The 222,425-nt window shown below is 64.8% G+C and carries 205 protein-coding genes, 6 tRNA genes and 2 pseudogenes (1 of these 213 running past the window's edge); 122 read left to right on the top strand and 91 right to left on the bottom strand.

All coding sequences use genetic code 11. From position 1 onward, the window contains the following. Positions 1 to 7: 7 nt before the first annotated feature. The 3 genes from ATF69_RS17660 to ATF69_RS17670 all read right to left on the bottom strand — a co-directional run bounded on the left by ATF69_RS17660 (position 8) and on the right by ATF69_RS17670 (position 2,753). On the bottom strand, positions 8 to 976 hold the full coding sequence (locus tag ATF69_RS17660) for an IS1595 family transposase (RefSeq protein WP_099729449.1): 969 nt from the start codon (positions 974 to 976) through the stop codon (positions 8 to 10). Between the two features lie 170 nt (positions 977 to 1,146). Further along, entirely contained in the window at positions 1,147 to 1,785 is a 639-nt protein-coding gene (gene nth, locus ATF69_RS17665) for an endonuclease III (protein ID WP_056065129.1), read from the bottom strand. Between the two features lie 2 nt (positions 1,786 to 1,787). Beyond that, on the bottom strand, positions 1,788 to 2,753 hold the full coding sequence (locus tag ATF69_RS17670; RefSeq protein ID WP_146871805.1) for a LysR family transcriptional regulator: 966 nt from the start codon (positions 2,751 to 2,753) through the stop codon (positions 1,788 to 1,790). Between the two features lie 124 nt (positions 2,754 to 2,877). On the opposite strand from ATF69_RS17670, the gene ATF69_RS17675 reads away from it, so the two are divergent. Beyond that, positions 2,878 to 4,350: an amidase gene (locus ATF69_RS17675; RefSeq protein WP_146871806.1), complete on the top strand. Its 1,473-nt coding sequence runs from the start codon at positions 2,878 to 2,880 to the stop codon at positions 4,348 to 4,350. An 89-nt stretch (positions 4,351 to 4,439) separates the two neighbouring features. After that, positions 4,440 to 5,417 (top strand): Bug family tripartite tricarboxylate transporter substrate binding protein, encoded by a 978-nt coding sequence (locus ATF69_RS17680; RefSeq protein ID WP_146871807.1) that lies wholly within the window; start codon positions 4,440 to 4,442, stop codon positions 5,415 to 5,417. 51 nt (positions 5,418 to 5,468) lie between these two features. Here ATF69_RS17680 and ATF69_RS17685 read toward each other — a convergent pair whose 3' ends face one another. Further along, complete coding sequence (locus ATF69_RS17685; protein ID WP_146871808.1) at positions 5,469 to 5,948, bottom strand: AraC family transcriptional regulator; 480 nt, start codon at positions 5,946 to 5,948, stop codon at positions 5,469 to 5,471. A 125-nt stretch (positions 5,949 to 6,073) separates the two neighbouring features. Here ATF69_RS17685 and ATF69_RS17690 point away from each other — a divergent pair, with 125 nt between their 5' ends. Continuing rightward, a complete protein-coding gene (locus ATF69_RS17690; protein ID WP_146871809.1) occupies positions 6,074 to 7,264 on the top strand; it encodes an aminotransferase-like domain-containing protein in 1,191 nt (396 codons plus the stop codon). 7 nt (positions 7,265 to 7,271) lie between these two features. Continuing rightward, the gene (locus tag ATF69_RS17695) at positions 7,272 to 7,499 is read left to right on the top strand and encodes a SlyX family protein (protein ID WP_008906148.1); all 228 of its coding nucleotides are present in this window, start codon (positions 7,272 to 7,274) and stop codon (positions 7,497 to 7,499) included. 9 nt (positions 7,500 to 7,508) lie between these two features. Here ATF69_RS17695 and ATF69_RS17700 read toward each other — a convergent pair whose 3' ends face one another. Further along, positions 7,509 to 8,141, bottom strand: a complete 633-nt coding sequence (locus ATF69_RS17700) for a TetR/AcrR family transcriptional regulator (RefSeq protein WP_146871810.1) — start codon at positions 8,139 to 8,141, stop codon at positions 7,509 to 7,511. Positions 8,142 to 8,268: 127 nt separating this feature from the next. On the opposite strand from ATF69_RS17700, the gene ATF69_RS17705 reads away from it, so the two are divergent. Continuing rightward, positions 8,269 to 10,332 (top strand): NADPH-dependent 2,4-dienoyl-CoA reductase, encoded by a 2,064-nt coding sequence (locus tag ATF69_RS17705; protein WP_146871981.1) that lies wholly within the window; start codon positions 8,269 to 8,271, stop codon positions 10,330 to 10,332. A 169-nt stretch (positions 10,333 to 10,501) separates the two neighbouring features. Here ATF69_RS17705 and ATF69_RS17710 read toward each other — a convergent pair whose 3' ends face one another. From ATF69_RS17710 to pstS, 3 genes are all read right to left on the bottom strand, one after another. Next, on the bottom strand, positions 10,502 to 11,170 hold the full coding sequence (locus ATF69_RS17710; RefSeq protein WP_146871811.1) for a 3'-5' exonuclease: 669 nt from the start codon (positions 11,168 to 11,170) through the stop codon (positions 10,502 to 10,504). Between the two features lie 20 nt (positions 11,171 to 11,190). Next, positions 11,191 to 12,762, bottom strand: a complete 1,572-nt coding sequence (locus ATF69_RS17715; protein ID WP_146871812.1) for a CYTH and CHAD domain-containing protein — start codon at positions 12,760 to 12,762, stop codon at positions 11,191 to 11,193. Between the two features lie 112 nt (positions 12,763 to 12,874). After that, entirely contained in the window at positions 12,875 to 13,942 is a 1,068-nt protein-coding gene (gene pstS, locus ATF69_RS17720; RefSeq protein ID WP_146871813.1) for a phosphate ABC transporter substrate-binding protein PstS, read from the bottom strand. Between the two features lie 326 nt (positions 13,943 to 14,268). On the opposite strand from pstS, the gene ATF69_RS17725 reads away from it, so the two are divergent. Continuing rightward, a complete protein-coding gene (locus tag ATF69_RS17725) occupies positions 14,269 to 15,918 on the top strand; it encodes a methyl-accepting chemotaxis protein (RefSeq protein WP_244303759.1) in 1,650 nt (549 codons plus the stop codon). Positions 15,919 to 16,003: 85 nt separating this feature from the next. Then, positions 16,004 to 16,207 (top strand): hypothetical protein, encoded by a 204-nt coding sequence (locus ATF69_RS17730; protein WP_056747226.1) that lies wholly within the window; start codon positions 16,004 to 16,006, stop codon positions 16,205 to 16,207. 60 nt (positions 16,208 to 16,267) lie between these two features. On the opposite strand, the gene ATF69_RS17735 is transcribed toward ATF69_RS17730, so the two are convergent. Beyond that, a complete protein-coding gene (locus ATF69_RS17735) occupies positions 16,268 to 17,530 on the bottom strand; it encodes a sensor domain-containing diguanylate cyclase (protein ID WP_146871815.1) in 1,263 nt (420 codons plus the stop codon). A gap of 89 nt (positions 17,531 to 17,619) precedes the next feature. Between ATF69_RS17735 and ATF69_RS17740 the strand changes: the two genes are divergently transcribed. Next, positions 17,620 to 17,967, top strand: coding sequence for a DUF6172 family protein (locus ATF69_RS17740; protein WP_056064268.1), 348 nt, complete (start codon positions 17,620 to 17,622; stop codon positions 17,965 to 17,967). Between the two features lie 59 nt (positions 17,968 to 18,026). On the opposite strand, the gene ATF69_RS17745 is transcribed toward ATF69_RS17740, so the two are convergent. Further along, positions 18,027 to 19,304, bottom strand: a complete 1,278-nt coding sequence (locus ATF69_RS17745; RefSeq protein WP_146871816.1) for a DEAD/DEAH box helicase — start codon at positions 19,302 to 19,304, stop codon at positions 18,027 to 18,029. A 239-nt stretch (positions 19,305 to 19,543) separates the two neighbouring features. On the opposite strand from ATF69_RS17745, the gene ATF69_RS17750 reads away from it, so the two are divergent. The 4 genes from ATF69_RS17750 (at position 19,544) to ATF69_RS23170 (ending at position 20,868) form a co-directional block, all read left to right on the top strand. Then, positions 19,544 to 20,014: a DUF2721 domain-containing protein gene (locus ATF69_RS17750; RefSeq protein WP_056064262.1), complete on the top strand. Its 471-nt coding sequence runs from the start codon at positions 19,544 to 19,546 to the stop codon at positions 20,012 to 20,014. After that, positions 20,011 to 20,373: a translation initiation factor Sui1 gene (locus ATF69_RS17755; RefSeq protein WP_146871817.1), complete on the top strand. Its 363-nt coding sequence runs from the start codon at positions 20,011 to 20,013 to the stop codon at positions 20,371 to 20,373. The genes ATF69_RS17750 and ATF69_RS17755 overlap by 4 nt, the downstream gene beginning before the upstream one ends. Before the next feature lie 13 nt (positions 20,374 to 20,386). Next, complete coding sequence (locus ATF69_RS17760; protein ID WP_056064258.1) at positions 20,387 to 20,599, top strand: DUF3820 family protein; 213 nt, start codon at positions 20,387 to 20,389, stop codon at positions 20,597 to 20,599. A gap of 95 nt (positions 20,600 to 20,694) precedes the next feature. After that, positions 20,695 to 20,868, top strand: coding sequence for a LiaI-LiaF-like domain-containing protein (locus ATF69_RS23170; protein WP_165836502.1), 174 nt, complete (start codon positions 20,695 to 20,697; stop codon positions 20,866 to 20,868). Between the two features lie 43 nt (positions 20,869 to 20,911). Here ATF69_RS23170 and ATF69_RS17765 read toward each other — a convergent pair whose 3' ends face one another. Continuing rightward, a complete protein-coding gene (locus ATF69_RS17765) occupies positions 20,912 to 21,397 on the bottom strand; it encodes a group III truncated hemoglobin (protein WP_099730620.1) in 486 nt (161 codons plus the stop codon). Positions 21,398 to 21,414: 17 nt separating this feature from the next. Then, positions 21,415 to 22,164, bottom strand: a complete 750-nt coding sequence (gene ytfE, locus ATF69_RS17770) for an iron-sulfur cluster repair protein YtfE (protein ID WP_056064247.1) — start codon at positions 22,162 to 22,164, stop codon at positions 21,415 to 21,417. 90 nt (positions 22,165 to 22,254) lie between these two features. Between ytfE and ATF69_RS17775 the strand changes: the two genes are divergently transcribed. After that, the gene (locus tag ATF69_RS17775) at positions 22,255 to 22,773 is read left to right on the top strand and encodes an RrF2 family transcriptional regulator (RefSeq protein ID WP_146871818.1); all 519 of its coding nucleotides are present in this window, start codon (positions 22,255 to 22,257) and stop codon (positions 22,771 to 22,773) included. 92 nt (positions 22,774 to 22,865) lie between these two features. On the opposite strand, the gene serB is transcribed toward ATF69_RS17775, so the two are convergent. The 6 genes from serB to mfd all read right to left on the bottom strand — a co-directional run bounded on the left by serB (position 22,866) and on the right by mfd (position 29,356). Then, entirely contained in the window at positions 22,866 to 23,579 is a 714-nt protein-coding gene (gene serB, locus ATF69_RS17780; RefSeq protein ID WP_146871819.1) for a phosphoserine phosphatase SerB, read from the bottom strand. Between the two features lie 159 nt (positions 23,580 to 23,738). Continuing rightward, entirely contained in the window at positions 23,739 to 23,927 is a 189-nt protein-coding gene (locus ATF69_RS17785) for a DUF3149 domain-containing protein (protein WP_056747190.1), read from the bottom strand. Positions 23,928 to 24,025: 98 nt separating this feature from the next. Further along, positions 24,026 to 24,823 carry a type I methionyl aminopeptidase gene (map, locus tag ATF69_RS17790; protein ID WP_056064239.1) on the bottom strand — a complete coding sequence of 266 codons (798 nt, stop codon included), beginning with the start codon at positions 24,821 to 24,823 and terminating at the stop codon, positions 24,026 to 24,028. After that, complete coding sequence (locus ATF69_RS17795) at positions 24,820 to 25,074, bottom strand: ParD-like family protein (protein ID WP_015014749.1); 255 nt, start codon at positions 25,072 to 25,074, stop codon at positions 24,820 to 24,822. The genes map and ATF69_RS17795 overlap by 4 nt, the downstream gene beginning before the upstream one ends. Positions 25,075 to 25,155: 81 nt before the next feature. Next, entirely contained in the window at positions 25,156 to 25,818 is a 663-nt protein-coding gene (locus ATF69_RS17800; RefSeq protein ID WP_146871820.1) for a hypothetical protein, read from the bottom strand. 73 nt (positions 25,819 to 25,891) lie between these two features. Then, positions 25,892 to 29,356 (bottom strand): transcription-repair coupling factor, encoded by a 3,465-nt coding sequence (gene mfd / locus ATF69_RS17805; protein ID WP_099730617.1) that lies wholly within the window; start codon positions 29,354 to 29,356, stop codon positions 25,892 to 25,894. 97 nt (positions 29,357 to 29,453) lie between these two features. Between mfd and ATF69_RS17810 the strand changes: the two genes are divergently transcribed. After that, entirely contained in the window at positions 29,454 to 30,368 is a 915-nt protein-coding gene (locus ATF69_RS17810; protein WP_082522473.1) for an IspD/TarI family cytidylyltransferase, read from the top strand. Positions 30,369 to 30,482: 114 nt separating this feature from the next. Next, the gene (ispF, locus tag ATF69_RS17815; RefSeq protein ID WP_056064230.1) at positions 30,483 to 30,962 is read left to right on the top strand and encodes a 2-C-methyl-D-erythritol 2,4-cyclodiphosphate synthase; all 480 of its coding nucleotides are present in this window, start codon (positions 30,483 to 30,485) and stop codon (positions 30,960 to 30,962) included. Positions 30,963 to 31,007: 45 nt separating this feature from the next. On the opposite strand, the gene ATF69_RS17820 is transcribed toward ispF, so the two are convergent. Next, complete coding sequence (locus ATF69_RS17820; protein ID WP_146871821.1) at positions 31,008 to 32,045, bottom strand: LacI family DNA-binding transcriptional regulator; 1,038 nt, start codon at positions 32,043 to 32,045, stop codon at positions 31,008 to 31,010. A 221-nt stretch (positions 32,046 to 32,266) separates the two neighbouring features. Between ATF69_RS17820 and kdgD the strand changes: the two genes are divergently transcribed. From kdgD to gudD, 3 genes are all read left to right on the top strand, one after another. After that, complete coding sequence (gene kdgD / locus ATF69_RS17825) at positions 32,267 to 33,178, top strand: 5-dehydro-4-deoxyglucarate dehydratase (RefSeq protein ID WP_056745084.1); 912 nt, start codon at positions 32,267 to 32,269, stop codon at positions 33,176 to 33,178. A gap of 85 nt (positions 33,179 to 33,263) precedes the next feature. Then, a complete protein-coding gene (locus tag ATF69_RS17830; RefSeq protein WP_208758745.1) occupies positions 33,264 to 34,253 on the top strand; it encodes a Bug family tripartite tricarboxylate transporter substrate binding protein in 990 nt (329 codons plus the stop codon). Positions 34,254 to 34,302: 49 nt separating this feature from the next. Beyond that, on the top strand, positions 34,303 to 35,655 hold the full coding sequence (gudD, locus tag ATF69_RS17835; protein WP_099730614.1) for a glucarate dehydratase: 1,353 nt from the start codon (positions 34,303 to 34,305) through the stop codon (positions 35,653 to 35,655). A gap of 61 nt (positions 35,656 to 35,716) precedes the next feature. Here gudD and ATF69_RS17840 read toward each other — a convergent pair whose 3' ends face one another. Both ATF69_RS17840 and ompR read right to left on the bottom strand, forming a co-directional pair. Next, complete coding sequence (locus ATF69_RS17840; RefSeq protein ID WP_121942603.1) at positions 35,717 to 37,246, bottom strand: sensor histidine kinase; 1,530 nt, start codon at positions 37,244 to 37,246, stop codon at positions 35,717 to 35,719. 6 nt (positions 37,247 to 37,252) lie between these two features. Beyond that, positions 37,253 to 37,984: an osmolarity response regulator transcription factor OmpR gene (gene ompR / locus ATF69_RS17845; protein WP_015014739.1), complete on the bottom strand. Its 732-nt coding sequence runs from the start codon at positions 37,982 to 37,984 to the stop codon at positions 37,253 to 37,255. 217 nt (positions 37,985 to 38,201) lie between these two features. Here ompR and ATF69_RS17850 point away from each other — a divergent pair, with 217 nt between their 5' ends. After that, positions 38,202 to 38,915, top strand: coding sequence for an SIMPL domain-containing protein (locus tag ATF69_RS17850; protein ID WP_146871983.1), 714 nt, complete (start codon positions 38,202 to 38,204; stop codon positions 38,913 to 38,915). 116 nt (positions 38,916 to 39,031) lie between these two features. Here the strand turns inward: ATF69_RS17850 and ATF69_RS17855 are convergent, their stop codons facing one another. Then, on the bottom strand, positions 39,032 to 39,814 hold the full coding sequence (locus ATF69_RS17855) for a 3-hydroxybutyrate dehydrogenase (RefSeq protein WP_056064213.1): 783 nt from the start codon (positions 39,812 to 39,814) through the stop codon (positions 39,032 to 39,034). Positions 39,815 to 39,930: 116 nt separating this feature from the next. Here ATF69_RS17855 and ATF69_RS17860 point away from each other — a divergent pair, with 116 nt between their 5' ends. The 3 genes from ATF69_RS17860 to ATF69_RS17870 all read left to right on the top strand — a co-directional run bounded on the left by ATF69_RS17860 (position 39,931) and on the right by ATF69_RS17870 (position 43,302). Beyond that, complete coding sequence (locus ATF69_RS17860; protein ID WP_146871822.1) at positions 39,931 to 40,899, top strand: alpha/beta fold hydrolase; 969 nt, start codon at positions 39,931 to 39,933, stop codon at positions 40,897 to 40,899. Further along, entirely contained in the window at positions 40,896 to 43,109 is a 2,214-nt protein-coding gene (locus tag ATF69_RS17865; protein ID WP_056064207.1) for a RelA/SpoT family protein, read from the top strand. Before ATF69_RS17860 ends, ATF69_RS17865 begins: the two co-directional genes overlap by 4 nt. A gap of 116 nt (positions 43,110 to 43,225) precedes the next feature. Continuing rightward, positions 43,226 to 43,302 (top strand) — tRNA-Val (locus tag ATF69_RS17870). Here the strand turns inward: ATF69_RS17870 and ATF69_RS17875 are convergent. Beyond that, the gene (locus tag ATF69_RS17875; protein WP_146871823.1) at positions 43,297 to 43,524 is read right to left on the bottom strand and encodes a hypothetical protein; all 228 of its coding nucleotides are present in this window, start codon (positions 43,522 to 43,524) and stop codon (positions 43,297 to 43,299) included. The two genes, ATF69_RS17870 and ATF69_RS17875, sit on opposite strands and share 6 nt — an antisense overlap. Positions 43,525 to 43,585: 61 nt before the next feature. Between ATF69_RS17875 and phaR the strand changes: the two genes are divergently transcribed. Both phaR and rimO read left to right on the top strand, forming a co-directional pair. After that, entirely contained in the window at positions 43,586 to 44,146 is a 561-nt protein-coding gene (gene phaR / locus ATF69_RS17880; protein ID WP_056064204.1) for a polyhydroxyalkanoate synthesis repressor PhaR, read from the top strand. A 179-nt stretch (positions 44,147 to 44,325) separates the two neighbouring features. Further along, entirely contained in the window at positions 44,326 to 45,717 is a 1,392-nt protein-coding gene (rimO, locus tag ATF69_RS17885) for a 30S ribosomal protein S12 methylthiotransferase RimO (RefSeq protein WP_099730612.1), read from the top strand. 138 nt (positions 45,718 to 45,855) lie between these two features. Here the strand turns inward: rimO and efp are convergent, their stop codons facing one another. The 3 genes from efp to ATF69_RS17900 form a co-directional block, all read right to left on the bottom strand. Next, entirely contained in the window at positions 45,856 to 46,410 is a 555-nt protein-coding gene (gene efp, locus ATF69_RS17890) for an elongation factor P (protein ID WP_008906801.1), read from the bottom strand. 140 nt (positions 46,411 to 46,550) lie between these two features. After that, positions 46,551 to 47,693: an elongation factor P maturation arginine rhamnosyltransferase EarP gene (gene earP, locus ATF69_RS17895; RefSeq protein ID WP_146871824.1), complete on the bottom strand. Its 1,143-nt coding sequence runs from the start codon at positions 47,691 to 47,693 to the stop codon at positions 46,551 to 46,553. Continuing rightward, positions 47,690 to 48,586, bottom strand: coding sequence for a LysR family transcriptional regulator (locus ATF69_RS17900; RefSeq protein WP_056064190.1), 897 nt, complete (start codon positions 48,584 to 48,586; stop codon positions 47,690 to 47,692). The genes earP and ATF69_RS17900 overlap by 4 nt, the downstream gene beginning before the upstream one ends. A 141-nt stretch (positions 48,587 to 48,727) precedes the next feature. Between ATF69_RS17900 and ATF69_RS17905 the strand changes: the two genes are divergently transcribed. The 12 genes from ATF69_RS17905 (at position 48,728) to ATF69_RS17960 (ending at position 60,072) form a co-directional block, all read left to right on the top strand. After that, entirely contained in the window at positions 48,728 to 49,933 is a 1,206-nt protein-coding gene (locus ATF69_RS17905) for a CaiB/BaiF CoA transferase family protein (RefSeq protein ID WP_146871825.1), read from the top strand. Further along, positions 49,930 to 50,910, top strand: a complete 981-nt coding sequence (locus ATF69_RS17910; RefSeq protein WP_146871826.1) for a hydroxymethylglutaryl-CoA lyase — start codon at positions 49,930 to 49,932, stop codon at positions 50,908 to 50,910. The genes ATF69_RS17905 and ATF69_RS17910 overlap by 4 nt, the downstream gene beginning before the upstream one ends. A 46-nt stretch (positions 50,911 to 50,956) precedes the next feature. Further along, positions 50,957 to 51,937, top strand: a complete 981-nt coding sequence (locus ATF69_RS17915) for a Bug family tripartite tricarboxylate transporter substrate binding protein (protein WP_056064180.1) — start codon at positions 50,957 to 50,959, stop codon at positions 51,935 to 51,937. 79 nt (positions 51,938 to 52,016) lie between these two features. Then, the gene (locus ATF69_RS17920) at positions 52,017 to 53,000 is read left to right on the top strand and encodes a Bug family tripartite tricarboxylate transporter substrate binding protein (protein WP_146871827.1); all 984 of its coding nucleotides are present in this window, start codon (positions 52,017 to 52,019) and stop codon (positions 52,998 to 53,000) included. A gap of 116 nt (positions 53,001 to 53,116) precedes the next feature. Then, positions 53,117 to 55,120 (top strand): excinuclease ABC subunit UvrC, encoded by a 2,004-nt coding sequence (gene uvrC / locus ATF69_RS17925; protein WP_146871828.1) that lies wholly within the window; start codon positions 53,117 to 53,119, stop codon positions 55,118 to 55,120. Positions 55,121 to 55,165: 45 nt separating this feature from the next. Further along, a complete protein-coding gene (gene pgsA, locus ATF69_RS17930; protein ID WP_146871829.1) occupies positions 55,166 to 55,732 on the top strand; it encodes a CDP-diacylglycerol--glycerol-3-phosphate 3-phosphatidyltransferase in 567 nt (188 codons plus the stop codon). A gap of 70 nt (positions 55,733 to 55,802) precedes the next feature. Beyond that, entirely contained in the window at positions 55,803 to 56,897 is a 1,095-nt protein-coding gene (locus ATF69_RS17935; RefSeq protein ID WP_146871830.1) for a tartrate dehydrogenase, read from the top strand. A 301-nt stretch (positions 56,898 to 57,198) separates the two neighbouring features. Continuing rightward, positions 57,199 to 57,471 carry an HU family DNA-binding protein gene (locus ATF69_RS17940; RefSeq protein ID WP_008906675.1) on the top strand — a complete coding sequence of 91 codons (273 nt, stop codon included), beginning with the start codon at positions 57,199 to 57,201 and terminating at the stop codon, positions 57,469 to 57,471. A 15-nt stretch (positions 57,472 to 57,486) separates the two neighbouring features. Beyond that, positions 57,487 to 57,562, top strand: a tRNA-Val gene (locus tag ATF69_RS17945). Positions 57,563 to 57,622: 60 nt separating this feature from the next. Beyond that, positions 57,623 to 59,551, top strand: coding sequence for a SurA N-terminal domain-containing protein (locus ATF69_RS17950; protein ID WP_146871831.1), 1,929 nt, complete (start codon positions 57,623 to 57,625; stop codon positions 59,549 to 59,551). 49 nt (positions 59,552 to 59,600) lie between these two features. Continuing rightward, positions 59,601 to 59,676 (top strand) — tRNA-His (locus tag ATF69_RS17955). 192 nt (positions 59,677 to 59,868) lie between these two features. Continuing rightward, positions 59,869 to 60,072: a hypothetical protein gene (locus ATF69_RS17960; RefSeq protein WP_056064167.1), complete on the top strand. Its 204-nt coding sequence runs from the start codon at positions 59,869 to 59,871 to the stop codon at positions 60,070 to 60,072. 137 nt (positions 60,073 to 60,209) lie between these two features. Here ATF69_RS17960 and ATF69_RS17965 read toward each other — a convergent pair. Continuing rightward, positions 60,210 to 60,286: transfer RNA gene (locus ATF69_RS17965), tRNA-Arg, on the bottom strand. A 192-nt stretch (positions 60,287 to 60,478) separates the two neighbouring features. Between ATF69_RS17965 and ATF69_RS17970 the strand changes: the two genes are divergently transcribed. Continuing rightward, positions 60,479 to 62,218 (top strand): cation:proton antiporter domain-containing protein, encoded by a 1,740-nt coding sequence (locus tag ATF69_RS17970; protein ID WP_146871832.1) that lies wholly within the window; start codon positions 60,479 to 60,481, stop codon positions 62,216 to 62,218. Positions 62,219 to 62,409: 191 nt separating this feature from the next. Here the strand turns inward: ATF69_RS17970 and ATF69_RS17975 are convergent, their stop codons facing one another. The 4 genes from ATF69_RS17975 to ATF69_RS17990 all read right to left on the bottom strand — a co-directional run bounded on the left by ATF69_RS17975 (position 62,410) and on the right by ATF69_RS17990 (position 67,966). Then, entirely contained in the window at positions 62,410 to 64,284 is a 1,875-nt protein-coding gene (locus tag ATF69_RS17975) for a M14 family metallopeptidase (RefSeq protein ID WP_146871833.1), read from the bottom strand. Between the two features lie 138 nt (positions 64,285 to 64,422). Beyond that, positions 64,423 to 65,511 carry an endonuclease/exonuclease/phosphatase family protein gene (locus ATF69_RS17980; protein ID WP_146871834.1) on the bottom strand — a complete coding sequence of 363 codons (1,089 nt, stop codon included), beginning with the start codon at positions 65,509 to 65,511 and terminating at the stop codon, positions 64,423 to 64,425. A 45-nt stretch (positions 65,512 to 65,556) separates the two neighbouring features. Continuing rightward, positions 65,557 to 66,261 (bottom strand): Rossmann-fold NAD(P)-binding domain-containing protein, encoded by a 705-nt coding sequence (locus ATF69_RS17985; protein ID WP_146871835.1) that lies wholly within the window; start codon positions 66,259 to 66,261, stop codon positions 65,557 to 65,559. Further along, on the bottom strand, positions 66,173 to 67,966 hold the full coding sequence (locus tag ATF69_RS17990) for a DEAD/DEAH box helicase (protein ID WP_056064120.1): 1,794 nt from the start codon (positions 67,964 to 67,966) through the stop codon (positions 66,173 to 66,175). Before ATF69_RS17990 ends, ATF69_RS17985 begins: the two co-directional genes overlap by 89 nt. Positions 67,967 to 68,264: 298 nt before the next feature. Here ATF69_RS17990 and ettA point away from each other — a divergent pair, with 298 nt between their 5' ends. Together ettA and ATF69_RS18000 are read left to right on the top strand one after the other, a co-directional pair. Next, positions 68,265 to 69,926, top strand: a complete 1,662-nt coding sequence (gene ettA / locus ATF69_RS17995; protein WP_056064117.1) for an energy-dependent translational throttle protein EttA — start codon at positions 68,265 to 68,267, stop codon at positions 69,924 to 69,926. A gap of 59 nt (positions 69,927 to 69,985) precedes the next feature. After that, on the top strand, positions 69,986 to 72,514 hold the full coding sequence (locus ATF69_RS18000) for a DUF1631 family protein (protein ID WP_146871836.1): 2,529 nt from the start codon (positions 69,986 to 69,988) through the stop codon (positions 72,512 to 72,514). Positions 72,515 to 72,583: 69 nt separating this feature from the next. On the opposite strand, the gene ATF69_RS18005 is transcribed toward ATF69_RS18000, so the two are convergent. The 3 genes from ATF69_RS18005 to ATF69_RS18015 all read right to left on the bottom strand — a co-directional run bounded on the left by ATF69_RS18005 (position 72,584) and on the right by ATF69_RS18015 (position 75,526). Beyond that, entirely contained in the window at positions 72,584 to 74,005 is a 1,422-nt protein-coding gene (locus ATF69_RS18005) for a TAXI family TRAP transporter solute-binding subunit (RefSeq protein ID WP_146871837.1), read from the bottom strand. A gap of 216 nt (positions 74,006 to 74,221) precedes the next feature. Then, positions 74,222 to 74,719 carry an EF-hand domain-containing protein gene (locus ATF69_RS18010; RefSeq protein WP_146871838.1) on the bottom strand — a complete coding sequence of 166 codons (498 nt, stop codon included), beginning with the start codon at positions 74,717 to 74,719 and terminating at the stop codon, positions 74,222 to 74,224. A gap of 9 nt (positions 74,720 to 74,728) precedes the next feature. Further along, on the bottom strand, positions 74,729 to 75,526 hold the full coding sequence (locus tag ATF69_RS18015; RefSeq protein ID WP_146871839.1) for a lectin: 798 nt from the start codon (positions 75,524 to 75,526) through the stop codon (positions 74,729 to 74,731). A gap of 237 nt (positions 75,527 to 75,763) precedes the next feature. Here ATF69_RS18015 and ATF69_RS18020 point away from each other — a divergent pair, with 237 nt between their 5' ends. Further along, on the top strand, positions 75,764 to 77,347 hold the full coding sequence (locus tag ATF69_RS18020; RefSeq protein ID WP_158641495.1) for an EAL domain-containing protein: 1,584 nt from the start codon (positions 75,764 to 75,766) through the stop codon (positions 77,345 to 77,347). A 41-nt stretch (positions 77,348 to 77,388) separates the two neighbouring features. Here the strand turns inward: ATF69_RS18020 and ATF69_RS23430 are convergent, their stop codons facing one another. Together ATF69_RS23430 and ATF69_RS18030 are read right to left on the bottom strand one after the other, a co-directional pair. Next, complete coding sequence (locus ATF69_RS23430) at positions 77,389 to 78,978, bottom strand: methyl-accepting chemotaxis protein (RefSeq protein ID WP_146871841.1); 1,590 nt, start codon at positions 78,976 to 78,978, stop codon at positions 77,389 to 77,391. A gap of 302 nt (positions 78,979 to 79,280) precedes the next feature. Then, complete coding sequence (locus ATF69_RS18030; protein WP_108499329.1) at positions 79,281 to 80,138, bottom strand: LysR family transcriptional regulator; 858 nt, start codon at positions 80,136 to 80,138, stop codon at positions 79,281 to 79,283. A gap of 84 nt (positions 80,139 to 80,222) precedes the next feature. Here ATF69_RS18030 and ATF69_RS18035 point away from each other — a divergent pair, with 84 nt between their 5' ends. Further along, on the top strand, positions 80,223 to 80,603 hold the full coding sequence (locus tag ATF69_RS18035; protein WP_108499328.1) for a tautomerase family protein: 381 nt from the start codon (positions 80,223 to 80,225) through the stop codon (positions 80,601 to 80,603). A gap of 142 nt (positions 80,604 to 80,745) precedes the next feature. Here ATF69_RS18035 and ATF69_RS18040 read toward each other — a convergent pair whose 3' ends face one another. The 8 genes from ATF69_RS18040 to ATF69_RS18075 form a co-directional block, all read right to left on the bottom strand. Then, positions 80,746 to 81,753 carry a P1 family peptidase gene (locus ATF69_RS18040; protein ID WP_146871842.1) on the bottom strand — a complete coding sequence of 336 codons (1,008 nt, stop codon included), beginning with the start codon at positions 81,751 to 81,753 and terminating at the stop codon, positions 80,746 to 80,748. A 65-nt stretch (positions 81,754 to 81,818) separates the two neighbouring features. Then, positions 81,819 to 82,190, bottom strand: coding sequence for a copper-binding protein (locus ATF69_RS18045; RefSeq protein ID WP_146871843.1), 372 nt, complete (start codon positions 82,188 to 82,190; stop codon positions 81,819 to 81,821). Next, complete coding sequence (locus ATF69_RS18050; protein WP_244303760.1) at positions 82,187 to 82,735, bottom strand: DUF411 domain-containing protein; 549 nt, start codon at positions 82,733 to 82,735, stop codon at positions 82,187 to 82,189. The genes ATF69_RS18045 and ATF69_RS18050 overlap by 4 nt, the downstream gene beginning before the upstream one ends. 16 nt (positions 82,736 to 82,751) lie before the next feature. Continuing rightward, positions 82,752 to 83,258, bottom strand: coding sequence for a cupredoxin domain-containing protein (locus tag ATF69_RS18055; protein WP_056746743.1), 507 nt, complete (start codon positions 83,256 to 83,258; stop codon positions 82,752 to 82,754). Between the two features lie 14 nt (positions 83,259 to 83,272). Next, complete coding sequence (locus ATF69_RS18060) at positions 83,273 to 84,655, bottom strand: multicopper oxidase family protein (RefSeq protein WP_146871844.1); 1,383 nt, start codon at positions 84,653 to 84,655, stop codon at positions 83,273 to 83,275. A gap of 1 nt (position 84,656) precedes the next feature. Beyond that, positions 84,657 to 86,084 carry a TolC family protein gene (locus ATF69_RS18065; protein ID WP_056746600.1) on the bottom strand — a complete coding sequence of 476 codons (1,428 nt, stop codon included), beginning with the start codon at positions 86,082 to 86,084 and terminating at the stop codon, positions 84,657 to 84,659. Next, entirely contained in the window at positions 86,081 to 86,551 is a 471-nt protein-coding gene (locus ATF69_RS18070; protein WP_146871845.1) for a hypothetical protein, read from the bottom strand. Before ATF69_RS18070 ends, ATF69_RS18065 begins: the two co-directional genes overlap by 4 nt. Positions 86,552 to 86,655: 104 nt before the next feature. Further along, on the bottom strand, positions 86,656 to 87,159 hold the full coding sequence (locus ATF69_RS18075; RefSeq protein WP_056746598.1) for a hypothetical protein: 504 nt from the start codon (positions 87,157 to 87,159) through the stop codon (positions 86,656 to 86,658). Positions 87,160 to 87,354: 195 nt separating this feature from the next. Between ATF69_RS18075 and ATF69_RS18080 the strand changes: the two genes are divergently transcribed. Further along, on the top strand, positions 87,355 to 90,912 hold the full coding sequence (locus ATF69_RS18080) for a bifunctional diguanylate cyclase/phosphodiesterase (protein WP_244303761.1): 3,558 nt from the start codon (positions 87,355 to 87,357) through the stop codon (positions 90,910 to 90,912). 43 nt (positions 90,913 to 90,955) lie between these two features. Here ATF69_RS18080 and ATF69_RS18085 read toward each other — a convergent pair whose 3' ends face one another. The 3 genes from ATF69_RS18085 to ATF69_RS18095 all read right to left on the bottom strand — a co-directional run bounded on the left by ATF69_RS18085 (position 90,956) and on the right by ATF69_RS18095 (position 93,326). Next, positions 90,956 to 91,594 (bottom strand): YitT family protein, encoded by a 639-nt coding sequence (locus ATF69_RS18085; protein WP_146871846.1) that lies wholly within the window; start codon positions 91,592 to 91,594, stop codon positions 90,956 to 90,958. Between the two features lie 184 nt (positions 91,595 to 91,778). Next, positions 91,779 to 92,660 (bottom strand): DUF3703 domain-containing protein, encoded by an 882-nt coding sequence (locus ATF69_RS23195; RefSeq protein WP_208758746.1) that lies wholly within the window; start codon positions 92,658 to 92,660, stop codon positions 91,779 to 91,781. 3 nt (positions 92,661 to 92,663) lie between these two features. Beyond that, positions 92,664 to 93,326 carry a cation efflux transmembrane domain-containing protein gene (locus tag ATF69_RS18095; protein WP_146871847.1) on the bottom strand — a complete coding sequence of 221 codons (663 nt, stop codon included), beginning with the start codon at positions 93,324 to 93,326 and terminating at the stop codon, positions 92,664 to 92,666. 73 nt (positions 93,327 to 93,399) lie between these two features. Here ATF69_RS18095 and ATF69_RS18100 point away from each other — a divergent pair, with 73 nt between their 5' ends. From ATF69_RS18100 to ATF69_RS18115, 4 genes are all read left to right on the top strand, one after another. Then, positions 93,400 to 93,864: a Cd(II)/Pb(II)-responsive transcriptional regulator gene (locus ATF69_RS18100; RefSeq protein ID WP_056065109.1), complete on the top strand. Its 465-nt coding sequence runs from the start codon at positions 93,400 to 93,402 to the stop codon at positions 93,862 to 93,864. Between the two features lie 157 nt (positions 93,865 to 94,021). After that, complete coding sequence (locus ATF69_RS18105; RefSeq protein ID WP_146871848.1) at positions 94,022 to 94,822, top strand: MlaE family ABC transporter permease; 801 nt, start codon at positions 94,022 to 94,024, stop codon at positions 94,820 to 94,822. A gap of 40 nt (positions 94,823 to 94,862) precedes the next feature. Beyond that, on the top strand, positions 94,863 to 95,876 hold the full coding sequence (locus tag ATF69_RS18110; protein WP_146871849.1) for an MlaD family protein: 1,014 nt from the start codon (positions 94,863 to 94,865) through the stop codon (positions 95,874 to 95,876). Next, on the top strand, positions 95,873 to 96,562 hold the full coding sequence (locus ATF69_RS18115) for a hypothetical protein (protein ID WP_425291790.1): 690 nt from the start codon (positions 95,873 to 95,875) through the stop codon (positions 96,560 to 96,562). Before ATF69_RS18110 ends, ATF69_RS18115 begins: the two co-directional genes overlap by 4 nt. 137 nt (positions 96,563 to 96,699) lie before the next feature. Here ATF69_RS18115 and ATF69_RS18120 read toward each other — a convergent pair whose 3' ends face one another. From ATF69_RS18120 to ATF69_RS18145, 6 genes are all read right to left on the bottom strand, one after another. Further along, the gene (locus ATF69_RS18120) at positions 96,700 to 97,077 is read right to left on the bottom strand and encodes a hypothetical protein (protein WP_082565025.1); all 378 of its coding nucleotides are present in this window, start codon (positions 97,075 to 97,077) and stop codon (positions 96,700 to 96,702) included. 147 nt (positions 97,078 to 97,224) lie between these two features. Then, positions 97,225 to 97,410, bottom strand: coding sequence for a hypothetical protein (locus ATF69_RS18125; RefSeq protein WP_056064060.1), 186 nt, complete (start codon positions 97,408 to 97,410; stop codon positions 97,225 to 97,227). Positions 97,411 to 97,713: 303 nt separating this feature from the next. After that, complete coding sequence (locus ATF69_RS18130; protein WP_146871850.1) at positions 97,714 to 98,061, bottom strand: hypothetical protein; 348 nt, start codon at positions 98,059 to 98,061, stop codon at positions 97,714 to 97,716. 138 nt (positions 98,062 to 98,199) lie between these two features. Then, positions 98,200 to 98,289 (bottom strand) — tRNA-Ser (locus ATF69_RS18135). A gap of 85 nt (positions 98,290 to 98,374) precedes the next feature. Beyond that, a complete protein-coding gene (locus ATF69_RS18140) occupies positions 98,375 to 99,292 on the bottom strand; it encodes an SPFH domain-containing protein (RefSeq protein WP_056064052.1) in 918 nt (305 codons plus the stop codon). Between the two features lie 40 nt (positions 99,293 to 99,332). Further along, positions 99,333 to 99,758: an NfeD family protein gene (locus tag ATF69_RS18145; RefSeq protein WP_099730573.1), complete on the bottom strand. Its 426-nt coding sequence runs from the start codon at positions 99,756 to 99,758 to the stop codon at positions 99,333 to 99,335. Between the two features lie 146 nt (positions 99,759 to 99,904). Here ATF69_RS18145 and ATF69_RS18150 point away from each other — a divergent pair, with 146 nt between their 5' ends. Continuing rightward, positions 99,905 to 102,271, top strand: a complete 2,367-nt coding sequence (locus ATF69_RS18150; protein ID WP_056064046.1) for an arginine/lysine/ornithine decarboxylase — start codon at positions 99,905 to 99,907, stop codon at positions 102,269 to 102,271. Between the two features lie 177 nt (positions 102,272 to 102,448). After that, positions 102,449 to 103,009, top strand: coding sequence for a fasciclin domain-containing protein (locus tag ATF69_RS18155; RefSeq protein ID WP_015014682.1), 561 nt, complete (start codon positions 102,449 to 102,451; stop codon positions 103,007 to 103,009). 88 nt (positions 103,010 to 103,097) lie between these two features. Here the strand turns inward: ATF69_RS18155 and ATF69_RS18160 are convergent. Together ATF69_RS18160 and fabI are read right to left on the bottom strand one after the other, a co-directional pair. After that, positions 103,098 to 103,961 (bottom strand): annotated as a pseudogene (locus tag ATF69_RS18160) (DNA ligase). 95 nt (positions 103,962 to 104,056) lie between these two features. Beyond that, positions 104,057 to 104,857, bottom strand: coding sequence for an enoyl-ACP reductase FabI (fabI, locus tag ATF69_RS18165; RefSeq protein ID WP_056064037.1), 801 nt, complete (start codon positions 104,855 to 104,857; stop codon positions 104,057 to 104,059). A 104-nt stretch (positions 104,858 to 104,961) separates the two neighbouring features. Here fabI and ATF69_RS18170 point away from each other — a divergent pair, with 104 nt between their 5' ends. The 4 genes from ATF69_RS18170 to ATF69_RS18185 are packed head-to-tail and all read left to right on the top strand — an operon-like array spanning position 104,962 to position 110,616. Then, complete coding sequence (locus ATF69_RS18170) at positions 104,962 to 106,788, top strand: extracellular solute-binding protein (RefSeq protein WP_108499066.1); 1,827 nt, start codon at positions 104,962 to 104,964, stop codon at positions 106,786 to 106,788. Positions 106,789 to 106,806: 18 nt separating this feature from the next. After that, positions 106,807 to 107,841, top strand: a complete 1,035-nt coding sequence (locus ATF69_RS18175) for a microcin C ABC transporter permease YejB (RefSeq protein WP_099730569.1) — start codon at positions 106,807 to 106,809, stop codon at positions 107,839 to 107,841. A gap of 22 nt (positions 107,842 to 107,863) precedes the next feature. Beyond that, entirely contained in the window at positions 107,864 to 108,910 is a 1,047-nt protein-coding gene (locus tag ATF69_RS18180; protein WP_146871851.1) for an ABC transporter permease, read from the top strand. Positions 108,911 to 108,969: 59 nt separating this feature from the next. After that, positions 108,970 to 110,616 (top strand): ABC transporter ATP-binding protein, encoded by a 1,647-nt coding sequence (locus ATF69_RS18185; protein ID WP_146871988.1) that lies wholly within the window; start codon positions 108,970 to 108,972, stop codon positions 110,614 to 110,616. A gap of 130 nt (positions 110,617 to 110,746) precedes the next feature. On the opposite strand, the gene ATF69_RS18190 is transcribed toward ATF69_RS18185, so the two are convergent. Next, positions 110,747 to 111,346 carry a lipocalin family protein gene (locus ATF69_RS18190; RefSeq protein ID WP_146871852.1) on the bottom strand — a complete coding sequence of 200 codons (600 nt, stop codon included), beginning with the start codon at positions 111,344 to 111,346 and terminating at the stop codon, positions 110,747 to 110,749. A 329-nt stretch (positions 111,347 to 111,675) separates the two neighbouring features. On the opposite strand from ATF69_RS18190, the gene ATF69_RS18195 reads away from it, so the two are divergent. Further along, positions 111,676 to 112,299 (top strand): hypothetical protein, encoded by a 624-nt coding sequence (locus ATF69_RS18195; protein WP_146871853.1) that lies wholly within the window; start codon positions 111,676 to 111,678, stop codon positions 112,297 to 112,299. Positions 112,300 to 112,362: 63 nt separating this feature from the next. On the opposite strand, the gene ATF69_RS18200 is transcribed toward ATF69_RS18195, so the two are convergent. Next, positions 112,363 to 112,713 (bottom strand): FlxA-like family protein, encoded by a 351-nt coding sequence (locus tag ATF69_RS18200; protein WP_146871854.1) that lies wholly within the window; start codon positions 112,711 to 112,713, stop codon positions 112,363 to 112,365. Between the two features lie 75 nt (positions 112,714 to 112,788). Beyond that, positions 112,789 to 113,688, bottom strand: a pseudogene (locus ATF69_RS18205) (LysR family transcriptional regulator). 125 nt (positions 113,689 to 113,813) lie between these two features. On the opposite strand from ATF69_RS18205, the gene ATF69_RS18210 reads away from it, so the two are divergent. From ATF69_RS18210 to ATF69_RS18245, 8 genes are all read left to right on the top strand, one after another. After that, entirely contained in the window at positions 113,814 to 114,803 is a 990-nt protein-coding gene (locus ATF69_RS18210) for a tripartite tricarboxylate transporter substrate binding protein (RefSeq protein WP_146871855.1), read from the top strand. 32 nt (positions 114,804 to 114,835) lie between these two features. Beyond that, on the top strand, positions 114,836 to 115,747 hold the full coding sequence (locus ATF69_RS18215; RefSeq protein ID WP_146871856.1) for an alpha/beta fold hydrolase: 912 nt from the start codon (positions 114,836 to 114,838) through the stop codon (positions 115,745 to 115,747). 33 nt (positions 115,748 to 115,780) lie between these two features. Next, the gene (gene leuC, locus ATF69_RS18220) at positions 115,781 to 117,199 is read left to right on the top strand and encodes a 3-isopropylmalate dehydratase large subunit (protein ID WP_146871857.1); all 1,419 of its coding nucleotides are present in this window, start codon (positions 115,781 to 115,783) and stop codon (positions 117,197 to 117,199) included. After that, positions 117,196 to 117,861: a 3-isopropylmalate dehydratase small subunit gene (leuD, locus tag ATF69_RS18225; RefSeq protein WP_146871858.1), complete on the top strand. Its 666-nt coding sequence runs from the start codon at positions 117,196 to 117,198 to the stop codon at positions 117,859 to 117,861. Before leuC ends, leuD begins: the two co-directional genes overlap by 4 nt. Before the next feature lie 165 nt (positions 117,862 to 118,026). Next, positions 118,027 to 118,881, top strand: coding sequence for a hypothetical protein (locus tag ATF69_RS18230; protein WP_146871859.1), 855 nt, complete (start codon positions 118,027 to 118,029; stop codon positions 118,879 to 118,881). A gap of 23 nt (positions 118,882 to 118,904) precedes the next feature. After that, positions 118,905 to 119,375, top strand: a complete 471-nt coding sequence (locus tag ATF69_RS18235; RefSeq protein WP_146871860.1) for a hypothetical protein — start codon at positions 118,905 to 118,907, stop codon at positions 119,373 to 119,375. 127 nt (positions 119,376 to 119,502) lie between these two features. Further along, positions 119,503 to 120,738, top strand: a complete 1,236-nt coding sequence (locus ATF69_RS18240; protein ID WP_146871861.1) for a hypothetical protein — start codon at positions 119,503 to 119,505, stop codon at positions 120,736 to 120,738. Continuing rightward, complete coding sequence (locus ATF69_RS18245; protein ID WP_146871862.1) at positions 120,723 to 122,939, top strand: ATP-binding protein; 2,217 nt, start codon at positions 120,723 to 120,725, stop codon at positions 122,937 to 122,939. Before ATF69_RS18240 ends, ATF69_RS18245 begins: the two co-directional genes overlap by 16 nt. Positions 122,940 to 123,054: 115 nt before the next feature. On the opposite strand, the gene ATF69_RS18250 is transcribed toward ATF69_RS18245, so the two are convergent. Beyond that, positions 123,055 to 123,948: a LysR family transcriptional regulator gene (locus ATF69_RS18250; protein WP_146871863.1), complete on the bottom strand. Its 894-nt coding sequence runs from the start codon at positions 123,946 to 123,948 to the stop codon at positions 123,055 to 123,057. 106 nt (positions 123,949 to 124,054) lie between these two features. Between ATF69_RS18250 and ATF69_RS18255 the strand changes: the two genes are divergently transcribed. The 4 genes from ATF69_RS18255 (at position 124,055) to ATF69_RS18270 (ending at position 129,155) form a co-directional block, all read left to right on the top strand. After that, positions 124,055 to 125,419 carry an acyclic terpene utilization AtuA family protein gene (locus ATF69_RS18255; protein WP_146871864.1) on the top strand — a complete coding sequence of 455 codons (1,365 nt, stop codon included), beginning with the start codon at positions 124,055 to 124,057 and terminating at the stop codon, positions 125,417 to 125,419. Positions 125,420 to 125,430: 11 nt separating this feature from the next. After that, positions 125,431 to 125,802, top strand: a complete 372-nt coding sequence (locus ATF69_RS18260; protein WP_146871865.1) for an AtuA-related protein — start codon at positions 125,431 to 125,433, stop codon at positions 125,800 to 125,802. 42 nt (positions 125,803 to 125,844) lie between these two features. Then, positions 125,845 to 126,837, top strand: a complete 993-nt coding sequence (locus ATF69_RS18265) for a Bug family tripartite tricarboxylate transporter substrate binding protein (protein ID WP_146871866.1) — start codon at positions 125,845 to 125,847, stop codon at positions 126,835 to 126,837. Between the two features lie 197 nt (positions 126,838 to 127,034). Further along, positions 127,035 to 129,155, top strand: coding sequence for an alpha/beta hydrolase domain-containing protein (locus ATF69_RS18270; protein WP_146871867.1), 2,121 nt, complete (start codon positions 127,035 to 127,037; stop codon positions 129,153 to 129,155). A gap of 173 nt (positions 129,156 to 129,328) precedes the next feature. Here ATF69_RS18270 and ATF69_RS18275 read toward each other — a convergent pair whose 3' ends face one another. Further along, complete coding sequence (locus ATF69_RS18275; RefSeq protein WP_146871868.1) at positions 129,329 to 130,222, bottom strand: LysR family transcriptional regulator; 894 nt, start codon at positions 130,220 to 130,222, stop codon at positions 129,329 to 129,331. A 125-nt stretch (positions 130,223 to 130,347) separates the two neighbouring features. Here ATF69_RS18275 and ATF69_RS18280 point away from each other — a divergent pair, with 125 nt between their 5' ends. The 4 genes from ATF69_RS18280 to ATF69_RS18295 all read left to right on the top strand — a co-directional run bounded on the left by ATF69_RS18280 (position 130,348) and on the right by ATF69_RS18295 (position 132,728). Next, on the top strand, positions 130,348 to 131,214 hold the full coding sequence (locus ATF69_RS18280; RefSeq protein WP_146871869.1) for an MBL fold metallo-hydrolase: 867 nt from the start codon (positions 130,348 to 130,350) through the stop codon (positions 131,212 to 131,214). Positions 131,215 to 131,275: 61 nt separating this feature from the next. Beyond that, positions 131,276 to 131,722, top strand: a complete 447-nt coding sequence (locus tag ATF69_RS18285) for a nuclear transport factor 2 family protein (RefSeq protein ID WP_146871870.1) — start codon at positions 131,276 to 131,278, stop codon at positions 131,720 to 131,722. Between the two features lie 22 nt (positions 131,723 to 131,744). Further along, the gene (locus ATF69_RS18290; RefSeq protein ID WP_425291791.1) at positions 131,745 to 132,068 is read left to right on the top strand and encodes a hypothetical protein; all 324 of its coding nucleotides are present in this window, start codon (positions 131,745 to 131,747) and stop codon (positions 132,066 to 132,068) included. Between the two features lie 3 nt (positions 132,069 to 132,071). Next, positions 132,072 to 132,728, top strand: a complete 657-nt coding sequence (locus ATF69_RS18295; protein WP_146871871.1) for a DsbA family protein — start codon at positions 132,072 to 132,074, stop codon at positions 132,726 to 132,728. A 63-nt stretch (positions 132,729 to 132,791) separates the two neighbouring features. Here the strand turns inward: ATF69_RS18295 and ATF69_RS18300 are convergent, their stop codons facing one another. From ATF69_RS18300 to ATF69_RS18310, 3 genes are all read right to left on the bottom strand, one after another. Then, positions 132,792 to 133,364: a P-loop nucleotide/nucleoside kinase family protein gene (locus ATF69_RS18300; RefSeq protein ID WP_146871872.1), complete on the bottom strand. Its 573-nt coding sequence runs from the start codon at positions 133,362 to 133,364 to the stop codon at positions 132,792 to 132,794. 228 nt (positions 133,365 to 133,592) lie between these two features. Then, on the bottom strand, positions 133,593 to 134,564 hold the full coding sequence (locus tag ATF69_RS18305; RefSeq protein ID WP_244303762.1) for an NAD(P)/FAD-dependent oxidoreductase: 972 nt from the start codon (positions 134,562 to 134,564) through the stop codon (positions 133,593 to 133,595). Beyond that, on the bottom strand, positions 134,515 to 135,015 hold the full coding sequence (locus tag ATF69_RS18310; protein ID WP_146871874.1) for an Rrf2 family transcriptional regulator: 501 nt from the start codon (positions 135,013 to 135,015) through the stop codon (positions 134,515 to 134,517). The genes ATF69_RS18305 and ATF69_RS18310 overlap by 50 nt, the downstream gene beginning before the upstream one ends. 193 nt (positions 135,016 to 135,208) lie before the next feature. Between ATF69_RS18310 and ATF69_RS18315 the strand changes: the two genes are divergently transcribed. Continuing rightward, positions 135,209 to 135,937: a class I SAM-dependent methyltransferase gene (locus tag ATF69_RS18315; RefSeq protein ID WP_146871875.1), complete on the top strand. Its 729-nt coding sequence runs from the start codon at positions 135,209 to 135,211 to the stop codon at positions 135,935 to 135,937. A 25-nt stretch (positions 135,938 to 135,962) separates the two neighbouring features. Here the strand turns inward: ATF69_RS18315 and ATF69_RS18320 are convergent, their stop codons facing one another. Together ATF69_RS18320 and ATF69_RS18325 are read right to left on the bottom strand one after the other, a co-directional pair. After that, positions 135,963 to 136,523 (bottom strand): hypothetical protein, encoded by a 561-nt coding sequence (locus ATF69_RS18320; protein WP_146871876.1) that lies wholly within the window; start codon positions 136,521 to 136,523, stop codon positions 135,963 to 135,965. Further along, complete coding sequence (locus tag ATF69_RS18325) at positions 136,516 to 137,349, bottom strand: DUF7946 domain-containing protein (RefSeq protein WP_146871877.1); 834 nt, start codon at positions 137,347 to 137,349, stop codon at positions 136,516 to 136,518. Before ATF69_RS18325 ends, ATF69_RS18320 begins: the two co-directional genes overlap by 8 nt. 210 nt (positions 137,350 to 137,559) lie before the next feature. Here ATF69_RS18325 and ATF69_RS18330 point away from each other — a divergent pair, with 210 nt between their 5' ends. From ATF69_RS18330 to ATF69_RS18355, 6 genes are all read left to right on the top strand, one after another. Further along, positions 137,560 to 138,798, top strand: a complete 1,239-nt coding sequence (locus ATF69_RS18330; RefSeq protein WP_425291792.1) for an ROK family transcriptional regulator — start codon at positions 137,560 to 137,562, stop codon at positions 138,796 to 138,798. Beyond that, positions 138,795 to 140,285: a sugar ABC transporter ATP-binding protein gene (locus ATF69_RS18335; protein WP_146871878.1), complete on the top strand. Its 1,491-nt coding sequence runs from the start codon at positions 138,795 to 138,797 to the stop codon at positions 140,283 to 140,285. The genes ATF69_RS18330 and ATF69_RS18335 overlap by 4 nt, the downstream gene beginning before the upstream one ends. Then, positions 140,266 to 141,282, top strand: a complete 1,017-nt coding sequence (locus ATF69_RS18340; RefSeq protein ID WP_010461100.1) for an ABC transporter permease — start codon at positions 140,266 to 140,268, stop codon at positions 141,280 to 141,282. The genes ATF69_RS18335 and ATF69_RS18340 overlap by 20 nt, the downstream gene beginning before the upstream one ends. Positions 141,283 to 141,382: 100 nt before the next feature. Further along, on the top strand, positions 141,383 to 142,363 hold the full coding sequence (locus tag ATF69_RS18345; protein ID WP_121419798.1) for a substrate-binding domain-containing protein: 981 nt from the start codon (positions 141,383 to 141,385) through the stop codon (positions 142,361 to 142,363). A 331-nt stretch (positions 142,364 to 142,694) separates the two neighbouring features. Next, the gene (locus ATF69_RS18350) at positions 142,695 to 143,705 is read left to right on the top strand and encodes a sugar phosphate isomerase/epimerase family protein (RefSeq protein WP_146871879.1); all 1,011 of its coding nucleotides are present in this window, start codon (positions 142,695 to 142,697) and stop codon (positions 143,703 to 143,705) included. A gap of 57 nt (positions 143,706 to 143,762) precedes the next feature. After that, the gene (locus ATF69_RS18355; protein WP_146871880.1) at positions 143,763 to 144,926 is read left to right on the top strand and encodes a Gfo/Idh/MocA family protein; all 1,164 of its coding nucleotides are present in this window, start codon (positions 143,763 to 143,765) and stop codon (positions 144,924 to 144,926) included. Positions 144,927 to 144,967: 41 nt separating this feature from the next. Here the strand turns inward: ATF69_RS18355 and ATF69_RS18360 are convergent, their stop codons facing one another. Then, positions 144,968 to 145,324 (bottom strand): hypothetical protein, encoded by a 357-nt coding sequence (locus ATF69_RS18360; protein ID WP_056746509.1) that lies wholly within the window; start codon positions 145,322 to 145,324, stop codon positions 144,968 to 144,970. A gap of 288 nt (positions 145,325 to 145,612) precedes the next feature. Further along, the gene (locus ATF69_RS18365) at positions 145,613 to 147,097 is read right to left on the bottom strand and encodes an aminotransferase-like domain-containing protein (protein WP_146871881.1); all 1,485 of its coding nucleotides are present in this window, start codon (positions 147,095 to 147,097) and stop codon (positions 145,613 to 145,615) included. 170 nt (positions 147,098 to 147,267) lie between these two features. On the opposite strand from ATF69_RS18365, the gene ATF69_RS18370 reads away from it, so the two are divergent. The 12 genes from ATF69_RS18370 (at position 147,268) to ATF69_RS18425 (ending at position 164,076) form a co-directional block, all read left to right on the top strand. Then, positions 147,268 to 148,080, top strand: a complete 813-nt coding sequence (locus ATF69_RS18370) for a c-type cytochrome (RefSeq protein WP_146871882.1) — start codon at positions 147,268 to 147,270, stop codon at positions 148,078 to 148,080. Between the two features lie 14 nt (positions 148,081 to 148,094). Then, the gene (locus ATF69_RS18375; protein ID WP_146871883.1) at positions 148,095 to 149,375 is read left to right on the top strand and encodes a c-type cytochrome; all 1,281 of its coding nucleotides are present in this window, start codon (positions 148,095 to 148,097) and stop codon (positions 149,373 to 149,375) included. 59 nt (positions 149,376 to 149,434) lie between these two features. Beyond that, complete coding sequence (locus tag ATF69_RS18380) at positions 149,435 to 149,836, top strand: thioredoxin family protein (protein WP_146871884.1); 402 nt, start codon at positions 149,435 to 149,437, stop codon at positions 149,834 to 149,836. Between the two features lie 201 nt (positions 149,837 to 150,037). Further along, a complete protein-coding gene (locus tag ATF69_RS18385) occupies positions 150,038 to 153,388 on the top strand; it encodes a DEAD/DEAH box helicase (protein ID WP_146871990.1) in 3,351 nt (1,116 codons plus the stop codon). A 376-nt stretch (positions 153,389 to 153,764) separates the two neighbouring features. After that, a complete protein-coding gene (gene rimP, locus ATF69_RS18390; protein ID WP_056063893.1) occupies positions 153,765 to 154,361 on the top strand; it encodes a ribosome maturation factor RimP in 597 nt (198 codons plus the stop codon). An 80-nt stretch (positions 154,362 to 154,441) separates the two neighbouring features. Beyond that, the gene (nusA, locus tag ATF69_RS18395) at positions 154,442 to 155,926 is read left to right on the top strand and encodes a transcription termination factor NusA (RefSeq protein WP_056063891.1); all 1,485 of its coding nucleotides are present in this window, start codon (positions 154,442 to 154,444) and stop codon (positions 155,924 to 155,926) included. Positions 155,927 to 155,950: 24 nt separating this feature from the next. Continuing rightward, the gene (gene infB, locus ATF69_RS18400) at positions 155,951 to 158,824 is read left to right on the top strand and encodes a translation initiation factor IF-2 (RefSeq protein ID WP_056746494.1); all 2,874 of its coding nucleotides are present in this window, start codon (positions 155,951 to 155,953) and stop codon (positions 158,822 to 158,824) included. Positions 158,825 to 158,842: 18 nt separating this feature from the next. Further along, positions 158,843 to 159,214 carry a 30S ribosome-binding factor RbfA gene (rbfA, locus tag ATF69_RS18405; RefSeq protein ID WP_146871885.1) on the top strand — a complete coding sequence of 124 codons (372 nt, stop codon included), beginning with the start codon at positions 158,843 to 158,845 and terminating at the stop codon, positions 159,212 to 159,214. Between the two features lie 3 nt (positions 159,215 to 159,217). Next, positions 159,218 to 160,219 (top strand): tRNA pseudouridine(55) synthase TruB, encoded by a 1,002-nt coding sequence (truB, locus tag ATF69_RS18410; RefSeq protein WP_146871886.1) that lies wholly within the window; start codon positions 159,218 to 159,220, stop codon positions 160,217 to 160,219. Next, positions 160,216 to 162,039: a translational GTPase TypA gene (typA, locus tag ATF69_RS18415; protein WP_056063883.1), complete on the top strand. Its 1,824-nt coding sequence runs from the start codon at positions 160,216 to 160,218 to the stop codon at positions 162,037 to 162,039. The genes truB and typA overlap by 4 nt, the downstream gene beginning before the upstream one ends. A 70-nt stretch (positions 162,040 to 162,109) precedes the next feature. Further along, the gene (locus ATF69_RS18420) at positions 162,110 to 162,985 is read left to right on the top strand and encodes a DMT family transporter (RefSeq protein ID WP_056063881.1); all 876 of its coding nucleotides are present in this window, start codon (positions 162,110 to 162,112) and stop codon (positions 162,983 to 162,985) included. After that, entirely contained in the window at positions 162,982 to 164,076 is a 1,095-nt protein-coding gene (locus ATF69_RS18425; RefSeq protein WP_146871887.1) for an enoyl-CoA hydratase/isomerase family protein, read from the top strand. Before ATF69_RS18420 ends, ATF69_RS18425 begins: the two co-directional genes overlap by 4 nt. 40 nt (positions 164,077 to 164,116) lie before the next feature. Here the strand turns inward: ATF69_RS18425 and ATF69_RS18430 are convergent, their stop codons facing one another. From ATF69_RS18430 to smpB, 4 genes are all read right to left on the bottom strand, one after another. After that, the gene (locus ATF69_RS18430; protein ID WP_146871888.1) at positions 164,117 to 165,022 is read right to left on the bottom strand and encodes an anti-sigma factor family protein; all 906 of its coding nucleotides are present in this window, start codon (positions 165,020 to 165,022) and stop codon (positions 164,117 to 164,119) included. A 23-nt stretch (positions 165,023 to 165,045) separates the two neighbouring features. Continuing rightward, positions 165,046 to 165,603, bottom strand: coding sequence for an RNA polymerase sigma factor (locus tag ATF69_RS18435; protein ID WP_056746488.1), 558 nt, complete (start codon positions 165,601 to 165,603; stop codon positions 165,046 to 165,048). Between the two features lie 34 nt (positions 165,604 to 165,637). After that, complete coding sequence (locus ATF69_RS18440) at positions 165,638 to 166,009, bottom strand: COG4315 family predicted lipoprotein (protein WP_116747265.1); 372 nt, start codon at positions 166,007 to 166,009, stop codon at positions 165,638 to 165,640. 220 nt (positions 166,010 to 166,229) lie between these two features. Further along, positions 166,230 to 166,703 carry an SsrA-binding protein SmpB gene (smpB, locus tag ATF69_RS18445; RefSeq protein WP_056746487.1) on the bottom strand — a complete coding sequence of 158 codons (474 nt, stop codon included), beginning with the start codon at positions 166,701 to 166,703 and terminating at the stop codon, positions 166,230 to 166,232. Positions 166,704 to 166,833: 130 nt separating this feature from the next. Between smpB and ATF69_RS18450 the strand changes: the two genes are divergently transcribed. Next, positions 166,834 to 167,274 (top strand): type II toxin-antitoxin system RatA family toxin, encoded by a 441-nt coding sequence (locus ATF69_RS18450; RefSeq protein ID WP_146871889.1) that lies wholly within the window; start codon positions 166,834 to 166,836, stop codon positions 167,272 to 167,274. Then, on the top strand, positions 167,267 to 167,632 hold the full coding sequence (locus tag ATF69_RS18455) for an RnfH family protein (protein ID WP_146871890.1): 366 nt from the start codon (positions 167,267 to 167,269) through the stop codon (positions 167,630 to 167,632). Before ATF69_RS18450 ends, ATF69_RS18455 begins: the two co-directional genes overlap by 8 nt. Positions 167,633 to 167,674: 42 nt before the next feature. On the opposite strand, the gene ATF69_RS18460 is transcribed toward ATF69_RS18455, so the two are convergent. After that, complete coding sequence (locus ATF69_RS18460; protein WP_146871891.1) at positions 167,675 to 168,202, bottom strand: DUF4124 domain-containing protein; 528 nt, start codon at positions 168,200 to 168,202, stop codon at positions 167,675 to 167,677. A gap of 108 nt (positions 168,203 to 168,310) precedes the next feature. Between ATF69_RS18460 and guaB the strand changes: the two genes are divergently transcribed. From guaB to guaA, 4 genes are all read left to right on the top strand, one after another. Continuing rightward, positions 168,311 to 169,786 (top strand): IMP dehydrogenase, encoded by a 1,476-nt coding sequence (gene guaB, locus ATF69_RS18465; RefSeq protein WP_055398151.1) that lies wholly within the window; start codon positions 168,311 to 168,313, stop codon positions 169,784 to 169,786. 92 nt (positions 169,787 to 169,878) lie between these two features. Beyond that, entirely contained in the window at positions 169,879 to 170,136 is a 258-nt protein-coding gene (locus ATF69_RS18470; protein WP_056746479.1) for a type II toxin-antitoxin system Phd/YefM family antitoxin, read from the top strand. Further along, a complete protein-coding gene (locus tag ATF69_RS18475; RefSeq protein WP_056063857.1) occupies positions 170,133 to 170,567 on the top strand; it encodes a type II toxin-antitoxin system VapC family toxin in 435 nt (144 codons plus the stop codon). The genes ATF69_RS18470 and ATF69_RS18475 overlap by 4 nt, the downstream gene beginning before the upstream one ends. Positions 170,568 to 170,579: 12 nt before the next feature. Then, positions 170,580 to 172,196 carry a glutamine-hydrolyzing GMP synthase gene (gene guaA, locus ATF69_RS18480; protein WP_099730517.1) on the top strand — a complete coding sequence of 539 codons (1,617 nt, stop codon included), beginning with the start codon at positions 170,580 to 170,582 and terminating at the stop codon, positions 172,194 to 172,196. Positions 172,197 to 172,473: 277 nt separating this feature from the next. On the opposite strand, the gene ATF69_RS18485 is transcribed toward guaA, so the two are convergent. Continuing rightward, positions 172,474 to 173,364 carry a hypothetical protein gene (locus ATF69_RS18485; protein WP_121942686.1) on the bottom strand — a complete coding sequence of 297 codons (891 nt, stop codon included), beginning with the start codon at positions 173,362 to 173,364 and terminating at the stop codon, positions 172,474 to 172,476. Between the two features lie 412 nt (positions 173,365 to 173,776). Here ATF69_RS18485 and ATF69_RS18490 point away from each other — a divergent pair, with 412 nt between their 5' ends. Next, a complete protein-coding gene (locus tag ATF69_RS18490) occupies positions 173,777 to 174,844 on the top strand; it encodes a DUF6352 family protein (RefSeq protein WP_146871892.1) in 1,068 nt (355 codons plus the stop codon). A gap of 100 nt (positions 174,845 to 174,944) precedes the next feature. Here ATF69_RS18490 and putA read toward each other — a convergent pair whose 3' ends face one another. Then, a complete protein-coding gene (gene putA / locus ATF69_RS18495) occupies positions 174,945 to 178,691 on the bottom strand; it encodes a trifunctional transcriptional regulator/proline dehydrogenase/L-glutamate gamma-semialdehyde dehydrogenase (RefSeq protein WP_146871893.1) in 3,747 nt (1,248 codons plus the stop codon). Positions 178,692 to 178,831: 140 nt separating this feature from the next. On the opposite strand from putA, the gene ATF69_RS18500 reads away from it, so the two are divergent. The 3 genes from ATF69_RS18500 to rlmD all read left to right on the top strand — a co-directional run bounded on the left by ATF69_RS18500 (position 178,832) and on the right by rlmD (position 181,217). Then, complete coding sequence (locus ATF69_RS18500) at positions 178,832 to 179,305, top strand: Lrp/AsnC ligand binding domain-containing protein (protein ID WP_060985213.1); 474 nt, start codon at positions 178,832 to 178,834, stop codon at positions 179,303 to 179,305. Between the two features lie 93 nt (positions 179,306 to 179,398). After that, positions 179,399 to 179,695, top strand: a complete 297-nt coding sequence (locus tag ATF69_RS18505; RefSeq protein ID WP_116747258.1) for a hypothetical protein — start codon at positions 179,399 to 179,401, stop codon at positions 179,693 to 179,695. Between the two features lie 58 nt (positions 179,696 to 179,753). Then, complete coding sequence (gene rlmD / locus ATF69_RS18510) at positions 179,754 to 181,217, top strand: 23S rRNA (uracil(1939)-C(5))-methyltransferase RlmD (RefSeq protein ID WP_146871894.1); 1,464 nt, start codon at positions 179,754 to 179,756, stop codon at positions 181,215 to 181,217. Between the two features lie 78 nt (positions 181,218 to 181,295). Here the strand turns inward: rlmD and ATF69_RS18515 are convergent, their stop codons facing one another. Both ATF69_RS18515 and ATF69_RS18520 read right to left on the bottom strand, forming a co-directional pair. Next, positions 181,296 to 181,670, bottom strand: coding sequence for a hypothetical protein (locus ATF69_RS18515; protein WP_056063836.1), 375 nt, complete (start codon positions 181,668 to 181,670; stop codon positions 181,296 to 181,298). Between the two features lie 113 nt (positions 181,671 to 181,783). Then, positions 181,784 to 182,479: a Bax inhibitor-1/YccA family protein gene (locus ATF69_RS18520; protein WP_015014565.1), complete on the bottom strand. Its 696-nt coding sequence runs from the start codon at positions 182,477 to 182,479 to the stop codon at positions 181,784 to 181,786. A 222-nt stretch (positions 182,480 to 182,701) separates the two neighbouring features. On the opposite strand from ATF69_RS18520, the gene ATF69_RS18525 reads away from it, so the two are divergent. Next, positions 182,702 to 183,109, top strand: a complete 408-nt coding sequence (locus ATF69_RS18525; protein WP_015014564.1) for a GlcG/HbpS family heme-binding protein — start codon at positions 182,702 to 182,704, stop codon at positions 183,107 to 183,109. A 251-nt stretch (positions 183,110 to 183,360) separates the two neighbouring features. Here ATF69_RS18525 and hemP read toward each other — a convergent pair whose 3' ends face one another. The 9 genes from hemP to ATF69_RS18570 form a co-directional block, all read right to left on the bottom strand. Beyond that, a complete protein-coding gene (hemP, locus tag ATF69_RS18530; protein ID WP_056746730.1) occupies positions 183,361 to 183,585 on the bottom strand; it encodes a hemin uptake protein HemP in 225 nt (74 codons plus the stop codon). 294 nt (positions 183,586 to 183,879) lie between these two features. Beyond that, positions 183,880 to 184,293 (bottom strand): ExbD/TolR family protein, encoded by a 414-nt coding sequence (locus ATF69_RS18535; RefSeq protein ID WP_015014562.1) that lies wholly within the window; start codon positions 184,291 to 184,293, stop codon positions 183,880 to 183,882. A 3-nt stretch (positions 184,294 to 184,296) separates the two neighbouring features. Further along, positions 184,297 to 185,013, bottom strand: a complete 717-nt coding sequence (locus tag ATF69_RS18540; RefSeq protein ID WP_056063831.1) for a MotA/TolQ/ExbB proton channel family protein — start codon at positions 185,011 to 185,013, stop codon at positions 184,297 to 184,299. Positions 185,014 to 185,038: 25 nt separating this feature from the next. After that, entirely contained in the window at positions 185,039 to 185,728 is a 690-nt protein-coding gene (locus tag ATF69_RS18545) for an energy transducer TonB (protein WP_146871895.1), read from the bottom strand. Between the two features lie 103 nt (positions 185,729 to 185,831). Beyond that, a complete protein-coding gene (locus ATF69_RS18550; RefSeq protein ID WP_146871896.1) occupies positions 185,832 to 186,104 on the bottom strand; it encodes a (2Fe-2S)-binding protein in 273 nt (90 codons plus the stop codon). Between the two features lie 136 nt (positions 186,105 to 186,240). Further along, positions 186,241 to 187,383 (bottom strand): alpha-hydroxy acid oxidase, encoded by a 1,143-nt coding sequence (locus tag ATF69_RS18555; RefSeq protein ID WP_146871897.1) that lies wholly within the window; start codon positions 187,381 to 187,383, stop codon positions 186,241 to 186,243. Between the two features lie 115 nt (positions 187,384 to 187,498). Next, positions 187,499 to 188,191, bottom strand: coding sequence for a Fe2+-dependent dioxygenase (locus ATF69_RS18560; RefSeq protein ID WP_056746460.1), 693 nt, complete (start codon positions 188,189 to 188,191; stop codon positions 187,499 to 187,501). A 66-nt stretch (positions 188,192 to 188,257) separates the two neighbouring features. After that, the gene (locus ATF69_RS18565) at positions 188,258 to 190,480 is read right to left on the bottom strand and encodes a TonB-dependent receptor (RefSeq protein WP_146871991.1); all 2,223 of its coding nucleotides are present in this window, start codon (positions 190,478 to 190,480) and stop codon (positions 188,258 to 188,260) included. A gap of 270 nt (positions 190,481 to 190,750) precedes the next feature. Beyond that, positions 190,751 to 191,071, bottom strand: coding sequence for an SWIB/MDM2 domain-containing protein (locus ATF69_RS18570; RefSeq protein ID WP_015014555.1), 321 nt, complete (start codon positions 191,069 to 191,071; stop codon positions 190,751 to 190,753). A gap of 434 nt (positions 191,072 to 191,505) precedes the next feature. On the opposite strand from ATF69_RS18570, the gene rraA reads away from it, so the two are divergent. Next, entirely contained in the window at positions 191,506 to 192,027 is a 522-nt protein-coding gene (rraA, locus tag ATF69_RS18575) for a ribonuclease E activity regulator RraA (protein WP_056746458.1), read from the top strand. Between the two features lie 76 nt (positions 192,028 to 192,103). Here rraA and ATF69_RS18580 read toward each other — a convergent pair whose 3' ends face one another. Beyond that, the gene (locus ATF69_RS18580) at positions 192,104 to 193,015 is read right to left on the bottom strand and encodes a DMT family transporter (RefSeq protein ID WP_244303769.1); all 912 of its coding nucleotides are present in this window, start codon (positions 193,013 to 193,015) and stop codon (positions 192,104 to 192,106) included. A gap of 93 nt (positions 193,016 to 193,108) precedes the next feature. On the opposite strand from ATF69_RS18580, the gene ATF69_RS18585 reads away from it, so the two are divergent. The 15 genes from ATF69_RS18585 (at position 193,109) to ATF69_RS18655 (ending at position 206,265) form a co-directional block, all read left to right on the top strand. Beyond that, entirely contained in the window at positions 193,109 to 193,531 is a 423-nt protein-coding gene (locus tag ATF69_RS18585) for a gamma-glutamylcyclotransferase family protein (RefSeq protein ID WP_146871899.1), read from the top strand. Between the two features lie 252 nt (positions 193,532 to 193,783). Beyond that, positions 193,784 to 195,115 (top strand): isocitrate lyase, encoded by a 1,332-nt coding sequence (gene aceA / locus ATF69_RS18590; RefSeq protein WP_055402695.1) that lies wholly within the window; start codon positions 193,784 to 193,786, stop codon positions 195,113 to 195,115. 674 nt (positions 195,116 to 195,789) lie between these two features. After that, entirely contained in the window at positions 195,790 to 196,131 is a 342-nt protein-coding gene (locus tag ATF69_RS18595; RefSeq protein WP_146871900.1) for a phytanoyl-CoA dioxygenase family protein, read from the top strand. Positions 196,132 to 196,227: 96 nt separating this feature from the next. Further along, positions 196,228 to 196,533, top strand: coding sequence for a glycosyltransferase (locus tag ATF69_RS23505; protein ID WP_146871901.1), 306 nt, complete (start codon positions 196,228 to 196,230; stop codon positions 196,531 to 196,533). Then, positions 196,472 to 197,143 (top strand): hypothetical protein, encoded by a 672-nt coding sequence (locus ATF69_RS18605; protein ID WP_167514371.1) that lies wholly within the window; start codon positions 196,472 to 196,474, stop codon positions 197,141 to 197,143. The genes ATF69_RS23505 and ATF69_RS18605 overlap by 62 nt, the downstream gene beginning before the upstream one ends. Before the next feature lie 527 nt (positions 197,144 to 197,670). Beyond that, positions 197,671 to 199,590 carry a threonine--tRNA ligase gene (gene thrS, locus ATF69_RS18610; protein ID WP_146871903.1) on the top strand — a complete coding sequence of 640 codons (1,920 nt, stop codon included), beginning with the start codon at positions 197,671 to 197,673 and terminating at the stop codon, positions 199,588 to 199,590. 80 nt (positions 199,591 to 199,670) lie between these two features. Further along, the gene (gene infC, locus ATF69_RS18615; RefSeq protein ID WP_082565022.1) at positions 199,671 to 200,279 is read left to right on the top strand and encodes a translation initiation factor IF-3; all 609 of its coding nucleotides are present in this window, start codon (positions 199,671 to 199,673) and stop codon (positions 200,277 to 200,279) included. Between the two features lie 183 nt (positions 200,280 to 200,462). After that, entirely contained in the window at positions 200,463 to 200,666 is a 204-nt protein-coding gene (rpmI, locus tag ATF69_RS18620) for a 50S ribosomal protein L35 (protein ID WP_008904041.1), read from the top strand. 26 nt (positions 200,667 to 200,692) lie between these two features. Continuing rightward, the gene (rplT, locus tag ATF69_RS18625; protein WP_005795139.1) at positions 200,693 to 201,052 is read left to right on the top strand and encodes a 50S ribosomal protein L20; all 360 of its coding nucleotides are present in this window, start codon (positions 200,693 to 200,695) and stop codon (positions 201,050 to 201,052) included. 101 nt (positions 201,053 to 201,153) lie between these two features. After that, positions 201,154 to 202,206 carry a phenylalanine--tRNA ligase subunit alpha gene (gene pheS, locus ATF69_RS18630; protein WP_056063795.1) on the top strand — a complete coding sequence of 351 codons (1,053 nt, stop codon included), beginning with the start codon at positions 201,154 to 201,156 and terminating at the stop codon, positions 202,204 to 202,206. 72 nt (positions 202,207 to 202,278) lie between these two features. After that, positions 202,279 to 204,726 (top strand): phenylalanine--tRNA ligase subunit beta, encoded by a 2,448-nt coding sequence (pheT, locus tag ATF69_RS18635; RefSeq protein ID WP_146871904.1) that lies wholly within the window; start codon positions 202,279 to 202,281, stop codon positions 204,724 to 204,726. A 25-nt stretch (positions 204,727 to 204,751) separates the two neighbouring features. Then, positions 204,752 to 205,078, top strand: coding sequence for an integration host factor subunit alpha (locus ATF69_RS18640; protein ID WP_056063789.1), 327 nt, complete (start codon positions 204,752 to 204,754; stop codon positions 205,076 to 205,078). Between the two features lie 97 nt (positions 205,079 to 205,175). Further along, positions 205,176 to 205,610, top strand: a complete 435-nt coding sequence (locus tag ATF69_RS18645) for a MerR family transcriptional regulator (RefSeq protein WP_099730505.1) — start codon at positions 205,176 to 205,178, stop codon at positions 205,608 to 205,610. Positions 205,611 to 205,640: 30 nt separating this feature from the next. Beyond that, positions 205,641 to 205,717: transfer RNA gene (locus ATF69_RS18650), tRNA-Pro, on the top strand. 236 nt (positions 205,718 to 205,953) lie between these two features. Continuing rightward, positions 205,954 to 206,265 (top strand): single-stranded DNA-binding protein, encoded by a 312-nt coding sequence (locus ATF69_RS18655; RefSeq protein WP_146871992.1) that lies wholly within the window; start codon positions 205,954 to 205,956, stop codon positions 206,263 to 206,265. An 80-nt stretch (positions 206,266 to 206,345) separates the two neighbouring features. Here the strand turns inward: ATF69_RS18655 and ATF69_RS18660 are convergent, their stop codons facing one another. Continuing rightward, positions 206,346 to 206,528: a hypothetical protein gene (locus ATF69_RS18660; RefSeq protein WP_056746441.1), complete on the bottom strand. Its 183-nt coding sequence runs from the start codon at positions 206,526 to 206,528 to the stop codon at positions 206,346 to 206,348. Between the two features lie 610 nt (positions 206,529 to 207,138). Here ATF69_RS18660 and ATF69_RS18665 point away from each other — a divergent pair. Continuing rightward, positions 207,139 to 208,440 carry a tyrosine-type recombinase/integrase gene (locus tag ATF69_RS18665; protein WP_146871905.1) on the top strand — a complete coding sequence of 434 codons (1,302 nt, stop codon included), beginning with the start codon at positions 207,139 to 207,141 and terminating at the stop codon, positions 208,438 to 208,440. A gap of 56 nt (positions 208,441 to 208,496) precedes the next feature. On the opposite strand, the gene ATF69_RS23435 is transcribed toward ATF69_RS18665, so the two are convergent. From ATF69_RS23435 to ATF69_RS18685, 4 genes are all read right to left on the bottom strand, one after another. After that, the gene (locus ATF69_RS23435; RefSeq protein ID WP_342212259.1) at positions 208,497 to 208,832 is read right to left on the bottom strand and encodes an HGGxSTG domain-containing protein; all 336 of its coding nucleotides are present in this window, start codon (positions 208,830 to 208,832) and stop codon (positions 208,497 to 208,499) included. Beyond that, the gene (locus ATF69_RS23510) at positions 208,792 to 210,207 is read right to left on the bottom strand and encodes a plasmid recombination protein (protein WP_146871906.1); all 1,416 of its coding nucleotides are present in this window, start codon (positions 210,205 to 210,207) and stop codon (positions 208,792 to 208,794) included. Before ATF69_RS23510 ends, ATF69_RS23435 begins: the two co-directional genes overlap by 41 nt. A gap of 111 nt (positions 210,208 to 210,318) precedes the next feature. Beyond that, a complete protein-coding gene (locus ATF69_RS18680) occupies positions 210,319 to 210,525 on the bottom strand; it encodes a DNA-binding protein (RefSeq protein WP_146871907.1) in 207 nt (68 codons plus the stop codon). A gap of 81 nt (positions 210,526 to 210,606) precedes the next feature. After that, on the bottom strand, positions 210,607 to 211,290 hold the full coding sequence (locus tag ATF69_RS18685) for a hypothetical protein (protein ID WP_146871908.1): 684 nt from the start codon (positions 211,288 to 211,290) through the stop codon (positions 210,607 to 210,609). Between the two features lie 715 nt (positions 211,291 to 212,005). On the opposite strand from ATF69_RS18685, the gene ATF69_RS18690 reads away from it, so the two are divergent. The 6 genes in view from ATF69_RS18690 to ATF69_RS18720 are tightly spaced (at most 57 nt apart) and all read left to right on the top strand, a layout consistent with a single transcriptional unit that may run on beyond the window. After that, positions 212,006 to 212,911 (top strand): BrxR family transcriptional regulator, encoded by a 906-nt coding sequence (locus ATF69_RS18690; RefSeq protein ID WP_146871909.1) that lies wholly within the window; start codon positions 212,006 to 212,008, stop codon positions 212,909 to 212,911. A gap of 1 nt (position 212,912) precedes the next feature. After that, positions 212,913 to 214,991 (top strand): RecQ family ATP-dependent DNA helicase, encoded by a 2,079-nt coding sequence (locus tag ATF69_RS18695; protein WP_146871910.1) that lies wholly within the window; start codon positions 212,913 to 212,915, stop codon positions 214,989 to 214,991. Further along, the gene (locus ATF69_RS18700; protein ID WP_146871911.1) at positions 214,988 to 216,376 is read left to right on the top strand and encodes a DNA-processing protein DprA; all 1,389 of its coding nucleotides are present in this window, start codon (positions 214,988 to 214,990) and stop codon (positions 216,374 to 216,376) included. Before ATF69_RS18695 ends, ATF69_RS18700 begins: the two co-directional genes overlap by 4 nt. 57 nt (positions 216,377 to 216,433) lie before the next feature. Next, positions 216,434 to 219,175, top strand: a complete 2,742-nt coding sequence (locus ATF69_RS18705) for a type I restriction-modification system subunit M (protein ID WP_244303763.1) — start codon at positions 216,434 to 216,436, stop codon at positions 219,173 to 219,175. Then, positions 219,168 to 220,487, top strand: a complete 1,320-nt coding sequence (locus ATF69_RS18715) for a restriction endonuclease subunit S (RefSeq protein WP_146871912.1) — start codon at positions 219,168 to 219,170, stop codon at positions 220,485 to 220,487. Before ATF69_RS18705 ends, ATF69_RS18715 begins: the two co-directional genes overlap by 8 nt. Positions 220,488 to 220,503: 16 nt before the next feature. After that, positions 220,504 to 222,425: the 5' portion of a type I restriction endonuclease subunit R gene (locus tag ATF69_RS18720; protein ID WP_146871913.1), read on the top strand. 1,417 nt of this gene lie beyond the right edge of the window; 1,922 of the gene's 3,339 nt are visible here — the first part of the coding sequence; the start codon lies at positions 220,504 to 220,506; its stop codon lies off the right edge, out of view.

Below are 222,425 nucleotides of genomic sequence, written 5' to 3' on the forward strand. Positions count from 1 at the left end.
GGCTCTTCTAGCGAATGCTAGTGACGCCTTGACTCCCCATAGCCGCCTCCAGCACCAGTGCGGGCTGCGGCCCCATGGGGCCTGATCGGTCCAACATCCTGAACCAGCCCAGGTACGAATCAAGGTATTTCGTTGCAACGCCCTTGAAGCGCTGCATCCACCCGCGCAGCCTGCTGACATAGGCATTGACGTTTTGAACATGCCAGGGGCCTCTCACACGCCTACCCCGGCTCACGTTCACCGCCTGGTGCTGCACGCCCAGGGCCCGCGCAGCGCTGGCCAGTGTGACGCTGCCGTCGGTGCATAGGATGGTGTCTGGTGGCAGCAAGGGTTTGAGTGCAGTTTGCACACTCACCGCTTGGTTCGTCTGCAGGATGAGGTTGGCCGTTGCTCCGGCCCGGTCTCGCGCCATCAGCACCGGGGTGTATTCCAAGCCCTTGCAGCCAGCCAGCGCCTTACCGCCGCGTCGGCGAGGACGACGCAGCAAGCCTCTGTGTCCCTTGCAGGAGGCCAGGAAGTAAGACTCATCGGCCTCGGCGATGCCCACAAGCTGGCGTGCCTGCACGCTCTTGGGGCAGGCCAGGAAGCGGTGGCGCCAGCGAAAGGCGGTGCTTTGCGCCACACCCAGGCGCAGGGCCACCTGGTTGAGTGAGAGTCCTTCGCTCAAGACCTGCGCCTGGCCCATCCACTTATCCCGCAGATGCAGGCGTGCCAGCGGTGTTCCAGTCAAGGCGTTGAAGGTGCGCGCGCACTGGCGGCACTTGAAGCGTTGCAGCCCGTTGGCCGAGCCATTCTTGACAAGCTGCGGGCTGCCGCAGTGCGGACAGGTTCGGTGGGCGCTGCCATGTGCTTCTACAACGGCGATGGCTTGACTGTGATCGAGCAGCGCCTGCAGGCAGCTTGCCAGTTGCTGGCGCTGGTGGTGCGTCAGCTGGGGCAGGCTGTGGATCAAGCGCGTCATCTGTTGCTGTCGCATGGCCTTCTCCTGGGGCAGACGCAAGCGCGTCATGCTGGGGAGATGGGGGCGTAGCGCTACGGTTAAAGACTCATCACTAGCATTCGCTAGAAGAGCCTGTTTTTGGCTGGATGCGCTAGAAGAATATGCGCTGGTTGCTATGAAATTTGAAGCGCTGTGCGTTCTGCGCGTTAGGGCGCCAGCGTCTTCGGCCGGTAGTCGCAATACTCGCTCACCACACATTCCCAGCAGCGCGGCTTGCGCGCCTGGCACACATAGCGGCCCAGCAGGATGAGCCAGTGGTGCGAGTCCACCGCATAGGCGGCGGGCACGCGCTTCATCAGCTGCAGCTCCACTGCCAGCGGGTTCTTGCCGGGCGCGAGGCCTGTGCGGTTGCTCACGCGAAAGATGTGCGTGTCCACCGCCATCGTGGGCTGGCCAAAGGCCACGTTCAGCACCACGTTGGCCGTCTTGCGGCCCACGCCGGGCAGGGCCTCTAGCGCCTCGCGCGTGCGGGGCACCACGCTGCCGTGCTGCTCCACCAGGATGCGGCAGGTCTCCATCAGGTTCTTGGCCTTGGTGCGGTACAGGCCGATGGTCTTGATGTAACCCTCCAGCCCCTCCAGACCCAGGTCCAGGATGGCCTGGGGCGTGCCAGCAACTGGGAACAGCTTGCGCGTGGCCTTGTTCACACCCACGTCAGTGGCCTGGGCCGACAGCAGCACGGCGGCCAGCAGCTCGAACGGAGTGGTGTATTCCAGCTCCGTGTTGGGCATCGGGTTGGCCGCCTTGAGGGTGGCGAAGAAGGGCTCGATCTGGGCGGTTTTCATCATCATCGTTGGCGGTGTGGGGCAGGGGGCTGGCTTCTTTTGGCGGGCGCGGCCGGTGGCGCATTGTCCCGCAGCTGCGCCTGCAGAAACTCCAGGAACATGCGCACGGCAGCGGGCAGGGTGCGGCCGCTCAGGGTTTGCAGCTCGGCGGCGCGGGCGCTCATGCCGGGCTCGCGGATCTGGGCGGCATGCATTTCGCCGCGCTGCACGCGGTCACGCACCGTCACCTCGCCCGAGATGGACAGGCCGCCGCCATGCAGCACAAAGTGCATCAGCGTCTCGAAGTGGTTGCACACCAGCGCGGGCTCAAAGACGAGGCCCCGCTGGCTGCAGCCAATGTCGAACAGCTGGCGCACGGTGTTGTCGCGCTCGGGCAGGGCGATGGGGTAGGCGTGCATCTGCGCCAGCGTGACGGAGTGGGCGCGTGCGAGCGCGTGGTCAGGCCGCATGATGGCAATGACGGGCGCGGCTTGGCGGTGCTGCACGGTGATGTCCCGCTCGGCCGAGCGGCTGTAGGTCAGGCCAATGTCCGCATCGCCGTTGAGCACCGCCACGGTCACAGCTGCTGGGCTGGCCACGCGCAGGTGGAACTGGATGCCGGGGTACTGCAGGCGGAACTGCGCCATCACGCGGGGCAGGAACTCGATGGCAAAACCCGCAGAGCTGCAGATGCGCACCAGCCCCGTGCGCAGGCCCTGCAGCGCCTGGATGTCGGAGACCACGCGGTCGGCCTCCAGCGCGCCGCGCCGGGCATGGGCGGCCAGCAGCTCGCCCGCCGCGCTGGGCGCCATGCCCCGTGGGCGCCGGTCAAACAGCGGCACGCCCAGCAGGTCTTCGAGGGCGGCGACTTGGCGGCTCACGGCCGAGGGCGACACATTGAGGCGCGCGGCGGCCTCGCTAACCGAGCCGCTGCGCACCACCTCCAGAAAGTAGCGCAGCGCCGTGTCCTGCAAGCGGCTGGAAAGCATGGGGGGCCTTTCGGGGTGTGGATTGCGTAAAACGCAAAGATAACCCCAGAAATCGTTGATTGTCGAAACGCAGCAGGCTGCTTATGCTGACTTACCAATGACACATTCACCGGCCCCAGCCCCCATGCCTTCTGCAAACAGCGTCACCCCGGGTGGCACCCCCAGACACATCGTGGACTACACGGCTACCGAACTGTCGCGCGCCATCCATGCGCTGGAGGTCTCCTGCACCGAGGTGCTGGACGCCTACCTGGCCCAGGTAGACCGGCTGAACCCCGTGGTGAATGCATTGGTGGCGATGGTGGACCGCAACGCCCTGCGCACGCAGGCGTCAGAGCGCGATGCGCAACTGGCGCGCGGCGAGAGCCTGGGCCCTCTGCATGGGTTTCCGCAGGCGCCCAAGGACATCATGCCCGCCGCAGGCATGGTCACCACGCGGGGCTCGCCCATCTTTGCCGGGCAGGTGTCGGCCACCGACGCCGTGGTGTTCGAGCGCATGCGCGCAGGCGGCGCACTGTTCATCGGCCGCAGCAACTCGCCCGAGTTTGGCCTGGGCGGGCACACCTACAACCCGGTGTACGGCACCACGCGCAACGCCCACAACCCGGCTGTGTCGGCGGGGGGCAGCAGTGGCGGCGCAGCCGTGGCAGTGGCCCTGCACATGCTGCCTGTGGCCGATGGCTCGGACATGATGGGCTCGCTGCGCACGCCAGCGGCGTTCAACAACGTATACGGCCTGCGCACCTCGTTCGGCCTGGTGCCGCACGGGCCGACGGAGGAAGTGTTCTTCCAGCAGTTCAGCGTGGCCGGGCCCATGGCGCGCAACATCCCGGACCTGGCGCTGCTGCTATCGGTGCAGGCGGGTTTTGATGCGCGCCTGCCGCTCACGCGCCGGCACGAGGATGTGGCCCTGCTGGGCCAGCCGCTGGAGCGCGACTGGCGCGGTGCCCGCATCGGCTGGCTGGGTGACCTGGGTGGCCATTTGCCCACCGAGCCTGGCGTGCTGGCCACCTGCGAGCAGGCGCTGGAGCACTTTCGCACCGTGGGCTGCACAGTGGAGTCGGTGGTGCCCGCGTTCGACCTGAAGCAGCTGTGGAACGCATGGATCGACTTGCGCAGCTTCAGCGTGGCAGGGGCCAATGCGGCCTTGTATCGCAACCCGGCCACGCATGCGCTGCTCAAGCCCGAGGCGGTGTGGGAGATCGAGCGTGGCATGCGCCTGACGGCCCTGCAGGTGTACGACGCGGCCCGCGTGCGCAGCGCGTGGTACCAGGTGCTGCGCGGCCTGTTCGAGCAATTCGATTTTCTGGTGTTGCCCGCTGCGCAGGTCTTCCCCTTCGATGCCGGGCTGGACTGGCCCCACGAGGTCGGGGGCCGCACCATGGACACCTACCACCGCTGGATGGAGACCGTGGTGCCCGCCACCATGGCCGGCCTGCCCGCGCTGGCAGCCCCCGCAGGCTTTGGCCCCGGCGGCCTGCCTGCGGGGCTGCAGATCATCGGCCCGGCACAGTCTGACGCCGCCGTGCTGCAGATCGGCCATGCCTACGACCAGGCCAGTGGGTACGCGCGCCAGCGCAGCCCTTTGCTGGGGTGACCTGGGCCTCGCTGCTCGCCATTCCGTCTCCCACCGTGAACCCCCGCTACCCCCCGCTTTTGTCAACGTGCTTTCTGGAGAGCTTCACCATGCTGCGTTCCCGCTTCGTATCGAGTCTTCTGCTCAGCGCCCTGGTGCTGGGCGCGCCCGGCCTGGCGCAGGCACAGACTTACCCCGACCGGCCCATCAAGCTGGTCGTGCCTTTTGCCCCAGGCGGAGCCACCGACATCCTGGGACGTTTGCTGGCTACGGCCCTGGGAGAGCGTCTGGGGCAGCCCATGGTGGTCGAGAACCGGCCCGGCGCGGGCACCGTGGTGGCGGCGTCCATGGTGGCCAAGGCGCCCGCTGACGGGTACACGCTGCTGCTCGGGTCCAACACCACGCTCACCATGAACCCGGCCATCCGCACCAACCTGCCGTACGACCCCATCAAAAGCTTCACGCCCCTGGCCCTGGTGGCCGACATGGGGCTGCTGCTGGTGGCCCACAACGACACCCCGGGGCAGTCGCTCAAGGACATCGTGGCCCAGGCCAAGGCCGCGCCGGACAAGTTCTCGTACGGCTCCTATGGCACGGGCTCGTCGGTGCACTTTGGCGCCGAGATGCTCAAGACCACTGCAGGGTTTCCGATGATGCACGTGCCTTTCAACGGCAGCTCGCCCAGTCTCACGGCGCTAATGGGTGGGCAGGTGCAACTGGCGGTGGACACGGTGGTGGCGTCCACGCCGCTCATCAAGTCCGGCAAGATCAAGGCGATTGCGGCGCTCAGCCCGCAGCGCCTGGCCCTGCTGCCCAATGTGCCCACGGTGGCCGAAAGCGGCTACCCCGGCTTTGACATGGGATCGTGGTTTGCCTTCGTAGGCCCGGCGGGCCTGCCCGCACCCGTGCAGAAAAAGCTGGAAAAGGCCCTGGCCGAGACCGTGGCCTCGGCGGAGTTCAAGAAGAAGATGGTGGACATCGGCCTGACGCCGCTGGGTGGCAATGGCGACGCGCTGCGCGCGCGCATTGAGCGCGAGCTGCCGCTGATGCGTGCCGTGGCGGCACGGGCGGATATCCGGGTGGATTGACGGTCCGCGCTGAAAAGGGCTACCCGGCCCGTCAGCGCAACCCTATGGGATTCAGCGCGTCCGCTTGACCGGAATACACAGCCAGCACGGAAAGCGCCCCGTGGCCGGGTCCACCGCAAAGTCCTCGTCGTAGATCTCCAGCGCAGCGCGGGGCTCCCATTCCCAGCCATCGGGGATCTGGCCCGGCGTGCCCATCTGCGCCCAGGCGGCGGCAATCTCGGGCCCCGTGCCCACAAAGTGCATGCAGGCGTAGTCGCCGCCTTCGTAGTCCATCACCTGCACATCGGGCCCGGTGCGCAGGCCCACGCCAATCTGCACCGCTGCGTCATAGCGGCACTGCTCGGGCGGCGTGCAGGCCGGGTCGTCGTAGCTGAAGCCATAGAACTTGGGGCGCGGATCATTCAGCCGATGGGCGGCACACCAGCTGCCAAAACGCTCCCACAACTCGGTCAGGCCCGGGTGGCCGTAGGCGCCGGTGTGGCGCATGGTGGCAAGGCGCATGCGGGGCAGGGTGCGGAGGGTCAGGGTCATGGCGGGCAGGGCAGTGGCGATGGATGGAAAACCCAGTTTAGAGCCTCTTGGAAAGACACCGCATGAATCCTGCGTCGCAATTGGCGACAATGCACAGTTTGTTGCCAACCACTTCTGTCCACGCCATGCAATTTGCCGACCGCCTGAACAACGTAGAAACCTCCGCCATCCGCGAGCTTTTCAAGCTGCTGGGCAAGCCCGGCATCATCAGCTTTGCGGGTGGCTTTCCGGACAGCGCGATGTTTGACGTGGAAGGCATCCGCGCAGCCAGCAACGCCGCCCTGGCCGAAGAGCCCGGCGCCGCATTGCAATATGGCGCCACGGAGGGCTACAACCCGCTGCGCGAGCAACTGGCCGCCTTCATGACCAGCAAGGGCGCCAAGGATGTCGCGGCCGACAACCTCATCGTCACCACCGGCAGCCAGCAGGCGCTGGATCTGCTGGGCAAAACCCTCATCAGCCCCGGCGACAAGGTGATTGTGGAAGGCCCGACCTTCCTCGCCACCATCCAGTGCTTTCGCCTGTACGGCGCCGAACTCATCAGCGCGCCCATCGATGGCAACGGCGTGAAGACCGACGAGCTGGAAAAGCTCATTGCCGAGCACAAGCCGAAATTCGTTTACCTGATCCCCACCTTCGGCAACCCCAGCGGCGCCATGCTGAGCCTGGAGCGCCGCAAGGCCGTGCTGGAGATGGCGGTGAAGCACAACACCCTGATCGTCGAGGACGACCCCTACGGCGACCTGTACTTTGGCGATGCGCCTCCACCCAGCCTGCTCAACCTGTCGGCCACCGTGCCCGGCAGCCGCGATCTGCTGGTGCACTGCGGCAGCTTGAGCAAAGTGCTGTCGCCCGGCCTGCGCGTGGGCTGGATGATTGCCCCGGCCGAGCTGCTGGGCAAGGCCACCATGTGCAAGCAGTTCAGCGATGCACACACCAGCACCTTTGCGCAGGCCACGGCCGCGCAGTACCTCAAGGCCGGCCGCATGCCTGGCACCCTGGCCCATGTGCGCAAGGTGTACGCCGAGCGCGCCCAGGCCATGGGCGATGCGCTGCGCAAGGAGCTGGGCGACGCCATCGAATTTGTGCAGCCCCAGGGCGGCCTGTTCGTGTGGGCGCGCCTCACGGGGGCAGGCGGCAAGGTGGCCGATGGCAACGTGCTGGCCAAGCGCGCGATTGATAAGGGCGTGGCCTTTGTGCCCGGCACGCCGTTCTTCTGCGCTAACCCCGACCACGCCACCTTCCGCCTGTCGTTTGCGACGGCCGATGTGGACAAGATCCGCGAAGGCGTAGCGCGCCTGGGCCAGGCGATCTGACGCCTCCATGTCCGACACCAACGATCTCGCCAACGTTCTCCAGCGCCTCGAAAGCCTGGAGATCAAGGCCAGCTTTACCGAAGACCTGCTGGACCAGCTGAACATGACCATCTACCAGCAGCAGCAACTGATCGACCGGTTGACGCACGAGGTCATCCAGCTGCGCCAGCAGGCGCCCGAAGGCGGCTCGAACGGCCCGCGCAACCTGCGCGACGAGCTGCCGCCGCATTACTGATCTAGAGATCTAGGCTTTCACGGACCGCCAGGCTGCGTCCGCCAGTTCTGTGCGGTAGGTGGTGGGCGACGGCAAACCGCCCTGGGCCACATTGCCCGACAGCCAGGCCCTGCAATAGCTCTGCACCGGCCCCATCACCAGCGATGGCATCAGCTCGCACGGCAGGTCGCGCAGCGCGCCGGATCGGCGGTGCGGCTCGAACCAGGCCACCAGCGCCTGGTTGCGGCGCCGTGCGGCCTCGGCCAGGTCCGGCGTGCGGGGGCCCGCTGCCACGGCGCCGCGTGCCTGAAACAGAAAACGCGCCCGCTCGGGCTGCGCCACCACCCAATCCAGGTAGCCCGTGACCAGGGCCTGTACACCCGCCTCCACGCCCTGGGCGGCATCGAGGTGCGCCTGCACGCTGCGCGACTGGTCGTGATAGATCTCGAAGAACAGCGCTGCCACGATGCCGTCGCGGTTGCCAAAGTGGTGATAGATGCTGCCCACGCTGGCCCCGCAGCGCGCCCGCACGCCGTCGATGGTGACTGCATCCACGCCGCCTTCGGCCGCGCAGGCCAGGGCGGCGTTCAGGATGTCCTGGCGGCGGTCGGTGGTTGCTTCGGCAGGGGATGAGGTGGGGGGCGGGGAATTGCGGCTTGCCATGGAACGGGATTCTAGAATAAAGTTCTAGAAAATACTTCTAGTTCACGATCCTTCCATGCATTCCTCTCCTCCCATGGCCGCTCCTGCCGCTCCTGCCGCTCCTGCCGCCGCTGCAGCCGCTGCCTCCATGCCTGGTGCCGCGTTGTATCCGCACCTGCTTGCCCCGCTCGATCTGGGCTTCACCACCCTCAAGAACCGTGTGCTCATGGGCTCCATGCACACCGGGCTGGAGGACGGGCGCGACCTGTCTCGCATGGCGGCGTACTTCCGCGAGCGGGCCGAGGGAGATGTGGGCCTGATCGTGACGGGCGGGTTCGCACCCAACATCGCGGGCTGGGCCAAACCGTTTGCGGGCACGCTGGCGACCTCGGGCGCGGCCAAGCGCCACCGCGTGGTGACCGAGGCCGTGCACGAGGCGGGCGGCAAGATCGCCCTGCAGATCCTGCACACGGGCCGCTATGCCTACCACCCGCTGGCGGTGGCGCCGTCGCGGCTGCAGTCGCCGATTTCGCCGTTCACGCCGTTCGCGCTGTCGGCGAGCGGGGTGGAGCGCCAGATCCGTGCCTTCGTGCGCTGTGCAGTGAAGGCGCGCGAGGCGGGCTACGACGGCGTGGAGGTGATGGGCTCGGAGGGCTATTTCATCAACCAGTTTCTGTCGCAAGCCACCAACCTGCGGCGCGATGCCTGGGGCGGCGACTACAGCCACCGCATGCGGCTGCCCGTGGAGATTCTGGCCCGCATGCGCGAGGCCGTGGGGCCGGACTTCATCATCATTTACCGCCTGTCGATGATCGACCTGGTGCCCGGCGGCAGCGCGTGGGACGAGATCGTCACCCTGGGCAAGGCCGTGGCCACGGGCGGGGCGAACATCGTCAACACCGGCATTGGCTGGCACGAGGCGCGGGTGCCCACCATTGCCACCAGCGTGCCGCGCGCAGCGTTTGCCTGGGTCACGCAAAAGATGAAGGCCGAGTTTGCGGCGGCAGGCATCACCACGCCGCTGGTCACGTCCAACCGCATCAACACGCCCGAGGTGGCCGAGCAGGTGCTGGCCGATGGCTGCGCCGACATGGTGTCCATGGCGCGGCCCCTGCTGGCCGATGCGGCGTTTGTGAAGAAGGCTGCGCAAGGACGGGCCGACCGCATCAACACCTGCATCGCCTGCAACCAGGCCTGCCTGGACCATGTGTTCCAGAACAAGACCAGCAGCTGCCTCGTCAACCCGCGTGCTTGCCATGAGACGGAGCTGGTCTATCGCCCGATTGCCACGCCCGCATCGCGCAAGCGCATCGCCGTGGTGGGCGCGGGGCCTGCAGGCCTCACCGCCGCCACGGTGGCTGCCGAGCGTGGCCACGAGGTCCACCTGTTCGACGCGGCGCCCGCCATCGGCGGCCAGCTCAACATGGCCAAGGTGATTCCGGGCAAAGAAGAGTTCCACGAGATGCTGCGCTACTTGGCCACACGCGTGGAAGACACGGGCGTGCAGCTCCACTTGAACCGCAAGGTCGCAGCCGCCGACTTGGCTGGCTTTGACGAGGTCATCGTGGCTACGGGCGTGGAGCCACGTGACCCGAAGATCCCCGGCCAGGACCACCCCAAGGTGCTGAGCTACATCGACGTGCTGCGCCACGGCAAGCCGGTGGGCGAGCGCGTGGCCATCATCGGCGCGGGCGGCATCGGCTTTGATGTGGCCGAGTTCCTCACGCATGGTGAGCACCCCTCCACCACGCTCGATTTGCCCGCCTGGAAGGCCGAATGGGGTATCACCGACCCGGCCGAGGCGCGCGGTGGCCTGGCCGCCAGCGGCCCGCGTGTGACGCCCCCTGCACGGCAGGTGACGCTGCTGCAGCGCAAGAAGGGGAAGCTGGGCGGCGGCCTGGGCAAGACCACGGGCTGGATCCACCGCACGGTGCTGAAGATGAAAGCGGTGGAGATGGTGGGTGGCGTGAACTACGAGCGCATTGCCGACGAAGGGCTGCTGGTCTCGTACGGCGAGAAGCGCGAAGACCCGACCTGGATCCCTTGCGACACCGTGGTCCTGTGCGCGGGCCAGGTGCCGTTGCGCAGCCTGGCGCAGGACCTGGAGGCCCAGGGCCGCAAGCCCCACCTCATCGGTGGTGCGCTGGAGGCCGGCGAGCTGGACGCCAAGCGCGCCATCGACCAGGCGGCGCGGCTGGCAGCCCGGCTGTAGGTCGGTGCGTACATCGCCTGCAGGGGCTCACAGGGCCTGTCAGGCGTGTTGTTGAGGTGTTTTTGGCTGGTGGCGCTAGTGGAATATGCCTGAGCAGCTATATTTTTGATAGTGAATACAGGATGGCGACTGCCGTGATGGGTCACGGCAGCTGTGCCCTCCTTGTCCCTCAGGCGGACAGAGTCAATGCGTTGAACACCCGCAGCGCTGCCCACGCGTCGTTGGCCGCGTAGACCAGCTGGGCCTCGCTCAGCCGGGCGTTGGCCCAGTTGGAGGTGGCGGCTTTTTTGGACTTGATAAAGCGCCGGTTGAACAGCACCGCCACGGCCCCTTTCACGCCCATGTCCTTGCGGTAGCCGCGTTGGCGGAACACGGTGTTCAGCTCCAGCACATCGGCCGGTTGCACGCCCAGCTTGTGCTGGATGCGCTTGGTGTCGTCACCCAGCCCAAAGCCCGCCTTGGTCACCCCCTGCAGGGCCAGCAGCTCGGCCACGCGCGCTCGGCAGCCGGGGTCGTGCAGCTGGAACACCCAGGCCCGCTCCAGCGTAGCCAGTTGCACGATGTGCGGCCCGTCCGACGGCTCATCGCGCACAAAGGTGGGTTTGGATTCGGTGTCAAAACCCCAGGCACTGGCGCTGGCCAGCGCCTGGCAAGCCTGATCGGCCTGTGCAGGCGTGGCGACCAGCGCAATGCGGTCCATGCCCAGGCGTTCAAAGGGTTCCAGCAGCGCGATCTGGTCTTTGTCTGGCGTGGGGCGCTGGGTAGTGCGCGCAGAGGGGTGGCGGGGCGCGGAGGGCGGCTGGCGCCGCGAAGGAGGAGAGGCCGTCATGCGGGCCATTGTGCCGTGTGGGTGTCCCTTCAGCGTTTGCCGGTTTTGCGCAAGCGGGGGGCTTCCTCAATCTGACCCAGGGCTTGCTCACAAGCCGCCACCGACTGGGCCTGCCGCCCCGCCAGCCAGCCTGCGCCAAACCAGGCCTTCAGGTCGCCGGACTCTGCAAGCTCGCGGTACAGCGCTGCCGCCACACGCTCGTCATTGAGGCGACCCAATGCCGACAGCGCTGGCTGCAGGCTGTCCAGAAACCGGGCGCTGTGTGCATCCAGCGCGGGCGCCACGAACTCTGTGAGGTAGCGCAGGCGTTTGAGGCGTTTGCGCAGCCGGTGCTGTGCCTGGGGCGTGCGCGTGGCAAAACCCCGTGCGCCTTTTTGCACCTGGGCATGCAGTGCGCGCAGGCGCTGCTGCAGCAGGTGGCGCGTGGCACGGGCGTCCAGGCCTGCTGCGGCGTCGCCCGTGGCGTTCAGCCCTGGGGTGGAAAAGGCCATCAGATATACCAGCGCTTCCTGACAGGCCGCATCGCGCACGATGTGTTGTGCAGCCTGGGCCTCCAAGCCGGTGGTGTCGTTCGGGTGGGTGGACAGGGGCGGCGCTCCGGCATCGCGCAGTTCGGCACCGATGCGTTGCATCACCTGGCTGCGGTCCCGCAGGTGGCCGAGCTGCTGGAACACATGGACCAGGGGCGGCTCCCAGGCGGGGTCAAAGTTGCCTGGGGCCAGCGGCGCCAGCTCGCGCAGGGCGGTGCGCAGGCGGCGGATGCCGATGCGCAGCTGGTGCAGCAGCTCCTCATCGCTCGCACCTTCGGCAATGTCGCTGGCGGGGCCCAGGATTTGCTGCAGGCACTGCGCCACCACGGCGCGCTGCAGGGCCTGCCCGGCGGGCAGTTGCTGGTACAGGGGGGACCGGGGTCGGGCCTTGCGGGGCGAACCGCTGCTGGCTGGGCTGTCAGATGGAATGGGAATGCCCGATGGACTGCCAGCTGGTGCCAGCAGGCGCTCGCCCCGTTCGGCCTTGGACACGGTGCTCAGATACAGCCCGTGCCGCGTGGCCCACTGCGCGGCGAGCGCTGCCAGGCCCGTCACCGGCCCGGCCTTGAGTTCCAGCTCCAGCTCGCAAATGGGGGCCTCGGCCTGCTGGGCTGTGCCCCGGTGGGCCACCACCCGGCCGGTGTCCAGCGCCAGCTCGACCACGGTTCCATGGCGGGTGATATCGCGTGTCAGCCGGTCCATCTCGGTGCCATAGGTTTCGACGAGGGGGCCACCAGCGGTTTGCAGGGCCTGCTGCAGCCGGGCGCCTGCCACGGTGCCGCTGTGCAACTGGGGCAGGGGCTCGGGCGCGATGCCTTCTATGGCGGGGCCGCGTGCGACGTTGTGCTCCTGCCGGTCCAGCGGGCCATCGCCCAGCGCCTTGACGGTTTGCACCCACTGGTCGCCCTCGCGCCGCAGGCGAAACGCTATGCCGCGTGACGCCAGTGCGCCGTCGGGCGTGTCGAAGTAGCGGGCCTCCATGCGGATGGCGACACACCGGCCCCGGCGTACTGCCGCTTGCACGGCAGCCAGACGGTCGGGCGGGATGCAGAACTTGAATTCGATTTCCATGGTGGCTGCATTATCCCGTGGTATCCCCATCGCGGGGCCGCGCCGGATGAAGGGTGCGCAGAGGTTATCCGCAAATAATGGAAAATCAATGATTCAAGTGAGGGTGTATTGATTATGAAGGGCGATTGAAGGAGGATATCAAGCTCATGCCCAGCGGTTTTCCTTGATTATCCCGGATGGAGGTGATGATTTTGAATGCCGAGGCCTGAACCCGGTCTGGCAGGCGGACAAAATTATTTTCTTGCACCAGGGTGTCGCCATTGAGAAACGACCAGAGGATGAACCGGAGCGCCTGGGCTGTCTGGTCGGGGTTCTGCGTGACCTTGGGGAACACCACAAACGTGCCCATGGTGATGGGCCAGGCCGATTTACCGGGCCGCTGCGTCAAGGTGCTGTGGAAAACTCCGGTGGCCGACCAATCGCTGTTGGTCAGTGCAGCCTTGAAGGCGTCGATGGAGGGTTTGACATAACTGCCGTCGGCATTTTTCATCTGCACAGTGGTCAGGCCGTATCCAGCCACATAGCCGTGGTCCACATACCCGATGGCGCCCACCGTGTCGCGCACGCCCTTGGCCACGCCGTCGCTGCCCTTGAAGGCCAGCACACCCGCAGGCCAGGCGATGCTGGTTTTGGCGCCGTAAGTTTTTTTCCATTGCGGGCTCACCTTGCCCAGGTAGTCTGCAAAGTTGTAGGTGGTGCCCGACCCATCGGCGCGCACCACCACCTTGATCGGCAGGTCGGGCAGGGAGACATCGGGGTTCAGTGCGGCGATCTCTGCCGCGTTCCAGCGGGTAATCTCGCCCATGAAGATGCGGCTGAGGACCTCGCCCGTCAGGCGCAGCTGGGTGTTTTGTACCTTGGGCAGGTTGACGATGGGGCTGATGCCGGTGATGGCCACGGGCAGCGCCAGCAGGCCGTGCTCCAACAAGTCCTTCTCTGCGGGGTACACGTCTGTCGCGCCAAAACCGACGGCCTGTTGCTGGATTTTTTTCATGCCCGCGCTGGAACCTACCGGGTCGTAGTCCACCGCGCTGCCAGTGGCCTTGGCATAGGCCTTGGCCCAGCTGCGGTAGATGGGCGCCGCCGCCGACGAGCCAGCGCCCGTCACGGTCTGTGCGCTGGCCAGGCCCGCCTGCACAAGGGCCACGGTCACCAGCAAAAGGAAGTAAATATATTTCATGTGTTTTATGTAATGGTTTTTATGAATAACGATATGCCATGCACGATTTCAGGTGCTGTGAAATCCACGCGTGTTCATTGAGCGGACAGGCAGATTTCGGTGCCGATCCTAGCAAAATGACAGCGATTTGAAGCATTGGCCCGAAAGGCTAAGGTTTCTGGCTGAGTCACTAATCTGTCATTTGAAACAATTAGTATCTTTCGCATCCCATCGGGGGCTTGGTGCACGGCGCGTGGTTGGCATACCCCCTGCAGCAACACGCGTTGGCTCCCACAAGGCGGCGGCGCCCTGGTGGACCTTCACGAAAGATTCAGATGCTTCAAAAAATGAAAATTGGTACCCGCCTGGCCCTGGCCTTTGCCGTGCTGCTGTTGCTGATATCGGCCCTGGCGGCCGGTGGCATCAGCGGGGCCAAGCGGTTGACCGAGCGCAGCGCTGCCCTGTATGGCGACCGCACCGTGCCCATGGGCGTGCTGGCCGAGATCAGCCACCTGACGCAGCGCAACCGCGTGCTGGTGATGGACATGCTGATGGACCCCGGCACCAGCAACCTGGAGGCCAGCCACGCGGCCCTGACCACCAATGTCGAGCGCATCCAGGCCCTGTGGAAGGACTACGCCGCCAAACCGCTGGGGGCGGAGGAGCAGGCCCTGGCGCAGGCCTTTGCCGATGCCAACGCCACCTATCTGGACAAGGGCCTGATCCCGGCGTCGGCCGCGCTGGTGGCCGGCAAGTACGACGACGGCTCGGAGCTGTACATCACCCAGATCCGCCCCAATGCGCTCAAGGTGCAGGACGCCATCGAGCGCCTGGTGGCGCTGCAGATCAACGTGGCTGCGGCAGAGTTTGCCGGGGCGCGCGCCATGAGCGACACCATCCACTGGTGGATGCTGGCCGCCACCGCCCTCGCATTGCTGGCAGGTGCTGCGATGGCCTGGGTCATCACCCGTTCGATCTCGCGGCCGCTGCGTCAGGCCGTGGTGCTGGCACGCACCGTGGCCGGGGGCGACCTGACGGCGCAGATCGATGTGCGTGGCAACGACGAGACCGCCGAGCTGCTGGGGGCCCTGCGTGAGATGAACCACCAGCTGGTGCGCGTGATCACCGAGGTGCGCGCCAGCACCGAGACGGTCGCCCACGAGGCCGTGGTGATGGCGGGCGGCACCGAAGACCTGGCACGCCGCACCGAGGTGCAGGCATCCAATCTGCAGGAGACGGCCGCGTCGATGGAGCAGCTGACCATCACGGTGCAGCACAACACCGACAACGCCCAACGTGCCACCGCCCTGGCGCAGGAGGCCAGCAGCGTGGCCAACGAAGGCGGCAGCGTGATGCGCGATGTGATCGCCACCATGCAGGAGATCAAGACGCAGTCGCAGAAGATCACGGACATCATCAAGGTGATCGACGACATCGCCTTCCAGACCAATCTGCTGGCGTTGAATGCGGCGGTGGAGGCCGCGCGTGCGGGTGAGCAGGGCCGGGGCTTTGCCGTGGTGGCTGGCGAGGTGCGGGGCCTGTCGCAGCGCAGCAGCATGGCGGCCCGGGAGATTCGCGGCCTGATCTCGGCCAGCGTGCAGGGTGTGGAGCGCGGGTCCACCCTGGTGGGGCAGGCGGGCGAGCGCGTGGCCAACACCGTGCACCATGTGAACCAGGTGGTGTCGCTCATCACCGCCATCAAGGATGCCGGGCAGGAGCAGGCCCGGGGCATTGCCCAGATCGGAGAGGCCGTGCGCCAGCTGGACGCGGCCACGCAGCAGAACGCTGCGCTGGTGGATGACAGTTCGTCCGCCTCGACCGGCATGAAGAATCAGGTGAGGCGCCTGCTGGAGGTGATTCACCAGTTCCGCCTGACGCCGGATATGCCCCTGCCTGGTGCAGGCGCCCCCTTGCTGGAAACGGCAGGGTTGCCCCCTGCTGTGGCTCTGGAGGGCGGGGCTGGCAGTCGCGCGCAACTGGCCATCTCGGCCCGCTAGCCCGGCGGCGGCGTGGTCTCTGCATCGCGTGGCCTACGCAGCCAATGACAGAGACATTGCCACCCACCACGCCAAGACCTGCGCCATGAACCGCACCGACGTATTGATCGCGATTGCCGAGGTGGCGCGCAGTGGTGGCGCTGCCGCACCCGAAGACGCCATCTCCCAGCTGGCGATGCTCATTGATGATCTGGAGCTGTCCTGCAGCGGCTCGGAGCAGGTGATGGAGATGCTGCTGCGCATCGCCGCCTGCCTGTGGAACCTGCAGCAGGAACGCATGCGCCTTTGAACAGGTGCCTTGGCATGCTGCATGGCCCTGATCTCTCACCGATCAGGGCGACTGAAATGATCACTCGTCCAGCGTCTCGAGTGAAGCCACCTGGTTGCGCCCCCGGTGCTTGGCCAGGTACAGCGCCTGGTCGGCACGGTCGAGCATGTCGCGCAGGCTGCGATCGCTCTGGCGGAAGGTACCCACACCCAGGCTGGTGGTGACGCGGTAGCTGTGGTCTGCATCGTCCGTCAGCTCCAAGGCGCGAATGCTGTGCAGCATGCGCGTGGCCACCTCCAGGCCCTCGGCCAGTGTGGTCAGGGGCAACAGCACGCCAAACTCTTCGCCGCCCAGCCGGCCTACGGCATCGCTGGCGCGCAACTGGCCCTTGATGGCCTGTGCAAACGCCAGCAGCGCCCGGTCGCCTTCCAGGTGGCCAAAACGGTCGTTGATGGCCTTGAAGTGGTCCAGGTCCAGCATCAGCAAGGTCAGCGGCTCGCCGTTGCTGCGTGAATGGGCATAGGCCGACTCGGCGCATTCCAGAAACGCGCGGCGGTTGGCAATGCCCGTCAGCATGTCGGTGGTGGCCAGGCGCTGCAGCTCGCGCTCCAGGTTCTTGCGCTGCGTGACGTCGCGGTAGATGCCTTCGACCCCCGCAAAATTGCCTGCATGGTCGTACAGCGCATGGCTGCTGATGGAGATGTCGATCACCGTGCCATCGCGCCGCACCATCTGGCCCGGAAAGTCCGACACCTCGCCGTGTTCCATGATCGCGGCCTTGAACGCGTCGCGGTCTTTGCTTTGGGGGTAGTACGACTCGGCCGTGCGGCCTTCGATTTCGTGGGGCTCGTAGCCCAGCACCCGGCGCACGCCCGGGCCCACATGCTGCACGATGCCCTGCGCGTCGGTGCGGTAGTACACGTCCTGCATGTTCTCGAACAGGCGCCGGAAGTTCTGCTCGCTCTCGCGCAGCTGGGCCTCGATCTCGCTCTGGTGTGTCATGTCCATGCCGCACATGAGTACCGCGGGGGCACCGTCCCATTCAATGGCCACACTGCTGATCAGCACCATGCGCAAGTTGCCGCGCTCGGTGCGGATACGGAACTCGGAGGATTTGTTGGGCCGTCCGGCCTGCTCGGGCACGGCCACCTGCTGGATGCGGTTGGTGGAGCGCACCTGGTCCAGGGGGTGCACAAAGTCGCCAGACAGCCGCCCGATCAGGCTGTCGATACTGGGCGCCTCCAGCAACTCCATGCTGGCAGCGTTGGCAAAGCGGATGGCGCCCTGTTGTGTGACAAGCACAGCCGCTGGCAACAGGTGCAGCAGGCGCAGGTCGTGGTTCATGGGCTGGTGGTAACCAAAAGTAATGCACCATTGTGGCACCTGGATGCGCAGGTGTGAAACGGCACCTGTCGCAGGCGGTACTATCGCCCATGAGAAAAACTTTCCAACTCCACGTTGAAGGCAAGAACCGCGACCGCGTTCTGGATGCCGTCAAGCACGAAATCCGCAAGTACATCAAGCGCGAACGGCGCCGCGACCTGCCCGAAGGCGCCGATTTCTGGGACTTTGACTGCCAGTTTGGCCGCACCAAGGAAGACGCCGCCGTGGCGCACCTGGCCGCCTTGACCGGGCTGATCAACGGCGTGGCCGCCGAGGGCGGCGCCCAGTTCTATGTGGAAATTCTGGCCAAGCCCGGCAAGCGCACACCCCGTCCGGCTGGTGAGGCTTCACACAGCGGGCCAGATGGCTTGGACGCGGACGACGAAGAAGGCGCGTAAGCCCTGGCGCTGGGTGGATGCCACCCCGCTCACCCTCAGTCAAGCACTGCAGGCCCCTTTCAGGGGCCTTTTTTGTGGGCAGCGGGGGCATCGGCTGCCTGCGCCGCTGCTGCGCGCAGCTTGTCCTTTTTGCTGGGGCGTTTGCCCTTGATGCCGCCGGTGCCCCCGGGGTCGGTGGATGGTGCGGGCGCGGGAGCCTCGGTGGGTTCAAAGCCCGCAATCTGCTCGCGTGGGATGGTGAGGTGCTGGCGTTTTTCGATCAGCCGGAAATGCGCCTCGGCATCGGCGGTCACAAAACTCACGGCCATGCCGCTCTCGCCCGCCCGGCCGGTGCGGCCGATGCGGTGCACATAGTCCACGGCCGATCGGGGCAGGTCGTAGTTCACCACGGCAGGCAACTGCGCAATGTCGATGCCGCGTGCTGCGAGGTCGGTGGTCACGACCACCTGCCAGCGCTCGTCCTTGAACTCCTGCAGCACCTGGTTGCGCGCGCTCTGGCTCAGGCCGCCGTGGAAGGGCGATGCAAAAATGCCCGCCTTGTACAGCTTCTCGGCCACATGCTCGGCCGCGTATTGCGTGGCCACAAACACCAGCACGCGCGACCAGTTGTGCTCCTTGACCAGGTGGCGCAGCAACTGGGTGCGGCGGCTCGCATCCACCGCAATGGCGCGTTGTTCGATGGCAGGCTCGTTACCCGGCGTGTGGGGCACCTCGACGCGCACCGGCTGCTTCAGCAGGCCATCGGCCAGCGCCTGCACTGCGGCTGGGAATGTGGCCGAGAAAAACAGGTTCTGCCGCCGGGCTGGCAACAGCGCCAGCACGCGCTGCAGTTCCTCGGCAAAGCCCAGGTCCAGCAGCCGGTCTGCTTCGTCCAGCACGAGGTGTGCCACGGCCGACAGGCGCAGCGCGTTGTGGTCCACCAGGTCCAGCAGGCGGCCCGGCGTGGCCACCACAATGTCGGCGCCGCCGCGCAGGCCCAACATCTGCGGATTGATCGACACGCCGCCGAACACGATGGCGATCTTGAGCGGTTGCTGCAGGTGCTGCGCCAGGCTGCGCAGCACTTCTCCCACCTGCGCTGCCAGTTCACGGGTGGGCACCAGCACCAGGGCGCGCACCCGGCGCGGGCCGCCAGTGGCGCTGAGCTGCAGCTGCTGCAGCAAGGGCAGGGCAAATGCCGCCGTCTTGCCCGAGCCCGTCTGTGCGGCACCCAGCAGATCTACCCCCTGCAGGATGGCCGGAATGGCGCCCGCCTGAATGGGCGTGGGCGCCACAAAGCCCGCCTGGGCGGCGGCATGGACAAGGGCGGGGGACAGACCGAGGGAGGCAAAAGGCATGGAAAGGCGCTGGGAATGCGTTGAAGAAGGCACGCAAGGCAGCGCGGACAAAGCAGTAATGGCCCGCATTGTCGCCGCGTTTGCCCGATGCCCTCTTGCCCGGTGCCTTCTCACAGGCCAGCAATGCGCGCCTTGCACCTGCAAGATTGCAGGGAATGCGAGTGCTCGGCCCCAGCGTTGGGCAACCGATAATCGGGCCGCCCCGTTTTTCGTTGACAGTTTTCCCGGACCCGAACCCCATGGCTTTGCCCCTAGATACCTCCGCCATTACCCACGGCATCCAGCTGGCGGTGGCGCCCGTGTTTTTGCTCACTGCGGTGTCCGGCATGATCGGCGCGGTGGCCGGCCGCCTGGCCCGGATCATCGACCGGGCGCGTGTGGTGGAAGACCGCGCGCGCGTCAATGCCGAACCCGAGTTTCTGGCCCGTGCCTACAAGGAGCTGGCGGACTTGCGTTTGCGTGGACGGCTGGCCAACGGTTGTATTGCGCTGCTGACGTTTTGTGCCTTCCTTATTGGCACGACCATCATCCTGCTGTTCCTGGGCGAAACCACCGACTTTCAGTCCAGCCGCCTTGCGGTGGGCGGGTTTCTGGCGGGCGTTGCGTGCTTTTTGCTGGCGCTGGTGTGTTTTCTGACCGAGACGCTGCTGGCCACGCGCCTGCTCGACTTTCACATGCTGCAGCAAGAGGTGGAAGGGAAGAAGCCATGAAGTCCCTGGCAGACCTGGGCGGCCTGGTGTATTCCACCGAGTCGGGCCGCATGTGCCCCACCTGCCGCCAGCCGGTGGCGCAGTGCACCTGCAAGCAGAACAAGCCCCTGCCCGCGGGTGATGGCATCGTGCGCGTATCGCGCGAGACCAAAGGGCGCGGCGGCAAGGCGGTCACCCTGGTCAAAGGCGTGCTGGTGGACGAGACTGCGCTGGAGCAGCTGGGCAAGCAGCTCAAGGCCGCCTGTGGCAGCGGCGGCACGGTGAAGGACGGCGTGATCGAGGTGCAGGGCGACCACGTGGAACGCGTGATGGCCGCGCTGCAGAAGCTGGGCCACAATGTCAAGCGCGCAGGCGGTTGAGGAGCCCAGGGCAATGGACGCAGACAAACTGCAGCGACTGGTCACCACCGAGATGCCGTACGGCAAGCACAAAGGCACGCTGCTGGCGGACCTGCCGGGCAACTACCTCAACTGGTTTGCGCGCGAGGGGTTTCCCAAGGGCGAGTTGGGCCAGTTGCTGGCGCTGATGCACGAGATTGATCACAACGGGCTGTCGGACCTGCTGCGGCCCTTGCGGGGGCGCTGAGAGGCCTGCACCATTGCAAAAACTGGGGCGTTCCTTTGGTTGCTGGCGACCATAATGCACGTCGTCATACCAACAACCACACCGAGGGAATGCACATGAAGGGCAATATCGCTGCGATCGTTCTGGTCGTGCTGGGCGTGTTTTTTCTGCTGACCAACCTGGGACTGATCAGCATCAGCCTTCGCGAGCTGCTGCGGGTGTGGTGGCCTGTGGCGCTGATAGCAGTGGGTCTGGCGCTGTTCTTCACGCCGGGCAACAAGGGCAAATAAGCCAGAAGCGGGCGCTGGCGACCGCGTTGCCAGTCGGCAGTCTTCAACCTCGCTGGGTTTCTCCGCTGCCCTGGTGGCGGGCGCCGTGCTCATCGCGCCCATGGCCCTCGTCGCGGGGCTGCACAAAACCGGGGTCGTTCGCAAAGTAGCCCCGGAACAGGTTGCGTGCAATGCCATGGGCCGCCACCTGCAGGTCGTGCGCCACCTCCGGCGCAAACAAGCGATTGGTGTGCTGTTGCCACAGCGCCACCCAGGCCGCAAAGTGGGCGGGTGTGACGCCCTCCAGCGCCATGTGTTTGCCGAAGACATCGCCTTTGAAGCTGCGGGCGCCCAGCGCGACGGTGCTCCAGAAGTCCACCAGGCGCTGCAGGTGGGCGTCCCACTGGCCGTGCAGGGCCTTTTCAAACACCGGGCCCAGCAGCGGGTCGCGCCGCACATCCCCATAAAAGCCGTGCACCAGTTGCGTAATGCTCTCCGCGCTGGGGGCGAGCTTGCCGGCGGTCTGTGTAGGGTGGGCTTCTTCGGTCATGGCGGCAGTGTGCCGGCTCACTGGCAGCCGCAGGCTGACGTGGCACAAGCTTGCGCGGGTGCAGCGCTGGCTTCGAACCGCGGAAACAGCACGTTGTTTTCCAGGTGGATGTGGTTGATGAGGTCGTCGCCCAGCTGGGCAATGCCCGCGTAGAGCGCGCGCCAGGTGTTGCATGCGCCTTGGGGAGGCGTGGCGTCATTCGTCAGCGCGTTGAGCTTGTCCAGCGCCTCGCCATGGTCCACATGTTCGGCGCGCATCATGCCGATGGGCTGGCCCACAAACGGGTTGCCGCCGTTCTTGAGCATGGGGAACAGCACCTGCTCTTCCTTGAGCATGTGCGACAGCAGCTCTTCGTGCATGGCCTCCAGGTGGTCGGCCAGGCCGACCGGCACCTGCGGGTGGTCGCGGTGCACGGCCTCCACGCGGCGGGCCATGCGGATCAGCTCGGGCAGCTGCTGGCGGTGCACCTCGTGGTAGCGCGCCAGGATGTGGTCGATGAGCGCGCTGGGCGACGCTGCCTCGGGCACGGCGTCGCTGCGCTGCAGGGCCGCCAGCTCGGCCAGCACGGCGTCGGCGTCCAGCCCCTTGTCGGCAGCCGCCTTGGCCAGGCTCACCTGGCCACCGCAGCAGAAGTCCAGCTTGAGGCGCCGAAACACCGCCGTGGCGCCCGGCAACTGCACGGCGATCTGGCCGATCTGCTGCTCGGCGCTCAGCGGCAGTGGGGTGGTGGGGGCTGTGGCGTGCAGGGTGTCGATGCGGGCGTTCATGGTGGTCCTTTAAAGATTCATATCGTGTGAATATTTTAGCGAATAAAATTCAGGATGTATGCATCTTTTTGATTGATCTGCGGCAAACCCATGCGACTGACCCAATGGACCGACTACACGCTGCGCGTGCTGATGTATTGCGCCGCCACCGAGGGGCGGGCGCAGCCCGTCACCATCACGGAGGTGGCCGAAGGCTATGGCATCTCGCGCAGCCACCTGATGAAGATCGTGCAGCAGCTGTCGGCGCAGGGCCTGCTCGAGACCACGCGCGGGCGGGGCGGTGGCATGCGGCTGATGGTGCCGGCGTCGTCCATCCACATTGGCGCGGTGGTGCGTGCCACCGAGACGGACTTCAACCTGGTGGAATGTTTTGACCCCGCCTCCAACCAGTGCCGCCTGAGCAGCCACTGCCGGCTCAAAGGGGTGCTGGGCCAGGCTATGCAGGCCTATCTGGCGGTGCTGGATGGCGTGACGCTGGCGGACCTGGTGGCGCCCACGTCACCCCAGGGTGTGGCGCTGCTGGCCACGGTGGCCGCCCCGCGCGCCGGAAGTGCCCGCCGCAGGGCCTCGTTGGTGCCCGGATTGCCCGATGCACCTGGGTTTGAATAAAAACGGCGTGATGCGCTAGTGCTACATGCCTGGATAGCTATCAAATTAATAGTATCCAGTGGCGCCCTGTACGTACTGAGGCGCCACGCTGCTCAGCGCAGCACTTCCAGCAAGCGGTCGAGCCCGCCCTGGTTGATGGCCACCTTGGCCTGTGCACGCACGGCGGGCTTGGCGTGGTAGGCCACCGACAGGCCGGCGGCACCCATCATCGGCAGGTCGTTGGCGCCGTCGCCCACGGCAATCGCCTGCTGCGGCGGAATGCCCATGAGCGAGGCCACTTCCAGCAGCGTGCGGCGCTTTTCTGCGCCGTCGCAGATGTCGCCCCAGGCCTGGTCCACTATGCGGCCCGTCAGTTGGCCGTCGTGCACTTCCAGCATGTTGGAGCGCGCAAAGTCGATGCCCAGGCCCGCCTTCACGCGGTCGGCAAAGAAGGTGAAGCCGCCCGAGACCAGCAGCGTGGTGAGGCCCGCAGCCTTGGCGGCGGTGATCAGCTCCTTGGCGCCGGGGTTGAAGCGCAGACGCTCGGTGAACACCTGCTCCATGTGCTGCACCGTCACGCCCTTGAGCAGGGCCACACGCTGGCGCAGGCTTTCCTTGTAGTCGGTGATCACGCCCTGCATGGCCGCCTCGGTGATGGCGGCCACCTCGGCCTTGCGGCCGGCGGCATCGGCGATTTCGTCCACGCACTCGATGTTGATGAGGGTGGAGTCCATGTCAAAAGCGATGAGCTTGTAGGCGGACAGGGACAGCGGAGGCTCGATGCCCTGGATGACGAGGCCAGGGGCGAATTCGGTTGCGTGGGTCATGGCAGAAAAAGGGGGAACAAATGCGGGGTAAGAACCCGCAATGGTATCCCTGGCAGGCTTTTCTTCCCGCCGTGCCCGCCACGCTCGCTCCAGGCGCTACCCCGGAGACTGGGCGGCAGAGGCCGCGCCCCGTGCGCGGCTCTCGCCAGATCCTGTGCCTCAGCGGGGATGCGGCAGGTTCTGGCCGCCGCCTTTGAGGGCCTTGGCGGCTGGGTTGGGCTGGGGCGGCTCGTTCATCTTGACCAGGAACATGCGCACAAAAAATGCGGCCATGCAGATCATGAACCCGATGCCGATGATGCTCATCAGGCCGTAGTCGGTGGAAAACAGATCGTTCAGCAGCTTCATGGAGACCCTCCTTGTGGTGGTGTTCACCACTATCGGACGGTCCCTGCGGCGGCTGCTTGTGCTGTGTCAAAGACTGCGGCGTGCGGGCAAGATGCAGGTCAAACCATGGCGGGATAGCGGCCAGTGCCTTCGGGCCAGGGCGTGAGCACCTCGAACCCATCGGCCGTCACGGCCACCATGTGTTCCCACTGGGCGGACAGCGAGCGGTCGCGGGTGACCACGGTCCAGCCGTCGGCCAGCTCCTGCGTATCGCGCTTGCCGGCGTTGATCATGGGCTCGATGGTGAAGACCATGCCTTCCTCCAGCCGCAGGCCCTGGCCACGCTGCCCGTAGTGCAGCACCTGGGGCTCGTCGTGGTAGATCTGCCCGATGCCATGGCCGCAGTATTCGCGCACCACGCTGAACCGCTCGCGGTGGGCCACGGTCTGTATGGCATGGCCCACATCGCCCAGCGTGGCGCCGGGGCGTACCTGGGCAATGCCCGCGCACATGGCCTCGTAGGTGGTGTCCACCAGGCGGCGCGCCAGCGGGCTGGGCTCGCCCACAAAGTACATGCGGCTGGTGTCGCCAAACCATCCATCCTTGATGATGGCCACATCGATGTTGATGATGTCGCCCGCCTTGAGCACCTGCCCCGGCGACGGAATGCCGTGGCAGATCACGTGGTTGACCGAGGTGCACACCGTTTTGGGATACCCCAGATAGCCCACGTTGGCGGGGGTGACCTGCAGTTCGTTCACGATGTAGTCGTGGCAGAGCCGGTCCAGTGCCTCGGTGCTGACGCCGGGCTGCACGTGCGGCGTGATCATGTGCAGCACGCGGGCGGCCAGGCGGCCGGCCTCACGCGCCTGGGCGATTTCGGCGGGGGAGCGCAGGGTGACGCGGGACGATTTCATTGAACGCGCCGCCCGCTGTGGCCCGGCTTGGCGGCCACGGAGGCCGCCACCGTGTCCAGATCGAAGCCCCCGGCCTGTTCGGCGCGGATCAGCAGCTGGCAGATGTCGCTGTGGTCGAGGTTGGGATGCAGCTCGGCCAGCATGCCGATGCGCATCCAGTGTTCTGCCTGTGCGTTGATGGAGCGAGACAGGGCGTTGCTGGCAACGCGCAGGTTCTCGTGCATTTGGTCTGAAATTTTGACAATACCCATGCAGCGAATTGTATTCGAAACATATACGTTTCGTATCGCTGCGTGTCTGCAGTGCCTGTGGTGTGCGCTGGCAACACTGCGCTACTGCGGAGGGCGCTTCAGATAGAGCTGGTCGGACCAGGTGGCCAGCCACTCGGGCTTGAAGGCCACAAAGATCGCGGTGAGCATGCCCGTCACAAACCCGTCGCCCCAGGCCATGAGCCAGCGGGCCACCAGAGACAGTTCGTTGCCCACACCGGGCAACAGGTGCCCGGTCCATTGCGACAGCACACCGGCAGCAAACACGCAGGCCACGGTGCCCAGAAACGCGCGGCCCAGCACGTACACAAATGGCTGCGTACCGACAAAGCGCCGGACCAGCGCGCCCAGCGCCAGGGCCAGCGTGGCGGGCACCACGCCCAGCCAGATGGCGGCGCCCAGCGCATCGGCCCAGTCCAGGGCGGGTGAGAGCAGGCCCGCAATGGCGCCCACTGCCAGCAGCACGGGGATGGCCAGCGGCCAGCCCAGCATCAGCACCACGAGGCACGCGCCCGACCATTGCAATTGCAGCGGCATGGCGTGCAGCGTGGGCAGCGCCCACAGCCAGGGCAGAAACACCAGCGTGGCGAGCAATGGTGTCCACAGCGGGGACGCCGCGCCATGGGACTCGTGCTCCAGCGGCGTGCGGCTGGCCAGCAAGCGCCAGGGCCGCGTGAGCAAGGCGGTAGTCAGGGCCACCAGCGCGACGAGAGACTCCAGCCACATTGTTTTGCTTCTCTTTTGATAGCTATCAGCGCATGATTCACTAGCGCTTGTGGCCTCTCTGGCTTGTAAAGTGCTATGCAGCCACCACGGGTTGCCCCAGGCTGCGCAGAATGTCCCGCACCATCTGTGCGCGGTCCTTGGGCTCCTTCAGCTCGCGCTCGATGCGCAGCTTCTCGTTGCCCGCCAGCTTGATGTGCTTGTTCTTCTGAATCAGTTCAATGATGCGCATCGGGTCGATGGGCGGCTGGGGCTTGAAGGTGATGTTGATGACGCCGGGCGCCGCATCCACCTTCACCACGCCGTAGGGCTGGCTCAGCACGCGCAGGCGGTGCACGTCGATCAGCGTTTGCGCCTGCGGCGGCAGCTTGCCGAAGCGGTCCACGATCTCTTCGAGCAGGCCGTCGATCTGGTCGGGCGTCTTGGCGGTGGCCAGCTTCTTGTAGAACGACAGGCGCAGGTGCACGTCGCCGCAGTAGTCGTCGGGCAGCAGGGCGGGGGCGTGCAGGTTGATGTCGGTGGTGACGCTCAGCGGGCTGAGCAGGTCCGGCTCCTTGCCGGCCTTGAGCGCCTTGACGGCTTCATTGAGCATCTCGTTGTACAGCTGGAAGCCCACCTCCAGCATGTTGCCGCTCTGGTTTTCGCCCAGCACCTCGCCGGCGCCGCGGATCTCCAGGTCGTGCATGGCCAGGTAGAAGCCGCTGCCCAGTTCCTCCATCTGCTGGATGGCATCGAGCCGCTGCGCGGCCTGCTTGGTCAGGCCCTCGGTGTCGGGCACCATCAGGTAGGCGTACGCCTGGTGGTGGCTGCGGCCCACGCGCCCGCGCAGCTGGTGCAGCTGCGCCAGGCCGAACTTGTCGGCGCGGCTCATGATGATGGTGTTGGCCGTGGGCACGTCGATCCCGGTCTCGATGATGGTCGAGCACAAGAGGATGTTGTAGCGCTGGGCCACGAAGTCGCGCATGACGCGTTCGAGCTCGCGCTCGGGCATCTGGCCGTGGGCCACGGCGATGCGGGCCTCGGGCAGGATCTCTTCGAGCTTCTGGCGGCGGTTCTCGATGGTCTCCACCTCGTTGTGCAGGAAGTAGACCTGACCGCCGCGCTTCAGTTCGCGCAGCACCGCCTCGCGGATCACGCCCGTGCCCTCGTTGCGCACAAAGGTCTTGATCGCCAGGCGCCGCTGCGGCGCGGTGGCGATGACCGAGAGGTCGCGCAGGCCTTCCAGCGCCATGCCCAGCGTGCGCGGGATGGGTGTTGCCGTCAGCGTCAGCACGTCCACCTCGGCGCGCAGGGCCTTCATCTGCTCTTTGTGGCGCACGCCGAAGCGGTGTTCCTCGTCGATGATCAAGAGGCCCAGGTTGTGGAACTTGGTGGATTCGGAGAGCAGCTTGTGCGTGCCGACCACGATGTCCACCGTGCCGTCGCCGATGCCCTTGATGGCGGCGGTGATCTCCTTGCCCGAGCGGAAGCGCGACACCTCGGCCACCTTCACCGGCCACTTGCTGAAGCGGTCCACCAGCGTCTGGTAGTGCTGCTCGGCCAGCAAGGTGGTGGGCGCAAGAAAGGCCACCTGCTTGCCGCCCGTCACCGCCACAAAGGCCGCGCGCAGGGCCACCTCGGTCTTGCCGAAGCCCACGTCGCCGCAGACCAGGCGGTCCATGGGGCGGGGGCTGATCATGTCCTGGATCACCGCGTGGATGGCGGCGTTCTGGTCGGCCGTTTCTTCAAAGCCGAAGTCGTTGGCAAAGGTCTCGTAGTCCTGCGGGCTGTAGCGGAAGGCGTGGCCTTCGCGCGCCGCGCGGCGGGCATAGATGTTGAGCAGCTCGGCCGCGCTGTCGCGCACCTGCTCGGCGGCCTTGCGCTTGGCCTTTTCCCACTGGCCGCTGCCCAGCTTGTGCAGCGGTGCTTCGTCGGCGCTCACGCCGGTGTAGCGGCTGATCAGCTGCAGCTGGCTCACGGGCACGTAGAGCACGGCCTTGTCGGCGTATTCCAGGTGCAAGAACTCCTGCATGGCGGGCGTGCCGTCGGGGTTCTTGTTGCCCACGTCCATGTTGACCAGGCCGCGGTAGCGGCCGATGCCGTGGGCGCTGTGCACCACGGGGTCGCCCACGTTGAGCTCGGCCAGGTCCTTGATCAGCGCCTCGACGTCGCTCACCTGCTCCTGCTTCTTGCGCCGGCGTGTGGTGGGGCCGGCGGCGAAGAGTTCGGTCTCGGTGACGAAGTCGATGCCGTCCTCGATCCAGCTGAAGCCCACGGTGAGGCCGGCGGTGGCGATGCCCACCTTCTCGTCGTCCGCGCCCTGGAACTCGGCCAGCGAGTCAAAGGCCGGCGGGTTCACCCCGCTGGCGCGCAGAAAGTCGAGCAGGCTCTCGCGCCGGCCATCGCTCTCAGCCAGCAGCAGCACGCGGTGTTGCGTGTTGCGGATGTGGGCGTGTAGACGGGCCAGCGGGTCTTCGGCACCACGCACCACCGACAGGTCGCCCAGCTTCTGGAAGTGCGGGTTGTCGGCAATATCCTCCACGCCGGGGCGGATGGACAGCTGGGCATGCTCCTTGGCGCGCGTGTAGAACTGGTCGGCCGAGAGGAACAGCGCCTCGGGTGGCAGCACCGGGCGCTCGGGGTCGCCCTGCACTAGGCGAAAGCGGTCTTTCGTGTCCTGCCAGAAGCGCTGGAAGGCGGGCTCCAGGTCGCCGTGCAGCACCACGGTGGCTTCGCCGCCCAGGTAGTCGAACACGGTGGCGGTCTCGTCGAAGAACAGCGGCAGGTAGTACTCGATGCCGGCCGTGGCCACGCCCGCGCCCATGTCCTTGTAGATGCGGCTCTTGGTCGGGTCGCCCTCGAGCATCTCGCGCCAGCGGCTGCGGAATTTGGCGCGCGCCTCGTCGTCCATGGGGAACTCGCGGCCGGGCAGCAGGCGCACCTCAGGCACGGGGTACAGGCTGCGCTGGCTGTCGGGGTCGAAGGTGCGGATGCTGTCGATCTCGTCGTCGAACAGGTCCACGCGGAAGGGTACGAGCGAGCCCATGGGGAACAGGTCGATCAGCCCGCCGCGCACGGCGTACTCGCCCGGGCTCACCACCTGCGAGACATGGCTGTAGCCCGCCAGCGTGAGCTGGGCCTTGAATTTGGCCTCGTCGAGCTTTTGCTTGACCTTGAAGTGGAAGGTGTAGCCCGCGAGGAAGGAGGGCGGCGCGAGCCGGTACAACGCGGTGGTGGCGGGCACCAGCACGACATCGGCTTCGCCTTGCGAAATGCGCCACAGCGTGGCCAGCCGCTCGCTGATCAGGTCCTGGTGCGGGGAGAAGGTGTCGTAAGGCAGCGTCTCCCAGTCGGGGAACAGTGCGCAGCGCAGGCCCGGCGCAAAAAAGGCCATTTCGTCGATGAGCCGCTGTGCATCGGTGGCGTCGGACGTGACGATGGCGGTGGTGTGGCCAGCGGCCTTGTCGCGCTCGGCCAGGCGTGCCAGCAGCAGGGAGTCGGCGCTGCCCACGGGGCGGGGCAGGGCAAAGCGTTTTCCGGGGGAGAGTTTGGGGAGTTCCATGCGGACGGTGTCGTCAGTGGGCCCACCGCATCCCCAGGGGCGCGAAACACGCACGGGCTGGATCGGGGGCAACGGGAGATTTTAGAATGAGCGCTCCATGACTGCTCCTCTGTTGCACCCTTCGCTCACCCCCTTGTCGGCCCAAGGGCGTTTTTGGGCCTTGGTGCCCTGTGCAGGGGTCGGGTCGCGGGCCGTGCCGGCAGGCGCAGGCATGGCCCCTTCTGCACAGCCTGTGCAGGCATCGACCGTGGCGGCTTTTTCGCCCACCTCAGCGCTGTCTGCCAATGCACCCGTGGCGGTTGCCCCGTTGCCCAAGCAATACCACCTGGTGGCAGGCCATCCGATGGTGCTGCACACACTGGCTGCGTTTGCCGGAGTCGGGCGCTTGCTGGGGACGCTGGTGGCCGTGGCGCCGGGGGATCACTTTCTGGATGCCCATGCCCATCCCGCATTTTTTGTGGTGGAGTGTGGTGGCCCCACGCGTGCCGACACGGTGCTGGGTGGCCTCAAGGCGCTGCTGGATCGTGGTGCCCAGCCTGGCGACTGGGTGCTGGTGCATGACGCAGCGCGCTGCCTCGTGACCTCAGAGCAGATCGATGCGCTCATCGACCAATGCGCGGGCGACAGTGTGGGTGGCCTGTTGGCGCACAAGCTGGCCGACACGCTCAAGACTTCCATCGACGGCCCGGGCGGCGTGCGCGTGGCCTCCACCGTGGACCGCAGCGACAAGTGGCTGGCGCAGACGCCGCAGATGTTCCGCATCGGCCCGCTGATGGAGGCCATCGACAAGGTGGGCTCCAACGTGACTGATGAAGCCAGTGCGATGGAGGCCCTGGGTTTTCACCCCCGGCTGGTGCCCGGCGGGGCGCAGAATTTCAAGGTCACTTACCCGGACGATTTCGCGCTGGCGGCTGCGGTGCTGGCCCAGCGTGCGCACAGCACCACGCTGGAGCGCTTTGGCGGGGAGCGGGGGCAGGTGAGTACGGCCCCTGGCAAGAAGAATCTTTTTTAGTCCGCTGCGCATGGCGCTGCCGGCATCACTGGCGCGCTGACTGCGTTGCTCATCGGGGGAAACCGTCCGACGTTCCCCGCGACTCCTCACACAAACCTTCACAAAGGCAGACAAATGAATTTCAGGATTGGAGAAGGTTGGGACGTACATGCGCTGGTGCCCGGCCGCCGCCTGGTGATTGGTGGGGTGGAGATCCCTCACCCGACAGGCCTGCTGGGCCACTCGGACGCCGACGTATTGCTGCACGCCATCACCGACGCGCTGCTGGGCGCGGCGGCACTGGGAGACATTGGCCGCCATTTCCCCGACACCGATGCTGCGTTCCGGGGCGCAGACTCGGGCGTGCTGCTGGCCGAGGCGGCGCGGCGGGTGCGCGCAGCGGGCTTTGAGATCGGCAACATCGACAGCACGGTCGTCGCCCAGGCCCCACGCCTGGCGGCGCACATCCCTGGCATGCGGGCCGCTATCGCCCGCGCGGTGGGTGTGGCAGAGGACCAGGTCAATGTGAAAGCCAAGACGGCCGAGCGCCTGGGCCCGGTGGGGCAGGGGCTGGCCATGGAGGCACGGGCCATAGCGCTGGTCTACCGGGCGTAAGCCGCAGGGGATTGGCCCGGCCTTTGCCGCAGTGTCTTGCAGCGCTCAGCTGCTGCTGCGCTCCACGATGGAAAAGCCGATGTCCACCACGGGCTGGGCGACTGCCTTGCCCTCGGCCCGGTCGGCAATCCACTGAGCTGCTGTCTGGCCTATGCGTGTGCCATCGATGCGCACGCTGGAAAGAGCCGGGCTGACGGTCTCGGCAAAGTCGATGTCGCCAAACCCCATCACAGCGAGTTGCTTAGGCACTGCGATTGCGCGGGCCCTGGCTTCGGTGAGCACGCCCAGGGCGAGCATGTCGGAGCTGCAGAACACTGCGTCGATATCGGGCACGTCGGCCAGCAGGGCTGCGAGCCCGGCACGGCCATCTGCGTGGGTGGTGGGTGATTTACCCAGTCGCACGGCGGGCGGGCGCAGACCCAGGTGCGCGGCGGCGTCGGCAAAGCCCTGAGCGCGCCGCGCCGCGCGCTCGTCTCCGCCACTGAGCAGCGCCAGCCGTCGCCGTCCCCTGGCGAACAGGTGCTCGCACACGGCGGCGCCCAGCGCTTCGTGGCGCAGGCCGACCAGCATGTCGATCGGGGTGTCCGTGAAGTCCCAGGTTTCCACCACCGGAATGCCCGAGGCCATCAGCAACCGCCGCCCCTCGGGTGAGTGCATGACCCCCGTGAGCACGATCCCATCGGGCCGCCGGCCCACGATGGCGCGCAGCAACTCGTCTTCGCGTGAACGGGCGTAGCCCACCTGGCCCACCATGACCTGAAAGCCGCGCAGTTCCAGCGCATCGGTGAGGGCCTGCACCATTTCACCAAACAGAGGCCCCGTGAGCGTGGGGACCAGTGCCGTCACCACATGGCTGCGCGCCGAACGCAACCCGCCTGCCACCAGGTTGGGCACATAGCCCAATGCGGAAACGGCTTCCTGAACCCGTTGCCGTGTGCGCTCAGACACCTGCTGCGGCGTGTTGATGGCGCGAGACACGGTAATCATCGACACGCCTGCCCGTTCGGCCACCTCGCGCAGCGTGACCGCCGAGCGGTCGCGGCCGGAGGGTGGGGCAGTGCGGGCCGGATCAGGAGCTTGCATGGTGGTGGAGTCTAAAGGGCGCGTGACTTCGGGCTGGCACCGTGCACGCTACTGTGCGACGGCACTCCAGTGAAATTCGTCAACATAAGGGTTTTCACTATGTTGTCTGATGATGTTAACGTTAACATTTGCATAAATCGCAGAAATTTCTCCGCATAGAGCAGAAATTCTGTGACTTGTACGACTTCTAAAGACCTCTTACCCACCGCCCGCTTTTCACCATGACCCCGCAAGAACTCAAAACCATCATGGGCTCCGGCCTGCTCTCGTTCCCCATCACCGACTTTGACGAGCAGGGCAACTTCCGCCCCAAGACCTACATCGAGCGCCTGGAGTGGCTCGCCCCCTATGGCGCCAGCGCCCTGTTTGCCGCCGGTGGCACGGGTGAGTACTTCTCGCTCTCGGGCCCCGAGTACAGCGAGGTCATCAAGACGGCCGTGGATACCTGCCGGGGCAAGGTGCCGATCATTGCCGGTGCCGGTGGCCCCACCCGCACGGCCATTGCCCATGCCCAGGAGGCCGAGCGCCTGGGCGCCCATGGCATCCTGCTGTTGCCGCATTACCTGACCGAAGCTGGCCAGGAAGGCCTGATCGCCCATGTGGAGCAGGTCTGCAAGAGCGTGAAGTTTGGTGTGATCGTCTACAACCGCGACCGCACCAAGCTCACGGCCGAGTCCCTGGCCATCCTGGCCGAGCGTTGTCCGAACCTGGTGGGGTTCAAGGACGGTGTGGGCAACATCGAGACCATGTCTTCCATCTACATGAAGATGGGTGACCGCTTTTCGTACCTGGGCGGTCTGCCCACGGCGGAGGTGTATGCCGCTGCCTACAAGGCGCTGGGCACGCCGGTGTATTCGTCGGCGGTGTTCAACTTCATCCCCAAGACGGCGATGGAGTTCTACAAGGCGGTGGCCAGCGATGACACGGCCACGCAGCACCGGCTGCTCAAGTCGTTCTTCATGCCGTACCTGGCCATCCGCAACCGGGTCGAGGGCTATGGCGTGTCGATCATCAAGGCGGGTGCGCGCATCGTGGGCCATGACGGCGGCCCGGTGCGGGCGCCGCTGACGGACCTCAAGCCCCATGAGATGCAAGAGCTCAAGGCGCTGATTGACAAGCTCGGGCCGCAGTGAACGCGGCCGACTGATTCCTTCCTTTTCTCATCCACCCCCGAGGCTCCGCAGAGGGCCTGCCATCACTACTTTCGGAGACACCCTCATGTTCGTTGCCCAGAAACTGTTGCTTGTAGCTGCCGCCTGTGGCCTTGCCTTTGCCGCATCTGCGCAGACCGCCGCGCCCGCTGCTGCCACCTGGCCCGATAAACCCGTGACCATCGTCGTGCCGTTCCCGGCCGGCGGTTCCACCGACATGGTGGCCCGCGCCATAGCCCTGCACATGGGCGACAAGTTGGGCCAGAACTTCGTGGTGGACAACCGCCCGGGTGCCACGGGCACACTGGGCGCGGGCATGGTCAAGCGCGCGCCAGCCGATGGCTACACGCTGCTGGTGTCGTCGCTGGGTGCCTTTGTCGTGGCGCCGCATTTGCTCAAGAGCGTGCCATACGACGCCCTCAAGGACTTTGACTACATCACCGTGCCGGTACAGGCGCCCAACGTGCTGGTCGCAGCCCCCGGGCAGAAGGCGCGCACCGTGAAGGAGGTGATCGCCCAGCTCAAGGCCAACCCGGGCAAGGTGAATTTTGCCAGCTCGGGCAACGGCTCGTCAGACCACCTTTCTGCCGAAGTGTTCTGGCAGCAGAGTGGCACCGAAGGCCTGCACATTCCCTACAAGGGTGGCGCACCGGCCATCAACGACCTGCTGGGCGGGCAGGTGGAGTTCTCGTTCCAGAACGTGAACGCCGTGTTGCATCACATCCGTGCGGGCAAGCTGCACGCCATCGCTGTGACGGGCGACAAGCGCAGCCCTGTGCTGCCGGATGTACCCACGCTGGCCGAAGCGGGCGTGACCGGTGCTGAGGTGTACTCCTGGCAGGGCATGGCCGCACCCAAGGGCCTGCCGCCAGCACTCAAGAAGAAGCTCGCTGACGCCGCCATCGCGGCCATCAACGACCCTGCCGTGAAAAAGCGCATGCTGGACCAGGGCCTGGAGATTGTCGGCAGCACGCCCGAAGCCTTCACCGCCTACCAAGCGCGCGAATTCGCCCGTTGGAAGACCGTGATCGAGACCCGAAAAATCACCGCTGATTGAGCCCTGCCACGAGGCGCCGGGCGCGCCTCATCCTCGTTTTCTGACCACCATGACCAACTCTTCCAATCCATCTGCCACCAGCACCCCCGTTATCACCGAGCTGCGCGTGGTGCCTGTAGCGGGCCACGACAGCATGCTCATGAACCTGAGCGGCGCGCACGGTCCGTTCTTCACGCGCAACCTGCTCATCCTGCGTGACAGCGCGGGCAACACAGGCGTGGGCGAAGTACCCGGCGGCGAGAAGATCCGCCAGACCATCGAAGATGCGCGACCGCTCATCGTGGGCCAGCCCGTGGGTCACCACAACGCCGTGCTCAATGCCATGCGCGCCCAGTTTGCCGACCGCGATGCGGGCGGGCGTGGCCTGCAGACCTTTGACCTTCGCATCACCATCCATGCCGTGACGGCGGTGGAGTCGGCCTTTCTCGATCTGCTGGGCCAGCACCTGGGCGTGCCCGTGGCCGCGCTGCTGGGCGACGGCGTTCAGCGCACATCGGTGCAAATGCTGGGCTACCTGTTCTATGTGGGCGACCGCACCAAGACCGATTTGGCCTACCGCACCGAGCCCGGCGCTGACAACGACTGGTTCCGCCTGCGCAACGAAAAGGCGATGACGGCTGAGGGCATCGTGCGCCTGGCCGAGGCCGCTTACCAGCGCTATGGCTTTGCTGACTTCAAGCTCAAGGGCGGTGTGCTGCGTGGCGAGGAAGAGGTCGAGGCCATCCGCGCGCTGCACGAGCGCTTCCCCGAAGCGCGCGTGACGCTGGACCCCAATGGCGGCTGGCTGTTGAAAGACGCCATCCGCCTCACGCGCGACCTGCATGGCGTGATGGCCTATGCCGAAGACCCCTGCGGCGCAGAAGGCGTGTTCTCGGGCCGCGAGGTGATGGCCGAGTTCCGCCGCGCCACCGGCCTGCCGACCGCTACCAACATGGTGGCCACCGACTGGCGCGAAATGGCGCACAGCCTGGCGCTGCAGTCGGTGGATATTCCGCTGGCAGACCCGCATTTCTGGACCATGGCCGGATCAGTGCGTGTGGCGCAGATGTGCCAGGCCTTCGGCCTGACCTGGGGCTCGCACTCCAACAACCATTTCGATGTTTCGCTGGCCATGTTCACCCACGTGGGCGCCGCTGCCCCGGGCCGCGTGACCGCGATCGACACGCACTGGATCTGGCAGGACGGCGAGCGCCTGACGAAGCAGCCGTTCCAGATCAGGAATGGTTTCATTGACCTGCCCAAGAAGCCCGGTCTGGGGGTAGAGCTGGACATGGACGAGGTTGAGCGCGCCCACCGCCTGTACCTGCAGCACGGCCTGGGGGCACGCGACGACGCGATTGCGATGCAGTACCTGATCCCCGGCTGGAAGTTCAACAACAAGTCACCTTGCATGGTGCGCTGAGGCGGTTCCAAAACACAAAGCCCTCCAGTGGAGGGCTTTGTGTTGGGGGCAGGGCAGGGGATCAGGCCATCCTGTCTTCCGCCCGTCGCCGGGGCAGCTGGCGCTTGACGGATGGGCGCTGCAGGCGCTGCTTGGGGTCCACGCCTTCGGGCAGGCTGGTGGCGCGCTGCAGTTGCAGGTGGGCCACCAGGCCTCCGGTGCTGGAGTTGGCCAGCGCAAAAATGCCGCCCATGCGCTGCACCGTCTTGTCCACAATCGACAGCCCCAGGCCCGCACCCGCCGCCGCCGTGCGCGCCGAGTCGCCCCGGAAGAACGGCTTGGTGAGGTTGGACAGCTGCTCAGGCGGCACGCCAGCGCCGTGGTCGCGCAACTTGATCAGCACCCAGTTTTCGCGGCTCTTGGCGGCGATGTCCACGTTGGTGATGCCCGTGTCCTCGTTCTTGCCGTAGCGCCGGGCGTTCTCCAGCAGGTTGGAGATCACACGGGCCAATTCCACCTCGTCTGCCAGCACGTTCAGGTCCTCAGGCACCACCATGGTGATCTGCAGCTCGCGGTGGTCCTGCACCGCGTACACACACGACGACACCACCGCATGCAGGTTCACCGGCGTGAGCGTCACGTGGTCGGGCCGTGCGTAGTCCAGAAACTTGTCGATGGTGGCGTCTAGCTGCACGATGTCGGCCACCATGTGCTCGCGGGCCACTTCGTCGGTCACGCTCATTTCCGTTTCCAGCCGCAGGCGCGCCAGCGGCGTGCGCAGGTCGTGCGAAATGCCCGCCAGCATCACGGCGCGGTCCTGTTCCAGCTTGGCCAGCTTTTGGGCCATGCGGTTGAAGCCGATGTTCACCTCGCGGATTTCGCTGGTCACCACTTCTTCGTCGAGGTGGCTGGCGGCAAAGTCACCGTCTTTGACGCGGTTGGCCGCATAGGACAGCTGCTTGAGCGGGCGGTTGATCAGCCGCGCAATGGCCGCGGCACCGGCCAGAGACAGCGCGGCGGCCGTGATCAGCCAGATCAGCCAGGTGCGTCCCCCTGCCGGGCTGAAGCGCGAGCGGTCCATCAACAGCCAGTTGGGGTCGCCGTTGATGTTGAAGCCGACCCACAGGCCGTTTTCTCCGTTCACGCTTTGCGCCACGATGGTGTCCGGGCCCAGGCGCATTGTCAGCTCGTCGGTCAGGCGGTTGCCCAGGGCCGTCGGATCGAGCAGCGCGTACTTGTCCTTGGGCTCGCGCGGCAGGATGCGCACCCCCTCCTGGTCGGCCATGGTCTTGATGAGCGACACGCGCGCGATGGCGTCGGAGTGCACCAGCGCGGCGCGGCTCAGGTTGACCAGCGATGCAATCTGCTGCGCGGTCTGCAGCGTGCGCGGTTCAAACTCCAGCGCGCGCAGGGTTTGCAGCCACGCCAGGATGCTGCCCACCAGCAGCAGGGCCAGCAGAAAAAACGTGCGCCAGAAAAGGTTCAGACCGACGCGCGCACGCTGTTCCCGCGCCCGCCGAATGGCCTCCAGCGGGGCAGGGCTGGTGGCGTCGGAGGGGGCGGTGACAGACTTGCGGGACGAAGATCTCGGCTTGCCCTCGGTGTTGGCCATGAACTATCAGCTCGTTCCGTCCGGCACAAACACGTAGCCCACGCCCCATACGGTCTGGATGTAGCGGGGCGCAGCGGCGTCCACTTCCACCAGCTTGCGCAGGCGCGACACCTGCACGTCCAGGCTGCGGTCGAAGGGCTCGAACTCGCGGCCGCGGGCCAGCAGAGCCAGCTTTTCGCGCGACAGGGGCTGGCGCGGGTGGCGCACCAGGGCCTTGAGCATGGCGAATTCGCCGGTGGTCAAAGGCAGTTCTTCGCCATTGCGCTGCAGTGCGCGCGTGCCCAGATCGAAGGTGAAGGGGCCAAAGGTGACGACTTCGTTGTCGCCCGATGGGGCGCCTGGGGCCTCCTGGGCGGGGCGGCGGCGCAGCACGGCGTGGATGCGGGCGAGCAGCTCGCGCGGGTTGAAGGGCTTGCCCAGGTAATCGTCGGCGCCCACTTCCAGGCCCACGATGCGGTCCACGTCCTCGCCCTTGGCAGTGAGCATGATGATGGGAGTGCGGTCGTTGGCGGCGCGCAGGCGGCGGCAGATCGACAAACCGTCTTCGCCAGGCATCATCAGGTCCAGCACGATGATGTCCACCGTCTCGCGCAGCAGCAGGCGGTTGAGGGCCTTGCCGTCTTCGGCAACCATGACTTCAAAACCCTCTTGGGTGAGGTAGCGGCGCAGCAGGTCGCGGATGCGGGCGTCGTCGTCCACTACCAGAACTTTGTCGGTGCGATTGGGTGTTGTGGCCATGTTGATCTCAAGTCCAATTTGTAACAGAGCCAATTCTGACCAGTTGGAACGCCGAAGTTCGGGTTTGGAGGCCGGGTTTGACCAACTGTTACAAGTTTTGCCCAGCTTCGCACCTCGTGCGACATGGCTTTGTCAAGGGCGTCGCGCACTGCGGTTAAGGTGGTGCCCCGCACCCCTGGCAACCGGGGCGTGCACCAATGACAAGGACCGTGTGATGATGAAAAACACTACCAAATTGATAGCTGCCAGTGCATTGATCGCCTGCGCAAGCGCCGCTTTTGCCCAAAATGCGCCGACCCCTGAGCCGCGCAATGTGGTGCAGCTGTCGGCCGCGGGCACGGTGGAGGTGCAGCAAGACCTGCTGGTGCTCAACCTTGCCACCAGCAAAGAGGCCGCCGATGCCGCCACCGTGCAAACCCAACTCAAGCAGGCGCTGGATGCTGCACTGACCGAGGCCAAGCGCAATGCGCAGCCAGGCCAGCTGGAGGTGCGCACCGGTCCGTTCGGGCTGTACCCCCGCTATGGCAAGGACGGCAAGATCAACGGCTGGCAGGGCCGGGCCGAACTGGTGCTGGAGGGCCGTGACTTTGCACGCATCACGGCCACCGCCGGCAAGATTCAGACCTTGGCGATCAGCCAGGTGGCGTTTGGCCTGTCGCGCGAGGCCCGCGCCAAGGTGGAGTCCGAGGCCCAGACCCAGGCCATCGAGCAGTTCAAGGCCCGTGCGGCCGAACTGGCCAAGGGCTTTGGATTTGCGAACTACAGCTTGCGCGAAGTGGCGGTGAACAGCAATGAAATGTCGCCCGGCCCCCGGCCCCGCATGATGGCCGCCGAGGCCAAGGCGGCGTCGTTCTCGGACTCAGCCGTGCCGGTGGAAGCGGGCAAGGCCCAGGTCACGGTGAACGTGTCGGGCTCGGTGCAGATGCGCTGAGGCCTCTGAGCCCCCTGAGTCGCTGGGTGTGCCCTGTTTGAAATAAAAACGGCTGCAAGCGCTAGTGCAATAAGCGCTGGCAGCTATCAAAAGCAGAGCGATTGCTCAGCACCGGCTTACTGAGCAGCCCAGCCGCCGTCCATGTTCCACGCCACGCCACGCACGTTGTTGGCGGCGGGGGAGCAGAAGAACACGGCCAGTTCGCCCAACTCCTCGGGCGTAGTGAACTGCATCGAAGGCTCCTTCTCGCCCAGCAGCAGCTTCTTGGCTTCTTCATTGGATATGCCGTGTTCGGCGGCCTTGGCGTCCACCTGCTTTTGCACCAGTGGCGTCAGCACCCAGCCTGGGCAGATGGCGTTGCAGGTCACGCCGGTGGTGGCGTTTTCCAGCGCGGTGACCTTGGTCAGGCCCACGATGCCGTGCTTGGCGGCTACATAGGCGGACTTCTGAGCCGATCCCACCAGGCCGTGCACCGACGCCACGTTGATGATGCGGCCCCAGTTGGCGCTCTTCATCGCGGGCAGGGCCAGGCGCGAGGTGTGGAAGGCACTGGTCAGGTTGATGGCGATGATGGAGTCCCAGCGTTCGACGGGAAAGTTCTCCACATTGGCCACATGCTGGATGCCTGCGTTGTTGATCAGAATGTCCACGCGGCCAAACTGGCTGGCGCTGTACTTCATCATGTCTTCGATGTCGGCCACACGGCTCATATCGGCGCCGTGGTAAGCCACCTGGGCGCCCGCAGCCTCGCCAGCTGCCAGCACCTCGGCGCGGGGGCCATCCACATCGCCAAAGCCGTTGAGCACGATGTTGGCGCCCTGGCGCGCCAGGGCCTTGGCGATGCCAAGACCAATGCCGCTGGTGGAGCCGGTGACGAGGGCAGTTTTGCCTTTCAGCATGGGAGTCTCTCCGAATGAATTACGATGCGACGACAAGAAAAAGTCGGCACTCAGGGGCAAGCGATGGGTGCCAACGACCACAGCATTATCGAGCGCTGCCCCCGGATTTCGCACCCATGATTGAACCTACGCTGAACTACGTACTGTGCCCAGGCCCCGCGGCCTCGCCGGAGACTCCAGACCGCGCACCCGCTCCCGCACAGCAGCACCGCATGGCGTATTGGGAGTGGAACGCCACCGGCAACCCGGCGCACCCGCACGTCATCGTCTGCGTGCATGGCCTGTCGCGCCAGGGGCGGGATTTTGATACCTTGGCCCGCGTGCTGAGCCAGCATGCACGGGTGATCTGCCCCGACGTGGTGGGCCGGGGGCGCAGCGACTGGCTGGCCGACCCCATGGGCTACCAGATTCCCCAATACGCGGCGGACATGCTGGCATTGCTTGCGCAGTTGCACCAGCAAGCCCCTATCACCACGCTGGACTGGGTGGGCACGAGCATGGGCGGGCTCATCGGCATGGGCATCACCGGCCAGCCCGCTCTGCCCTTGCCGGTGCCTGTGCGCCGGCTGGTGCTGAACGATGTGGGGCCTGTCATCCAGTGGCAGGCGCTGCAGCGCATCGGACAGTATCTGGGGCAGCCCGCGCGGTTTGCATCGCTGCAGCAGGCGGCCGATGCAATGTGGGCCATCTCCACCAGCTTTGGCCCCCACACGCCCGCCCAGTGGCTGGAGCTGTCGCGCGCCATGGTGCGCGCGCTGCCGCAGTCCGCCGGAGGCGGCCTCGCGCTGCACTATGACCCGGCGATCGCCGTGCCGTTCAAGACGTTGACGCAGGAGGCTGCGGCGGCGGGCGAGGCGGCACTGTGGCAGCTGTATGACCACATCACGGCCCAGACGTTGCTGTTGCGTGGTGGGCAGTCCGACCTGCTCTCACGCGATACGGCGCAGGCCATGGCGCAGCGCGGGCCCCGGGCCCGCGTGGTGGAGTTCGACGGTGTGGGCCACGCGCCCACGCTGGTGGTGGAAGACCAGGTCGCCGCAGTCGCGGATTTCCTGCCGGCGGCAGAAGGTGCTGTGGCCGGATGAAAACCAACCCCCCTGCACCAGCGTCTCTCACCCCCCAGGCCGACGCTGTCCCCCAGCTCATCGCCGCCACGGCGCACACCCTGCCGGAGCAGGTGAACGCACTGGCCCGCGCGCGCGCTTTTGCCGAACCCCTGATGGCGGGCGAAACGCTCGACTCCGGCGAGAACACGCTGGCCCATGCCGATGCCGTGGCCGCCATCCTCAAGGGTATTGGCGGTTCCGAAGCCATGCAGGCGGCCAGCTATCTGGTGCACGCCTGCATCCATCTGAACAAACCCGAGGAGGTGATCGCCAAGGCCTTTGGCGCCAACTTTGCGGCGCTGGCGGTGGAGACCACCAAGCTGATGCGCGTGCAGCAGCAGGCCCGCGCGGCTGCGCCGCTGGACGACCCGGCCGTGCAGACGGAGAACGTGCGCAAGATGCTGCTGGCGTTCTCGCGCGACCTGCGTGTGGTGATGCTGCGGCTGGCCTCGCGCTTGCAGACGCTCCGTTTTCATGCGGCCAGCAAGCGCCCCGTGTCGCCCAGCCTGGCGCGCGAGTCGTTGCAGGTGTTTGCGCCGCTGGCGAACCGCCTGGGTATCTGGCAGGTGAAGTGGGAGCTGGAGGACCTGTCCTTCCGCTTCCTGGAGCCCGACACCTACAAGGAAGTGGCCCGCCTGCTCGACGAAAAGCGTGGCGAGCGTGAGGTCTACATGGAGCAGCTGCGCGCGCGGCTCGAATCCGACCTGCGTGCGCGCAGCATCAGCGCCACCGTGGCGGGCCGCCCCAAGCACATCTACAGCATCGTCAAGAAGATGCGTGGCAAGTCGCTCAACTTCGACCAGGTGTTCGACATCCGCGCGCTGCGTGTGGTGGTGCCCACGGTGAAGGACTGCTACGCCGCCCTGAGCTGGGTGCACGAGCAGTTCAAGCCCATCGTGGAGGAGTTTGACGACTACATCGCCAAGCCCAAACCCAACGGCTACCAGTCGCTGCACACCATCGTGCGGGACGACAACGGCAAGCCGATCGAGATCCAGATCCGCACCCAGGCCATGCACGAACACGCCGAGCATGGCGTGGCAGCGCACTGGGCCTATAAGGAGGCCGGGGCCAAAGGTTATGCGGGTGTGTCTGCAACGGGCGAGTACGACGCCAAGATTGCCGTGCTGCGCCAGCTGCTGGCGTGGGAGCGGGACCTGGCGGGCGCGTTGCCCAACCGGGGCTTGTTCGAGGACCGCATCTACGTGCTGACCCCCGATGCCGCCGTGGTGGAGCTGCCCCAGGGCGCCACCCCGGTGGACTTTGCCTACTCCGTCCACACCAGCCTGGGCCACCGCTGCCGGGGCGCCAAGGTCGATGGTGTGATGGTGCCGCTCAATACCCCGTTGCAAAACGGGCAGACTGTTGAAATCTCCACGGTCAAGGAAGGGCGCCCCTCGCGCGACTGGCTCAATGCCGAGCTGGGCTATCTCACCAGCAACCGCGCCAAGGCCAAGGTGCGTGCCTGGTTCAACGCACAGGCCACGCACGAGACAGTGGCCCGGGGCCGCGAGGCGGTCGAAAAGCTGTTGCAGCGCGAAGGCAAGACCGCCATCAAGCTCGACGATCTGGCGGTGCAACTGGGCTTCAAGTCGGCCGACGCGCTGTTTGAGGTGGTGGGCAAGGACGAGTTTTCGCTGCGCAACATCGAAACGGTGCTGCGCCCGCCCGAGCCCGTGCTGCAGCCCGATGATTACCTGCTGCTCAAGAAAACACGCACCAACGACGCGGCCCCCAAGGGCGGTGTGCTGGTGGTGGGCATCGACTCCCTGATGACGCAGCTGGCCAAGTGCTGCAAGCCCGCACCCCCGGACACCATCCGTGGCTTTGTCACGCGCGGCAAAGGGGTGAGCGTGCACCGTGCCGACTGCAGCAACTTCCGCGAGATGGCGGCACGCAATGCCGAGCGTGTGATCGAGGTGGAGTGGGGCGTGCCCAAGCCATCGGCATCCACGGCGGTGTACCCGGTGGACGTCGCGGTGGAGGCCGCAGACCGCCAGGGCCTGCTGCGCGACATCTCGGAAGTGTTTGCCCGCGAAAAAACCAATGTGATCGGTGTGCAGACCCAGTCCGTCAAAGGCACGGCGTGGATGACGTTCACGGTAGAAGTGTCCGACTCAGGCCGCCTGAACAAGGTGCTCGGCATCGTGGCTGGGGTGCAGGGCGTTCGTTCTGCCCGCCGCCGTTGAGGCGAGGCGCGCGCGGGCCTTGCCTGTGAGCCCGCTTCCCGCGCGTTGTGTGATTTGTAGCCTGCCGTGCCCGAGGGGGCGATTTTTATGGCTATAATCGTGGTCTTGATAACGACAGGCGCGTAGCTCAGCTGGTTAGAGCACCACCTTGACATGGTGGGGGTCGTTGGTTCGAGTCCAATCGCGCCTACCAAGTTTTTCGCTGAAAGAAACCAGCTTTCAGATCCATAAAAAACTTGGCAACAACACCGCACTTGGTGTTCACAGAGCAAGCCACCGCAAGGTGGCTTTTTTGTTTCTGCTTCTTTCTTCCCTCGCCAAGGGCTGTTGCTGGGGCGTTGTGCGTAAAAGGCTGCACGGCATACGGCGCCTCAAGCATCAGTCGCCCACGCGACACATTGGTGCCCGACATCATCAGGGTATTCCTTTGCCGCTGCGGCGCGGCAGTCTCCCTAGAATGTGCTGCACTGCAATACATGGGTTTTGAGCCCGAGGAGTTCGTTGTGTCCGAACCGAAAACCGCTGCGTCCAAATCGGCCCAGCGCGTCATCAAGAAGTACCCCAACCGCCGTCTGTACGACACAGACACCTCCACCTACATCACCCTGGCCGAGGTGCGCCAGCTGGTGATGGACCACCAGAACGTGGTGGTGCGCGACGCCAAGACGGGCGAAGACCTCACACGCAGCATCCTGCTGCAGATCATTTTGGAAGAGGAGGCGGGCGGCGCCCCGATGTTCACCGAGGCGGTGCTGGCCAACATCATCCGGTTCTATGGCCATGCCATGCAGGGGTTCATGGGCGCGTACCTGGAGAAGAACGTCCAGGCCTTCACCGACGTGCAGACCAAGCTGGCCGAGCAGTCCCAAAGCGTGACGCCCGAGATGTGGGCGCAGTTCATGAGCCTGCAGTCGCCCATGCTCAAGGGCATGATGGGCAACTATGTCGAGCAGTCGCAGACCATGCTGGCCCAGATGCAGGAGCAGATGCAAAAGCAGACGGAGCAGATGCTGGGCGCATTTGGACTGAAAAGATAGCCCCCGAGGCGCCTGCGGCGCCTTGCCCCCGGGCGGCGCCGCTATAGCGGCGGTGCTGCCTTTAAATCGCGGCTGCGGGCTGGTGCAGCACCGGTTGCGCAGGTTGCGGCAGGTGGCAAACCTTGCGATGAATCGGCAATCCTGACCGCTCAACGCCGGAACTGGGACAATACGGGGATATGAGCGAAGCAATTGCCCCCACCAAAACACCCAAAGTCGGATTCGTCAGCCTGGGATGCCCCAAGGCGCTGACCGATTCCGAGCTGATCCTCACGCAGCTGAGCGCCGAGGGTTACGAAACCTCCAAGACCTTCCAGGGTGCCGACCTGGTCATCGTCAACACCTGCGGCTTCATCGACGATGCCGTGAAAGAAAGCCTGGACACCATTGGCGAAGCCCTGGCCGAGAACGGCAAGGTCATCGTCACCGGCTGCCTGGGCGCCCGCACGGGTGACGATGGCGGCAACATGGTGCGCCAGATGCACCCCAGCGTGCTGGCCGTGACCGGGCCCCATGCCACGCAAGAGGTGATGGATGCGGTCCACCTGAACCTGCCCAAGCCCCACGACCCGTTCGTGGACCTGGTGCCCGGCAGCTTTGGCATCGCGGGCATCAAGCTCACGCCCAAGCACTACGCTTACCTCAAGATCAGCGAAGGCTGCAACCACCGTTGTACCTTCTGCATCATCCCGTCCATGCGCGGCGATCTGGTGTCGCGCCCCATTGGCGACGTGCTAAGCGAGGCCAAGGCCTTGTTTGAAGGTGGTGTGAAAGAGTTGCTGGTGATCAGCCAGGACACCTCGGCCTATGGCGTGGACGTGAAGTACCGCACGGGCTTCTGGGACGGAAAGCCCGTCAAGACCCGCATGCTGGAGCTGGTGCAGACGCTGGGCGAGATTGCCGAGCCCTATGGCGCCTGGGTGCGCCTGCACTATGTGTACCCGTACCCCAGCGTGGACGAAGTGATCCCACTCATGGCCACGGGCAAGGTGCTGCCGTACCTGGACGTGCCTTTCCAGCACAGCCACCCTGACGTATTGAAGCGCATGAAGCGCCCCGCCAGCGGCGAGCGCAACCTGGAGCGCATCCTGCGCTGGCGCGAAGCCTGCCCCGAGCTGGTCATCCGCAGCACCTTCATTGCGGGCTTTCCGGGCGAGACGGAGGAAGAGTTCCAGCACCTGCTCGACTTCGTGCGCGAGGCGCAGATTGACCGTGCGGGCTGCTTTGCCTACAGCGATGTGAATGGCGCTGCGGCCAACGAGCTGCCCGGCATGCTGCCGATGGAAGTGCGCGAAGAGCGCCGTGCCCGCTTCATGGCGGTGGCGGAAGAGGTCTCGATCGCCAGGCTGCAGCGCCGGGTGGGTGCCACCATGCAGGTGCTGGTGGACCATGCACCTGCCCTGGGCCGCAAAGGGGGTGTGGGCCGCACTTATGCGGATGCGCCCGAGATCGACGGCACCGTGCAGCTGCTGCCGCCCGAGAAGATCAGCAAGCAGCTCAAGGTGGGGGAGTTCACCAAGGCACGTATCGTGGGCGTGCAGGGGCACGACCTGGTGGCGCAACCTATCTGATTGCTATTTAATTCGTAGCGTTGGACCCATGCAGCACTAGCGCATTGGCTCTGAATCATAAAAAAGGCTTCCCGAGGGAAGCCTTTTTCTTTGGGGGATCTCCTGTGAGGGAGAGAGGGCTGCGAGCCCTTGCCGCCCTTAGACGCGCTTGCGGTATTCGCCAGTGCGGGTGTCGATTTCGATCTTGTCGCCTTGGCTGACGAACAGGGGCACGGGCACTTCGAAGCCGGTGGCGATCTTGGCAGGCTTCATGACCTTGCCGGAGGTGTCGCCCTTGACGGCGGGTTCCGTCCAGGTGATTTCGCGCTCGACGCTGGTGGGCAGTTCGACCGAGATGGCCTTGCCGTCATAGAACACCACTTCCACGGTCATGCCGTCTTCCAGGTAGTTCAGCGAGTCGCCCATGTTTTCGGCTTCCACTTCGTACTGGTTGTACTCGGTGTCCATGCACACGTACATGGGGTCGGCAAAGTAGGAGTAGGTGCACTCTTTCTTGTCCAGGATCACGTTGTCGATCTTGTCGTCGGCCTTGAACACGACTTCGGTGCCGAAGTTGCCGATCAGGCTCTTGAGCTTCATGCGCACGGTGGCTGCACCGCGGCCGCCGCGGGCGTATTCGGTCTTCAGGACCACCATGGGGTCCTTGCCGTGCATGATGACGTTGCCGGCGCGGATTTCTTGAGCGATTTTCATAGCAAGTTGCTTGGGTTGGGGCCGCTCAACGCGCGGGCTGGCAAACCATCTGGTTTGCGCGCCGGTGCATGTTCTGCGGCGAAAGTGCGCGGGGAGCAGGCACTGACATGCCGCACCTGATTTGCGCAAAGCCTCGGATTTTACCGTTTTTCGGCGACAAAGCCCAAAAGTTGTGCGACGAGGTTGTCCTGCGTCAGCAGGCGCGCACGGGCAGCCTGGGTGCAGGCGGTCCACTCTGCCAGCGTGTTGTCGTCCGGCCACTGCAGCGGCGCGGCGTCCAGCCCGTTCCAGGTGGCGTGGAACTGCCGCAGCGACGCAGGCGCCTGCAGCCAGTCCAGAAAGGCCCAGAGCTTGTCGTGGTGGGCGTTGTCGTGCTGCGGGTAGATCTGCCAGACAAAGGCCTGACCCGCCCACAGCGCACGCACCAGCGAGTCCTCGCCCCGCACCGCATTGAAGTCGCAGGCCCACAGCATCTCATCAAACGCTGGCTGGGGGCGGTGGGGAAGGTAGGACAAGGACAGCAGCCCCCGCTGGTCATGCGCTTGCGGACCTCCTTCGTTCCCGGAGGGCTCGGCCAGTGTCGCCCGCACCGCAGCGGCCGGGCGGCCAGGCGTGACCAGCAGCTCGGTGGGTTGCAGCGCACACTGTTGCAGCAGGTGGGCCAGCGCCGGGGGCTCGTAGCAGAACAGCGACACCCAGCGGCTGCCTGGTGCTTCTTCGCCCCTGCCAAACAGTGCCCGGTGCTCCGTGCGCCAGGCGCTGCGGTCAAAAGCCTCGCGCCGCGCCATCAGATGGGGCTCGCGCAGGAGGCCGCCGGTGCCGGTCGTGAAGCCGGGGTAAAAAAACCAGCGCGTCCACCCCGATGCCGGGCCGGACAGAATGGGGGACGGCAGGCGGTGGGTGCGTGCGACGTAACCCTCTGCAGACAGGTATTCCAGGTTGATCCAGACAGGTTTGGAGCGATTTTGGCCAGAAGCGCTAGTGGAATATGCGCTATACGCTATGAATTCAGGAGCAATATCGCAGCCGAAGGCCTCCACCATCACATCGGGTGGCGGCTCGTTGGGGCCCGGCGGCGGCGCGCCCCAGGGCCGCACCTCCACCCCGGGGCAGCCCCCAGGGGCCATCCATTGCAGCGCCGAGGCGTCGTCCACCCACAGGCGCACGCGGTGGCCCAGTGCGGCCAGCTGCGCCACCAGGCGCCAGCACACGCCAATGTCGCCAAAGTTGTCAATCACGCGGCAGAACACATCCCACTGCAGGGGCTGGCGGTCGGGGGTCATGGTGTGGCGGGCTGGGTGCGCAAGTGGTCCACCAGCAGCCGGGCCACGGTGGAGAGGGATTCTTCCGACCGCACGCACAGCGACAGGCGGCGGTGGGCCCAGGGCTCGTTCAGGGTGACGGTGCGGATCTGCAGCGCGCCCTGGTACAGCCGCGCACTGCCGCGCGGCATCACGCCCACACCCAGGCCGGCGTTGACCATGAGGCACAGCGCGTCGTAGCTGGTGACCTGCATGCGCAGTCGAAGCGGCAGGCCAGCCTCGGCGGATGCGCGGGTGAGCTGGTTGTTGATGGCGCTGTTGGGGTGCGCGCCCACAAAGTCATAGGGCAGGGCGTCTGCCAGCCGCACGGACTTGCGCCGCGCCAGCGCATGGCCGGTGGGTACCACCAGCACCAGCTCGTCGGTGCGGTAGGGCAGCAGCGTCACCCGTTCGCCGTAGTGGCCTTCGTTCAGGATGCCCACGTCGGCCGCGTTCTCGGCCACGGAATGCGCAATCGCGCTGCTGATCTGCTCCTGCAGCCGCACATCCACCTGCGGGTGTTGTGCCAGAAAGCTCTGCAGTTCCCCCGGCAAAAACTGCGTGATGGCCGAGATGTTGGCCACCACTCGCACGTGACCGCGCACTCCGGTGCCATATTCGCGCATCTGGGTGGCGATGCCGTCCAGGTCATTCAGTACGCCGCGCGCCAGGTTCAGCAGGGCAAATGCGGCAGCCGTGGGCTCGGTGCCCTTGTTGCTGCGGGTGAACAGGGCCACGTGCAACGCGTCTTCCAGGTCGGCCAGGCGGCGGCTCACGGCCGAGGCGGCCAGGTGCTCGCGCGCGGCGGCGGCAGCGATGGTGCTTTCTTCCATCACGGCCACAAACAGGCGCAGGGAGACGGGATCAAGTTTCATGGGGGCCTGATGGTAACAAGCTGCCATGCCGGTTTGCGATGGCATCTTGTTGCTTGAGCGATTTACGGCCCCGCACACCCTGCGCATCATTCGCCCCGAGCCGCCCCGGCGTGGGGCTGGCCGCAGGAGATAACCCCACCCATGGATTCCATTGCTTCCCCCGCCGCGTTGCAAGGCGTGCGCGTCATCGAAATGGGCCAGCTCATTGCCGGGCCTTTCTGCGGCAAGACGCTGGGCGAGTTTGGCGCCGATGTGATCAAGATCGAGGCGCCCGAGACCGGCGACCCGCTGCGCAACTGGCGCCTGATCAAGGAAGGCACTTCTGTCTGGTGGCAGGTGCAGTCGCGCAACAAGCGCTCGGTGGCGCTGGACCTGCGGCAAAAGGAGGGGCAGGACATCGCTCGCCAGCTGATTGCAGAAGCCGATGTGCTGGTCGAGAACTTCCGCCCCGGCACGCTGGAAGGCTGGGGCATGTCGCCCGAGGAGCTGCACCAACTCAACCCCGGCCTCGTGATGCTGCGCATCTCTGGCTACGGCCAGACGGGGCCGTACCGCGACCTGCCAGGCTTTGGCGCCATCGGCGAAGCCATGGGCGGCCTGCGCCACCTGACGGGCGAGCCCGGTCGCGTGCCGGTGCGCGTCGGTGTCTCGATTGGCGACACGCTGGCGGCGCTGCACGGCACCATCGGCGTGCTCACGGCGCTGTACCACCGCAAGGTCAACGGCGGCCAGGGTCAGGTGATTGACGTGGCGCTGCACGAGGCGGTGTTCAACGTGATGGAAAGCCTGATCCCCGAATACAGCGCCTTCGGGGCCGTGCGCGAGGCCGCAGGCAGCGCGCTGCCGGGCATTGCACCGAGCAACGCCTACCCCTGCACGGATGGCTGGGTGCTGGTGGCGGGCAATGGCGACAGCATCTTCAAGCGACTGATGGACGCGATTGGCAGGCCCGACCTGGGCGCCGCGCCGGACCTGGCCAACAACACCGGCCGCGTGGCGCGGGTGGAAGAGATCGACGCTGCGATTGGCGCCTGGAGCGCGCAGCGCACCGTGCAGCAGGTGCTGGACGCATTGGGCGCCGCCCGCGTGCCTGCGGGCAAGGTCTACACCGCCAAAGACATTGCCGAAGACCCGCACTACCGCGCCCGCGACATGCTGCTGACGCAACAGACGCGCGACGGCTACAGCGTAGAAGTGCCGGGCATCGTGCCCAAGCTCTCGGCCACGCCGGGCAGCATCCGCAGCAGCGCGCCGCACCTGGGCGACGACACCGATGCGGTGCTGACCGAGGCAGGCCTCACGGCCGAACAGATCGCGCTGCTGCGCAGCAAGGGGGTGATTCAATGAGTGCATCCAACACCGTGTGGCAGGGCGCAGGCCGCCGCATCCATATGCAGGAAGTCGGCCTGCGCGACGGCCTGCAGATGGAAAAGGCATTTGTGCCCACGGCCGACAAGATCGCGCTGTGCAACGCACTGTCGGCGGCGGGCCTGGCCAAGATCGAGGTGACTTCGTTCACCTCGCCCATGGCCATCCCTGCGCTCAAGGATGCCGAGATCGTGATGCGCGAGATCACGCGCCGCCCTGGCACGGTCTACACCGCGCTGGTGCCCAACCTGCGCGGTGCAGAGCGCGCCATCGAGTCGCGCACGGACGAGCTGAACCTGGTGATGTCGGTCAGCGCCACCCACAACCTGGCCAATCTGCGCATGACGCAGGAACAGTCGTTTGCGGCGTTGGCGCAGGTAGTGGCCCTGGCGCAGGGCGCCAACGTGGCGGTGAATGTGTCGCTGTCGTGTGTTTTTGGCTGCCCCATGGAAGGCGATGTGGCCGAGGCGGATGTGTTCGGCTGGGTGCAGCGTTTTGTGGATCGGGGCGTGCGTGGCATCACGCTGTGCGACACCACGGGCATGGCCTACGCCACGCAGGTGCACCAGCTCACCGCGGCAGCCCGCGCGCGCTGGCCGGGGGTGGAGTTCACCCTGCATTTCCACAACACGCGCGGCATGGGGCTGGCCAATGTGCTGGCGGCCATCGACGCGGGTGCGGACCGGTTCGATGCCTCGCTGGGCGGCCTGGGCGGCTGCCCCTATGCGCCGGGCGCCAGCGGCAATGTGTGTAGCGAAGAGATCGTGCATGCGCTGGCGCTGATGGGCTATGACACCGGGGTGGACTTGGCACAACTGGTGGTGGCGGCGCAGCAACTGCCTGCGTTGATCGGCCACGATATCCCCAGCCAGATTGCCAAGGCGGGTCCGCGCCTGGCACTGCACCCGGTGCCTGCCGATTTCGAGGCGATCCGCGAAAGAGCGCTTGCCCGCTGAGCGCGGGCGAGCCTGCATTCACACATAACACCAGGAGACAAAAGCCATGACCTTCCCCGCCCCACTGTCCCGCCGCATCTTCACCGCCGCCGTGCTGTGCTCCGCTGCCTTCGCAGCGGGCGCGCAGGACAAATACCCCTCCAAGCCCATCACCGTGGTGGTGCCCCAGGCCGCTGGTGGCGCCAACGACGCCATTGCGCGCGTGGTGGCGCAAAAACTCAGCGAACAAATGGGCCAGAGCGTGATCGTGGACAACCGCCCTGGTGCGGGCGGCACCCTGGCCACAGGCGCCACGGCCCGCGCGCGCAATGATGGCTACACCCTGCTGCTGACGGCCGACAGCGCCCATGTGATTGGCCCTGCGCTGTACAAGAACCCGGGGTTCGATCCGGTCAAGGACTTCGCACCCGTGGCGCCCGTGGCCACGGCGGGCTATGTGCTGGTGGCTCATCCGTCCTTCCCGGCCAACACCGTGGCCGAAATGGTGGCTTTGGCGAAGGCCAGCCCTGGCAAATATGCGATTGCCTCGGCGGGCAACGGCACGCTGAACCACCTGATTGGTGAGATGCTGCAAAAGGCGGCAGGCATCCAGCTGCAGCACATTCCGTACAAGGGTTCCGCCGCTGCAGCCACCGACGTGGTGGGCGGGCAAGTGCCGCTGTCGGTGCAAAGCCTGCCGTCAGCCATTGCGTTCATCAAGGCAGGCAAGCTCAAGGTGCTGGGTGTGGTCAATGAAAAGCGCGTGGCCGCACTGCCCGATGCGCCCACCATCGGCGAGACGATCAAAGGCTTTGGCCAGGCGCCCTGGTATGCGCTGTTTGCCCCGGCTGGCACGCCCGCGCCCATCGTGGCGCAGCTGCAGGCCGAGGTGGCGCGCGCGCTGGAGCACAAGGACGTGGTGGACAAGCTGGCCACCGTGGGCTGCGAGCCCTTCAAGGGCACGGCGGCGCAGCTGGCGGCGCTGGTGCAGTCCGACCTGCCCAAGTGGAGCCGCGTGGTCAAGGACACGGGTGCGACGGTCGATTGACCGGGTGCTTTCTCTGCGCCTTTTTGCTTCTCGCAACTCAGATTTTTGACAACAACGACAACGACGGAGACATCCCTTCATGAAAACCACCCGCAAGCAGTTCACCACCCTCGCCCTGGCCGCACTGGCCACCATCAGCTTCATCGGCCACGCAGCGGCGCAGGGCGCTTACCCGTCCAAGAACGTCACCATGGTGGTGCCCACCGCCGCAGGCGGCACCACCGACCTGTCGGCCCGCATGCTGGCGCAGGCGCTTGCGCCGGTGCTGGGCCAGTCGGTCATCGTGGACAACAAGGGCGGGGGCAACGGCAACATTGCCGCCAGCGCCGTCAAGCGGGCCGAGGCCGATGGCTACACGCTGCTCATGCAGTACTCGGGCTACCACGTCATCTCGCCCCACATCACCAAACAAAAGCAGTGGGAGCAAGGCGACTTCCAACCCGTGGCCAACGTGATCTCGGCCCCGCAGATCATCGTGGTGCGTGCCGACCTGCCGGTGAAAACGCTGCCCGAGCTGATCGCCTACGCCAAGGCCAATCCCGGCAAGCTCAACTACGCCTCGTCGGGCAACGGCTCGCTGCAGCACGTGACCGGTGCCATGCTGGAGCAGCAAGGCGCCATCAAGATGGTCCACGTGCCCTACAAAGGCACGGGCCCAGCGCTGCAGGACCTGCTGGGCGGCCAGGTGGACCTGACCTTTGGCACTGCACCACCGTTCATGCCCCACATCGCCAGCGGCAAGCTGCGCGTGCTGGCCGTGACGGGCAAGCAGCGCCTGCCCAGCCTGCCTGATGTGCCCACCACGGCCGAGGCGGGCTACCCCAAGGTCGATGCCACCTCATGGTTTGCGGTGTTTGCCCCCGCCGCCGTGCCCAAGGCCGTGGTGGACAAGCTGACGGCCGACATCCGCACCGTGGTGCAGAACGCGGCCTTCCAGCAAAAGGCGCAGGAGCAGGGCGCCACGGCCGACTACCAGACCCCGGCGCAGTTGGGTGACAAGGTGAAGGCTGATCTGGCCAACTGGGCGCAGGTGGTGAAGACCTCGAAGATCGAGGCGGAGTGACCGGGGTGCGGTGATTTTTTGATAAAGATGGCTGCAAGCGCTGGTTGAATATGCGCTGGTAGCTATTTTTTTGATAGTGAAAAGGGCAGGCTGCGCACGGGGCCACAATACGCGCCATGTCTGATGTGCATTCCGAAGAACTCCTGGCGCAGGTGGCTGCGCTGCCCGCGTTGCCGGGCGTGTACCGTTATTTCGACGCGCAGGATGCGCTGCTGTACGTGGGCAAGGCGCTCAACCTCAAGCGCCGGGTGTCCAGCTACTTCCAGAAGAACCATGGCGGCACCCGCATCGGCCACATGGTCAGCAAGATCGTGCGCATGGAGACCACGGTGGTGCGCTCCGAGGCCGAGGCGCTGCTGCTGGAAAACAACCTCATCAAGACGCTGAACCCCAAGTTCAACATCCTGTTCCGCGACGACAAGAGCTACCCCTATCTCAAGATCACCGGCACACCGGGCGCCCACACGCGGGGCGATGCGCCGGGCCAGGCGTTTCCGCGCATGGCCTACTACCGGGGCGCGGTGGACAAGAAGCACCGCTACTTTGGCCCGTACCCCAGCGCCTGGGCGGTGAAGGAAACCATTCAGCTGCTGCAAAAGGTGTTCCGGCTGCGCACCTGCGAAGACACGGTGTTTGCCAACCGCACACGGCCCTGCCTGCTGTACCAGATCAAGCGCTGCACCGGGCCCTGCGTGGACTTGATCTCGCCCGAGGCCTATGCGGCTGACGTGCAGCACGCCGAGGCATTGCTGCGCGGCGAAACGCAGGAGCTGCTGCAGGCGCTGGAGGCGCGCATGATGGCGCACTCCGACAAGCTGGAGTTTGAGCAGGCTGCCGAGGTGCGCAACCAGATCCAGGCGCTGTCGCGCGTGCTGCACCAGCAGTCCATCGAGACGGTGGATGACAAGGATGTGGACATCCTGGCGGTGCGCGTGCAAGGTGGCCGCGCCTGCGTGAACCTGGCCATGGTGCGCGGTGGCCGCCACCTGGGCGACCGGCCGTACTTTCCGGTGCATGTCGAGGACGCTGCGGCGGTGTTCGAAGAAGAGGGCGGGGACGGTGCGGATGAAACGGTGGCTACCCCGTCTCGTCCGGTTCGCCCCGTGGAGGCCCTGGTGCTGGAGGCCTTCATTGCCCAGCACTACATCGGTGTGCCCGTGCCACCGCTGCTGGTGACCAGTGTGCCGGTGGACAAGGCCTTGCTGGACGCGCTGACCGAACAAAGTGGCTTGCGCGTGAACGCTATCCACCAGCCGCGCGAACAGCGCCGCGCGTGGCTGGACATGGCGCAGAAAAACGCCGACCTGCAACTGGCCCGTCTGCTGGCCGAGGAGGGCTCGCAGCAGGCCCGCACGCGGGCGCTGGCCGAGGCACTGGATCTGCCGCCCGAAGACCTGGACCAACTCACCATCGAGTGTTTCGACATCTCGCACACGGCGGGTGAATCCACCCAGGCGTCGTGTGTGGTGTTTCACCACCACAAGATGCAGAGCAGCGAATACCGCCGCTACAAGATCGAAGGCATCACCGGCGGCGACGACTATGCCGCCATGCGCCAGGTGCTTACGCGCCGCTACAGCAAGGTGGTGGAGGCGCAGCGCGAGGAGGGCGGCATCGACTATGCGCAATCGCCCGAGGCGCAAGCCGCAGCCCGGCCCAAAGGCCAGGCGCGTTTGCCGGATCTGGTGCTCATCGACGGCGGCAAGGGCCAGGTGGGCGTGGCGCGTGAGGTGTTCATTGCGCTGGGGCTGGACCTGACCCGCATCGTGGGGGTCGAGAAGGGCGAGGGCCGCAAGGTGGGCCTGGAAGAGCTGGTGTTTGCCGATGGGCGTGAGAAGGTCTACCTGGGCAAGGATTCGGCCGCGCTCATGCTGGTGGCGCAGATCCGCGATGAGGCGCACCGCTTTGCCATCACCGGCATGCGCGCGGCACGGGCCAAGGTGCGCGTGGGGGGCGGGCAACTGGAAGAAATTGCGGGGGTGGGGCCCAAGAAACGAGCGCGCCTGTTGCAACGTTTTGGCGGGGTGCGTGGGGTTGCATCCGCGAGCGTGGAGGACCTGGCCACCGTGGATGGCATCTCGCATGAATTGGCAGAAGAAATTTACAAGGCCTTGAGATAAGCCCCATGTGCCGTTCCACGGCCGCGCCGTGACACAATCGCCTCCATGTTCTGGACTATCCCCACCTTGATGACCTGGACGCGCATCGTCGCGATACCTTTGATCGTGGGGGTGTTCTACGCACCGCTGGACCCGGCCACGCGCAATCTCATCGCCACCGTGATGTTCGTGGTGTTCGCGGCCACCGACTGGCTGGACGGCTACCTGGCCCGCAAGCTCAACCAGACCTCGTCCTTCGGTGCTTTCCTGGATCCGGTGGCCGACAAGTTTCTGGTGTGTGCGTCGCTCCTGGTGCTGGTGCACCTGCAACGTGCCGACGTGTTTGTGGCCCTCATCATCATCGGCCGCGAGATCGCGATCTCGGCCCTGCGCGAGTGGATGGCGCAGATCGGCGCCAGCAAGAGCGTGGCCGTGCACATGATCGGCAAGGTCAAGACCACGGTGCAGATGCTGGCCATCCCCTTTCTGCTGTACGACGGGCGCCTGTTTGGCGTGATCGATACCGGCGTGTGGGGCAGCTGGCTCATCTGGGCCTCGGCGGTGCTCACCGTCTGGTCGATGGTGTACTACCTGCAGAAGGCGTTGCCCGAGATCCGGGCACGCGTCAAATAGTTTTCAAGTCTTTGATGCCTGGAGCGCTGGATGAATAGGCGCAGGCAGCTATATTTTCAGGAGCATCTGAATGGCGAAGCATCGCATTGCAGTCATTGCCGGTGACGGCATTGGCAAAGAGGTAATGCCCGAGGGCCTCCGCGTTCTGGACGAGGCCGCCCGCAAGTTCGGCATTGACCTGCATTTCGACCACTTCGACTTTTCGAGCTGGGACTACTACGAAAAGCACGGCAAGATGCTGCCCGACAACTGGAAGGACCAGATCGGCGGCCATGAGGCCATCTACTTCGGCGCGGTGGGCTGGCCCGACAAGATCGCCGACCATGTCTCGCTCTGGGGCTCGCTGCTGCTGTTCCGCCGCGAGTTCGATCAGTACATCAACCTTCGGCCCGCGCGCCTCATGCCAGGCGTGATCGCACCTGTGGTGCGCCGTGACGGCAGCCCGCGCCTGCCCGGCGAGATCGACATGCTGATCGTGCGCGAGAACACCGAAGGCGAATACTCCAGCATCGGTGGTCGCATGTACGAAGGCACTCCGCGTGAGATCGTGATGCAGGAGACAGTGATGTCGCGCCACGGCGTGGACCGCGTGCTGAAGTTTGCGTTTGAACTGGCCCAGTCGCGCCCCAAGAAGCACCTGACCAGCGCCACCAAGTCCAACGGCATCGCCATCACCATGCCCTACTGGGACGAGCGCGTGGCCGAGATGGCCAAGGCCTACCCCGATGTGACGGTGGACAAGTTCCACATCGACATCCTCACCGCCCACTTCGTGCAGCGGCCCGACTTCTTTGACGTGGTGGTTGCCAGCAACCTGTTTGGCGACATCCTCTCGGACCTGGGGCCTGCGTGCACCGGCACCATCGGCATCGCGCCCAGCGCCAACCTCAACCCCACGCGCACCACGCCGTCGCTGTTTGAGCCAGTGCATGGCTCGGCGCCCGACATCGCGGGCAAGGGCATCGCCAACCCCATCGGGCAGATCTGGTGCGGCGCAATGATGCTGGACTTCCTGGGTTACCGCGCCGCGCACGACGCCGTTCTGGCCGCTATCGAAGCCGTGTTGCAACCCGGCAGTGGTGCTCCGCGCACCCCGGACCTGGGCGGCACGGGCAGCACGCAGGATGTGGGCAAAGCCATTGCTCAGGCACTCGCTGCTCGTTGAGTACGGCTGGCTGCGGGGTGTCAATACGGAGTGCTGCCGATACGGCGTGTTTGAGACAAAAACCCCCGCCAAGCCCTGTCGCAGCGTGAAATACGACTAGAATTCAAAACAACGCTGACGCAAAACAGCGTGTTGTATTGACACTCTGAAACTCGATGGCTTTAATCTGATGCAGCAGCCACTGCTGTGTATGCCAGTCATTCCCCCGCCTGTTCTCCACCAGCCCACGGCTGTGCTTTCAGGCGTGTGAAGACCAGATATCCTCGAGACATTCCATTAACTCTTTTCCGAGAGGCTTCTTGTGAACAAAACCGAATTGATTGAGCACATCGCTACCAACGCCGACATCTCCAAGGCCGCTGCTGCGCGTGCCCTGGAATCCACGATCGAGGCTGTCAAGAAGACTCTCAAGAAGGGCGGCACCGTGTCGCTCGTCGGTTTCGGTACCTTCGCTGTGGGCAAGCGTGCTGCCCGTACCGGTCGCAATCCCCGTACTGGCGCTACGATTAAAATCAAAGCTGCTAAAGTTCCGAAGTTCCGTCCTGGCAAGGCATTGAAAGATGCCTTGAACTGAGGATCAGTTTAGGTGGGGTCCTTAGCTCAGTTGGTAGAGCGGCTCCTTTACACGGAGTAGGTCGGCGGTTCGAGACCGTCAGGACCCACCATCACCGAACAAAGGCGAACGCAAGTTCGCCTTTTGTTTTTTGCCTTCTGAAAGATCGACCATGTTTGAATCCATCCGCAAGCACTCCAAGATCGTGATGATCTTCTTGTTCTTGCTGATCATTCCTTCGTTTGTGCTGGTAGGCATCGACCGCAACTATTTCTCTGAAAAGAGCCCTGTGGTAGCCCGTGTCGATGGCAACAATATCAACCAGACAGACTGGGACAATGCCCATCGCATGGAGACAGACCGCATTCGCGCCCAGTCTCCCTCGGTCGATCCCAAGTTGCTGGACTCTCCCAGCGCCCGGTATGCCACGCTGGAGCGCCTGGTGCGTGACCGTGTGCTGGCGGCTGCCGCGCAAAAGATGCACCTCGTGACCAGCGATGCGCGCCTGGCCCGCAGCCTGCAGGAGATTCCCGCCATTGCGGGACTCAAGCGCCCGGACGGTACGCTGGACGCCGATGCCTATCGCGCACTGGTCGCTGCTCAAGGCCTGACGCCCGAAGGTTTCGAAGCCAATGTGCGCCGCGACATCTCGGTGAACCAAGTGATGGGTGGCGTGATGAGCTCCGCGTTTGGCTCCGATGCGCAGGTCAAACTTGCGCTCGACGCTTTGTATGAGCGCCGTGAGATCCAGGTGGCCCGATTCAACGCTGCCGACTTCGCCAGCAAAGTCACCCCGACAGATGCAGACCTGGAGGCCTACTACAAGGCCCATCCCGCCCTGTTCCAGCAACTGGAACAGGCAGCCATCGAATACGTGGTGCTGGATCTCGACAGCGTGCGGGCGTCCATCACCCTGGGTGAAGACGACCTGCGTACTTACTACAAAGAGAATGTGGCTCGCATGACGGCGAAGGAAGAGCGCCGCGCCAGCCACATCCTGGTAAACGCTCCCAAGGATGCATCCGCTGCGGACCGCGAGAAGGCCAAGGCCCGTGCCACTGAACTGCTGGCCCAGGTGCGCAAGGCTCCCGGCAGCTTTGCTGATGTGGCCAAGAAATCCTCTGACGACAAGGGCTCGGCCGTTGCGGGCGGAGACCTGAACTTCTTTGCCCGGGGTGCGATGGTCAAGCCCTTTGAAGAGGCTGCGTTTGCGCTGAAAAAGGGCGAAATCAGTGATCTGGTGGAAACCGAGTTTGGTTATCACGTCATCCAGCTCACCGACATCAAGACACCCCGCCAGCCCAGCTTCGAAGAACTGCGCCCCACCATGGAAGCAGAGCTCAAGCAGCAGCAGGCGCAGCGCAAGTTTGCCGAGGTGGCAGAGTCCTTCACCAATGGTGTGTATGAGCAGGCAGACAGCCTCCAGCCCGTGGCCGACAAGCTCAAGCTGAAGATCCAGACTGCCAAGGGCGTAACCCGGACCCCTGCCGCAGGTGCCAAGGGCCCTCTGGCCAACGCCAAGTTCCTCGAAGCACTTTTTGCTACCGACTCGCTGCAGAACAAGCGCAACACCGAGGCGGTGGAAGTGGGCCCCAGCCAGATGGCTGCCGGTCGTGTGACCACCTACACCCCTGCATTGACACTGCCCTATGACGAAGTGAAGGCCCGTGTTCGCACCTTGTATGTGGCTGAGAAATCTGCCGAACTCGCACGCAAGGAAGGCGAGGCCAAGCTCAATGCATGGAAGGCTGCCCCGTCTTCTGCCACAGGCTTGGCCGCAGCGACCGAAGTCTCCCGCGAACAGACCCAGAACCTGCCGCGTGCCCTGATCGACGCCGCGCTGCGGGCTCCCTCCGAAGCGCTGCCAGGCTGGACGGGGGTGGATTTGGGCGCTGCGGGTTATGCCGTGGTCAAGGTCAACCGCGTCGTGCCGCGTCAGGCACCGGACGCGCAGCGTGCGCAGCAGGAGCGCCAACAATACGTGCAGTGGTTGGCCACGGCTGAAGGGCTGGCGTACTATGAACTGCTCAAGCAGCGCTTCAAGGTGCAGATCAAGGCACCGCGTCCTGAGGCGGCGGCAACAGTGACTGCAGAAAATTAAGCGATTTGATGTCCGGGGCCAAAATCCCGGGCTATAATACAAAGCTACGGTGGCTGTAGCTCAGTTGGTAGAGTCCAGGATTGTGATTCCTGTTGTCGTGGGTTCGAGCCCCATCAGCCACCCCAAAATAGCAAAGCGCTGCAGCAGAAATGTTGCAGCGCTTTTTGCTTTGGGGCTGTATGGAATCTCGCCTTGCGCATGCCCCCCCTGTGCAGCGTTGCGCGTCAAGGGGGTCTTCTCACCATCAAAGCCCCGCCTTTCGCTCACCACGGCCTCACACGGCGCATACTGCATGCTCCACCTTTTGGGAGTTTCTGATGAGCCTTGTGATTCGCGACGCGTCGCCCAGTGAAAAGCGCGGCAACGCCATGTCTGCGGCCTTGGCCAAAGAGCAACTTCAATACGCGGTCCAGATCGTGCGCGACGTGTTGCCGCAGAGCGCTGGCGATGCGGCATTGATCGGCGCCGTGGTGCAGGCCATTGCCATGAATTACGCCGCTGTGCCGCAGCCCAATCGTTAGGGTTGGGGCTGTACGCAACGAGGTGCTTGATCCACATCCGTCATCCAGCCCGCGCGCGCATTGCTTGGCTGTTCCGCACTCGTCAGAACGGATTGATTGGTATGAGTGGGGAGATTGAAAGCTACCAGCTGGGCGGCTGGCCTGCCCGGAGGGACTCGAACCCCCGACCTATAGCTTAGAAGGCTATTGCTCTATCCAGTTGAGCTACGGGCAGATGGATGTTGGCCGGCTGTGTGGCCGGACGGGCTTGCGGAGTGTCCGCATCTGCGTAACGCAGGACGCTAATCATACCCGCCCTGGCCCGTGCTCTTGGCGCTGCTGCAGGGGCGATTTTGCTGCCGGGATGGTGATGCGGTTATAACCGGGCCATCCCCCTTGACTGCCCGCCTCACTGGAGCATTTGCCCATGCCACACAGCGTCACGCTGATCCACACCATTGCCGCCGCCTTGGGCCTGGCGTTGGTGCTGGGCTTTCTGGCCGCCCGTCTGCGGCTGCCAGCATTGGTGGGGTACTTGCTGGCTGGGGTGGCCATCGGCCCGTTCACTCCCGGTTTTGTCGCAGATGCGGCCCTGGCCAGCCAGCTGGCGGAGATCGGGGTGATGCTGCTGATGTTTGGCGTGGGCCTGCATTTCTCGTGGGGCGACCTTCTGGCCGTGCGCAAGATTGCCGTGCCGGGTGCTGTGGTGCAGATGATCGTGGCGACGTCGCTGGGTATGGCGTTGGCCCTGTGGTGGGGCTGGGGCATGGGTGGTGCCCTGGTTTTTGGTCTGGCACTGTCGGTGGCCAGTACGGTGGTGCTGTTGCGTGCGCTGGAGACCCTGGGGATTCTGGACAGCTACACCGGACGCATCGCAGTGGGCTGGCTGGTGGTGGAGGATCTCGCCATGGTGCTGGTACTGGTGCTGCTACCCCCGCTGGGGGGATGGCTGGGAGGCGGCACCGGGGCCGACCTGGATGCTGCGCAGCTCTGGCGCACGCTGGGTTGGACCCTGCTGCAGGTCGGTGCGTTTGTGGTGCTGATGCTGCTGGTCGGGCGCCGGCTGTTTCCCTGGCTGTTATGGCAGGTGGCTCGCACAGGCTCGCGTGAGTTGTTCACGCTGTGCGTGGTGGCCGCAGCGGTGGGCATTGCGTTCGGGTCGGCTGCGCTGTTTGGCGTGTCGTTTGCGCTCGGGGCCTTCTTTGCCGGCATGGTGATGCGCGAGTCCGAGTTCAGCCACCGCGCTGCGCATGAGTCGCTGCCTTTGCGCGATGCCTTTGCCGTACTCTTTTTCGTGTCGGTCGGCATGCTCTTCAACCCCGCCGTCTTGTGGGAGCGCCCACTGCAAGTGTTGGCAGTGGTCGCCATCATCATGCTGGGCAAGACGGTGGCCGCTGCGGGCCTGGTGCTGGCGTTCCGTTACCCGCTCAACACAGCGCTCACCGTATCGGCCAGCCTCGCGCAGATAGGTGAGTTCTCGTTCATTCTGGTCGCACTGGGTTCTTCGTTGGGGCTGCTGCCGCCAGAGGGGGCCAGCTTGGTATTGGCGGGGGCCCTGTTCTCCATGGCGCTCAACCCGTTGTTGTTCCATGCCATTGCGCCGTTGCAGGGCTGGCTGCGCGCCCGATCGGCGCTTGCGCGGCGGCTGGAGCAGCGGGATGACCCTTTGGCCGAACTGCCCACCAGCACCGATTCGCGTTACCTCGCGCGGCAGGTGGTTCTGGTGGGGTACGGCCGGGTAGGGCGGCGTGTGGCGGCAACGCTGGCGGCCAACGATGTTCCGTTTGTGGTGGCGGAGCAGAACCGGGAGCTGGTGGAAGCCTTGCGGGCCGATGGCGTGGCCGCCGTGTTTGGTGATGCGGTGGAGCCTGCCGTGCTGATCCAGGCCCACATTGCGCGGGCCGCCATGCTAGTGGTGGCCACCCCGGACGCGCTGCAGGTGCGCCAGATGATCGAGACGGCGCAGACCCTGAACCCTGGCATCGACATCGTGGTGCGCAGCCACAACGAGGACGAGGCCCAGCGGCTGGTGCAGGAATGCAGCCATGCCCAGGTGTTCCTGGCAGAAGATGCCTTGGCACAGGCCATGGCACGCCATGTGCTGGAGCGTGCCCGGGACCGCCAGACCCGCGCCACGCGGCCCGCTCCATTGCATGGACCGGCATGATTTGAAAGAAATCTGCCTGTAGCGCTAGAAAGATATGCCTGGGCAGCTATAAATTTGATAGCTATGGTGCGTCTGCAGCCACAGTCGCAGCGCAGCATCCGGGCAGCGTCCTCACGGAGCGTCCCACCTGACCCCGCCAAGAACGCAGACCTCAGCCTCGCGCCATGCAGCGACCTGCCGCAAGGCACTGATCAATCTGTTTCTTCAAACACCAGCGATGGCACGGCCATCACGCGGGCGCTTTGGCCCAGGTCCTGGATCAGGTGGTTGGCAAAGTAGCTGTTCTGCGTGTCGGGTTCCAGCGCTGCCACGGCCAGATTGGCACGCGGCTGGTTCAGGGGCACATAGAAGCTGCCAGCGGGTGCATCAATGGCGCTGCGTACGGCGGACACTTGCACGCGCACGATGTCGCCACTACCAGCAATGGTGCCGATCACGTCCTGGCGGTTGCCGGTTTCGCGCCCGGTTTCGCGGTAGCTCTCGGCCAGGACAGAACCGGGCTCTGCCACCCGCATGACCTGGATGCCCAGCTGGCGCAGGCGTTCCACTGCACCGCTGGCGTCTGCCGACAGCCAATAGCCGCAGGGCCGCGCACGCACCTTGGTGTTGCGCAGCGTCAGCGATGAGTTCCAGTCCACGCGAATGCTGCGATCGGCGCCGGTCTCGGGGTCCAGAAAATCCAGGTCGCGCTGGGTGGGCGTGGCCTCCGCTTCAATGACCACCTGGTCGCGGCAGGCCAGGGCGCTGACGTCGCGGGCCACGAACGAGCGTACCTGCTCCAGGTTGGCCGCCCGCTCGGCGGTGGTCCGCAGCGCGCTGGTGATGGCGGTGACCTGGGCATGCACGCGGCGCTGGATGTGCATGCGACCAATGCCCACCCCACGGGTCTCGATCAGCAGGCTGACCGTGTTCTTGAGGCCATGGACGTTGCGCCCCGTGTCGGGCTGGGTGCCCCCCATGGAGATGCGCTTGTCCTGCAGGTTGGTCGAGGTGGTGTAGTACCAGTCACTCGTCAGGCCCTGGGCCTTGAGGGCTGCCACCATGGGCTGGTGAAACCATTCCTGCGATGCCTTGGTGAGGAACTCCGGATAGTTGGCAGTGGTGGTGTATTGCAGCAGTGCGTCGTAGCGCTGGATGGCGTTGAACTTCTGCAGATAGCGGCCCACCACGGTGTATTCATGGGCGTCCACGACCAGGATGGGGCGGTAGTCGTTGATGACCTGCGCAATGGCGCGGGCCTCGGGCGTGTTGAGCAACAGGTGGTCGCGGTTCAGGTCCACGCCGTTGGCGGTGACGCGGGTGCCCACCTCGGCGCCATCGGGGTTGGCGCGGGGCACCACCACCACGTTGATGCGGTCCAGCAGCGGCTCGAGCAGGCCCTGGGCCAGCTCACGGCTGATGACCAGCAGTGCCTCACTGCCTGCGGGTTCGTCGCCATGCTGCTGGCCGATCAGCACAACGGTGGGGCGGCCGCTCTTGTCCAGGCTGGCAGGGTCTGTGCCTGGGGCACGGGTAAGCAGCAGGCCCTGGATGGGCTCGCCGCGTTGCGAGGTGCCAATCTGCAGCAACTGCGTGCGTGTGCCCCCACGGGGCACGCCGTCGCTCAGCCCGCGCAGCCATTGGCCCAGCTCGGCATTGGTGGTGAAGGCCCTGCGGTCGGCACCCAGGCCGGGTGTGCTGTAGACCACAGAAGGGTTGGGGAACCGCGCGGCCACCGCATCGCCATAGGGCGGCGCCATGGGCGCTTCGTCGCGCACCAAGAGCGGTGCGGACGGGGGCAGGGGGCTGGCCACCACGGCAGCCCGTTGTGGCGGCAGCTGCGAGGGCGTCTGCTGTCCCAGCGGTGCGGGTACCACCGTACCTTGTTGTACGCGCGGCAGTGGCGCGGGGGCGCTGCGCTGCTGGGCAGTGGGGGTGGATGGCCAAGGGGGCAGCGGGGTGCTGCCGCAGGCTGTCAGCAGCAGTGCTGCCAGCGTGGCCGGGGCGGCCCAGGGCGCAATCCGTGGTTCAGGACGGGAAAGCGGGGCGGTATCGGCGCTGCGGCGCAGGAAATTGTGCTGGGTCATGGTGTGGGCTGCCAGAGAGAGCCCCTGTTGTGGGGCGAGTGGGGCGCTTTGTACGTGGATGTTACCTGCGCGCACCCGCCTCTCCTTGTCAGCGTACATCCCGTTGCAAACCCGTGGCGCCGTGGGCTGACGCAGTGATCATCGAGGGGTGTCGCTGGGTGCGGTGGCGTCGGTGGGCGGCGGCGAGATGCTCTGGGCCAGGGGAGAACTGGGCAGTTTCAGGCGCAGCAAGGCGCGCACAAAGCCGTGGTCCGAGCGCGTGCGGTCGCGTCCCTCATGCAGGTGGTCGTTGAAATAGTCCACCCGGCGCACATCGCCCACGCTGTTGCGCCCATTGGGCAGGAACTCCTCGCTGACCAGGATCTGGTCCAGCACATAGGGCGCGCCCTGGTGGATGTGGGAGTAGGCCACGTCCTTTTTCAAGGCGAAATCTCCCTGCAAGTCGTACGCATTGAACAAGGCCACATCACGGGCGGACCGGTCGTAGGCGATGTCGGTGGTGGCGCAGATCAGTTGCGTGGTCACGCTGTCGGGGGTGTCGTTGAAGTCGCCCAGCACTACCAGGGGCACGCTGGTGCGGTGCAGCAGGTCGATCACCAGGCACCGCAGCGCCATGGCCTCGGCGCCGCGCATGATCAGCGAGCGCAGCGATGCCAGTGCGACCACCTTGCGGTCGTCCCGGTCCTCGGTGGGCTGGCCTAGGGCATCCTGCAGAAACTTGGGACGTTTGGATTTGAGGTGGGCAGTGAGGACGTTGAGGGTTTGGCCATGCTTCATCCGCAACGTGGCCACGAGGGGTGGGCGCTCGAAGCGCGTGTGTTGGCCAATGCCAGGCACATCCACCTGAAAGCCCGGTGGGAAGTCGGCAAAGGACTGCAATGCCTCGACCTTGAGCCGCGTGGCCAGGCCCACACGGGGCGTTCCCTGTGCGCCCTGTTGGGTGTCGTTGTTCTCGGCCCCTGGTACGGCGACGAAGTCGTAGCGCAAGCCACCCCGACCCAGTGCCCCTTTGAAGGCCGCATCGTCCCAGACCTCCTGCACCGCCAGTACATCGGCGTTCAGTGCCCGAAAGCGCTCGCCCAGCCAGGTGATCTTGCGTTCAAACTCGGTCTGGCTGTAGGGGTCCTGGTTCTCGTAGAACAGGCGTCCCGGATTGGCCAGGTTGAGCACATTGCAAGTGGCCACCATGAGGGTGTCCAGCGGTTGGGGGAGTTCGTTGGGGCGCATGAAGGGCGTACAGCGTAGGCGGGGTCACGACGGCTGCACCCTGTATCAACTGGCCTGCAGCGCGCGGCCGGACAGCACTTGCAGCCCGGGTCGGCCCAACTGTACGGCACGGACGAGCGCACGGGCCACCTCCGCCCCGGGGCGGGCACGATAGTTGGCGGGCAGGACCGGGTTCAGCCACTGAAACAGTTTGAGCGACAGGGACTCTGCGGGCCGGTGGGCTTGTTGCAGCGCCCGGCGTTCGCCCATCAGCAGGGATGGGCGTGCAATGACCAGCGTCTCAAAACCCAGCTGCTGAAGGTCGCGCTCGACCTCGCCTTTGACGCGGTTGTAAAAGATGCGCGATTGCGCATTGGCCCCCATGGCGGTGACCACGCCACAGCGGGTGGCGCCCGCCGCGCGCGCTGCGCGGGCCGTGGCCATCACGGCGTCATAGTCCACCGCACGGAACGCGCTCTGGCTGCCGGCTGCAGCCATGGTGGTGCCCAGGGTGATGTAAACATCATCGACGTGCGGCAAGGCGGGCATCGCCGCAAAATCCACCGCGTGCAGTTGCAGGCGGGGATGGTTCAGCGCTGGCGCACGCCGCCCTTTGGCGTGCAGCACATGGATGCTGGCGCCCGCTGCGTCCGTGGCGTTGGCAGGGGGCGCTTTGCGCGTCTCAGCGGTTAAAAGAGCCCCGAGGACCGCCTGGCCCACGAGGCCCGTTGCCCCGGCCACCACCGCCACCCGTGCCTGATCCGCCACCATAGCCGCCACCTCCAGAGTTGCGATACCCACCACCACCGCCGCCGCCACGGCGGCCGCGTTCAGCCATGCTGTCCACGCTGGTGCGCATGGGGTCGGGCTGACCGCCCGCACCGTGGCCCGAGCTGCGATGGCCTGGGTTGCTGTGACCCAGGTGTGTGCCCAGGTGCGCATTGGCGCGGGGGGGTTGTGCGTCATCGTAGCGATGACCACCGCCGCCTTCGGGGCGTGGGCCTCGGCTGCGCGCAGGTGCCTGGGCGGCGCCGTCACGGGCACCACCCCGGCCACCACCCTGGCCTCCGCGGCCGCCGCCGGCTGGACCCTGGGCGTTGCGTGGAGCTCCGCCACCGGAACGGCCACCACCGCCACCACCGTTGCCTGCACGGGGGCCGCGCTCCCCACCTTGGCCGCCGCCCTGGCCTGCCTTGTTGGTGCGGATGCGCTCCATCATTTCGCTGCGGGCGGCCTTGGCGGCTGCCTGCATCACATCACGGCTCGGGGGCTTGCCTGCGCCGCCCCAGATGGTCTGGCGGCCCATGGCGATGGGTTCCGCCTTCTCGCCGGGTTCTGGGCCAAAACCTTCGATCACCTGGACAGGAATCTGCTGCTTGGTAAAGCGCTCGATGTCCATCATGAAACCTTCTTCGTCCATGCAGACCAGGCTCACGGCTTCGCCCGTTGCGCCTGCGCGGCCCGTGCGGCCGATGCGGTGCACATAGTCTTCGGAGACGTTGGGGATTTCGTAGTTGACGACGTGCGGCAGGTCATCGATGTCGATGCCACGTGCGGCGATGTCGGTGGCCACCAGGGCACGGATCTCGCCACTCTTGAAGCCCGCCAAGGCCTGCGTACGGGCACTCTGGCTCTTGTTGCCGTGCAAGGCCATGGCCTGCACACCGTTCTTGGTCAGGAACTCGGCCACGTTGTTGGCGCCGAATTTGGTGCGCGTGAACACCAGCACCTGGCTCCAGTTGTGTTGCTGGATGATGTGCAGCAGCACCTGCTTTTTCTTGCCGCGGCCCACAGGATGGATCACTTGCGAAATACGCTGCACCGTGGTGTTGCGCGGGGTGACCTGGATGCTTTGCGGGTTCTTGAGCAGGGTGTTGGCCAGCTCGCGGATCTCGTCGCTGAAGGTGGCCGAGAACAGCAGGCTTTGCTTGTCCTTGGGCACCAGGGCCAGCACCTTCTTCACGTCGTGGATGAAGCCCATGTCGAGCATGCGGTCGGCTTCGTCAAGCACCAGCACCTGCACGGTGGACAGGTCCAGGAAGCCCTGTTGCTGCAGGTCCAGCAGACGGCCAGGGGTGGCCACCAGGATGTCCACGCCGCGCTTGATGCGGTCGATCTGCGGGTTCATGCCCACACCACCGAAGACCACGGTGGAGTTGATGTCCAGGTACTTTCCGTATTCGCGCACCGATTCTTCGACCTGGGCCGCGAGCTCACGGGTAGGGGTCAGCACCAGGGCGCGGATGCCCTTGCCGCCAAACTTGTTCTTGGGTGCCGTGCCTTGCGAGAGGCGGTGCAGCATGGGCAGGGTGAACGCAGCGGTCTTGCCGGTGCCAGTCTGCGCGCCGGCCAGAAGGTCGTGGCCTTCCAGAACGGCGGGAATGGCCTGGGCCTGAATGGGCGTGGGGGTTTCATAGCCCGTTTCGTGCACGGCCTTCAGGATGGCAGGAGCCAGGTTCAGTTCGTCAAATGTCATGTCGTTGGATGCGCCCGTCCGGGGCGCTGGGTATCCGCCTGTCGTGCAACCGGGAGGTTGCTGAGCCAGTCTCAGGCTGATGAGGTTCAGGATTGGGAGCCCGGAAGCGTGGCTTCCTTCGTCCCCAGCAGTGTGCTGATGTGGCGGGCAACTGGAGCCCACAACGGGGGTATTGTCGCATGGACCGATAATCTAGGGTTTGAGAGCGCGTTCGTCGTCTTTTTGGAATGCTCCAAATGGCCCTCTGAACCTGCTCGGATGCAGACTTCCTGCCCACTTTCGCAAGCTAGAACCCTCCATGGCCCAATACGTTTATTCGATGAATCGCGTCTCCAAGACCGTGCCGCCCAAGCGGCAGATCTTGAAGGACATCTCCCTGAGCTTTTTCCCGGGCGCCAAGATTGGTGTGCTGGGTCTGAACGGCTCGGGCAAATCCACGCTGCTCAAGATCATGGCCGGCGTGGACAAGGAAATCGAGGGCGAAGCCATTCCGATGCCGGGCATCAAGATCGGCTATCTGCCCCAGGAGCCTCAGCTCAACTCGGAGCACACAGTCCGCGAAAGCGTGGAAGAGGCCATGGGCGAGGTGTTTGCCGCCAAGGCCAAGCTGGAAGAGGTGTACGCCGCCTACGCCGAGGCCGATGCAGACTTTGACGCACTGGCCGCTGAACAGGCTCGCCTGGAAGCCATCATTGCGACGGCGGGGACTGACTCCGAGCACCAGCTCGAAATCGCTGCCGATGCCCTGCGCCTGCCTCCTTGGGACGCCAAGGTCGGGCTGCTGTCTGGTGGTGAAAAGCGCCGCATTGCGCTGTGCCGCCTGCTGTTGTCCAAGCCCGACATGCTGCTGCTCGACGAACCCACCAACCACTTGGACGCTGAATCGGTGGACTGGCTGGAGCAGTTCCTGCACCGCTTTCCGGGCACCGTGGTGGCCATCACCCACGATCGCTACTTCCTCGATAACGCCGCGGAGTGGATTTTGGAACTGGACCGCGGCTACGGTCACCCCTACAAGGGCAACTACAGCACCTGGCTGGACCAGAAGCAGGCCCGTCTGGAATCTGAAAACAAGGGTGAGGAGGCACGCGCCAAGGCCCTGAAGAAGGAACTGGAATGGGTGCGCCAGAACGCCAAGGGCCGTCAGGCCAAGAGCAAGGCGCGTATCGCCCGTTTCGAGGAACTGAGCGACTACGAATACCAAAAGCGCAACGAAACCCAGGAAATCTTCATTCCTGTGGCCGAGCGCCTGGGCACCCAGGTCATTGAGTTCCACAACGTCACCAAGTCTTTCGGCGACCGTGTGCTCATCGACAACCTGTCCATGACTATCCCTGCGGGTGCCATCGTGGGCATCATCGGTCCGAACGGGGCCGGTAAATCGACCCTGTTCAAGCTCATCGCGGGCCGCGAGCAGCCGGACAGCGGTGAGGTGGTGATCGGCTCGACCGTGAAGATGGCCTTTGTGGACCAGCACCGCGATGCCCTGTCGGACGACAAGACCGTGTGGGAAGACATCTCCGGCGGCCTGGACATGATCAACATCGGCAAGTTCACCATGGCCAGCCGTGCTTACGCAGGGCGCTTCAACTTCAACGGTGGCGACCAGCAAAAGAAGGTGGGCATGCTGTCGGGCGGTGAGCGTGGCCGTCTGCACTTGGCCAAGACACTGATTGCTGGCGGCAACGTGCTGCTGCTGGACGAGCCTTCGAACGACCTGGACGTGGAAACCCTGCGCGCGCTGGAAGACGCTTTGCTCGAATACGCGGGCACAGTGTTGGTTATCAGCCACGATCGCTGGTTCCTGGACCGGATCGCCACGCACATTCTGGCCGCCGAAGGTGACAGCCAGTGGACGTTCTTTGACGGCAATTACCAGGAGTACGAGGCCGACAAGAAGAAGCGGCTGGGTGAAGAAGGTGCAAAGCCCAAGCGGATGCGTTTCAAGGCCCTCAAATAAAGGCCGAGGTCAAGTAGGATTGCATCTGGAAACCTCTTGTCCGATTCCTCCCTCCCACCATGTCCCTGCCCGCATCGCGTCTGAGAGCCGTTTTCCGCGCCTGCGTTGTCAACGCCGTTCGCGGTGGCGAGGCCTTGATGGGGCAGCTCGTCAAGGTCACCCAAAGTGCCTTGACCAGCGAGGAGTCGGCCAGCCGCAACATCCAGCAGCGTAATTTGTTCAGTGATGCACTGCGGCTGCTCAACGAGCACGAGGCTGCGCTGGTCAAGGGCTATCCCATGGCCTTGCTGGAAATATTTGCCGAAGGCCCTGCGGTCGCCAAGGGGCGCAGTTCGGCCGATGACACCGGCATGGACTTTGGCGAGCTTTCGCTCATTGACGAAAGCGAGATGCAGGCCCAGGTGGAACTGTCCAAGGCCCAGCAGTCTGCGCTGCATGCCACCGACGCCGTACTGGCCGAACTCAACACCCTGGTGAGCGCTGCGCAAGGTTTGCGCAGCGTGCAACCCGAGCGCAACCCTCTGCGGCCCGAGAGCTACATCCGTGCATTGCAGCAGGTGGTGGGTGAGACCGGCGTCTCGGCCGAGGTACGGCAGCTGTGGATGCAGCACATGCGCGACCTGCTCGGGAAGCTGCTGGCCGAAGAATACAAAAAAACCGCCCAGAGCTTGCGTGAGCATGGCGTACAGCCGGTGGGCTACGCAGTGCTGGGCATGCCTGCGGGCGGCGGTCGCGGCCAAGGCACCGGTTACGGTGGGTCTGGCTATGGCGGGCCCGGTACGGGTTACGGGGGCGGTTATTCCGGGTACGGCCCCTCAATGAACGCGCCCATGAGCGACTATGGCAACACAGGTTATGGGTGTGGTATGGGTCCCAGCACAGGCTGGAGCGGCGACTCCCAGCAGGGTGCCATGGTGCCTGTGCCCGTGGACGCTGCCGAAGAGGCATTGCTCACGGTCGGCATCCTGCGCCAGATGTTGGCGGGCGGTGATCCATTTGCCCCTCCTCCGGTCTACGGCGCCGTGCCCGCACAGGCGGTGGTCATGCCCAGCGGCGCGGGTCAGCCGGGCTGGGTGGACCCCCGCGCGGGAGCCGCCAGCGCTCAGTCATCGTTGGCCGGGGGCTACTACCCGTCGGGTGCGGCCGCTGAAGCGATTGAAGACATGGCGCAGCTGGAGCGCCTGGTGGGCCGTCTTGCCGGTGGGGGCACGGTCAGCCAGGCGGGCTCTTTGCCCGTGCCTCTCGCAGGCTGGCGTGGGCCTGGCGTTGCGCCGGTGGTCTATGCAGCCATGCCCATGGAGGCTGCTACCCAGTCCACCGCCATGGCGGTGGAGGTGGTGGGGCGCATGATGGCCAACATCTCCCAGGACGCCCGTTTGCTGCCCCCTGTGCAGCAGGCCGTCAAGAGCCTGGAGCCTGCGCTCAAGCAATTGGTGCACCACGACGGCCGGTTTTTTACCGACAGCAGCCACCCTGCGCGCCGCCTGCTTGACGAGCTTACGCAGCGCAGCTTGGCATTCACCGCCGAGACAGAGCCTGGCTTCAGCCGCTTCATGCGACTGGTGACCGAGGCTGTGGGCCACCTGTCTGCCCATGAGGTCAAGGACGCGGGGCCGTTCGACACCGTGCTCAAGGCGCTGCAGTCTGCCTGGGACACCCAGGAGCAAAAGATCAAGGCCCAGCAGGAGGCCGAGCAGAAAGCCAAATTGCAGGCGGAGCAGCGCGAACTGCTGGCCGAGAAGATCGCAGCCGATATCCGCAAGCTGCCGGATGTGGACAAGGTGCCGTCGGACGTGCTGGATTTTGCGGCGGGCCCCTGGGCTGACGTAGTGGCGCTGGCGCAGGTGATGCGCAGTGACGATAGCCAGGAAGATGACCCCAGCGGTTACCTGGCGCTGGTTCCGGTGTTGCTGTGGACTGCGCAGCCTGACCTCACGCGCCAGGAGACGGACCGGCTCAACGAAGCCATCCCCGGCCTGCTGGCCAAGCTGCGCAAGGGCCTCAAGACCATCAACTACCCGGCGGTGCAGACCAGCGCATTCTTGCAGCGGCTTGTGGCGTTGCACCAGGCCGCTTTTGAAAAACCGGCTCCTGCCCCAGTGTCCGCCCCTGCGGGAGAGCCCGAAGTGGCCCCGGAGGCGACAGAGCCGTCCGAATCGGCAGAGGCGTCCGCTCCTTCACCGCAGGACAGTGCCCAGGCGCCGCTGGACACCCCGGACCCTTACGCTGATTTTGTCATCGGGGCCTGGGTGGAGCTGGTGACCAATGGCCGGGTGGTGCGGACCCAGCTGACTTGGGCCAGCCCGCATGGCACCCTGTTTTTGTTCACTGCGCCGGACGCCAGCACCCAATCCATGACCCGCCGCATGCGCGACAAGCTGGCGGCCGAAGGCTCGCTGCGCGTGGTGCCGGCCCAGCCACCCAAGCCCGCCAAGCCTGCGGCCCGCGCTTCGGGCTCTACGGAAACGGGCGGGGCAGATCGCAAGACGTCCGAGGGCCGTACGGGCTTCGGCTCCAAAATGGCGCCGCTGTCCAAATCCGCCCCCCTGGCCCCGGCTTCGGGTGCCAAGTCGCCCAAGAATCGCTGATCGCACAGATACGCGCGCTGCGGGTGCCACCTTGAGGCCGCGAGCGGCCTTGTGCCGCTGTAGAGCTGGTCAACGCCCAGTTCCTGCTGCACTCCCTGTTTCCTTCACGCTGTTGTTCGTCATCCCTTCACCCGGCGTGCTGTGGTCAGCAGATCCACCAGCCCCTTCCGACGCGCGCAGCAGTTTTTTGCGCACCAGGTGGATGTGGTTGCGCAGGGCATACAGCTCGTCCGCATACGACAGAGGCACGCTCACCTTTTCGGCCTGGGCTTCCAGTCCGTCGAGGGTGCGCAGCAGGGTTGCGGGGTCGCTTTTGCCCATTTCCAGGTCGTTTTCGATCTCGCGCAGGCGGCCATACCAGCGAAACACCCGCGACCGCACGCGGAACTGGTAGAGCGGCGGCACGATGCGCGACAGCGGCAGCATGATGGCCAGCAAGATGCCCAGCACCAGCCACATGCGCTCAATCAGGTTGGCCATCCAGAACGGCAGGTAGCGTTGCAGCATGGGCACCGGCTCGTTCATGGCGCGGTCGCCCTCCTTGGCAATCGGCAGCTCGCTGCCGCGCGTGTTGGGAAACTCACGCGCCCGGTTGAACCAGCCTGCGCCGCTGTGCAGCTTTTGTGCGTTCTGGGCAAACAGGGTCAGCAGGGCGGGGTGCGTGCCGTCGCGCGCCAGCAGGGACGTGGTGGTGGCCACGAGCCGAACATCGCGCTGGGGCACGTTGGCCGCGAGGTCCACCACCCCGCGTGGCAAGGTCACGGGGGTGAGGAACGGAAACCGCCTTGCGTAGGCCTCGTGCTGCGCAAAATCCAGCAGCTGCACGCCGGGCGTTTGCAGCAGCATCTGCACCATCAGCGATTCAGGCGCCGAGGCAAATACCAAGGCGTCGAGCCTCCCCGCCAAAAACTCCACCGTCGCGGGCGTCTGTTCCAGGCGCGATAGCTTGACTGCGCTGGGCTCCACCTTATTGGCCTGCAGCAGCCGCTCGATCAGCGTGGGCACGCCGCTGCCCTCCGACCCCACATTGACCCGCCAGCCGCGTAGCTGCCGCAGGCCATCGAGCCGGGGTGCGTTGTGCATGCGCTCTGCTGCATCGGTGCGGTAGAACAGCCACAGTGGCTCTACAAACAGGCTGCCCAGCGATACCAGGTTATCCGGATCATCGGGTTGCAGTTCGGCTGTGCCGCCCTGTACAAAAGCGACATCGGCCTGGCCGTCGCGCAGAAGCTGCAGGTTGTGCGATGAGCCCTCGCTGGGCAGCAGAACCACATCAATGCCGTCGGCCGCCAGCGCCTTCTGGTAGCGCTTGCCAAACTCCTCATAGGCACTTTGGGCAGGGCCTGTGGCCAGGGTCACCGTGTTAGGGGGATTGGGGTTGAGCCACCAATAGGCCAGCACCAGCAGCCCGACCGCCAAGAAGGCGAGGGGGCCTGCTGACACAATCAGATCGCGCAGAGTGAGGAAAGTGTTGCGAAAGGCCTGGGGCATGGGGGATGGACAAACAGAGCGAAACGGGGCGGCGGTATGCCTGGATGGGGTGACGCGGCCCCTGGGTGGACCCGGAGCCATATCTCGCTATCAGCGAGCCGGTGGATTATCCAGGCAGGCGTGGCGGCGACGCGCACCGGCGCTGGGCATCCCGCACCGGGAGTTGCCCAGGTCTTAGATAGCTGTAGGACTGAAACCGCCGGCCAGCGAGGGCTCCTACTGCGGCAGGCGCCTGCGTTGGCGCTCATAGGCCATGCATTCCTGCAGCGAGAGCATGTCGTTCTGGTCCACATCCGCTGCCTCGAAGTAGGCCATGCGTGCCTGCACCACCTCCTTGAACGACAGCTTTCCGTCCCCGTCCTTGTCGGCTGCTGCCAGCCGCCTCAGCTGGCCTTTGCCGATGCGGGGCAATTGGCCCAGCTGGGAGAGATCGACGTAGCCCTCTGCATCGGGCCCCAGGCTGTGCCAGCTCTGCACGATGTCCTGGTGGAACTCGTCCAGCGACACGTTGCCGTCGTGATTGAGATCGGCTGCCGAGCAGATGGCCTGCAGCCGGTGGGTGAGGGTTGGTGCCTCCGGTTTGTGTGCCTTGGCAGGGCGGGGTGGCGTGGTGGGTGACGATACTGAGGTGTCGGCCGCATTGGCCGCGTGCGTCGTTGTTGCCAGCACCAGGGCGCAGGCGCCTGCACAGATCCAGTGAAGAGTTGCTTGCATGGGACCTCCTTACCACCACCAGCGTTGGCTGGGGCTGCGGTTGCAGGGCCAGACCATGGTGTGTGCCCCAGGGCGGACCTGGCCTGCGTCTACATCCAGGCATTTGCCGGTGAGCTGGCTCACGATCTGCCCGCCCAGGGTCGACCAGCTCTGGCTGCGCGAGCCCGAGCAGGACCACAGCACCACCCGTGCACCGTCCCGTGGGTCGCCACGGTCCACGTCCACGCACAGGTCGCGCACCCGGATCTCGCCGCCGCGCCCCACCGCAAAACGCTGGGACGCTGTCCCGTTGCATTCGTACACCTGCAGGGTGGTGCCGGGCTGGAATTTGCCACCCCTCACGTCGAGGCACAGGCGGCCGTCCACCCGGATCTCACGCCCCCAGTCCCCGCCCTGGCCGGGGTAGTCCGGGTACTCGGGGCGACGGTCGTTGTCGTGCCGGTTGTGGTTGGCCAGCAACGCAATGCCGGCAATGGCCGCGACGGCCGCCACAGCTGCGCCGGCATTGGAGCCGCTGCTGCTACCGGATGCATAGGTGCGTGTGATCTTGAAACGTCCCCCGCAACCACCGTTGGTCCACAGCTCGCGATTGGTCAGGTCGTAGCCCCAGGTGCGGTTGAAGCGGCAGGCCCCCTGGGTTTGTTCCACCAGATCCACCTGGGTCACGTCGTCCGCGAGGCGGTAGGAGGTATAGCCGCCGCTGGACTGCAAATCCACCAACTGGTCCTGCGCCTGTGCCGTCGGGGTACTCACGAGCATTGGCAGGTACAGCAGCCATGCATGTTTCCGAAAGGCCTGGTCTCTCATGGGTTCACTCTCCTTGTTCCGATCAGGGGCCATGGGGATGGGTGTAGTGCAGTGGGCCCCGGCCCAGGGCACCAACCGTCACCGGCATCATAGGACGGTCTGATGCTTGTGCGCCCGGCGATAGGGGCGCCATCGGTTGAAATCTCGCTGGAGCAGCGGGGGCTGTTCGTGCATGATGGCGTCGCGCTGGGGCAGCCCCTTGTCTGCCTGTGTACTACCCACCCACTGCCGTGTCCGATGAAACGCTTCTATGTCGTTGCCTCCATCCCACTGCTGCTGGCGGCACTCATCCCCATTGCTGCATCCCTGTGGGTGGCCCACCGCCAGGCCAAGGAAGACCAGGTCGCCTATCTGACCTCGTTGGCGGACGAGGTGCTGCGGCGCGGCGTGGCCTCGCGCCAGCAGCTGGTGGCGGCGCTCAACGATTTGGACGGAGATCCGCACCCCGCTTGCAGCCAGGCCAGCCTCACACGCATACAGCAGCTGGTGGGCACCTCGTTCTATCTGCAGGGCATGGGGGCGGTCAGGGACGGAGCGTTGGTCTGCAGCACCCTCACCGCGGGCAATGAGGTGGTACAGCTCACCGGCAACCACATGGTCACCTCGACGGGTATCTCCACCTGGATTGGCGCCCGCCTGCCCTTTGCCCCGGAGCAGCCTTTCAACATCTACGCCCGCAACGGCCATGCGGTGATCATTCACCCGGGCATCGTGATTGACATGCCTGTGCTTCATGCGGATGTCGCGCTGGGGCTTCTGATCAGCACGCCCCGGGCGCTGATCCGGTCCAAAGGTCCGCTGGATACCCAGTGGCTGAACCTCTACACGCCCCATGTGAACAACGTGGCTGAAAGCGAGACCCACTACATCGTCTTCCGGGTGTCGAAGGAAAACAATGTGGCGGCGGTCGCGGCAGCTCCCAAGGCGCTCGCCCACGAAGGGCTCAAGGCCCAGGCGCTGATCCTGGCACCCCTGGGGCTGGTGGCCAGTGCCCTGTTTGCGCTGGGCGTGGCGATGCTCACCCGGTGGCAGTTGTCGCCCCGCGCCAGACTGCGGGCGGCCCTGCGCCGGCGCGAATTCTTCGTGCTCTATCAGCCCATCGTGGATCTGGAAACCGGCCAGTGGGTGGGGGCGGAGGCTCTGCTGCGCTGGCGTCGCCGCAACGGCACCCTGGTGCCCCCGGATGAATTCATTGCAGAAGCGGAGAAGGCCGGGGTGATCGTGCACATCACGCGGTACGTGATGGATGTGGTGCTGGCCGATTTGCCCGAGATGCTCAAGGCACGCCCGGGTTTTCATGTGAGTTTGAACCTCTCGCCCCAGGATCTGGTGGCCGACGGACCCGTGCAGTACCTGCAGCGGCGCTTCAGCGCCATGGAGATGCCGCCGGGCGCGCTCATGCTGGAGGTCACCGAGCGCGGGCTGGTGGACATCGAGGCTGCACGGCCCGCGCTGCAGGCTGCGCGGCAGATCGGTGCATCGATTGCGCTGGATGACTTCGGTACGGGTTACTCCAGCCTGTCCATGCTGGAGTCCATCGACATCGACACCCTCAAGATTGATCGCATCTTCATCGCCAGCATCGGCGCGCAAGCCGCCATCAGCCCGGTGACTACCCACATCATCGAAATGGCCCATATGCTCAAGCTGGCACTGATTGCCGAGGGCGTCGAGACTCAGGACCAGGTGGACTTCCTGATTGCCCGGGGTGTGCGCCAGGCCCAGGGTTGGAAGTTTGCCCATGCCATGCCGCTGAACGATCTGCTGGCCGGCATGCGCCCGCAACCAGCCGTTTCACCACGTGGTTCGGCGCAAGATTGATCCCGCCCTGTTGGATGGCGCGGCAGGAGGGGACGGGGGCGCTACTTGAGCAGCAGTGACGACCCGCTACCGTGAATCCGGAAAACCGCCACGGCATTCACGAGGTCGTCGGCCTGCCCGCGCAGGCTCGAAGCGGCGGCCGCCATTTCCTCCACCAGCGCGGCATTCTGCTGGGTCGCCTGGTCCATCAACGTGACCGCTTCACCCACCTGCGTGACGCCCGCGCTCTGTTCAGAGCTGGCAGCGCTGATCTCGCCCATGATGTGCGTCACGTTGCGGATGCTGGCCACTACCTCGGTCATGGTCTGGCCTGCCTTGTCCACCAGGGCGGTGCCGTGCTCCACGCGGCCCACACTTTCGGTGATCAGTTGCTTGATCTCCTTGGCGGCGGCGGCGCTGCGCTGGGCCAGGTTACGCACCTCGCTGGCCACCACAGCAAAGCCCCGGCCCTGATCGCCTGCGCGTGCGGCCTCCACGGCGGCATTCAGCGCGAGGATGTTGGTCTGAAACGCAATGCCATCGATCACGCTGATGATGTCGTTGATCTTGCGGCTGGAGTCGTTGATGTCCTTCATGGTGGCCACCACCATGGCCACCACGTCACCGCCTTGTTGCGCAACGGTCGACGCTGAATGCGCCAGGCGGTTGGCATGGATCGCGTTGTCTGCGTTCTGCTTCACGGTGGAGCCCAGTTGCTCCATGGAGGCAGCGGTTTGCTGCAGCGCGCTAGCCTGTTGTTCCGTGCGCATCGACAGGTTGTGGTTGCCTTGCGCGATCTCGGCGCTGGCGGTCGATACGCTTTCTGATCCCTGGCGCACCCCTGCCACCAGGTTGGAAAGACTCAGCCGCATGGCTTCCATCGAAGTGACTACCGAAGCAATTTCGTTCTTGCCCTGCGCCACCAGTGGGGTGGCCAGGTTGCCCCGCGCAAACTCCCGCGTCGCCTGGCTTGCCTCGTTCAGGGGCCGGACGATGGAGCGGGTGGTGGCCACACCCAGCACGCAGGCAAACACCACCATGGCCACGCTGAGCAAGATCAGCTGTAGCCGCAGCGATTCAAACTGGCGCATCGATTCCTGGCTGGCACGTTTGCTGATGGCGTCGCTCTCGGCCAGGAAGGCTTCGATGTCGGCCACCAGCTTGGTCAGCAGGGGGCGGCATTGCTCGTTGATTTTCTTGATCGCCGCATCTTTTTCCCCCTGGCTCCCCAGTCGGGTGATCTCCAGCGCCACGGGGCCATAGGCCGCTTCGGTGTTCTTGATCTGGGCCAGCAGCTTGTTGAGGGGGGCGGTTTCAGGCGGGCCGACCTTGAGGGCATCTTCGACTCCCTGGAGTGCCTTGCCCATGCCTTCATGTGCGATTCCAATGCGACGTGTTTCCGCGTCGGCATCTTCCTTGGAGCCCGCGATCACCAGGTTGCGGGCAGACACGGCCCTCGCATTGGCTGTATCCAGCGCCCGGTTGCCCAGGCTTTTGATCACGTTCAGGTGATTGACCTGGTTGTCCAGGCTCTCCTGTGTCATGGACTCGCCACGGATACCCATGATGGCGACCAGGATCAGTGCACAGGTCAGGACAACATATCCAATACCAAGACGCGTCTTGATGCTCAGGTTCTGCAGGACATTCATGCGATGGACCCTCCAGCTGGTGATACGGGATGAGGCGCTTTTTCGGAGCACGCAGGAGCGGCAGGAAACCGGTGTTTACCTTTTCGCAACGTGGGGCGCAACACGTTGCCACCGCCACCCTGCGGCGTTCTGGCGATATCGATGCGGCGGTGCGCAGCCGCCGCCTTGGGCGCACGATGGTGCACAGGCCCTGATCTTCTGGGGGTTCCGGCGCGCTTCAAGAAGTTTTTGACCGAAAGGTGCGAAAGGCGCGCTGGGCACCCTGCTTGTGCAGGGGTAAGCGAGGGCGGGCGTGACCTGCCCTAACCGCGCACCGCACTTCTGAATGCGGCAGACAGTGCTGCAATGGCATCACTGGGTCGGCCATCCGGGGCCCGGCTGTGAAGCACCACCGGCAGGCTTGGCAGTGCAGGAAGCCCAAGCCGGGCACCTACGTCCACCGCGCCCCAGGGCAACATGCGGGGTGCCAGTGCGGCTACGCCCAGCCCTGCAACAACGGCTGCGGACACTGCCGCCACGCCGCCGCCCACAAACACCTCGCGCCAGGGGATGGCGGCCGCATCCAGCAGTTTTCCAGCCATCGCACGCACACCGCAGGGCTCTGCCAGGGTGGCCAGCGGCAGGGTGGAACCAGCGCGGTGCTGCCAGTGAGGCGCGGCAAACCAGCCAAATCGCTCTTCGGCCAGCACTTCGCCATCGCTGCGCCCGGCATGCATGCGGACCATGGCCGCGTCGAGTTCGCGCCGGTCAAAGCTTTGCAGCAGGTCGCCCGACGAGCCGATCCGGATGTCGATCAACAGCTGAGGGTCTTGTGCGTTCATGCGAGCAATCAGTGCGGGCAGTTCAGGCCCGGCGACGTGGTCACTGATGCCGATGGCCAAACGCTGCGGTGCTTCACCCAGCGCAGCCAGAGCACGCTCATGTGCAGCAAGCAGTGCGCGGCCATGGTCCAGGAAGGCGGCTCCCTGGGCTGACAGTTCCACATACCGGGGGGTGCGCTCCAGCAGCCGGCAGCCCAGCCGGTCCTCCAGCCGCTTGAGCTTGAGGCTCACAGCGGCCTGGCTGGTCTGCATGGCCTCGGCTGCTCGGGTAAAGCTCTCCAGCTCGGCAACACGGACAAAAGCCTCGACGGCATCCAGATCCAGAGGGCGCTGCATGATATTTTTTTGTTATTGTTGATATAAGTATCAATAGCATATCAATATGGATAGCATGGCACCAGCTTTTTCACAAAAGGACCCTCCATGCCGCTCATCCACATTGCCATGCGTGCTGGCAAGCCCGCTGCCTACCGGCAAGCGATTTTCGACACGCTGTACCGCGCCATGCGCGAGACCTTCAATGTGCCCGAGGACGATCAGTTCATGACCCTGACCGAGCACGATGCCGCGAATTTCCGCTACAGCCCGTCGTACCTGGGTGTGGCACGCAGCGACGATGTGGTGTTCATCCAGATCACTGCCAACAACACACGCACGCTGGAGCAGAAGAAGGCGCTGTTCCAACGCATCGCCCAGCTTCTGGGCGAAAGCCCAGGCCTCAGGCCGGAAGATGTGTTCGTGAACATTGTTGAGGTGGCCAAGGAGAACTGGTCTTTCGGCCACGGGCTGGCGCAATACGCCTGAGGGCTGACGCGGGGGGGGGCAGAAGCCGCCAGCTCCGGCGCATGGGGCGAAGCCGGCAACAGACGCCAGTCAATGCCAGCCGGTGCCAACGCTAAGGAGACGCCACGCACCGTCTGCGTGGCGCATGCCGATTTTTTGCGCTTCAGCCCAGATCGGCGGCCGAGGGCAGGTACAACCCCTCGGCGGTAGTGATGGCGCGCGCAGCCCGTGCTGCCCGCGCCGTGGCGATGGCCGTGGCCTCGGCCGCCATGGTGGCCAGCACCATCATGCCCGGGCTCTTGCCGCTGCGGCCCGTGCCCAGGCTGAAGAGGGTGTCGCCGTCCGACATGGTGTGCACGGGGTTGATGCTGCGGGCCAGTCCGTCGTGAGCGGCCACGGCCAGGCGGTGGGCCTGCACCTTGGTGATGACCGCGTCAGTGGCGACCACCCCGATGGTGGTGTTGGTGCCCGCCAGCAGGGGCTGGGGCGGGTCGCCGCGCAGCAGGGCGCGGCGCGTGTCGCGCAAACGCAGGCCGTCGTCGGTGCGGGCCCCGGCAATCACTTGCGCGGTGTCGGGGTCGATCACGTCGCCCAGCGCATTGCAGGCGATGAGGGCACCTACCGTGACGCCGTCCACGGTGACGGAGGCGGTACCGATGCCACCCTTCATCGCACGCTGAATGCCGAAGATCTTGCCCAGCGCCGCACCGGTGCCCGCGCCCACGTTACCTTCGGCCGGGTCTGCGGTGGAGGCGGCCTCGCACGCCGCGTAGCCTGCCGCGGCATCGGGGCGCACGCGCATGTCGCCCACCAGCAGGTCGAACAGCACGGCGGCGGGCACGATGGGCAGGCGGCCCACGGCCACGTCGAAACCCACGCCGCGCTCTTCCAGCCAGCGCACGGCGCCGGTGGCGGCATCCAGCCCCCAGGCGCTGCCGCCCGCGAGCATGATGGCGTGCACCTTGTCCACCAGGTTGGAGGGGTGGAGCAAATCCGTCTCGCGCGTACCGGGTGCGGCACCGCGCACATCCACCCCGGCCACAGCGCCCTCGCGGGTGATGATGACGGTGCAGCCCGTGGGGCGGCAGGTTTCAGTGAAGTGGCCGACCTCGATGCCGGCCACGCGGGTGATGCTGCCAGCGTCGCCAGCCAGAACATGTTGAGAACTCATGGCCGGTGATTATGGTGCCCTGTCGGGCCTAAGAGCCTGTGTGAACTCAAGCTTCGGTGGCGTGGTCAAGGTGCTTTCTCGATCCGTTGGACGTGGTACGCGCCGCTGACCTGCTCTGCCCGAAAGCGCACCTTGTCGCCGGGTTTCAGGTCGCCCACCACGCCAGCGTCCGCCACGCGGAACACCATGGTCATGGGCGGCATCTCCAGGTTCTTGATCTCGCCGTGCTTGAGGGTGAGCCGCAGGGTGCGCGGGTCCCAGCGGGTGATTTCGCCTTCGCTCAGCTCCGCCTGTGGTGCGGACGGTGCGGTGGCGGCGGGGTGGTGGCTGCTGTGGCTGTCTGCGGCAGCTCCTGCAGGCGCCTGCGCCAGGGCGGGCCCTGCAACCAGGACGAGCAGGGCGGCAGCCAGCGGGATGGAGAAGAGGTGCTGGGTCATGTGGATGCCTTTTTGTTGTAGCTGTTGAAGATGCGCGTGCTGCCGTCGTGCGCTACCAGCAGCACGTCGTACGGGTCGCGCCGGTCGCCATACACGGCGCCGTCCATGCCTGGCGAGCCCACGGGCATGCCCGGCACGGCCAGGCCCAGGGCCTTGGGCTTTTGCTGCAGCAGCTTGCGCACATCGCTGGCGGGCACGTGGCCTTCCACCAGGTAGCCGCCCACCAGCGCGGTGTGGCACGAACCCAGCTTTGGCGGCAGGCCCAGGCGGGCGCGCACCGCGTTGTCGCCGGTGGCGTGCACCTTCACGGCAAAGCCGTTGGCCTGCATGTGGTCCACCCAGTCCTGGCAGCAGCCGCAGTTGGGGTCTTTCCACACTTCCAGCGGTGTGGGCGTGTTGGTGGCGGCGCGGGACCCAACCGGCAGCAAAGCGACGGCCAACCCCGCGCCCAGCAAAGGCAGAGTGGTGGCCAGCCATTGGCGGCGGGCAGGGCTGGGGAGCGCGGTCATGGATGCGGATGCAGCCCGAGTGCGTTGGAGGGTCATGGTGTTTCTCCTGGCGTTATGGATGGCGGGGCAGCACGGTGATGGTGCCGGTCATGCCGGCCTGGTAATGGCCGGGGATGAGGCAGGCAAAGTCAAAGCTGCCTGCGCGGTTGAAGTGCCACACGATGTCGCCGGCCTTGCCTGCCGCCACATGGGTCATGTAAGGCTCGTCGTGTTCCATGCCCGGGTGCTTTTTCATCATTTCGGCGTGCTGGTCCAGCTCCGCCTTGGTGCCGATCACGATCTCGTGCAGCACCTGGCCTTTGTTCTGTGCGCGCAGCCGCACAGTGTCGCCCTCGCGCACTTCGATGTGGCGGGGGCTGAACCGCATGTCGTCGCCCATGCGCACGGTGATCGTGCGGCGCACCTGCTGGGCATCGCCTGCAATGCCCCAGTCTTTTTGCTCTTTGACCACGGGGCCTGTGGAGGTGCGGTGGGGCATGTTTTCATGCCCATAGGCAGGAAAAGTGCCGAATGCGCTAGTGCATATTGCCCAGGCAGCTATGAATTTAATAGTGTTCATGGTGATCGTTGGCATCAATGTTGGTGGCCGCTGGCAGCCGGCTTGCGTGCATTGGCCGCGCCCGGGGCCGTGCCCGGGGTGTCGGTGCGTGCAGGGCGTGGTGTGGCGGCCGGGGCGCCTTGCCATTCAAAGGCCTGGGTGCCACGTGGCTGCCTGAAGTCGCCGGGGTCGGCATAGCTGCCTGCGGGTTGGTCAGCGCGCACCTTGAGCGTGGTGAACATGCCGCCCATCTCCAGCGGGCCGAAGGGGCCGGTGCCTGTCATCATCGGGAAGGTGTTGTCGGGCAGCGGCATCTCCATGGAGCCCATGTCGGCCATGCCGCGCTCGCCCATCACCATGTAGTCGGGCACGATCTTCTGGATCTTGCCGACCAGGCCCCGGTGGTCCACGCCGATCATGGTGGGCACGGCGTGCCCCATGGCGCCCATGGTGTGGTGGCTCTTGTGGCAGTGCAGGGCCCAGTCGCCGGGTTCGTCGGCGATGAACTCCACCTGCCGCATCTGGCCCACGGCCACGTCGGTGGTCACCTCCGGCCAGCGCGCGCTCTTGGGCACGGGGCCGCCGTCGGTGCCGGTCACTTCAAACTCGTGCCCATGCAGGTGGATAGGGTGGTTGGTCATGGTGAGGTTGCCCACGCGGATGCGCACGCGCTCGCCCTGGCGCGCCACCAGCGGGCTGATGGCAGGGAACACGCGGCTGTTCCAGCACCAGATGTTGTGGTCCAGCATGGTGTTGACCTTGGGGGTCATGCTGCCGGGCTCCACGTCAAAGGCGTTGAGCAAAAAAGCGTAGTCGCGCTGCACCTTGGCGATCTGCGGGTGGCTGCCCTTGGGGTGGGTGATCCACAGGCCCATCATGCCCATGGCCATCTGCACCATCTCGTCGGCATGCGGGTGGTACATGAAGGTGCCGGGGCGGCGCGCCACAAACTCGTACACGAAGGTCTTGCCGGGCTGGATGGCGGGCTGGGTGAGGCCACTGACGCCGTCCATGCCGTTGGGCAGGCGCTGGCCGTGCCAGTGGATGGTGGTGTGCTCGGGCAGGCGGTTGGTGACGAAGATGCGCACGCGGTCGCCCTCGACCACCTCGATGGTGGGGCCGGGGCTCTGGCCGTTGTAGCCCCACATGTTGACCATGAAGCCGGGCGCCACCTCGCGCACCACGGGCTCGGCCACCAGGTGGAACTCCTTGACGCCCGCGTTCATGCGCCAGGGGGCGGTCCAGCCGTTCAGGGTGACCACGGGGTTGTAGGGGCGGCCGGTGGGCGGGTGCAGCGGTGGCGCGGTGCCGGCGCTGGACTGTGTGGCGGGCTCGGGCAGCGCGGCCAGGGCCACGCGGCTGACGGAGGCTGCGGCCACGGCCGTGGCGGCGCCAGAAAAGAAATTGCGGCGGTTCATGTCAGTGGCCTTGTGGGGTGGTGGAGGCTGCGGCGCCGGAGGTGAGGCCCTGCAGTGCGCCGGGCGAGGTGCCGGTCAGCGCCAGTTGCAGGTCGGTCTCGGCCAGCCAGAAGTCGCGCTGCGCTTCGATGGCGTTGGCCACGGCCTGCATGCTGTTGCGCGCTTCGGCCAGCATGTCCCACACGCTGGCCAGCATGCCGTTGTAGCGCAGCGTGGTCTCGTCGGCGATGAGCTGGCGCAGGGGCACCACTTCAGCCTGCTGCTGGCGCGCCAGGTCGAGGGCCGTGCGGTAGGTGAGCCAGGCGGCGCGTACCTCGCTGCGGGCGCGCACGGCGGTGTCTTGCAGTTGGGCGGCGCTTTGCTCCACCTCGGCCTGGGCGCGGGTGCGGGCTGCACCACCCCAGCCGAACAGGGGCAGGGGCAGCTCGATCTCCCAGCCGCGCTTGATGTCGCTGCGGCCGGTGTCGCGTTCGGTCGCGGTGTTGCGGCTGTATGCCAGCCCAATGTCGCCAAACACGGCGCCCGCACGGCTCCAGCCCTGGCGCGTGGCCTGGGTGTCCAGCTGGCGGCGGGCAGCTTGCACGTCCAGCCGCTCGCGCAGCGCGGTGGCTTCGATGCCATCGGCGGGTAAGGCGGTGGCGGGCAGGGGCGGCAGCTGCTGGGTCAGCTGGTATTGGGTTTGCTGCCCCCACAGGCCCATGCGGCGGTTGAGCTGCTCACGCTCGGTGGCGGCGGCCAGGCGGGCGCGGGCACGCTGGCGGGTGGCCTCGTGCAGCACGGCCTGTTCGCGGGCTTGTTGCAGGCGGCTCCAGTTGCCCACCTGCGCCATGCGGTGCGCCAGCTCGGCCCCTGCCTCGGCGGCTTCCACCATGCGGTCGTGCGTGGCGGCCACCTGCTCAGCGGCCACCGTCCGCAGCCAGGCGCGGCGGGTGTCTGCGGCCAGTTGCACCACGTCCTGCGCGGCCAGCAGCGTGGCAATCTGCAGGCGCTCGGCCTCGCGCTGGGTGCGCCAGGGCAGGGTGATGAGGTCCATCAGGCCAAAGGCCAGGGTGCGTTCGATCTCGCGTTCCTGGCTGTTGGTGAAACGCCCCAGAGTCAGGTGCGGGTTGGGCAGCGTGATGGCCTGCACCCGCTCGGCATCGGCCACGCCCAGCGCGGCCAGCCGGGCTTGCAGGCCGGGGTTGTTGAGCAGGGCAATGCGTACGGCGGCGTCTTGTGTCAGGGGTTGTGCGAGCCAGCCGTCGACGGACTGCTGGGCCTTTGCGCGAGCGCTCGGGTCCGTGGCGGGCAAGGCCGCCTGGGGCACACCGGCGGTACGGCCCGCAGTGAGGGCCGCGACATCACTGCGCAGGCCGTCGGGCGACACGCTGGCGCAGCCTGCCAGCAGGGCGGCGGCAGCCAGTATGGAGAGGCGATGGGTGCTGATCATGGCTTGCCCTTCTGCTCGGGGTGGTGGGCGGGGTGGGCACTCCCCGGGCTTCCGTGATGCATTTCATGGCGTGTGCCGTGCTGCTTCCCATGCGGCATGCCGTGCTGCATGCCCTGGGGATGGTGTGGCATGGAGGTATCGGTGGAGGCTGCGGGCGTGGGAGTAGGTGCCGAGCCTTTTTGCGCCTCCCAGGCCACGATGTCCGCATGGCCGCGCGGGAACGCGCCCACGGCCTCGTGCGCCTGGCGCCAGGCCTGGGGTGTGGGCAAGGCGTCCACCAGCGGGGGTTGCGGCGGCATGGCCGTGTACGGCAGGGGGGGCGTGGGCGCATCGGCGCGGGTAGCGTCGGGTGCAGATGGGCCCTGGGCTTGCGCCAGCAAGGGCGACAACAGGGCAAGACAAGCCAGTCGCATCGGCCACGATGGCCGGGGCGACGGCGAGGAGAGAAAAATGGCAGGGGCGCGCATGGCGATCTCCAGACAACGAACGAAAAAACAGTGCGCTGCCGCCCAACGAACCCCGTTGTTCAGGGGCCATCAGGCTATGGCAGACGCACTTCGGGCGTCGGAGATCAGGCGATGGGTGGTTTGATGGCCAGCGCCGCAGGGGCGCTGTCAAACTGCGCGGAGGCCAGGGGCAGCAGGGCTCCGGCGGGCAGGGGGGCGGGGGTCAGCGATGCGGGCAGGCCCAGCATGGCCGAGTGGCAGATTTCGCAGGCCGAGCAGCTGGCGCTGTGGTGGTCGTGGTCGTCGCCCGATTTGCAGCCCGCATCGGGGTTCTGGCAGGCCGCAGAGTGGCTGGCGGTGTGGTCGATGCCGGGCTCAGCGGCCGGGGCGCCATGGTGGGCGTGGGCGTCGGCGGGTGCCACGCCCTCGGCCTGCGCAAGGGTTGCGGAATGATCGTGGGGATGGCCCTGGTCGTGGGCCATGCCTTCCGCCGTAAGCTGATGGGTCTCGGTATGCTGCGCGGCGCCTGCAGGCAGCAGCGGAGCCACAATGCCCGCCGCCATGGCCGTGCCCGTCAGGCCCCGAAGGACCAGCACCACCATCAGCAGGAAGAAAAAGCCGCGACGCATGCTTCAATGATACGGCGGAGCCGCTCAAGGTTCCGCAGGTAACCACTTTCTGGCGCTGCGGGCAACCCTGCGCAAATCGTGAATGCCTTTTCCGACCATGGGCAGTAACATGTGACGAAACATGTCTGCCCGTTGGTCAGCGGCTGTCGGCAGATATGTGCTCAAGCGTTCTTTCTCTTGCACAGAAAGGTCGGTATGCCCTCATGGGTCGCTGGAATGTGGAGCACCTTGTCTGCGCGGATTCGCTGGCTGGTGCTGTGGGCCACGCTGCCAGCGGTGCTGCTGGTGGTGTACCAGGCACGGGCCCACCGCACGGACGCGATTGCTGCGGCCGAAGAGCGCGCGCTGCAGACCCTGCAGTCGGTGGCTGCCACCCAGCAGCGGCTGATCCAGAACACCCGCCAGTTTCTGCAGCAGCTGGCCGCCATGCCGCAGGTGCACGACCCTTCAGTGCCCCAGTGCGGGCGCTACCTGGCCGAAGTGCTGTCGCTTAATGCCACCTACGTCAACATTGGCGTGCCACGGGCGGACGGCGAACTGCTGTGCAATGCGCGTCCGCTCAAGGCGCCTGTCAACGTCGCCAACCGCCCATATTTTCAGCAGACGATTTCGGGGCGGGACTTTGCGGTGGGGAGCTTCCAGGTGGACCGTGCCGCCCAGGTGGCCAGTGTCAACTTTGCCTACCCGGTGATACCGCCCGGCACGCAGGAGGTGGTGGCGGCCGCCGTGGCGGTGGTGTCGCTGGAGTGGTGGAGCCGGCGGCTCACCGACCTGGGGCTGCCGGACGGCGCGGTGGCCCGGGTGTCCGACCCTGAGGGGCGCGTGCTGGCGCGTTATCCCCCCGACGCCAGCGAGCTGGGGGCGCCGTTTGCCGATGCCGAGTTCCGCGCCCTGGTGCTGCAAACGCCCCAGGGGCAGCGCCAGCGTTACCGCCCTGATGGTGCGCCCGAGCTGGTGGTGTTCCAGCCGTTGATCGAGGCGGGCGGCAAACCGGTGGCCACCATGAGCCTGGCCGTGCCGCTGGACGACCTGTACGCCGCGGCCAACAGCCGCATGTGGACCGAGATGGCGTTCTTGCTGGGCGGCCTGGTGCTGTCATTTGCCGTGGCGCAGGTGGGCGTGCGGCGCGGCGTGATGCGGCCCCTGAGGCGCCTGATGCACGCCACGGACGAGCTGGCCGAGGGGCGCTATGTATCGCGCGTTCCCGCCACGGGCCTGCAGGAGCTGACCGAGCTGGGCCGTCGGTTTGACCGCATGGCCCTGACGCGACAGAAAGCCGAGGCCGAACTGCGCCAGAGCGAAGAAAACCTGGCCATCACGCTGCTTTCCATCGGCGATGGCGTGATCGCCACCGATGCGCAAGGCCGCATCACCCGCATGAACGTGGTGGCCGAGCGTCTGACAGGCTGGCCGTTGGCACAGGCCATGGGCCAGCCGCTGCCCGAGGTGTTCCGCATCATCAACACCGGTACCCGCGAGCCGCAGGTGGACCCGGTGCAGCTGGTGATGGACCGGGGCCAGGTGGTGGCATTGAGCAACCACACCACGCTGCAGGCCCGGCATGGCGCCGAGTACCACATTGCCGATAGCGCCGCTCCCATCCGCAACTCCCAGGGGCAGATCGTGGGGGTGGTGCTGGTGTTCAGCGACGTGAGCGAGTCCTACCGCGTGCGCCGCAAGCTGGAGGACAACGAGGCGCGTTTTCGCACCCTCACCGCGTTGTCGTCCGACTGGTACTGGGAGCAGGACGCGCAGTTTCGCCTCACGCATGTGGAAGGCCGGGCCGATGACCGGCTGGTGCAGGAGGCCGCGCTGCACATGGGCAAGACGCGCTGGGAGCTGGCCGCACCGGGCATGAGCGACGCGCTGTGGGAAGAGCACCGCGCGCTGCTGGAGCGCCACCAGGAGTTCCGCGACTTCGAGTTCGAGCGCCGCGACCAGCAGGGCTGCTCGTACTGGGTGTCCATCAGCGGCACGCCCGTGTTTGATGACGACGGTGTGTTTTGTGGCTATCGGGGCGTGGGCAAGGACATCTCCGCCCGCAAGCGCGACGAGAACGAGCTGCGCATTGCCGCCATTGCGTTCGAGTCGCAGGAGGGCATGATCGTCACCGACGCGGACACCCTCATCCTGCGCACCAACCACGCGTTCAGCCGCATCACCGGCTACGGCGCCGACGAGGTGGTGGGGCGCCGCACCAGCCTGCTGGCCTCTGGCCACCATGACAAGGCATTTTTTGATGCCATGTGGGCCAGCCTGGCCAGCACCGGCGAGTGGAAGGGCGAGCTGTGGAACCGCTGCAGAAGCGGCGAGGTGAACCTGCACTTCATGGCCATCACCGCCGTCACGGACCAGCACGGGGTGCTGACGCACTATGTCGCCACCCTCAATGACATCACCCAGAGCGCGGCTGCGGCGCGGGAGATCGAGCACCTGGCTTTCTACGACCCGCTCACCCACCTGCCCAACCGCCGCCTGATGATGGACCGCCTTCAGCAGGCGTTTGCCACCAGTGCGCGCGCGGGCCTGCAAGGGGCGCTGCTGTGCCTGGACCTGGACCACTTCAAGACCCTGAACGACACCCTGGGCCACGACATGGGCGATGTGCTGCTGCAGCAGGTGGCCCAGCGGTTGACGGCCTGTGTGCGTGAAGGTGACACCGTCGCGCGGCTGGGTGGTGACGAGTTTCTGGTGCTGCTGGAAGACCTGGGCGCACTCGCCACGGACGCTGCCGAGCAGGCGCAGATGGTGGGCGAAAAGATTCTGGCCGCGCTCAACCAGCCCTACCAGCTCGCATCACACCATGTGCACAGCACCACCAGTGTGGGCGCAGTGCTGTTCAGCGGCCAGGCGCAGACGGTGGAAGATGTGGTCAAGCACGCCGACCTGGCCATGTATGCTGCCAAGACCGCCGGGCGCAATGGCATCCGCTTTTTTGACCCGCGCATGCAGGCCGCCGTCACTGCCCGCGCGGCGCTGGAGAATGATCTGCGCACGGCCCTGGAACAGGGCCAGTTCACACTGCACTACCAGGTGCAGGTGGGCTGCGGCAAGCATGTGGTGGGGGCCGAGGTACTGATCCGCTGGAACCACCCGGCGCGCGGCATGGTGCCGCCGTTCGAGTTCATCCCGCTGGCCGAAGAGACCGGGCTGATCCTGCCCATCGGCCTGTGGGTGCTGCAGACCGCCTGCAGCCAGCTGCGCCGCTGGCAGGACCACCCTGCCACGGCCGACCTGCAACTGGCGGTGAATGTGAGCGCGCGCCAGTTCCGCCAGGCCGACTTCATGGAGCAGGTGGTGGCCGTGCTGCGGCAGACCGGCGCGCGGCCCGACCGCCTGAAGCTGGAGCTGACCGAGAGTCTGGCGCTGGACAACGTGGACGACACCATCGCCAAGATGAATGCACTGCGCGCGCTGGGCCTGCGCTTTTCGATGGATGACTTTGGCACCGGCCAGTCGTCGCTGTCGTACCTCACGCGGCTGCCGCTGGACCAGCTCAAGATCGACCAGAGCTTTGTGCGCAACATTGGCATCCAGCACACCGACGCGCTCATCGTGCAGACCATCATCGGCATGGCGCAGAGCCTGGGCATCGACGTGATTGCCGAGGGGGTGGAGACCGAGGCGCAGCGCGCGTTTCTGGAGCGCCACGGCTGCACGCTGTGGCAGGGCTACCTGTTCAGCCGCCCGGTGCCCATCGAGGTGCTGGAGCACCGGCTGCACAGTGGGCTGGGCTGGCAGGTGTCCACGTAGAAGGTGTGTCTCTGCAGGGCGCTCAACCGCCCTTGGCCGGGGCCTACACCGCCATGTAGCGGCCCGGCCGGTGGTTCATGGCCAGCACCAGGTTGAGCGCCACGGCGCCCGCAATGGACCAGGCCACGCGCATGGGCTCCACCGTCCACAGGGCCAGCAGCACGATGCAGCAGTCCACACCCATCTGCACCTTGCCTGCGCGCCAGCCGTAGCGGTCCTGCAGGTACAGCGCCGCAATGCCCACGCCGCCCAGGCTGCAGCGGTGGCGGAACAGCACCAGAAACCCCGTGCCGGTGATCAGCCCGCCCGCAATGGCGGCATACAGCGGCTGCAACTGCGCGAACTGCAGCAGTTGCGACTGCAGCTCGGTCAGCAGCGACAACAGCAGCACCGCGATGAAAGTCTTGACGGTGAAGGCCCGGCCCAGCTTGCGCAGCGCCAGCCAGTAAAACGGCAGGTTGAGCACAAAGAAGATCTTGCCAAAGCCAATGCCCGTGGCGTAGTGCAGCAAAAACGCCAGCCCCGCCGTGCCACCCGTGAGCAACCCCGCGCTGGTGAAAAACGCCACCCCCACCGAGATGAGCAGCACCCCGGTGAAGATGGCCACGGCGTCTTCCGTCAGGCTGTGGGGCACGACCAGCGGGGCGGGGGCTGTGGGGGCGGCAGGGGAGCGGGATGGCATGGGCAAAGGGCAAAAGGATGAAGGCTGTGCTCGCGGCCCCCGGGGCAGAGGGCGGCGCACAGGCATGGGATTGGACCATGCAAGCCCCATGCCGGGCTTGTCGTGCGTCAACTTCCGGGTGCCAGCTTGCCATCGCACCAGTCAGCCGGATACTCCTGATTTGATAGCTGCCAGCGCATATGATTCAAGCGCCAGCATCGGTTTTTGGCTGAAATTGGGTGGCCGATAGGCTGGCAGCTGCCAACGCACCGTCGATCAGCTGCGTGATGTGCGGCTGCGGCGCCATGGGCGCCAGCGCACTGACCTGCGCCCGGCCCGTGTTGCCGATGGGCAGCCGCGCCAGCGCGTGGCCCAGGGGCACCAGTGCCAGCCGCAGTACCTGTCCGCCGGCCTCGCGCAGGTCGCGCAACTGCAGGGCGTAGCGCAGCATGGCCCTGTGTGATCGCCAATGCTGGGACAGCGTGGTCTGCCCCAGCACGTGCGCGGCCTCCAGCCAATGCCAGCGGGTGGCTGGCGGTGCGTTGGCATCGCGCGCAAACGCAGTCAGCAGGTGGTCGAACGCGCGCTCCCTCTGCAAGGGGTCAGCCCTGCGTGCTGCAGCGTGGTGCGCCGCCAGCTGGCGCCAGCGCCGTTGTCGGTGCCGGTAGAACACCTGGGCAAACGCCGCGCTCAGGGGCGTCATCAGCCAGGGCAGGTGGCGCGCGACCACGTCGATGTCGTCGGTATAGAGCGTGCGGCCGTCTGGCAGCGGCTGCAGCGTGATGCGGTGGTCCCAGCGCCGCATCAGCGTGCCCTCGCCGTTGTCGCGCAGCGTGGGCCAGGCACCGGCCTGGGCAGATGGCTCGATGGAGATGCGCACGGTTTGCGAGCCCATGGGCAGCAGCCCCAGCAGCCGCATCTGCAACGGCAGATCACCGGGAGACCAGTGGGTGGGCCAGGGCGCGCCGCCAGGGCGCTTGAACCGCACCAGAGGCGCCGTGATGTGGCGGAACACTGATGTGCTTTGCAGTTGCGCAGCCACCCATTCGGGCGGTGCATGGAGCGGAGTGGACAGGCGTACGCGCATGGATCAGTGCCCGTGTGCTGCGGGGACGCCGACGGTGCTGGCCAGCTCCTGCCGCGCGTGGCGGATCACGCTCCAGCCGCCGCTGATGGCCAGGCCCGCCATGACGGCCGCCACCGCCAGGTCGGGCCAGGCCGTGCCCGTGCCCAGCACCCCCAGCGCGGCCGCCATCACGGCCAGGTTGCCCAGCGCGTCGTTGCGCGTGCATAGCCACACGCCGCGCATGTTGGCGTCGCCCTCGCGCCAGGCGTAGAGCAGGGCGGCTACACCCAGGTTGGCCGCCAGCGCCAGCAGGCCCACGCCACCCATGGTGAAGGGCTCGGGCGGAACCCCTTGCCACACCCCCCAGGCCACCCGGCCGATCACGAACACGCCAAACGCCAGCATGCTGGCGCCTTTGAGCAGTGCGGCGCGTGCGCGCCAGGTCAGCGCCATGGCCAGCACCCACAGCGACAGGCCATAGTTGGCCGCATCGCCCAGAAAGTCGATGGCGTCGGCCAGCAGCGACGCCGAGCCCGAGTGGGTGCCCGCGCCCAGTTCCACCACAAACATGGCGGCGTTGACGACGAGCGCAATCCACAGTATGCGGCGGTAGCGCGGGTCTGCGCTGGCGGGGGCATCGTGGCTGTGGCCGGGGGCGCTGTGGTCGTGATGGCAATGGGCGGACATGGTGTTTTCTCCTGGCGGTTTTGGAAAGCGATGGCATCATTGGAAACCTTGAAGTCACTTGAAGGTCAAGCCCATGGATCCCCACGCTGCACAGTTCCGCATCGGCGAGGCCGCCCAGCAGTCCGGCGTGTCGGCCGCCAATATCCGGTACTACGAAAAAGAGGGGCTGCTGCCGCCCGGTGCGCGCGGCGACAACAGCTACCGCCTGTACAGCAGCGCCGACGTGCACCAGCTGCGGTTTATCCGCCTGTGCCGCGCCATGGACATGTCGCTGGACGAGGTCAGGACCTTGCTGGCGCTGGACTGGGACAGCAAGACGGACTGCCATGCCGCCTGCGACACGCTGGATGCACACCTGGTGCATGTGCGCACCCGCCTGGCCGAGCTGCAGGCGCTGGAGGCCGACCTGCAGGCGCTGCGCAGCCGTTGCGATGGCGCGGACGCCACCTGCCACATCATCGAAGCGCTGCATGCGCGGGCTGACGCGCAGCCAGTGGGCGTCAACGCCCCTCCCGGCCAGGGCAAGCGCCATGTGTGAGCAGTTGTTGTACGGCGCGGCTGCGTGTGTGCTATTTGCTATCTAATTGATAGCTACTTGGGCATATGTTTGTAGCGCTATCGCCCGAAAATGGCCCAAATATCTCCAGAAGCCTGTCATGGGCTGCCCTGGCGCATGCCCCCGCTATGATCCGCCCATGATCTCGCGCCTTCCCGGCCTCTCCCTGCCCGAACGTGTGTGGAACACGGCGCGGCGCTGGGCGGTGGCCTGGTGGCGCATCCTGTACCTGGGTGCGGTGGTGCTGGTGCTGGTGTTGTCGCCGTCCAGCTACGGCAAGGGCACCCGCCGCGCGCTGGCCCGGCACCTGTATCTGGACACGGCGCCGGTGCTGCTGGGTTTCACGGTGCTGGCGGCGCTCATCAGCCTGGTGCTCACGCGCATTGTGGTGGTCACGGCGCTGAGCTACGGGCTGTCGCGCTATGCGCTGGAGATGGTGATCCGCGTGCTGGTGCTGGAGCTCATCCCGCTCACAGCCGCCTTGTTTGTGGCCATGCGCTGCACCATTCCCAACGGCTCGCAACTGGCGCACCTGCGGCTTGCGGGCCGGTTCGAGGCGCTGCGCCGCCAGGGCTCCGACCCCGTGCGCATCGAACTGCTGCCCCGCGTGATTGCCGGGGTGTTTGCCTGCGTCACGCTGGCTGCGCTCAGTTGCGTGGTGGCGCTGGTGCTGGCGTACCTGGGGGTGTACGGCTTCAACATGGCGGGGCTGCCGAGCTATACGCGCATGTTCGGCCAGGTGTTTTCGCCCAGCGTGACCATGGTGTTTGTGCTCAAGACCCTGTTCTTCAGCCTGGCCGTGGCGCTGATCCCCATGGCTGCCGGGCTGTATGACAGCGGCGAACGCACCCAGCCCGACTCGGAACTGGGCGGCCTGGCCCGCATGTTTGCGGTGCTGCTGCTGATCGAGGTGGCCTCGCTCATGGGCAACTACTACTGACGGCCCGCGCCGGTCGCACCCACCCGCATAAACCCACGACATGAACGACCATCCTCCTCACCCATCGCATGGCCCCGCCGGGGCCGACGCGCCTCCGGTCGAGACCCTGCGCCCGGTGGCCTATCTGGAACTCAAGGCTGCGGCGCTGCTGCTGTTCACCTTGGCCCTCATCGTGGGTTCGGGCCTGTACCTGCTGTATGCGCGGGGTGCTTTTGAGCCCACGCAGATGCTGGTGCTGACGGCCGATGACTCCGAGGGCGTGGTGGTGGGCATGGACATGACCTTCTCGGGCTTTCCCATTGGCCGCGTGCGGCGCATCGAGCTGGCCGAATCAGGCAATGCCCGCATCCTGGTGGACGTGCCCCGCAAGGACGCGCACTGGCTGCGCGAGTCCAGCGTGTTCACGCTGGTACGCGGTCTGGTGGGGGGCACCAACATCCGGGCGTACTCCGGCATCCTGACCGACCCCGCACTGCCCGATGGCGCCGTGCGGCCGGTGTTGCGCGGAGATGCCACGGCGGAGATCCCGCAGCTCATGGCGACCGCGCGCGAGCTGCTGACCAACCTGAACGCCCTGACGTCGCCCGACGCCGCGCTGGGCAACACCCTGACCAACGTCAAGGCCCTCACGGAGCGCCTGAACGGGCCGGGCGGCGCCCTGGGCGTGCTGATGGGCAACGAAGCCGACGCGAAGAAGATTGTGGCCACGCTGGAGCGCACCAACGCGCTGCTGGCGCGCCTGGACGATATGGCCGCCCGCGCCGACAAACAGGTGTTTGGCAGCGAGGGCAACAAGGACGCGCTGGTGCCCGAGGTGCGCGCCACCGTGGCCCAGCTCAATGGTTTGTTGTCCGACACCCGCACCAGCCTCAAGAAGGTGGATGCCGTGCTGGTGGAGGCCCAGGCCATTGGCGCCAATGCCCGCGAAGCCACGACGGACCTGGGCGCGCTGCGCGCCGAGGTGGAAAGCAATCTGCGCAAGGTGGAAAGCCTGGTCAACGAGATCAACCGCAAATGGCCCTTTGCACGCGACACGGAGCTGAAGCTGCCATGAACCCCTCTGCTGCACCTCGTTTGCGGGCTGCATTGCGGCTCCTGTCCATCGGCTGTGCCTTCGCATTGGCTGCGTGTTCCAGCCAACCCCCGGTGCCTGACTGGCAGATGAACGCCCAGGGTGCGTCCCAGAAGGCCATCGAGGCCTACCTGTCCGGCAACGCGCGCGTGGAGAAGCTCGAATGGGACCGGGCCCGCGCCGAAGTGGCGCGCACGGGGCGCCCCGATCTGCTGGCGCGCCTGGAGCTGATGCGCTGCGCGGCCCAGGTGGCGAGTCTGGTCACCGAACCGTGCGAGCGTTTTGAGGCCTTGCGCGCCGACGCCGCTGCGCCCGAGCAGGCCTACGCCGACTATCTGGCGGGCCGCGTGCAGGCCGGCCACGTGGCCCTATTGCCACCGGCGCAGCGTGCGGTCGCCACGGCAGGCAACGCTGCCACCTTGGCAGGCATTGCCGACCCCCTTTCGCGCTTGGTGGCGGCGGGCGTGTTGTTGCAGACGGGGCACGCCAGCCCGGCAGTCATCGCCACAGCCACCGATACCGCGTCGGCACAGGGCTGGCGCAGGCCGCTGATGGCATGGTTGCTGCTGCAGGTGCAAAGGGCAGAGGCTGCTGGGGACACTGCGGCAGCCGATGCGTTGCGCCGTCGCGTGGGGGTGGTGGAGCAGTCGGGGTCTACGTCTCGATAGCGTTGGCCGCCACGCTAGGGAGGATGCAGGTAACGAGCCGTGGCGCGGGCAAAAAGCTGCCCCAGTTGCTTCAGCAACCGCCACTCAAGCCATTAGCCAGGCCGCCAGAAGCTGCATTGCCGCTGCTGGTGGCGTCGTCAGCGCAGGCGAGCCTGCAACTGGGTCTCGATGTCGTCTCGCTCCATGGCGAACTGCTGGGGGCTGATTTCGTTGGACTCCAGCTTGCGGGCCACAGACAGCAGCAGCACCGTGTTTTCGAGACGTGTGTCTTGTTGCAGGGAGGGGGGCAGGGCGGTCAGGCGGTCAAAGCTTTGCTTGTAAAGCTCGCTCCAGCTCATGGCCCCTGCCTGGGCCTGGGCCCTGGCACCGTCGTACCAGCGCGAGAACTCGTCCAAGGCGTTGTCGCGGGGACTGGAACAGCCCGCCACAGCGGCCAGCAACACCATCGAACCCCAGAATTTCGGGGAGTGAATCAAGGAAAAACGGTTTGCAGAGATGCGAAAACGTGTGGTCACGATCGTCCTCCATTCCAGAATGCCACCGAAAAGTCCCGGTGTGCAGCGCCGAATGGTACTCCGATGCTATGCTTTTTGCTACTGTGTTGCTGTTTGGACCCACACGCACTGCAGCGCAGCGCCAGCCACTCCTGCACGCATCACAACTCAGTGGTCCAGAAAGCTGGTGGACAAAATCTGGTCGAGCCCGGTAAGCCCGTGCGACATCGAATCCACAGACTGCACGGCCACGTCCGGCATCAGCAATGACACCGCCGCCAGCACTGCCAGCACCACGGTTCCGATGAACGCTATCAATGCGCGCGCTCCCGGCGGTAAGGAATGGCGTTTCATGGTGAAGTCCTTTTGAAAAAAGGGGTGGGGGCCGCAATGACCTCCCGGTGCAACCTCAATGGCTGCTGGCTAGGATTTCAGCAAAGTGCCGCAGTTCCGCGTGTAAGACAAGTGCCATAACAGGGCTCCATGGGCAACTGTTACGGCCTGTTGCCTTTACAAACCTGCCAGAAACGTTCCGCGCCTTGCAAGCGTCCGGAGGTTCAGTTCAGGGCCTTGAGTGGGAGGCGGATGGAGTGCCAAGCGGACGGACTGCAGAGGGCTCCTGTCGAGCCGTCCAGCGGTCATCGCGGCATGCATAGATCAGGGCGCGGGCGTCTGAATCCACGCGGTGATCTGGGCAATGGCCTCCTGCTCGATGCCAATGAAGCCGGGCCAATGTTGGCCCGCACACTCATCACCGATGGGGTAGGTTCCGCCATGTACCACCATGAGCTTTTTGACCGGCGCCCGCGCCAGCCCTCTCAGAATGGCGGGCGTATCGCTGGCCTGGCAGTGTTCGCAGCCGTCCCTGGCATGGTGGTAGACCAGCACCGGGACCTGTATGGCCTCAAGGCCCTGTGTGGGCACTGCTCCCGGCGTGCTCCTGCGCACCACGCTGGAGGTCAGCCCCAGCCCCGCAATCGCTGGGTCGTTGACATGAATGGCCATGGCTGTTGCAGACACTGTCATGCGCCGAGCGGGGCGCACAGTCGTTGATGTTCAGCCCAAAGCGCCGGGGTCCTGTGTGCAAGAAGCCAGCCCCCACAACAAAAAACCCAGGTGACCGGAATCACCTGGGTTGGTATGTGGCGGAGAGGGCGGGATTCGAACCCGCGGTGGGGATTAGCCCACACACGCTTTCCAGGCGTGCGACTTAAACCGCTCATCCACCTCTCCGAAGCCCTCGATTATAGCCACAGGATTGGGTGCATTCCGGTCGCTGATCGGTATCGCCTGAAAATTTCAGTGGGCCGACACGTTGTCAGCCTGCCTTTTGGGATGTCTGCACCATCTTCATTGCCGAGCCGATCAGCGCCGACACCTCGGTCATGTTGCTGGGCACGATGAGGGTGGTGGTGGCGTCCGACGCGACTTGGCTGTAGGCATCCACGGCTTTTTCAGCCACCTTGAGCTGCACGGCCTGCTCGCCACCGGGCTGGCGGATGGCTGCGGCCACGCGTTCGATAGCCTGGGCGTTGGCTTCGGCCACGGCCTTGATGGATTCGGCCTCGCCCTGGGCCTTGTTGATGACGGCCTGTTTTTCGCCCTCGGAGCGGGCGATGAAGGCCTCACGCTCGCCGGTGGCGATGTTGATCTGCTCCTGGCGGCGGCCTTCTGAGGCGGCGATCAGTGCGCGCTTCTCCCGCTCCGCTGTGATCTGGGCCTGCATGGCGTGCAGGATTTCCTTGGGCGGGGTCAGGTCCTTGATTTCATAACGCAGCACCTTCACACCCCAGTTCAGGGCGGCTTCGTCGATGGCCTGCACCACCTGCGCGTTGATGATGTCGCGCTCTTCGAAGGTCTTGTCGAGTTCGAGCTTACCGATGACCGAGCGCAGCGAGGTCTGCGCCAGCTGGGTCACGGCCATGATGTAGTTGCTCGACCCATAGCTGGCGCGCATGGGGTCGGTGACCTGAAAGTACAGGATGCCGTCCACCTGCAGCTGCGTGTTGTCGCGCGTGATGCAGACCTGGCTGGGCACATCGAGCGGAATTTCCTTCAGGCTGTGTTTGTAGGCGACCTTGTCCACAAAGGGGATCAGAAAGTTCAGCCCGGGAGTCAGCGTGCCCGCATATTTGCCCAGGCGTTCCTTGACCCAGGCGTTTTGCTGGGGCACGACCTTGACCGAGCGGGCGATGAAGATCACGGCAATGATCAGGATGACGATGGCAATTTCCATGGGAAACCTTTCTTGGGTATCGACTGGGAGTCTTCGGTGTTTACAGCGGGTCCACCAGCAGGCGGTTGCCCACCAGCTCGGCGACGCGATGCATGCCAGTAGACGGGGTGACGCCGGGGCGGTGCATGGCCGTCCATTGGGCGCCCCGGTACTTCACGGTGGTGGTGCCGTCGGGGCTCCAGCTTTCGATGAGGATGGTTTCGCCTACGTCCATGTTCACGCTGCGGTCCGCACGTGCAGACGGATCGCCGGGGCGCTTTCTCCGCAGCAGGTAGCAGGCCACGACGGCCCCGCCGCCCACAATGGCGGCCGACACCATCTGCATTGCGGACGCCAGGCCCAGGTGGGCGGCCAGGGCGGCGGCTACCAGCCCCAGGGCCACCATCAGCAAATAGAACGTGCCGGTGAGCAGTTCTGCCACGACCACGGCCCCTGCTGCCAGCCACCAGATGGTGGATGCCTCCATGTAGAACCTCCTTGTGTGGTTGTGTTTAGTGCACCACATTCTGGGTCAAAAGGATGGCAGTTCAAAGGCGCGTCAACGTTATTCCTTACACTTCGCGCCTATTTCGTTTTTTGGCCGGGCAGGCCACGGCTCCTTGGAGGCTGCGCATGAAGTTTCGCTTTCCCATCATCATCATCGATGAAGACTATCGTTCCGAGAACACCTCGGGGCTTGGCATTCGTGCGCTTGCACAGGCCATTGAGGCCGAGGGCTTTGAAGTGGTCGGTGTCACCAGCTATGGCGATCTCTCGCAGTTTGCGCAGCAGCAAAGCCGCGCCAGTGCCTTCATCTTGTCCATCGACGATGAAGAATTCTCCGAGGGCGAAGGGCTGGACCCCATCGTGCTGAGCCTGCGCAACTTCATTGGCGAGGTGCGCCGCAAGAACGCCGAAGTGCCCATTTATGTGCACGGTGAGACCAAGACCAGCCGCCACCTGCCCAACGACATCCTGCGCGAGCTGCACGGCTTTATCCACATGTTCGAGGACACCCCCGAATTCGTGGCGCGCCACATCATCCGCGAGGCCAAGAGCTACCTGGAGAGCGTGCAGCCACCCTTCTTCAAGGCGCTGCTGGACTACGCCGAAGACGGCTCGTACAGCTGGCACTGCCCCGGTCACTCCGGCGGCGTTGCCTTCCTGAAGAGCCCCGTGGGCCAGATGTACCACCAGTTCTACGGCGAAAACATGCTGCGCGCCGACGTGTGCAACGCGGTGGAAGAGCTGGGCCAGCTGCTGGACCACAACGGTGCCATTGGCGAGAGCGAGCGCAACGCCGCGCGCATCTTCAATGCCGACCACTGCTTCTTTGTGACCAACGGTACGTCCACGTCCAACAAGATGGTGTGGCACCACACTGTGGCGCCCGGGGATGTGGTGGTGGTGGACCGCAACTGCCACAAGTCCATCCTGCACAGCATCATCATGACCGGGGCCGTCCCTGTGTTCATGAAGCCCACGCGCAACCACTTCGGCATCATCGGCCCCATCCCGCAAAGCGAGTTCGAGCCCAAGGCGATCGAGGCCAAAATCAAGGCCAACCCGCTGCTCAAGGGCGTGGATGCCAAGAAGGTCAAGCCCCGCGTGCTGACGCTCACGCAGTCCACCTACGACGGCGTGCTGTACAACACCGAGACCATCAAGGGCATGCTCGACGGCTATGTGGACAACCTGCACTTTGACGAGGCCTGGCTGCCGCACGCGGCGTTCCACCCGTTCTATGGCAGCTACCACGCCATGGGCAAAAAGCGCACACGCCCCAAGCACTCGGTGACGTACGCCACACAGTCCATCCACAAGCTGCTCGCCGGTATCAGCCAGGCATCGCATGTGCTGGTGCAGGACTCGCAGACCACCAAGCTCGACCGCCACCTGTTCAACGAGGCCTACCTGATGCACACCAGCACCAGCCCTCAGTACAGCATCATCGCCAGCTGCGATGTGGCCGCCGCGATGATGGAGCCACCTGGCGGCACCGCGCTGGTGGAAGAAAGCATCCTGGAGGCACTGGACTTCCGCCGTGCCATGCGCCAGGTGGAGGAGGAGTTCGGCAAGAACGATTGGTGGTTCAAGGTCTGGGGCCCTGAAAAGCTCACCGACGAGGGTATTGGTCGCGCGGAAGACTGGATCATCCGCAGCGACAGCAAGAGCAAGAAGGGCAGCAAGTGGCACGGCTTCGGCCAGCTGGCTGACGGCTTCAATATGCTGGACCCGATCAAGTCCACCATCGTCACGCCGGGTCTGAGCCTGGACGGCAAGTTCGACAAGACTGGCATCCCCGCGTCCATCGTGACCAAGTACCTGGCCGAGCACGGCGTGGTGGTGGAGAAGACGGGCCTGTACAGCTTCTTCATCATGTTCACCATCGGCATCACCAAGGGCCGCTGGAACACGCTGCTGACTGCGCTGCAGCAGTTCAAGGACGACTATGAGAAGAACCAGCCCATGTGGCGCATCCTTCCCGAGTTCTGCCAGCAGCACAAGCGCTACGAGCGCATGGGTCTCAAGGACCTGTGCCAGCACGTGCACGAGATGTACGCCAAGTACGACATCGCGCGCCTGACCACCGAGATGTACCTGTCGGACCTCACGCCCGCCATGAAGCCCTCGGATGCGTACGCGCACATTGCGCACCGCACCACCGAGCGCGTGGAGATCGACCACCTGGAAGGCCGCATCACCGTGGGTCTGGTCACACCGTACCCGCCAGGCATTCCGCTGCTGATTCCGGGCGAGGTGTTCAACAAGAAGATCGTGGATTACCTCAAGTTTGCGCGCGAATTCGCCAAGCTGTGCCCCGGTTTCGAGACCGACATCCACGGTCTGGTGGAAGTGGAAGACGAGAACGGCCAGGTGCGCTATTACGCCGACTGCGTGGCAGAGCAAGGCAAGACCGGCAAGAACCCCAAGCCACTGGCGACCGCCAAGAACCTGGTGCAGGTGGGCGACGACGGCCCGTACGGGCGCAACGTGTAAGCACGTCTTGGCGCTGGTGTGTGGGTGCACCAGCGTCTCAAAAATCGCTCCCCCGGCTTGGCTGGTGGAGCGATTTTTTTATGCGCTTGAATCCGTTGTGGTGTTGAGGTCGTATTGACTATCAGCCGCGTGATTCTCATGCGGTGACTGTCTTCACAAACCACTCAGGAGATCTTCATGACCCTTCGATTCAACGCCCGCCTTGCCACCATCGCTCTGACGGCTGCCATGGCAGCTGCCGCAATGCCTGCCATGGCGCAGGTCATGGTGGGCGGTGCGCCCATGCTGGCCAGCAAGGACATCATCGACAACGCCGTGAACTCCAAGGACCACACCACCCTGGTGGCGGCGGTCAAGGCGGCAGGCCTTGTTGAGACGCTGAAGGGCCCCGGTCCGTTCACCGTGTTTGCGCCCACCAATGCGGCGTTTGCCGCATTGCCCGCCGGCACGGTGGACACGCTGCTCAAGCCCGAGAGCAAGCCCACCCTGACCAAGGTGCTCACCTACCACGTGGTGGCGGGCAAGTACGACGCTGCTGCGTTGTCCAAGATGATTGCTGACGGCAAAGGCATGGCCAGCCTCAAGACGGTGGCGGGCGGTACGCTCACCGCCAAGGCCAGCGGCAATGCCGTCATGGTGACGGACGAAAAGGGCGGTACGGCGACGGTGACGATTGCCGACGTGTACCAGTCCAACGGCGTGATCCACGTGGTGGACAAGGTCCTGTTGCCGAACTGATTGCGCAACTGATGGGAGGGGCTGCCCGCTCGCTGGCATGGCCGCCGCATTGCAGGGCCGGGATCGGCCAGGGGTTGCTGTGGCCCCGTCAGCGGACCGGCGGCATGTCCTCTCGCACTCGCACAAAACTCGCGAAGCGCGGCACTCCGCTGTCGTGGGTGCCCCGAAAGCGGTAGGTTACCCAGCTGCCCACGGGCGGCGGATGGTCGCGCTCGGCGTCGGTCAACCCTGCGCCCAGCCGGAACCGCTGGCCGGAAGGCATCTCCACCACCAGGGCACCCAGCCGCCCCGCGTGGCGGCCTTGGCCGGGCAGATGGGCCACCACGCGGGCCTCGGTGTCTTCGTGGGTCTTGACCTTGATGAGGTCGTCGCTGCGCCCTGCGCGGTACATCGATGCGCCACGGTGCAGCATCAGTCCTTCGCCGCCCGCACGCACGGTGCGCAGCAGCAACTTCTGGAGTGCGGCGTCACTCGCCACACGCTGTTGTGGCACCGCCTGCACCCAAGCGTGGTCCAGCGCTTCGACCAACTTGTTCAGTGCAGGAAGGCGCTGGTCAAACGTGCCGCCATGGGCGGGCAGGTCAAACACCATAAAACGCATCTCGCGCCATGCGGCATCTTCCGGCTGCTGCTGGCGCACGGTGGACTGGGCGTGGCTGAATCGGCCGCGTCCTGCCCACAGCTCGCCGTCCATGGGAGTTTAAGGCCAGCCGGCAGTGAACCATGCCGGGGCCGCTACGGTCTCGCCACCCCGCGTGCGCAGTGTGTGGCCGTCCCAATAGCCGCGCACGCCATCGTATTTTTCGCTCACCCAGTAGTCCGCCAGCCGCATGCCGGGGCGGTACACATTGGCCAGCAACAGGGCGGGTGCATCGGCGGCCCAGGCCTGGGGTATTGCAAGTGCCGCCAGGGGTGCAAGGCCCATACAGGCCAGCCAGTGTCTGCGGAGCATAGGTAGGGTGGTGCTATCAAAAAAATAGCTTCTAGCGCATGATTTATTTGCGCTAGAAGCCAATTACGTAGTGAGCGTGCAGCCCTGGCGAGGATTTACACCTGGTCGGCGCTCAGGCCAGCCGTCTGGCTGAAGCCGCCGTCCACATAGGTGATCTCGGCGGTCATGCCCGAGGCCAGGTCCGACAGCAGGAAGGCCGCCACATTGCCCACGTCCTCAATCGTAACGTTGCGACGCAGGGGCGAGGCATCGGCCACGCGGCTGAGCAGCTTGCCAAAGTCCTTGATGCCGCTGGCAGCCAGCGTCTTGATGGGGCCTGCGCTGATGCCGTTGGCGCGGATGCTGCGGCCGTCTTCGGTGCGGCCCACGGCCTCTGCCAGGTAGCGCACGCTGGCTTCCAGGCTGGCTTTGGCCAGACCCATGGTGTTGTAGTTGGGGATGGAGCGCAGCGCGCCCAGGTAGCTCAGTGTCAGCAGCGACGACTTGTCGTTCAGATAGGGCAGGGCCGCCTTGGCCATGGCCGGGAAGCTGTAGGCGCTGATGTCGTGTGCAATGCGGAAGCCTTCGCGACTCAAGCCGTCCAGAAAGTTGCCCGCAATCGCTTCGCGCGGTGCAAAGCCGATGCTGTGCACAAAGCCGTCAAACTTCGGCCAGGTCTGCGACAGATCCGCGAACATGCGCGCGATCTGCTCGTCGCTGGCCACGTCGCAGTCAAACACCAGCTGGGAATTGAACTCGGCCGCAAAGTCGGTGATGCGGTCCTTGAAGCGCTCGCCCACGTAGCTGAACGCCAGTTCGGCGCCTTGCTCGTGGCAGGCCTTGGCAATGCCGTAGGCAATGGAGCGGTTGGACAGCACGCCCGTGATGAGCAGCTTCTTGCCGGTCAGAAAACCCATGTGAAATCTCCTTGTGGAATAGCGGAATGCAGGCTTGGCGCCCGGTGCATGTGGATATGCGGCTTTGGCTGCAAGCCCCTGCGAACGTAGTGCAGAATTGTCGCATGCGGTTTTGGCTGGCTTTGTTGCTGATGGGGTGTGCTGTTCCAGCGTGGGCAGCGCATGCGTATGCCTTGTGGGGCGCGCCGCGCTATCCGGCGGGTTTTGCGCATTTCGACTACGTGAATCCCGACGCCCCCAAGGGCGGCGAGTTGCGACTGGTCAGCAACCTGCGCGTCTCCACCTTCGACAAGTACAACCCGTTCACCATCAAGGGCAACGCACCCGCCTACCTGTCGTCGCTGATGTTCGACTCGCTGCTGGTGGGCTCCATGGACGAGACCGCGACCGGCTATGGTCTGCTGGCCGAGGACGTGGAAGTCGCCCCCGATGGGCTGTCTGCCACCTTCCGCCTACGGCCCGAGGCGCGGTTTCACAACGGCAAGCCCGTGCTGGCCCAGGACGTGAAGCACAGCTACGAAACGCTGGTGGGTCCCTTCACCTCGCCTGCGTACAAGACTTTGCTGATCGAGGTGGCGGGCGTGGATGTGATCAACGACCGCACCGTGCGCTACCGCTTCAAGCAACCCAACCGCGAGCTTCCCATCACCGTGGGCGGCTTGCCCGTGTTCAGTCGCGACTGGGGCGTGGAAAACGGCAAGGCCAAGCCCTTTGACCAGGTGGTGATGGACATCCCCATCGGCAGCGGCCCCTACAAGATCGGGCCCGTGCGGTTTGGCAAGGACATCACCTATGTGCGCGACCCGCAGTACTGGGCGCGCGACCTCAATGTGCGCAAGGGCACGGCCAACTTCGACCGCATCCTGGTCAAGATCTACAAGGACAACACCGCGCGGCTGGAGGCCCTGAAGGCGGGCGAGTTCGACCTCATGCGGTTCTTCAGTGCGGGCGACTGGGCCCGCCGCGTCACGGGCAAAAAATTCGACACCGGCGAGCTGGTCAAGGGCGAGTTCAAGCACAAGCTGCCGTCGGGCTTTCAGAGCTACGTGCTCAACACCCGCCGCCCGCTGCTGCAGGATGCGCGCGTGCGAGAGGCCCTGGGCCTGGCGATGGACTATGAGTGGATGAACCGCCAGATGTTCTACGGCGCCTACCAGCGCGTGAACGGCCTGTTTGGCAACACCGCGTGCGAAACCAGGGGCAGTCCGTCGCCCGAGGAGCTTGCGCTGATGGAGCCCTACCGCAAAGACATTCCCGCAACCGCCTTTGGCCCCATGACCGTGCCCCCGCGCACCGACGGCGATTCGTCATTGCGTGCCAACCTGCGCCGCGCGCAGGCCCTGCTCAAACAGGCGGGCTGGGAGGTGCGCGATGGCGCCCTGCGCAACGCGAAGGGCGAGGCCATGGTGCTGGAATACATGGACAGCAACGAAGGTGGAGTGCGCACCATCACCCCCTGGATGCGCAACCTCGAAAAGATCGGTGTCACCTTGCGCTTCCGCTCCGTGGACTTTGCGCTGTACCAGCAGCGCCTGCAGAAGTTTGACTTCGACATCACCTCGATGGCCTTCCAGGGCACCCACAACCCGGGGCAGGAGTTTGCCGACATGTTCGGCAGCCAGGCGGCCGACGTGGAGGACTCCGGCAACTTTGCGGGCGTGAAGAACCCTGCGGTGGACGCCATGATCAAGGCCATGACCTCGGCCAAAACCGAAGCCCAGCTGCTGCCCGCCTGCCACGCGCTGGAGCGCATCATTGCGCACAGCCACTACCTCATTCCGCAATGGACGGCGGCCACGCACCGCATGGCCTACAACGCCTGGAGACTGGCCAAGCCCGCCACGGTGCCGCCGTACTCCAGCGGCGAGGGCTGGGTCATTGACACCTGGTGGGCACGCATACCGCCACAGACCGCGCCCGACAAAAAATAACCACCCGCCAGCCCACCCATGTTTGCCTACATCCTCAAACGCGTGTTGCTGATGCTCCCTACCTTGCTGGGCGTGCTGCTGCTGACCTTTGTGGTGATCCAGTTTGTGCCGGGCGGTCCCGTGGAGCAGTACATGGCCGAAGCCAAGGCTGGTGTTGGCGGGGGCGGTGGTGCCGAAGGCGGCGGCCTGAGCTACCGGGGCGCGCAGGGCGTGGACCCCAAGCGGCTGGAGCAGATCAAGGCCTTGTACGGCTTTGACAAGCCTGCACATGAACGTTTTTTTCAGATGCTGGGCCAGTTCGCGCGTTTTGATCTGGGCAAGAGCTTCTTCCAGAACAAGGACGTGTGGCAGCTGGTGGTCGAGAAGCTCCCGGTCTCCATCAGCCTGGGCCTCTGGACCTTCTTCATCAGCTACCTCGTCGCCGTGCCGCTGGGTGTGGCCAAGGCGGTGCGGGCCGGGTCGCGGTTTGACCTGGTGACCACGCTGCTCATCCTGCTGGGCTATGCCATTCCGGGTTTTGTGCTGGGTGTGGCGTTGCTGGTCATCTTTGGCGGGCAGCTGCAGTGGTTTCCGCTGCGGGGGCTCACGTCGGCCAATTGGGACGAGCTGTCCTGGGGTGCGCGCATCGTGGACTATCTGTGGCACATCACGCTGCCGGTGATCGCCATGGTGCTGGGCAGCTTTGCCGTGACGGCCATGCTGACCAAGAACGCGTTCCTCGAAGAGATCCGCAAGCAGTACGTGCTGACGGCCCGTGCCAAGGGCCTGAGCGAGCGGCAGGTGCTGTGGAAGCATGTGTTCCGCAACGCGCTCATCCCCATCATCACCGGGTTTCCCGCTGCCTTCATCGGTGCGTTCTTTGCGGGCTCGCTGCTCATCGAAACCCTGTTTTCGCTCGATGGCCTGGGCCTGCTCAGCTACGAGAGCGTGATCCGCCGCGACTACCCCGTGGTGCTGGGAACGCTGTATTTGTTCACGCTGATCGGGCTTGTCACCAAGCTCGTCAGCGACCTTTGTTATGTGTGGGTGGACCCGCGCGTGAAGTTTGACTAGCCCGAACGAACCCATGGCCCTGATGAGTTCTGCTCCCGCATCGCCTTCGCTCTCGCCCTCCCGCCGCGCGTGGCTGCGTTTCAAGCGCAATCGCCTGGGGTACTGGAGCCTGCTGATCTTCTGCGCCCTGGTGCTGGTGAGCCTGTGCGCCGAGCTGGTCAGCAACGACAAGCCTCTTATCGTGCGCTACGAGGGGCAAACCTACTTCCCCATGCTCAAGGACTACCCCGAAAAGACCTTCGGCGGAGACTTCGAGACACCAACCGATTACCTGGACCCCTTCATCAAGGAGCGCCTCTCCGCTGGCAGCAACTGGGCGCTTTACACCTTGAACCCCTACGGTCCCAACACGCTCAATTACTTCGCCAAGGCGCCCAACCCCTCGGCGCCCACGTCAGACAACTGGCTGGGTACGGACGACCGCGGACGTGACCTGCTGGCGCAGCTGCTGTACGGATTCCGTGTGAGTGTGCTGTTTGGTCTGGCGCTCACCATCACAGGCGTGTTGCTGGGCATGCTCACCGGCGCCATCCAGGGATTTTTTGGCGGCAAGACCGACCTGGCGTTTCAGCGCTTCATCGAGATCTGGGGCTCCATGCCCGAGCTGTATCTGCTCATCATCTTCAGCGCGGTATTCGCGCCCAGCATTGCGCTGCTGCTCATCTTGCTGAGCCTGTTCGGCTGGATGGGGCTGTCGGACTATGTGCGGGCCGAGTTCTTGCGCAACCGCCAGCTTGACTATGTGAAGGCGGCGCGCGCCCTGGGGGTGAGCAACACCCAGATCATCTGGCGCCACATCCTGCCCAACAGCTTGACGCCCGTGGTCACGTTCTTGCCCTTCCGCATGAGCGGGGCCATCCTGGCGCTCACATCGCTGGATTTTCTGGGCCTGGGCGTGCCGCCCGGCACGCCCTCGCTGGGCGAGTTGCTCAGCCAGGGCAAGAACAGCATTGATGCGTGGTGGATATCGTTGTCCACCTTCGGCGTGCTGGTGGTCACCTTGTTGTTGCTGACCTTCATGGGGGACGCGCTGCGCGATGCCCTCGACCCACGAAAGGCAGACCAATGACGTCCCCCACGCTCGGCACTGGCGTGTCCTCGCTGCCCCCCGAGGGGGCTCTCGCCGCCATGGGGCGGCCCGGCGGTGGCTCGGCTGCAGGTCTGCCGCTGTTGAGTGTCCACGACCTGCATGTGCGCTTTGGCTCCAAAGAGGTGGTGCGCGGCGTCAATTTCACGTTGGCTGCGGGCGAAAAGCTGGCACTGGTGGGCGAGTCCGGCTCGGGCAAGACCATCACGGCGTTGAGCCTGCTGCGGTTGGCGGGCAATGCCGCCATCACCGGCCAGGCCCTGCTGCAAGGGCGGGGCGACCTGCTGGCGATGACCGAGCGCGAGATGCGCGGCGTGCGCGGCGGCGACATCGCCATGGTGTTCCAGGAGCCCATGACCGCGCTCAACCCGCTGATGACGATAGGCCAGCAGATCGCCGAAATCCTGCTGCTCAAGAAGGGACTCACCGGCGGCCAGTGCGCGCAAGCCGCCATCGAGCTGCTGGCGCAAACCGGCATCCCCGAACCCGCGCGCCGCGCCAACAGCTTTCCACACCAGCTCTCGGGCGGCCAGCGCCAGCGCGCCATGATCGCCATGGCCCTGGCCAGCGCGCCGAAGCTCTTGCTGGCCGACGAGCCCACCACCGCACTGGATGTGACCTTGCGCGGCCAGATCCTGGACCTGCTGAGCGACTTGCAGCGCCAGACCGGCATGGCGGTGCTGCTGATCACGCACGACCTGAACCTGGTGCGCCGCTTTGCCGACCGCGTGGCCGTGATGGAGCAGGGGGTGCTGGTAGAGCAGGGCCCAGTGGCCGACGTGTTCGGCGCCCCCCAGCATGCCTACACCCGTCGCCTGATCGCCAGCCAGCCGCGCCGCGATGTGGTCGAGGCCGACCCACCCGCAGGCACTGCGCCGGTGGTGCAGACGCAGGATCTGCGCGTGGTCTACCCCACGCCATTGCCCGGCATCAGGGGCTGGTTCAAAAAAGGTGAGTTTGTGGCCGTGCAAGGCGCCACGCTGCAACTGCTGCCCGGCCAGACGCTGGGCGTAGTGGGCGAATCCGGCTCGGGCAAGTCCACGCTGGCACAGGCCATTCTGGGGCTGCTGCCATACGCAGGTGAGTTGCAGGTGGGAGGGCAGGCGTGGCAACAGCCTGCCACGCGCAACACACCAGCCAACCAGCAGCTGCGCCGCCGGGTGCAGGTGGTGTTCCAGGACCCGTTCTCATCGCTGTCACCGCGTCTCACAGTCGAAGAGATCGTGGGCGAGGGCCTGAAGGTGCACGAGCCCACACTGACAGTGGCCCAGCGCCGCGTGCGAGTCGAGGCCGCGCTGGACGAGGTGGGCCTGGCCGAGGCCCAGTACCCGCGTCTGCTCGAGCGTTACCCGCATGAATTCTCCGGCGGCCAGCGCCAGCGGCTGGCCATTGCGCGCGCCCTGATCGTGCAGCCCCAGGTGCTGGTGCTGGACGAGCCCACCAGCGCGCTCGATGTGACCATCCAGCAGCAGGTGCTGGGCCTGCTGCAGCGCCTGCAAAAAGAAAAGGGCCTGAGCTACCTGCTCATCACCCACGACGTGGATGTGATCCGCGCCATGGCGCACGATGTGGTGGTGATGAAGGACGGTGCAGTACTAGAAAGTGGCAGCGTGGCCGATGTGCTGGATGCCCCCCAGCACCCGTACACCCAGCGTCTGGTAGCTGCCGCCACAGTGCCTGGTGGGTGATTTTCAGGCAAAATCTGCCGCAGGCGCTAGTGCAATATGCCCTGGCTGCTATCATTTTTGATAATCTGGTGCCATCGGCGCCGAGCTGTTGACTGGGCGCCGCAAGCCTTCAAGCCCCGCTGCGCTGTCCTCAGGTCCTGACCGCCACCCGGCGCGCATGTTGCTCTGCACCGGGCTGCGTCCAGACGATCTTGCTCACATCCACTCCCAGGGCCTTCGCGCGCTCCATCAGGTGTTCGCGCACATGCCAGGGCAGGGTGGGTGTGCGTGACAGTACCCACAGGTAGTCGGTGCTGGAGCCCACCACCATCGCCCACTGGTAGTTTTCGTCCAGCGCCACCACGTTGTAGCCGCCATAGAACGGTCCGAAGAACGACACCTTGAGTGCGGCCCGGTCGGGGCTGTCCACAAACTCTGCCCGGCCTTCGGCCTCTCTCCACTGCTTGCGCACCGGGTCGTACCCTCGGTTCACCACCTTGATGGTGTTGTCCGCGTTGCGGCTGTACGTGGCGCTGGCCTGGGTCAGCCCCCGCTCAAACGAGTTTTCAATGCGCGCCAGCTCGTGCCAGTGCCCTGCATACCGGTCCACGTCAAAGCCCGTGACGGGTTGCACGCCATCCGGTGTGCGTGGCGTCGAGCACGCTGACAGCACCAGCACGCCCATCAACGCAGCCGCGCCCACGATGAGTGGCCAGGGGGAGCGGCGAGGTGCGGTGCGGATGGCTTGCATGGCGGGTTCTCCTGTGGGTGGGTTCTGGTGTTGGGGCCAGCGCGTTGGCTGTGCCCCTCTCCTCGCAACCGACTGTAGGGACCGTGGAATGCGCGCGGTGTAGGAAGGCGCTGGCGCCCGGTGTCGGCGGTGTGGCGGGTCTGGTGTCCCTGTCCGGTCGTTGTCGCCGTGGCGTGGGCGTTGAGCAGCCCGCGTGTGGCATGTCCTGTGCGTTGTCATCGATGTATGCATGCAGCCTGCCCCGTGCGGGGTTAGAGTGCTGCAGGGCAACGGCAGTGGGGCCTCTCCACCCCTCCCACGTTCGGCCGTCATGTTGTCAAGGAGGTCCCGTGAACCATCCCAGCTCTCCATCCCTTTCTGCGCTCCCTGCCGCCTCGGCACAGGCGCAGCAACACAGTCTTGCTGCCGACGACCCGGCCACACGCAGCTACCAGCAGGCGCAGCGCAACGGCCTGCTGGGTGCATGGAGCTGTGGCTTGCACCTGGGGCCTCACCAAGTGCTCTGGGCTGCGGGGGCAGATACCCCCATGCCGTCCGTGCGGCTGAGTCTGCCGCTGGGTGGCGAGCGCACGGCGCGCCAGTTTTTCCGCCATGCCGTGCCCACACCTCTGGAACTGGAGAACGCCATTGCCGCAGTGGAGGATGAGGTCCATGTGGGCCACCAGCAACTGCAAGGGCTGCTGCCCGGCGGGCAGGTGTGGGCCCCATGGTCTGCAGATACGGCGTTGCATGACCTGGCCACCTTGGCGGGCGTGCCGCCGGGGGCCCAGCGCGTGCTGACGCTGGAGGCCATGGAGCGTCTCTTCAACCGCCTGGCCGCTGTGGCTGAAGGGCGCCCGGCCGCACACGAAGGCCTGCCGGAGGATCCTGTCTTTGCGGGCACGCTGCTGGTGTTGCGCGAGCTCATGCACCACCTGCCGTTTGCCACGCTGACCTTGATGAACAGGCCCTAGCCGTTCTCCAAAACTGCGTGAGACTGCACGCTCCGCGGCATGTCTTCGCGCAGTGCCACAGCACTAAGCAAAGGTATCGACCGACTCTCCCAACCCAGGCAGGCTCTGCGGCTTGTTCACCGGGGTGGATCGTGGCTGCTGGCTGGCCTTGGCCTGTTGCTGTGCCTGGGCTCGGTCCATCTGCTCTTGCTGCAGCTGGCGCTGGATGGCTGCTATCTGTTGCTGCACCATCTGGATCTGGGCCTGCAGCAGTTTGACCTTCTCCTGCTTGGCCTTGGGCTCCATGTCCTGTCCGGCGACGTTGCGCAGTTCGTCGGTCAGTTCGCGCATCCGTTTTTGCAGCTTGTTGATGTTGCTGGCTGCACTGGCGCTGGACGCTGTGCCCGTCGAAGGGGTTGCACTTGAGATCTGCATGCTGTGTTATCGGCACATCCGCAGAAATCTCAAGCCGTGGCCCTGGCCCGCGCGATGACTTCGGCCTGCGGGCCTTCATGCATGCGGCGGTGCCGAGAACCACTCCCGCAGGAAGTCCGTCAGCGCGCGCATCTTGGCCGACAGATCGCTGCGTGTGGGGTAGACCAGCGTCACGTCGGCCGCCGGCAGCGACCATGTTGGCAGCACGCGCAGCAAGCGGCCTGCAGAAAGGTGGACCGCCACGTCCCATTCGGATCGCATCAGCACGCCGTGGCCCTCCAGTGCCCAGGTGGTGGCAGCTGCGCCATCGTTGGTGCTCAGCATGCCGCGCACCTTCACCGTCTCCTGGCGCTCGCCCTGGCGCAGATGCTAGGTGCCGTAGGTCTCGTCGCTTTCGCGGATCACGATGCACTGGTGGGCCAGCAGGTCTGCCGGTTGCACGGGCTCGCCTGCCTGGGCAAGGTAGGTGGGCGATGCGCACAGCACACGCCGGTTGGCGAGCAGTTTGCGGGCCGTGAGGCGTGAGTCCGGCAGGTCGCCAAATCGCACGGCGGCGTCAAAGCCTTGTTCCACCAGATTCACGGGCCGGTCGGTCAGGTGCAGCTGCACCTCCACCTCGGGGTAGGCGCGTGCAAACGCCGACAGGGCGGGGGCAATGTGCATTCGGCCAAAACCCAGCGTGGCTGCCAGCTTGATGAGCCCGCGTGGCGAACTGCGCGCGCCAGCCACGGTGCGCTCCAGCGCATCCAGGTCGCCGAGGATGCGCGCGCCGTCGAGCAGGTAGGTCTCACCCTCGGGCGTCAGGCTCATGCGTCGCGTGGTGCGGCGCAGCAGCCGCACGCCCAGCCGCCGTTCCAGCTGCGCCAGGCGCCTGCTGGCGGCCGGCGGAGTGATGCCCATCTGCTGGGCGGCAGCCGCGAGGCTGCCTTCCTTCATCAGCAGTGCAAAAAACCGCAAGTCGGAAAAAGCGTCCATGGGCTTGTGGGTGATTAGTGTGTTTGATTTACGAATGAAGTAATTTTGAATGACTTTATGTGAATCCTGCTCACTCATAAGATGCCACTGCAACACCACACAAGAACCTTGCAGGAGACAAACCCATGAACACATCCCATCCCCGGCGGGCACGAACATGGCGCGCCGTGGCCACGGCCGCACTGGCCTTGTCTGCCGCCGCTGGCGCATGGGCCCAGGCATACCCCGCCAAGGCCATCAAGCTCGTGGTGCCCTATGCACCCGGCGGTAGCGCAGACATTGCGGCCCGCCTGATCACCGACGAATGGGGCAAGGCCCTGGGCGGCTCGCTGTTCATCGAGAACAAGGGCGGCGCGGGCGGCAACATCGGCGTGGACATGGTGGCCAAGTCCGCACCGGACGGTTACACCATCGGCCTGCAGACCGTGTCCCTGGCCATCAACCCCAGCCTGACGGCCAAGATGCCCTACGACACCCTGAAGGACCTGGCACCCATCGGCATGGTGGCCAGTTCGCAGCATGTGCTGGTGGTCAACAACGCGTTGCCAGCCAAAAACGTCAAGGAGCTGGTGGCCCTGCTCAAGGCCAAGCCGGGGCAATACTCCTATGGTTCAGCGGGGGCGGGCAGCACCTTCCACATGTCGGCCGAGCTGTTCAAGGCCGTGGCAGGCACGCCCATCGTGCACATCCCCTACCGTGGCGGCGGCCCGGCCATGATCGACACCATGTCCGGCCAGGTGGCCATGAGCTTCCCGGTGCTGTCTGCAGCGCAGCCGCATGTGCAGGCGGGCAAGCTGCGCGCATTGGGCGTCACTGGCACGAAGCGTTCACCACTGATGCCCGATGTGCCCACCATTGCCGAGGCAGGTCTGCCGGGCTACGCGTTTGAAACCTGGTTCATTGTGTTTGCGCCGGCCGGCACACCCAAGCCAGTCATCGATAAGCTCAACACCAGCCTGAACCAGGCACTCAACACCCCCGCTCTGAGAGAGCGCATGGCCAGGGATGGATTCGACCCGACGCCTTCGACGCCAGAGCAGGCCCGCGCCCGGCTGGAGCAGGAAATGCCGAAATGGGCCAAGCTCATCAAGGAGCGGGGCATCACGGCAGAGTGAACACGCCTGCGCTGCACTACCCACCGACACCCATGACCACGACCACGACGACCCCGCTTTTCCCGGGCTTCACCGCCTGCCGCGTGCCTACGCCGGACGGCCAGTACATCCACGCGCTGGTGGGCGGCACCGGTCCGGCCTTGCTGCTGCTGCACGGGCACCCGCAGACCTCGGCCATCTGGCACAAGGTGGCGCCAAAGCTGGCGCAGCACTTCACCCTGGTGCTGGCGGACCTGCGCGGATATGGCGATTCGGCGAAGCCCGAGGGCGACGCGGAGCATGCGCTCTACAGCAAACGCACCATGGCCGCCGACATGCTGGCTGTGATGCAGCACCTGGGCCACCCGCGCTTCACCGTGTTGGCCCATGACCGGGGCGCCCGCGTGGCGCACCGCCTGGCGGCCGACCACCCGGCAGCCGTGCAGCGGATGGTGCTGCTGGACATAGCGCCCACCTTGGCCATGTACGAACAGGCCAACAATGCCTTCGCCCGCGCCTACTGGCACTGGTTCTTCCTGATCCAGCCCGCGCCGCTGCCCGAGCGCCTGATCGAGGCCGACCCTGCCGCCTACCTGCGCGACGTGATGGGTCGGCGCAGCGCGGGCCTGGCCCCGTTCGATCCACGCGCCCTGGCCGAGTACGTGCGCTGCCTGGCATTGCCCGGCACGGCCCATGGCATCTGCGAGGACTACCGTGCCTCTGCGGGCATCGACCTGGTGCACGACCGTGCCGACCGCGATGCGGGCCGCCAGTTGCCCATGCCTTTGCTGGCGCTGTGGGGCGAGCAGGGCGTGGTGCACCAGTGCTTCCAGCCCCTGGCCGAGTGGCAGCGCGTGGCGGCCGACGTGCGCGGCCACGCACTGCCTTGCGGCCACTACATCGCCGAGGAGGCCCCTGATGCGCTGCTCGACGCGGCGCTGCCCTTCCTGCTGGCCGACCGGTAAGGCCGCACCCAACGACAACCCCCGACGCTGACCATGACCACTCCCTCAACGCTCTACCAGAAGCTGGTGGCATCGCACACCGTGGCCGTTCTGGACGAACAGAACGTGCTGCTGTTCTGCGACCTGCACCTGATGAATGAATACACCAGCCCCCAGGCCTTCGCCGGCCTGCACGAGGCCGGGCGCGGCGTGCCCGTGCCGGGGCAGAACGTGGCGGTGGTGAGCCACATCATCCCCACGCACCCGGTGCGCTGGCGCACCATCCAGGACCCGCCCTCGGCCCTGCAGGCCACCAACCTCAAGGCCAACTGCGACCGCCACGGCATCCCGCTGTTCGACACCAACGACCCGTTGCAGGGCATCGAGCACGTGATCGCGCCCGAACACGGCATGGTGCGCCCGGGCATGGTCATCATCTGCGGCGACAGCCACACCACCACTTACGGGGCACTGGGCGCCTTGGGTTTTGGCATCGGAACCTCGGAGGTCGAGCATGTGCTGGCCACCCAGACGCTGGTCTACCGCCTGGCCAAAGATATGCGCATCCGCGTGGACGGTGTGCTGCCCAGCGGCACCACGGCCAAGGACCTGATCCTCATGGTCATCAGCCGCATCGGTGCGCAGGGCGCACGCGGCTATGTGGTGGAGTTCTGCGGCAGCGCCATTGGCGCGCTGTCGGTGGAGGCGCGCTTCACGCTGTGCAACATGGCCGTGGAGGCGGGCGCCCGAGGCGCACTGATCGCACCCGACGCCACCGCCATTGACTACGTGCTGGCCAAGGCCCCCGACATTGCGGGCGACGTGCGCGCGCAGGCACTGGCGCACTGGGCCACCCTGCACAGTGACGAGGGCGCTGCATTTGATGCGGAACATGTGTTTGACGCGGCTGACGTCGCCCCGTTCGTCACCTGGGGCACCAGCCCCGACCAGGCCATGGCCATCAACGCCACGGTTCCCCGTCCCGAAGAAATGGCCGATGCCGTGCAGCGCAGCAGCGCCGAGCAAGCGCTGCGCTACACCGGGCTCGTCGCCGGTCAGTCCCTGCAGGGTGTGCCCGTGCAGCATGTTTTCATCGGCTCCTGCACCAATGCGCGCATCGAGGACCTGCGCGAGGTGGACCGCATTGTGGGCAGCCGCCACGTGGCCCACGGCGTGCGCGCCATGGTGGTGCCCGGCTCCGGCGCAGTGAAGGCCCAGGCCGAGGCGGAAGGCATTGCCGAGCGCCTGGTGGCTGCAGGCTTTGAGTGGCGCCAGCCCGGCTGCTCCATGTGCCTGGCCATGAACGACGACGTGCTCGCCCCCGGCCAGCGCTGCGCCTCCACCACCAACCGCAATTTCGAAGGCCGCCAGGGCCGGGGCGCCATCACCCACCTGGTGAGCCCGGCCATGGCTGCAGCCGCCGCCGTCACCGGTTGCATCACCGACGTCCGTACCCTGGAGGTGCCAGCATGAGCGCCGATCACCACACCATCGTGCACGGCCAGGCAGCCCTGCTCGACATTGCCAACCTCGACACCGACCAGATCATGCCCAAGCAGTTCCTGCGTGGGATCGACAAGTCGGGTCTGGCTCCCGGTCTGTTTTACGACCTGCGGTTTGACGGGGAAGGATTGCCACGCCCGGATTTCGTCCTCAACCAGGCGGCTTTCCAGGGGGTGGATGTGCTCATCGCGGGCTCCAACTATGGCTGCGGCTCCAGCCGCGAGCACGCGGTGTGGGGCATGCAGCAGTACGGCTTCAGGGCCGTGGTGGCGTCAAGCTTCGGCGAAATCTTCTACTCCAATGCGCTCAACAACCGCCTGCTGCTGGCCATGGTTTCCGAGGCGGATGTGCAGGCCTTCAAGGCGCAGGCTGCGCAGCTGCAGGGCCCCCTGGCAATCACCATTGATGTGCAGCAGCGCATGGTGCGCAGCGCGGGGCACAGCGCGCAGTTTGTGCTGTCCGACCGGCACCAGAGCATGTTCCTGCAGGGACAAGATGTGATCGGCGCATCGCTGGCGTATGCCGATCAGATACAGGCCTTTGCCCAGCGCCACTGGTCTGCCCAGCCCTGGGTGAAGGACGTGGCGCTGCGCACGCGGGCGCGCCTACAGGCCCAGCGCGCACAGGGCTGAGCGCGCCCGGTGCGCCGCACCTGCGGGCGGCGTGGGTGGTGTGGGCGGTTGACATCCTGTCCAGTGCACAGGGTGTGGGGGGTGGACAACGTCGCGAGGGACAGGTCCTGATCGGGCGGTAACAATTCGTGCACTTTCACACGGACCCACCCCATCCCCAGAGCCATGTCGCAAAACACCCATACCCTGCACCTCTTCTTCGAAGACCCGATCAAGCTCAAGATGGGCCAGTTGGTCTACCAGTACCTTGCCACGGGCAACACCGAGCAGGCACGGCGCTGGGCCGACAAGCTTGGCGGCGCCGATCTCGATGCGCTGTGGGATGCCCAATGGTTCAACCAGGAGGCGGTTGCCGAACCCGGTCACCTCACGCTGCGGTTCGACACCGGCACGCACGACGACCTGCCGCTGCGCGCGTTGGAGACCCTGTTCGCCCACGGCCTGCGGGCTGCGGTGCTGGAGGTGTTCTACGACCAGGTCGGTGAAACCGAGCGCATGCACTTCGACCGGGGCCAGTGGGTGTCGCGCCGGGCGTTCATGGACGCCAACCCGCAGTGGCGCGCTGTGGTGGAGCCCGCGCATCAGGACGGAGAAGGCCAGGACGGGGAGGCCGAAGACCGCTACGTCTGTTCCAAAGACCCGGCCAAGCCGCTGGCTGTGGCCAAGCTGCGCCTGCAGGAAGAAAAGCGCAAGCGCGAGGCCCAGGAGGCGGCCGAGGCGTTTGTCGAGATGGCGAAGGCGATGGGCAAAAGCGGCAAGTCGCCCGTGCAGGGCCTGATGGCCGTGCTGCTGTTGCGCGCCGGGCTCAAGGGGCTGGTGCACGCAGTGGTCTTCACGGTGGTCACCGTGCTGCTGTTCAAGGGCTTCTGGCTGTGGATGGGCCTGGGGCTGGTGCTGGCCGTGGCGCTGCCGCTGTACTACATGGCCACCGAACACAAGGCGCTGCGCGGGGACGACGGAGACGATGACGCCGACCAGCCTGGCGACGACGGCCCTCCCACGGTGGTGGCAGCGCAGTAAAAGCATCTCGGGAGAACAACAACATGCTGACGCAAATCGAATGGTGGGGTGGGGTGATCTTTGTGCTGGGGGCGCTGACCTACCGCATGGTCATGGGGGCGCTGGAAAGGCCGACGGACGGCATTCCCTGGTACCGGCTCATGATGCACGTGTTCTTTCTGGCCCCGGCCGCGCTGCTGGCGGGCTACTTCTACCCGCTCACGCAGCCCGCGCTGCAATACGGCTACCTGGCGCTGCTGGCCGTCTCGCTGCTGGTGGTGGCCGTGATGCTGGTGCAGGAGATGACCGGCGATTCGGGCGAGGGCCAAGAAGAGGGGCGCAGCAAGGAGCCCTTGAAGGAGGGCGCGACAGCCAAGGCCGACGATACCGACGAGTACGAAGAGCCCGGCTGGCTGATGTCGGTGGTCGGCGCCATGGTGCTGTACAGCCCGGTACTCACGGCCTGTGGCCTCGCCAGCTACAAGGCCTGGCCCATGGTGCAGCGCCTGGCGTAGTGCATCCGCAGTGCGCAGTGGGATGGCGGTGGTCTGGCAAGGCTGACAATGCCTGCCCACCATCCCCATGTTTTTCGCAGCCCTTGGTTTTGGCTCGGTGTACCCGCCTTCGTTAGTCCACAACTCCATGTCCCCCGATTCCTTTGCCGATCTTCTGTCGGTCTACATGCGGCGCATCCGCGCCAGCGCCTCCGGGGTGGCCACCGAAATTGGCCTGAGCCGTGAGGCCGTCAACAACTGGCGCAACGGCATCTCGGTGCCCAACCCGCGCTCGCGCGACAAGCTGGTGGCCTGCACCCGGTACCTGCGCCTGACGGAGAGTGAGGCCAACCGCCTGCTCAGCGCCGCAGGGTTTGCGCCAGAATTTCCCCTGCAGGCCGAATCCACCGGTGCGCAGCCGTTTGCTGCGTTCCAGGACAAGGTGTTTGCGCAACTGGCCCAGGCGGTGCCATACCCCATCTCGCTGCTGCTGTCGCCCGCGCACTGGGGGCAGCCGCCGTTCCGGCACGAGCTGCTGCAGCGCGCCCGCGCGCAATACGGCGAAGGCTCGGTGCTGCACATCCAGCCGCCCTACAGCGTGAGCACGGTGCCTGCCGAATACTTCGCGGCCATCGGCCGCCAGTGCGGGCTGGGCGATGTGGCGTCGGACTACGAGTTTGAATCCGCGCTGGAGCGCCGCCTGCTGGCGGGCGAGCGCATCTTCTGCCTGGTCAGCCGCTTCGAGCAGGGCACGCCCGCGCTGCGCGAAACCCTGGCGGGCATTTTGCGCAGCCTGAGCGAAATGCACAGCGGCCGCCTGCACCTGCTGCTGTGCGGCGGGCAGGCGCTGGCCGACCTCAAGTACCGCAGTGGCGACCTGTCGCTGCTCAACATCGCCCAGGTCCACCACTGGCCCGACCCGTCGCTTGCCGACCTGCTGCAAATGGCCCGCCACCGCTGGCCCGAGCAGCCCTGGTCCGAGCCGGTGGTGGCCGCGCTGCAGGCCCTGAGCGGCGGCCACCCCGCGCTGTTTGAAGAAGGCCTGCAATGGCTGGTGGACCACCCCGGCGCGGGCGCCAGTCTGCACGAAGGCCAGCCCGCCTTCAGCGCCTTGCGCACCCACCTGGCCAGCAGCCCGCGCCTGTGGCAAACGTTTCTGCCGCTGGCGCAGGTGCCAGCCAGCCGGGCCCGCCTGCAGCAGTTGCTGGGCGCGGACGACCTCGGCCGCGCACGACCCTACCTGCAGGACGACGACCTGCGCAGCCTGTTCTGGGGCAACCTCATCCTTGCGCGCGGCGTGGGAGACGCGGCGCGGCTGCACTGGCGCAGCCCCACGGTGCGCGAGGCCGGCTGGATGGTGCTGGATTCATGCTCGGCCGACTGACGCCCTGGCTGTCCCGGCCCGTGGTGCGCGCCGTGGTCATTGCGCTGGTCACGCTGTTTGTGGCCAGCGCCGTGTTCACGCCCCAGCACAACCCGGCCACGCGGGGCAGGTTCATGGCGGCGATGAATGTGGGGCCGCTGTGGGGCGAGCTTGTGCAGTGGCGTGTGGCGATGGTCAACGCCCGCAACGAGCTGGATGCCTGGCCCGCGGACATTCAGAAGTACGCGCCGCCCATTGCCAACCCGCAGCTGCGCGTTACCTCCCCGCGCCCCAATGTGCTGCAGGCCGACATTGCCCACAACCCTGAGTTTGGCAAGCTGGCGGGCACGCAGGTGGTGGTGGAGCTGCAGCCCGGCACCCACACCTGGACCTGCCGCCCCGGCAGCCCGCCCATCCCGCAGGGCTACCTGCCCATCAACTGCCAGCAAGGAAGCACCGACGATTTCGAGCCTGCCAAGCCGGTGCCGGACGCAGACCCCTTCGGCTGGATGCGCTCGCTCATCACGTGGTGCGCTGTCATTTTTGGCGTGGGTGCAGTGCTGTGGGTGGTGCGCCACCCGCTCATCGGTGCGGGCCAGCTGCGACCCGCGCGCCTGCGCCGCACACCGCTGGCGCGCCTGCCGCAGATCGACCGGCTGCTGCGCTGGCTGCGGCGGCTGGAACCCACGCTGCAGGCCGCCGATGTCCGCCTGGTGGACTGGCGCCGCGCGGTGGCCTGCGCCCAGGCCACGGGCAGCGAGCGCGCCCCGGCCCTGGCCCGCGCGCTGGCCGAACGCGTGTCCGCCCGCTGCCAGCCCAGCACCGACTGGGCGCTGCCCGGTGCGGTGTTTGAGTGGTCGTTCCCGCCCGACCTGCCCGTGTCGCTGGACCGTTGCCTGGTCTTTGTGCCCACGCACGGCATCGACGAAGCCACCGTGCTGCGCCAGCTGCGCGCCGTGCAGACCGGCAGCGACGTGCTGTTGATCCTGAGCGAGCACAGCGTGGACACCCCCTGGCCGCTGCTGCACGCCCACGCACAAGACCGCGCCAACCTGCATGTGATGGCCGACAGCGCCAGCCAGACCGAATGGCTGATTGGCGGCGACGCCCTGCAAGTGCTGCTGCGCCTGCTGGCTGCGCAGCTGCGCATCACCCGCATCTCGCCCTACCAGACGCGCGGCGGTGTCACGCGCGAAGGCGCCTTCTTCGGCCGCGCGCAACTGCTGGCCCGCGTCATCAACCGCGAGCCCGCCAACTACCTGGTGGTGGGTGGGCGCCAACTGGGCAAAAGCAGCCTGCTCAAGGCCGTGCAGCGCCGCATGGCGGGCCACCCGCACACTGTGTGCCACTACGTCTCGCTGCGCGACCACCGCCTGGCGCCACGCATGGCGTTGCAGTTTGGCCTGCCCGCCGACACACCGCTCGAAGCCATCGTGGACCACCTGCAGGCGCAGTACCAGGGCAAGCGCCTGGTGCTGCTCATCGACGAGGCGGACCTGTTCTTCCGTGACGAATCGGCCAACGGCTACGTGCAACTGTCCACCCTGCGCGCGCTCAGCGAAGAGGGCCGCTGCTGGTTCATGCTCGCGGGCTTCTGGGACCTGTACGCCACCGCCGTGCTGGACTACCAAAGCCCGCTGCGCAACTTTGGCGAGGTGCTGACCATCGGCGGCCTGGAGCGCGATGCCTGCCGCGAACTGGCCACCGAGCCACTGCGCAAGCTGCGGCTGGGTTTTGACAACGAGCACCTGGTGAACCGCCTGGTGGACGCCAGCGGCCAGCGCGCCAACCTGGTCGCCATCCTGTGCCAGGAATGCCTGGAGGCGCTGTTGCCCGGCGAACGCGTGATCGAAAAGCGCCATCTCGACCAGGCCCTGGCCTCGCAGGCCGTGCAGGACGCACTGGCCGGCTGGGGCTGCCTGAGCCACGACGAAGCCGCCTGCCGCCTCGACCGCATCGTGGTCTACCACACGGCCCAGGCGGGCCAGTCCAGCCTGGTCACCCTGGCCCAGCTGCTGCAAAGCCACGGCATCGCGGGCGACGCGCAGGCCCTGCGCCAGTCACTGGCACGCCTGCAGCTGGCCTATGTGCTGCGCAAACACGAGGGCGGCGAATACCGCTTTGCCATCCCGCTGCTCCAGGACCAGTTTGAACCGGCGGAGGTGGAACTGCTGCTGCACCAGGAGCTGGCGGTGCTGGCGCGCGACCGTGATCCGGATTGAGCAGCGCATGGAGTGCTGCGGCGCCATCGCTGCAAAATTTTGAGCCGAATGGCCGCTAAGCGATTATTCAATATGCCCTGGGAGCTATTGAATAGATAGCAGATGGCAGGCCGCCTCAAGGCCGCTGCGCCATCACCAGCGCATACAGCGCCTGCGCCGCCACCGACAGGCTCTCGTCCCGCCGCCGCACCAGATAGATCTGTCGCGTCAGCCCCGGCAGCGACAGCGGCCGTGTGACCAGCCCCGGCTGGTCAAAGTGGAACAGCGTGAGTGCCGGCACCACGCTGATGCCCAGCCCCGCGCGCACCATGCCCATCACGGTGGCGAGCTGCTCCACCTCCATCAGCGTGTGCATGGCCTGCGGGTGCAGGGCGGCCTCCAGGTACTGGCGCACGCTGCTGGTGCGCGCGAGGTGGATGAAGGGCCACGCGGCCAGGTCCTGCGCGGTGATGGCCTTGCGCCTGCGCGCCAGCGGGTGGTCGGCGGGGCATACCAGGTAGAAGTCGTCGCTGCAAAACGGCTCGGCCTGCAGCGCGGGCGTGTCGGCGCGGATCGCGGCCAGTGCAAAGTCGGCATGGCCGCTGGCCACGCGGTCGATGCAGGGCTCGGACAGCACATCGGCAATGTCGATCTCGATGCCTGGGTGTGCGGTGCGGTACTGCGCCAGCACGCCCGGCAGCCAGCCTGCCGCCAGTGACGGCAGCAGCGCCACGGCCACACGCCCGCGCTGCAGCGTGGCGGCACTGCGCACGGCGGCCAGGGCGCTGGTGATTTCGGCGCGGATGCGGCGGGCAGACTCCAGAAAGTTCTGCCCCTCAGGCGTGAGGTCCACATGCCGCGTGCTGCGGTCGAACAGCCGCAGGCCCAGGTCGTCCTCCAGCGCGCGGATGAGGGCGCTGAACGCGGGCTGCGACAAATGGCACAACGTGGCGGCGCGCGTGAAGCTGCGTTGCTCGGCCAGCGCGAGGAAGGCATCGAGCTGGCGGCTGGAGAGATGAGGGGCGCTCATGCGGGGTGGTTGTGATTCATCTGAATTTCAGATGGATTCATCGTAACAATCGATTTCACAGAATACAGCCATGTTCCTACATTCACGGTCAGGAGACAACGGATTCATGCCGAACGACCATAAAACCAACCTGCTGGTGGGCTGCGCCGCCGGCTTCTCGGGCGACCGCACCGACGCGGCCCTGCCCGTGGTGCAGGCGCTCATCGCCAGCGGCCAGCCTGCGGTGCTCATCTTCGAGACGCTGGCCGAGCGCACGCTGGCGCTGGCCCAGCTCGCGCGCCGCACTGACCCCGATGCGGGGTATGAACCCCTGCTGGTGGACCTGCTGCGCCCCGTGCTGGCACAGTGCCTGGCGCACGGCGTGCGCATCGTCAGCAACTTTGGCGCGGCCAACCCGCACGGTGCCGCGCGTCGCATCCACGCGCTGGCGGCCGAGCTGGGCCTGGCCCGCCCGCGCATTGCCGTGCTGCAGGGCGACGACCTGAGCGGCCCCGAACACCGCGCGCTGCTGCAGGGCGCGCTGGGCAGCGCGATGCCCACCGAGCCCATCGTGAGTGCCAACGCCTACATTGGCGCGCAGGCGATTGCCGATGCGCTGCGCGCTGGCGCCGACATCGTGGTCTGCGGCCGCGTGGCCGATCCGTCGCTGGTTCTGGGCCCCGCGCTGGCGCACTACGGGTGGGCGCTGGACGACTGGGATCGGCTGGCGCGCTCCACCATGGCCGGGCATCTGCTGGAATGCGGCGCCCAGGTTACGGGCGGCTACTTTGCCGACCCTGGCTACAAAGACGTGGCGGGCCTGGCGCAACTGGGCTACCCCATCGCCGAGATCGACGCAGACGGCCACTGCACCATCACCAAGCCCCCGAACACAGGGGGCTGCATCACCGAGCGCACGGTGAAGGAGCAGCTGCTGTACGAGCTGCACGACCCGGCGGCGTACCTCACGCCCGATGTGGTGGCCGACATCACCACCGCCCGCGTGACCACGGTGGGCGCCGACGCTGTGCGGCTGGAGGGCGTGCAGGGCCATGCGCGGCCCGCCACGCTCAAGGTCAACGTGTGTTTTGAATCGGGCTGGTTTGCCGAGGGCGAAATCTCCTACGCCGGCCCGCGCGCCGAGGCCCGCGCCCGCCTGGCGGGCGAGGTGCTGCGCGAGCGCTTGCACGGCCTGGGCCCGCTGCGCATCGACCTGATTGGCGTGACCAGCATCTTTGGCGACGACACCAGCCGCTGGCTGGATGCATCCGCCCACGGCAACGACGAAGCCCGCGATGTGCGCCTGCGCGTGGCCCTGCAGCACCGCGACCACGCCATCGCCCAGCGCCTGGTGCGCGAGATGACCGCGCTCTACACCTGCGGCCCTGCAGGCGGTGGCGGCGTGCGCACGGCGATGCGACCGCGCCTGGGTACCGTCTCGTGCCTGGTGCCGCGCGAGGCCGTGTCCGTTTACTTCGAGATGGTGGATTGAGGACTCAAGCCATGACCACTACAAACCTTACCGTCACTGTTCCCTTGTATCGCCTGGCCCACAGCCGCACGGGCGACAAAGGCAACCGCTCCAACATCAGCGTCATCGCCTGGCACCCCGCGCTGTGGGATGTGCTGGTCGAACAAGTCACCGAGGCCGCCGTGGCACAGCAGTTTGCGCAGCGCCGCCCGCGCCGGGTCACACGCTACCTGCTGCCCCAGTTGCAGGCCATGAACCTCGTGCTGGACGATGTGCTTGACGGCGGCGTGAACGACTCGCTCAACCTCGACAGCCACGGCAAGGCACTGAGCTACCTGCTGCTCGATATGCCTGTCACCGTGCCCGCACACCTGTCGACGTACTTCGGCGGCCCTTCCGTGTAGCCCGTCTTTTCTTTCCCATCCATACCAACACCAGGAGACAACATGACCCCTTCATCCCCCCGCCGCGCTCTGCTGGCCACTGCTGCCGTACTTGCGCTGGGCGCATTGCACGCCCCCGCTGCGCTCGCCCAGGCGACCGGTGCCTACCCGGCCAAGGCCATCACCTTTGTCGTGCCCTTTGCCGCAGGCAGTGCCACCGACCAGCTGGCGCGCGCGCTGGGCCAGTCCATCACCAACGACACCAAGCAGCCCGTGGTCATCGACAACAAGTCGGGCGCCAGCGGCATGATCGCCGCGTCGGCCGTGGCCAAGTCGGCGGCTGATGGCTACAGCGTGCTCATCACCACCAACACCACACACGCCGCCAACGAGCACCTGTACAAAAAGCTCTCCTACGACCCGGTGAAGGACTTCGCCCCCGTCACTGGCCTGGGCAAAGGGGGGCAGGTGCTGGTGGTCAACGCCAGCGCACCGTACAAAAACGTGGGCGAGCTGCTGGCCTTTGCCAAGAAGAACCCCGGCAAGCTCAGCTTTGGCAGCGGCAGCTCATCGAGCCGCATGGCGGGCGAAATGCTCAAGCAGCTGGCGGCTGTGGACATCCTGCACGTGCCCTACAAGAGCAACCCGCTGGCCATCACCGACCTGCTGGGCGGACAGATCGACCTGATGATCACCGACACCTCCACCGGCGTGCCGCAGGTCAAGGCAGGCAAGCTGCGCGCGCTGGGCTACTCCACGCAAAAGCGCAGCACCCAGCTGCCCGACGTGCCCACCATCGACGAAGCCGGTGTGAAGGGCTACGACATGGGCTACTGGTTTGCGGCCTACGTGCCCGCAGGCACACCCGCGCCGGTGGTGGCGCGCCTGAATGAGCTGCTGACCGCCGCCACCAAGAGCGCTGCGGCCAAGAGCTTCTATGACAACGCCGGCTCCGAAGCCTGGACCACCACGCCCGATGAACTCGCCAAGTTCCAGGCCGCCGAAACCCAGAAGTGGGGCAAGGTGATCAAGGCCGCCGGTATCGAGGCCGAATAAGCCACCGGCCCATCCACCGGCTCACCAGCCAGGCCCACCCACCGGGCCGTTTCATTCCCGTTTTAGCTTCTCTCAGCCTGCCTTTGCTGGCAGGTCTGGGCGAAGCCTTGCCCGCGCGCAGCGCAACAGACGCTGCCGTTTTGTTCCAGAGCCGTTCCAGCGGCCCGCGCCATCATCCATCCAAGGAGACAGACACCATGAAACCTCTTCGTGCATTCGGAAAACTCGCGCTCACGGCCGCCGCTGCAGCCGCCATCACGGCCTGCGGGGGCTCCAGCAACGATGCGCCCAAGGGCCCCGCACTCAAGCTGGCCATCACCGCCACCGAGGCCTTTCCGGGCACCTATGGCGACGTGGGCGAATACGAGCGCGTGACCGGCACCATCAGCGGCGAGGTGGACCCCAAGGACCCCAAGAACGCCGTCATCCAGGACCTGGCCCTGGCGCCCACCAACGCCAACGGCATGGTCGAGTACCAGGCCGACTTCGTCATGCTCAAGCCCAAGAACATGGCCAAGGCCAGCGGCGTGCTGCGCTACGACGCACCCAATCGCGGCAACATCCTCACCATGCTCAACCCCACGGCCACGCCGAGCGATGCGGTGTACCTGGAGCGCGGCTATGTGATGCTGTATTCGGCCTGGCAAGGCGATGTGCCCAAGAGCACCGCCGCGCGCCTGACGGTGACGGTGCCCGTGGCCAAGAACAAGGACGGCAGCAGCATCACCGGCCCCTACCGCGCCGAGCTAGTGCCCACCACCGCCAGCCCCGCAATGACATTGCCCGGCGGCGTGTTCAACGGCACCATGATTCCGTACGAACCCGCCAGCCTGGACAACACGCAGCCCGGCTACTCGCTCACCCGCCGTGCCAACGAGACGGATGCGCGCGTGCCTGTGCCCGCCGGCGACTGGAAGTTCGCCACCTGCGACACGGGCACCAACGCCTTCCCCGGCACGCCCAGCCCCACCAGCGTGTGTCTGAAGGGCGGGTTTGACCCAGCCTATCTGTACGAGCTGGTCTATGTTGCCAAAGACCCCAAAGTGATGGGCGTGGGCCTGGCTGCGCTGCGCGACACGGTGAGCTTCTTCCGCAGCAAGGCGGTTGATTCCACCGGCACCCCCAACCCCCTCGCAGGCCGCATCACACACACGCTGGGGCAGGGCACCTCGCAGTCGGGCAACGCCATGAAGACCTTTCTGCACCTGGGCTTCAACCAGGCGCTGGACGGTGGCAAGGTGTTTGACGGCATGTATGCCCACGTCGCAGCGCGCCAGACCAACATCAACACCCGCTTTGCCGTGCCCGGTGGTGGCGGTGGCCTGCGCACCGACCACACAGCCTTCGGCCAGACGGCACCGCGCGGGCTGGACAAGGACTACATCGACGACATCAGCGGCCGCCAGGGCGGCGTGATGAAGCGTTGCGCCGCCACCAACACCTGCCCCAAGTTCTTCCTGGGCCTGTCGGGCACCGAGTTCTGGCAGCTGCAGGGCTCACCGGTGCTGACCGACGCCAACGGCACCAAGGACCTGGCGCAGCCCGACAACGCCCGCATCTACTACTACGCCAGCACCCAGCACGGCGGGGCAGGGGGCACGGCCAGCATTGCCTATGCCCCTACGCGCGCCACGTACCCTACGGGCACGGTGGTGCAGTTCAACGACACGTTCCGCGCGCTGTTCCTGAACCTGGAAGACTGGGTGGTGCGCGGCACGCAGCCACCCGCCAGCCAGGTGCCCAAGCTGGCCGACGGCACGCTGGTGCGGCCCGAGGCGCTGAGCTTTCCGGCCATGAAGGGGCTGACCTGGGCGGTGGGCGGCGTGCAGACGCCCATTCCGGACTTCAGCTATCGCGGCCTGTACAACAACTTCCCGCTGTTCGACTTTGGCCCGCAGTACATCCCGCAGGACGAGGCTGGCATTGCCACCGTGCTGCCCCCGCGCAACCTGGGCCGCGACTACGCCATCCTGGTGCCGCAGGTCGATGCCAGCACGGGCCTGACCCGCGCCGGCATCCGCAGCGTGGAGGCGCGTGCGCCGCTGGGCACCAGCATCGAGTTCAACTACGTGGCCACGCCCGGCATCACCGACCTGGCCAACCTCACGGGCAGCTTCATCCCCTTCCACAAGACGCGTGCCGCGCGGCTGGCGGCGGGCGATGCACGGCCTTCGCTGGAAGAGCTGTACGGCACGCAGGACGGCTACGTCGCGGCGGTGACGCAGGCCGCGAACGACCTGGTGGCCCAGCGCCTGCTGCTGCAGCGCGATGCGGACCTGCAGATTGCGCGTGCCAAGGCCGCTGCCGTGCTGCCCTGATGTGACGTGACTGCACGCACGGCCCCGTGCCGTGCTGTCCCCTGCAGGCCCCCAAACCCTTTCTGACAAGGGTTGGGGGCATTTTTTTGGCCAAAGTGGCCGGATGCGCTAGAACAACATGCCTGAGTAGCTATCAAAAGCGTAGTGGCTGTGTGTGGCCTGACCAGCCACCCTCACCATGGCACCCCCGCAAACCGCGCCACCAAAAAATCCAGCAACGCCCGCACCGCAGGCGACAAGTGCCTGCGCGACGGGTACAGCGCATAGATCGTCATCACCGGCAAGTCCCAGCCCGGCAGCACGGTCTGCAGCTCGTTGCTGTGCAGGTAGGGGTTGACCAGATACGTCGGCTGCATCGCAATGCCGCCGCCCGCCAGCGCTGCGCGCATCAGTGTCGTGGCCTCGTTGGCGCTGAAATGGCCGCTCACGCCCACGCGCTCCACCACCTCGCCGCGCGTGAGCTGCCACACGCTTTTGCCAAAGTTGGCATAGCTCAGGCAGCGGTGCTGCGCCAGGTCGGCGGGTTGCTGCGGCACACCGTGCGCGGCCAGGTAGGCGGGCGACGCCACCAGCGCCGAATCGCACCGCGCCAGCGGCCGGCCGATGAGCAGCGGGTCGGGCTCGGCGCTGATGCGGATGGCCAGGTCGATGCGCTTTTCCACCAGGTTCAGCGAGCCCTCGCTCGCGTCCAGGTCGATCTTGAGCTGCGGGTGCTGCGCCAGAAAATCCGCAATCGCCGCGCCCATCTGCGCAAATGCAAACGACACGCTGCAGGTCAGCCGCAGTTGCCCGCGCAGCGCGCCCTCGGTGGTGGTGGCGGTTTCTTCTTCCAGGTCTTGCGACAGCGCCAGCATTTGCTGACAGCGGCGCAGCGCGTGCTCGCCCGCATCGGTCAGCGTCACGCTGCGGGTGGTGCGCTGCAGCAGCCGTGCCTGCAGCCACTGCTCCATCTCGCCCACATAGCGCGTGACCATGGCACGCGACATATCGAGCTTGTCGGCCGTGGCGCTGAAGCTGCCGCTGGTGGCGACTTCAGCAAACACATGCATGGCGGTCAGGCGGTCCATAGAACTGTTATTTGATCGAAATATGAAACAAATATGCGCAAATTATCGCGTTTATTGGATCGATTGGTGCAAATAAACTTCATTCCGTCCTCTGCACCGCCGCTTAAAACACCGGAGAAACCACCATGTTCCGCACCACCCTCATCGCCGCCACCCTTACCGTTGCCTTCACCGGCGCCCAGGCCGCCCAGCCGCTGCAGGTCAAGGTCTACAACGCCGACGGCAACAGCTTCAACGTCAACTCCACGCTGGTCTATGGCGAAAAAGAAGCCATGGTCATCGACGCAGGCTTCACCCGTGCCGATGCGCTGCGCATTGCCGCCAACGTGCTCGACACCGGCAAAGAGTTGAAGACCATCTACGTGAGCCAGGCCGACCCCGACTATTACTTCGGCGTCGAGACGCTGAAAGAAATCTTCCCCCAAGCCGACGTGGTGACCACGCCCGCTGTGCTGGAGAAGATCAACGCTAAGCTCGCCGGCAAGCTCGCCTTCTGGGGCCCCAAGATGGGTGCCAACGCACCACGCACGCCCGTGCTGCCCAAGGCGATTGCTGGCAACACGCTGAGCGTGGATGGCCAGGCGGTGGAGATCCGTGGCACCACCGGCCCGCTGGCACACCGCCCCTATGCGTGGATTCCATCCATCAAGGCCGTGGTGGGCAACATCGGTGTGTTTGGCACCAACATGCATGTGTGGACGGCCGACACCCAGACTTCCGCCGAGCGCAGCGCCTGGGTGGCCCAGCTCGACGAAATGGCTGCCCTGCAGCCCACGGTGGTGGTGCCGGGCCACATGCCCGCAGGCACGGCGCTGGACGCCAGCAACGTGACCTACACCAAGGGCTACCTGCAAGCGTTCGAGAAAAACGCCGCCGCCACCAAGACCAGCGCGGAGCTGATCGACGCGATGAAGAAGGCCTACCCCGCAGCGCCCATGGGCCTGTCGCTGGACATCGGCGCCAAGGTCAACAAGGGCGAGATGAAGTGGTAAGCCACCCCTCAACGGCCGCACCCACAGTTTTCCCTCCCCTGTACTCACCCAAGGAGTCCCCATGAAGCCCGTCAAGACCTTGCTCATCGCCGCATCGCTCGTGGCAGCCTTTGCGTCCGCCAGCGCCTTCGCCCAGACCACCAACAAAGACATCGTGGTGGCCGGCATGAAGGGCCTGTTCATCACACGCGACGCGTCGGTCATCGACAAGTACTGGTCGCCCAGCTACATCCAGCACAACCCCGCCGTGCCCAATGGCGCCGAGGTGCTGCGCGGGTGGATCAAAAGCCTGCCGCCCGACTTCAAGTACGAGCCCGGCATGGTGGTGGCCGAGGGCGACCTGGTCATGATGCATGGCCGCTACTCGGGCATGGGCCCCAAGCCCATGGTGGGGGTGGACATCTTCCGCCTGTACGGTGGCAAGATCGTCGAGCACTGGGACGTGCTGCAGCAAGAGGTCACCCCCACCGCCAGTGGCAACCCCATGTTCACCCCGCCTGCGAACTAAACCCAAGTAGGAGCACCTGATCGTGACCGCCACCCACCCCCTTCACCAGGTCCTGCAGCACCTGCACGCCGGGCGCTGGAACGCGGCGCACGATCTGGTGCAGCACGACGGCTCCATGCTCGCCGCCTGGCTGCACGGCATCTTGCACCTGCAAGAGGGCGACCTGGAAGACGCCGAAAACTGGTACGACCGTGCCGCCCGCCATTTCCGCAGCCGGGGCGCGCTGGCCGAAGAAATCGCAGCGTTTGAAGGCGCACTGGCCGCACACCTTGCCCAGGTTGCACCCCCAGGGACACCGGCCGCATCCACACCGCCTGATCCTGAAGATTCTGAAGAGAGACCCTGACCCATGCCCTCCACGCCCCCCGCCACCGTCACGTACCTGTTCGACCCCCTGTGCGGCTGGTGCTACGCCGCTGCGCCCGTGCTGGCCCGCTTTCAGGCCACGCCCGGCGTGCAGGTGGCGCTGGCGCCCACCGGCCTGTTTGCAGGCACCGGCGCCCGGCCCATGGACGCGCAATTTACCGCCTACGCCTGGGCCAACGACCAGCGCATCGCGCAGCTCACCGGCCAGCCGTTCAGCCAGGCCTACCGCGAGCAGGTGCTGGCTCAACCCTCCGGGCGTTTTGACTCTGGCCCTGCCACGCTGGCCCTCACCGCCGTGGCACAGACCGAGCCCGCACGCGAGCTGGAGGCACTGCAGGCGTTTCAGCGTGCACGCTACGTGGACGGGCGCGACACCACAGCGCTCACCGTGCTGGCCGACGTGCTGGGCACCCTGGGCCTGCATGCCGCCGCAGCGCTGGTACGCGAGCCCACCGACGCTCTGCGCGCCGCCGTGCTGCACCGCGTGGCAGCCGCCCGTGCCGACATGCAAGCCCTGGGCGCGCAAGGCGTGCCACAGCTGGCAGTGGGCGACGCCGCCACCGGCCGCCGCCGCGTGCTGGGCGGCCAGGCCCTGTATGGCAACTTTGACGCGTTGCTGCAGCAGGTGGCCCAGGCCTGAGCTGCGCGACCACCGCAGCGCCGGGCCACTGCGGCAGATCGCAGCCTGGCCTGCGCCATGTCTTCAAGCCCTGTGGTCTGCCACGGGCACCCACACCACGCTACGGTTCGCGCACTCCACTTCGTCCGGCGGCTGCCACAGGTCGCTGGCCAGCTCAAAGATGTGCGGTGGCACCACCATCGAGAACGTGGCGCCCTGCTCGGCATTGCGCCGCAACACGCGCGCGCGCCGCACCTCGCGCGGTGCGTCCAGCACATACACCACCATGGCATCGGCCCATGGCCCCATGCGGGCGTAAAACGCATCGCGCTGGTGCTGCTGGATCAGTCCCACCTCCAGCACCACGTCGCCACCCGCGTGCAGCACGGCCTCGGCCGTCTTCCAGATCTGCGCCAGACAGCGCAGCGTGCGGGGCACGTACCAGGCCATTACATCGGCACCGGGCTGACCAGGTCGGTCGGCTGAAAACAGCGTGGCCATCCAGTCGTCCAGGTTCAGCGGGACGGCGCGGTGCAGGTACACCAGCTGGCGGGCAAAGGTGGACTTGCCTGCGCCCACGGGGCCGATGACCAGGTGAACGCGAGGGCCTGTGCGGGCAACGGCTGCGACGGCGGCGTGGCTTGAAGCGGTATGCATGAGAAAGGGCTCCCAAAAAAGCAAAAAGCCCTCCCTGCAAGCAGAGAGAGCTTTCCATGCGACGGACGAAAAAAAGCCCTCGACAGTGGTGGAGGGCTTTGCGGTTCGCTCCGATCTCAAGGATCAGATGCGAGGTGGGCAGTGTAGGCGGCCAGTACGGGCTGCGTCAATCTGGCGCTGTTCCTGTACGCAAAGGTCTGGAACAGCGCCCTTGGCCCTGCACAACTTTCAGCCGCCAAACACCAGCGCCTGGTGCGCCCCCACGCCCGCCAGAACGCCTTCGGCCGAGGCCAGCGTGGCGTTGTGCCGCATCAGGGTCAGGTCGCCCGCTGCATACACGCCGAGCACGGTGGTCATCTTGTTGGCATCGGTGCGGATGTAAGGGCCCATGGGCCCTTCGTCGAACGCGCAGCCCAGTTGCTCGGCCAGCGGGCTGGCGGGGCGGGTAGTCGCGGCCACGTACAGCGCAGCCAGCGGCACCACACGCGCATTGCCGCCACCGGTGGGCTGCAGCCGCACGCCCTGCAGCGCCTGGCCGGGGCCTTCCAGCGCGGCGATGGGTGCGGGCTCGATGGTGATGCCCAGCGCCAGCAGCCGCGCGCGCTCGGTGCTCTCCAGCGTGGTGTCGCCGTTCAGGAAGAGGGTGGTCGGGCCCCAGTCGGCAATCAGCTGCGCGTGCATGGCCGATCCTGCCGAGTGGTACAGCACGCCCAGCCGCTGGCCCGCAAACTCGTAGCCGTGGCAGTACGGGCAGTGCAGCACCGATGCACCCCAGCGCTCACGAAGGCCTGCAATCTCGGGCAAACCATCCTGCACCCCAAAGGCCAGCACCAGCTTGTGGGCCTCCATGGTGGCGCCATCGTCCAGCACCACTTCAAACCCGTTCTCGGGCGACCCCGCACTGTGCTGCGGCTTGGCAGACACCACCGTGCCCTGCCGCAACGTCACCGTGGGGTAGGCCGCCAGCTTGCGCCGCGCCTGTTCGATCATCGCCAGCGGCGGCTCGCCGTCTTGGCCAAAGAAGCCGTGCGACGCCGCCGCAAACCGGTTGCGCGGCTGGCCCGCATCCACCACACACACCCGCCGCCGGGCGCGCGCCAAATGCATTGCGGCCGACAGGCCCGCAAAGCTGCCGCCCACCACGATCACGTCAAACGCCTGGGTGGCTGTCGTTGTCATCAATGCTGCTGCCGTCGCCATGAGAAATCTCCTTGTGCCCGTGGCACCCGGCCACCATGCGTTCATGAAACTCGGCCGACAGCTGCGCCAGCGTCACCGCACCCAGCCGCGCCAGCAGCGCCTCTTCGGCCGCCTGATAGGCGTCAGTCAGCGCGCGGTTTACCGCTTGTTCGACGATGCAGCCGGGGCTCTCCACCCTGTTGCCCACGGCCAGCAGCGTGGGCGCGCCCAGCGCCTCGTAGATGTCGCGCAGCGTGATGTCGGTGAGCGGGCACGACAGAACCCACCCCCCGCCATGCCCCTTGGCCGACGTCACAAAGCCCGCATAGCGCAGCCCCGCCATCAGGCGGCGCACCACCACCGGGTTGGTCCGCATGGCCTGCGCCATCGCCTCCGACGTGGCGGGCCCCTCCATCTCTGCCATGTGCAGCAGCGCGTGGAGAACGTTGGAAAGTCGGCTGTCTCGTTTCATGAAACATTAAAAGTTGCGTGATGGTAGCATGCGCTGAAAAGCCGCGCTTAGAGTACAGGTTGCTATTAATTGAGTAGCTGCTACCGCATATTGCACCAACGCTTGCGGCTCATTTGACTCAAAACATGCGTCCATGGGCCGCCACGCGCCAGTGAGGCCCTCCCGCCAGCACCACCGTCACACCACCCGCCACATGACCCACCCCCACACCCCATCCGCCTTCACCGACCCCGCCGCCGTCGCCCGCTACGCCGAAGGCCCGCGCCGCAACGTGCCCGGCTACGACGGCCTGCTGCGCATGTCGCGCATCCTGCTGGCCGAGCGCGTGCCCGCCCACGGCCGCGTGCTGGTGGTGGGCGCAGGCGGCGGGCTGGAGCTGGAGGACATGGCGCTGGCGCACCCCGGCTGGCGCTTTGACGGCGTGGACCCCAGCCAGCCCATGCTGGACCTGGCGGCGCAGCGGCTGCAAAGCGCGGGTGTATCGGGCGACCGCGTGGCGCTGTACCACGGCTATGTGCAGACCGCACCGGCCGGGCCGTTTGATGGCGCTACGTGCCTGCTGACTTTGCACTTTGTGCCGCGCGAGGAGCGCGTGCCCACGCTGGTAGAGATCCGGCGGCGTTTGAAGCCCGGCGCGCCGCTGGTGGTGGCGCATCTGAGCGTGGCGGATGGTGCAGGCCCCGGAGGCGATGGCGGGGCAGGTGAGCGCGATCTGTGGCTGTCGCGCTATGCCGCGTTTCAGGTGGCGTCCGGCGTGGCGCTAGAGCATGCGGCCAGGGCGCGGGACAAGGTGGCTGCGGAGCTGGCGGTGCTGACGCCGGAGGAGGATGAGGCTGTTTTGCGGGAGGCGGGGTTTGGCGATGTGCGGATGTTTTATATGGGGTTTGCGTTTAGGGGGTGGGTTGCGCGTGTTGGTTCATGACATCGAATCTAGCTAAAACGGCGATTTACAGAGAAAATTTCCATGCTGAATCTAATTTCGATTGTTGTGAAAATTGTTCGTATTTTTTTGCAAATTCTGAAAATAAGAACCAATGATTTTCATCAAAATTCAGGCCTCGGCGAAAATTCTGCCCATTGAATGCGCAGTTTGCGTAATACCCAAACATATATTGACATGCATCAGCATCGAGCATTCCTGAGCGAATTAATAATTCGACCTCTTCAATGAATACTGCGAATTTTCTATTTCTCTCCCAGCATTCTTCGCCTGCTAAACGGGGGTCATCGCCGTCGAGATACTGAAGCACAATCTTCAGATCTTCGTCATCGAATAGGCGGCGATGTTGATCTAAAAAGAATTTTACTCTTTCAAGCTTATGGCTTTTCTCTGCCTGGTCACGAACCGTGGATTTGTCTATAAAGTATTTGATCAAGGCGCCAATGGCGACGCATAACGTAATTAATATTCCCAGCGATTGCCAAGTGGCAGACCATTCTGCCATTGTCATGCATTTTTCGAGCAATGGCGGTTTAATGGATGCGCAAAATAATGCTTCGTCAGCCATGAGGTAACTCGCTAATTCCTTCTACGGTAACTCGCTTCACTTGATCACGACTTCCCGTCACTGCGTATACACCGAAAAGACGCTGACCACCTTCTCTTAGCCCAGCAACAGCGGCTTCTCTCATCGATTCTGCAGCCTGCAAGTGTGCATGGTGCCCTGGGCCCAAAATATCTTTAATAAAAAATGGAACAGTTCGCTCGTACTTTTTAAAGTAAGCGCGCCCCCTCCCTGTGAGGATGTTGTACTTGGTGACATTGCCTACCAAGTATTCCAGATCCGGGCTCTTATTTGATACGGAAATGTAGTCCAACGTATCGCGATTGAATACTAATTTTTCGCCAACTTTTGGGCGGACGATTTTAACTGTTTGAGCGCTTTTTGACCAGATTGGGCGGTGCACTTCCAAAAGGTGCGTCTCGATATTTGATGCAATGTCGTCAAATATAAAAGGTTCTTCTGAGTTCAAATGCGTACCCCAGGGGGTGGTCGGGTCGTAGTTGACACCTGCGGTCACAGCCATTGACAAAGATAAATAGTCCCAGAATCGAGAGACGATTACGCTGCTGCCATGGTGTGCAATGGCTTTTTCGCCAAACGAGATATCCATCTGTAGCTCGAAGCAGCCCTTTTTGGCGGCGGTTAATGTTGTGCTGAAGTCATTTCTTATCGGAACACGATTTCGGACTTCATTATCATGAACAAATGCATGTCCTACGATATTTAGCGAAACAGCGAATCCTTCGAGCACTGCCGCAGCGTCCACCAAGTCCAGTTCCCCGTCATCGGCCTGATTACCTTCAATTTGTAGCCAAATTCCAGCTCTCACAGTATTTTTCTCCCTCGTCGACAAAACTGTATCGAACGGTAGCACGATGTGCGCCGCGCTTCCAGCACGAATCGCAGCCTTCGCCAGCGGTCAATTCGATCTAAATTAGGCCAAAGTTCAGTCTTGCCCGGCCAAAGTAGACCGCATAGCATCCCTGTCAAGCACCCATCCCCATAAGGTGCTGCACAAAAACATGACAGGAGACAAGCCTTGCCATCCACCCGCTGGAGTCACTGCGGCGCCGAAGACCTGAGCGTCTTGCAGACCATCTTCTGGTCCGCTGGCGCGTCGCGCAATGCGCTGGCGCAGCGCCTGGCGTATTCCAAGAGCAAGGCCAACGCCATGGTGGCGGCGTTGCTGGATGAAGGGCTGCTCGACGAGGTGGGCCTGCAAGAATCCTCTGGCGGCCGGCGGGCCGAAACCCTTCGATTAAGCGAAACCCTGGGCGTGGTGATTGGCGCCGACCTGGGCGCCACCAGCATGCAAGTGGCGGTGATGCGGCCCGACATGACGGTGCTGGCGCGGCACCGCGAGCCCATTGATGTGCGCCAGGGGCCGGGCGTGATCCTGGCGCGGGTGCGGGGGCTGATGCGCGAGCTGCTGGCGCGCTGCGGGCTGGCACCCAATCAGGTCATTGCCATTGGCATGGGCGTGCCGGGGCCGGTGGATTTTGAAAGCGGGCAGCTCGTTAACCCGCCGCTGATGCCCGACTGGGACGGCTTTTCGATCCGCGACTACCTGCGCGAGGCGTTTGCCGCGCCGGTGTTTGTGGACAACGACGTGAACCTGATGGCGCTGGGCGAGATGTACCGGCTGCAGCGCAATCTGCCCAACTTCTTGGTCATCAAGGTGGGCACCGGCATTGGCTGCGGGATTGTGTGCCACGGGCAGGTGTACCGGGGCGCCAATGGCTCGGCGGGTGATGTGGGCCACATCTGTGTGGACCAGCACGGCCCGCGCTGCCACTGCGGCAACCAGGGCTGTGTGGAGGCGATGGCCGCAGCGCCCGCCATGGCGCGCATGGCGATGGAGGCCGCGCAGCGCGGCGAAAGCGCGCTGCTGGCTGAGCGGCTGCAAAGCACCGGCACGCTGACGATTGAAGACGTGGCTCAGGCCAGCCGCACGGGCGATGTGGCGGCCAACGCGATCATCCAGCGCGCGGGCAGCCTGGTGGGGCAGATGCTGGCGTCCATCGTCAACTTCTTCAACCCGTCGCATGTGTTCATTGCGGGGCGGGTGACGGACATGGGGCCGCTGTTCCTCGCGTCGGTGCGGCAGAGCGTGTACCACCGGTCGCTGGCGCTGTCGACGCGGCACCTGGAGATTCAATACGCGCCGCTGGCCGACGATGCCGGTGTGGTGGGCGCAGGCGTGCTGGCGATGCAGGAGAGCCTGTCGCGTTCGGGCTCTGTAACGGCTGTGGGCGTTGGTGTGGGGGCAGCGCGATGAGCGTCGCTGTCGAGTTCCGCAACGTCACCAAGGAGTTTGGCCCGGTGCGCGTGCTGCACGGGGTGGGCTTTGCGCTGCAGCCGGGCCGCGTCTATGGCCTGCTGGGCGAGAACGGCGCGGGCAAGTCCACGCTGATGAAAATTTTGGCCGGGTACGAGAGCCCGACCACCGGCGAGGTGGTGGTGGACGGCGCGGTGCGTGCCCCGGGCGGCGGATCGCGCGCGGCCGAGGCGCAGGGCATTGTGCTCATCCACCAGGAGTTCAACCTGGCGGACGACCTGACGATTGCGCAGAACATCTTCTTGGGCCACGAGATCAAGAAGGGCCCCTTCCTCGACGACAAGGCGATGCGCGAGAAAACGCGCGCTGCTTTGGCACAGGTGGGCCTGCCGCTGGACCCCGACACGCGCGTGAAGAAGCTCATCGTGGCTGAAAAGCAGCTGGTGGAGATTGCCCGCGCGCTGGCCCGCAATGCGCGCTTGCTCATCATGGACGAGCCCACCGCCACGCTGACCCCGGGCGAGACGGAGCGCCTGTTCACGCTGATGGCCGGGCTCAAGGCTGCGGGCGTGACCATCATCTACATATCGCACAAGCTTGACGAAGTGGAGCGCACCACGGACGAGGTGGTGGTGATGCGCGACGGCCTGCTGGTGGCGCGCGAGCCCACGGCCAGCGTCACCCGGCGGCAGATGGCCAACCTGATGGTGGGCCGCGAGCTGGCCGATTTGTTCCCGCCCAAGCTGCCTGCGCCTGCGGGTGGAGAGCCCGCCATTCAGGTGCGTGGCCTCTCGGTGCCGGGCTGGGCCGAGGATGTGAGCTTTGACGTGCGGCGCGGCGAGATTCTGGGCTTTGCCGGGCTGGTGGGCGCTGGCCGCACCGAACTGTTCGAGGGCCTGCTGGGCCTGCGCGCGCGCTCGGCCGGTACGGTGGAGCTGGCAGGCAAGCCGGTGAATTTGAAAAGCCCGCGCGATGCGGCCCGCCACGGCCTGACCTACCTAAGCGAAGACCGCAAGGGCAAGGGCCTGCACGTGCACTTCAGCCTGCGGCCCAACCTGACGCTGATGGCGCTGGAGCGCTATGCCAAGCCCTGGCTCGACCCGGCGGCCGAGCAGGCTGCGCTGCGCGATGCGGTGCAGGAGTTCGGCATCCGCACCGGGTCGCTGGAGGTGCGCGCGTCGTCGCTGTCGGGCGGCAACCAGCAGAAGCTGGCGCTGGCCAAGGTGCTGCACCCCGGCCCCAGCGTGGTGGTGCTGGACGAGCCCACGCGCGGCGTGGACGTGGGCGCCAAGCGCGAGATTTATCACCTGGTGCAGCGCCTGGCAGAGCAGGGGCTTGCTGTTGTGGTGATCTCGTCAGAACTGATGGAGCTGATCGGCCTGTGCCACCGCGTGGCGGTGATGCGCGCCGGGCGGCTGCAGACCACGCTGCAAGAGCCCCATTTGACCGAAGAGGAGTTGATTGCACATGCCACAGGTACCCGCTGAAAACGCCACTACTGCAGCGGGCCGCCACGGCGGCGCCACGGCCTGGTGGGGCAAGTTGCACGGGCTGGGCCCGGTCATCGGCTTGGTGCTGCTGTGCATTGCGGGCACGCTGCTCAACAGCAACTTCGCCACCTACGACAACGTGATGAACGTGCTCACGCGCACCGCCTTCATCGGCATCATCGCGGTGGGCATGTGCTTCGTCATCATCTCGGGCGGCATCGACCTGTCGGTGGGGTCGATGGCGGCGCTGATCGCAGGCTCGGTCATCTTGTTCATGAACGCCATGGCACCCGTGCTGGGCTCGCCCATGGCGGCCGTGGTGGTGGGCATGCTGCTGGCGGTTGTGCTGGGCGCAGTGTTCGGGCTGGTGCACGGCTTGCTCATTACCAAGGGACGCATCGAGCCCTTCATCGTCACGCTGGGCACGCTGGGCATCTTCCGCGCGTACCTCACGTATTTTTCGAACGGCGGGGCCATCACGCTGGAGAACGACCTGTCGGACATCTACAGCCCGGTGTACTACGCCAATCTGCTTGGGGTGCCGATTCCGGTGTGGATCTTCCTGCTGGTGGCTGTCATCGGCGGCGTCATCCTGAACCGCACGGCCTATGGCCGCTATGTGCAGGCCATCGGCTCCAACGAACAGGTGGCGCAGTACGCGGCGGTGGATGTACACAAGATCAAGATCCTGACGTACATGCTGCTCGGTGTGTGCGTGGGCATTGCCACGCTGCTGTATGTGCCGCGCCTGGGGTCCGCATCGCCCACCACGGGGCTTCTGTGGGAGCTGGAGGCGATTGCCGCCGTCATCGTGGGCGGCACGGTGTTGAAGGGCGGGGCGGGCAGCATCACCGGCACGGTGGTGGGGGCGATTCTGCTGTCGGTCATCAGCAACATCCTCAACCTCACCAGCATCATCAGCGTGTACCTGAATGCGGCGGTGCAAGGCTTCGTGATCATCGCGGTTGCCTTCATGCAGCGCGGAAAACGGTGATCAATTTTCGGGATTGGTTTTCTCGGTACGTCGTTTGACTTTCGTGTTCCCCAGCCGGCCAGCTTCCATGGCCATATTCCAAAGCAACAGGAGACAACGCATGAACAGCCAACTTTCTTCTTTCACCCGCCGCCTAGCCCTCTCGGCCGTGGGCGCCGCCGCCTTCGCATTGGCCGCCCCTGCCATGGCGCAGGCCAACAAGACGGTGGTGGGCGTGGCCATCCCCTCGGCCACGCACGGCTTCACCGGCGGCATCGTGTACTGGGCCAACCAGGCCAAGAAGGATCTGGAAAAGGCCCACCCCGGCCTGCAGGTCATCGTCAAGACGGCAGGCGGTGCGCCCGAGCAGGCCAACCAGCTGCAGGACTTGGTGACGGTGAACAAGATCAACGCGCTCGTCATCTTCCCGTTTGAATCGGCCGCACTGACCAAGCCCGTGGCCCAGGTCAAGGCCAAGGGCGTGTACGTGACGGTGGTGGACCGGGGCCTGACCGACACCAGCGCGCAGGACGCATATGTGGCGGGTGACAACACGGCGTTTGGCAAGATTCCGGCCGAGTACATCGCCAAGGCGCTGGGCGGCAAGGGCAACGTGGTGGCCATGCGCGGCATTGCGACCACGCTGGACAACGAGCGCATGGACGCGTTCAACAGCGTGCTGAAGAACCACCCCGGCATCAAGCTGCTGGACGCCAAGTACGCCAACTGGAACCGCGATGACGCCTTCAAAGTCATGCAGGACTACCTCACGCGCTTCCCGCAGATCGACGCCGTGTGGGCCGCCGACGACGACATGGCCGTGGGCGTGCTCAAGGCCATCGAGCAGGCCAAGCGCAAGGACATCAAGCTGGTGTTTGGCGGCGCAGGTGCCAAGGGCATGATCAAGACGCTGATGGACGGCAGCAACCCTCTCATCCAGGCCAACGTGTCGTACAGCCCCAAGTTCATCTACGACTCGATCAAGCTCACGGCCGAGGCGCGGATCAAGGGCGAGAAGCTGCCCGCCAATACCATCATTCCGTCGGTGCTGATCACCAAGGAAACGGCGAAGGACTTTTACTTTCCTGATTCGCCGTTTTGATGGCGTCAATGTGAGTCAAGTTGCCTGATCAGGAACATCCCTCAGATGAGGACATCAGCCCGTGCACCCGCAGCGGCGCTGGGGGTTGACTCCCTCTCCCCTCGCGGGAGAGGGTGGGGGAGAGGGGGGGCTGCACCCGCGCCGCGCCCGTTTCGCCCCCCCTCTCTCCCCGGCCCTCTCCCACCAGGGGAGAGGGAGTGAGGGGCGATCTGAGATGTGTGAAAAATCAAGCCAAATTGGCCTCTGCCGCCTATCCATTAAGCGCTAGCAGCTATCAAAAATATAGCTGTAGCCGCTGTGAACCTGCGACCCCACGCCCCTCGGAGCCACCATGCCAAGACCCGTCACCCTCTTCACCGGCCAGTGGGCCGACCTGCCTTTGGCAGAACTTGCGCCCCTGGCCAAAAGCATGGGCTATGACGGCCTGGAGCTGGCGTGCTGGGGCGACCATTTCAACGTGCAGGAGGCGCTGTCTTCGCCCCAGTACGTCAAAAACAAACATGCGCTGCTGGCCCAGCACGGCCTGCAGTGTTTTGCCATCGGCAACCACCTGGTGGGCCAGGCTGTGTGTGACCTGGTCGACGAGCGTCACCAGTCCATCCTGCCGCCCCATGTGTGGGGCGATGGCGAGCCTGAGGGGGTGCGCCAGCGCGCTGCTGCCGAGCTGGCAGACACGGCGCGCGCTGCCGCGAAGTTTGGCGTGAAGACGGTCACGGGCTTCACGGGCTCGTCCGTGTGGCATTCGATCTATGCCTTTCCGCCCACCACGCAGGAATATTGGGACAAGGGCTTTGCTGATTTCGCCAAGCGCTTCGGCCCCATCCTCGATGTGTTCGAGCAGCACGACGTCAACTTTGCGCTGGAGGTGCACCCCACCGAGATCGCGTTCGACATCGCCTCGGCCGAGCGCGCGATTGCCGCAGTGGGTGGCAACAAACGCTTCGGCTTTAACTACGACCCGAGCCACCTGGCCTACCAGGGCGTGGACTATGTGAGGTTCATCCGCCAGTTTGGCAATCGCATCTACAACGCCCATATGAAGGACGTGTGGTGGGGCAAGGGCGACGGCACGGTGGGCGTTTTTGGCGGGCACACCAGCTTTGGCGATGCGCGGCGCAATTGGGACTTTCGCAGCGTGGGGCGCGGGATGATCGATTTCGAATCCATCATCGTCGCGCTCAACGACATCGGCTACCAGGGCCCGCTCTCGGTGGAGTGGGAAGACAGCCGCATGGACCGCGTGCACGGCGCCACGGAGAGCGCTGCGTTCTGCAAGCGGCTGGATTTCAAGCCCGCAGCGGGCGCATTCGACGCCGTGTTTGCGCGCGACAAGCAGGCCTAACCGCACTCCGTCCACAAAACCGAAAACAACAACACACCGCGAGCAAAGGCGTTTCGTATGTCCAGTCCCCAAAAGCTCCGCTACGCCATGGTGGGCGGCGGCCACGGCGCCTTCATCGGCGCGGTGCACCGCAAGGCGATGGCGCTCGACGGCCAGTTCGAGCTGGTGGCGGGCGCGCTGTCATCCTCGCCCGAGCGGGCGCGCGCATCCGGCGCCGAACTGGGTCTGGCGGACGACCGCAACCACGGCAGCTGGCAGGACCTGCTGGCCGACGAACTGCGCCGCCCGGCGCATGAGCGCATCGACCTGGTGAGCATCGTCACCCCCAACCATGTGCACCACCCGGTGGCGTTGGCGTTTGTGCAGGCGGGCTTCCATGTGGTGTGCGACAAGCCGCTGGTGCACACCCGCGCGCAGGCCGACGAGCTGGTGGCCGCCGTGAAGAAAGCCGGCACCGTGTTCGGCGTGACCTACAACTACACCGGCTATCCCATGGTGCGCGAGGCGCGCCACCTGGTGCACAGCGGCGTGCTGGGCCAGCTCCGCAAGATCACTGTCGAATACAACCAGGGCTGGTTGGCCACCGCCGTGGAAGAGGGCGGCGCCAACAAGCAGGCCGACTGGCGGCTGGACCCGGCGCGCAGCGGCAGCGCAGGCACGCTGGGCGACATCGGATCACACGCCGAAAACCTGGCCGCCACCGTCACCGGACAGCACCCCGCCTGGGTGTGCGCCGACCTCACCACCTTTGGCGCCGGGCGCAGGCTGGACGACGACGCCCAGCTGCTGCTGCGCTACGACAGCGGCGCGCGCGGCTTCATCGTGGCATCGCAAGTGGCAGCCGGGCTGGAGAACGACCTGCGCCTGCAGGTGTCCGGCACGCTGGGCACCATCACCTGGCGGCAAGAAGAACCCAACCAGCTCATCCACTCCCCGGTGGACGGCCCGCGCCGCATCCTCACGCGCGGCTCACCGTGGCTCAGCCCGGCGGCGCTGCAGGCCGGGCGCATCCCGGCGGGCCACCCTGAGGCTTTCATCGAAGCCTTTGCCAACGTCTACCTGGGCGTAGCCGCCGACATCCGCGCGCGGCAGACAGGCACGGCGGCCGACCCGCTGCACGCCGACTACCCGCGCGTGGAAGACGGGGCGCGTGGCGTGCACTTTATCGAGCGGGTGTTGGCCTCTGCTGCCGGTGAGCAGAAGTGGACGGCGGTGGGGTGACCTGGCTCCAGGTCGGCTGAGAACCTGAACAGGCTCTGAAATCAGGGGTAGCCGTCCGCCAGCTGAAACCGCTGGTCAAAATTCATCTTGCCCAGCACGCGCAGCGCCGCGTTGCGGGTGGCGTTGTCCACCTTGCTGATGTCCAGGCTGTAGCGCTTGGCGGTGGATACCACATCCACACATTTGTGGCCCCATTGCACCGCGACCAGCAGCGCGGGGCGCTGGCCTGCCTCGGCACCTACCGACACGCCGCGTTGCTCGGGCCGCAGCATGAATTCGAGGTGGGGGGTGCGCACCAGGGTGAGGCGGTCTGCCCCTCGGGGGCCCAGGGCGAACGAGATAACCCAGTCGTCTTCGTCTTCCACCGTCACAAACGGAACATGCTGGGGTGCGGCCATGGTGCTGGGCGTTGGGGTTGTAGGGCGGGGCGGGTGGTCCGCCGTAGTGCACTGCCCGGGGTATGGGCGGGCGCCAGTATGCCGCTGCAAGCGCCGTGCCTGCTGCGGGAGAACCCGAGGTTGGGCTTTTCCAACGCGGTGCGTGGGATGTCAGCCTGGTGCAAGGCAGGCGCAGCGTGTGTTGGGTTGTGCGATGCAGTGTGGTCGGGCGAGGGGGCTGCACGCCGGGTTTGGGGCCAGGGTTTTGAAAAAAATCGGCCTGTGCGCTAGGTCGGTATGTCTTTGTAGCTATTGTTTTGATAGTCTTTTTGGCCGCGCCGGCCTCTCTGTCACGGCGGTCGCCAAGCCCGTGGCCAGTTGGCCCACGGTGCGCAGTGCCGGTTCCAGCCGCCCCTGCGCTGGATGCCCGTAGTTGATGCGTACGCAGTGCGCAAACCGCTGGTCGGCCGAGAAGATCTGCCCGGGCGCGAGGCTAATGCCCTGCTGCAGTGCCAGTCGGTGCAGTTCCAGCGCGTTCACTTCAGGCGGCAGCTCCACCCACAAGAAGTACCCACCCTCAGGCCGCGATACGCGGGTGCCGTGTGGGAAGTGCTGCGCTACGGCCGCCAGGGCCAGCGCCTGCTGCTCGGCCAGGCTGCGGCGCAGCTGGCGCAGGTGCCGGTCGTAGCCGCCCTGGGCCAGGTATTCAGACAGCGCCTGCTGTGACGGCGTGGCAGCCGATAGCGTGGTCATCAGCTTGAGCCGCTGCACCGCCTTGGCCTGGCGGCCCGCCGCCACCCAGCCCACGCGGTAGCCGGGCGCAAGGCTTTTGCTGAACGAGCTGCAGTGCATCACCAGCCCCTCGGTATCAAACGCCTTGGCTGGGGGCGGGCGCTGGGGGCCAAAGTGCAGCTCGCCATACACGTCGTCCTCGATCAGCGGCACGCCGTGGCGCGCCAGCAGGGCGACCAGCTCGCGCTTCTTGTCCTCGGGCATCAGGCTGCCCAGCGGGTTCTGAAAACTGGGCATGAGCCAGCAGGCCTTGATGGGCTGGTGGGGTGTTTGCCGCTCCAGTGCTTGCGCCAACGCCGCCAGGTCGATGCCATCGCGCGGGTGGGTGGCGATTTCCAGCGCCTGCAGGTTCAGCCGCTCCAGGGCCTGCAACGCGGCGTAAAAGGTGGGCGATTCGACCACCACCACGTCGCCGGGCTGGGTGACGGCCTCCAGGCAGAGGTTGAGCGCCTCCATGGCGCCGTTGGTGATGATGATTTCTTCCATATCCACCGCCATGCCGTGCACGCCGTAGCGCAGGGCAATCTGCTGGCGCAGGCGTTCGTCGCCGGGCGGCAGGCTTTGCACGATGGTCCACGGGTCGAGCTTGCGCATGCCGCTGCCCAGGCAGCGCGCCAGGCGCTCCAGCGGAAACAGCTCCAGCCCTGGAAAGGCCGAGCCCAGCGGCACCAGGTCGCGGTCGCGCGCCAGGCCCAGCACCTCGAACACCAGGTCGCTGATGGCCACGCCGGTGGAGGTGGCGGCGGGCTGCGAGGGCTGGGGCTCCGCGGGTCGAACCTCGGCCGTACCTGGTAGCCGGGCGCTGACGTAGTAGCCCGAGCGCGGGCGCGCATGGATCAGGCCCTGGGCCTCCAGCAGGTAATACGCCTCGAACACGGTGGACGGGCTGATGCCCCGTGTGCGGCTGGCCTCGCGCACCGAGGGCACGCGGTCGCCCGGGCGCAGGGCGCCGCTGTGGATGAGCTGGGCGATGGCGTCAGCGTGGCGTTCGTAGCGTTTCATGGGCAGGGCTGGCTTGATGCAAGGCAAACTGATCTGTATTTTTAACCTGAAACTGAATCTGTACTGTTTTTGGGGGCGGGCGTAGAGTGGCGGACTGTGTGGGCGCACGCCTTGCGTGTTTGGCCGCTGTGGGCCACCCAACCGTTTCTTTCCCGGACAAAAAGATCCCCATGACCGATTGCCTGCGCAGCTTGCTGCGCCCCGTTTTCAGCCTGCCTGCGGCCACTGCCCTGTTGGCGCTGGCCTTGAGCGCTGGCGCTGTGGCCCAGACGGTGCCTGCCAGCGCCACCCCTGCAACCTCGGTGGCCACTGCATCCACTGCGGCCACAGTGCCCGTGTCTTCCATGTCTTCGCGCGTGCTGGCCTGCACCGCCTGCCATGGCAAGGAAGGCCGTGCCACGCCCGACGGCTACTTTCCGCGCATTGCGGGCAAGCCGGCGGGCTATCTGGCCAACCAGCTGCTCAACTTTCGGGACGGGCGCCGCAGCTACCCGCAGATGGGCTACCTCATCGAGCACCTGACGGACGATTACCTGCGCGAGATGGCCGAGCACTTTGCCGCGCTCGACTTGCCGTACCCACCGCCGCCTGCACCACAAGCGCCTGCCGCCGCGCTGGAGCAGGGCCGCCAGCTGGTGCAGCAGGGCGACGCAGCGCGCCGCATTCCCGCCTGTGTGGCCTGCCACGGTGCGGCCATGACGGGCGTGGCACCGTCCATCCCCGGCCTGCTGGGCCTGCCGCGTGACTACCTTAACAGCCAGCTGGGCGCCTGGAAGACCGGCCAGCGCCGCGCGCACGTGCCCGACTGCATGGCCGATATTGCCCGCCAGCTCACGCCCGATGACGTGAGCGCAGTCTCGGCCTGGCTGGCAGCCCAGCCCGTGGCGGCGGGTGGCAAGCCAGCCCGCACGCTGCCCGCCGCCATGCCGGCCCGATGCGGCGGTGTGGCTGAGGTTCCCGTCGCTGCTGCAGCGGCACGCTGAGAAGGGATGCACCGATGAAACGCATCCTCTGGACCCTCTCTTCCGTGCTGGCGGCGCTCGGCATTGCCGCCGCCGTGCTGATCACCCTGAACCTGCGTGGCGAAGAGCCGCTGCCCACCGCCGAGACGCTGCAATCCACGCCCGTGCTGGTGCAGCGCGGCGAATACCTGGCCCGCGTCGGCAACTGCATGGCCTGCCACACCACCCAGGGTGGCGCGCCGTTTGCGGGTGGTCGCGGCATCGAGACGCCCTTTGGCGTGGTGCACAGCTCCAACCTCACGCCCGACAGGGTGCAAGGCATTGGCAGCTGGACCTCGGCCGAGTTCTGGCGCGCCATGCACCATGGCCGCAGCAAGGACGGGCGGCTGCTGTACCCGGCCTTCCCGTACCCCAACTACACGCAGGTGACGCGCGAGGATTCGGACGCCATCTTTGCCTATCTGCAAAGCGTGCCCGCTGCGCCCGACGCCAACCGCGCCCATGCGCTGCGTTTTCCGTACAACACGCAGGCGGCATTGGCCGTGTGGCGTGCGCTGTTCTTCGCACCCGGAGCGCCCAGCGCCGAACCCACCCAGACGGCGGAATACAACCGGGGCGCCTATCTGGTCAACGGCCTGGGCCACTGCACCGCCTGCCACACGCCCCGCAATGCACTGGGCGCCACGTCGGACGCCAAGGCCTTCACCGGCGGGTTGATCCCGGTGCAGAACTGGTATGCCCCCGCACTCAATGCGGCGCACGAGGCGGGCGTGAAGGAGTGGCGCACCGACGACGTGGTGGCACTGCTCAAGACCGGCGTGGCCCCGCAGGGCTCGGTGCTGGGCCCCATGGCCGAGGTGGTGTTTCGCAGCACGCAGTACCTGAGCGACGCCGATGCGCGCGCCATGGCCGTGTACCTGCAGGGCCTGCCGCAGCAGGACCGCAAGGCGCCTGCCACCGTGGCCACCCCCCCGGCCAGCGCGATGGCGCGGGGCGGCAAGGTGTACGAGCAGCAGTGCGCGCAGTGCCACGGCGACCGGGGGCAGGGCGAACCCGGCGCGTTTCCGGCACTGGCGGGCAATCGTGCCATCACGCTGGCCGACCCCACCAACCTGGTGCGCGTGGTGCTGCAGGGTGGCTACCTGCCCGCCACCGCAGGCAACCCGCGTCCGCACGGCATGCCGCCGTTTCAGCAGACCTTGTCGGACGAGGAGGTGGCGGCGGTGACCACGTTTGTGCGCAACAGCTGGGGCAACCAGGCGCCAGGTGTGGGTACCATCGAGGTCTATCGCGCGCGCGAGCGCCGCGGCATGTAGCGCCAGGCCCGGGGCCCGCGACCGCCGCCCCGCAGCGCGGCCCTCCAGGAGCCCTTTTGATGTCCAGTCCCGCCGCAGTGCCCGAACCCACCCCCACGAGCCCTGGTGCCGCCACGCCTGGCGGCTGGTGGGCCGTGTGCCTGTGTGCAGCGTGGTGCGGCACCTGCGGTATTTATCGCCCCTTGTTCGACGAATTGACCCGTGTACACCCGGACGTGCGGTTTGAATGGGTGGACATCGAAGACGAATCCGATCTGGTCGGGGACCTGGATGTGGAAACCTTTCCCACCCTGCTGATTGCCGACGGCGAGCGGGCCCTGTTCCTGGGCCCGTTGTTGCCGCAGGCGCCAGTGCTCACGCGGTTGTTGACCAGCTTGCAGGCGGCAGCGCCCGGCAGTGCCGGGGCGGGGGGCGAGGCCCAGAGCGTTTTCGAGCGGGTGCGCGCAGCACGCCGCGCCTAGCGGGCGGTCTTGCGGGCTGGCAGCGGTGGCTACCGCACCATCGTCCACATCTTGAACGCTCTTTTTTTGATAGCTGGCAGCGCATGATCCGCTAGCGCTACAGCCACTTTTTGCTCTAAATCTGTGTCCACACCCCCTCCACCGTGGTTCCCGCTCAACTCGCTGCAGGCCCAGTGCGACAAGGGCACCTGGGAGCGGGGCATGGAGCTGTACCTCCAGGCAGATGTGGTGCGCGTGGGGCTCCAGCAACAGGCCGAGGGCCGCTGGGCCTTGGCGGGTGAAGTGCAGGGCAGCTCGCCCGACCCGTACGAAGTGTCTGTGCAACTGGTGCTTGCGCCCAATGGCCAGGTCAAGCAATGGTCGGGCGATTGCAGTTGCCCCGTGGGGGCAGATTGCAAGCACGCCGTGGCCCTGACCCTGGAGGCCGCGCACCGCGACCCGGCGCAGGGCCCGTCGTCCACGCGGGCCGCCGATGCGCTCAAGACCATGCAGGAGCGCAAAGAGGCCCTGGCGCGCGCCGAGGCCGAGGCGCGGCTGGTGCACTGGCTGCAGGAGTGGGACCGCGCTCTGGGCGGTGCGGTGCCGCAGGAGCCAGTCGCACGGCCGGGGCGGCCCGAGTGTTATCTCTATCTTGTCTCTACCGTAGGGCGGGCGCGCACCAGCGTGCCGCAGTTGCAGCTGGAAGCCGTGGTGTCGTACCCCAAGCTCACGGGGGGCTGGGCCAAGCCGCAACAGATCCGCACCCAGCCCGCGCCCGGCCAGGCGGTGTACGACCGCGCCAGCGATGCCGACCGCCAGGTGCTGCAGCTGCTGCGTGCCATGCCCCGCAGCGTGGGGTACTACTCGGCCTACAGCGTCGCGCCCATTGGGGTGCTGGAGGGGGCGGTGGGCTTGCTGGCGCTGGAGCAGGCTGCGGCCACGGGTCGTCTGTTCGTCGATGCGGGTGGGTCCACCGTGGGTGAGTCTTTGCGATGGGGCGACCCGCTGCCCATCGCGTGGGCATGGCAGGCGTCCACGCCCGCGCAAGGTGGCGAGGCTGTCTGGGGCCTGCGGGCCAGTCTGCCAGGCGACACCGCCGTCCTGTGCGACAACCATCCGCCCTTGTACCTGGACGCCGTCCAGGGCGTCTGCGGCCCGGTGCACGCCGAGGGCCTGAGCCCGGCCCAGGTGGCCATGCTGCTCAAGGCCCCCGCGCTCGGTGCTGCGGCGCTGCAAAAACACCATGCCGAGGTGGTGCGCCGCATTGGCGGGGTGTTGCCGTTGCCGCCGGCGCTGGGACCGCTCACGCAGGTGCGGGGGGTGAAGCCCGTGGCGCGCCTGCATCTGGCTCCGTCATCTCCGAACCAGGTGGCTGAAATGGGGCTGATCACCGCGCACTTGCGTTTTGACTACCAGGGCCATGTGGGCTGGTGGGCAGGGCAGGAGCTGGCGGTACTGGTGTCCGGTGCCGACGGCGGCCAGGTGCTGCTGCAGCGCGATGCGGTGGCGGAGCGCCATGCCGTCGAGCGTCTGGAAGGTCTGGGTCTCCTGGCCACCGACGACGGCCTGTTCGGCATCCCTGGCGAGCGTGCGCAGGATGACTGGATGCATTGGGCAGACAACGGCTTTGCAGGGCTGCGCGACGCGGGTTTTGATGTCACGCTGGACGCGGCGCTGCATGGCTGGGTGCAACACGCCGACCGACTGGATGTGGTGCTGCAGCCTGAGGGGGATGACGCGACCACATCGCCCTGGTTTGCGCTGTCGCTGGGCATGGAGATCAATGGTGTGCGCCACAACATCCTGCCCTGGCTGCCCGATCTGATTGCCGCTGCGGCGGCCCAGCCGCTGGACCCAGCGACGGGTTTGCCCCAGCTGCCGGGACATGTCTACATGCCCTCGTTGACCGGTGCCGGGTTTGTGCGCCTGCCGACAGATACCCTGCGGCCCTGGATGGCAGCGCTGCTCGATCTCGCGGGCGACCGCGCGCGTGACTTCAACGCCGACCGCCTGAAGCTCTCGCGCCTGGACGCCCTGCGCACCAGTGCTGCGCTGGGCGAGGGCGCGGTGTGGCAGGGCGCCGGTGCCTTGCGCGACATGTTGGCCCAGCTGCGGGGCGCCACTGCCTTGCCCGAGGTGCCGCTGCCCGCCAGCGTGTGTGCCACGCTGCGCCCGTACCAGCAGCAAGGCCTGAACTGGCTGCAGTTTTTGCGGGCCCACGGCCTGGCCGGTGTGCTGGCCGACGACATGGGCCTGGGCAAGACCCTGCAGACCCTGGCGCACATCCAGGTCGAAAAACACGCTGGGCGGCTGACGTGCCCTGCGCTGGTCATTGCGCCCGTGAGCCTGATGGGCAACTGGCAGCGCGAGGCTGCTCGCTTTTGCCCGGGCCTGCGGTGCCTGGTGCTGCATGGCGCGGATCGCCATGAAGTAGCCGATGAAGTCACCGAGCATGACCTGGTCATCGCGCCGTATTCGCTGCTGCAACGCGACCGAGACCGCTGGCTTGCGCACCAGTGGCACCTGGTGGTGCTGGACGAGGCCCAGAACATCAAGAACGCCAGCAGCCAGGCCGCACAGGTGGTCAGCGAACTGCAGGCGCGCCACCGGCTGTGCTTGTCGGGTACGCCCATGGAAAACCACCTGGGCGAGGTCTGGAGCCTGTTCCACTTCTTGATGCCGGGCTTTCTGGGCAGCCAAACGCGCTTCAAGGAGGTGTTTCGTACGCCCATCGAAAAGCAAGGCGACAGCGCGCGTATGGCCCAGTTGCGCGCGCGCATCACCCCCTTCATGCTGCGGCGGACCAAGGCGCTGGTGGCAGGGGAGCTGCCGCCCAAGGTCGAATCGGTCATGCCTGTGGAGCTGACCGGTGCGCAGGCGGACCTGTACGAAACCATCCGCCTGGGCATGGAGAAGACCGTGCGCGAAGCGCTGCAGTCCAAGGGGCTGGCGCCATCGCAGATCACCATCCTGGATGCGCTGCTCAAGCTGCGGCAGGTGTGCTGCCACCCGCAGCTGGTGCCGCTGGACGCAGCCAAGGCCGTGGAGACATCGGCCAAGCTGGACCATTTGATGACGCTGCTGCCCGAAATGTTGGCCGAGGGGCGGCGCATTTTGCTGTTCTCGCAGTTCACCAGCATGCTCAGGCTGATTGAGACCGAGCTGAAAAAGCGCGACCTGCCCTGGGTCAAGCTCACGGGGCAGAGCCAAAGGCGCGACGCGATCATTGAGCAGTTCACCAGCGGGCAGGTGCCTTTGTTTCTCATCAGCCTCAAGGCGGGCGGGGTGGGGCTGAACCTGCCGCAGGCCGACACGGTGATCCATTTCGACCCCTGGTGGAACCCGGCGGTGGAAAACCAGGCCACCGACCGCGCGCACCGCATGGGTCAGACGCAAAGCGTGTGGGTGATCAAGCTGGTGGCGCAGGGGACGATCGAGGAGCGCATCCTGGCCCTGCAGGAGCGCAAGGCGCAGCTGGCGGGCAGCCTGTACAGCGGAGCTGCTGCCCGCAAGGAGCCGCTCTTCACCGAAAGCGATCTGGCAGAACTGCTGCAGCCGCTATCACTGTCATAGCTGCTGGTGCAGGTTGGAGAAGCGCGTGGTGCCATTGAGGCAGGGCACCGCCCGGAGGGCCGCATGGACACTGGCTTGGGCGTCCTGCCTGAGCGTGTTGACAACAGTTTTCCCTGTCTGCGCCTTTGCAAATCAACACTTTGCACGCTACAATACGGATCTCACGACCAAACGGGCGGGTACCAACCGCCCGTTTTTTTTGGTCGAACGCTTTTGGAGCTCGAAGCTGTCGGGGAAGAGTCTCCGGGGGTTATCGGGTTTTTTGTTTTGGATTTGCGCAAATGAGGGGGCACAAACAGTGCTCCCGGTGGGCAGGCTGGTGGCCTGGTCCTGATTGGCGCAAGTTGTGTGGTTTATCCGGGATTGAACTGAGCACGTGGCATTGCAGCAAGTCGTTGAACAAATTGTGACGGGACTGGGATATGACCTGGTGGAGATCGAGCGCTCTGCCGGCGGCCTGTTGCGCGTCACCATCGACTTGCCTTGGGTGCAGCCGGCCGCTGACGCACCCCAGCCCGTGATCGAGCAGTTCGTGACGGTCGAGGACTGCGAGAAGGTCACCCGCCAGCTGCAGTTTGCGCTGGAGGTCGATGGCGTCGAGTACAAGCGCCTCGAAGTGTCATCCCCTGGTATCGACCGGCCCTTGCGCCACGAGCAAGACTTCGTGCGCTTTGAAGGCTCTGTCATCGACATCACCCTGAAGGCGCCCATCGGCGCCGCAGCAGCGGGAGGCCAGGTCAACGCCACCCGCAAGAAATTTCGCGGCACGCTGGAGCGGGCCGAGGCCGGAGGCTGGCAGATCGTCTGGAGCGACGAGCCGCCGGTCAAGCCAGGACAAAGAGTCAGCAAGAAACGCGTGCCCGCCCCGTTGCAGGCGATGGGCTTCACCTTGGACGAATGCCGGGATGTGCGCCTTGCGCCCATCGTGGACTTCAAGGGGCGCGCAGGCAAGGCCGGGGCTGCACCTGCCTGATTTGCTGCTGAAAATTGTGGGGTGGGTGGCTGCAGTGCGTTGCCTTGCCCTCGGGTGATTGAAAACAGGAGAGTCGTCGCATGAATCGCGAATTGTTGATGTTGGTTGAGGCCATTTCGCGCGAAAAGAACGTGGAGCGTGATGTGGTCTTGGGCGCCGTGGAGTCGGCCCTGGCCCAGGCTACCAAGAAGCTGTACCAGGGCGAGGTGGACATTCGCGTGTCCGTGGATCGCGACAGCGGCAACTACGAGACTTTCCGTCGCTGGCTGGTGGTGCCCGACGATGCGGGCCTGCAAAACCCCGAAGCCGAAGAGCTGCTGATGGATGCGAAGGATCGCATCCCAGACATCGAAGTCGGCGAGTACATCGAAGAGGGTGTCGAGTCGGTGCCCATCGGTCGCATCGGCGCCATGGCTGCCAAGCAGGTCATCCTGCAGAAGATCCGCGACGCTGAGCGCGAAATGTTGCTCAACGACTTCATGTCGCGCGGCGAGAAGATCTTCACCGGCACCGTCAAGCGCATGGACAAGGGCGACATCATTGTCGAGTCCGGCCGCGTGGAAGGCCGTCTGCGCCGCAGCGAAATGATCCCCAAGGAAAACCTGCGCAGCGGCGACCGCGTGCGGGCCATGATCATGGAAGTGGACCTGACGCTGCGCGGCGCTCCCATCATCCTGTCGCGTTCGGCGCCTGAGTTCATGATCGAACTCTTCCGCCAGGAAGTGCCCGAGATCGAGCAAGGCCTGCTGGAGATTAAATCCTGCGCCCGTGACCCCGGCTCGCGTGCCAAGATCGCCGTGCTGTCCCATGACAAGCGCGTGGACCCCATCGGCACCTGCGTCGGCGTGCGTGGCACCCGTGTGAACGCGGTGACCAACGAGCTTGCTGGCGAGCGCGTGGACATCGTGCTGTGGTCCGAAGACCCCGCACAGTTCGTGATTGGCGCACTGGCTCCGGCCAACGTGTCCTCCATCGTGGTCGATGAAGAAAAGCACGCCATGGATGTGGTCGTGGACGAGGAAAACCTCGCCATCGCCATCGGCCGTGGTGGTCAGAACGTGCGCCTGGCGTCCGACCTGACCGGCTGGAAGATCAACATCATGGACGCCGCTGAAAGCGCGCAAAAGCAGGCCAACGAGACCGATACGGCCCGCAAGCTGTTCATGGAAAAGCTCGATGTGGACGAGGAAATCGCCGACATCCTGATCTCCGAAGGCTTCAACAGCCTCGAAGAAGTGGCCTACGTTCCCCTGCAGGAAATGCTGGAGATCGAAAGCTTCGATGAAGACACCGTCAACGAGCTGCGGGCCCGTGCCAAGGACGCGCTGCTCACCATGGAAATTGCCCGTGAGGAAAGCGTGGAAGAGGTCTCCCAGGACCTGCGCGACCTCGAAGGCCTCACCCCTGAGCTGATTGCCAAATTGGCCGAAGGCGGTGTGCACACACGTGACGACCTGGCCGATCTGGCCATTGATGAACTGACCGACCTGACCGGACAGTCTGAAGAGGAAGCCAAAGCCTTGATCATGAAGGCGCGCGAACACTGGTTCGCGGGGCAAGAGTAAAGGTCAGGGAGGCACGAACCACATATGTCCAGTAACACTGTCGCCGAGTTCGCTACCGAACTCAAAAAATCGCCTGAAACCCTGCTCGACCAGCTCAAGGCTGCCGGCGTGGGCAAGGCTGCTCCCTCTGACGCGTTGACCGAGTCGGACAAGCAAAAGCTGCTTGCTTACCTGCAGGCCAGCCACGGCACGGCCTCGGCCGATCGCAAGAAGATCACGCTGGTCAAGAAGTCCACCAGCGAAATCAAGCAGGCGGACGCTACGGGCAAGGCCCGTACCATCCAGGTGGAAGTGCGCAAGAAGCGCACGTTCATTCAGCGCGACGAAGGTGCAGAGGCTGCTGCAGAGTCGCACGCCCCCGCTGCGGTGGAAGAACCCGCGGTGTCGAGTGAAGACCTTGAGCTGTCCCGCCGCGAGGAAGAAGCCCGCCGCCAGGCCGAGCTGATCCGCCGCCAGGAGGCGGAATTGGCCGAAAAACGTGCCGAGCGCGAAGCCCGCGAAAAGCGCGAGCGCGAAGCCGAAGAGCGTGCTGCCGCCTACGCTGCTCAGGAAGCCGAGAAGAAGGCCCAGGCTTCTGCCGTCAAGCAGGAAGCCACCCGCGAGCAGGCTGCCGAAGCCGCTGCGCGCACGGCAGCACAGAACGAAGCCCGCGAAAAGGCTGCTGCCGAATCCAAGGCCCGCTCTGACGAAGAAGCCGCCCGTGCGGCCGACCTGGATGCACGTCGCCGCAAGGCCGAGGCAGAAGCTGCGGCCATTCGCTCCATGATGGCCACGCCCAAGAAGGCGGTCATGGTCGCCAAGAAGCCCGAGGAACCCAAGCCAGTGGCCAAGCCTGCTGCCGTGGGCGACGCCAAGAAGGGCACGCTGCACAAGCCGGCAGTTGGTACTGGCGTGGCGCGCGCCGGTGCTCCCGCTGCTGCTGGAGCGGGCGCGGGTGCGCCTGGTGCTGGCAAGGAAGTGAAGTCAGCCAAGCTGTCCTCCAGCTGGGCCAATGACACGGCCAAGAAAAAAGAAATCAAGACCCGCGGCGACAGCAGCGGTGGTGTCGGTCGCAACAACTGGCGTGGTGGCCCGCGTGGCCGCCGTGGCGACAACCGCGACCACCGTGATGATCACCAGCAGGCCGCACCGGTCGAAGCACGCATCATCGAAGTGCATGTGCCCGAGACCATTACCGTGGCTGAACTGGCGCACAAGATGTCCATCAAGGCCAACGAGGTCATCAAGGCGCTGATGAAGATGGGCCAGATGGTCACCATCAACCAGCCGCTGGACCAGGACACGGCCATGATTGTGGTGGAAGAGCTGGGCCACAAGGCCGTCGTGGCTGCGCTGGACGACCCGGAAGCCTTTACCGACGAAGATGCAGGCCAGCAAAACGCAGAACTGCTGCCGCGCGCTCCGGTCGTGACCGTGATGGGTCACGTGGACCATGGCAAGACCTCGCTGCTGGATTACATCCGCCGCGCCAAGGTGGCTGCGGGTGAAGCCGGTGGCATTACCCAGCACATCGGTGCCTACCACGTGGAAACGCCACGCGGCATGGTGTCGTTCCTCGATACCCCGGGTCACGAGGCTTTCACGGCCATGCGTGCCCGTGGTGCCCAGGCCACCGACATCGTGATTCTGGTGGTGGCCGCCGACGACGGCGTCATGCCCCAGACCAAGGAAGCCATCAAGCACGCCAAGGCGGCGGGTGTTCCGATCGTGGTGGCCATCACCAAGGCTGACAAGCCTGATGCCAACCCCGACCGCGTCAAGCAGGAGCTGGTGGTCGAAGAGGTGGTGCCTGAAGAATACGGTGGCGATTCGCCGTTTGTGCCCGTGTCCTCCAAGACCGGCATGGGCATCGACACCCTGCTGGAGCAAGTGCTGCTGCAGGCCGAAGTGCTGGAACTCAAGGCGCCGGTGGATTCGCTGGCCAAGGGTCTCGTGATCGAAGCCCAGCTGGACAAGGGCCGCGGCCCTGTGGCCACGGTGCTGGTGCAGTCCGGTACGCTGAAGGTGGGCGATGTGGTGCTGGCTGGCCAGACCTATGGCCGCGTGCGCGCCATGCTGGACGAAAACGGCAAGGTCGCCAAGACGGCTGGTCCATCGATTCCTGTCGAAATCCAGGGTCTGACGGAAGTGCCGCAGGCGGGTGACGAATTCATGGTGTTGACGGACGAGCGCCGTGCCCGTGAGATCGCGACGTACCGTGCAGGCAAGTTCCGCAACACCAAGCTGGCCAAGCAGCAAGCCGCCAAGCTGGAAAACATGTTCGCCGACATGACGGCGGGTGAGGTCAAGACCCTGCCCATCATCGTCAAGGCCGACGTGCAAGGCTCGCAGGAAGCGCTGGCCCAGTCGCTGCTCAAGCTCTCCACCGACGAGGTCAAGGTGCAACTGGTGTACGCCGCTGTGGGCGCCATCAGCGAGTCCGACATCAACCTGGCGATCGCCTCCAAGGCCATTGTGATCGGCTTCAACGTGCGTGCCGATGCCGGTGCGCGCAAGCTGGCCGAAGGCAATGGCGTGGACCTGCATTACTACAGCATCATTTACGACGCTGTGGACGAGTTGCGTGTGGCGATGTCCGGCATGCTGGCTCCCGAGCAGCGCGAAGAAGTCATTGGTACGGCCGAGATCCGCACCGTGTTCGTGGCCTCCAAGATCGGTACTGTGGCGGGTTCGTACATCACGTCCGGCATGGTCCATCGCAACGCCAAGTTCCGTCTGCTGCGCGACAACGTGGTGGTCTACACCGGCGAAGTCGACTCGATCAAGCGCCTCAAGGACGATGTCAAGGATGTCAAGGAAGGCTTTGAGTGCGGTATCAAGCTCAAGAACTACAACGACATCAAGGAAGGCGATCAACTCGAGTTCTTTGACATCAAGGAAATCGCCCGGACGCTGTAAAGCCTCGGTGACGACGATATGGCTGCGAAGAAATCTTCCACCCCCAACCGCGCCTTCAAGGTGGCCGACCAGATCCAGCGTGATCTGACGGAGCTGATCGCGCGCGAGTTGAAAGACCCGCGCGTGGGCATGGTGACGCTGCAGGGCGTGGAGGTGACTCCCGACTACGCCCATGCCAAGGTGTTCTTCAGCCTGTTGACGGGCGACCCTATGGAAACGCAGGCGGCGCTCAACCAGGCGGCTGGATTCCTGCGCAATGGCTTGTTCAAGCGCCTGCACATCCACACCGTGCCTACGCTGCACTTCGTGTTCGACCGCACCTCTGAGCGTGCGGCCGACATGAACGCCTTGATCGCCAAGGCGGTGTCTTCGCGCGCCAAAGAGGATTAGTCCATGCACGCGCCACGCACCAGGGTGCAGCGGCGCCCTGTGCATGGGGTGTTGCTGCTCGACAAACCGCTCGGCCTTTCGAGCAATGACGCCTTGCAAAAGGCGAAATGGCTGCTGCGCGCCGAGAAAGCGGGCCATACGGGCACGCTGGATCCGCTCGCCACGGGCGTGTTGCCGCTGTGTTTCGGCGCCGCCACCAAGTTCAGCCAGCTGCAGCTGGATGCCGCCAAGACCTACGAGGCGATTGCGCTGCTCGGGGCCACCACGACCACCGGCGATGCCGAGGGGGACGTGGTGCAACGCTGCGATGTAGATGCTGCCCAACTCACGCCAGAGCGCCTGGCGGCTGTTCAGCAACAGTTCACGGGTCCCATCCGCCAGGTGCCGCCGATGCACAGCGCGCTCAAGAAGGACGGCAAGGCGCTGTACGAATATGCACGCGCCGGTGTCACGGTGGAGCGCGAAGCACGGGACGTGATCATTCATGCCCTCAAGCTGACGCTGGTGCAGACAGATCAAGCGCAGATAGCTATTAAAATGATAGTGACCTGCAGCAAAGGCACCTACATCCGTACGTTGGGTGAAGACATTGGCGCGGCATTGGGCTGCGGGGCTCACCTGACCTTCTTGCGCCGCATCGACACGGGGGGCATTGGTGTGGAGCGCTGTGTCACGCTGGCCCAGCTGGAGGCCATGCCCGAGGCAGAACGCCTGGCCAGTCTGGAAGCGCCCGAGTCACTGCTGGCACAACACATGCGTGTCACGCTGGACGGTGAGAATGCAGCCCGATTCCTGTCGGGCGTGCGTCGCCGTGGCAACTGGCCCGATGCCAGTGCCGTGGCGGTGTTTGGCGAGAATCCCCCGGCGCTGCTGGGGGTGGGCCACATCGTGGGCGGGGAGCTGGTGCCGGACAGGCTCCTGAGTCCGCTAGAAATTCAACAAATTTTGGAAAGCACGCCGCATTCCGCGTCCATGGCGCACAGCGGCATATTGGAAAAACTATGACTAAACAAATCCGCAATATCGCCATCATTGCCCACGTTGACCATGGCAAAACCACCATGGTGGACCAGCTGCTGCGCCAGTCCGGCACCTTCGCCGACCACGAAAAGGTCGTCGATACCGTGATGGACAACAACGCGATCGAAAAGGAACGCGGCATCACCATCCTGGCCAAGAACTGCGCCGTGAGCTGGAAGGGCACGCACATCAACATCGTGGACACCCCCGGCCACGCGGACTTCGGTGGCGAAGTGGAACGTGCGCTGTCCATGGTGGACAGCGTGGTGCTGCTGATCGATGCGCAAGAAGGCCCCATGCCCCAGACGCGTTTCGTGACCAAGAAGGCCCTGGCGCTGGGCCTGCGCCCCATCCTGGTGGTGAACAAGGTGGACAAGCCCGGTGCCAACCCCGACAAGGTGGTGAACGCCGCGTTCGACCTGTTCGACAAGCTCGGTGCTACCGATGAACAGCTCGACTTCCCCGTGGTGTACGCCTCGGGCATCAACGGCTGGTCGTCGCTGGAAGAAGGCGCGCCCGGTGAGCAGTGGGGCCCCGACATGTCGGCCCTGTTCGACACCATCCTCTCGCACGTTCCGCCCAACACGGGCGATGCCAATGCGCCGCTGCAGCTGCAGATCTCTGCGCTGGACTTCTCCAGCTTCGTGGGCCGCATCGGCGTGGGTCGCATCAGCCAGGGTACCCTGAAGCCCATGCAGGACGTGATCGTCATGGAAGGCCCTGATGGCAAGGCCGTGAAGGGCCGTGTGAACCAGGTGCTGACATTCCAGGGCCTCGATCGCATGCAGACCCCCTTGGCGGGCCCTGGCGACATCGTGCTGATCAACGGCATTGAAGACATCGGTATCGGCGTGACCGTGACCGACCCCGCCAACCCCGCGCCGCTGCCCATGCTGAAGGTGGATGAGCCCACGCTGACCATGAACTTCTGCGTGAACACCAGCCCGCTGGCTGGCCGCGAAGGCAAGTTCGTGACCAGCCGCCAGATCTGGGACCGCCTGCAAAAGGAACTGCAGCACAACGTGGCCCTGCGTGTGAACGAAACCGACGAAGAAGGCATCTTCGAAGTGATGGGCCGTGGTGAACTGCACCTGACCATCCTCTTGGAAAACATGCGCCGCGAAGGTTACGAGCTGGCCGTGTCCAAGCCCCGCGTGGTGTTCAAGGACATCGACGGTGTCAAGCACGAGCCTATCGAGCTGGTGACGGCCGACATCGAAGAAGGCCACCAGGGCGGCGTGATGCAGGCCCTGGGCGAGCGCAAGGGCGAGCTGGTGAACATGGAGTCCGACGGCCGTGGCCGCGTTCGCCTGGAGTACCGCATCCCGGCCCGTGGCCTGATCGGTTTCACCAACGAATTCCTGAACCTGACGCGCGGCTCCGGCCTCATCAGCAACATCTTCGACAGCTACGAGCCGCACAAGGGCGACATCGGCGGCCGCAAGAACGGCGTGCTGATCTCCATGGACGACGGTGAAATCTTCACCTACGCGCTGGGCAAGCTGGACGACCGTGGTCGCATGTTCGTGAAGGCCAACGACCCTGTGTATGAAGGCATGATCGTCGGCATCCACAGCCGTGATAACGACCTGGTGGTCAACGCCACACGTACCAAGCAGCTGACCAACTTCCGCGTGTCCGGCAAGGAAGACGCGATCAAGATCACGCCCCCGATCGACCTCACGCTCGAATACGGCGTGGAGTTCATCGAGGACGACGAACTGGTCGAAATCACGCCCAAGTCCGTGCGCCTGCGCAAGCGCTATCTGACCGAAAACGAGCGCAAGCGCGCCTCCCGTTCTTGATAAGCTCAGCGTTTCCGAAAGGGCCACTGCCACGCAGTGGCCTTTTTTCCGTCTGAACCCTGCACAAACCATGTTGAAACTCACCCATACCCGGGCGGTGCTGCTGATGGTGGCGGTAACCCTGATGTGGTCCATCGCCGGCGTGGTCACGCGCCACCTGGAGCATGCGGCAAGTTTTGAAGTGACCTTCTGGCGCAGCTTTTTCACGTTGCTGTCGCTGCTGGTCATCTTGCCCGCGCTGCAGGGCAGGGCGGTGTTTGCCTCCATGCGCCACAGTGGCCGTGCGTTGTGGATCTCTGGCGTGTGCTGGAGCGTGATGTTCACGGCGTTCATGGTGGCGCTGGTTCTCATGCCGGTGGCCAACGTGCTGGTCACGATGGCCGTGGGGCCGCTGCTTACAGCGCTGTTTGCAAGGGTGTTCATCGGCCATCACATCGCCCCGCGCACCTGGGCTGCGATTGCCGTGGCGGGGCTGGGTATTGCGTGGATGTATGGTTCGCAGATGGCGGGCCTCCCTCTGGCGGGAACGCTGGTGGCGCTGTGTGTGCCTGTGGCCGCAGCCATCAACTGGACGGTGGTACAACATTCGCAGCGCCATGGCCATGCGGTGGACCTGGTGCCTGCGGTATTGGTCGGCGCAGTGATTTCGGTGGTGGCCACGCTGCCACTGGCGCTGCCTTTTCAGGCGTCGGCCCACGACCTGGGCCTGCTGGCCTTGCTGGGCGTGGTGCAATTGGCCATCCCTTGTGTGCTGGCCGTGCGCTGCGGGCGTGTGCTCAAGGCGCCCGAGATGGCGCTACTGGGCTTGCTGGAAGTGATCTTTGGCATCTTGCTGGCATGGCTGGGCGCGGGCGAAAAGCCTGGCACGGCGGTGCTGACGGGGGGCGCACTGGTGATTGGTGCGCTGGTTTTCAATGAACTGTTGGGTTGGAAGGAGCAAAAATGACGGAGACGGTCGTGTCTGAAGTATTGAGCGAAGTGCGTGGCCAGGTGGGCTTCATTACCCTGAACCGCCCGCGTGCGCTCAATGCCTTGTCGCTGGGTATGGTGCGTGACCTGATGGGCATCCTGCTGGCATGGCAGAACGATGCGCGGGTGCTGGCCGTGGCCATCCGTGGCAGCAACAAGGAAGGCCCGTTTGGTGCTTTCTGCGCAGGCGGCGATATCCGCTTTCTGCACCAGGCGGGTAGCCAGGGCAACCCGCTGATCGAGGACTTCTTCACCGAGGAATACGCGCTCAACCACCTGATCCACAACTACGCCAAGCCCTACATCGCCTTCATGGATGGCATCGTGATGGGGGGCGGCATGGGCATCAGCCAGGGCGCCGCCCTGCGCGTAGTAACCGAGCGCACCAAGATGGCCATGCCCGAGACGGCGATTGGCCTGTTCCCGGACGTGGGCGGGGGTTACTTCCTGAGCCGCTGCCCGGGCCGCGTGGGCGAGTGGCTGGCACTGACCGGCGACACCATCGGCGCGGGAGATGCCATTGCCTACCAGCTGGCCGATGGCTGCCTGCCGTCAGACCGGCAGGCCGCGGTGTGGGATGCTCTGGCCACTCAAAGCTTTGCAGATGGCGCGGCCATCAAGGCCTATGTTGCTTCTCAATTTGTAGCATCTCAGGCAAGCGATACTAGCGCTCTGGCCGATATTGACCAATATTTTGCGCTGCCGACCGTCGGCGAGATCGTGGGGGCACTCGAGGCCGCCGACAGCGACTGGGCACGCACCACGGCCGTCACGCTGCGCAAGCGTTCGCCACTGATGCTGCATGTGGTGCTGGAGCAGATTCGCCGCGCCCGTGCGATGGGCCTGGCCGACGACCTGCGCATGGAGCGCGATATGGTGCGCCACTGCTTTTTCCTGCGCCCAGGACAGAGTGAGACCGTGGAAGGCATCCGTGCCCTGGCCGTGGACAAGGACCATGCGCCTCAGTGGAATCCAGGCCGCATTGAAGATGTGACGCCGGAGATGGTGGCACCGTTCTTTGCCAGCCCCTGGCCCGCACACGCCCATCCGCTGGCCCATTTGTCCTGACCGCATACGGACATGGTTGGGCCGGGCCCCCGGCGGCGCGTCAGGGGTTCAGCTGCTGATAAACCGCTGTGGCCAGGCTCAATAACTCGGGGCGCGACAACTGTCCGCTCAGGGCGTAGCCAAAGCCGGCATCCGTCCAGTAAAAGCCCGGCACCGGGCCTTCGCGTGTGAACTGGAACGCGGTGGTGGGTGCTGCCGCCGGTGCTTCCGTGCGCGCTTTGGTGCCGCCCTGGTTGTCACTGGCAGGGCGGGGCGGGGTGGGAGCGAGAGCGCCCAGGTACAGCGTGATTCGCTGGCCTGCGCTGTTCTGGTACATGAACTGCGCGCGCACTCCGGTATCGCCGGGCAACAACCGGCCTCCCACCAGTTCATAGCCCTGGGCGCCCAGCACAGGGACTTTCAGCGGTCGGTCCAGCCGTTTGGACAGCCATTGCACCAGGTGGTCTTGCTGGGCAGCCGTGACCTCTACGGGGTGACGCACTTCGGGTTGGTACACCGCATGGGCCACCGAGGCCTGCTGCGCGAAGCGCTGTGCGGGTTCGGCTGCCACCAGCGTGGCTCCTTGGCCAGTCGCCAGCTTTTTGCCGGGTAGCCCTGCGGGCCACTGGCTGCGGCCCGTCCAGCCCAGCACAAAGGCCAGCAGGACCGATGCAGCCATGCCACCCCAACGCCACCACTGCGCCTGTTGCTCCCTGCGGTCTGTGGCGCGCAATGCTGCGGCCAGCAAGGCATCGGGAACGGGGGCGTGGAGAAGGTCCTGGTGCAGGTCGTGCAGCCGCTGCCGCTGCGCCTGCCAGTGGGCCAGTGTGGCCTGTGCCTCCTCATCGTCCCGCAGTTGCTCGCGCAGCGCCTGTGCCTGGGCGGGCGGCAACTGGCCGTCCACAAGGGCATGCCAGGCGCTGCTCTCTTCTGCGCGTGCTGGGGGGGCTGGGTGTGTCGGGTCCATGGTGGGTGATCGGGTCGGGGTGGCTATTTGAGGCGGCGCAGTGCAGGCGTCGTGCCTGCGGCGGCGGCTGCGCCCGCCTGGGCGGCCGGTACAGCCGGTGCGGTGCCTGATGTGGGTTCCCGGTCCATCAGCACTCGCAGGCGCATGCGGGCCCGCGACAGGCGTGACATGACGGTACCCACCGGAATGCTCAGGATGCGCGCGGTGTCTTCGTAGCTCATGTCCTCCATCGCCACCAGCAGCAGCACGGCCCGCTGGTCGGCGGGCAGGCGCTGCAGGCAGCGCTCCAGGTCCAGGGCGTCATCCGAGGGCGCACGGGCGCCTTGCAGCTGGTCTTGAACCTCATCGATGTCCAGAGGGGGCAGCGCGGGCAACGCGCGGCGTTGGTTGAGATACAGGTTGTGCATCAGGGTGAACAACCATGCGCGCAGGTCGCTGCCGGTGCGCCACAGCAGCCATTTGCTGCAGGCCCGCTCCAGCGTGTCCTGCACGAGGTCATCAGCCGCCCAGGCATCACCCGTCAGCACCCGCGCGTAGCGGCGCAGGCCCGGCAGCTGTTCGATGACCTGGGAGCGATTCATGCTGTGCGGGGCCTGTGTTGCGCTGTGCGGGCGCTTACGGCCGTGCGGTGCGCCACACCTGGTTCACGCCTTCACCCGTCTTGTCTCCGGGCTTGGTGTCCTTGATCCAGTAGTACAGCGGCTTGCCCTTGTAGGCCAGCTGGGTCTTGCCATCGTCGCGGGTGACGACGCTGTAGTCGCCGCCAGGGGCCTTGCTGGCCATCAGCGGCGGCCAGTTGGTGGCGCAGGGGCCGTTGCACACTGACTTGCCACTGCCTGCAGCATCGCGGTCAAACGTATAGAGCGTCATGCCGCCCGCGCCGACCAGTACGCCGTCCATGGTCTTCACGGGCGAGTCGTCCATGGTGGCGCAGCCAGCCAGAGCAGCTGCTGCGACGAATGCGGCCATCGAGATCAGTTTCTTCATGGGTTTCTCCAGAGGGTGGTGCAGGCGGAGGCGAATGCTGCCTTGCACCGGGATGAACACCCTGACGTGGTGATTTATTCCATCACCACTGAAAAAATAGTGACCCGCAGCGCGCAGGGCCTTCGAAACTGGCACGGCCCGGGCCAGCGCACACGTTCAAGGCTGCTCCGCCTCCCCGTATGCGGTCCTCTTGGGGGACATCGCTCAGCGACTTTGGGGACTATTTGTTCCTGCTCTTCATCGCGCGCTCCACCTCGCGCTTGCCTTCGCGGTCCTTGATGGTGTCGCGCTTGTCGTGCTCGGCCTTGCCTTTGGCCAGGGCGATCTCGCACTTCACGAAACCGTTCTTCCAGTGCAGGTTGATGGGTACCAGCGTGTAGCCCTTTTGCTCGACCTTGCCAATCAGGCGCTTGATGTCGTCCTTCTTGAGCAGCAGCTTCTTGGTGCGTGCCGATTCGGGGTTGACATGGGTGGACGCTGTCTTGAGCGGCATGATCAGGCAGCCGAGCAGATACAGCTCGCCATCGCGGATCAGCACGTAGCCATCGGTCAGCTGCACCTTGCCCTCGCGCAGCGCCTTGACCTCCCAGCCGTGCAGCACCATGCCCGCCTCGTGGCGCTCCTCGAAGAAGTAGTTGTAGGCCGCTTTCTTGTTGTCGGCAATGCGGGAGGTGGGATCGGGTTTTTTGGCCATGTAGATCAGATGCGGCGCCCTGCGGGAGATAAAAGGTCTCCCTACATACAATTGTGGCCGTTCAGAGACCCGTGATTCTAGTTTCCCCGGCCCGCCTTTCCCCTTCGAAAGCCCCGCGCCAGTTGCCTGCATGAAAACCGTCCACAAGTCCGTCCTCATTTGGTACAGCCCCGAAGAGATGTTTGCCCTGGTCACCGGGGTGGAGCACTACCCGCAGTTCCTGCCCTGGTGCGACCGCGCCGCAGTGCTGGAGCAGACCGGCGAGGGCATGACCGCCGAGGTGGGCATTGCATTCAGCGGTATTCGTCAGACCTTTGTCACGCGCAACACGCACGAAGTGGGCAGGCGTGTGCAGATGCATCTGGTGAAAGGACCGTTCTCACGGCTGGACGGGGATTGGCACTTTCATCCCGTGGGGGACGGCACGCAGCGTGCGTGCAAGGTGGAGTTGATGCTGAACTATGGGTTTGACAGTGCCGCGTTGGCCACGCTGGTGGGGCCGGTGTTTGACCGCATCGCGGGGAGCATGGTCGATGCCTTCGTCAAGCGGGCGGAACAGGTCTATGGCTGAGGTGGGTGAAGGTGCCTCGGCGACCATCGGTATCACCGTCGTCGTCTGCCTGGCTCCGCGCGAGGTGCGTGAGTGGACTCTGGATTTGCCGGTGGGCGCCACGGTAGCGGATGCCCTGCACGCCAGCTGCGGTATGGCCACGCTGTCCGCGCTGGAGGAGGGGGGCGCACCGTGCGTCGGTATCTGGGGCCGTGCTGCCAATCTGGATGTGGTGTTGCAGCCCCAGGACCGCGTAGAAATCTACCGACCTTTGAAGGTGGACCCCAAGGTAGCACGGCGGGAGCGCTTTGCCCGACAAGGGGCGCGCACTACAGGACTCTTTGCGCGCCGCCGACCAGGGGGCAAGTCAGGCTACTGATACTGCTGAGTTGATCCGCGCGGTAGCGGAGCAGCATGCAGCTCAGCGTACGCAGTCGGCCGCGACAATCTCGTCGATGCGCTTGGCTTCGGCCGCGCGGGCGGGGCCATCCAGGAAGATTTTTTCACCCTGGGCGTTCGCTTGTGTGATGGGCTTGCCAGCATCGAACGCTGCTTTGGCTGCGCGTGCGCGGGTGCAGTTTTCAGCCTTGGCCTTGGCGATCTTTTCGTCCTCGGCCTTTTTCTTGGCGGCTTCTGCGGCCTCGGCCTGGGATTTCTTCTCTTCCAGCTCCTTGTCCTTGCCTGCACCTGGGGCGCTGGCAGCGGTCTTGGGGGCTGAAGCAGCTGCTGCGGGCGCTGCGTCAGAGGCTGCTGGCGCGGCCGGCACTGCAGTGCGTACCGGGCGGTTGCCCCCAGGCTGTTTCAGGATGCTTTTTTCGGGGATATCGGGTGGTGGTGGACGATCGCTGAAGACTTTGCGCCCGTCTTTGTCTGTCCACTGCCATTGCGCCGCCGCGCCCATGGCCCAGGTGCAGGCCACGGCCAGCAGGAGAAGCTTGTGCATTTTCATGCGGACAAGTTTATCCATGTGATTCCCCCCCCGCCAGTGCGTTGCAGACGGGTGGGCGCGTTTTCACCACACGCGGCGCGGGTACAATCCGTTTTTTGGAGCTTTCTCATGCGCCTTCTTGGAAAAGCGCTCACCTTCGACGATGTGTTGCTGGTGCCAGCGTACTCCCAGGTCCTGCCCAAGGACACGTCCCTCGCGACGAAACTCTCCCGCAATATCCAACTGAACCTGCCGCTTGTGTCCGCCGCCATGGACACCGTGACCGAGGCGCGTCTGGCCATTGCCATTGCCCAGGAGGGCGGCATCGGCATCGTGCACAAGAACCTCACGGCGCAAGAGCAGGCTGCTCATGTGGCCAAGGTCAAGCGCTACGAGTCTGGCGTGCTGCGTGATCCCGTGGTCATCACCCCCGAGCACACGGTGCTGCAGGTGCTCCAGCTGTCCGAACAACTGGGCATCTCTGGCTTTCCCGTGTGCGACGGCGGCAAGGTGGTGGGTATCGTTACCGGCCGCGACCTGCGCTTCGAGACCCGTTACGACGTCAAGGTCCACCAGATCATGACCCCGCGCGAGAAGCTCATCACGGTCAATGAAAAAGAGGGCACCACGCCGGCCGAAGCCAAGGCGCTGCTCAACAAGCACAAGCTCGAACGCATCCTGGTCGTGAACGACGCCTTTGAACTCAAGGGCCTGATCACGGTGAAGGACATCACCAAGCAGACCAGCTTTCCCAACGCTGCCCGCGATGCCGCAGGCCGCCTGCGCGTAGGCGCGGCGGTGGGTGTGGGTGAAGGCACCGAAGAACGCGTTGAAGCGCTGGTCAAGGCCGGTGTGGATGCCATCGTGGTGGACACGGCCCACGGCCACAGCAAGGGCGTGATCGACCGCGTGCGCTGGGTCAAGCAGAACTACCCGCAGATCGACGTGATCGGCGGCAACATCGCGACCGGCGCTGCAGCCCTGGCACTGGTTGAGGCCGGTGCGGATGCGGTCAAGGTCGGTATCGGCCCCGGTTCCATTTGCACCACCCGCATCGTGGCGGGTGTGGGCGTGCCCCAGATCATGGCCATCGACAACGTGGCCACGGCCCTCAAGGGCACCGGCGTGCCACTGATCGCGGACGGCGGCATCCGCTACAGCGGCGACATCGCCAAGGCCCTGGCCGCTGGCGCTGGGACGGTGATGATGGGCGGTATGTTTGCGGGCACTGAAGAAGCGCCGGGCGAAGTCATCCTGTTCCAGGGCCGCAGCTACAAGAGCTACCGCGGCATGGGCTCCATTGGCGCCATGCAGCAGGGCAGTGCCGACCGCTACTTCCAGGAATCGAGCACCGGCAATCCCAATGCCGACAAGCTGGTGCCTGAAGGCATCGAAGGCCGTGTGCCCTACAAGGGCTCCATGGTCAGCATCGTCTACCAGATGGCTGGCGGCGTGCGTGCCTCCATGGGCTACTGCGGTTGCGCCACGATCGAAGAGATGAACAACAAGGCCGAGTTCGTCGAGATCACCACTGCTGGTATCCGCGAAAGCCACGTGCACGATGTGCAGATCACCAAGGAAGCGCCGAACTACCGCGCTGACTGATCGTTGCAAACCGATCTGGCCTGATTGAAAAAATCTGGTCAGACTGATATAGTCTGGTCTGAATTCACCATTCAGGCCAGACTTTTTTATTTATGCAGTCCGTTGGCATCTACGAAGCAAAAAGCAAGTTCTCTGCCTTGATCGAACTGGTCGAGCAGGGCGAGGAAGTGCGCATCACCCGCCATGGCAAAGAGGTGGTGCGCATGCTGCCGGTGCGCCGCCGCCCAGTGATTTCTGACGAACAGATTGCGCGCGAACTGGGCCAGATGGACGTGTTGCATGCCAGCATTCAACCCGCTGGGTCAACAACAGTGGATGGCTTGCGCCGTGCAGGGCGGAGCACTGCATGACCGCTTTCGTGCTTGATGCCTCGGTCACTGCCGCCTGGTTGTTGCCGGACGCGGCCAGCGAACACACCCGCCGCCTGTACGCCCTGATCCGCCGCGATGAGGTCGAGCCGCAGGCGCCCAACCTCTGGCACTGGGAGTGCCACAACATACTGGCCACCGGTGTGAACAGCGGGCGCATTCCAGCCGCTTCCGTCGAAGGCCTGTGGGGCGTGCTCGAAGCCATTCGTCACCGCGTCGAATTGCACGAACTGGCCCCTGCCCAGCACAAAGCCGTGCTCGACGTGGCATTGGAAACCGGCCTGCCCACCTTTGATGCTGCTTACCTGTGGCTGGCGCGCTCGCTGCGCCTGCCTCTGGCCACCTTTGATTCTCACCAGATCGCTGCCGCCCAGCGCAGCGGCGTCCCGCTTCTTGATCTCTCCAGCCTCTGACGGACCACCACCATGCAACACCAGAAAATCCTCATCCTCGATTTCGGCTCGCAAGTCACCCAGCTCATCGCCCGCCGCGTGCGCGAGGCCCATGTGTACTGCGAGGTGCACCCCTGCGACGTGACCGACGAGTGGATCCGCGACTATGCCAAGGACGGCTCGCTCAAGGGCGTGATCCTGTCGGGCAGCCACGCCAGCGTGTACGAGGTGGATGACAAGGCGCCGGATGCGGTGTTTGAACTCGGCATCCCCGTGCTGGGCATCTGCTACGGCATGCAGACCATGGCCCAGCAGTTGGGCGGCAAGGTCGAGGGTTCCAACACCCGCGAATTTGGCTACGCCGAAGTGCGCGCCCATGGCCACACCGAACTGCTCAAGGGCATCGAAGACTTCGCCACGCCCGAAGGCCACGGCATGCTCAAGGTGTGGATGAGCCACGGCGACAAGGTCACTGCCTTGCCCCCGGGCTTCAAGGTGATGTGCTCCACACCCTCGTGCCCCATCGCTGGCATGGCCGACGAAAGCCGCCACTACTACGCCGTGCAGTTCCACCCTGAAGTCACACACACCGTTCAGGGCCGCGCCTTGCTGGAGCGTTTTGTGCTGGGCATCTGCGGCACCCGTGCCGACTGGGTCATGGGCGACTACATCGAAGAGGCTGTGCAAAAGATTCGCGAGCAGGTGGGCGATGAGGAGGTGATCCTCGGCCTGTCGGGCGGCGTGGATTCGTCCGTGGCTGCCGCGCTGATCCACCGCGCCATTGGTGACCAGCTCACCTGCGTGTTTGTGGACCACGGCCTGCTGCGCCTGAACGAAGGCGACATGGTCATGGACATGTTCGAGGGCAAGCTGCACGCCAAGGTCATCCGCGTGGACGCCAGCGACTTGTTCCTGGGCAAGCTGGCTGGGGTGAGCGAGCCCGAGCAAAAGCGCAAGATCATCGGCGGCCTGTTTGTGGACGTGTTCAAGGCCGAGGCCGCCAAGCTCAAGGCAGGCACCGGTGGCCACAAGGGCGCCACCTTCCTGGCCCAGGGCACGATCTACCCCGACGTGATCGAATCCGGCGGCGCCAAGAGCAAGAAGGCCGTCACCATCAAGAGCCACCACAACGTGGGCGGCCTGCCCGAGCAGCTGGGCCTGAAACTGCTGGAGCCGCTGCGCGACCTGTTCAAGGACGAAGTGCGCGAACTGGGCGTGGCCCTGGGCCTGCCGCCCGACATGGTCTACCGCCATCCGTTCCCCGGCCCGGGCCTGGGCGTGCGCATCCTGGGCGAGGTGAAGAAGGAATACGCCGACCTGCTGCGCCGTGCGGATGCGATCTTCATCGAAGAGCTGCGCAACTTTGTGGACGACGCCACCGGCAAGACCTGGTACGACTTGACCAGCCAGGCCTTCACCGTGTTCCTGCCCGTCAAGAGCGTGGGCGTGATGGGCGATGGCCGCACCTATGACTACGTGGTGGCCCTGCGCGCCGTGCAGACCAGCGACTTCATGACCGCCGACTGGGCTGAACTGCCTTATGCGCTGCTCAAGAAGGTGTCCGGCCGCATCATCAACGAGGTGCGTGGCATCAACCGCGTGACATACGACGTGAGCAGCAAGCCGCCAGCGACGATTGAGTGGGAATAATAGCGATCCCTCATGTCCTCATATCCCTCGGCACCCGTACTGGCAACACGCTGGTAGGGAGCATGGGGAGATGCTTTGGTGCGGTAGGCATGGCGCCTGCCCTGAGGGTGTGAACATTGCACGGGGGTAAACGGCCCAGCGGGAAAGGCGGGGCGACCGGCCTAGTCCCGGACTCTCGGCGCTGATTGCGCCGGGTCTCTGCTGAAACGCCTGCTGTGATCTTTTTGGCTTCGCTCAGGAGTACTATGACTTCAGGTGATGAACGAGGGGATTTTGCTCAAGCTTTGGCCTCACCAGTCACTGGGTCGTAAGCGACGCCTTCATGGTCAATGATGCTGTTGGTTGTCGCATCGTAGGTTGTTCTGCGGTAGGTATCGGAGCCTTTGCCGTCCAGGCCGATGTAGGGTGCATGTGCGAAGACCGTTCGATTGTCCTGTGCCACGATGCCGTTGGCAGTCCATTTGTTGCTCATCAGCCATTCTGATGGGTTTGCGCCTTCGGGGATTTCCACTTTGCCTTCCATCCGCATTTTGGCGAGCGTGGGGTCCATGTTGAAGCCCTCGGCTGCCAATAACTCGGCGGTATGTCCCTTGTAGTACGCCGCAGTCTCTGTGGGCATCGTGGACAGGTCGCTTTTGACCAGTGTGGAACCATCCGTGGGGAATTTCGACAATTCGCCGCTACGGATCGCCGCGTAGTCGGCGGCGAACTCCGGGTTGTTCTTGAAGAACATGTAGCGGCTCACGACAGCCTCATCGCCTCCACCGAGTGAGGTCGAAATCATCCGTACGTAGTCTGGAACCTCGTAGTCTTCTGCCAGTGTGTCTCCCAGACCCTTTTCCCAGGCACGGAACTCCGTGAGGTTGTTGAAGGGCGCCTTGGCGGTGGATTCGGTGGCTTCGCCAGTCTCCGTGCCTGTCTTGTACAGGGCCGAGGTGGATTGATAGGGTTTGGTTGACGCCGTCGTTGTAGACGTGGCGCTCGCTGTACTGCTGCCAGCCGCACTCTCGGAGGAGAACTCTTTCAACGTGGTCTGGAGTTCTTTGAGGAACGCGAGAGCGTCGGTACCTCCCTGGCTTTGTGCCGTTCGCTCGGCAACCTTGGCCGCCAGTGTGCTGGAGACGCCCAACGAGGTCAGCATGTTGGTAGCTTTTGAGATATCGAGCATTGTGCGACTCCTTCTGAGGAACGATCATTCACCCGCTGGCAACGTGCCAGGGTGGTTATGCGGTTATTGGCCCTATGGTCCTCCAGCTGCCGTTCGCTGTCTTTTCAGTAAACGCCATAAAACCGGGCCTGTTTGGCTTTTAGGGATGACATCTGGTGTGCACGCCTGCGTGCTGTGAATTGACGCCCCTGTGCGCAGGGCTTTGACATTGCTGTTCGCGCGTCGTGTGGAGCCGGGCAAAATATGCGGATTGGTGGGTGATGTTTTTAGCCAGGGGCGGCACCCATTGCGGCCAGGGAGCTTTTTCACCCCCTCGCGCCGACGGTCCGGCCTCCTTCCCTCGATTCCTGGCGCCTCCTTCCTGCCTCATCAACGCTGCTTTGCCGTGCGCGCGAGCTCTCATTCCATGAACATGACTTCCACAGATTTCTGGCCTGGTTGCGGGTTTTCTGCCCTGTTGCGCGATACGCGGGGATGGTTGGTACCGACCGATGAATACTTGTGTTGGCTGCTGGCCCGCCCAGAGTTGGCGTTGGTGCCCGAGTCCTGCGCGGCGGAGCGGGCATTGAACGCATCACTGGGTGTTACCCCTGCACGCAAGGTGTCTGGAGAAGAACTTGCTGCTCTGCAGGACAGTGATGCCCGCGAGAACTACACCGTGTTCCTGCGCTTCCGAGATGGCCTGCTGGCCGCCGGCACGCTGGAGGCTTATTACCTGCAGCTTATGCGCAGTGGGGCGGTGAATGTGCCCGCCGTGTTCATCGACGCCGTGGTGCAGGCCCTGCTGCGCAACGTGCTGGACGACTGCAACGACTCCTTCGAAGCCCGCGCCGCCGAGATGCTGTTTCGCCCGCAACGTATTACCTTGCAAGACGGGCAAATGCTGGCAGGCGACCGGGCGACGCTCGACATGCTCAACGAAACTGCGGGCCTGGGCGAGGTGGGACGCTTGCTGTTGCAAAGCGGTGCGCTGCAGCCCACGGCGCAGGTCAAGGTGCTGTCGGCCGACAACGCGGCGCAATATTGGCGGGAGAGTGACCGCCACCACTTTCTGCTCGACCTGACCCATGAGCTGACACAGGACCTGAGCCATGGCCTGACCTTCAAGATGACCCGCGCCCGATCCGGCCTGAAGGCCCTGGCCCGGGTGCTGGAGCGCTGGGTCGCCCACCTGCTGGGCGTGCAGGTGTTGATCGAGCCTGTGCACGAGGTCACCGACAGCGCCTGGCGCTGGCATGTGGGGCTGGATGTGGAGTCCACCGCCATCCTCAACGACCTGTACCAGGACCGGCCGGTGGAGTCTGAGCGCATGGCGCGGCTGGTGAGCCTGTTCACGCTGACCTTTGCCAACCCGGCCGAGATGCGTGCCGATGTGGCGGGCAAGCCGGTGTACCTGGGGCTGGCGACCAACGCCGAGGGCGTGGTGCGCATCAAGCCGCAGAACCTGTTGCTCAATCTGCCGCTGGCATCGCCATCTTGAGTGCTATTGAATCAATAGCTACTAGCGCATGAAAAATATGCGCTAGCGGCCAATTTGATTCAAATTTCTCCCTGGCGGATGACAACCAAGTGCCGTGCGCTCATCCAATGGTCATCAGGCTCGCATTGCCCCCTGCCGCCGCCGTGTTCACGCTCAACGCGCGTTCGATGAGCAGGCGCTCCAGCGGAATGTCCGTCGCGCCGGGCTGGAGCGCAGTCACGCCCACGATGGGTCCGGTGCGGCGGGCGAGGGCGGTGCACGCCGCATGCAGGGACGGGGCGTCGCCATGGTGCAGCACGGCGTCCAGCGCCTGCGTGCCGTCGTTCAGTGTGTTGTCCTGTAGTAGAGCCTGCGCTTGCACCAGCGTGGGTAGCTGCGTGCGGAGGTGGGCCTGGGCCGTGGGCCACAGGGCGGTGCCGCCGCTGGCAAGCACGGCAGCCGTCTGCACCAGGAGGTCTTCCGTGCTTTGCGCCAGACACAGCACGCGGGCACGGGGCGCCAGGGTGTAGACGTTGCGCTCCCCGGTGGGGCCGGGCAGGGTGCGAGCGGTGCCGCTTTGGGTTTGCTGGGCGAAGCGCTGGCAGGTTGCGGTCAGCGCGGCGTTGCCTTGTTGCAACGCCCATTGCTCCAGCGTGGTCAGCGGTGCCAGCAGGCGCTCGCGCCGCTCCGTGTCGGGGGGGCTGGTGCGGTCGGCCTCGGCAAAGGTGCGGGCCAGCGCATCCGCCGGGCGCTGCGACAGCAGGCGCAGCAGATACAGCGGCCCGCCGGCCTTGGGCCCCGTGCCCGACAGGCCTTCGCCGCCAAAGGGCTGCACGCCCACCACGGCGCCCACCATGTTGCGGTTGACGTACACGTTGCCCGCATGGGCCCGGTTCACCACGCGGGCAATGGTTTCGTCGATGCGGGTATGTACACCTTGCGTCAGGCCGTAGCCGGTGGCGTTGATCTCGTCGAGCAGGCGATCCAGGTCGTCGCGCGCGTAGCGCACCAGGTGCAGCACGGGGCCGAAGACTTCGCGCTCCAGCTCGCCGATGTGGTTCAGTTCGATCAATGTGGGAGGCACGAAGGTGCCTTGTGTGCCGGCGGCCGACACATGGTTCGGGTGCTGGAACACCCGATGGCCCTTGGCCTTGAAGTTCTCGATGTGTCGGACGATGCCCGCTTGTGCTTCGGCATCGATGACGGGGCCCACGTCCACACGCAGCGCTCCGGGGTTACCCACGCGCAGTTCGCCCATGGCGCCCTGCAGCATCTCCACCACGCGGTCGGCGGCTTCTTCCTGAACGCACAGCACGCGCAGGGCAGAGCAGCGCTGGCCTGCGCTGTCAAAGGCCGACGACACGGCGTCGCCCACCACCTGTTCTACCAAGGCGGATGAGTCCACGATCATCGCGTTCTGCCCGCCGGTTTCTGCAATCAGCGGGATGGGGCGGCCTGCGGTATCCAAGCGCCCGGCCACGGTGCGCTGCAGGATGCGTGCCACTTCGGTGGAGCCGGTGAACATCACGCCCATCACGCGGGCGTCGCCAATCAGGCGGGCACCTACCGTCTCGCCCTGGCCGGGCAGCAGTTGCACGGCGGCGCGGGGCACACCGGCCTGCCACAGCAGGCGCACGGCCTCGGCGGCGATCAGCGGGGTTTGTTCGGCGGGCTTGGCCAGCACCGGGTTGCCTGCGGCCAATGCGGCGGCGACTTGCCCCATGAAGATGGCGAGCGGGAAGTTCCAGGGGCTGATGCAGGCCACGGGGCCCAGCGGGATGTGGGTGGCGTTGTCGAAGTTGCTTTGCACCTGGGCTGCGTAGTAGCGCAAAAAGTCCACGGCCTCGCGCACTTCAGCCACAGCGTTGCTAGCGCTCTTGCCCGCTTCGCGCATCAGCAGGCCCAGCAGGGGCTGCATGCGGGCCACCAGCAGGTCGGCGGTGCGCAGCAGGGCGGCAGCGCGCTCGGCGGGCGGCGTGGCGGCCCAGGGGGCTGCGGCGGCCTGGGCGTGCGCCAGGGCCTGGTCTACGTCGGCGGTAGTGGCTTCTTGCACCTGGCCCACCACATCGCTGTGGTCAGCAGGATTGCGCACGGGCTGGGTGGTGCCTGCGGGCAAGTCAGCAGCCAGCAGGGGCGCTGCCGACCAGGCGTGGCTTGCCGTGGCTTGCAGGGTGGTGGCCAGCTCGGTCAGCGTGTTTTCGTTGGATAGGTCCAGCCCGCGCGAGTTGCTGCGGTGCGCGCCATACAGGCCCTGGGGCGTGGCAATGCGGGGGTGGGGCAGGCCAGCGGTGCCTTCCACGGCAGCTTGCTGGTCTACGACCTCCGTGGGGTTGCGTACCAACTCATCCAGTGCAATCGTTTCGTCGGCAATGCGGTTCACGAACGAAGTGTTGGCGCCGTTCTCCAGCAAACGGCGCACCAAATAGGCCAGCAGCGTTTCGTGCGTGCCCACGGGGGCGTAGATGCGGCACGGGCGGCCCAGCTTGCCCGCAGTGATGGCACCCACCACCTGCTCATACAGCGGCTCGCCCATGCCGTGCAGGCACTGGAACTCGTATTGCCCCGCGTAGTAGTTGCTGCCCGCCAGTTGGTAGATGGTGGCCACCGTCTCGGCGTTGTGGGTGGCGAACTGGGGGTACACGGCCTCGGGCGCGGCCAGCAGCTTCTTGGCGCAGGCGATGTACGAGATGTCGGTGTGCACCTTGCGGGTGTAGACGGGGTAGTCCTCCAGCCCATCAACCTGGGCACGCTTGATTTCGCTGTCCCAGTACGCGCCCTTGACCAGGCGCACCATCAGCCGGCGCTGGGTGCGGCGGGCCAGGTCCACGACATAGTCGATGACGAACGGGCAGCGCTTTTGGTAGGCCTGGATGACAAAGCCAATGCCGTTCCAGCCCGCCAGCGTGGGCTCGTGGCACAGGCGCTCCAGCAGGTCCAGCGACAGCTCCAGGCGGTCGGTTTCTTCGGCGTCGATGTTCAGGCCAATGTCGTACTGTTTGGCCAGCGCGGTCAGGCGCAACACCAGCGGGTACAGCTCATCCATCACACGGCCAAACTGTGCGCGGCTGTAGCGCGGGTGCAGGGCCGAGAGCTTGATGGAGATGCCAGGCCCTTCGTAAATGCCGCGCCCGGCAGAGGCCTTGCCAATTGCGTGGATGGCCTGCTCGTAAGAGGCGTAGTAGTGCTTGGCGTCTTCGCTGGTCAGCGCCGCCTCACCCAGCATGTCGTACGAATAGCGAAAGCCCTCGGCCTCCATCGTGCGGGCGTTGCGCAGTGCTTCGTCGATGGTTTCGCCGGTCACAAACTGCTCGCCCATCATGCGCATGGCCATGTCCACGCCCTTGCGGATCAGGGGCTCGCCGCCCTTGCCGATCAGGCGGCTGAGCGAGTTGCCCAGGCTGCCTTCGCTGTGCGTGGCCACCAGCTTGCCGGTGATGAGCAGGCCCCAGGTGGCGGCGTTGACGAAGAGCGACGGGCTCTTGCCCAGGTGGGCATCCCACTGGCCGTGGCTGATCTTGTCGCGGATCAGCGCATCGCGTGTGGCCTTGTCGGGGATGCGCAGCAGCGCCTCGGCGAGGCACATCAGCGCCACGCCTTCTTGCGACGACAGCGAAAACTCCTGCAGCAGCCCCTGCACGATGCCCGCACGTCCGGCGCTGGCCTTGCGTTCGCGCAGCGCCTTGGCAATGCGCAGCGCCAATTGCTCGGCGGACGCCGCTTGATCGGCAGGCAGGCGGGCCCCGGCCAGCAGCGGGGCCAGGGCCTCGGGCTCGGGGCGGCGGGTGGCAGCGGTGATGGCTGCGCGCAGCGGGTTGTTCAGCGGCGTGCGGGGAGCGAAGTCGGCAAACGGGGCGGAGGGCTGCGTCATGGCGGTGTCTTTCAGGGGTTTGGCAGGGCCCAACACGGGGGGAAAGTGTTGGTTGGGCGCGTTATTGGCGATGATCCTTGGGTTGTTGGTGAATAAATGGTCGAAAATTGGCTTCTGTGCCGAATTAATCACTAATCAAGATGCAAGCAGAACCCGATCTCGACCGGATTGACCGCAAGATCCTGTCAATCCTGCAGGAAGACGGCCGCATTGCCAACCTCAAGCTGGCCGAGGCGGTGGCCCTGTCGCCCACGGCGGTGCTGGCGCGCGTGCAGCGCCTCACGCGCGATGGCTTCATCCTCGGCTACGAGGCGCGCCTGAATCCCCTGAAGCTGGGCGCGGGCATGTTGGTATTTGTGGAGGTGCTGCTGGACCGCACTACGCCTAACGTGTTCGACCAGTTCAAGGCCGCCGTGCAGGTGCACCCCGAGATCATGGAATGCCACATGGTGGCGGGCGGGTTCGATTACCTGCTCAAAACCCGCTCGGCCGATATGAATGCCTACCGCGTGTTTGCGGGCAACGTGCTGTGGCAACTGCCGGGCGTGCGCGAGACGCGGACCTATGCGGTGATGGAAGAGGTCAAGCACACCAACCATCTGTACCTGCGCTGACTCCACACCATGCGCGTACACCCACCGGATTGGCGGTGCTGGCAGAAGCCCGCATAATTCTCTGCAGATCTTGCTTGTATGAGGAGCCATACCATGACGACCGCTTTCCCCTATGCCGCCGCAGCCCTGGTGGCTGCCCTGTTCAGCCAGACGGCCGCTGCATCCTGCTACGTCGTCTATGGCCCTGACAAGGACATCGTGTACCGCGCTCAGGTGCCGCCGGTGGACATGTCACGGCAGATCCACGAAACCCTGCCCCTGGTGGCCCCGGGCTCGACCCTCGTGTTTTCGCCCGACAACTTTGGCTGCGAACTCACCATCAACAAGCTACCACTCACGGCCGTGTCCGCGCCCGGGGGCATGCGGCCTGCGCGCGCTGACCGGGGCTGAAACAGACAGTTCGCAGGGGTGCGGCCAGTGGGCGTGCCGCGCCTGAGACAATCGGGGGATGAGCGAACCGAAAGAACTATCCCCCTCGTTTGAACCCACCGAGCAGAATTCCCAAAGCGACCTGCCCGAAGGCTGGCTGCATGTGCAGTCCATGGACCTCGACGCCCAGGGCGTGGCCCGCAAGCCCGACGGCAAGGTGGTCTTCATCGATGGTGCCCTGCCATTCGAGCTGGTCACCGCCAACACCCACCGCAAGAAGAACAACTGGGAGCAGGCCAGCCTGGTAGCGATCCACCGCGAGTCGTCCCAGCGCGTGCGGCCGGATTGCCCCCACTTTGGCCTGCACGCAGGTGCCTGTGGCGGCTGCAAGATGCAGCACTTGCACGTGGGCGCCCAGGTGGCCGTCAAGCAGCGGGTGCTGGAAGACAACCTCTGGCACCTGGGCAAGGTCAAGGCCGAGACCATGCTGCGTCCCATCGAGGGGCCCGCCTGGGGCTACCGTTACCGCGCCCGCCTGGCGGTGCGCCACGTGATCAAGAAGAGCCAGGTCCTGGTGGGCTTTCATGAGCGCAAGAGCCGCTACATCGCCGACATGCAGACATGCAAGATCTTGCCCCCGCATGTCGATGCCATGCTGATGCCCCTGCGCGCACTGATTGCCAGCTTGGATGCCCGCGACACCTGCCCACAGATCGAACTGGCCTGCGGCGACACCGTGACCGCGCTGGTGCTGCGCCACCTGGAGCCGCTGAGCACCGATGACATCGCCCGGCTGCGCGCCTTTGCGGCGGAGCACCATGTGCAATGGTGGCTGCAGCCCAAGGGCCCGGATACAGTAAAGCTGCTGGACGAGGGCGGCGAGCAGCTGTCGTACGCACTGCCGGACTTCGGCATCACCATGCCTTTCAAGCCCACGGACTTCACCCAGGTGAACCCGCACATCAACCGCGTGCTGGTGAGCCGCGCGCTGCGCCTGCTGGACGTGCAACCGCACGAACGCGTTATCGACTGGTTCTGTGGCCTGGGCAACTTCACGCTGCCCCTGGCCACGCAGGCGCGCGAGGTGCTGGGCATCGAGGGCAGCGAGGCCCTGGTGGCCCGCTCGCGTGAGAACTATGCACTGAATCAGGCCCAGGCGCCCGACCACAAAGCGCTGGCAGCTACGGATTTTGTAGCGCGCAACCTGTTCGAGATGACGCCCGAGATGCTGGTGGCCGACGGAACTGCCGACAAGTGGCTGGTGGACCCACCACGCGAAGGGGCGTTTGCGCTGGCCAAGGCGCTGGCGGACATTGAACAGGCCCGCATTGGCGCCGAGGGCGCTGGCCCCTTGCCTGCAGGGGCCGAAGGCTGGACGCCCCCGAAGCGCATTGTGTACGTGAGCTGCAACCCAGCCACCCTCGCGCGCGATGCCGGGCTGCTGGTGCATCTGGCCGGCTACCGGTGCACGGCGGCGGGCATGATCAACATGTTCCCGCACACGGCCCATGTGGAGAGCATGGCGGTGTTCGAGCGGGTCTGAGTCCGGTTGCCAGAGAGAGGCTTCAGGAAGGGGAGGGCTCTGCCCTCCGTCCCGTGGCCTTAACTCCGCCGCGCAATATCAGCTGCGGTTGCGGCTGGCTGCGGGGTCGCGGGGTTCGGTTTCGATGTCGGGTGCGCGTTCGCTGCGTTCGGGCTTTTCCACCTTGCCCAGCACCGAGGGCGTGCCCTCGATCTTGTTCTCACGCATGTAGGCGTCCATGTCCTTCCAGCCTGCAAACACCGAGGCCTTGGAGGCCTTGGGGTTGAGGGTGTAGCAGTCTTCCAGCCCCCGCAGTGCGTGTCGGCAGGCACCGCCGATGGCCTTGGCCTCGGCATCGCGTTGGGCCACGCGCGGGTCAGGGCCCAGGCCCGGGATCTTGTCGCAGCCTGCAAGCAGCAACAGGCCCGCCAGAACCATCAGGCGCAATGCGGTGGAAGGGCTTTGTGGATACATGTACTTGCATTATCGGCACACTGGCCGCGCTATTGAGGCTTGATCCTGGGCGGCGACCCACAAAAAAGGCTCCCGAGGGAGCCTTTTGATGGAGGTCAAGGGACTGGCAGGGCTCAGTCGCGCTCGCCGCCCATGATGCCCAACAGGGCCAGCAGGCTCTGGAACACGTTGAAGATATCCAGGTACAGGGCCAGCGTGGCGCTGATGTAGTTGGTTTCGCCGCCGTCCAGGATCTGCTTCAGGTCATACAGCATGTAGGCGCTGAAGATGCCGATGGCCAGCATCGAGATCACCATCATGCCCACGCCGGAGCCGACGAACACGTTGATGATGCCGCCCACCATGAGCACCAGCGCGCCCACCATCAGCCACTTGCCCATGCCCGAGAGGTCGCGCTTGATGACGCTGGCCAGGCTGGCCATCACGAAGAACACACCGGCCGTGCCGGCAAAGGCCGTCATGATGAGGTCGGTGCCGTTCTTGAAGCCCAGCACCATGCCGATCATGCGCGACAGCATCAGGCCCATGAAGAACGTGAAGGCCAGCAGCACCGGCACGCCTGCGGCCGAGCGCTTGGTCTTTTCGATGGCGAACATGAACCCGAACGCGCCGCCCAGGAACACGATCAGGCCCAGGCCGCCAGTCAGCGAGCGGGTGATGCCGGTGGCCACGCCGATCCAGGCGCCCAGCACCGTGGGGATCATGCTCAGGGCCAGCAGCCAGTACGTATTGCGAAGCACCTTGTGGCGCTCTTCCTGCGAGATGCCATAGCCCGCAGAGTGGCCCAGGGTGGTGACTTGGTCATTCATCTTGTGTCTCTCCTTGTTGGCCTGCACGACGCAGACATCACAAATTCTAGGTGGTGATGCTTTTTTGCTTTGCAATGACCGCACCCGGTCACCTACTTTTGGTAAGGATACTTTCACCCTGGCTGAGGGCAACGGCGCCGGGGATGCCGGTATGCTCGGTTCTCTTTGCGTGCCGGGGCGGCCTGTGCGGCCCGGTTTCCTCTCCCACTTTCGGATCCTTTCATGAAAACCAAGCACGAACTCGAACTGGCCGACGTCAAGGCCGTGGCCGCTGCCGCTGAAGCCGAGGCCCTCAAGAACAACTGGGCCGTGACCATCGCCATCGTGGACGATGGCGGCCACCTGCTGTGGCTGCAGCGCCTGGACGGTGCCGCAGCCGTGTCATCGCACATCGCTCCTTCCAAGGCCCGCACGGCCGCTCTGGGCCGTCGCGAAAGCAAGGTCTACGAGGACGTGATCAACGGCGGCCGTACCTCGTTCCTGAGCGCGCCCACCATTGACGGCCTGCTCGAAGGCGGCGTGCCGATCATGAAGGACGGCCAGTGCCTGGGTGCCGTGGGCGTGAGCGGCGTGAAGTCCACCGAAGATGCACAGATCGCCCGCGCGGGCATTGCAGCCCTGGGCCTCTGATTCGGGGGCTCCTGGCAGGGAGTGTGGTTGCTATTATTTTGATAGCTTCGAGCGCATGTTCCACCAGCGCATGGGGCTGAAAACGCTTCAAAACCCTCTGTGAGCATGAAAAAACCGGCCTGTGGGCCGGTTTTTTGTTGGCAGGGTCGGGGGCAGCAAAAAAAGCCTGGCTACGCGGGAGCAAACCCGTTGGCTGGCAAAAACGACCCTTGCGAGCTTGTTGCAAGCCCGGGAGTCGCCCCACGATGAAACTATTTGGTCAGGATGAGCTTGCCCAGCTTGGTGGCCTGCAGGCGGTACACCGAGCCGTTGTGGCTGATGGCGACGGTCTTGTGGCCTTGCAGCAGCACGCTGCTGTCCAGTGCAGCAGTGGCGCAATGCGCACCGGACGACGGGGCCTCGCCAGATGCCGAGGCGTCTGCGGAGTCAGCCGGCGCGGCGCGGCGGAGCGGGGCGGAGGTCAGGGAGGCTTGCATGGAGTTTTCCTGGGTCATTGCAGTGCGTTTTGTTAATGATAACGATTCGCAATTACAAGTCAAGCGAACGGTGTGTTTCTTTTTGTTCTTGGTTCCGCCCTGCATCCGATGCAAGGGCGAGGCTTTGAGCAGCGCCCTGGGGCGCGGGGCAAGGGTTCGTGCGCCCTGGGCGCAGTGCAGGGGGCTGCGAGCCCGCTGCACGGGCCCTGCGTTCCCTGGTGCCTGCTAGCGCGCCCACGACGGGTGGGCTGGCCAAGATGGGCAGGGACCGGGCCGGTGACTTTCGCCGTGTCTTTACTGGCCCTGCGGGTCGGTTACAAACCCGATCTTGCGCACGCCAGCGCGTTGCGCGGCCGCCATGGCCTGGGCCACAAATTCGTAGCGCACGTTCTTGTCGCCACGGATGTGGAGGTCCGGCTGGGGCTCCTTGGCGGCTTCGGCCTGCAGGCGGGGGAAGAGTTCTTCTTCCGACACCTGGGACTCGTTCCAGAAGAACTTGCCATCGGCCGACACCGACAGGCGCACAGTCTCGGGCTTGACGTTTTCGGGCTGGTTGGTGGCGCGGGGCAGGTCCACGTTCACCGCGTGTTTCATCACCGGCACGGTGATGATGAAGATGATGAGCAGCACCAGCATGACGTCCACCAGGGGCGTCATGTTGATCTCGTTCATCACGTCATCGGTGTCGTCTTGGGTTCCAAAGGCCATGGCTTAGCCGCCTTTCTTCATGGGCAGCACCTTGCCGGGCTCGCCAGCGTTCACGCGGGCGCCGGTCACAAAGTAGGCGTGCAGGTCATGGGCAAAGCTGTTCAGGCCATTCAAGATGGACTTGTTGCCGCGCACCAGCGCGTTGTAGCCCAGCACCGCCGGGATGGCCACGGCCAGGCCCAGCGCGGTCATGATCAGCGCTTCACCGATGGGGCCGGCCACCTTGTCGATGGTGGACTGGCCCGAGGTGCCGATGGCCAGCAGCGCATGGTAGATGCCCCACACGGTGCCGAACAGGCCGATGAACGGGGCGGTGGAGCCCACCGACGCCAGGATGGCCAAGCCCGAGGACAGGCGGGCGGTGAACTCGTCGATGCAGTTGCGCAGGCAGCGGGTGACCCAGTCGCTCACGTCCAGGCTGTCGTGCAGGTGGGCCTTGGTGTTGCGGTGGTGGGCGGTGGCTTCGCGGCCTTCCAGCGCCAGGTGGCGGAAGGGGTTGGTCGGGTCGGCGCCCAGCTTGGTCAAGCCCGCGGCAAAGTCCTCGCTGTGCCAGAAGTCCTGGGCGGCGCGGGCGTGTTTTTTGAACTTGATGATGTCCAGTGCCTTGATGAGGATGACGATCCACGAGGCCAGCGACATGGCCAGCAGCAGGATGGCGACGGCGCGGGTGACAAAGTCACCCTGGATCCAGACGTTGGCGATGCCGAATTGCGATTCCATGAAAACTCCCTGAGCGGTGATTGGTTTATTCGAGAACAAAGTTGACGGGGACGAGGTTCCACATGGCCTCGGGCACGCCGTTGCGTTTGCCGGGCACAAAGCGCCAGCGCATCACGGCGTCCTGGGCCTGGCGGTCCAGCCGGTCAAAGCCGCTGGACTTGTTGACTTCGACCTTTTGCGGCACGCCATCGGTGCCGATGAGCACCCGCAGCACCACCTTGCCTTGCTCGCCCATGCGTTTGCTGATGGCGGGGTAGCTGGGCTTGGGGTTGTTGAGATAGGCCGCGTCGCTGGACGGCAGCTCGATCTTGGGTGGTGCGGTTGGCGCCGGTGGCGCAGGCGCGGGGGCCGGGGGCGCCACGGGGGCCTCGATGGGCGGGGCGGGCGGCTGGGGCGTGGTGATGCCGGTGGGGGCATTGGGCGCTGGCGTGGGGTCGGCAATGGCGACGGGCATCGGTGCCGGGCGCGGCGCGGCCTTGGGCGCTGGCTTGGGAGGGGGCGGTGGTGCCGGTGGCGGCGGGGTGACCTTGGGCGGGGCGGGCGGCGCGATGAATTCGCTGAGCAGTTCGGCCGGCACGATCACCTCGGCCGCCTTGCGCACCAGGCCGGACTGCAGGGCCCAGATGCCCGCCACATGCAGCGCCACCACGGAGCCGACGATCACGGCATTGCGGCTCACACCGCCAGGGGGGGCGAAACGATCAGGGTGAGACATAAAAAGAAAGGAAGGGCAGCGCCGCCCCTAGCATAGGGCGGACGTTGCCGGGTAAACCCGGATTATTTGCGAAAGATCCACCAGGCCGAACCTGCGACCAGGATCAGGCTGCCTGCGAGGGTAGAGAGGAGTTCCATGACGTGCTTTCCAGGATGGAGCTGGCAAGCTGGATCGTCTGCGGCGCCGCATCGTTGCGCAAGGCGGCTACCGGGTTCGAGACACTGCACTGCGCCACCACGTCGCGGGCGCAGCTTTCGCAGCATCCACATTGGGTGGCCACGCCCAGTTCGAACTGGATCTCATCGAAGCTCATGCCAGCACGGGCATGGCGGGCAATCTCACGGTCCGAAACCCGGCGGCAAACACAGACGATCATGGCGGCAGGCAGTGTGGCTGGCTGTTGAAAGGATGATTGAGATTATAAATACGAATCTATCGCATTTGCAATAAATCATTCCTGCCGACAGGGGGAAGGTGATACCTGTCTCTGGCGGGTTACCGATACTCCCGCTTTAGCCTGGGGCCGATGGGGCTCCGTCCTGCCCCTCCAGCAGCGCAGGCGTGGCCTCTGCCAGCGTGGCGCAGCCGGTCAGCGCCATGGCGACCTCCAGCTCGTCGCGCAGCAGGCGCAGCACATGGGCCACGCCCGCAGCACCTGCATTGGCCAGGCCCCACACGGCTGGGCGGCCCACCAGCACGGCGGAGGCGCCCAGCGCCATGGCCTTGAGCACATCGGTGCCGCGCCGGATGCCGCCGTCCACCAGCACCGGCGCCTTGCCCTGCACGGCTTGCACCACACGGGGCAGCGCGGTGGCGGTGGCAGGGGCCGTGTCCAGCGTGCGCCCGCCGTGGTTGGACACGATGAGGCCCGCAGCGCCCAGCGAAACGGCCTGGCGCGCGTCGGCGGGGTGCAGCACGCCCTTGAGCAGCACCGGCAGCCGGGTGATGGACTGCAGCCACGCGATGTCGTCCCACGTGGGCGCATTGTGGAGCAGGCCGTCGAACAAGGCGCTCTGGCCGGGGCCCAATGCGGAAGGGGCGGGTGCCTGCAGGCCCGCCAGGTTGACCGGGCCCACGCCGGGCGGCAGCCGAAAGCCCGCGCGCCGTTCGCGGTCGCGCACGCCGCTGGTGGGGGCATCCACCGTGAGCACCAGGGCCTCATAGCCAGCCGCTTCGGCACGCTGCACCAGTGCCTGGGTGAAGCCCCGGTCCGGCTGCAGGTAGAGCTGAAACCACAGCGGGCCGCGCCCCGGGTCGGGCAGGACGGCCTGGGCCACGCTCTCCAGCGACACGCTGGCCTGGGTGCTGAGCACCACGCCCGCGCCCAGCGCCGCTGCGGCATAGGCCATGGCCAGTTCGCCGTCGGGGTGCGCCAGGCGCTGGAAGGCCACGGGTGCGAGCAGGATGGGGTGCGCCAGCGTGCGGCCCAGCAGGGGCACGCGGGTGTGCCCACCCGCCAGCGGCCGCAGCACGCGGGGCCACAGGGGCAGGGCGTCCCAGGCGCTGCGGTTGGCGTGCAGGCTGATCTCGTCGGCCGCGCCGCCGCTGAAGTACGCCCAGGCGTTGTCGTCCAGCTGCGTGCGTGCGTGTTGCTCGTGGTCGGCCAGGGTGACCAGGCCCGGGGGGATGGTGTGGCGTGCAGGAAATTGGGTCATACAAACAAAAATAGCACCAAGCGCTAGTGGATCATGCGCTGGGTGCTATCAAAATAATAGTTTTTGTGAGGGTGCCTCATACCCCGATCACAGCAGTGGGGTAGAGGCCTGCGGTTCACACATCGGCCCACATGCGCAGCAGGTTGTGGTACGTGCCCGACAGCGCGATGGCCGACGGGTCGGTGTCGCCGTGGGTCTGGCGCAGCTTGAGCAGGGCCATGTCCATGTCGAACAGCAACTGGCGCTGCTCCAGCCCGCGCACCATGCTCTCCACCCAGAAGAAGCTGCTCACGCGGTGCCCGCGCGTGACCGGCGCGACCTGGTGCACGGTGCTGCTGGGGTACAGGATCATGTCGCCCGCAGGCAGCTTGATGCGCTTCTCACCCAGGGCTTCGGCAATCACCAGCTCGCCACCGTCGTAGTCGTCGGGCGGCGTGAGGAACAACGTGCACGACAGGTCGCTGCGCACCCAGCAGCTGTCGGCGCGGGAGTGCATGACGGCGCTGTCCACATGGTTGCCATAGTAGTTGGCGCCATCGCCATACTTGTTGAACAGCGGGTTGTAGATGCGGCGCGGCAGTGCGGCCGAAAAGAAGAGGGCGTTGCGATTCAACGCGGCCTTGACCAGGCCCTGGAGCTGGGCGGACAGCTCGCTGGCTTGTGCGAGCTGCAGGTTGTTTTTCTGGTGCACCGCCTGGCCGCCCGCGCTGCGGGTGCCGTCCACCCAGGGGGCGTCGGCCGCCCAGAGCTTTTGCCGGAAGAACGCGACCTCGTCGGCGGTGAGAACGTCTTGGATGTGCAGGAACATGGAGCCATTGTGAACCGGCCCCGGGCAGTGCCGGGGCCGGTTCATGCGAGGGACTTCAGAGGTGCGTCAGAAGCGTGTCTTCAGCGTCAGCTGCACAGCGCGCGGGGCGCCGGGCGTGTAGAAGCCGCGGTACAGGCCTTCGGCATACGTGCGGTCGAACAGGTTGCTCACGTTCAGCTTCAGCGAGGTCTTGTCGTCAAACGCGTACTCGGCCATGGCGTCCACCACGGCAAAGCCGCTGGCGTACACGGCGCGCGAGCCCTCGGGGTTCTGCTTGGCGCGGTATGTCAGGCCAGCACCCACACGCAGCTTGGAGGTGACGGCGTAGGTGCTCCACACGCTGCCGCTGTGCTTGGGCGTGAGGCCGGGTCGGTCACCCTGCACCTGCGCGCCGCCGCCGTTGGAGGCCAGCACCACGTTGCTCTTGTCGATCTTGGCCGACGGGATCCAGGTGTGGTTGAAGAACAGTTCCCATTGGGGCGTGAGGCGGCCCGCCAGGTTGAACTCCATGCCGGTGGCGTGGCGCTTGCCCGAGAGCAGTTCTTGCGCGGCAGCGGTGTCGGGGTCGGTGTTGCGCTCGTTGTACTTCTGGCTGTAGAAGGCGGCCACACCCAGCAGGGCGCGGCGCTCGAACAGCTCGAACTTGCCGCCGACTTCGATGTTGCGGCTCTTTTCTGGATCGGTGTTGGCGGTGCGCGCCGTGGTGGTGCCGGGGTTGCCAAACTGGTAGGTGTCGCCCGAGGTGTTGTACGAAGTGCCGTACGACAGGTAGTACGAGGTCAGCTCGTCAGGCTGGAAGATCATGCCCACGCGGGGGCTGAACAGGCTGTCGGAGCGCGAGTTGCTCAGGCTGCCTGCGGCGTTGTGGTACGCGGCGCGGAAGTTGTCGTAGCGCAGGCCGCCGACCAGCTTGAGCGTGTCGCTCAGCGAGACCGTGTCCTGGAAGTACAGGCCCAGGTTGCGCGATGTGAACGTGTTCCACTGCACCGGCGCACGGCCGTCGGCCACCCACGCGCCGTCGTTGGGCGTGCCCACCGTGGTGGTGGGGCGGGTGGTGGTGTTGGCGTAGTTCTGGTTGCGCTTGGCGTCGTCGTCGTAGTAGTCCACGCCGGTCAGCACCGCGTGCTTCTTGCCACCCCAGTTGTAGGTGTTGCTGTAGTCGCTTTGCACCTGCAGCACATTGCTCTCGCCCACGCGGCCCTTGGAGCCACGGGTCAGCACGGTGTTGCTGTTGATCTGGTCCAGCGTGATGGCGCTGTTCTGGAAGCCGATGGTGCTGGCCAGCAGGTCGCGCTCGTACTTGCCGTAGCGCAGGCGCGTGGTCAGCTCGCCGCTGTCGTCAAAGCGGTGGATGTGGCCCAGCGTGACGTACTGCGATGTGGTGTCGTTGTGGTCGCTGGCCAGGCCGTAGTACTTGCCGGCTTCCAGCGGCATGTTGATCTTGCCGTCGGCCGAGAGGCGCCAGGGGTGGTTGTAGAGCGGGCGGCCCTTGGATTCGAGGTAGTACAGCCCGACGGAGAACTCGTCGCGCGTGCCGATGCCCCAGGCAAAGGTGGGTGCAATGCCGCGCTTGTCCTGCTTGGCTCCGTAGTTGTCGTACTCCTGCACCATGGCGTTCAGGCGGAAGGCCGAGTTCTCGCCCGTCACCCAGTTGAAGTCGCCCGTGGCGCGGTGGTACTTGCCGGTGCCCAGCGTGTAGCCGGCTTCGTGCTGGTCGATCAGCAGCGGGTACTTGTTGACCTGGTTGACCACGCCGCCGGTCGATCCCTTGCCGAACAGCATGGAGGCCGAGCCCTTGAGCACTTCGATGCGGTCGTTGTTGAAGGTGTCGCGCTCGATCAACGGGGCGTCCTTCATGCCGTCCACATAGATGTCGCCCGCCAGGCCCAGCGAGAAGCCGCGCAGGCGCACGTCTTCTTCACCAGTCTCGCCGGACTGGAAGGTCACGCCCGCCGTGGTGCGCAGCACTTCGCGGAAGTCGTCCTGGTTGCGGTCGTTCATCAGCTTTTCGGTGAACACCGTCACGGACTGGGGGATGTCCTTGATGTCCTGCTTGCCCTTGCCCACGGTGGTTTTCTTGATGAGCAGGGTGTCCTTGCCCTGGACTTCAGCGGCTTCCTTCACCGTCACGGTGGACAGGGTGGTCTCGGACGTGCCGGTCTGCGCCATGGCGCCCATCGAGGCGGCCAGCATCAGCGCGCCCAGTGGCAGCAAGGCCCTGTCGGATTGCGAAGCCTGGGGCGACAGGGTGGCGGGAGAAGCAACGAATGCGGGAGAAGAACGCAGCATGCCGCTGCGGCGCTGGGCGCGAGATTTAGCCAAGAGGGCCTCCGTCAATAGGGGTGTGCAGGTGGCGCGCAGGGGCACCAAGAGCAGGCGAGAGGCAGTGGCTAGATCAACATGGCTGTGCGTCGTCGTGCAGCTTTATGTTACATCAAATGCGGGTCATTCTCATTTGCATTGATGCGGGCGCGCCACACTTCGACAGGGTATGGGCGTAAAAAAACCGGCAGAGCCGGTTCTTTTACGGGTGCGACGCGGGTCGCAAAGCGCCAGGGCTTACTTGACGTGCTTGCCGATCAGGCCAGCCAGTTCAAACATGGAGACCTGGGGCTTGCCGAACAGCTCCTTGAGCTTGGCGTCGGCGTTGATGTTGCGCTTGTTGGTGGCGTCCTGCAGGTTGTTGGCCTTGATGTAGACCCACAGCTTGCTGATGATCTCCGTGCGCGGCAGAGGTGCCGAGCCCACCACAGCGGCCAGCGCGGGGCTGGGCGTGAGCGCCTTCATGAAAGCGGCGTTAGGGGTCCGCTTCTTGGCGGGTGCAGCGGCCTTCTTGGCTGCTGGGGCTGTGGTTGCCGGAGCTTTTTTTGCAGTTGCCATGTTGGGTTGTCCTTGTTGGGAATAAATTTTTACCAGCGAAAACGACGCTTTCCCACTGGCAGGCTGATGCTAATGGGAAAAAAACGCGTTTCCAAGGGAGAAACGGCTTTTTTTGCCTCGATTTGTAGCGGTGGCGCCGCGCACCCCGCAGCAATAGGCCGCCAAGGCGCGCCAGGCTTGACAAAGACGCGGTAGAGGGCGGGTTTCAAGTGCGGTTCCCGGGGGCATCTTCTGGGTGCGGCGTTGGGCACCGCGTCTGGGGTGGCTGCTGCTGCAGCACAATCTTGCACAACAGATTTGCCGCTCAACGAACGCGGCTCGCCCGCAGGCGTGTGCCGCAGCGAGGGGGCGTTCGGTGTGGGGTCCGTGCTCGCCTCTGCCGTTGGTGCGGGTTTGATTGTTGAAACCGTCTGATTGACTGAAAGGATCTTGGAATGGCTGCAGCTTCGCCTCTTCCCCTCACGCCGTTTGCCACCTGCGACTTTTGTGACGTCCACAAGGGCGACACCAGCGGTGCGTTCCGCGTGCTGCCCCCGGTGTTCCAGAGCTTTGGGGGCGTTGCCGCGTTTGCGGGCCCCGTCACCACCGTCAAGTGCCACGAGGACAACACCCAGGTCAAGGCGGCTGTCGAGTCAGCAGGCGAGGGCCGGGTGCTGGTGGTGGATGGCGGCGGTTCTCTGCGCCGGGCCCTGGTGGGCGGCAACCTGGCGGCAGCCGCCGCCCGCAATGGCTGGGCCGGCATCGTGGTGGACGGCTGTGTGCGTGACGTGGCCGAGCTGAACGCGGAAGCCGTCGGCATCCGCGCGCTGGCGCTGATGCCGCTGCCCACCGAGCGACGTGGCGAGGGGCAACGCGATGTGGCTGTGTCGATCCAGGGCGTGCCTGTGCGCCCCGGCGACTGGCTGTATGCCGATGCCGATGGCATCGTGGTCAGTGCGCAGCCCTTGCACGCCTGAGTCCGGCCTTCTCTGGTTCTGCCCAGTCTGTCCAGTCCCCGTGGTGGGATGGTGAAGACGGTTGCCGAAGGGCCAGTCAGTCGGCGCTGCCGCTCCGCCGCCCTACGCGCAGTGCCGCGCGCGAGGGCAGGGTGGCCAGCAATACGCTGGCCAGGGCAATGACAAAGGCGACCAGTTGCAGGCCCGTCAATACCTCGCCCAAAAACAGCACGCCCACCAGTGCAGCACTCACCGGCAGCATGACCGAGAAAACACCGCCTTGCGCAGCGGGCACGGCCTTGAGCCCGGTCATCCACAGCCACACCGTCCACATGCAGGCGGCCAGCGCATAAAACAGCAGCAATAGCCAGGTGCCCCATCCCACCGAGGCAAACGGGAAGTCCAGCGCCAGGTACAGGCCAAACGGTGTCGTCAGCACAAAGCCCCACAGGTTGATGAGCGAAGTGATGCGCTTGGGCCCCAGGCTGCCGGTCAGCTTCTTGCCGATCACCGTGTAGGCGGCCTCGCAAATCACTGCCCCCAGCAGCAGCAATTGGCCCCACCAGGCATCGTTTGCAGTGTTTTTGGCTCCAAGCGCAGGTTCCATATGCGCTGCGTGCTCTGGTTTTGATAGTGAAAAAAGGGCAATGCCAATCACCGCACAGAGCACCGCCATCCAGGTGCGAGGCGCCACCCGTTCACCCAGAAATGCCCATCCCATCAATGCCACGGCTGCAGGAATGGCTGCCATGGTTACCCCTGCGGAGACAGCGTCGGTCAGGCTCACGCCATAGATCATGCAGATGGTGAACAGAAAGTTGCCCAGAAAGGACTCCAGGAACAGCAGCCGTTTGGTCTGCAGCGTCAGTGGCGGCTCGTTGGCGGGCTTCTTGAGCCAGTGCAGCATGGCGATGCCCCCGATGCCAAAGCGCATCCAGGCCAGCAAGAGCACGGGCAGCACGGCTGCCAGGGGTTTGGAGAGTGCCACATAACTGCCCACCAGCGACATGCTGAGGGCCAGGCACAAATAGGCGAAAGGGCGGCTGGGAGCGGGCGTATTCACTAGACTGGGGCGCTGTTCCATCAAAAAAGACTGCGCATCATGCCCGAGCCTTCTTTGCCTGCTGGCACCCCACGCCATGTGTTTGTATACGGCACCTTGCGCCGCGGTGGGTCGAATGACATCACGCGCTTGTTGCCTGCGCCACACTGGGTGGGTTTTGCGCAGGTGCCGGGAGTGTTGTTTCACCTGGGGGCGTATCCGGGCATGACGCTGGGTGGCGATCAGCCGGTGCGTGGCGAGGTGTACGCCATCGAGCCTGCGCTGGAGGAGGTTCTGGATGCCATTGAAGGGTTGACCGGAGATCACCCCACCGACGAATACCTCAAGCGCGAGATCGTGGTGACAGTTGAGGGCCAACGGCTGTCTTGTCTGGTGTACGAGATCCATCCCCGATACACAGAGGGCGCACGCCGGATCGAACATGGCGACTGGCTCAGGGTAGTTGGCACTGCGTCCGCTTGAATTATCACAATACGAAAGTGAAATTTCTTGATGTGGAATGCGATAGATGTTGCATTGCCGCAATTTTTCTCGATATGAGAAATCAATTTCTGTATTGAGAAATCACGTGGTTAAGTGGTTGTTTTGAAAGAAGAAAATTTATCTCTTCTATAAGACATAAGAGCTTGCGCAAGTCTTATAGAAGACTTAAAGTTGTCTTCAAGGGCGGCACACAGCAGCCCGGCGTTTTCAACCAACCCCTGGAGTGATCTCATGCCCCAATCCCTCAACGAACAACTGAGCCGCGAACAGCAAATTGCAGCCCTGGAAAAAGACTGGGCGACCAACCCCCGCTGGAAGGGTGTGAAGCGCGGTTACTCCGCTGCCGACGTGGTGCGTCTGCGTGGTTCGCTGCCCATCGAGCACACGCTGGCCAAGCGTGGCGCTGAAAAGCTCTGGGATAAGATCAACGGCGGTGCCAAAAAAGGCTACGTCAACGCTTTCGGCGCCATCTCTGCCGGTCAAGCCATGCAGCAGGCCAAGGCCGGCCTCGAAGCCGTGTACCTGTCGGGCTGGCAAGTCGCCGCTGACGGCAACACATCCGAAACCATGTACCCCGACCAGTCGCTGTATGCGTACGACTCGGTGCCCACCATGGTTCGCCGCATCAACAACACCTTCAAGCGCGCCGACGAAATCCAGTGGGGCCGTGGCATCAACCCCGGCGACAAGGAATTCATCGACTACTTCCTGCCCATCGTGGCCGACGCGGAAGCCGGTTTCGGCGGCGTTCTGAACGCCTTCGAACTCATGAAGAACATGATCCAGTCGGGCGCTGCAGGCGTTCACTTCGAAGACCAGCTGGCCGCTGTTAAGAAGTGCGGCCACATGGGTGGCAAGGTGCTGGTGCCTACACAAGAAGCCTGCGAAAAGCTGATCTCCGCACGTTTTGCCGCTGACGTGATGGGCGTGTCCACCATCGTGTTGGCCCGCACCGATGCCGAAGCTGCCAACCTGATCACGTCCGACCACGACGCCAACGACAAGCCTTTCCTGACCGGCGAGCGCACGCAAGAAGGCTTCTACCGCGTGAAGAACGGCCTGGAACAAGCCATCAGCCGCGGCGTGGCCTACGCTCCCTATGCCGACCTGGTGTGGTGCGAAACCGGCGTGCCAGACATCGGCTTCGCCCGTGAATTCGCGCAAGCTGTGCACGCTGCCTGCCCTGGCAAGCTGCTGTCGTACAACTGCTCGCCATCGTTCAACTGGAAGAAGAACCTCAACGACAAGCAGATCGCGTCGTTCCAGGAAGACCTGTCGGCTCTGGGCTACAAGTACCAGTTCATCACGCTGGCCGGTATCCACATCAACTGGTTCAACACCTTCCAGTTCGCCCATGCATACGCTCAAGGCGAAGGCATGAAGCACTACACCGAGATGGTGCAAGAGCCAGAATTCGCAGCACGCGAAAAGGGCTACACCTTCGTGTCGCACCAGCAGGAAGTGGGCGCAGGCTACTTTGACGACGTGACCACCGTGATCCAAGGCGGTTCGTCCTCCGTGAAGGCCCTGACGGGTTCGACCGAAGAAGAGCAGTTCCACTGAGATGGAGTTTCAGCCTCTGCCTATCGGCAGGGGGAAGCTGGAAGCCCGGGCGACCCCCGGGCTTTTTTGTTGTGAACTGGCGTCATGAAAAGGTGCTGTCCTTCCAGCGCGAATGCAGAATTGGGTGCTTTTGTTCCTCCGACTGATATAACCACCAAGCGCCACTCCCCATTTCGAGTTACATCGAACCAAAGCGAAGCAGAGCTGCGCTAGAGGGTGCTTTTGCAAGCGTGTATGACCCGTTGATCCTGGCGGCTTTTAATCGAAAGATATTGCGGATGACCCCGAGTGAGGTAGTGGAAAAAGCGGAGACCCTTCGGGCGCAGGGATGTGTCGTGTTGCCGGGGTTGTTCCCGTTGAGTCAAGTCGAGTGGGCCAGGGCGTTGGTCTTGGGCAACCTTGGTTTTCTGAAGCAAACACGTCCCCATCCATCGGCGCGTCATCTTGCAGGTTTTCATCGGTATCCGGATCTGGAGCCGCTTCACACCTGGATCTCTGGAAACGCACAGATACTGGAAGTGCTGGGTGCGGCATCAGGCGCGGGAAGGCCGCGATCAATCGGTCTGAGCGACATCACCGTCAACCGATCACAAGCGTGGCATGTGGATTTGCTGAGGGGGAAATAACAGCATCACCTCACTACAGATTTGTGTTGGGGGACCGATGGCGGCGGCGTGTACAAAGCGCTGGTGTACTTGCAGGCTGGCAAAAACCTGAAGGTCGTACCCGGTGCCCATGTGGTTCCGCGTTCACTCGACAAGGACTCCGCCAGCGAGCCCGCTGACTCAGCGCTGATTCAGTCCCTCGTTGTGGAGGCAGGAGACGTGATCTTGATGGATATCAGGCTGCCACATTGCGGCTCGTCGGAGGAAGAGCTGGCCAGGACCGTGTACCTTGGGGGCGCTCAGAAAATCTTGCTCTCCACAGTGCTGGGTGCGCACCACCGGTCGCTGACAAGGGCAATGGAGATTGGTAATTTTGCAAGGCTGCAGGATTGGGATGCGGCGCATCCGTGAAACATGCCGAAGATCTTGCAGCTGCACCTGTTATAGCGATGGGCACGGATGTTGATCGCCTGCGGTCTTCGGGCACTTCTGGCTGACGGGTGAGAAATGCTGTTGACCAGTATTTTTCTCAGTCCGTCAGGGCTGTCTGATGGGGAGCCCTTGCCACCGCTGATCCTTGAAAACATCCGGTCGTTCCAGAGGAGACATCCCCGAATCCCTCACAAGTTGTTTGGGCAGGAAGAGCTGACGGCATTCATCGAGCAAAAATTCTCTTCGGAGGTAGTGAACGCTTTTGTGCAGCTGAAGCCTTTGGCGTACAAGGCGGACTTGGCTCGTTACTGCGTCATGTATGAACATGGCGGTGTCTACGCAGATCTCTCGTATTTTTTTTTTGCGTTCACTGCCCGTTGACGCACATCGTGTAATCGTGTTCCGCGATTTCATGTGGTCGTCGCCGTGGGATACAAGCAATGGCGTGTTTTCCGCTCCCCCTAAACACAAGGTCTTCGAAGCTGCCATCCAGATGATCTGCGCTAACGTGCGTCGCGGCTACTATGGGAATACACCGCTGTGTCCCACGGGGCCAGCGCTTTTTGGCAAGGCGTTGGCCATGGTGTGCGAGCCCCAAGATCTTGTCACGGGTGTAGCGGGTCTGGTCGGCAAAGACCTGGTCGCGAGAGCAGCCCGAGACATTGATCTCCCTACCGATGAAAAGGCGCATTGTTTGATCTTGCGTGATGGGATCGTTGCCGTTAAAAGAAAGCGGATGGGGTCGCCAGGTCTGTTGGACTTCGGGGTTGCCGGTGGTAGTGGGTATTCCGACCTGTGGCGACGGCGCGATATTTACGCCACCGATGTAGATGCGTCAGCTGGATTCGACGTTGGACGCAGTGCGCAGGATGAGAAGTTTCGCGGCGACCATGGAGTGTCCATGCCTTGGAGTGTTGCCGACTGGTTCGACACCGCGCCCAGGGCGTCCCCTGGGTTCTTGCACCGACTGATCGCTAAGTTGCGGCGTTGAGTGAAGGAGGCTTGATATTTGCTCTCGCCTGCAGGTGGTTATATGCGTGGCATTCGCGGTGTGCTCTGGTGCGGGGGGGGGGGGGCGGATTCTGGGTCGCGGCACCTATCGGGCCAAAACGCGGGGGGATCGCAAACTCATCGCTGTCGAGTGTGCCGAAATCCGACGAGGCGACTGTTGCTCCACGCCCGGATGGTCTTTGCCAGATTCGCGCGCGGTGTTGACGACACATTACTCTGTAGCACAAACGCCATTCGAGAGAGGTAAATGCGCAGCGTTTGGATGCAGATTTCTAGTCGAGGGTAAAATGAAGCACTGTTTCATTGAATAAGAGCGAGAAAGGCAATCTGGTTATGACACCGCGAACTACATCGGAGATGTTGACCGGCCGTTGAGGCCGGCTGTTCGCGCCTGCACGAGATTGCACACACCTCCAAAAAGCGCGGACCTGTTCCGCGCTTTTTTGTTTCCTGGGCCTGGCGCGTGCCCGCACCCATTGCACTGATTGAAAAGAAAGAGTTACTCCCATGATTCACATCACGCTTCCTGACGGTTCGCAGCGCGAATTTCCGGGCCCTGTCACGGTGGCCGAAGTGGCTGCCTCTATTGGCTCGGGTCTGGCAAAAGCTGCTTTGGCGGGGAAGATCGGTGACAAGGTGGTAGACACCAGCTACCAGATCACGGCCGACAGTCCGCTGTCCATCATCACTGCCAAGGATGCAGACGGTCTCGAGGTGATCCGGCACTCTACTGCGCACTTGTTGGCTTATGCCGTCAAGGAGCTGTTTCCTGACGCGCAGGTCACCATCGGCCCGGTGATCGAAAACGGTTTCTATTACGACTTTGCCTACAAACACCCCTTCACGCCTGAAGACCTGGTGGCGATTGAAAAGCGCATGGCCGAACTGGCATCCAAGGACGAGCCGGTGGTGCGCCGCGTGCTGCCGCGTGACGAGGCCGTGGCGTATTTCAAGGGCCTGGGTGAGCACTACAAGGCCGAAATCATTGCCAGCATCCCCAGCAACGAAGACGTGAGCCTGTACCGCGAAGGCAATTTCGAAGACCTGTGCCGCGGCCCCCACGTGCCCAGCACCGGCAAGCTCAAGTTCTTCAAACTCATGAAGGTGGCAGGCGCCTACTGGCGTGGCGATCATCGTAATGAGATGCTTCAGCGGGTCTATGGCACGGCCTGGGCCACCAAGGATGAGCTGCAGCAGTATTTGACGATGCTGGAGGAGGCAGAAAAGCGCGACCACCGCAAACTCGGCCGCGAGCTGGATCTGTTCCACATCGACGAACACTCGCCTGGCACAGTGTTCTGGCACCCCAAGGGCTGGACGGTGTGGCAGGAGGTGGAGCAGTACATGCGCCGCGTGTACCGCGACAACGGCTACCAGGAGGTCAAGGGGCCGCAGATCCTGGACCAGGGCCTGTGGGAGAAAACCGGGCACTGGGACAAATACCGCGAGAATATGTTTGTCACGGAGTCGGAAAAGCGCGACTACGCGCTCAAGCCGATGAACTGCCCTGGGCACATCATCATCTTCAAGCAAGGTATTAAAAGCTACCGCGACCTGCCTTTGCGGTTTGGCGAGTTCGGCCAATGCCACCGCAATGAGCCGACCGGGGGGCTGCACGGCATCATGCGCGTGCGTGCTTTCACACAGGACGACGGCCACATCTTCTGTACCGAAGACCAGATCCAGTCCGAAGTCGTGGCGTTCACCACGTTGCTGCAGAAGGTTTACAAGGACTTCGGGTTCACGGACATCATCTACAAGCTGTCCACACGGCCTGAGAAGCGAATCGGTAGTGAGGAAAGCTGGGACCGCGCCGAGAACGCCTTGGCTGAGGGTCTAAGGGCATCCGGTTGCGAATTTGAATACCTGCCCGGAGAGGGCGCCTTTTACGGTCCCAAGATCGAATACACGCTCAAGGACGCGCTGGGGCGCCCCTGGCAGTGCGGCACGATTCAGGTGGATCCGAATATGCCCGAGCGCTTGGACGCAGAGTTTGTGGGCGAAGATGGCGCCCGCCATCGGCCCATCATGCTGCATCGCGCCATCGTTGGAAGCTTGGAGCGCTTCATTGGCATTCTGATCGAGCAGCACGCGGGTGCCTTGCCTACATGGCTCGCTCCCGTGCAGGTCTCGGTGCTGAACATCACTGACGCTCAGTCCGATTACTGTCGTGAAATCGCAGCAAAACTGCAAAAAGCGCTGCCCAATCAAGGCCTTAGGGTGGCCCTGGATCTGCGCAATGAGAAGATTACGTATAAAATACGGGAGCATTCGATGCAAAAGCTGCCCTACATCCTCGTCGCAGGCGACAAGGAAAAGGCAGCCGGCGCCGTTGCAGTGCGAGCCCGGGGTAATCGTGATCTCGGCGTGATGTCTGTGGATGCGTTCATTGAATTGATCGCTAGTGACATCGCCACCAAAGCCTGATTTTGAACACAAAACTGCTTTGCCGCTCGCGGACTGTGCGGAAGTAGCTACTTTATTTGTAGCATTTTGATTCAAGGAAGATAGCCATCGCTACTGAATTTCGTGATCGTCGCCACCGGGAAGAGCGCAAGCACCGCCTGAACCGTGAAATCATGGCCCCGGAAGTCCGCCTTTCCGGGCCAGACAACGAGCCTTTGGGGGTTGTCAGCCTCATGGAGGCCTTGCGCATGGCCGGTGAGCTGGACGTGGATCTGGTGGAAATCGCCGCTACGGCGAATCCGCCGGTATGCCGCCTCATGGACTACGGCAAGTTCAAGTACCAAGAGCAAAAGCGTGCGGCAGAAGCCAAAGCCAAGCAGACGGTCATTGAGATCAAGGAAGTCAAGTTCCGCCCCGGGACGGACGATGGCGACTACAACATCAAGATGCGCAACATTCGCCGCTTTTTGGCGGAAGGTGACAAGTGCAAGATCACGCTGCGGTTCCGCGGTCGTGAAATCACGCACCAGGAACTCGGCTTGGCCTTGCTGAACCGGATTCGTGACGAGTTGGCTGACAGCATCATCATTGAGCAGTTTCCTAAGTTGGAAGGCCGCCAGATGATCATGATGATTGCTCCGGGCAAGAAGAAGCCCGCGGCCAAGCCAGCGGCTGAAGGCGCGGCCCCTGCAACGGGTGCGGCGGCGTAGGTTTGCCAATCAGTGTCAGATTTTGAGCGCCACGCCCGAAGGGGCGGGGTGTTTGAAAAGGTGGGGCTTTCGAGCACTGCCGACCGGAAGGTGAAAGCCTTTCGATAAAAGTGGCTCGGGGCCAACAAGTTTGCAGATCGGTTTGCAAACGCCTCACGAGCACAACGAAAAAGGAGCATTCACATGCCCAAAATGAAGACCAAGAGCAGCGCGAAAAAACGTTTCCGCGTTCGTCCAGGTGGTACCGTCAAGCGCGGTCAAGCCTTCAAACGTCACATCTTGACCAAGAAGACCACCAAGAACAAGCGCCATCTGCGTGGTGCGGTTGCTGTGCACGAGACCAATATGGGCTCGATTTCACAGATGCTGCCCGGCATGGGCGTTTAATTTACTGACGAACAAGGAGTACATACATGCCTCGCGTCAAACGTGGTGTAACGGCCCGTGCCCGTCACAAGAAAGTTCTCGCCCTTGCCAAGGGTTTCCGTGGTCGCCGCGGTAACGTCTTCCGTATCGCCAAACAGGCGGTAATGAAGGCTGGGCAATATGCCTACCGTGACCGCCGCACCAAGAAGCGCGTGTTCCGCCAGTTGTGGATCGCCCGTATCAACGCCGCTGCCCGTGAACTGGGCCTGACCTACAGCCAGTTCGCCAACGGCCTGAAGAAGGCATCCATCGAGATCGACCGCAAGATGCTGGCCGACCTCGCAGTGCACGACAAGGCTGCCTTTGGCAGCATCGTGGAGCAAGTCAAGGCCAAGCTGGCTGCTTGAGTTCACGATGAGCGGCTATCGTTCTGATAGCTGCTTGCGCAATAACAGCAAGGGCTAGGGCTTGAAAAGGCACTAGCCCTTGTTCATTTTCAAGAGTCGATATGAACGAGTTGGATTCCCTGGTCGAGAGCGCGACGCAACTGTTTGCCCAAAGCGCAACCCCTGCTGACCTCGAAAACGCCAAGGCGCAGTTTCTGGGCAAGTCAGGTCGCGTGACCGAGCTCATGAAGGGCATGGCGCAGCTGTCCGTCGAGGAAAAGAAATCCCGCGGCGCAGCCATCAACGTTGCCAAGCAGGCCATCGAGGCTGCACTGACCGCTCGCCGCCAAGCTCTGGCCGATGCCGAACTTCAATTGCAGCTCAAGGCCGAAGCACTGGACGTGAGCCTGCCAGGCCGCCAGCGCGGGCAGGGTGGCTTGCACCCGGTGTCGCTCACGCTTGAACGCATCCAGGGCATCTTCGGTTCCATGGGTTTTGACGTCGCCGAAGGCCCTGAGATCGAGACCGACTGGTTCAACTTCACTGCACTGAATACGCCGGAAGACCATCCTGCGCGGTCCATGCATGACACGTTTTATGTGGAGGGCGGCACTGCCACCGCTCCCAACCTGCTGCGCACACACACCAGCCCCATGCAGATCCGCCATGCAGTCCAGCATGTCAAAAAGCACCGGGCTGCGCTCGATGCCGGTCAGGCGATGCCCGAGATCCGCGTCATTGCCCCCGGCCGTACCTACCGCGTGGACAGCGACGCTACGCACTCGCCCATGTTTCACCAGTGCGAAGGTCTCTGGATTGGTGAGAACGTGAGTTTCAAGGACCTGAAAGTCATCTTCACGGATTTCTGCCGCACGTTCTTCGAGAGCGACGATCTCGTGTTGCGCTTCCGTCCCAGTTTCTTCCCGTTCACAGAGCCCAGCGCCGAGATCGATATCCAGTTCCAGACGGGCCCGCTGGCAGGCCGTTGGCTCGAAGTGGCGGGCTCGGGCCAGGTGCACCCCAACGTGGTGCGCAATATGGGTCTTGACCCTGAGAAGTACATCGGCTTTGCATTCGGCATGGGACCCGACCGCCTGACCATGCTGCGCTATGGCGTCAATGACCTGCGCCTGTTCTTTGACGGCGACATCCGCTTCCTGTCGCAGTTCCAGTAAAGCCCGCCGACTTCGCGCCGTGCGCGTGCCCTGTGGCCGTGCTGCGCACCTTCCGTACAAGAGTGTCCGACTATGCAATTTCCTGAATCCTGGTTGCGTGAGTTCTGCAACCCCCCTTTGACGACGGCCGAGCTGGCCGAAACGCTGACGATGGCCGGCCTCGAGGTGGAGGAGCTGCGCCCCGTGGCCCCGCCTTTCACCAAGATCGTGGTGGGTGAGATCAAGGAGGCGGTACAGCACCCAGACGCCGACCGCCTGCGTGTGTGCCAGGTGGACGTGGGGCAGGACGCCCTGCTGAACATCGTTTGTGGTGCGCCCAATGCCCGCGTGGGTATCAAGGTGCCTTGCGCACTGGTGGGTGCCGAGCTCTCGCCGGGTGACGATGGCAAACCTTTCCTCATCAAGGTGGGCAAACTGCGCGGTGTGGAAAGCCAAGGCATGTTGTGCTCCGCCCGTGAGCTCAAACTGTCAGAGGACCATGGAGGCCTGCTGGAGCTGGATGCCTCAGCCCCCGTGGGCCAGGACATCCGCGAACACCTGAACCTGGATGACACTCTGTTCACGCTCAAGCTCACGCCCAATCTTGCGCATTGCCTGAGCGTCTATGGCATCGCGCGAGAAGTGTCCGCATTGACGGGTACGCCGCTGAAAAATACATCGTTCCCTGCCGTGGCCGCAAAGCTGACGGACAAATTGCCCGTCAAAGTGAGCGCGCCTGACCTGTGTGGCCGTTTCTCCGGCCGTATCGTGCACAACGTGAATACGCGGGCTGCCACGCCTCAGTGGATGCTCGATCGCCTGGCACGCTGTGGCCAGCGTGGTGTGTCGCCGCTGGTAGACATTTCCAACTATGTGATGTTTGAGTTGGGACGTCCTTCGCACATTTTTGATCTGGACAAGATCCATGGTGGCCTGGACGTGCGCTGGGGAAAGCCGGGTGAGCAGCTGAAGCTGCTCAATGGCAACACCATCACGGTGGATGACAAGGTGGGCGTGATCGCCGATGACAGCCAGGTGGAATCGCTGGCGGGCATCATGGGCGGAGACGCCACGGCGGTGTCTGATGAAACCCGGCACATCTATATCGAGGCGGCTTTCTGGTGGCCCAAGGCGGTGGCAGGCCGTTCGCGCCGCTTCAACTTCTCGACGGATGCCGGCCATCGTTTTGAGCGCGGCGTGGATCCGAGCCTGACGGTGGAGCACATCGAGCGCATTACCCAACTCGTCATCGATATCTGCGGTACGGCCGATACAGCATGCGGCCCTATGGACGACCAAGTGGTGAACTTGCCTGTGCCACAGCCTGTCACGCTGCGCGTGGCGCGTGCTGCCAAGGTCATCGGCATGCCGCTGACGCAGGTGCAATGCGCCGACGCGCTGACCCGCCTGGGTCTGCCGGTGGTGCAGGGCGAAGGTGCGCTCACGGTCACGCCGCCGTCGTTCCGTTTCGATATCACCATCGAGGAAGACCTGATCGAAGAAGTGGCCCGTATGGTGGGCTACAACAACCTTCCGACCACTCCACCGCTGGCACCCATTACGCCCAAGCTAGCGCTCGAGGCCACGCGCAGCCCGTTTGCGGTGCGCCGTTCGCTGGCAGCCCTGGGGTATCAGGAAACGATCAATTTCAGCTTTGTGGAGGAGCGTTGGGAGCACGAGCTGGCTGCCAACCCGCAACCCATCAAGCTGCTCAATCCGATCGCAAGTCAGATGAGCGTGATGCGCTCGACTTTATTGGGTTCTCTGCTACAAGTTTTGAAGTTCAACCTGGACCGCAAGGCCGAGCGGGTGCGCGTCTTCGAACTGGGCCGTGTGTTCCTGCGCGACGGCGGCGTGCGCAACACCGACACCACGGTCGAAGGCTTTCACCAGCCCATGCGCGTGTCGGGCTTGGCGTATGGTCCGAACGACATGCTGCAGTGGGGTCGCAAGGACCAGGCCATCGACTTCTTTGATGTGAAGGGGGACGTGGAAGCGCTTCTGGCCCCCCTGCGCGCAACGTTCGAGCCCGGCACCCACCCCGCCATGCACCCTGGCCGTTGCGCCCGCGTGCTGGTCGATGGGCGTGCCATGGGCTTCGTGGGCGAATTGCACCCCCAGTGGCGCCAGTCGTGGGACCTGCCTCAGGCGCCTGTGATGTTCGAACTGGAGCTTGACGCCGTGCTGCAGCGTGTGGTGCCTCAGTTCAAGCAGGTGACCAAACACCAGGCTGTCGAACGAGATTTGGCCGTGGTGGTGGCAGAGCGCGTGACGCACGCCGACATCATGGGTGCGGTAGAGCAGGCCGTCCCGGGTGGCATGCTCCGCTCTGCCGTGCTGTTTGACGTGTATCGGCCCAAGGCGCTGCGGGCGGGCGAAGAGGCGCCTGCGGGTGGCTTGGCCCCCGGCGAGAAGAGCTTGGCCGTGCGCCTCACTCTGGGGCGCGATGAAGCCACGCTCACTGAGGCAGAAATCGACGCAGCGATGCAATCCGTGATCACTCAGTTGACGCAGCGCACGGGCGCCCGTCTGCGGGTGTGATGATGTCCAAGGGGAGTGACGAGCCATGATCGAATTCGCAGTTGAAAGCCTGGAAACACCGGCACTGACCAAGGCGCAGTTGGCGGATCTGTTGTTCGATCAGATCGGCTTGAACAAGCGCGAGTCCAAGGACATGATCGATGCCTTCTTCGACTTGATTGCCCAAAGCCTTGTCGAAGGCAAGGACGTGAAGCTTTCGGGGTTTGGTAACTTTCAGATCCGCACCAAGGCTCCCCGTCCCGGGCGCAATCCACGCACGGGCGAGGCCATACCCATCAAGGCGCGTCGCGTGGTGACTTTCCATGCCAGCAGCAAACTCAAGGAGCAGATTCAGACGGCCGCTGTTGCGTGAGTTTGTGCTGTTTTTGTTGCCAAGATGTTCTTGGTGGCTGGCGGTGCAGGCTGGTCTGCAGTACGCTTGAAAGCTTTCCCGTTTGAACACGCATCTCATGGGCACCACCCTCCCTTCCATTCCCGCCAAGCGATACTTCACGATTGGTGAGGTTGCGGAGCTGTGCGGCGTCAAACCGCATGTTTTGCGTTACTGGGAGCAGGAGTTCACGCAGCTGCGGCCCATGAAGCGGCGTGGCAACCGGCGTTATTACCAGCACCATGAGGTGCTGATGATTCGCCGCATCCGTGATCTGCTGTACGACCAGGGCTTCACCATCAGTGGAGCGCGCAATCGCCTGCAAGAGCTTGCACATGCTGCGCGAGAAGTTGTTGGGTCGGACGAGGCTTCTCTGTCGCAGGACGCAGAGCCACCCAGCATGCTGGTGGACAGCGCGCGCGACCTTTCCATCGTTGCTGCGGGCTTCTCTCTGGACTCCAACGCAGTGCGCCAAGAATTATTTGAAATTCGTGCGCTACTTTCTCTGAACTGAGCTTTTTTCTGCATATAATCTAAGTCTTGTCGGCGTGTAGCGCAGCCTGGTAGCGCACTTGCATGGGGTGCAAGGGGTCGCGAGTTCGAATCCCGCCACGCCGACCATTGATAGCAAAAGCCCAGAGCCGAAAGGTTCTGGGCTTTTTTGCTTTTCTCCTCCGCTGGTTTTAACGGCGTCAGCGTTGCGGTTCGGTGGTGGCGCATTGCTCCATGCACACACTGTGCTTGCGTGCCGTGCGTGCGGCGACGTCAGGCGCCCTTGCCGGTGGCATCGGCAGTGCAGTGATGACGGGGCCAGGGAGGGGCGCAACAATACGCCCACGATGGGCATGGAGACCTTCATGATTGATGGCTTGGTAGCCGGACGGCTTTACGGTGAGGCGGAGCGCCGCACGGACAAAGCGGGCAAGGCCTACACACTGGCGAAGGTGAGAGCCAGTACGGTAGAGGGCGAAGTGCTTTTCATCAACGTCATCGCCTTTGACGAGGGTCTCTGCGCGTCGCTTCACCAGTTGCGCGACGGCGATTCGGTGGCGCTTTCCGGCAGCTTGAATCCTCGTGTCTGGACGGACAAACAAGGCAACGCGAGGCCCGCGCTGGATATGGTGGCACACCGGTTGATCAGCCTGCCGCTCTCTGGCATCGAGCAGTAGGCATAGCAGCGCAAGCTGTGCCATGGGATGACACGCGCAGCAGGGCGGGCCCACAAGCGCACCCGGACCAGGCGCTGTACCTAGCCTGTCTTGCGAGGGCTGCCTTTGGGTGTGGGCGCGAAGCCCAATGCTTTGAGCTCATCCTCGCTCATGTGTAGCTCTGTCAATTCGGGCTGGCGCGCCTCGATGGCTCGGCGCCGCTCGAAATTGGTGGGAGGACCTTTTTCTTCCTGGCGGCGATCCTTGCCGGTGCGGCGGTCCATGCTGCCTCTGCGTTCGACACTCATGATGGTGCTGGTAGTGGAGGTGTGAGACTTTGGTGTGCGGCCTGTCGCCAGTTGACCGGGCAACCTGTGGTGGCAAGCTGAAGCGCACAGTCTGCATCAGTTGCCGATGTTTGCAAACACCTAAGCTGCCATCTGCGGATGCAACACACGCGCGACACCATTGTTGACGATGGCGGTGGCCGCACCAAGTGGCGGCGCTTCCAGTTGGCAACGCTGTATCGCATGTTCCGGCAGTGGGTTGATCTGCGCCACCCATTGGTCGCACCGCCAGTTCTTGTTGTCCAGCGGTGGGCGAAGTTGTTGCTCCGGAGTGGCCAATGAAAAAGCCCTGACTCTTGCGAATCAGGGCTTTTCATTTGGTGCCGGAGAGATGAATCGAACACCCGACCTTCTCATTACGAATGAGAGGATGGGTAAATTTGCCTGTGTTGATAGATGTTGATAAAATTTATACAAATCAACACGTTAACGCATTTTTCGCGGCTGGCTGACAGTGCGAGTGTTGAGAGGTATTCGGCTTTTTTTCGAAAAAAGTCTTACATCCGCCCTTACATCTTTGGCGATGTAAGACCACGCGGGATTCTCCATGGCAAAGATTGCTTTCACCGCAGGGCGCGTATCTGGTTTTAAATGTCCGCCCGACAAAAAGCAAGCTTTCATGTGGGACGTGAACGCGCCCGGGCTCGGTCTCAGGGCGACACCTGGAGGCAGGCCTGCCTACGTATTCCAGGGGGTGTATCAGAGCAAGGATTTGCGGATCACCATTGGTAGCCCTGCCGCATGGACGATTCCTGCAGCACAGACAAAGGCCCGGGAGTTGCAGCGACTGATCGACGAAGGCAAAGATCCTCGCAACCTGAAGCGCGATGCAATTGCGGCCAACATTGCGAAACATGCAGCTCTTGAAGCCACCGCATTGACTGTGGGGGAGTTATGGCCCTTGTATCTGCAGAGTGGCAAGCCCAAGCGGCGTGACGCTTGGAAGCCGCGCTATCGGGCTGATCTTGTGGCGATGGCGTCACCCGGTGGCGAAACGAAGAAGAGAGGAGTGGGTCTAACCAGGCCTGGACCACTCCACCCCCTGCTGGCGCTGCCGCTGGTGGAAGTGAATGAGGATAGCTTGAAGGTTTGGTACGACCGCGAGGCCCTTGCAAGCAAGCATCAAGCTGCTCGTGCGCTCATGATGTTTCGTGGTTTTCTGCGCTGGTGTGCAGGCCGCCCTGAGTATCGAAGCTTAATCGACCGCGATGCCGGTAAATCCGCTGCCATCATGGAGAACCTCCCGCCCAGCACCCGCCGAACGGATGCACTCGAAGCCGCGCAGGTCGCTGGCTGGTGGTCGGGTGTTGAGCAGTTGACGAACCGTACTGCAAGTGTTTATTTAAGAGCACTTCTGCTGACCGGCGCTCGTCGCGAGGAACTAGCGGCCCTGACCTGGGAAAACGTTGATGCCCATTGGCGCAAGCTGACCATCGCCGACAAGGTGGACAGCACTCGTACTATTCCGTTGAGCCCTTACATGGCGCAGCTCCTGGCAACATTGCCGAAGACCGGGCCCTTTGTGTTTGCCAGCACGGGCAAGGCAGGGCGTATAAGTGACGCCCGCTCTAGTCATGCAGCGGCACTGCAGGAAGCAGGAATTGAACACCTGACCTTCCATGGCTTACGGCGTAGCTTCTCGTTGTTGGGCGAGGCTGCAGGCGCCCCCGCTGGAGCAATCGCGCAGATCATGGGACACAAGCCAAGCGCCACCGCAGAGGGGTATCGGCCACGCAGTGTGGACGCGCTGCGACCGTTCCTAGCCCGCATAGAGGAGCACATTCTGGATTTGGCTGGCGTTCAATTCGATAGCAAAACGGTCCCTGGGGTGTTGCGCGCCGTGGGTTGAACTGTCCTGCAGCTAGTCATCCGCACCTTAATCCAATGTGAAGTTTTGACAGGTTCTCATGGGGTTCGCTTCGCCTTTGGGATCATTCCGTTTTGCGAGGATGTCTTCTTTCCTTCGAAACTTTTTGGTCCAGTGGAGCAACCTCCATGCAGTTTGCAACGCCCGCCCTTTAGCAAAGCGGTCTGCTTGCAAGCGGTTCCGGTGCGCGTCTTAGCTCCACAAGTGAGGCCTCGAAGTTCATCGGGAAAATCGGGCCTCTGAGGCGGCGGACGCGAATATCCGCACGCCCTCCAGGCTGCAAAAATTTCCTTGGTTGTTGCGTAGTGCGCTTTCAACAACCTGCGCTTCTGGTCATCGGTCATGGCAAAGACTCTCACGGAGCATCCGTGCATAGGGCGGGTTGGCGTGGTCAACGTTTAGCAGGTCACCATGCGGGTGTTGCCGGCCAAACCCGGAACACTCAGCTCTCGCAGTTTGGCATCGGTACGTCGACGGTTTGCATGGGGCTCTGGGTTGAGGCCACCGCCAAGCGCGCTGTACTTGCCTCTTGTGCGTCGCTTGATCATGGCAACTGATGTCTTGGCCGGCGCCCGTTACCTCAGCTCGCGCTAGCCGAATTGACCCGAGGATCTGTCGTTGCCGGATTGCATGTATTGCCCACGTGCGGATGGGAGACCCACCGGCGACCTCCTGCGCGACGCCGCGCCTTCGTGATTGCACGCACTCTAGGCCGGGCTCCTGCAACGCGAACCCTACAGAGCATAGGGTTCGCGTCTGCATATCACTGGCGATTCCTGCGGCCTCGACGGTGGGAAGCGACAAGCCCGCCCTTGTAGTGCCTGTCGCTACGGCGGTAGATTGCGCTGCTGCAGAAACAATGCAACGAAGAGGTGAGACTCGGTGAGCCTGCAGATACTCCTTGCTTAGGCGGTAGCGCTCGGCCGTTGCGCCGCGCATGTTGGGTACTGGGCGTGTGAATATCTCAGCCATCGTCGACTGGCGCTTGGCTCGGTGCACACGCTTGGTTTGCAGTGGCGAGCACGAATCCACTTTTGCTCCCAGTGGTGCGGGGGCAGTTGTGGGGCAGCCCAGCATTTGAAAGAACGGCTCTGGATTGTCCTCAATACAGGCTCGAAGCATTGGTGCCACCGCGCTCTCCCACATCGGATCGCGGATACGCTGCAGATACGCTACTGTTTCGCGTGCCATTTGATCTGGCGGTACCGCGTGTTCGGTATCCAAGCCGAGCTGCTTCCACGCTGGCTGTATGGCCTGCTCGAAGCTTCGCAGCAATGCGCCAATGTGATGGGGGCCACCTAGCAGATCAGAGCCTCGCATGTGCCCATCAACCAGAGGGACTAGCAGCACATGCATGTGCTGCGCACTCTCGTCGTTGTGGACGATGGCACTCAAAATGTTCTCTTGGCCGAATTTCTGACGCAGCCAGGCAATAGCTGCGGTGAAGTACTGGCCGTCTGCGTCGTAGCTCCCCACCGGGAGACTGATCACGCATTCGATCAGCTTCACGGCGTCTACCCTCAGCCTGCCTATGCCGGCAGCTATCAGCATTGCCTTGTAGGCTTCATTGACGGCATTTGCCGTCAGTCCGCCCAACATTACTTTATTTGTGTCCTGTTTTCCGGCCGTAATGTTGGGGGTAAGTGGGAGCTCCCGCAAATTGTGCCGAGCAGCCGCAAGCACGCGGCCCGTGCCCTTCAATTTCTTGAACCGCACAAAGACTCCGGCTCTGACCGTGCTCACAGCCATGTCAATCGGGGGGAGGGTGCAGTGGCTTAGAAGCAGCAAGGGCTCAGTGGCAAACTGAGCCCTTACGCAATAAGCAAAGTGATGATCTGGGATTGCCCGGTACGCGTATGTTTACGCGCCCAGGAGATGGCGCAGATCAGCGACCGCCCAGGCGAGGCGCTTATGAATGCGGGCTGGACGCAGGGGGCCGTTTTCCTTGCAGGCCCACAGGCGCAGTGTCTGCTCGGAGCGATTCAGATGAAACGCTGCTTCGGCGGTGGGAAGATGCGAACGGGTTTCTTCGCAAAGACGTTTGGTTGCGTAGGGCAGGGAGGCCATCGGTGTACTCCGGTGAATTGATTGGCGTTGATGGCCTAACTCTCCCCGCGAGCGCGAGCACTAACCCCCTTCATGCCCGTCTTATTGTTGCGATCCCTTTGCTTGATTGATGGTCGCACCTCTGAGTTTTCGGCGGATAGTGCTGGCGTCAACCCCGTAGCGTCGAGCCAGAATTCCGGCGGTTTCTTTGAACTCCTTGCCTGAGTCCAGCAAGCCTTGGCGCTCCTGCAATAGTTTCGCAAGCTGCGGCACGGTGGAATTTTTTTGCCGCTCACGAGCGGATTTCACTCCCCCGACACTGGCGCCTCGCTTGATGCGAGCTTCTTTGTCCTTGAGCCCCCGAATCAACGGACTCAGGATTTTTGCAGTGGTTGCGATTGCTGAATCGCGCGCAATGAAATTCACTAGAGTCATCCACTGGTCTATCGGGCAGATAGAAAGCGCGAAATCTAAGAGTGTCTGGCGGTCGGGGCACCCGCTCCGTCGCGCGGCCTCATCTGCACATTGGTCCATGGTCAGCAAGGCGGGCCATGGCAGGTAGTCCGCTAACGCTCGGTGTTGATGGCGCTGAGCCACAGTTTGGAGGCCACGCGGAGGTGTTGGAATGCGAGTGCCCCATCTCGCGTCGTTGCGAAGTGAAGCGCGCTTTTCTTCCGTCGCGCCTGCGATGGCAAGCAACATGCCGAGTTCTGTCGAATCGGTAGGCGCGAAGTCAGCGGGATTGAGCTTAGTCGTAGTTGCGCTGGTAAGTGTCGCCAGATTCACGAGAATTCTCCCTTGAGATCATTATGTTTAGGTGAGCGTCTTAGGACTTGAGCTGCTTGGCCAGACCTTCCGGATGGGAGACCCAGCGCAACATCCCCGTGTCCAACCCTGCAACTACTTGGGCGGCGGGCCGGGTGACGAGGTCCCCCTGCTTACGCCGCTCCGGCACATCGGAGCCGCTCCAACTGATGACCAGGCCATTCTCCCAGTAGGACAGATAGTTCTCGCCCCGGTCGCCGACAAAGCATTTATGCGCGTACTCCCAGATGTTCTCACGCTTGCAGACCCGTGCTCAGTGCGAGCCAGCCGCCCCAGTCGGGCATTGCCGGGCTCCAACAGCTCGGCAACCGATCAAATGCGGGCTCGACCCGATGCCATTGTTCCTCCCCCCGCTACGCTGCTGCAGACCGCGCAGCATCACGGCCAGCGCAGTTTCACGTTTTCGAGCAGGGCTGTTTGTAGATCGGCCGCTGGAAAGGGGGTGCGATCTCCAGCAAACCGCGCCGTGTCAGCGTTTCTGACTGAGGCAAAGCTCTGCAAAAGTCGGCATGGCGTCCACTGTAGGTGGCAGTCCTTTTCGCGCTGCGCCGCATATGGTCGTCACAATGCGACGAATACGAAAATCAAAATAGAGTCATGGAGAGATTCCAAGGCAGGCAATATACTTTCCGTAACAAACCGCACAGCATTCGCTAACCCGAACTAGCCAGCCGCGATGTCGAACGAACGACTTGAAAATCTAACCCAGCCGCAGCGCGACCGCATCGCGTTCGTGGAGTTGCGCGTACGCTTCATCGGGGAGATCCGTCGCCAGGACCTGGTTGCGCGCTTTGGCATCCAGTCGGCAGCGGCCAGCCGGGATCTGGCGCTCTACAAAGAGCTGGCCCCGGGCAACATCGACTACGACTCAAAAGCCAAGACCTACATCTTGGGACCGGACTTCCGGGCGGTCTTCGACTTCCCCCCTGAGCGGGTGCTGTCCTGGTTGACCCAAGGCTTCGGGGATGGCGAGCCGATGCGGCTCAAGGCCTGGGTGGCCTGCGAGAGCCCTTCGCGGCTGACCCACCCGGACCTCGACGTGCTGGCCAGCGTGACCCGGGCAATCCACCAGGAATGCCCGCTGGCGATCGAGTACCACTCCGTCTCAAACGGCCAGGCCGAACGCCAGATCGTGCCGTTTGCGCTGATCGACAACGGCCTGCGGTGGCACGTCCGGGCCTTCGACCGGAGGTCGCAGGAGTTCCGGGATTTCGTGATCACGCGGATCAGGAATCCCCGGGTCTTGAAGGGAGAAAAGCCCGAAGCACACGAGGCCAGCGATCAGGACATCCAGTGGACGCGCATCGTGGAGCTAGAGCTTGTCCCGCATCCGGACCAACCACGTCCGGAGATCACGGTGATGGACTACGGGATGCAGGACGGGGCGCTGCGCATGAAGCTGCGTGCGGCGACAGCCGGCTACATCCTGCGCAAGTGGAGCGTGGACTGCTCGCCTGACCACAGCCTGCGTGGCAATGAGTTCCGGCTGTGGCTGAAGGACCCGCTGGCCCTCTATGGCGTCAAGAACGCCCTGTTGGCCCCGGGCTACCGCTCTCCTGACAAGAACAAGGGAGAGCCATGACATGACCTACAACCCGCAACGCGCCCTGGAGCTGCTCCAGATCGGCTCTGGCCGCGCTGACGCCACATTCCGTGAAGGCCAAGAAGACGCGATTCGCCACATCGTCGACGGGCGAGGCCGTTTGCTGGTCGTTCAGAAGACCGGATGGGGAAAGAGCTTCGTCTACTTCATCGCGACGAAGCTGCTGCGCGACGGCGGCAACGGCCCCGCACTGCTGATCTCCCCGCTGCTGGCGCTGATGCGGAACCAGATTGCCGCCGCAGAGCGCATGGGCGTTCGCGCCGCCACGATCAACTCCGACAACGTCGACGACTGGACCCAAGTCGAGGCCACCCTTGCGCGTGGGGAAGTCGACATCCTCTTGATCTCACCCGAGCGCCTGGCGAACGAGCGCTTCCGTACGCAGGTGCTGGCTGGGATCGCCGCACAAATCTCGATGCTGGTCATCGACGAAGCGCACTGCATCTCCGACTGGGGCCACGACTTCCGCCCTCACTACCGCCTGCTGGAGCGGATCGTCAAGACGCTACCGCCGAACCTGCGGCTGCTGGCCACCACGGCAACGGCGAACAACCGCGTGATGGAGGACCTTGCTGCCGTGCTCGGTCCGAAGCTCGAAGTCTCCCGCGGCGACTTGAATCGGACCTCGCTGTCCCTGCAAACGATTCGCTTGCCCAGCCAGGCCGAACGTCTGGCTTGGCTAGCTCAGCAACTGGCCGTGCTGCAGGGCCACGGCATCATCTACACGCTCACCGTGCGCGACGCCAACCAGGTCGCCGACTGGCTCAAGACCCGGGGCTTCAACGTCGAGGCCTACACGGGCGAAACGGGCGACCGGCGGGAAGCGCTGGAACAGGCGCTACTCAACAACGAGGTCAAGGCGCTGGTCGCGACGACGGCCCTGGGCATGGGCTACGACAAGCCCGATCTGGCCTTCGTCATCCACTATCAGATGCCGGGCTCGGTCGTCGCCTACTACCAGCAAGTGGGCCGTGCCGGGCGTGCGCTGGACTCCGCCTACGGCGTGCTGCTCAGCGGCCAAGAAGAGTCGGACATCACCGACTGGTTCATCCGAAGCGCGTTCCCGACCCGGCAGGAAGTCGCCGACGTCCTGGGCGCACTGGAGGAAGAAGAGAACGGCCTGTCCGTCCCCGAGCTGCTGAGTCGCGTCAACCTGAGCAAGGGCCGGGTCGACAAGACGATCGCGCTGCTCTCCCTCGAGGCCCCAGCACCCATCGCCAAGCAAGGCACCAAGTGGCAGCTCACCGCCGCCACCCTGAGCGAGGCCTTCTGGGAGCGAGCCGAGCGACTCACGGCCCTCCGGCGTGACGAGCACCAGCAGATGCAGGACTACGTCAGTCTGCCCTTCGGTGACCACATGGGCTTTCTGATCCGCGCGCTCGACGGCGACCCGAGTGTTGTCACGCGGCCTGCGCTGCCCCCGTTGCCAACGGATGTGGATGAGGTGCTTGTTCGGGACGCCATCGAATTCCTGCGCCGAACCAGCCTGCCCATCGAACCCCGCAAGAAGTGGCCTGATGGGGGCATGCCTCAGTACGGCGTCAAAGGCTTCATTGCGCCTGGGCATCAGGCGCAGCCCGGCAAGGCCCTCTGCGTCTGGGGTGACGCCGGGTGGGGCGGCCTGGTCCGGCGAGGCAAGTACCACGACCGCAGGTTTGCCGACGACCTGGTTGGGGCGTGCGTCAAGATGGTTCGCGAATGGAACCCCCAGCCCAAGCCGACCTGGGTGACCTGCGTTCCCTCGCTGCGTCATCCAGACCTCGTCCCCGACTTTGCGAAGCGCTTGGCTGCGGCTCTGGGTCTGCCGTTTCATATGGTCATCGCGAAAACTGACGACAGGCCCGAACAGAAGACGATGGCAAACAGCACACAGCAGGCGCGCAACATCGATGGCTCGCTGGCACTCAACGGTCAGCCGGTGCCCCACGGGCCGGTGATCCTGGTCGATGACATGGTGGATTCACGCTGGACGCTGACCGTGGCCGCGTGGCTGCTGCGCAAGAGCGGAAGCGGCGACGTCTACCCCATGGCGCTCTCTCAAACGGGACACGACGAATGACGCCCGCCCTGTCCCCCAACACCCAGGCGATCCTGCTGCTGACGGCGCCGCTGATCGCTGGGCGCGGCACGTCTTCCTCGGATCTGCTGTCCCCGGGCGAGTACAAGCGTCTTGCCCGCCACCTGCGGGAGATCCAACGCCAGCCCGCGGATCTTGTGTCGCCCGATGCGGCCGATCTCATGCGGGCCTGTCAGCCGGTGATCGATGAAGCCCGACTGCAACGCCTCCTGGGACGAGGCTTCCTTCTGAGCCAAGTCATCGAACGCTGGCAAGCGCGCGCCATCTGGGTGGTCAGCCGCGCGGATGCCGAGTACCCCCGCCGCCTGAAGGTGCGCCTGCGCGAAGACGCCCCGGCGGTCCTCTACGGTTGCGGCGACATAGCCTTGCTGGAGTCGGGCGGCCTCGCCGTGGTCGGCTCTCGACATGTGGACGACTCGTTGATCGACTACACGATGGCGGTAGGTCGGCTGGCAGCTAGGGCTGGAAGAACGCTCGTATCCGGCGGCGCCAAGGGCATCGACCAAGCCGCCATGCGCGGTGCGCTTGAAGCGGGCGGCAAGGTCAGCGGCGTGCTCGCGGACAGTCTGGAGAAGACGACCATGAACCGCGAGCACCGCAATCTGCTGCTCGATGGCCAGCTGGTCCTGATATCGCCCTACGACCCGAGCGCGGGGTTCAACGTCGGCAACGCCATGCAACGCAACAAGCTGATCTACGCGCTGGCCGATGCCTCACTGGTTGTCAGCTCCGATCTGAACAAGGGCGGCACCTGGACGGGTGCCGTCGAGCAACTGGACAAGCTCAAGTTCGTGCCCGTGTACGTTCGCTCCACGGGAGGTTCGACGCCTGGACTCGACGCCCTACGCAGCAAGGGAGCGCTCCCCTGGCCGAATCCGCAAGACGCCGATGCGTTTGAAGCCGTGTTTGAGGCCGCTGCGCCCACGCCGGTGCCATCTCCGCAGTCAGGCCTAGAACTGTTTTCCGAAGACGGACCGTCGGGCGTTGCACCCACGACGCTCTCGGTCCCGGAGACAACACTGGCGATCGATGCACCAAACGAGCCAGTGCCGCCATCCGCCGCTGCACCCATCGGCGAACCGCATGAGCCGACGCCAGAGCCCGCTCCATTGGCTGCACTGACACCCGAGGCCAAACCGGTTCCGACGACAGCATCCACACCCGCAGACACGCTGTTTGCGGCAGTCCGGGGAGTGATTCAGGAGCTGCTGAAGACCCCAATGAAGGACGCCGAGGTTGCCGCTGAGCTGGACGTATCCAACGCGCAAGCCAAGGCGTGGTTGCAGCGCCTAGTCGACGAAGGCGTGATCGAGAAGCAGAAAAAGCCAGCGGGCTACATCGTCAAGCAGTCCAGCCTCTTCGAGTAAGCGACGACTGCAAGCCCCAGCAAAGATTGATTGAACGAACAAGACCGGACTTCCCACATGCCCTTAACCCTGCCACAGCTGGAACGCCACCTCTTCAAAGCAGCCGACATCCTGCGCGGCAAGATGGACGCATCCGAGTTCAAGGAATACATCTTCGGGATGCTGTTCCTCAAGCGCTGCTCCGACGTGTTCGACCAGCACCGCGAGAAGATCATCAAGGAGGAACTGGCGGCGGGATTGAGCGAGGCGGAGGCCATCGAGAGCGCCAACCAGAAAGACTGGTACATGGACGAAGGCTCCTTCTGGGTGCCACCCCAGTCGCGCTACGAGTACCTGCTCAACGAGGCCCACCAGAACATCGGTGACTTCCTGAACAAGGCGCTTGCTGGTCTGGAGACAGGCAACACCAGTCTCTACGACGTGCTGGAGCACATCAACTTCACCCGCAAGGTCGGCCAGAGCAAGATACCCGACATCAAGCTGCGCTCGCTGATCAACCATTTCAGCCTGCACCGCCTGCGCAACGAAGACTTTGAGTTCCCGGATCTGCTGGGCGCTGCGTACGAGTACCTGATCGGCGACTTTGCCGACTCCGCCGGCAAGAAAGGCGGCGAGTTCTACACGCCACGCTCTGTCGTTCGGATGATGGTTCGCCTGATCAAACCGGAGCTGCAGCACCACATCTACGACCCCTGCTGTGGCTCGGGCGGGATGCTGATCTCCGCCAAGGAGTACATCGACGAGCAAGGTCAGGAGGGGCGAAAGGCCAACCTCTACGGGCAAGAGGCCAACGGCACTGTGTGGTCCATCGCCAAGATGAACATGCTGCTGCACGGCATCAGCACCGCTGACCTGCACAACGAAGACACCCTGGCCAAGCCGCAGCACGTCAAGGGCGGAGAGCTGCGCCGCTTTGACCGCATCCTCACAAATCCACCGTTCTCCCTTCCCTGGGGCACGACCGACAAAGACCAGAGCGGCCAGTCCGCCTGGGCACCGGAGTTCCGCGCCGAGCGCTTCAACTATGGCGAGGTGCCGCTGGGGGCCAAGAAGGCCGACCTGATGTTCCTGCAGCACATGGTCGCAGTGCTGGCCGATGGCGGACAGATTGCGACCGTTATGCCGCACGGGGTGCTGTTCCGGGGCGGCGAGGAGCGAACCATCCGCGCCGGCATGATTGATGACGATCTGCTCGAAGCCGTCATCGGCGTGGCGCCCAACCTGTTCTATGGCACGGGCATTCCGGCGTGCATCCTGGTGCTGCGACAGCGCGTGCAAAGTGGCGCTGAGCGAGTCAGCGGCAAACCCAAAGAGCGCCAGGGCAAGGTGCTGTTCATCAACGCCGACCGCGAGTACTTCGAGGGTCGGGCGCAGAACTTCCTGATGCCCGAGCACATCGAGAAGATCGTCACCACCTTTGAGGCGTTCAAAGAGGAGCCGGGGTTCTCGGCGATTGTGGACATCACCACGCTCAACGCCAACGGCTACAACCTCAACATCCGCCGTTATGCCGACAACGCCCCGCCGCCTGAGCCGCATGACGTGCGCGCACATCTGGTGGGCGGCGTCCCCAAGGCTGAGGTGTCACACCCTGCGAAGAAGACCCTGTTCGACGCGCACGGCCTGAACCCGATGGACATCTTCGTCGAGCGAGACGGCACCTACTACGACTTCAAGCCGAGCTTCACCGCAAAGACCGAGCTCAAACCCGCCATCGAGTCCAACGCGGGACTGCAGGCCAAGGAAGAAGCGATCCGCGCCGCCTTCGAAGCCTGGTGGACAGCCCATAGCCAGCGCATCACCGATCTGGCGGGGGCACAGAGCTTTGTGGCCCTGCGCAATGAGCTGTTGGCCAGCTTCAGCGGTTCACTGGAGCAGATTGGCCTTCTCGACCCCTTCCAAGTGCGTGGCATCGTGGCCGGCTTCTGGAACCAGACCAAGTACGACTTCCTCACCCTGATGGCGCGCGGCTCACACGGCGTGGTCGATGCCTGGCGCACCAGCATCGTCACCGCGCTCGAAGACAAGGCCAAGAAGGAAAGCCCCCTGGAACACAAGCTGGTCAAGTTCCTGATGGGCAACTTCGTCGATGAGATCGAGGAACTGGAAGCCAAGAAGGTCGAGCTCGAGGCCCAGATCAAGGCCAGCGACGCGAGCGAAGAGGAAGGCGGCGAAGACGTTGAAGCCGTTGAGGCCGAGGACGACGATGCCGTTGATGAGGCTCAGCTCAAGACCAAGAAGAAGGACCTGGAGGCCAAGATCAAGGAGATCGCCCGGGTCATGAAGGCGATCGAGAAAGACAAGAAGGCCAGCGCCAGCGCCCTGAAGAAGCTCGACAAGCCCAAGACCCAGCAGGCCAACGCTGCCGAAATTGCCACCTTACAGGCCGAGATTGCTGCGCAGGACGCCTTATTGCTCGTTCAGGCTCAGAAGCAGCAAGCCATCGAGGCGACGCTGCAGCCCATCCTCGACCAGCTTGCGGTGTTCGACGAACTGCGCAACGCCCTCAAGGACGTGAAGAAGGAGCTGGCTGACCGCAAGAAGGTCTTTGCCGACCACCTCAACTTGGCGGTAGACGGCCTAGCGCCCGAGGAAGCCGCCAAGTTGCTGCTCACCATCCTGCACGACGACATGAAGCGGATCGTGGAGCGCTACGTCGCCGGCCAGCGTCAACTCATCGTGGCGGCCTTCGAAAACTGGTGGGACAAGTACAAGGTGACGCTGACCGAGATTGAGCGTGATCGCGATGCTGCAGCCAGCCAACTCCAGCAGTTCCTGAAGGGGCTCAAATATGTCTGAGACACCCAACGTCCCACCGCGCCACCAGTACGAAGCCTTCCTACGGCAGTTGCCTGCCGACTGGGAGCAGAAGGAAATCACCCAAGTCGGGGCCGTGGTGGGTGGTGGAACGCCATCGCGTGCGGTCCCCTCTTTCTGGCGGGGATCAATTCCCTGGGTCACGCCGGGTGAGGTCAGTGGCGAAGCGGCCAAGCTGCTTCACGACACCAACGAGCACATCAGCGCGTCGGGACTGGCAGGGAGCGGCGCGAATCTGCTGCCTACCGGATCGCTGCTGGTGACGACACGCGCGACGCTGGGCGCCCGAGTCATCAATGCGGTACCCATGGCGACAAACCAGGGCTTCAAGTCGATCGTTTTCAAGAAGCCTGAGGAAGCCAGCTACTACTACCACCTCTTCGAAAAGGTAAAGCCCGAGTTGGTACGTCGCGCGTCTGGAACGACATTCTTGGAAATCTCAAGCGCGGAGTTTGCCTCTATCAAGGTACCCAGCCCCTCGCCTTCCGAGAAGATGAAGATCGCCGAGTTGCTGGATACCCTCGACACTGCAATCCATCAGACCGAGGCTATTGTCAAGAAGCTGAAGCAGGTCAAACAGGGCTTGCTGCATGACCTGCTGACGCGCGGCTTGGACGCGAGTGGCGAATTGCGCCCAGACCGTTCAGAAGCGCCAGACCACTACCAGCCATCACCGATGGGGTGGGTACCGAAGGCATGGTCACTCGGGTCCGTAGGCGCCGAGTTTGATATTCAGCTTGGCAAGATGCTCGATGCGAAGAAGAACCTTGGGGTCTACAAGTCCTACATCGGCAATAAGGCAGTGCAGTGGGCAGGCATTGACATGAGTGCGGCGCAGTTGGTGAAGATGACGCGTTCGGACCTTGTTCGCTTTCGGCTTGCGAAAGGTGATCTCCTTGTTTGTGAAGGTGGAGAAGTCGGACGTGCTGCCATTTGGGAAGACCCGGTGGAAGAGTGCTACTGCCAAAAGGCATTGCACAGGCTTCGCCCATTGCGTGGCTACAGCTCACACTTGATGCTGGCCTTCCTTAGATATTGGACAAGCCGTGACATGCTGGCCAACTATGTTTCACAAACAAGCATTGCTCATTTAACTCAAGAGAAATTGGCTTCGGTGCCATTGCCTGTTCCAGATCCGGAGGAACAGTTTGCAGTGGCGGAAAGGTTGGTGGCTCAAGACGCCAAAGCCCGCTCGGAGGAGCAAAGGCTGGCCAAGTTGAAGGCGACAAAGGCCGGTCTTCTAGACGACCTCCTCACTGGCCGAATCCGCGTCACGCCCTTGTTGGCGCAATAGGCAGAGGGGCCAGACCATGGGATGGGAACTCAAAGACGTCGAAAAGCCGTTCGTCGTGCAACTGGAGGGCCTGGGCTGGACGCACATTGAGGGCAGCATCGACGAGCCCGCTGTCACGGGCCGCACGAGCTTCACGGAAGTGATCCAGGAAGACGTACTGCGCGCCAAGCTCACCGCGATCAATCTGCGCGAGGTGAACGGGTCACTCGTGCCCTGGCTGGACGAAGGACGCATCTCCGAGGCGGTTGCGGCGATCACGCGCATTGCACGGCCCAAGCTCATCGAAGCCAACCAGGCGGCAACGGAGTTGCTACTGCTGGGCATCACTGTCGACGGCCTACCAGGCTGGGATGGCGGGCGTGGCCAGACCATCCGCTTCATCGACTGGGACACGCCCGAGAACAACACCTTCACGGTCGTCAACCAGTACCGCGTGGATTGCCCGCCCGGCTACAACAGCGGCAAGGCCTTCATCGTGCCGGACCTGGTGCTGTTGGTGAACGGCATCCCGCTGGTGGTGGTGGAGTGCAAGAGCCCATCCGTCCCTGAGCCACTGAGTGAAGCCGTCGACCAGTTGCGTCGCTACAGCAACCAGCGGCACGCGAACTACGAGGTGGAAGACAACGAGGGCAACGAGCCGCTGTTTTTCACCAACCAGCTTCTGATTGCGTCGAGCTTCGACGAAGCGCGTGTGGGCACCATCGGCGGCCTGTTCGAGCACTTTGCCAGCTGGAAGACCGTGACCCCGGCGCGCGAAGAAGACGTTGCCGCCAGCCTGGGGGTTGCCGCACTGTCCGAACAGCAGCGATTGGTGGCGGGCATGCTCACCAAGGCGAACCTGCTGGACATCGTTCGTCACTTCACCCTGTTCATGCAGGCAGGCGGGCAGACCATCAAGGTGGCATGCCGCTATCAGCAGTTCCGCGCCGTGAACAAGGCGATTGAGCGCCTGCAGAGCGGCAAGACTCGCTTGCAGGATGGCGAGTACGACCGGCGCGGCGGTGTGATCTGGCACACCCAGGGTTCGGGCAAGTCGCTGACCATGGTGTTCTTGGTGCGCAAGCTGCGTACCAACGCCGCCCTGCGTCGCTTCAAGGTGGTGGTGGTCACCGACCGCAAAGACTTGCAGGACCAGCTCAGCGCAACGGCCACCCTGACCGGTGAGGTGGTGGAGGTGGCTACATCGACGGTGGCTGTGCAGAAGCTGGTGCGCCGCAAAGGCCCTGGGCTGCTGTTCGCCACGATTCAGAAGTACCGTGACCCGGATGCCGCCGGTGAGCCGGGCCTGACCGAGGACGATATCCCGGAGGGCTGGCAAAACGGGCAGATGGGCGTGAAGGAGCCTGCTGCGGCCACCTATGTTGCCAAGCCCGCGGCGAAGACCTTTGAGGTGTTGAACGAGGACGAGACCATCCTTGTGCTCGTCGATGAGGCGCACCGCACCCAGGCGGGTGACTTGCACGCCAACCTGCTGGCCGGGCTGCCCAACTGCGCGCGCATCGGCTTCACCGGCACACCGATCATCATGGGTGACAAGAAGCGCACCCACGAGATCTTCGGCGAGTTCATCGACCGCTACACGATCAAAGAGGCCGAGGAAGACGGCGCGACCGTGCCCGTGCTGTACGAGGGACGCACGGCGCAAGGTGCGGTCAAAGACGGCGCCAGCCTGGACGAGTTGTTCGAGGACTTGTTCCGCGATCGCAGTACCGAGGAACTGGAGGCGATCAAGCAGAAGTACGCCACCAAGGGGCCGATCTTCGACGCCCCGCTGCTGATCGCAGACAAGGCGCGCGACATGCTGCGCCACTATGTGACCAACATCCTGCCCAACGGCTACAAGGCGCAGGTGGTGGCCTACAGCCGCTTGGCGGCTGTGCGTTACGTGGCTGCGTTTGAAATCGCACGCGCCGAACTGCTGGCCGAGGCTGACGCGCT

The organism is Acidovorax delafieldii (assembly GCF_007993815.1).
GTDB lineage: Bacteria > Pseudomonadota > Gammaproteobacteria > Burkholderiales > Burkholderiaceae_C > Acidovorax > Acidovorax delafieldii.

What these genes read in the sequence shown, in the direction of transcription:
- nth (WP_056065129.1), bottom strand. Translation starts at nt 1,785, where the DNA reads ATGAAAACCGCCCAGATCGAGCCCTTCTTCGCCACCCTCAAGGCGGCC.
- ATF69_RS17735 (WP_146871815.1), bottom strand. Translation starts at nt 17,530, where the DNA reads ATGAACCACGACCTGCGCCTGCTGCACCTGTTGCCAGCGGCTGTGCTT.
- ATF69_RS23195 (WP_208758746.1), bottom strand. Translation starts at nt 92,660, where the DNA reads ATGCGCGTACGCCTGTCCACTCCGCTCCATGCACCGCCCGAATGGGTG.
- ATF69_RS18335 (WP_146871878.1), top strand. Translation starts at nt 138,795, where the DNA reads ATGAGCGTCGCTGTCGAGTTCCGCAACGTCACCAAGGAGTTTGGCCCG.
- ATF69_RS18350 (WP_146871879.1), top strand. Translation starts at nt 142,695, where the DNA reads ATGCCAAGACCCGTCACCCTCTTCACCGGCCAGTGGGCCGACCTGCCT.
- guaA (WP_099730517.1), top strand. Translation starts at nt 170,580, where the DNA reads ATGCAACACCAGAAAATCCTCATCCTCGATTTCGGCTCGCAAGTCACC.
- ATF69_RS18140 (WP_056064052.1), bottom strand. Translation starts at nt 99,292, where the DNA reads ATGGAAATTGCCATCGTCATCCTGATCATTGCCGTGATCTTCATCGCC.
- ATF69_RS17905 (WP_146871825.1), top strand. Translation starts at nt 48,728, where the DNA reads ATGGATTCCATTGCTTCCCCCGCCGCGTTGCAAGGCGTGCGCGTCATC.
- ATF69_RS18035 (WP_108499328.1), top strand. Translation starts at nt 80,223, where the DNA reads ATGCCGCTCATCCACATTGCCATGCGTGCTGGCAAGCCCGCTGCCTAC.
- ATF69_RS18315 (WP_146871875.1), top strand. Translation starts at nt 135,209, where the DNA reads ATGACCCACCCCCACACCCCATCCGCCTTCACCGACCCCGCCGCCGTC.
- ATF69_RS18320 (WP_146871876.1), bottom strand. Translation starts at nt 136,523, where the DNA reads ATGGCTGACGAAGCATTATTTTGCGCATCCATTAAACCGCCATTGCTC.
- ATF69_RS18660 (WP_056746441.1), bottom strand. Translation starts at nt 206,528, where the DNA reads ATGGACCGCCGCACCGGCAAGGATCGCCGCCAGGAAGAAAAAGGTCCT.
- rbfA (WP_146871885.1), top strand. Translation starts at nt 158,843, where the DNA reads ATGGCTGCGAAGAAATCTTCCACCCCCAACCGCGCCTTCAAGGTGGCC.
- ATF69_RS18380 (WP_146871884.1), top strand. Translation starts at nt 149,435, where the DNA reads ATGTCCAGTCCCGCCGCAGTGCCCGAACCCACCCCCACGAGCCCTGGT.
- ATF69_RS18310 (WP_146871874.1), bottom strand. Translation starts at nt 135,015, where the DNA reads ATGAAACGAGACAGCCGACTTTCCAACGTTCTCCACGCGCTGCTGCAC.
- ATF69_RS18500 (WP_060985213.1), top strand. Translation starts at nt 178,832, where the DNA reads ATGCAAGCAGAACCCGATCTCGACCGGATTGACCGCAAGATCCTGTCA.
- ATF69_RS23170 (WP_165836502.1), top strand. Translation starts at nt 20,695, where the DNA reads ATGAAGGGCAATATCGCTGCGATCGTTCTGGTCGTGCTGGGCGTGTTT.
- ATF69_RS18185 (WP_146871988.1), top strand. Translation starts at nt 108,970, where the DNA reads ATGGGGCGGCCCGGCGGTGGCTCGGCTGCAGGTCTGCCGCTGTTGAGT.
- leuD (WP_146871858.1), top strand. Translation starts at nt 117,196, where the DNA reads ATGAGCGCCGATCACCACACCATCGTGCACGGCCAGGCAGCCCTGCTC.
- ATF69_RS23505 (WP_146871901.1), top strand. Translation starts at nt 196,228, where the DNA reads ATGCTGTTGACCAGTATTTTTCTCAGTCCGTCAGGGCTGTCTGATGGG.
- ATF69_RS17725 (WP_244303759.1), top strand. Translation starts at nt 14,269, where the DNA reads ATGAAAATTGGTACCCGCCTGGCCCTGGCCTTTGCCGTGCTGCTGTTG.
- ATF69_RS18360 (WP_056746509.1), bottom strand. Translation starts at nt 145,324, where the DNA reads ATGGCCGCACCCCAGCATGTTCCGTTTGTGACGGTGGAAGACGAAGAC.
- ATF69_RS17850 (WP_146871983.1), top strand. Translation starts at nt 38,202, where the DNA reads ATGAAAAACACTACCAAATTGATAGCTGCCAGTGCATTGATCGCCTGC.
- hemP (WP_056746730.1), bottom strand. Translation starts at nt 183,585, where the DNA reads ATGCAAGCCTCCCTGACCTCCGCCCCGCTCCGCCGCGCCGCGCCGGCT.
- rplT (WP_005795139.1), top strand. Translation starts at nt 200,693, where the DNA reads ATGCCTCGCGTCAAACGTGGTGTAACGGCCCGTGCCCGTCACAAGAAA.
- ATF69_RS18450 (WP_146871889.1), top strand. Translation starts at nt 166,834, where the DNA reads ATGAAAACCGTCCACAAGTCCGTCCTCATTTGGTACAGCCCCGAAGAG.
- ATF69_RS18235 (WP_146871860.1), top strand. Translation starts at nt 118,905, where the DNA reads ATGCTGACGCAAATCGAATGGTGGGGTGGGGTGATCTTTGTGCTGGGG.
- nusA (WP_056063891.1), top strand. Translation starts at nt 154,442, where the DNA reads ATGAATCGCGAATTGTTGATGTTGGTTGAGGCCATTTCGCGCGAAAAG.
- earP (WP_146871824.1), bottom strand. Translation starts at nt 47,693, where the DNA reads ATGACCCCCGACCGCCAGCCCCTGCAGTGGGATGTGTTCTGCCGCGTG.
- ATF69_RS17785 (WP_056747190.1), bottom strand. Translation starts at nt 23,927, where the DNA reads ATGAAGCTGCTGAACGATCTGTTTTCCACCGACTACGGCCTGATGAGC.
- ATF69_RS18705 (WP_244303763.1), top strand. Translation starts at nt 216,434, where the DNA reads ATGCCCTTAACCCTGCCACAGCTGGAACGCCACCTCTTCAAAGCAGCC.
- ATF69_RS18585 (WP_146871899.1), top strand. Translation starts at nt 193,109, where the DNA reads ATGCCCGAGCCTTCTTTGCCTGCTGGCACCCCACGCCATGTGTTTGTA.
- ATF69_RS18370 (WP_146871882.1), top strand. Translation starts at nt 147,268, where the DNA reads ATGACCGATTGCCTGCGCAGCTTGCTGCGCCCCGTTTTCAGCCTGCCT.
- uvrC (WP_146871828.1), top strand. Translation starts at nt 53,117, where the DNA reads ATGTCTGATGTGCATTCCGAAGAACTCCTGGCGCAGGTGGCTGCGCTG.
- ATF69_RS18070 (WP_146871845.1), bottom strand. Translation starts at nt 86,551, where the DNA reads ATGCGCGCCCCTGCCATTTTTCTCTCCTCGCCGTCGCCCCGGCCATCG.
- pstS (WP_146871813.1), bottom strand. Translation starts at nt 13,942, where the DNA reads ATGAAATATATTTACTTCCTTTTGCTGGTGACCGTGGCCCTTGTGCAG.
- ATF69_RS18645 (WP_099730505.1), top strand. Translation starts at nt 205,176, where the DNA reads ATGGGCACCACCCTCCCTTCCATTCCCGCCAAGCGATACTTCACGATT.
- ATF69_RS18435 (WP_056746488.1), bottom strand. Translation starts at nt 165,603, where the DNA reads ATGAATCGCTCCCAGGTCATCGAACAGCTGCCGGGCCTGCGCCGCTAC.
- ATF69_RS18345 (WP_121419798.1), top strand. Translation starts at nt 141,383, where the DNA reads ATGAACAGCCAACTTTCTTCTTTCACCCGCCGCCTAGCCCTCTCGGCC.
- ATF69_RS18040 (WP_146871842.1), bottom strand. Translation starts at nt 81,753, where the DNA reads ATGAGTTCTCAACATGTTCTGGCTGGCGACGCTGGCAGCATCACCCGC.
- ATF69_RS17865 (WP_056064207.1), top strand. Translation starts at nt 40,896, where the DNA reads ATGAAAACCAACCCCCCTGCACCAGCGTCTCTCACCCCCCAGGCCGAC.
- ATF69_RS18115 (WP_425291790.1), top strand. Translation starts at nt 95,873, where the DNA reads ATGAACCCCTCTGCTGCACCTCGTTTGCGGGCTGCATTGCGGCTCCTG.
- ATF69_RS17980 (WP_146871834.1), bottom strand. Translation starts at nt 65,511, where the DNA reads ATGCGCCCCAACGAACTCCCCCAACCGCTGGACACCCTCATGGTGGCC.
- ATF69_RS18255 (WP_146871864.1), top strand. Translation starts at nt 124,055, where the DNA reads ATGCCGAACGACCATAAAACCAACCTGCTGGTGGGCTGCGCCGCCGGC.
- ispF (WP_056064230.1), top strand. Translation starts at nt 30,483, where the DNA reads ATGAATTTCAGGATTGGAGAAGGTTGGGACGTACATGCGCTGGTGCCC.
- ATF69_RS17840 (WP_121942603.1), bottom strand. Translation starts at nt 37,246, where the DNA reads ATGGCCAACACCGAGGGCAAGCCGAGATCTTCGTCCCGCAAGTCTGTC.
- ATF69_RS18490 (WP_146871892.1), top strand. Translation starts at nt 173,777, where the DNA reads ATGACTTCCACAGATTTCTGGCCTGGTTGCGGGTTTTCTGCCCTGTTG.
- ATF69_RS18690 (WP_146871909.1), top strand. Translation starts at nt 212,006, where the DNA reads ATGTCGAACGAACGACTTGAAAATCTAACCCAGCCGCAGCGCGACCGC.
- ATF69_RS18020 (WP_158641495.1), top strand. Translation starts at nt 75,764, where the DNA reads ATGAAACGCTTCTATGTCGTTGCCTCCATCCCACTGCTGCTGGCGGCA.
- ATF69_RS18385 (WP_146871990.1), top strand. Translation starts at nt 150,038, where the DNA reads ATGGAGCTGTACCTCCAGGCAGATGTGGTGCGCGTGGGGCTCCAGCAA.
- ATF69_RS17675 (WP_146871806.1), top strand. Translation starts at nt 2,878, where the DNA reads ATGCCTTCTGCAAACAGCGTCACCCCGGGTGGCACCCCCAGACACATC.
- ATF69_RS18570 (WP_015014555.1), bottom strand. Translation starts at nt 191,071, where the DNA reads ATGGCAACTGCAAAAAAAGCTCCGGCAACCACAGCCCCAGCAGCCAAG.
- ATF69_RS18105 (WP_146871848.1), top strand. Translation starts at nt 94,022, where the DNA reads ATGATCTCGCGCCTTCCCGGCCTCTCCCTGCCCGAACGTGTGTGGAAC.
- ATF69_RS17800 (WP_146871820.1), bottom strand. Translation starts at nt 25,818, where the DNA reads ATGTGGCTGGAGTCTCTCGTCGCGCTGGTGGCCCTGACTACCGCCTTG.
- ATF69_RS18060 (WP_146871844.1), bottom strand. Translation starts at nt 84,655, where the DNA reads ATGAACCGCCGCAATTTCTTTTCTGGCGCCGCCACGGCCGTGGCCGCA.
- ATF69_RS18425 (WP_146871887.1), top strand. Translation starts at nt 162,982, where the DNA reads ATGACGGAGACGGTCGTGTCTGAAGTATTGAGCGAAGTGCGTGGCCAG.
- ompR (WP_015014739.1), bottom strand. Translation starts at nt 37,984, where the DNA reads ATGGCCACAACACCCAATCGCACCGACAAAGTTCTGGTAGTGGACGAC.
- ATF69_RS18170 (WP_108499066.1), top strand. Translation starts at nt 104,962, where the DNA reads ATGCGGTTTTGGCTGGCTTTGTTGCTGATGGGGTGTGCTGTTCCAGCG.
- ATF69_RS18375 (WP_146871883.1), top strand. Translation starts at nt 148,095, where the DNA reads ATGAAACGCATCCTCTGGACCCTCTCTTCCGTGCTGGCGGCGCTCGGC.
- thrS (WP_146871903.1), top strand. Translation starts at nt 197,671, where the DNA reads ATGATTCACATCACGCTTCCTGACGGTTCGCAGCGCGAATTTCCGGGC.
- ATF69_RS18565 (WP_146871991.1), bottom strand. Translation starts at nt 190,480, where the DNA reads ATGCTGCGTTCTTCTCCCGCATTCGTTGCTTCTCCCGCCACCCTGTCG.
- ATF69_RS18110 (WP_146871849.1), top strand. Translation starts at nt 94,863, where the DNA reads ATGAACGACCATCCTCCTCACCCATCGCATGGCCCCGCCGGGGCCGAC.
- map (WP_056064239.1), bottom strand. Translation starts at nt 24,823, where the DNA reads ATGAAATCGTCCCGCGTCACCCTGCGCTCCCCCGCCGAAATCGCCCAG.
- ATF69_RS17960 (WP_056064167.1), top strand. Translation starts at nt 59,869, where the DNA reads ATGAGCCTTGTGATTCGCGACGCGTCGCCCAGTGAAAAGCGCGGCAAC.
- ettA (WP_056064117.1), top strand. Translation starts at nt 68,265, where the DNA reads ATGGCCCAATACGTTTATTCGATGAATCGCGTCTCCAAGACCGTGCCG.
- smpB (WP_056746487.1), bottom strand. Translation starts at nt 166,703, where the DNA reads ATGGCCAAAAAACCCGATCCCACCTCCCGCATTGCCGACAACAAGAAA.
- ATF69_RS18250 (WP_146871863.1), bottom strand. Translation starts at nt 123,948, where the DNA reads ATGAGCGCCCCTCATCTCTCCAGCCGCCAGCTCGATGCCTTCCTCGCG.
- ATF69_RS17760 (WP_056064258.1), top strand. Translation starts at nt 20,387, where the DNA reads ATGGACGCAGACAAACTGCAGCGACTGGTCACCACCGAGATGCCGTAC.
- ATF69_RS17820 (WP_146871821.1), bottom strand. Translation starts at nt 32,045, where the DNA reads ATGCAAGCTCCTGATCCGGCCCGCACTGCCCCACCCTCCGGCCGCGAC.
- ATF69_RS17670 (WP_146871805.1), bottom strand. Translation starts at nt 2,753, where the DNA reads ATGCTTTCCAGCCGCTTGCAGGACACGGCGCTGCGCTACTTTCTGGAG.
- ATF69_RS18700 (WP_146871911.1), top strand. Translation starts at nt 214,988, where the DNA reads ATGACGCCCGCCCTGTCCCCCAACACCCAGGCGATCCTGCTGCTGACG.
- ATF69_RS18045 (WP_146871843.1), bottom strand. Translation starts at nt 82,190, where the DNA reads ATGACCCAGCACCTCTTCTCCATCCCGCTGGCTGCCGCCCTGCTCGTC.
- pgsA (WP_146871829.1), top strand. Translation starts at nt 55,166, where the DNA reads ATGTTCTGGACTATCCCCACCTTGATGACCTGGACGCGCATCGTCGCG.
- ATF69_RS17920 (WP_146871827.1), top strand. Translation starts at nt 52,017, where the DNA reads ATGAAAACCACCCGCAAGCAGTTCACCACCCTCGCCCTGGCCGCACTG.
- ATF69_RS17990 (WP_056064120.1), bottom strand. Translation starts at nt 67,966, where the DNA reads ATGACATTTGACGAACTGAACCTGGCTCCTGCCATCCTGAAGGCCGTG.
- ATF69_RS18515 (WP_056063836.1), bottom strand. Translation starts at nt 181,670, where the DNA reads ATGTATCCACAAAGCCCTTCCACCGCATTGCGCCTGATGGTTCTGGCG.
- ATF69_RS17985 (WP_146871835.1), bottom strand. Translation starts at nt 66,261, where the DNA reads ATGGTGGCGGATCAGGCACGGGTGGCGGTGGTGGCCGGGGCAACGGGC.
- rpmI (WP_008904041.1), top strand. Translation starts at nt 200,463, where the DNA reads ATGCCCAAAATGAAGACCAAGAGCAGCGCGAAAAAACGTTTCCGCGTT.
- mfd (WP_099730617.1), bottom strand. Translation starts at nt 29,356, where the DNA reads ATGGAACTCCCCAAACTCTCCCCCGGAAAACGCTTTGCCCTGCCCCGC.
- ATF69_RS18190 (WP_146871852.1), bottom strand. Translation starts at nt 111,346, where the DNA reads ATGCAAGCCATCCGCACCGCACCTCGCCGCTCCCCCTGGCCACTCATC.
- ATF69_RS17685 (WP_146871808.1), bottom strand. Translation starts at nt 5,948, where the DNA reads ATGACCCTGACCCTCCGCACCCTGCCCCGCATGCGCCTTGCCACCATG.
- gudD (WP_099730614.1), top strand. Translation starts at nt 34,303, where the DNA reads ATGACCAACTCTTCCAATCCATCTGCCACCAGCACCCCCGTTATCACC.
- ATF69_RS17775 (WP_146871818.1), top strand. Translation starts at nt 22,255, where the DNA reads ATGCGACTGACCCAATGGACCGACTACACGCTGCGCGTGCTGATGTAT.
- ATF69_RS18695 (WP_146871910.1), top strand. Translation starts at nt 212,913, where the DNA reads ATGACCTACAACCCGCAACGCGCCCTGGAGCTGCTCCAGATCGGCTCT.
- ATF69_RS17810 (WP_082522473.1), top strand. Translation starts at nt 29,454, where the DNA reads ATGACTGCTCCTCTGTTGCACCCTTCGCTCACCCCCTTGTCGGCCCAA.
- ATF69_RS17900 (WP_056064190.1), bottom strand. Translation starts at nt 48,586, where the DNA reads ATGAAACTTGATCCCGTCTCCCTGCGCCTGTTTGTGGCCGTGATGGAA.
- ATF69_RS17740 (WP_056064268.1), top strand. Translation starts at nt 17,620, where the DNA reads ATGAGAAAAACTTTCCAACTCCACGTTGAAGGCAAGAACCGCGACCGC.
- ATF69_RS17935 (WP_146871830.1), top strand. Translation starts at nt 55,803, where the DNA reads ATGGCGAAGCATCGCATTGCAGTCATTGCCGGTGACGGCATTGGCAAA.
- kdgD (WP_056745084.1), top strand. Translation starts at nt 32,267, where the DNA reads ATGACCCCGCAAGAACTCAAAACCATCATGGGCTCCGGCCTGCTCTCG.
- ytfE (WP_056064247.1), bottom strand. Translation starts at nt 22,164, where the DNA reads ATGAACGCCCGCATCGACACCCTGCACGCCACAGCCCCCACCACCCCA.
- ATF69_RS17715 (WP_146871812.1), bottom strand. Translation starts at nt 12,762, where the DNA reads ATGGAAATCGAATTCAAGTTCTGCATCCCGCCCGACCGTCTGGCTGCC.
- ATF69_RS18095 (WP_146871847.1), bottom strand. Translation starts at nt 93,326, where the DNA reads ATGTCCGCCCATTGCCATCACGACCACAGCGCCCCCGGCCACAGCCAC.
- ATF69_RS17690 (WP_146871809.1), top strand. Translation starts at nt 6,074, where the DNA reads ATGCAATTTGCCGACCGCCTGAACAACGTAGAAACCTCCGCCATCCGC.
- ATF69_RS18475 (WP_056063857.1), top strand. Translation starts at nt 170,133, where the DNA reads ATGACCGCTTTCGTGCTTGATGCCTCGGTCACTGCCGCCTGGTTGTTG.
- pheT (WP_146871904.1), top strand. Translation starts at nt 202,279, where the DNA reads ATGCAATTTCCTGAATCCTGGTTGCGTGAGTTCTGCAACCCCCCTTTG.
- ATF69_RS17795 (WP_015014749.1), bottom strand. Translation starts at nt 25,074, where the DNA reads ATGGGTATTGTCAAAATTTCAGACCAAATGCACGAGAACCTGCGCGTT.
- phaR (WP_056064204.1), top strand. Translation starts at nt 43,586, where the DNA reads ATGGGTTTTGAGCCCGAGGAGTTCGTTGTGTCCGAACCGAAAACCGCT.
- ATF69_RS18655 (WP_146871992.1), top strand. Translation starts at nt 205,954, where the DNA reads ATGATTGATGGCTTGGTAGCCGGACGGCTTTACGGTGAGGCGGAGCGC.
- ATF69_RS18245 (WP_146871862.1), top strand. Translation starts at nt 120,723, where the DNA reads ATGCTCGGCCGACTGACGCCCTGGCTGTCCCGGCCCGTGGTGCGCGCC.
- ATF69_RS18150 (WP_056064046.1), top strand. Translation starts at nt 99,905, where the DNA reads ATGAAGTTTCGCTTTCCCATCATCATCATCGATGAAGACTATCGTTCC.
- rlmD (WP_146871894.1), top strand. Translation starts at nt 179,754, where the DNA reads ATGAGCGAACCGAAAGAACTATCCCCCTCGTTTGAACCCACCGAGCAG.
- ATF69_RS17950 (WP_146871831.1), top strand. Translation starts at nt 57,623, where the DNA reads ATGTTTGAATCCATCCGCAAGCACTCCAAGATCGTGATGATCTTCTTG.
- ATF69_RS18085 (WP_146871846.1), bottom strand. Translation starts at nt 91,594, where the DNA reads ATGCCATCCCGCTCCCCTGCCGCCCCCACAGCCCCCGCCCCGCTGGTC.
- ATF69_RS18505 (WP_116747258.1), top strand. Translation starts at nt 179,399, where the DNA reads ATGACGACCGCTTTCCCCTATGCCGCCGCAGCCCTGGTGGCTGCCCTG.
- ATF69_RS17910 (WP_146871826.1), top strand. Translation starts at nt 49,930, where the DNA reads ATGAGTGCATCCAACACCGTGTGGCAGGGCGCAGGCCGCCGCATCCAT.
- ATF69_RS18640 (WP_056063789.1), top strand. Translation starts at nt 204,752, where the DNA reads ATGATCGAATTCGCAGTTGAAAGCCTGGAAACACCGGCACTGACCAAG.
- ATF69_RS17830 (WP_208758745.1), top strand. Translation starts at nt 33,264, where the DNA reads ATGTTCGTTGCCCAGAAACTGTTGCTTGTAGCTGCCGCCTGTGGCCTT.
- ATF69_RS18485 (WP_121942686.1), bottom strand. Translation starts at nt 173,364, where the DNA reads ATGCTCGATATCTCAAAAGCTACCAACATGCTGACCTCGTTGGGCGTC.
- ATF69_RS17705 (WP_146871981.1), top strand. Translation starts at nt 8,269, where the DNA reads ATGCCTGGTGCCGCGTTGTATCCGCACCTGCTTGCCCCGCTCGATCTG.
- ATF69_RS17710 (WP_146871811.1), bottom strand. Translation starts at nt 11,170, where the DNA reads ATGGCCCGCATGACGGCCTCTCCTCCTTCGCGGCGCCAGCCGCCCTCC.
- rimO (WP_099730612.1), top strand. Translation starts at nt 44,326, where the DNA reads ATGAGCGAAGCAATTGCCCCCACCAAAACACCCAAAGTCGGATTCGTC.
- ATF69_RS18075 (WP_056746598.1), bottom strand. Translation starts at nt 87,159, where the DNA reads ATGCGTCGCGGCTTTTTCTTCCTGCTGATGGTGGTGCTGGTCCTTCGG.
- truB (WP_146871886.1), top strand. Translation starts at nt 159,218, where the DNA reads ATGCACGCGCCACGCACCAGGGTGCAGCGGCGCCCTGTGCATGGGGTG.
- ATF69_RS17755 (WP_146871817.1), top strand. Translation starts at nt 20,011, where the DNA reads ATGAAGTCCCTGGCAGACCTGGGCGGCCTGGTGTATTCCACCGAGTCG.
- ATF69_RS18680 (WP_146871907.1), bottom strand. Translation starts at nt 210,525, where the DNA reads ATGGCCTCCCTGCCCTACGCAACCAAACGTCTTTGCGAAGAAACCCGT.
- ATF69_RS18100 (WP_056065109.1), top strand. Translation starts at nt 93,400, where the DNA reads ATGGATCCCCACGCTGCACAGTTCCGCATCGGCGAGGCCGCCCAGCAG.
- ATF69_RS18240 (WP_146871861.1), top strand. Translation starts at nt 119,503, where the DNA reads ATGTCCCCCGATTCCTTTGCCGATCTTCTGTCGGTCTACATGCGGCGC.
- ATF69_RS17700 (WP_146871810.1), bottom strand. Translation starts at nt 8,141, where the DNA reads ATGGCAAGCCGCAATTCCCCGCCCCCCACCTCATCCCCTGCCGAAGCA.
- ATF69_RS18520 (WP_015014565.1), bottom strand. Translation starts at nt 182,479, where the DNA reads ATGAATGACCAAGTCACCACCCTGGGCCACTCTGCGGGCTATGGCATC.
- ATF69_RS18665 (WP_146871905.1), top strand. Translation starts at nt 207,139, where the DNA reads ATGGCAAAGATTGCTTTCACCGCAGGGCGCGTATCTGGTTTTAAATGT.
- ATF69_RS18215 (WP_146871856.1), top strand. Translation starts at nt 114,836, where the DNA reads ATGACCACGACCACGACGACCCCGCTTTTCCCGGGCTTCACCGCCTGC.
- infB (WP_056746494.1), top strand. Translation starts at nt 155,951, where the DNA reads ATGTCCAGTAACACTGTCGCCGAGTTCGCTACCGAACTCAAAAAATCG.
- ATF69_RS18430 (WP_146871888.1), bottom strand. Translation starts at nt 165,022, where the DNA reads ATGGACCCGACACACCCAGCCCCCCCAGCACGCGCAGAAGAGAGCAGC.
- ATF69_RS18525 (WP_015014564.1), top strand. Translation starts at nt 182,702, where the DNA reads ATGAAAACCAAGCACGAACTCGAACTGGCCGACGTCAAGGCCGTGGCC.
- ATF69_RS17765 (WP_099730620.1), bottom strand. Translation starts at nt 21,397, where the DNA reads ATGACCGAAGAAGCCCACCCTACACAGACCGCCGGCAAGCTCGCCCCC.
- putA (WP_146871893.1), bottom strand. Translation starts at nt 178,691, where the DNA reads ATGACGCAGCCCTCCGCCCCGTTTGCCGACTTCGCTCCCCGCACGCCG.
- aceA (WP_055402695.1), top strand. Translation starts at nt 193,784, where the DNA reads ATGCCCCAATCCCTCAACGAACAACTGAGCCGCGAACAGCAAATTGCA.
- leuC (WP_146871857.1), top strand. Translation starts at nt 115,781, where the DNA reads ATGACCACTCCCTCAACGCTCTACCAGAAGCTGGTGGCATCGCACACC.
- ATF69_RS18180 (WP_146871851.1), top strand. Translation starts at nt 107,864, where the DNA reads ATGAGTTCTGCTCCCGCATCGCCTTCGCTCTCGCCCTCCCGCCGCGCG.
- ATF69_RS18420 (WP_056063881.1), top strand. Translation starts at nt 162,110, where the DNA reads ATGTTGAAACTCACCCATACCCGGGCGGTGCTGCTGATGGTGGCGGTA.
- ATF69_RS17970 (WP_146871832.1), top strand. Translation starts at nt 60,479, where the DNA reads ATGCCACACAGCGTCACGCTGATCCACACCATTGCCGCCGCCTTGGGC.
- ATF69_RS18080 (WP_244303761.1), top strand. Translation starts at nt 87,355, where the DNA reads ATGCCCTCATGGGTCGCTGGAATGTGGAGCACCTTGTCTGCGCGGATT.
- ATF69_RS17860 (WP_146871822.1), top strand. Translation starts at nt 39,931, where the DNA reads ATGATTGAACCTACGCTGAACTACGTACTGTGCCCAGGCCCCGCGGCC.
- ATF69_RS18365 (WP_146871881.1), bottom strand. Translation starts at nt 147,097, where the DNA reads ATGAAACGCTACGAACGCCACGCTGACGCCATCGCCCAGCTCATCCAC.
- guaB (WP_055398151.1), top strand. Translation starts at nt 168,311, where the DNA reads ATGCGCCTTCTTGGAAAAGCGCTCACCTTCGACGATGTGTTGCTGGTG.
- ATF69_RS18440 (WP_116747265.1), bottom strand. Translation starts at nt 166,009, where the DNA reads ATGAAGAAACTGATCTCGATGGCCGCATTCGTCGCAGCAGCTGCTCTG.
- ATF69_RS18265 (WP_146871866.1), top strand. Translation starts at nt 125,845, where the DNA reads ATGACCCCTTCATCCCCCCGCCGCGCTCTGCTGGCCACTGCTGCCGTA.
- ATF69_RS17875 (WP_146871823.1), bottom strand. Translation starts at nt 43,524, where the DNA reads ATGATGTCGGGCACCAATGTGTCGCGTGGGCGACTGATGCTTGAGGCG.
- ATF69_RS23435 (WP_342212259.1), bottom strand. Translation starts at nt 208,832, where the DNA reads ATGCACGGATGCTCCGTGAGAGTCTTTGCCATGACCGATGACCAGAAG.
- ATF69_RS18300 (WP_146871872.1), bottom strand. Translation starts at nt 133,364, where the DNA reads ATGCATACCGCTTCAAGCCACGCCGCCGTCGCAGCCGTTGCCCGCACA.
- ATF69_RS17855 (WP_056064213.1), bottom strand. Translation starts at nt 39,814, where the DNA reads ATGCTGAAAGGCAAAACTGCCCTCGTCACCGGCTCCACCAGCGGCATT.
- ATF69_RS18580 (WP_244303769.1), bottom strand. Translation starts at nt 193,015, where the DNA reads ATGTCGCTGGTGGGCAGTTATGTGGCACTCTCCAAACCCCTGGCAGCC.
- efp (WP_008906801.1), bottom strand. Translation starts at nt 46,410, where the DNA reads ATGAAAATCGCTCAAGAAATCCGCGCCGGCAACGTCATCATGCACGGC.
- ATF69_RS18285 (WP_146871870.1), top strand. Translation starts at nt 131,276, where the DNA reads ATGAAGCCCGTCAAGACCTTGCTCATCGCCGCATCGCTCGTGGCAGCC.
- serB (WP_146871819.1), bottom strand. Translation starts at nt 23,579, where the DNA reads ATGACCCACGCAACCGAATTCGCCCCTGGCCTCGTCATCCAGGGCATC.
- rraA (WP_056746458.1), top strand. Translation starts at nt 191,506, where the DNA reads ATGGCTGCAGCTTCGCCTCTTCCCCTCACGCCGTTTGCCACCTGCGAC.
- ATF69_RS18460 (WP_146871891.1), bottom strand. Translation starts at nt 168,202, where the DNA reads ATGAAAATGCACAAGCTTCTCCTGCTGGCCGTGGCCTGCACCTGGGCC.
- ATF69_RS18175 (WP_099730569.1), top strand. Translation starts at nt 106,807, where the DNA reads ATGTTTGCCTACATCCTCAAACGCGTGTTGCTGATGCTCCCTACCTTG.
- ATF69_RS18545 (WP_146871895.1), bottom strand. Translation starts at nt 185,728, where the DNA reads ATGTCTCACCCTGATCGTTTCGCCCCCCCTGGCGGTGTGAGCCGCAAT.
- ATF69_RS18280 (WP_146871869.1), top strand. Translation starts at nt 130,348, where the DNA reads ATGTTCCGCACCACCCTCATCGCCGCCACCCTTACCGTTGCCTTCACC.
- ATF69_RS18715 (WP_146871912.1), top strand. Translation starts at nt 219,168, where the DNA reads ATGTCTGAGACACCCAACGTCCCACCGCGCCACCAGTACGAAGCCTTC.
- pheS (WP_056063795.1), top strand. Translation starts at nt 201,154, where the DNA reads ATGAACGAGTTGGATTCCCTGGTCGAGAGCGCGACGCAACTGTTTGCC.
- ATF69_RS23510 (WP_146871906.1), bottom strand. Translation starts at nt 210,207, where the DNA reads ATGGCTGTGAGCACGGTCAGAGCCGGAGTCTTTGTGCGGTTCAAGAAA.
- ATF69_RS18155 (WP_015014682.1), top strand. Translation starts at nt 102,449, where the DNA reads ATGACCCTTCGATTCAACGCCCGCCTTGCCACCATCGCTCTGACGGCT.
- ATF69_RS18455 (WP_146871890.1), top strand. Translation starts at nt 167,267, where the DNA reads ATGGCTGAGGTGGGTGAAGGTGCCTCGGCGACCATCGGTATCACCGTC.
- ATF69_RS18145 (WP_099730573.1), bottom strand. Translation starts at nt 99,758, where the DNA reads ATGGAGGCATCCACCATCTGGTGGCTGGCAGCAGGGGCCGTGGTCGTG.
- ATF69_RS18000 (WP_146871836.1), top strand. Translation starts at nt 69,986, where the DNA reads ATGTCCCTGCCCGCATCGCGTCTGAGAGCCGTTTTCCGCGCCTGCGTT.
- ATF69_RS18270 (WP_146871867.1), top strand. Translation starts at nt 127,035, where the DNA reads ATGAAACCTCTTCGTGCATTCGGAAAACTCGCGCTCACGGCCGCCGCT.
- ATF69_RS18605 (WP_167514371.1), top strand. Translation starts at nt 196,472, where the DNA reads ATGAACATGGCGGTGTCTACGCAGATCTCTCGTATTTTTTTTTTGCGT.
- fabI (WP_056064037.1), bottom strand. Translation starts at nt 104,857, where the DNA reads ATGGGTTTTCTGACCGGCAAGAAGCTGCTCATCACGGGCGTGCTGTCC.
- ATF69_RS18050 (WP_244303760.1), bottom strand. Translation starts at nt 82,735, where the DNA reads ATGACCCTCCAACGCACTCGGGCTGCATCCGCATCCATGACCGCGCTC.
- ATF69_RS17695 (WP_008906148.1), top strand. Translation starts at nt 7,272, where the DNA reads ATGTCCGACACCAACGATCTCGCCAACGTTCTCCAGCGCCTCGAAAGC.
- ATF69_RS17975 (WP_146871833.1), bottom strand. Translation starts at nt 64,284, where the DNA reads ATGACCCAGCACAATTTCCTGCGCCGCAGCGCCGATACCGCCCCGCTT.
- ATF69_RS18210 (WP_146871855.1), top strand. Translation starts at nt 113,814, where the DNA reads ATGAACACATCCCATCCCCGGCGGGCACGAACATGGCGCGCCGTGGCC.
- ATF69_RS18200 (WP_146871854.1), bottom strand. Translation starts at nt 112,713, where the DNA reads ATGCAGATCTCAAGTGCAACCCCTTCGACGGGCACAGCGTCCAGCGCC.
- ATF69_RS18555 (WP_146871897.1), bottom strand. Translation starts at nt 187,383, where the DNA reads ATGACCCAATTTCCTGCACGCCACACCATCCCCCCGGGCCTGGTCACC.
- ATF69_RS18275 (WP_146871868.1), bottom strand. Translation starts at nt 130,222, where the DNA reads ATGGACCGCCTGACCGCCATGCATGTGTTTGCTGAAGTCGCCACCAGC.
- ATF69_RS18015 (WP_146871839.1), bottom strand. Translation starts at nt 75,526, where the DNA reads ATGAGAGACCAGGCCTTTCGGAAACATGCATGGCTGCTGTACCTGCCA.
- ATF69_RS18130 (WP_146871850.1), bottom strand. Translation starts at nt 98,061, where the DNA reads ATGGCCATTCATGTCAACGACCCAGCGATTGCGGGGCTGGGGCTGACC.
- ATF69_RS23430 (WP_146871841.1), bottom strand. Translation starts at nt 78,978, where the DNA reads ATGAATGTCCTGCAGAACCTGAGCATCAAGACGCGTCTTGGTATTGGA.
- ATF69_RS17660 (WP_099729449.1), bottom strand. Translation starts at nt 976, where the DNA reads ATGCGACAGCAACAGATGACGCGCTTGATCCACAGCCTGCCCCAGCTG.
- ATF69_RS18540 (WP_056063831.1), bottom strand. Translation starts at nt 185,013, where the DNA reads ATGGAATCGCAATTCGGCATCGCCAACGTCTGGATCCAGGGTGACTTT.
- ATF69_RS17745 (WP_146871816.1), bottom strand. Translation starts at nt 19,304, where the DNA reads ATGCCTTTTGCCTCCCTCGGTCTGTCCCCCGCCCTTGTCCATGCCGCC.
- ATF69_RS18005 (WP_146871837.1), bottom strand. Translation starts at nt 74,005, where the DNA reads ATGCCCCAGGCCTTTCGCAACACTTTCCTCACTCTGCGCGATCTGATT.
- ATF69_RS17915 (WP_056064180.1), top strand. Translation starts at nt 50,957, where the DNA reads ATGACCTTCCCCGCCCCACTGTCCCGCCGCATCTTCACCGCCGCCGTG.
- ATF69_RS18295 (WP_146871871.1), top strand. Translation starts at nt 132,072, where the DNA reads ATGCCCTCCACGCCCCCCGCCACCGTCACGTACCTGTTCGACCCCCTG.
- ATF69_RS18550 (WP_146871896.1), bottom strand. Translation starts at nt 186,104, where the DNA reads ATGATCGTCTGTGTTTGCCGCCGGGTTTCGGACCGTGAGATTGCCCGC.
- ATF69_RS18560 (WP_056746460.1), bottom strand. Translation starts at nt 188,191, where the DNA reads ATGTTCCTGCACATCCAAGACGTTCTCACCGCCGACGAGGTCGCGTTC.
- ATF69_RS18260 (WP_146871865.1), top strand. Translation starts at nt 125,431, where the DNA reads ATGACCACTACAAACCTTACCGTCACTGTTCCCTTGTATCGCCTGGCC.
- ATF69_RS18065 (WP_056746600.1), bottom strand. Translation starts at nt 86,084, where the DNA reads ATGATCAGCACCCATCGCCTCTCCATACTGGCTGCCGCCGCCCTGCTG.
- ATF69_RS17680 (WP_146871807.1), top strand. Translation starts at nt 4,440, where the DNA reads ATGCTGCGTTCCCGCTTCGTATCGAGTCTTCTGCTCAGCGCCCTGGTG.
- ATF69_RS18230 (WP_146871859.1), top strand. Translation starts at nt 118,027, where the DNA reads ATGTCGCAAAACACCCATACCCTGCACCTCTTCTTCGAAGACCCGATC.
- ATF69_RS17730 (WP_056747226.1), top strand. Translation starts at nt 16,004, where the DNA reads ATGAACCGCACCGACGTATTGATCGCGATTGCCGAGGTGGCGCGCAGT.
- ATF69_RS18125 (WP_056064060.1), bottom strand. Translation starts at nt 97,410, where the DNA reads ATGAAACGCCATTCCTTACCGCCGGGAGCGCGCGCATTGATAGCGTTC.
- ATF69_RS18340 (WP_010461100.1), top strand. Translation starts at nt 140,266, where the DNA reads ATGCCACAGGTACCCGCTGAAAACGCCACTACTGCAGCGGGCCGCCAC.
- ATF69_RS18010 (WP_146871838.1), bottom strand. Translation starts at nt 74,719, where the DNA reads ATGCAAGCAACTCTTCACTGGATCTGTGCAGGCGCCTGCGCCCTGGTG.
- ATF69_RS18470 (WP_056746479.1), top strand. Translation starts at nt 169,879, where the DNA reads ATGCAGTCCGTTGGCATCTACGAAGCAAAAAGCAAGTTCTCTGCCTTG.
- ATF69_RS18305 (WP_244303762.1), bottom strand. Translation starts at nt 134,564, where the DNA reads ATGGCGACGGCAGCAGCATTGATGACAACGACAGCCACCCAGGCGTTT.
- ATF69_RS18055 (WP_056746743.1), bottom strand. Translation starts at nt 83,258, where the DNA reads ATGAACACTATTAAATTCATAGCTGCCTGGGCAATATGCACTAGCGCA.
- ATF69_RS18355 (WP_146871880.1), top strand. Translation starts at nt 143,763, where the DNA reads ATGTCCAGTCCCCAAAAGCTCCGCTACGCCATGGTGGGCGGCGGCCAC.
- ATF69_RS17750 (WP_056064262.1), top strand. Translation starts at nt 19,544, where the DNA reads ATGGCTTTGCCCCTAGATACCTCCGCCATTACCCACGGCATCCAGCTG.
- ATF69_RS18535 (WP_015014562.1), bottom strand. Translation starts at nt 184,293, where the DNA reads ATGGCCTTTGGAACCCAAGACGACACCGATGACGTGATGAACGAGATC.
- typA (WP_056063883.1), top strand. Translation starts at nt 160,216, where the DNA reads ATGACTAAACAAATCCGCAATATCGCCATCATTGCCCACGTTGACCAT.